The sequence below is a fragment of the Kolteria novifilia genome, assembly GCA_007748055.1.
Classification (GTDB): Bacteria; Planctomycetota; Planctomycetia; order Kolteriales; family Kolteriaceae; genus Kolteria; species Kolteria novifilia.
In genome coordinates this window covers 6,401,539-6,632,224 of the sequence record CP036279.1, presented here as the reverse complement: position 1 = coordinate 6,632,224, position 230,686 = coordinate 6,401,539, and the positions used below count along the sequence as shown (strand labels likewise).

General features: G+C 62.1%; 165 protein-coding genes, 1 tRNA gene and 1 pseudogene (2 of these 167 running past the window's edge). 88 read left to right on the top strand and 79 right to left on the bottom strand.

Going from position 1 to position 230,686, the window contains the following annotated elements:
• Positions 1–570: the 3' portion of an LptF/LptG family permease gene (locus Pan216_RS24390; protein WP_145262268.1), read on the top strand. Its footprint begins 534 nt before the window's first position; 570 of the gene's 1,104 nt are visible here — the last part of the coding sequence; the start codon falls outside the window, past its left edge; the stop codon is at positions 568–570.
• Positions 571–1,025: 455 nt separating this feature from the next.
• Here Pan216_RS24390 and Pan216_RS24385 read toward each other — a convergent pair.
• The 3 genes and pseudogenes from Pan216_RS24385 to Pan216_RS24375 form a co-directional block, all read right to left on the bottom strand.
• Positions 1,026–2,144: pseudogene (locus Pan216_RS24385) on the bottom strand (IS481 family transposase); the annotation flags it as partial.
• A 129-nt stretch (positions 2,145–2,273) separates the two neighbouring features.
• Positions 2,274–4,076, bottom strand: a complete 1,803-nt coding sequence (locus Pan216_RS24380) for an arylsulfatase (RefSeq protein WP_145262266.1) — start codon at positions 4,074–4,076, stop codon at positions 2,274–2,276.
• Positions 4,077–4,242: 166 nt separating this feature from the next.
• The gene (locus Pan216_RS24375) at positions 4,243–4,965 is read right to left on the bottom strand and encodes a hypothetical protein (protein WP_145262264.1); all 723 of its coding nucleotides are present in this window, start codon (positions 4,963–4,965) and stop codon (positions 4,243–4,245) included.
• A gap of 218 nt (positions 4,966–5,183) precedes the next feature.
• On the opposite strand from Pan216_RS24375, the gene Pan216_RS24370 reads away from it, so the two are divergent.
• Positions 5,184–5,600 (top strand): hypothetical protein, encoded by a 417-nt coding sequence (locus Pan216_RS24370; protein WP_145262263.1) that lies wholly within the window; start codon positions 5,184–5,186, stop codon positions 5,598–5,600.
• Between the two features lie 2,236 nt (positions 5,601–7,836).
• Here the strand turns inward: Pan216_RS24370 and Pan216_RS24365 are convergent.
• Positions 7,837–9,525, bottom strand: coding sequence for a flagellar hook-basal body complex protein (locus Pan216_RS24365; protein WP_419192936.1), 1,689 nt, complete (start codon positions 9,523–9,525; stop codon positions 7,837–7,839).
• A 370-nt stretch (positions 9,526–9,895) separates the two neighbouring features.
• Between Pan216_RS24365 and Pan216_RS24360 the strand changes: the two genes are divergently transcribed.
• The 5 genes from Pan216_RS24360 (at position 9,896) to Pan216_RS24340 (ending at position 16,353) form a co-directional block, all read left to right on the top strand.
• A complete protein-coding gene (locus tag Pan216_RS24360; protein WP_419193695.1) occupies positions 9,896–10,216 on the top strand; it encodes a (2Fe-2S) ferredoxin domain-containing protein in 321 nt (106 codons plus the stop codon).
• A gap of 186 nt (positions 10,217–10,402) precedes the next feature.
• Positions 10,403–10,720: an Hpt domain-containing protein gene (locus tag Pan216_RS24355; RefSeq protein WP_145262257.1), complete on the top strand. Its 318-nt coding sequence runs from the start codon at positions 10,403–10,405 to the stop codon at positions 10,718–10,720.
• Between the two features lie 453 nt (positions 10,721–11,173).
• On the top strand, positions 11,174–13,099 hold the full coding sequence (locus Pan216_RS24350) for a DUF1549 domain-containing protein (protein ID WP_419192935.1): 1,926 nt from the start codon (positions 11,174–11,176) through the stop codon (positions 13,097–13,099).
• A gap of 182 nt (positions 13,100–13,281) precedes the next feature.
• Complete coding sequence (locus Pan216_RS24345) at positions 13,282–14,562, top strand: DUF1501 domain-containing protein (RefSeq protein ID WP_145262253.1); 1,281 nt, start codon at positions 13,282–13,284, stop codon at positions 14,560–14,562.
• 327 nt (positions 14,563–14,889) lie between these two features.
• Positions 14,890–16,353 carry an MATE family efflux transporter gene (locus Pan216_RS24340; protein WP_145262251.1) on the top strand — a complete coding sequence of 488 codons (1,464 nt, stop codon included), beginning with the start codon at positions 14,890–14,892 and terminating at the stop codon, positions 16,351–16,353.
• Between the two features lie 18 nt (positions 16,354–16,371).
• Here Pan216_RS24340 and Pan216_RS24335 read toward each other — a convergent pair whose 3' ends face one another.
• Positions 16,372–17,361, bottom strand: coding sequence for an NAD(P)H-dependent glycerol-3-phosphate dehydrogenase (locus Pan216_RS24335; RefSeq protein WP_145262249.1), 990 nt, complete (start codon positions 17,359–17,361; stop codon positions 16,372–16,374).
• A 526-nt stretch (positions 17,362–17,887) separates the two neighbouring features.
• Between Pan216_RS24335 and Pan216_RS24330 the strand changes: the two genes are divergently transcribed.
• Positions 17,888–19,135, top strand: coding sequence for a polysaccharide biosynthesis/export family protein (locus Pan216_RS24330; RefSeq protein WP_145262247.1), 1,248 nt, complete (start codon positions 17,888–17,890; stop codon positions 19,133–19,135).
• Positions 19,136–19,208: 73 nt separating this feature from the next.
• Here the strand turns inward: Pan216_RS24330 and Pan216_RS24325 are convergent, their stop codons facing one another.
• From Pan216_RS24325 to Pan216_RS24295, 7 genes are all read right to left on the bottom strand, one after another.
• Complete coding sequence (locus Pan216_RS24325) at positions 19,209–21,893, bottom strand: DNA topoisomerase 3 (protein WP_419192934.1); 2,685 nt, start codon at positions 21,891–21,893, stop codon at positions 19,209–19,211.
• 229 nt (positions 21,894–22,122) lie between these two features.
• A complete protein-coding gene (locus Pan216_RS24320; RefSeq protein WP_145262243.1) occupies positions 22,123–23,964 on the bottom strand; it encodes a WD40 repeat domain-containing protein in 1,842 nt (613 codons plus the stop codon).
• Between the two features lie 243 nt (positions 23,965–24,207).
• On the bottom strand, positions 24,208–25,266 hold the full coding sequence (locus Pan216_RS24315) for a YheT family hydrolase (protein ID WP_419192933.1): 1,059 nt from the start codon (positions 25,264–25,266) through the stop codon (positions 24,208–24,210).
• Between the two features lie 101 nt (positions 25,267–25,367).
• Positions 25,368–26,801, bottom strand: a complete 1,434-nt coding sequence (locus Pan216_RS24310) for a phytoene desaturase family protein (RefSeq protein WP_145262239.1) — start codon at positions 26,799–26,801, stop codon at positions 25,368–25,370.
• A gap of 66 nt (positions 26,802–26,867) precedes the next feature.
• Positions 26,868–28,253, bottom strand: coding sequence for a phytoene desaturase family protein (locus tag Pan216_RS24305; protein WP_419192932.1), 1,386 nt, complete (start codon positions 28,251–28,253; stop codon positions 26,868–26,870).
• Between the two features lie 110 nt (positions 28,254–28,363).
• Positions 28,364–28,633: an acyl carrier protein gene (locus Pan216_RS24300; RefSeq protein WP_145262237.1), complete on the bottom strand. Its 270-nt coding sequence runs from the start codon at positions 28,631–28,633 to the stop codon at positions 28,364–28,366.
• 47 nt (positions 28,634–28,680) lie between these two features.
• Positions 28,681–29,928, bottom strand: a complete 1,248-nt coding sequence (locus Pan216_RS24295) for a beta-ketoacyl-[acyl-carrier-protein] synthase family protein (RefSeq protein WP_145262235.1) — start codon at positions 29,926–29,928, stop codon at positions 28,681–28,683.
• 408 nt (positions 29,929–30,336) lie between these two features.
• On the opposite strand from Pan216_RS24295, the gene rfbD reads away from it, so the two are divergent.
• Together rfbD and Pan216_RS24285 are read left to right on the top strand one after the other, a co-directional pair.
• Entirely contained in the window at positions 30,337–31,254 is a 918-nt protein-coding gene (rfbD, locus tag Pan216_RS24290; RefSeq protein ID WP_145262233.1) for a dTDP-4-dehydrorhamnose reductase, read from the top strand.
• A 482-nt stretch (positions 31,255–31,736) separates the two neighbouring features.
• Positions 31,737–32,540 (top strand): cytochrome c, encoded by an 804-nt coding sequence (locus Pan216_RS24285; protein ID WP_419192931.1) that lies wholly within the window; start codon positions 31,737–31,739, stop codon positions 32,538–32,540.
• A 99-nt stretch (positions 32,541–32,639) separates the two neighbouring features.
• On the opposite strand, the gene Pan216_RS24280 is transcribed toward Pan216_RS24285, so the two are convergent.
• Both Pan216_RS24280 and Pan216_RS24275 read right to left on the bottom strand, forming a co-directional pair.
• Entirely contained in the window at positions 32,640–34,628 is a 1,989-nt protein-coding gene (locus tag Pan216_RS24280; RefSeq protein ID WP_145262230.1) for an erythromycin esterase family protein, read from the bottom strand.
• Between the two features lie 264 nt (positions 34,629–34,892).
• Entirely contained in the window at positions 34,893–36,062 is a 1,170-nt protein-coding gene (locus Pan216_RS24275; RefSeq protein WP_145262228.1) for a sugar phosphate isomerase/epimerase family protein, read from the bottom strand.
• Positions 36,063–36,468: 406 nt separating this feature from the next.
• On the opposite strand from Pan216_RS24275, the gene Pan216_RS24270 reads away from it, so the two are divergent.
• From Pan216_RS24270 to Pan216_RS24255, 4 genes are all read left to right on the top strand, one after another.
• Positions 36,469–37,011 (top strand): RNA polymerase sigma factor, encoded by a 543-nt coding sequence (locus Pan216_RS24270; protein WP_145262226.1) that lies wholly within the window; start codon positions 36,469–36,471, stop codon positions 37,009–37,011.
• Positions 36,966–37,997 (top strand): hypothetical protein, encoded by a 1,032-nt coding sequence (locus Pan216_RS24265; protein ID WP_145262224.1) that lies wholly within the window; start codon positions 36,966–36,968, stop codon positions 37,995–37,997. The genes Pan216_RS24270 and Pan216_RS24265 overlap by 46 nt, the downstream gene beginning before the upstream one ends.
• Before the next feature lie 54 nt (positions 37,998–38,051).
• Complete coding sequence (gene nirD, locus Pan216_RS24260) at positions 38,052–38,369, top strand: nitrite reductase small subunit NirD (RefSeq protein WP_145262222.1); 318 nt, start codon at positions 38,052–38,054, stop codon at positions 38,367–38,369.
• Between the two features lie 201 nt (positions 38,370–38,570).
• A complete protein-coding gene (locus tag Pan216_RS24255) occupies positions 38,571–41,258 on the top strand; it encodes a M16 family metallopeptidase (protein WP_145262220.1) in 2,688 nt (895 codons plus the stop codon).
• A 13-nt stretch (positions 41,259–41,271) separates the two neighbouring features.
• Here Pan216_RS24255 and Pan216_RS24250 read toward each other — a convergent pair whose 3' ends face one another.
• Together Pan216_RS24250 and Pan216_RS24245 are read right to left on the bottom strand one after the other, a co-directional pair.
• A complete protein-coding gene (locus Pan216_RS24250) occupies positions 41,272–44,238 on the bottom strand; it encodes a carbohydrate binding domain-containing protein (RefSeq protein WP_145262219.1) in 2,967 nt (988 codons plus the stop codon).
• A gap of 488 nt (positions 44,239–44,726) precedes the next feature.
• Positions 44,727–45,248 carry a peroxiredoxin family protein gene (locus Pan216_RS24245; protein WP_145262217.1) on the bottom strand — a complete coding sequence of 174 codons (522 nt, stop codon included), beginning with the start codon at positions 45,246–45,248 and terminating at the stop codon, positions 44,727–44,729.
• A gap of 593 nt (positions 45,249–45,841) precedes the next feature.
• Between Pan216_RS24245 and Pan216_RS24240 the strand changes: the two genes are divergently transcribed.
• Entirely contained in the window at positions 45,842–46,702 is an 861-nt protein-coding gene (locus Pan216_RS24240) for a sugar phosphate isomerase/epimerase family protein (RefSeq protein ID WP_145262215.1), read from the top strand.
• 71 nt (positions 46,703–46,773) lie between these two features.
• Here Pan216_RS24240 and Pan216_RS24235 read toward each other — a convergent pair whose 3' ends face one another.
• On the bottom strand, positions 46,774–48,672 hold the full coding sequence (locus Pan216_RS24235; RefSeq protein ID WP_145262213.1) for a mucoidy inhibitor MuiA family protein: 1,899 nt from the start codon (positions 48,670–48,672) through the stop codon (positions 46,774–46,776).
• Positions 48,673–48,890: 218 nt separating this feature from the next.
• Positions 48,891–49,412: an SRPBCC family protein gene (locus tag Pan216_RS24230; RefSeq protein WP_145262211.1), complete on the bottom strand. Its 522-nt coding sequence runs from the start codon at positions 49,410–49,412 to the stop codon at positions 48,891–48,893.
• 348 nt (positions 49,413–49,760) lie between these two features.
• Between Pan216_RS24230 and Pan216_RS24225 the strand changes: the two genes are divergently transcribed.
• The 4 genes from Pan216_RS24225 to Pan216_RS24210 all read left to right on the top strand — a co-directional run bounded on the left by Pan216_RS24225 (position 49,761) and on the right by Pan216_RS24210 (position 54,197).
• Positions 49,761–50,717: an aspartate carbamoyltransferase catalytic subunit gene (locus Pan216_RS24225; RefSeq protein ID WP_419192930.1), complete on the top strand. Its 957-nt coding sequence runs from the start codon at positions 49,761–49,763 to the stop codon at positions 50,715–50,717.
• Positions 50,717–52,003: a dihydroorotase gene (locus Pan216_RS24220; protein ID WP_145262207.1), complete on the top strand. Its 1,287-nt coding sequence runs from the start codon at positions 50,717–50,719 to the stop codon at positions 52,001–52,003. Before Pan216_RS24225 ends, Pan216_RS24220 begins: the two co-directional genes overlap by 1 nt.
• Positions 52,004–52,303: 300 nt before the next feature.
• Complete coding sequence (locus tag Pan216_RS24215) at positions 52,304–52,777, top strand: hypothetical protein (protein ID WP_145262205.1); 474 nt, start codon at positions 52,304–52,306, stop codon at positions 52,775–52,777.
• A 376-nt stretch (positions 52,778–53,153) separates the two neighbouring features.
• Positions 53,154–54,197 (top strand): hydantoinase/oxoprolinase family protein, encoded by a 1,044-nt coding sequence (locus Pan216_RS24210; RefSeq protein ID WP_145262203.1) that lies wholly within the window; start codon positions 53,154–53,156, stop codon positions 54,195–54,197.
• A 132-nt stretch (positions 54,198–54,329) separates the two neighbouring features.
• On the opposite strand, the gene thiO is transcribed toward Pan216_RS24210, so the two are convergent.
• On the bottom strand, positions 54,330–55,481 hold the full coding sequence (gene thiO / locus Pan216_RS24205) for a glycine oxidase ThiO (protein ID WP_419192929.1): 1,152 nt from the start codon (positions 55,479–55,481) through the stop codon (positions 54,330–54,332).
• 116 nt (positions 55,482–55,597) lie between these two features.
• Here thiO and Pan216_RS24200 point away from each other — a divergent pair, with 116 nt between their 5' ends.
• From Pan216_RS24200 to Pan216_RS24170, 7 genes are all read left to right on the top strand, one after another.
• Positions 55,598–56,308 carry an MBL fold metallo-hydrolase gene (locus Pan216_RS24200; protein ID WP_419192928.1) on the top strand — a complete coding sequence of 237 codons (711 nt, stop codon included), beginning with the start codon at positions 55,598–55,600 and terminating at the stop codon, positions 56,306–56,308.
• A 168-nt stretch (positions 56,309–56,476) separates the two neighbouring features.
• On the top strand, positions 56,477–56,872 hold the full coding sequence (locus tag Pan216_RS24195; protein ID WP_145262197.1) for a TraR/DksA family transcriptional regulator: 396 nt from the start codon (positions 56,477–56,479) through the stop codon (positions 56,870–56,872).
• A 13-nt stretch (positions 56,873–56,885) separates the two neighbouring features.
• Positions 56,886–57,449, top strand: a complete 564-nt coding sequence (gene lspA, locus Pan216_RS24190) for a signal peptidase II (protein WP_145262195.1) — start codon at positions 56,886–56,888, stop codon at positions 57,447–57,449.
• A 245-nt stretch (positions 57,450–57,694) separates the two neighbouring features.
• Complete coding sequence (locus tag Pan216_RS24185; RefSeq protein WP_145262193.1) at positions 57,695–59,122, top strand: tetratricopeptide repeat protein; 1,428 nt, start codon at positions 57,695–57,697, stop codon at positions 59,120–59,122.
• A 151-nt stretch (positions 59,123–59,273) separates the two neighbouring features.
• Positions 59,274–60,782, top strand: coding sequence for a hypothetical protein (locus Pan216_RS24180; RefSeq protein ID WP_419192927.1), 1,509 nt, complete (start codon positions 59,274–59,276; stop codon positions 60,780–60,782).
• 354 nt (positions 60,783–61,136) lie between these two features.
• Positions 61,137–62,144: a hypothetical protein gene (locus Pan216_RS24175; protein WP_145262191.1), complete on the top strand. Its 1,008-nt coding sequence runs from the start codon at positions 61,137–61,139 to the stop codon at positions 62,142–62,144.
• 64 nt (positions 62,145–62,208) lie between these two features.
• The gene (locus Pan216_RS24170; RefSeq protein ID WP_419192926.1) at positions 62,209–64,974 is read left to right on the top strand and encodes a response regulator; all 2,766 of its coding nucleotides are present in this window, start codon (positions 62,209–62,211) and stop codon (positions 64,972–64,974) included.
• A gap of 486 nt (positions 64,975–65,460) precedes the next feature.
• Here Pan216_RS24170 and Pan216_RS24165 read toward each other — a convergent pair whose 3' ends face one another.
• Both Pan216_RS24165 and Pan216_RS24160 read right to left on the bottom strand, forming a co-directional pair.
• Positions 65,461–65,883 carry a hypothetical protein gene (locus Pan216_RS24165; protein ID WP_145262187.1) on the bottom strand — a complete coding sequence of 141 codons (423 nt, stop codon included), beginning with the start codon at positions 65,881–65,883 and terminating at the stop codon, positions 65,461–65,463.
• 197 nt (positions 65,884–66,080) lie between these two features.
• Positions 66,081–67,001, bottom strand: a complete 921-nt coding sequence (locus Pan216_RS24160) for a DUF1559 domain-containing protein (protein WP_419192925.1) — start codon at positions 66,999–67,001, stop codon at positions 66,081–66,083.
• Positions 67,002–67,617: 616 nt separating this feature from the next.
• Between Pan216_RS24160 and Pan216_RS24155 the strand changes: the two genes are divergently transcribed.
• The 3 genes from Pan216_RS24155 (at position 67,618) to Pan216_RS24145 (ending at position 70,685) form a co-directional block, all read left to right on the top strand.
• The gene (locus Pan216_RS24155) at positions 67,618–67,803 is read left to right on the top strand and encodes a hypothetical protein (RefSeq protein ID WP_145262183.1); all 186 of its coding nucleotides are present in this window, start codon (positions 67,618–67,620) and stop codon (positions 67,801–67,803) included.
• Between the two features lie 151 nt (positions 67,804–67,954).
• Positions 67,955–69,379, top strand: coding sequence for an HD-GYP domain-containing protein (locus Pan216_RS24150; RefSeq protein ID WP_145262181.1), 1,425 nt, complete (start codon positions 67,955–67,957; stop codon positions 69,377–69,379).
• 184 nt (positions 69,380–69,563) lie between these two features.
• Positions 69,564–70,685 carry a PDZ domain-containing protein gene (locus tag Pan216_RS24145; protein WP_145262179.1) on the top strand — a complete coding sequence of 374 codons (1,122 nt, stop codon included), beginning with the start codon at positions 69,564–69,566 and terminating at the stop codon, positions 70,683–70,685.
• A gap of 343 nt (positions 70,686–71,028) precedes the next feature.
• On the opposite strand, the gene Pan216_RS24140 is transcribed toward Pan216_RS24145, so the two are convergent.
• From Pan216_RS24140 to Pan216_RS24100, 9 genes are all read right to left on the bottom strand, one after another.
• Positions 71,029–71,739 carry a hypothetical protein gene (locus Pan216_RS24140; RefSeq protein ID WP_145262177.1) on the bottom strand — a complete coding sequence of 237 codons (711 nt, stop codon included), beginning with the start codon at positions 71,737–71,739 and terminating at the stop codon, positions 71,029–71,031.
• Positions 71,740–72,000: 261 nt separating this feature from the next.
• Positions 72,001–72,765, bottom strand: coding sequence for a YHS domain-containing protein (locus Pan216_RS24135; RefSeq protein ID WP_145262175.1), 765 nt, complete (start codon positions 72,763–72,765; stop codon positions 72,001–72,003).
• Positions 72,766–73,143: 378 nt separating this feature from the next.
• A complete protein-coding gene (locus tag Pan216_RS24130; RefSeq protein WP_145262173.1) occupies positions 73,144–74,187 on the bottom strand; it encodes a tetratricopeptide repeat protein in 1,044 nt (347 codons plus the stop codon).
• Positions 74,188–74,414: 227 nt separating this feature from the next.
• Positions 74,415–77,375, bottom strand: coding sequence for a tetratricopeptide repeat protein (locus Pan216_RS24125; RefSeq protein ID WP_145262171.1), 2,961 nt, complete (start codon positions 77,373–77,375; stop codon positions 74,415–74,417).
• 380 nt (positions 77,376–77,755) lie between these two features.
• Positions 77,756–78,913, bottom strand: a complete 1,158-nt coding sequence (locus Pan216_RS24120) for a LysM peptidoglycan-binding domain-containing protein (RefSeq protein ID WP_145262170.1) — start codon at positions 78,911–78,913, stop codon at positions 77,756–77,758.
• 384 nt (positions 78,914–79,297) lie between these two features.
• Positions 79,298–82,228 (bottom strand): protein translocase subunit SecD, encoded by a 2,931-nt coding sequence (gene secD / locus Pan216_RS24115; protein ID WP_145262168.1) that lies wholly within the window; start codon positions 82,226–82,228, stop codon positions 79,298–79,300.
• A 67-nt stretch (positions 82,229–82,295) separates the two neighbouring features.
• Complete coding sequence (gene yajC / locus Pan216_RS24110) at positions 82,296–82,706, bottom strand: preprotein translocase subunit YajC (protein ID WP_145262166.1); 411 nt, start codon at positions 82,704–82,706, stop codon at positions 82,296–82,298.
• A gap of 378 nt (positions 82,707–83,084) precedes the next feature.
• Positions 83,085–84,200: a tRNA guanosine(34) transglycosylase Tgt gene (gene tgt / locus Pan216_RS24105; protein WP_145262164.1), complete on the bottom strand. Its 1,116-nt coding sequence runs from the start codon at positions 84,198–84,200 to the stop codon at positions 83,085–83,087.
• A 194-nt stretch (positions 84,201–84,394) separates the two neighbouring features.
• A complete protein-coding gene (locus Pan216_RS24100) occupies positions 84,395–85,309 on the bottom strand; it encodes a TIM barrel protein (RefSeq protein WP_145262162.1) in 915 nt (304 codons plus the stop codon).
• A gap of 1,251 nt (positions 85,310–86,560) precedes the next feature.
• Here Pan216_RS24100 and Pan216_RS24095 point away from each other — a divergent pair.
• The 7 genes from Pan216_RS24095 to Pan216_RS24065 all read left to right on the top strand — a co-directional run bounded on the left by Pan216_RS24095 (position 86,561) and on the right by Pan216_RS24065 (position 97,837).
• A complete protein-coding gene (locus tag Pan216_RS24095; protein ID WP_145262161.1) occupies positions 86,561–87,667 on the top strand; it encodes a sialidase family protein in 1,107 nt (368 codons plus the stop codon).
• Between the two features lie 515 nt (positions 87,668–88,182).
• On the top strand, positions 88,183–89,106 hold the full coding sequence (locus Pan216_RS24090; protein WP_145262159.1) for an ABC transporter ATP-binding protein: 924 nt from the start codon (positions 88,183–88,185) through the stop codon (positions 89,104–89,106).
• A 51-nt stretch (positions 89,107–89,157) separates the two neighbouring features.
• On the top strand, positions 89,158–90,786 hold the full coding sequence (locus Pan216_RS24085) for an ABC transporter permease (RefSeq protein WP_145262157.1): 1,629 nt from the start codon (positions 89,158–89,160) through the stop codon (positions 90,784–90,786).
• Entirely contained in the window at positions 90,783–92,105 is a 1,323-nt protein-coding gene (locus tag Pan216_RS24080; protein ID WP_145262155.1) for a hypothetical protein, read from the top strand. Before Pan216_RS24085 ends, Pan216_RS24080 begins: the two co-directional genes overlap by 4 nt.
• A gap of 745 nt (positions 92,106–92,850) precedes the next feature.
• Positions 92,851–95,340 carry a sodium-translocating pyrophosphatase gene (locus Pan216_RS24075; RefSeq protein ID WP_145262153.1) on the top strand — a complete coding sequence of 830 codons (2,490 nt, stop codon included), beginning with the start codon at positions 92,851–92,853 and terminating at the stop codon, positions 95,338–95,340.
• 5 nt (positions 95,341–95,345) lie between these two features.
• Positions 95,346–96,197 (top strand): fumarylacetoacetate hydrolase family protein, encoded by an 852-nt coding sequence (locus tag Pan216_RS24070; RefSeq protein ID WP_145262151.1) that lies wholly within the window; start codon positions 95,346–95,348, stop codon positions 96,195–96,197.
• A 389-nt stretch (positions 96,198–96,586) separates the two neighbouring features.
• Positions 96,587–97,837: a hypothetical protein gene (locus Pan216_RS24065; RefSeq protein ID WP_145262149.1), complete on the top strand. Its 1,251-nt coding sequence runs from the start codon at positions 96,587–96,589 to the stop codon at positions 97,835–97,837.
• 90 nt (positions 97,838–97,927) lie between these two features.
• On the opposite strand, the gene Pan216_RS24060 is transcribed toward Pan216_RS24065, so the two are convergent.
• Complete coding sequence (locus Pan216_RS24060; protein WP_145262147.1) at positions 97,928–98,311, bottom strand: hypothetical protein; 384 nt, start codon at positions 98,309–98,311, stop codon at positions 97,928–97,930.
• 27 nt (positions 98,312–98,338) lie between these two features.
• On the bottom strand, positions 98,339–99,286 hold the full coding sequence (locus tag Pan216_RS24055; RefSeq protein WP_419192924.1) for a DUF1559 domain-containing protein: 948 nt from the start codon (positions 99,284–99,286) through the stop codon (positions 98,339–98,341).
• A gap of 401 nt (positions 99,287–99,687) precedes the next feature.
• Between Pan216_RS24055 and Pan216_RS24050 the strand changes: the two genes are divergently transcribed.
• A complete protein-coding gene (locus Pan216_RS24050; protein ID WP_145262143.1) occupies positions 99,688–100,920 on the top strand; it encodes a glycosyltransferase family 4 protein in 1,233 nt (410 codons plus the stop codon).
• A 428-nt stretch (positions 100,921–101,348) separates the two neighbouring features.
• Here the strand turns inward: Pan216_RS24050 and Pan216_RS24045 are convergent, their stop codons facing one another.
• The 3 genes from Pan216_RS24045 to Pan216_RS24035 all read right to left on the bottom strand — a co-directional run bounded on the left by Pan216_RS24045 (position 101,349) and on the right by Pan216_RS24035 (position 104,982).
• A complete protein-coding gene (locus tag Pan216_RS24045) occupies positions 101,349–102,497 on the bottom strand; it encodes a DUF1570 domain-containing protein (RefSeq protein ID WP_145262141.1) in 1,149 nt (382 codons plus the stop codon).
• A gap of 83 nt (positions 102,498–102,580) precedes the next feature.
• Entirely contained in the window at positions 102,581–103,807 is a 1,227-nt protein-coding gene (locus Pan216_RS24040; RefSeq protein ID WP_145262139.1) for a DUF1570 domain-containing protein, read from the bottom strand.
• A gap of 17 nt (positions 103,808–103,824) precedes the next feature.
• Positions 103,825–104,982, bottom strand: a complete 1,158-nt coding sequence (locus Pan216_RS24035; RefSeq protein ID WP_145262138.1) for a DUF1570 domain-containing protein — start codon at positions 104,980–104,982, stop codon at positions 103,825–103,827.
• 586 nt (positions 104,983–105,568) lie between these two features.
• Here Pan216_RS24035 and Pan216_RS24030 point away from each other — a divergent pair.
• The 5 genes from Pan216_RS24030 to Pan216_RS24010 all read left to right on the top strand — a co-directional run bounded on the left by Pan216_RS24030 (position 105,569) and on the right by Pan216_RS24010 (position 115,509).
• Positions 105,569–106,909 carry a DUF1501 domain-containing protein gene (locus Pan216_RS24030; protein WP_419192923.1) on the top strand — a complete coding sequence of 447 codons (1,341 nt, stop codon included), beginning with the start codon at positions 105,569–105,571 and terminating at the stop codon, positions 106,907–106,909.
• A 14-nt stretch (positions 106,910–106,923) separates the two neighbouring features.
• The gene (locus Pan216_RS24025; protein ID WP_145262136.1) at positions 106,924–109,386 is read left to right on the top strand and encodes a PPC domain-containing protein; all 2,463 of its coding nucleotides are present in this window, start codon (positions 106,924–106,926) and stop codon (positions 109,384–109,386) included.
• A 31-nt stretch (positions 109,387–109,417) separates the two neighbouring features.
• The gene (locus Pan216_RS24020; protein WP_419192922.1) at positions 109,418–111,847 is read left to right on the top strand and encodes a DUF1549 and DUF1553 domain-containing protein; all 2,430 of its coding nucleotides are present in this window, start codon (positions 109,418–109,420) and stop codon (positions 111,845–111,847) included.
• 55 nt (positions 111,848–111,902) lie between these two features.
• Positions 111,903–114,212 carry a WD40 domain-containing protein gene (locus tag Pan216_RS24015; protein ID WP_145262132.1) on the top strand — a complete coding sequence of 770 codons (2,310 nt, stop codon included), beginning with the start codon at positions 111,903–111,905 and terminating at the stop codon, positions 114,210–114,212.
• A gap of 361 nt (positions 114,213–114,573) precedes the next feature.
• Complete coding sequence (locus Pan216_RS24010; protein WP_145262130.1) at positions 114,574–115,509, top strand: SDR family oxidoreductase; 936 nt, start codon at positions 114,574–114,576, stop codon at positions 115,507–115,509.
• Between the two features lie 156 nt (positions 115,510–115,665).
• Here the strand turns inward: Pan216_RS24010 and Pan216_RS24005 are convergent, their stop codons facing one another.
• On the bottom strand, positions 115,666–117,480 hold the full coding sequence (locus tag Pan216_RS24005) for a GntT/GntP/DsdX family permease (RefSeq protein WP_145262128.1): 1,815 nt from the start codon (positions 117,478–117,480) through the stop codon (positions 115,666–115,668).
• A 94-nt stretch (positions 117,481–117,574) separates the two neighbouring features.
• A complete protein-coding gene (locus Pan216_RS24000) occupies positions 117,575–118,906 on the bottom strand; it encodes an outer membrane protein assembly factor BamB family protein (RefSeq protein ID WP_145262126.1) in 1,332 nt (443 codons plus the stop codon).
• A 1,062-nt stretch (positions 118,907–119,968) separates the two neighbouring features.
• Between Pan216_RS24000 and Pan216_RS23995 the strand changes: the two genes are divergently transcribed.
• The 4 genes from Pan216_RS23995 (at position 119,969) to Pan216_RS23980 (ending at position 123,047) form a co-directional block, all read left to right on the top strand.
• A complete protein-coding gene (locus Pan216_RS23995; protein WP_145262124.1) occupies positions 119,969–120,919 on the top strand; it encodes a 5'-nucleotidase in 951 nt (316 codons plus the stop codon).
• 94 nt (positions 120,920–121,013) lie between these two features.
• Positions 121,014–121,247, top strand: a complete 234-nt coding sequence (locus tag Pan216_RS23990; protein ID WP_145262122.1) for a hypothetical protein — start codon at positions 121,014–121,016, stop codon at positions 121,245–121,247.
• A gap of 14 nt (positions 121,248–121,261) precedes the next feature.
• Positions 121,262–121,516, top strand: a complete 255-nt coding sequence (locus tag Pan216_RS23985; RefSeq protein ID WP_145262120.1) for a hypothetical protein — start codon at positions 121,262–121,264, stop codon at positions 121,514–121,516.
• 22 nt (positions 121,517–121,538) lie between these two features.
• Entirely contained in the window at positions 121,539–123,047 is a 1,509-nt protein-coding gene (locus Pan216_RS23980) for a hypothetical protein (protein ID WP_145262118.1), read from the top strand.
• A 169-nt stretch (positions 123,048–123,216) separates the two neighbouring features.
• Here the strand turns inward: Pan216_RS23980 and asnS are convergent, their stop codons facing one another.
• From asnS to Pan216_RS23960, 4 genes are all read right to left on the bottom strand, one after another.
• A complete protein-coding gene (gene asnS / locus Pan216_RS23975; RefSeq protein WP_145262116.1) occupies positions 123,217–124,599 on the bottom strand; it encodes an asparagine--tRNA ligase in 1,383 nt (460 codons plus the stop codon).
• Between the two features lie 23 nt (positions 124,600–124,622).
• The gene (locus Pan216_RS23970; protein WP_145262114.1) at positions 124,623–125,174 is read right to left on the bottom strand and encodes a Uma2 family endonuclease; all 552 of its coding nucleotides are present in this window, start codon (positions 125,172–125,174) and stop codon (positions 124,623–124,625) included.
• Between the two features lie 107 nt (positions 125,175–125,281).
• Positions 125,282–126,454, bottom strand: a complete 1,173-nt coding sequence (gene metK / locus Pan216_RS23965; protein WP_145262112.1) for a methionine adenosyltransferase — start codon at positions 126,452–126,454, stop codon at positions 125,282–125,284.
• 358 nt (positions 126,455–126,812) lie between these two features.
• Positions 126,813–127,694 carry an SDR family oxidoreductase gene (locus tag Pan216_RS23960; RefSeq protein ID WP_145262110.1) on the bottom strand — a complete coding sequence of 294 codons (882 nt, stop codon included), beginning with the start codon at positions 127,692–127,694 and terminating at the stop codon, positions 126,813–126,815.
• A gap of 272 nt (positions 127,695–127,966) precedes the next feature.
• On the opposite strand from Pan216_RS23960, the gene Pan216_RS23955 reads away from it, so the two are divergent.
• The 7 genes from Pan216_RS23955 (at position 127,967) to Pan216_RS23925 (ending at position 136,560) form a co-directional block, all read left to right on the top strand.
• Positions 127,967–128,773 carry an MBL fold metallo-hydrolase gene (locus Pan216_RS23955; protein ID WP_145262108.1) on the top strand — a complete coding sequence of 269 codons (807 nt, stop codon included), beginning with the start codon at positions 127,967–127,969 and terminating at the stop codon, positions 128,771–128,773.
• Between the two features lie 13 nt (positions 128,774–128,786).
• The gene (locus Pan216_RS23950; protein WP_145262106.1) at positions 128,787–130,238 is read left to right on the top strand and encodes a UTP--glucose-1-phosphate uridylyltransferase; all 1,452 of its coding nucleotides are present in this window, start codon (positions 128,787–128,789) and stop codon (positions 130,236–130,238) included.
• Between the two features lie 473 nt (positions 130,239–130,711).
• Complete coding sequence (gene ruvX, locus Pan216_RS23945) at positions 130,712–131,182, top strand: Holliday junction resolvase RuvX (protein WP_145262105.1); 471 nt, start codon at positions 130,712–130,714, stop codon at positions 131,180–131,182.
• Entirely contained in the window at positions 131,179–132,111 is a 933-nt protein-coding gene (locus tag Pan216_RS23940) for a hypothetical protein (RefSeq protein ID WP_145262103.1), read from the top strand. Before ruvX ends, Pan216_RS23940 begins: the two co-directional genes overlap by 4 nt.
• 236 nt (positions 132,112–132,347) lie before the next feature.
• Entirely contained in the window at positions 132,348–134,729 is a 2,382-nt protein-coding gene (locus tag Pan216_RS23935; protein ID WP_145262101.1) for a tetratricopeptide repeat protein, read from the top strand.
• Positions 134,730–135,050: 321 nt separating this feature from the next.
• Entirely contained in the window at positions 135,051–136,082 is a 1,032-nt protein-coding gene (locus tag Pan216_RS23930) for a DUF1559 family PulG-like putative transporter (RefSeq protein WP_145262100.1), read from the top strand.
• Positions 136,083–136,284: 202 nt separating this feature from the next.
• Complete coding sequence (locus Pan216_RS23925; protein WP_145262098.1) at positions 136,285–136,560, top strand: hypothetical protein; 276 nt, start codon at positions 136,285–136,287, stop codon at positions 136,558–136,560.
• Between the two features lie 13 nt (positions 136,561–136,573).
• On the opposite strand, the gene Pan216_RS23920 is transcribed toward Pan216_RS23925, so the two are convergent.
• The 4 genes from Pan216_RS23920 to bioD all read right to left on the bottom strand — a co-directional run bounded on the left by Pan216_RS23920 (position 136,574) and on the right by bioD (position 141,089).
• Positions 136,574–137,647, bottom strand: a complete 1,074-nt coding sequence (locus Pan216_RS23920) for an alpha/beta hydrolase (RefSeq protein WP_419192921.1) — start codon at positions 137,645–137,647, stop codon at positions 136,574–136,576.
• 546 nt (positions 137,648–138,193) lie between these two features.
• Entirely contained in the window at positions 138,194–138,772 is a 579-nt protein-coding gene (locus Pan216_RS23915; RefSeq protein WP_145262095.1) for a hypothetical protein, read from the bottom strand.
• A 249-nt stretch (positions 138,773–139,021) separates the two neighbouring features.
• Positions 139,022–140,332, bottom strand: a complete 1,311-nt coding sequence (locus tag Pan216_RS23910; protein WP_145262093.1) for a hypothetical protein — start codon at positions 140,330–140,332, stop codon at positions 139,022–139,024.
• A complete protein-coding gene (gene bioD / locus Pan216_RS23905) occupies positions 140,325–141,089 on the bottom strand; it encodes a dethiobiotin synthase (protein ID WP_145262091.1) in 765 nt (254 codons plus the stop codon). The genes Pan216_RS23910 and bioD overlap by 8 nt, the downstream gene beginning before the upstream one ends.
• Positions 141,090–141,460: 371 nt before the next feature.
• Between bioD and rpsU the strand changes: the two genes are divergently transcribed.
• The 6 genes from rpsU to Pan216_RS23875 all read left to right on the top strand — a co-directional run bounded on the left by rpsU (position 141,461) and on the right by Pan216_RS23875 (position 148,938).
• On the top strand, positions 141,461–141,646 hold the full coding sequence (rpsU, locus tag Pan216_RS23900) for a 30S ribosomal protein S21 (protein ID WP_145262089.1): 186 nt from the start codon (positions 141,461–141,463) through the stop codon (positions 141,644–141,646).
• Between the two features lie 531 nt (positions 141,647–142,177).
• Positions 142,178–143,977, top strand: coding sequence for a gluzincin family metallopeptidase (locus tag Pan216_RS23895; RefSeq protein ID WP_145262087.1), 1,800 nt, complete (start codon positions 142,178–142,180; stop codon positions 143,975–143,977).
• An 893-nt stretch (positions 143,978–144,870) separates the two neighbouring features.
• Entirely contained in the window at positions 144,871–145,809 is a 939-nt protein-coding gene (locus tag Pan216_RS23890) for a DUF1559 family PulG-like putative transporter (protein WP_145262085.1), read from the top strand.
• Positions 145,810–145,847: 38 nt separating this feature from the next.
• Positions 145,848–146,933, top strand: coding sequence for a hypothetical protein (locus Pan216_RS23885; protein WP_145262083.1), 1,086 nt, complete (start codon positions 145,848–145,850; stop codon positions 146,931–146,933).
• Positions 146,934–147,487: 554 nt separating this feature from the next.
• On the top strand, positions 147,488–148,102 hold the full coding sequence (locus Pan216_RS23880; RefSeq protein ID WP_145262082.1) for a cysteine peptidase family C39 domain-containing protein: 615 nt from the start codon (positions 147,488–147,490) through the stop codon (positions 148,100–148,102).
• 56 nt (positions 148,103–148,158) lie between these two features.
• Entirely contained in the window at positions 148,159–148,938 is a 780-nt protein-coding gene (locus Pan216_RS23875; RefSeq protein WP_145262080.1) for a DUF1573 domain-containing protein, read from the top strand.
• A 180-nt stretch (positions 148,939–149,118) separates the two neighbouring features.
• Here Pan216_RS23875 and Pan216_RS23870 read toward each other — a convergent pair whose 3' ends face one another.
• Both Pan216_RS23870 and Pan216_RS23865 read right to left on the bottom strand, forming a co-directional pair.
• Positions 149,119–149,982, bottom strand: coding sequence for a calcium-binding protein (locus Pan216_RS23870; protein ID WP_145262078.1), 864 nt, complete (start codon positions 149,980–149,982; stop codon positions 149,119–149,121).
• A gap of 268 nt (positions 149,983–150,250) precedes the next feature.
• Positions 150,251–152,314 (bottom strand): M3 family metallopeptidase, encoded by a 2,064-nt coding sequence (locus tag Pan216_RS23865; RefSeq protein WP_145262076.1) that lies wholly within the window; start codon positions 152,312–152,314, stop codon positions 150,251–150,253.
• A gap of 218 nt (positions 152,315–152,532) precedes the next feature.
• Between Pan216_RS23865 and Pan216_RS23860 the strand changes: the two genes are divergently transcribed.
• The 4 genes from Pan216_RS23860 (at position 152,533) to Pan216_RS23845 (ending at position 161,184) form a co-directional block, all read left to right on the top strand.
• Positions 152,533–154,779, top strand: coding sequence for a CehA/McbA family metallohydrolase (locus Pan216_RS23860; protein ID WP_419192920.1), 2,247 nt, complete (start codon positions 152,533–152,535; stop codon positions 154,777–154,779).
• Between the two features lie 251 nt (positions 154,780–155,030).
• On the top strand, positions 155,031–155,417 hold the full coding sequence (locus Pan216_RS23855; protein ID WP_145262074.1) for a hypothetical protein: 387 nt from the start codon (positions 155,031–155,033) through the stop codon (positions 155,415–155,417).
• Between the two features lie 170 nt (positions 155,418–155,587).
• Positions 155,588–158,377 (top strand): polysaccharide deacetylase family protein, encoded by a 2,790-nt coding sequence (locus tag Pan216_RS23850; protein ID WP_145262072.1) that lies wholly within the window; start codon positions 155,588–155,590, stop codon positions 158,375–158,377.
• A 77-nt stretch (positions 158,378–158,454) separates the two neighbouring features.
• Complete coding sequence (locus tag Pan216_RS23845) at positions 158,455–161,184, top strand: type I 3-dehydroquinate dehydratase (RefSeq protein ID WP_145262070.1); 2,730 nt, start codon at positions 158,455–158,457, stop codon at positions 161,182–161,184.
• Between the two features lie 331 nt (positions 161,185–161,515).
• Here the strand turns inward: Pan216_RS23845 and Pan216_RS23840 are convergent, their stop codons facing one another.
• On the bottom strand, positions 161,516–161,824 hold the full coding sequence (locus tag Pan216_RS23840) for a hypothetical protein (RefSeq protein ID WP_145262068.1): 309 nt from the start codon (positions 161,822–161,824) through the stop codon (positions 161,516–161,518).
• 320 nt (positions 161,825–162,144) lie between these two features.
• On the opposite strand from Pan216_RS23840, the gene Pan216_RS23835 reads away from it, so the two are divergent.
• The 3 genes from Pan216_RS23835 to Pan216_RS23825 all read left to right on the top strand — a co-directional run bounded on the left by Pan216_RS23835 (position 162,145) and on the right by Pan216_RS23825 (position 165,344).
• On the top strand, positions 162,145–162,912 hold the full coding sequence (locus Pan216_RS23835) for a hypothetical protein (protein WP_145262066.1): 768 nt from the start codon (positions 162,145–162,147) through the stop codon (positions 162,910–162,912).
• The gene (locus tag Pan216_RS23830; protein WP_145262064.1) at positions 162,912–164,438 is read left to right on the top strand and encodes a hypothetical protein; all 1,527 of its coding nucleotides are present in this window, start codon (positions 162,912–162,914) and stop codon (positions 164,436–164,438) included. Before Pan216_RS23835 ends, Pan216_RS23830 begins: the two co-directional genes overlap by 1 nt.
• A gap of 447 nt (positions 164,439–164,885) precedes the next feature.
• Positions 164,886–165,344 carry a TraR/DksA family transcriptional regulator gene (locus tag Pan216_RS23825; RefSeq protein ID WP_145262062.1) on the top strand — a complete coding sequence of 153 codons (459 nt, stop codon included), beginning with the start codon at positions 164,886–164,888 and terminating at the stop codon, positions 165,342–165,344.
• A 460-nt stretch (positions 165,345–165,804) separates the two neighbouring features.
• Here Pan216_RS23825 and moaA read toward each other — a convergent pair whose 3' ends face one another.
• From moaA to Pan216_RS23795, 4 genes are all read right to left on the bottom strand, one after another.
• Complete coding sequence (moaA, locus tag Pan216_RS23820; RefSeq protein WP_145262060.1) at positions 165,805–166,809, bottom strand: GTP 3',8-cyclase MoaA; 1,005 nt, start codon at positions 166,807–166,809, stop codon at positions 165,805–165,807.
• Entirely contained in the window at positions 166,806–167,246 is a 441-nt protein-coding gene (locus Pan216_RS23815) for a molybdenum cofactor biosynthesis protein MoaE (protein WP_145262058.1), read from the bottom strand. Before Pan216_RS23815 ends, moaA begins: the two co-directional genes overlap by 4 nt.
• A 300-nt stretch (positions 167,247–167,546) precedes the next feature.
• Positions 167,547–173,060: a Calx-beta domain-containing protein gene (locus Pan216_RS23810; RefSeq protein ID WP_419192919.1), complete on the bottom strand. Its 5,514-nt coding sequence runs from the start codon at positions 173,058–173,060 to the stop codon at positions 167,547–167,549.
• A gap of 569 nt (positions 173,061–173,629) precedes the next feature.
• Positions 173,630–174,505, bottom strand: coding sequence for a helix-turn-helix domain-containing protein (locus Pan216_RS23795; protein WP_145262049.1), 876 nt, complete (start codon positions 174,503–174,505; stop codon positions 173,630–173,632).
• Positions 174,506–174,678: 173 nt separating this feature from the next.
• Between Pan216_RS23795 and Pan216_RS23790 the strand changes: the two genes are divergently transcribed.
• Positions 174,679–176,124: a hypothetical protein gene (locus tag Pan216_RS23790; protein WP_145262047.1), complete on the top strand. Its 1,446-nt coding sequence runs from the start codon at positions 174,679–174,681 to the stop codon at positions 176,122–176,124.
• 27 nt (positions 176,125–176,151) lie between these two features.
• Here the strand turns inward: Pan216_RS23790 and Pan216_RS23785 are convergent, their stop codons facing one another.
• From Pan216_RS23785 to moaC, 3 genes are all read right to left on the bottom strand, one after another.
• A complete protein-coding gene (locus Pan216_RS23785; RefSeq protein ID WP_419192918.1) occupies positions 176,152–176,934 on the bottom strand; it encodes a sugar phosphate isomerase/epimerase family protein in 783 nt (260 codons plus the stop codon).
• Between the two features lie 140 nt (positions 176,935–177,074).
• On the bottom strand, positions 177,075–178,076 hold the full coding sequence (locus Pan216_RS23780) for a polyprenyl synthetase family protein (protein WP_419192917.1): 1,002 nt from the start codon (positions 178,074–178,076) through the stop codon (positions 177,075–177,077).
• A 76-nt stretch (positions 178,077–178,152) separates the two neighbouring features.
• The gene (gene moaC, locus Pan216_RS23775; protein ID WP_419192916.1) at positions 178,153–178,629 is read right to left on the bottom strand and encodes a cyclic pyranopterin monophosphate synthase MoaC; all 477 of its coding nucleotides are present in this window, start codon (positions 178,627–178,629) and stop codon (positions 178,153–178,155) included.
• An 87-nt stretch (positions 178,630–178,716) separates the two neighbouring features.
• On the opposite strand from moaC, the gene Pan216_RS23770 reads away from it, so the two are divergent.
• From Pan216_RS23770 to Pan216_RS23750, 5 genes are all read left to right on the top strand, one after another.
• Positions 178,717–179,301, top strand: a complete 585-nt coding sequence (locus Pan216_RS23770) for a hypothetical protein (RefSeq protein WP_145262041.1) — start codon at positions 178,717–178,719, stop codon at positions 179,299–179,301.
• 37 nt (positions 179,302–179,338) lie between these two features.
• Positions 179,339–180,103 carry an ABC transporter ATP-binding protein gene (locus Pan216_RS23765; RefSeq protein ID WP_145262040.1) on the top strand — a complete coding sequence of 255 codons (765 nt, stop codon included), beginning with the start codon at positions 179,339–179,341 and terminating at the stop codon, positions 180,101–180,103.
• A 92-nt stretch (positions 180,104–180,195) separates the two neighbouring features.
• Positions 180,196–181,626 carry a neutral/alkaline non-lysosomal ceramidase N-terminal domain-containing protein gene (locus Pan216_RS23760; RefSeq protein WP_145262038.1) on the top strand — a complete coding sequence of 477 codons (1,431 nt, stop codon included), beginning with the start codon at positions 180,196–180,198 and terminating at the stop codon, positions 181,624–181,626.
• Between the two features lie 627 nt (positions 181,627–182,253).
• On the top strand, positions 182,254–183,081 hold the full coding sequence (locus Pan216_RS23755) for a 2-phosphosulfolactate phosphatase (protein ID WP_419192915.1): 828 nt from the start codon (positions 182,254–182,256) through the stop codon (positions 183,079–183,081).
• 166 nt (positions 183,082–183,247) lie between these two features.
• Positions 183,248–183,661: a hypothetical protein gene (locus tag Pan216_RS23750; protein ID WP_145262035.1), complete on the top strand. Its 414-nt coding sequence runs from the start codon at positions 183,248–183,250 to the stop codon at positions 183,659–183,661.
• Between the two features lie 348 nt (positions 183,662–184,009).
• Here the strand turns inward: Pan216_RS23750 and Pan216_RS23745 are convergent, their stop codons facing one another.
• The 5 genes from Pan216_RS23745 to Pan216_RS23725 all read right to left on the bottom strand — a co-directional run bounded on the left by Pan216_RS23745 (position 184,010) and on the right by Pan216_RS23725 (position 189,193).
• Complete coding sequence (locus Pan216_RS23745; RefSeq protein ID WP_145262033.1) at positions 184,010–185,263, bottom strand: M16 family metallopeptidase; 1,254 nt, start codon at positions 185,261–185,263, stop codon at positions 184,010–184,012.
• Positions 185,260–186,495 (bottom strand): M16 family metallopeptidase, encoded by a 1,236-nt coding sequence (locus tag Pan216_RS23740; protein WP_419192914.1) that lies wholly within the window; start codon positions 186,493–186,495, stop codon positions 185,260–185,262. The genes Pan216_RS23745 and Pan216_RS23740 overlap by 4 nt, the downstream gene beginning before the upstream one ends.
• A gap of 141 nt (positions 186,496–186,636) precedes the next feature.
• Positions 186,637–187,209, bottom strand: coding sequence for a hypothetical protein (locus tag Pan216_RS23735; protein ID WP_145262029.1), 573 nt, complete (start codon positions 187,207–187,209; stop codon positions 186,637–186,639).
• Positions 187,210–187,547: 338 nt separating this feature from the next.
• Positions 187,548–188,060: a hypothetical protein gene (locus tag Pan216_RS23730; RefSeq protein ID WP_145262027.1), complete on the bottom strand. Its 513-nt coding sequence runs from the start codon at positions 188,058–188,060 to the stop codon at positions 187,548–187,550.
• Between the two features lie 236 nt (positions 188,061–188,296).
• A complete protein-coding gene (locus Pan216_RS23725; protein WP_419192913.1) occupies positions 188,297–189,193 on the bottom strand; it encodes a glycosyltransferase family 2 protein in 897 nt (298 codons plus the stop codon).
• A gap of 190 nt (positions 189,194–189,383) precedes the next feature.
• Between Pan216_RS23725 and Pan216_RS23720 the strand changes: the two genes are divergently transcribed.
• Both Pan216_RS23720 and Pan216_RS23715 read left to right on the top strand, forming a co-directional pair.
• Positions 189,384–189,815 carry a sirohydrochlorin chelatase gene (locus tag Pan216_RS23720; RefSeq protein ID WP_145262023.1) on the top strand — a complete coding sequence of 144 codons (432 nt, stop codon included), beginning with the start codon at positions 189,384–189,386 and terminating at the stop codon, positions 189,813–189,815.
• A 161-nt stretch (positions 189,816–189,976) separates the two neighbouring features.
• Positions 189,977–190,048 (top strand) — tRNA-Cys (locus Pan216_RS23715).
• Positions 190,049–190,126: 78 nt separating this feature from the next.
• On the opposite strand, the gene guaD is transcribed toward Pan216_RS23715, so the two are convergent.
• From guaD to Pan216_RS23685, 6 genes are all read right to left on the bottom strand, one after another.
• Positions 190,127–191,545: a guanine deaminase gene (gene guaD / locus Pan216_RS23710; protein WP_145262021.1), complete on the bottom strand. Its 1,419-nt coding sequence runs from the start codon at positions 191,543–191,545 to the stop codon at positions 190,127–190,129.
• 35 nt (positions 191,546–191,580) lie between these two features.
• Positions 191,581–192,273, bottom strand: a complete 693-nt coding sequence (locus Pan216_RS23705) for an antibiotic biosynthesis monooxygenase (protein WP_145262019.1) — start codon at positions 192,271–192,273, stop codon at positions 191,581–191,583.
• Between the two features lie 210 nt (positions 192,274–192,483).
• Positions 192,484–193,575, bottom strand: coding sequence for a DUF1559 domain-containing protein (locus Pan216_RS23700; RefSeq protein WP_419192912.1), 1,092 nt, complete (start codon positions 193,573–193,575; stop codon positions 192,484–192,486).
• A gap of 491 nt (positions 193,576–194,066) precedes the next feature.
• On the bottom strand, positions 194,067–195,191 hold the full coding sequence (locus tag Pan216_RS23695) for a DUF1559 domain-containing protein (RefSeq protein WP_145264328.1): 1,125 nt from the start codon (positions 195,189–195,191) through the stop codon (positions 194,067–194,069).
• An 81-nt stretch (positions 195,192–195,272) separates the two neighbouring features.
• Positions 195,273–196,373: a DUF1559 domain-containing protein gene (locus Pan216_RS23690; protein WP_419192911.1), complete on the bottom strand. Its 1,101-nt coding sequence runs from the start codon at positions 196,371–196,373 to the stop codon at positions 195,273–195,275.
• A 299-nt stretch (positions 196,374–196,672) separates the two neighbouring features.
• On the bottom strand, positions 196,673–197,494 hold the full coding sequence (locus Pan216_RS23685) for a class I SAM-dependent methyltransferase (RefSeq protein ID WP_145262015.1): 822 nt from the start codon (positions 197,492–197,494) through the stop codon (positions 196,673–196,675).
• 307 nt (positions 197,495–197,801) lie between these two features.
• Between Pan216_RS23685 and Pan216_RS23680 the strand changes: the two genes are divergently transcribed.
• Positions 197,802–198,326 (top strand): ATP-dependent Clp protease proteolytic subunit, encoded by a 525-nt coding sequence (locus tag Pan216_RS23680; protein ID WP_145262013.1) that lies wholly within the window; start codon positions 197,802–197,804, stop codon positions 198,324–198,326.
• A gap of 59 nt (positions 198,327–198,385) precedes the next feature.
• Positions 198,386–199,810, top strand: coding sequence for an adenylosuccinate lyase (gene purB, locus Pan216_RS23675; RefSeq protein ID WP_145262011.1), 1,425 nt, complete (start codon positions 198,386–198,388; stop codon positions 199,808–199,810).
• Positions 199,811–200,214: 404 nt separating this feature from the next.
• Here the strand turns inward: purB and Pan216_RS23670 are convergent, their stop codons facing one another.
• Both Pan216_RS23670 and Pan216_RS23665 read right to left on the bottom strand, forming a co-directional pair.
• Positions 200,215–201,597 (bottom strand): DUF2252 family protein, encoded by a 1,383-nt coding sequence (locus Pan216_RS23670; protein WP_145262010.1) that lies wholly within the window; start codon positions 201,595–201,597, stop codon positions 200,215–200,217.
• Between the two features lie 200 nt (positions 201,598–201,797).
• Positions 201,798–202,463, bottom strand: a complete 666-nt coding sequence (locus Pan216_RS23665) for an HAD family hydrolase (protein ID WP_145262008.1) — start codon at positions 202,461–202,463, stop codon at positions 201,798–201,800.
• Positions 202,464–202,648: 185 nt separating this feature from the next.
• Between Pan216_RS23665 and Pan216_RS23660 the strand changes: the two genes are divergently transcribed.
• Both Pan216_RS23660 and Pan216_RS23655 read left to right on the top strand, forming a co-directional pair.
• Positions 202,649–205,246, top strand: coding sequence for a COG1470 family protein (locus Pan216_RS23660; protein ID WP_145262006.1), 2,598 nt, complete (start codon positions 202,649–202,651; stop codon positions 205,244–205,246).
• A gap of 114 nt (positions 205,247–205,360) precedes the next feature.
• Positions 205,361–206,041 carry a response regulator gene (locus tag Pan216_RS23655; protein WP_145262004.1) on the top strand — a complete coding sequence of 227 codons (681 nt, stop codon included), beginning with the start codon at positions 205,361–205,363 and terminating at the stop codon, positions 206,039–206,041.
• Positions 206,042–206,157: 116 nt separating this feature from the next.
• Here the strand turns inward: Pan216_RS23655 and Pan216_RS23650 are convergent, their stop codons facing one another.
• From Pan216_RS23650 to Pan216_RS23640, 3 genes are all read right to left on the bottom strand, one after another.
• Entirely contained in the window at positions 206,158–206,889 is a 732-nt protein-coding gene (locus Pan216_RS23650; protein WP_145262002.1) for a DUF2076 domain-containing protein, read from the bottom strand.
• A gap of 187 nt (positions 206,890–207,076) precedes the next feature.
• Positions 207,077–210,544 carry an efflux RND transporter permease subunit gene (locus tag Pan216_RS23645; protein ID WP_145262000.1) on the bottom strand — a complete coding sequence of 1,156 codons (3,468 nt, stop codon included), beginning with the start codon at positions 210,542–210,544 and terminating at the stop codon, positions 207,077–207,079.
• Positions 210,545–210,548: 4 nt separating this feature from the next.
• The gene (locus Pan216_RS23640; RefSeq protein WP_145261998.1) at positions 210,549–212,612 is read right to left on the bottom strand and encodes a heavy metal-binding domain-containing protein; all 2,064 of its coding nucleotides are present in this window, start codon (positions 212,610–212,612) and stop codon (positions 210,549–210,551) included.
• A gap of 866 nt (positions 212,613–213,478) precedes the next feature.
• Here Pan216_RS23640 and Pan216_RS23635 point away from each other — a divergent pair.
• From Pan216_RS23635 to Pan216_RS23615, 5 genes are all read left to right on the top strand, one after another.
• Positions 213,479–214,063 (top strand): TetR/AcrR family transcriptional regulator, encoded by a 585-nt coding sequence (locus Pan216_RS23635; RefSeq protein ID WP_145261996.1) that lies wholly within the window; start codon positions 213,479–213,481, stop codon positions 214,061–214,063.
• Positions 214,064–214,191: 128 nt separating this feature from the next.
• Entirely contained in the window at positions 214,192–214,626 is a 435-nt protein-coding gene (gene rplM, locus Pan216_RS23630) for a 50S ribosomal protein L13 (protein ID WP_145264324.1), read from the top strand.
• Positions 214,627–214,633: 7 nt separating this feature from the next.
• Positions 214,634–215,035, top strand: coding sequence for a 30S ribosomal protein S9 (rpsI, locus tag Pan216_RS23625; RefSeq protein WP_145261995.1), 402 nt, complete (start codon positions 214,634–214,636; stop codon positions 215,033–215,035).
• A 384-nt stretch (positions 215,036–215,419) separates the two neighbouring features.
• Positions 215,420–216,016 carry a GNAT family N-acetyltransferase gene (locus Pan216_RS23620; RefSeq protein ID WP_145261993.1) on the top strand — a complete coding sequence of 199 codons (597 nt, stop codon included), beginning with the start codon at positions 215,420–215,422 and terminating at the stop codon, positions 216,014–216,016.
• Positions 216,017–216,248: 232 nt separating this feature from the next.
• Positions 216,249–216,845 carry a hypothetical protein gene (locus Pan216_RS23615; RefSeq protein WP_145261991.1) on the top strand — a complete coding sequence of 199 codons (597 nt, stop codon included), beginning with the start codon at positions 216,249–216,251 and terminating at the stop codon, positions 216,843–216,845.
• A gap of 464 nt (positions 216,846–217,309) precedes the next feature.
• Here Pan216_RS23615 and Pan216_RS23610 read toward each other — a convergent pair whose 3' ends face one another.
• The 3 genes from Pan216_RS23610 to Pan216_RS23600 form a co-directional block, all read right to left on the bottom strand.
• Positions 217,310–218,884, bottom strand: a complete 1,575-nt coding sequence (locus tag Pan216_RS23610) for an ArnT family glycosyltransferase (RefSeq protein WP_145261989.1) — start codon at positions 218,882–218,884, stop codon at positions 217,310–217,312.
• 3 nt (positions 218,885–218,887) lie between these two features.
• Positions 218,888–219,961, bottom strand: a complete 1,074-nt coding sequence (locus Pan216_RS23605; protein WP_419192910.1) for a fused DSP-PTPase phosphatase/NAD kinase-like protein — start codon at positions 219,959–219,961, stop codon at positions 218,888–218,890.
• A gap of 173 nt (positions 219,962–220,134) precedes the next feature.
• A complete protein-coding gene (locus Pan216_RS23600; RefSeq protein ID WP_145261985.1) occupies positions 220,135–220,479 on the bottom strand; it encodes a hypothetical protein in 345 nt (114 codons plus the stop codon).
• Between the two features lie 267 nt (positions 220,480–220,746).
• Here Pan216_RS23600 and Pan216_RS23595 point away from each other — a divergent pair, with 267 nt between their 5' ends.
• Positions 220,747–221,754, top strand: coding sequence for a sigma-54 interaction domain-containing protein (locus Pan216_RS23595; RefSeq protein WP_145264321.1), 1,008 nt, complete (start codon positions 220,747–220,749; stop codon positions 221,752–221,754).
• Positions 221,755–221,796: 42 nt separating this feature from the next.
• Complete coding sequence (gene tilS / locus Pan216_RS23590; protein ID WP_419192909.1) at positions 221,797–222,828, top strand: tRNA lysidine(34) synthetase TilS; 1,032 nt, start codon at positions 221,797–221,799, stop codon at positions 222,826–222,828.
• A gap of 146 nt (positions 222,829–222,974) precedes the next feature.
• Here the strand turns inward: tilS and smpB are convergent, their stop codons facing one another.
• The 4 genes from smpB to Pan216_RS23570 all read right to left on the bottom strand — a co-directional run bounded on the left by smpB (position 222,975) and on the right by Pan216_RS23570 (position 226,413).
• A complete protein-coding gene (gene smpB, locus Pan216_RS23585; RefSeq protein ID WP_145261981.1) occupies positions 222,975–223,472 on the bottom strand; it encodes an SsrA-binding protein SmpB in 498 nt (165 codons plus the stop codon).
• A 426-nt stretch (positions 223,473–223,898) separates the two neighbouring features.
• Positions 223,899–224,597: an IS630 family transposase gene (locus tag Pan216_RS23580; RefSeq protein WP_145254028.1), complete on the bottom strand. Its 699-nt coding sequence runs from the start codon at positions 224,595–224,597 to the stop codon at positions 223,899–223,901.
• Positions 224,594–225,037 carry a helix-turn-helix domain-containing protein gene (locus Pan216_RS23575; protein ID WP_145254025.1) on the bottom strand — a complete coding sequence of 148 codons (444 nt, stop codon included), beginning with the start codon at positions 225,035–225,037 and terminating at the stop codon, positions 224,594–224,596. Before Pan216_RS23575 ends, Pan216_RS23580 begins: the two co-directional genes overlap by 4 nt.
• Before the next feature lie 257 nt (positions 225,038–225,294).
• Complete coding sequence (locus Pan216_RS23570) at positions 225,295–226,413, bottom strand: hypothetical protein (protein WP_145261979.1); 1,119 nt, start codon at positions 226,411–226,413, stop codon at positions 225,295–225,297.
• Positions 226,414–226,840: 427 nt separating this feature from the next.
• On the opposite strand from Pan216_RS23570, the gene argB reads away from it, so the two are divergent.
• The gene (gene argB / locus Pan216_RS23565) at positions 226,841–227,716 is read left to right on the top strand and encodes an acetylglutamate kinase (RefSeq protein ID WP_419193694.1); all 876 of its coding nucleotides are present in this window, start codon (positions 226,841–226,843) and stop codon (positions 227,714–227,716) included.
• A 184-nt stretch (positions 227,717–227,900) separates the two neighbouring features.
• On the opposite strand, the gene Pan216_RS28600 is transcribed toward argB, so the two are convergent.
• Positions 227,901–228,029: a hypothetical protein gene (locus Pan216_RS28600; protein WP_419192908.1), complete on the bottom strand. Its 129-nt coding sequence runs from the start codon at positions 228,027–228,029 to the stop codon at positions 227,901–227,903.
• Positions 228,030–229,260: 1,231 nt separating this feature from the next.
• Between Pan216_RS28600 and Pan216_RS23560 the strand changes: the two genes are divergently transcribed.
• Positions 229,261–230,460 carry an aspartate aminotransferase family protein gene (locus tag Pan216_RS23560; protein ID WP_145261975.1) on the top strand — a complete coding sequence of 400 codons (1,200 nt, stop codon included), beginning with the start codon at positions 229,261–229,263 and terminating at the stop codon, positions 230,458–230,460.
• A gap of 108 nt (positions 230,461–230,568) precedes the next feature.
• On the top strand, positions 230,569–230,686 hold the beginning of the coding sequence (gene argF, locus Pan216_RS23555) for an ornithine carbamoyltransferase (protein ID WP_145261973.1). The gene runs 803 nt beyond the window's last position; only the first 118 of its 921 coding nucleotides appear in the window; it begins with the start codon at positions 230,569–230,571; its stop codon lies off the right edge, out of view.

Sequence of the window (230,686 nt, the reverse complement as noted above, 5' to 3'; positions counted from 1 at the left end):
CCCTTGGAACTCGGGGTGCATCCTCCCGAGCTTCGTTCCTCGGTGGCGTATTGGCGTCAGGATGAGAAGACGGGGCGTTGGGGTTGGCTGCTCATCAAACCCGACCCGTTGCCGACCGTCAAGAAGACCGCCGAGGGGGAGGAGGAGAAGGTCCGCATTCTCCCCGACGGCAACGCGTTTCTCTTCACCGACATCAGCTTCGGCGATATGATCCGGCGGCGCAACTGGATGGGGTTCGCGGGAACGTGGGAACTCTTGGCCGAATTGCAGCGCGGCGAGATCAAGGACCCGCGCAAGGTCCGCATCATCATCCACAACCGCTTGATGCAGCCGATCCTCAACCTGCTGTTGGTGCTGATCGGCATTCCCTTCGTGTTGCAATGGGAGCGTAAGAACATCTACCGAAGCATCTTCGTGTCGATGATCATCAGCGCGCTCTTTTTCGTGATCGACGCCTGCTCGGGCTATTTCGCCTCTCACGGCTACATCGACCCGCTCTCGGCCGCCTGGATCCCGGTCTTTCTCTTCGGTCCCGTCGCCCTCGGTCTCTTCACCCGCATCGGCACGTAGGGTTCTTCGTAGGTCAGTTCTTCGTAGGTCAGGCCATTGCCTGACTCTCCCCCTTTGTCCAAGGGGAGCCCATCTGACGCTCCCCCTTATCCAAGGGGAGCCCATCTGACGCTCCCCCTTATCCAAGGGGGAGTTGGAGGGGGGCTTCCTTGTCCTACGTTTAGGGCGCCCTCGTCCTTCTCTGGAAGAACGGTGGTCGAACCCGAATGCCTCGTCAGGCGATGGCCTGGCTTACAGGTGGAGGGAAGAAGAGCCCCCCTTATTCCCCCCTGTACGGGCCGGAGTCAAGGGTAACAGGTGTCCGGGGACATGGGTAACACGTCCTCTTCTTCGGTTTCGGGGGTGGAACGGACGGAGGGATCGCAGCGACCGCAGTCCGTGCCACCCCCGGATCCCTCGTTCAATCCCCTCGGGCGCCGACGGACCACCCGTCGGCGTTCACCACTGATCGACTGGTCCAGCTCACCGAGCCAAACTCGTCCAAACCACACTTCCCACACGCCATCGACGAGCGTCGGACGGAGTCCCACGTGCTCGCCAGAGAACGCCTGGCTCACGTACCACTGCTGACCCTGAAAATGGAACTCGCCCCGACGCTGAACCTTGCGAATCTCGTCGATCGGACTGAACTCCAACGGAGGCACCTCCTCCGGATAACGACGAGCACTCGCCTCGTAACGCTCCCCCGGTGGACGCATCCCCAACGACTCGTGTGGACGCTCGAAGTTGTACACCGACCGCCAGCGATCAAAACGCTCTTGCGATTGCTGAAGGTCCCGTAGCGGCCCTCCTTGCAGCACTTCCGCCTTCAAACTCTGGTGAAAACGCTCCAGCTTCCCCTGCGTCTGAGGATGACTCGGGCGGCCATGAAGCACCTGCACTCCCAACCGCAATAGCCACACCGTCAGCGGCGTCCAAGGACTCTCGCGGTCGTTGCCCCACGGAGCACCATTGTCCATCAGCATCGCCTCGGGAAGGCCATAGACGCGAAACGCGGCCGTCAACGCACCACGAACCGTCTCGCCACGCTCGTTGCCGAAGGCTTCGATCACCAGCGAGAAGCGGGAATGGTCATCCAGCATCGTCAGAGGATGACAACGCGTCCCGTCAGCAAGTCCGAAGTGACCCTTGAAATCCATCTGCCATAGCTCGTTGGGCCTCTCCCGCTCGAACCGCTGATAGGGGCCCAACGTCGATTCCTCACGAGGCGACAACTCCCCGTGACGCCTCAGAATCTCCGTGATCGTACTCGCCGCGGGTACCCCCGAGACTCCCCGGTCAAGCAAGAGCTGACGCAGCTTGCGACCACCCCATGACCTATTCATCTCTCGGTGAGCCGCCAGCACCACCGATTCCATCTCCTCGCTGGTCCGCCCTGGAGAAGAAACCGGACGACGCGAACGGTCCTCCAGCCCCGATCCGCCCGAAGCTTCGTACCTCGCCAGCCACTTGTAGCCAGTCTTGCGCGAGATGCCGAAGCGACGGCAAAGCTCCGACCTGTTCGCCCCCTCCTTCGACGCCAACTCCACAAACTCCCGACGAATCGTTTCCACACTCGCCACCTTCCAAGGCATCGCTCGACTCCTTCTGAAGAAGTCGCTTACGATACCCAAAAGGTGTTACCCATCTCTCCGAACAAGCGCCACCTATGTCCACAGTCCGTACACCCCCTAGGGCGAGGGGGGGACTGAAAATCTCTGGCGTCACTTCACCTTGCGGATCTCGACGCGCTTGACGCTGAAGTCGTCGGTGGCGGGCTTGGCCACGGAGAGAACGACCTTCGTCTCGCCCCGCGGGAGCGTGACGCTTCCCATCGGCAGGGCGGCCCACTTCTTCTCGCCGACCTCCTTGCGGCCCACGCGATTGGGGCCATGGACCTCCTCGGGGTCGAAGGCCCGGGTGATTGGCTTCTCGAGATTCGCGTCACCCACGCGAGCTTCGACCACTTTGCCGACGTCCTTCGCGGGACACGTGTAGTAGATCGTCACGTCATACGTTCCCGGATGGGCCACCTCGAGCGGCCACGTCGCGGTCGCCTCGGGGCTGGTGAACCCCTGGAGCCAGTCGTTGGCCCAGCCCGTTTTGCCATGAAAGTGCAAGCCGCTCATCTGGGCCTCGGGAGCGAGCAGGCTCACCGCTGGCGACTGCGAATGACCGACCTCGATCGGCCGCTGCCCAAAGCCCCCCTTGGTCACGTCCTTCTCCCACGCGGCGTACGCCTTGCCGAGACGGTCGACGATCGCGGGATTCTCCTTGGCGATGTTCTCCTTCTGGCCAGGATCGGTGTGCATGTCGTAGAGACGCCACGGCTGCTTCTTCGACTTGCGCGACATCCGGTGCCGCGACGTCCGCACCGCCATCGATGCGTCGTCCTTCCCCCGTCGGGCGTAGCGATGAAAGAGCGTTCGCTCGGGCCAGCCCTCGGTCTTCCCCTCGAGCAACGGCACCAGGCTCACGCCGTCGAGCTTCAGCGACGAGGGAACCGCGACGTGGCAGAGTTGCATGATCGTCGGCAACAGGTCGATGTGCGCCGCCAGCGGTTCGACCCGACGCGGCTTCAAGTGCCCAGGCCACGAGATGATGCACGGCACCCGCACCCCCCCTTCGTCGGTCGAGCCCTTGCGACCGAGCATGCCGCCGTTGTAACGCTTCGTGTTGGGACCGTTGTCGGTCAGGAAGATGACGATCGTCTTCTCCCGCAGGCCGAGGTCGTCCAGCGTCGAAAGCATCCGGCCGATGTTGTGGTCGAGGTTCTCCACCATCCCGTAGACGGTCGCGAGCTCGGGATCGAGCCCCTTGAGCCGGTACTTGTCGTAAGGCGTGTCGGGAACCTGGAAAGGCGAATGGGGCGCGTTGTACGGCACGTAGCAGAGAAACGGCTTCTCGCGGTTGGCCTCCATGAAGCCGATCGCGCGGTCGGTCAGGACGTCGCTGATGTAGCCCCGGCTCTTAAATTCGTTGCCGTTGTGCTCGAGCTGGGTGTCGAAGTAGAGCGTCCAGTGGCCCGCGCAGAAGCCGACGAACTCCTCGAAGCCCTGGCCGTTGGGGTGAAAGGGATAGTGCGAGCCGTTGTGCCACTTGCCAAAGCAGCCGGTGGCGTAACCCGCCTTGCCGAGCAACTCGGCGATCGTCACCTCCTCGGCGTTCATCACCTCGAGCCCGTGCGTCACCCCGCTGACACCGGTGCGCGCGTGGTAGCGGCCGGTCAGGACGCTCGCGCGGGTCGGGGCGCAGACGGGCGAGACGTAGAAGCGATCGAAGGTCACCCCTTCGGCGGCGAGCTTGTCGAGCACCGGCGTCTCGAGCACCTCGTTGCCGTGCGAGCCGAGATCTCCCCAACCCTGGTCGTCGGTCAGAATGAGCAAGACGTTCGGGTGTTCGACCTCCTCGGCGCCCAGAGCGTCGTGGGCACCAAGGGCGAGAAATGCCACCGCGATCAAGCCGACCCATGTTGGGGTTTGGTGGGGGAATCGGTGTTGGGGGAAACGAGTGACGGGGGCGCGCATCGGTTCGTGGTTCCTCGTTCGGGCAGGGTGGATGGTTCGCGCGTCGAGCGTGGCTCTCTCGTGAACCGGCGGTTCGGCGTGCCATTGTGACCTGGTCCGCGTGGAAGGTCAAACGATCCCCGTATTCTCCCGGCGGCGAATAGATCAACGGGCCGTTGGCGAGGTGCTACCCATCTCCCCGAACAACATTGTTCGGTGGGACGCTCGTCGCGGCGGGAGAGTCGACGTCGACAAGAGCATCGAAGTAGGCAAGCAAGCAGTCGCGACATAGACCGTGACTCGTCTTGGAAGGACTCGTGGCCACCCACTCGGGGACCCAGTGCCACGAAGGCTCCCCGTCGGCTTTCCGGACCCGTCGGCAGTAGGAGCACTGGATGATGAAGCCGTCTCGATCACGAAAGGTTTGCTCCTCGGGATGATGGAGGACGCGCCGCTCTTCGTGGGGACGACGCTCGGTGAGAAAGTGCAGGATCAAGAGGCCCGCTTGCCGGGGCAGGGGCAGGACGTTCATTTGGTACTCGCGGAACTCGTTGGGCGAGGAGCATTCGTAGCGATGATGCCAGGGGACCGACTTCTCCAAGCAGTGTCGGAGGTTCGTCTCGAAGAAGGACTTTAGCGGACCGTGGATGCCATCGAGTATGTTCCTTCCCAGCCCCCAGCGGTCGGACTCTTCCGGCCGAGGATGGTGTTGTTTCAGAGCGAGGAACCACCCCTTATTGAGGAACGCGAGTCGCAGATCGGGCCAGGTGCCGCAGACGACCGTCTCGTCGTCGACCTCGAGCTGATGGAGAAAGGGATCGAGGAGGGACGCGAACTCCGGATCGAGACGAGCTCGCGCGGAACTGATCGTTGCGTCCGCGTCGGCCGTCGGGCGAATCCCAAGCGTCATCAAGTAGGCCTCCAGCGATGGAGAGGGCGCAGGGGTAGACGTTTGTTCCCACAGGCTACCACTCCACTCTAGCGCTCCGGCCCGATTCGCAAGCCGATTCGTCGACTTTTGGCGCCGGATTATCGCTGGAGAGCTCAACGTATCCCCGTTGGCACGCAGGGGTGGTGCGATCGTTGTAGGCGGGACGGTCGAGATGCGCCAAGAGGTAACGTTGTTCCATGATGACCGAAACCGAAGCAAGATCGCGAGGGGAAGGGGGCAAACGTCCCTCCCGCTGGCGCCGGCGACTAGTCATCGTCGGGAGTCTCCTCCTTTTGCCCGTTCTCGCGTGGTCGGTGTGGTACTACCTCGCTTGGCGGGAGCGTCAAGCCGAGATCGCCAAGATCCGCGCGGAGGGTGAGCTGGTTTGGTTCTCGGAGATCAAGCCGGAGGCCGAGGAGATCGGTGGCGAAACCGCGACCCCCTTGGTGATCGAGACGATGCGGATTAAGGAGCGTCACCGCATTCAGTGGGTGATCAACAAGGGGCCAAAGCAGTGGATGGCGGTGCGGGATGGTTTCTGGAAAGCCCTCGAACCGCCGCTGCACTTCCCCTACGACTACGGCACCCGCGATCCGTGCGGCTTCGAAACGTGATCATCTCGGATCGGGCCGCAATGCTGTCCTGCATGGAGTTCGCCACGCCGGAAAGCCTGGAGGGATTCCCGAAGCTCAAAGCCGTTCGGCTTTCGAAGATAGTGCCGCCTTGGGCGACCGAGCGGCTCCCAATCGACCCGACAAATTCGAAGGCGAGGTGGCTCTGGTCGACGCCCAACCGACCATGGATGCTCCGTCATCAAACTCACGTTCTGTGTTCGACAAGCGAACTGGCCGAGATCATCGGCACCCCCGGTCCCGAGGGGGAAGCCCGCTCCTCTACGAGAACGATGCAACGGGGTTCGTCATCCGCAACCTGGGGATGGACGGCATCGATGACCATGATGATCCCGGTAAAGACTGGCCCGAAGCGATGTTCAGGGTGGCGCGAGAGAAGGAACTCGGGGAAGAGTCAGGCAAATAGCCTGACCTACAAGTCTCTTGACGAGGTAACGGTCGACCAACCCGATCGAGGTCCTCCCGATTCGAGGAGAGGGCCTGGCCCTATGCCGAAGGCATTGACTAGCGAAGCCCAGGGTCGCGTTTCGCGCACCCTGGGTTGGGATCACGCCGCGTGCCGGAAACCCTGGAAGGGTTTTCTAAAGGAGGTGAGAGGGGGCCGCTCCGTGGCGCGGAGGGTTAAAAAACACCTTCGGCGTTTGGAGGATGTCTGGTCGGTCCCCAGGGTGCGCAAAGCGCGACCCTGGGCTTCATTAGACAACGGCGTTGCCGTTAAAGAAAGAGGAACGGTCGTCGGAATCGGTGACGTCGACGGGTAAACGTCAATCGTCAACGGCATTGCGGTTGAAGAAAGAGGCACGGTCGTCGGAATCGGTGACGTCGATGGGTGAACGTCAATTGTCAACGGCATTGCGGTTGACGAGGGTTGAATGATGCCGTCGAGATCTCATGTTCCTCAGATCGCCGGTTCTTGATGGGTACTCGATGCAACAGGGGGGCTGCGTTGAGGGCCTGGCCCTATGCCGAAGGCATTGACTAACGAAGCCCAGGGTCGCGTTTCGCGCACCCTGGGTTGGGATCACGCCGCGTGCCGGAAACCCTGGAAGGGTTTTCTAACGGGGGCGGGAGGGGGCCGCTCCGTGGCGCGGAGGGTTAGAAAACACCTTCGGCGTTTGGAGGATGTCTGGTCGGTCCCCAGGGTGCGCGAAGCGCGACCCTGGGCTTCATTAGACAACGGCGTTGCCGTTGAAGAAAGAGGCACGGTCGTCGGAATCGGTGACGTCGACGGGTAGACGTTGATCGTCAACGGCGTTGCGGTTGACGAGGAGGGGCGGTCGTCGGAATCGGTGACGGTCGATGGGTGAACGTTGATCGTCAACGGCGTTGCGGTTGACGAGGAGGAACGGTCGTCGGAATCGGTGACGTCGACGGGTAAACGTTGATCGTCAACGGCGTTGCGGTTGACGAGGAGGGGCGGTCGTCGGAATTGGTGACGTCGATGGGTGAACGTTGATCGTCAACGGCGTTGCGGTTGACGAAAGAGGCACGGTCGTCGGAATCGGTGACGTTGATGGGTGAACGTCAATCGTCAATGGCGTTGCGGTTGAAGACGTTGGTGGCGATCAGAGCTTGTCTCGGCAAGGGGGGAGAGAAGAAGACCCTCTATCTCCCCCTTGGGCAAGGGGGAGCAATAAGAAGTCGCTTGGACAAGAGGGAGCGATGTCGAGGTAGGTGTTGAATCGTCGAACGGGTTTGTTCCAATGGGGACTGCCACCTCTCGGGGCGATGAAAGCAAGTCGCCTATCTTCACGTGTTGAGGACGAATGGGTCACCAACAGACCTCGAACTCTTCCCGTTTGCTCCCATTCTCATCAAAAAAGGACCGATTTTGAACCGATTTGGCCCCGTTTTGCGCACGTTTTGGGGGGCTGCTTTCAGCCGTGTTGGAATACGGCGGGTCGAAATGAGCCACGGCGGCCAAGGGCGTTCGAAAATAATCGAGAGTAGCTGTTCGTTCTTGAGGCGGCGCGGGCTAAGATCGAGACGCCGACACTTCTATTGTCATGTCTAAGAATGACGTCTAAAAATCGTGCGTTTTTGTCGTTGGTTGAGCGACGTGGAAAACGGATCGTTTCAGCCTGCCTGACAATGGAGCGTCGAAGCCCAAATCTGGCGGGCCACAGGCCTGTCCTACGAGCTCGCCTCCTCGCCGCTAGCCCTTCTCCCAGTGGGAGAGGGGGAACTGCCGATGATGACACTTACTTTCGGCCCCTCGTTAGCGCGGCAACGCGATGAGGGCGTCGAAGATATCCTGACTGGTGGCGACGGTGCGGGTGTTGGCGACGAAGGCGGTCGAGGCGACGATCAGGTCGACTAAGCTCATCGTGACGTCGACGTTCGAGCCCTCAAGGGCCCCGGCCAGCAGGCCGCCGGTGACGTCGTTGGGGGCGCCGATCGCGACGACGTTGCTGTTGGGCCCGAGCGAGTAGAGACTGTCGGGTTCGACGAGTAGGCCGCTGGGGTTGTCGATCTGGGCGAGGACGATTTGTCCGAGAGGGCGGACTTGCCCGTTGGAGAAGAGGCCGGAGAGGACGCCGTCCTCCTCGATGGCGAAGTCCTCGAGCGTGCCGGGGGGGAAGCCGTCTTGGTTGGCCAGGACAATCTGACTCGTCGCGACCGCCAGGGCCTGGATGCCGTCGACATCGATGGTGATCGTTTGGGGCACTCCTCCTCGGGTGATGGTGATCTCGTTGCCGACGACGTCGGTCAAGTTGCCGTTGGTGTCGAAGGCGAGGGTTGCCATCCCGACGGTGCGGTCGATGCCGTCGGCGACTTCATTGGCGGAGCTGGAGAAGATCATCTGGAAGACCGAGCCGGTGTTGTTGACCTCGTCGAGATAGATCGAGGCGGTGACCGGCAAGGCGTCGCCGACGTTGTCGAAGACCTCGAACTGGAGGCCCGCGGACTCGCCGTTGGCGGTCTGTGCTCGGTCCTCGAAAGGGAGGTTGTAGCTCCCGAGCGTGCCGTCCGCGACGGTTTCGACCACGAAATCGCTGGTCGAGACCGAGAAGTCGTTGATCGTTCCCAGGTTACCGGTGAGCCGGACTTGCCCGGTGTCGAGGATCGTCGCGCCCGGTTCGTTGCCGGCCGGCTGTTCGAGGTCGGTGTCGATCTGGAGCGTGCCGACGATGAAGTTGGTGAGGGTCGAGAGCGGGTCGGTCGGGTTCAGGATGATCGAGGCCGGGGCGGGCGTCAAGTCGGAGCCCGAGGGGGTGTAAGTGATCGTGACCGCTTCGGTGAAGGCGCCGCTGCCGTCATCGATGATCGGCTGGCCATCGACGGTGACGTCGGCCAAGGGCGTGTTGAGATCGGTGGTGTTGGTCGCGAGCGAGTCGAGGATGGTGGCGTCGGTGGCGATCTCGCCGGTCGGGTCGACGGCTCCCTCGAGGCTGGCGGTGGTCGTTTCGCCGGCGATCGTCAGGGTGCCGATCGGGATGTTGAGGTTGCCGATCTCATCGGTGATGTTGAAGTCGGCGTCGACTTGGAATCCCTGGACGGTGAGTCCCTCGGCGGTGGAGAGATCACCATTGGCGTCGAGTTGCAGGGCGCCGTTGCGGGTAAAGAACTGTTGGCCGAAGGCGTCCTCGACGACGAGGAAGCCGGCGCCATCGATGAAAACGTCGGTGGAGATGCCGGTGGTGATCAGGGGGCCGATGCTAAAGTCGGTCGTGACCGCTCCGATCTCGACGCCGAGGCCGAACTGGATCGGGTTGGAGCCGGCGGTGTCGGCGGTCACGGGGGTGCCCGGGTTTTCGAGCAGGACCAGCGAGTTGACGATCTCGGCGCGGAACTCCTTGTAGGCCGTTGAGTTCACGTTGGCGATGTTGTTGCCGATGATCTCGATGTCGGTCGAGTAGGTGTTCAGGCCGGTGATCGCGATGTCGAGTGATCGGGCGATGCCCACGCGTATGCTCCCTGGTGTCGGTCGTCGTCGGTCGTTTGCTGGCAAGGGGTATCAGGAGGATCGTCATCTCGCCGGTGAATCATGAAGGCGTGGCGGCAGTTCTCCGCAGGGAGGAGGGTCGTCGGCGCGGGCCGGCGGGGTTGCAGCGGTTGTGCGCCGGGGAGACCACGACACGCCCGCCCATATGATGATCGGAGTCGGCGGCGCTGGCCCGTTGAGGGGTGACTTCGCTGGCCCGTAGAGGGCGAAGGTCGGCGAGCGGGGGGCACGGCGGTGGAGGGGCGAGACTTCGATGAGTAGCGACGAGGCCCGCGAGCATCAGCGGGCGAAGGCCGAGAAGCTTGGCATCCCGGTGATCAAGCGTCACATCATGCTCTGTTGCGATCAGAAGGTGCCGGAGTGCTGCGACCGGGAGCGGTCGTTGGTGGCGTGGGAGTACCTAAAGGGTCGACTCAAGGAGCTGAAGCTGAGCGAGCAGGGGGGGATCTTCCGGACGAAGGCGAACTGTTTAAGGATTTGTGAAGGGGGGCCGATCGCGGTGGTCTACCCGGAAGGGACTTGGTATGCCGACTGTGATCCGCCGGTGCTTGAACGGATCATCCAGGAGCACCTCGTCGGCGGGTTGCCGGTGCGGGAGTACGAGATCATGTCGCGGCCCCTTGATTGCCCGAGCGATCAAGCGGACGGCTAGGGGCCAGGAGGCGTGATCGGGAGAAGAGACGAACTCGCTTGCGATCCAGGTTTGATGAACTAGAGTTTCTGCGGTTGGCGTGCCCGTTGCGACAATCTTGATGATTGTGATTTGACAAACGCTTGTCAGGCATAAGTTGGTTTGCGAGGATGACCCGCCGTGAGCTCGCCGAAGGACTGCGCCCTTATGGAACCTCTCCGTTCTGATTTCGCCGACGATGCCGAGATGAGGGAACTCCTCGTCGAGTTCGCGGAAGGTCTCAAGGAGACGATCGCTGTCCTCATGAAGAGCGTGGAGGAGAAAGATGCTCCAGCCCTTCGCCGCGTGGGCCATCAACTCAAGGGGGCCGGGGGCGGTTACGGCTACGGCTCGATCACCGAAGCCGGGGCCCGGCTCGAGGAGTCGGTCGATGCCGCCGACGGCGTGGACGAAAGCGTGCAGAAACGAACCGGCGAACTAATTTTGCTCTGCCAGCGGGCACGACTGGGCGTCCAGGATTTCTGAGTCAGTGTAAGCTTCTTTCTCGAAACGGTTTGCGGTTTGCCTCTTGGTCGGGTTCTTTCCGGTATCTTCAAGCCTCATTTCCCTCGCTTCCCCCTTCAATTCATCGTTCTCCTGGGTTATCATTAACAATGGAAAAGAACGTCCGTTTCCCGTTCGTGGGCGCGGAGAGGTTCCACTTTGTTCGTCGAGATTCGACGAATGGGGACGTTTCCTCGTACGAATCGGGGGAGGTGTGGCGTTTTCTTCACGGATGCCCGCAATTTTTCGGTCCCAAAACCGGGAACTCGGGAACTCTTCCCCGGCAAGGGCATCTAACGATAGTGTTGTGGCGGCATCCCAAGCACGCTTGCCATAACTTGTGACCTGGACCGGACTTTCCTTGAGTTTTCACGCTTGAACCTTGGTTTCGCTCAAGGCCCGGTTGGGGTGTTGTTGCCCATGGGAGATGTGAAGATGACGATTGGCTCTCGAGAGCGCCTCCTGAGCGGCTATCGACTCGCGATCGCGGTCGGCCTCTGCGTGCCCGCCTTAATGCTCGTGTTCGCGGCTGGCCCGACGGCGCACGGACAGTCGATGAAGAAACCCAACAAGGGCGCGATGGCGGGCAAGAAGGGGGCAACGGGATCGGGCTCGATGTCCGCGCTCGACCGGCTTCGTCAGCTCCGAAAGGAACGCGAACGGACGGAGCGCCGTTCGGGGACTCCCAAGAAGACCGGTGACGGCCAGTACTCCTGGGCGACACCCGACGACGTCACCTACATCGACGAAGCCCTCGGCGAGGAGTGGAGCTACCTCGGCTTCCCCGTCTCTCAGCAATGTACCGATGGCGAGTTCCTGCGGCGCGCGTCGCTCGACATCATCGGTCGCATCCCGACGCTCGAAGAGTCGGAGACCTTCTTCCGCGACAAGTCCGCCAAGCGTCGCGAGAACCTGGTCAACCGCTTGCTCGCGTCGGAGGACTTCGGCAAGAACATGGCGAATATCTGGACCAAGCTGCTTATTCCCAGCGGTCCCGATTTCGACGACGAAGAGACCAACCGTGAAGCGTTCCACGCCTGGCTCGAGCGCGAGTTCAACCGCAACACGCCGTGGGACAAAGTCGCTTACGAGATGATCTCGGCGCGCGGCGAGTGGCAGGAGAACCCGGCCGTCAACTTCATCCTCGCCCACAAGCAGGGAGATCGGACGGCGGACGTCACCTCCTACTTCACCCGCAACATTCTTTCGGTGCAGACCCAGTGTACCGAGTGTCACGCTCATCCCTGGAACGAGTGGAAGCAGCACCACTTCCACGGGCTCAACGCGTTCTTCATCGGGACCAAGGAGTTCGAGAAGGAAGAACTCGACGAGCGCGGCGACACCTACACCGCGTCGATCACGCTCGAGGAGATTCCCTACCAGGAACTCGCCGACGGTGGGACCTACTTCATGCTGCGAAACGGCATGCAGGTCTACACGCCGCCGCGCTATCTCGACGGCCGTTCGATCAACGACTTGATGCTCGGTGAGAAGGCTCGTGAGCCGGGCTCGCGGGAAGATGCCGGTTTGACCTTCAGCGCCGAACTCGATCTCTTGCTCAATCCCGACATGTCGGTTCCCGACACCGGCGATCCGATCTACCTTCGGGAAGTGCTCGCGAAGACGGTCACGTCCGACGACGATCCCTACTTCGCGCAGTCGATGATCAATCGCCTCTGGTACCAGTTCTTCGGCCACAGCTTCATCAAGAACGTCGACGACTTCGACAACGGCCAGGACGAGCCGACGATGCCCGATCTGCTCGATCGGCTCGCGGAGGACTTCAAGAAGAACGACTACGACGTCAAGCGGGCCATTCGCTGGATCTGTAGCTCCGACGCCTACGGCCTCAGCACCAAGCAGCGCGGTCGCGACGCGGAGGCGGCGATCGGCTTCTTCACCTTCCAACTCGTCAAGCCGATGTCGCCGGAGCAGCTCTACGACTCACTGATGGCGTTGACGCGTTACGATCGTGCCAGCCGCTCGATGGACCCGGCTCGCGAACGAGCAATGTTCATCAACGCGATCATGCGGACCTTCACGTCGGATCAGTTGGCGACGACGACGCCGGCGTTCGAGGGATCGATCAGCCAGGCGCTGATGATGATGAACAGTCGCCTGATTCATCAAGCGACGCGGGCGACGCCCGGAACGTTTCTGCACGAGCTCGTGGGCAATACCGAGAAGAAGACCGATGACAAGGTGGAGGACCTCTTCATGGTGGCCCTTTGCCGTCGGCCGATGGGCCAGGAGCGTAAGGCGCTTAGCGTGCTGCAACGCAACTCGCGCAGCGAAGAGGAATTTCTGCAGGATGTGATGTGGGCCTTGGTGAACTCCAACGAGTTCCTTCTGAATCACTAAGGCGACCGGAGATGTTGAGGGGAGGGCACCGGCCACGCCCGAGGCTGGTGACGAGATCGACGACGATCGCTCGCTCCCGATGATTTGCTGGATGACCCCGAACAGGGAGGGAGCGGCGCGGTTTGTCGCTCTGCCCCAGAATCCCCTGACCCAGGATAACGGACGACGAAAGGAACAGACGAATGGCGATCACGCGTCGACACTTTGTCAAGCACATGACCGCGGCCGGGAGCATGGCGCTGCCCATGTCCCAGTGGATTCAGTCTGCTCACGCCGCCCGCGAGAGTGGCAAGGCGCCCAAGACGCGCAGCATGATCCTGCTTTGGATGAGCGGCGGGCCGGCCACGATCGACATCTGGGACCTCAAGCCGGGCAGTAAGAACGGCGGTGAGTTCAAGCCGATCCAAACGACCGGTTCGGGCCAGATCTGCGAGCACCTGCCGCAACTCGCCAAGCAGATGAAGCACCTGAACATCATCCGCTCCTATTCGAGCCGCGAGGCCGACCACGCTCGGGGCACGTACCTGAATCACACGGGGTTCCCCCCGCTGCCGACGGTCGTGCACCCCGCGATCGGCGCTTGTGTCGCAAAGTTCAACTCCCCCGAGAGTCTTGAGATCCCTGGCAATGTCAGCCTGGGCGCGGGTGGTCAGGGCGTGAGCCCGGGCTTCCTCGGGATGACGTACGCTCCCTTCCGCGTCAACGCGGGTCGGCCGGTGCCGAACACGATCACGCCGGTCAGCGACGTTCGCCACGCGAGCCGCGCCGAACTCTGGAACGCGATCGAGACCGGCTTTGTCAAGCAGCGTCGCGGTGGTCTTCCCGAAGATCACTCGGCGATCTACGGCAAAGCCCACAAGCTCATGGGCTCGACCTTGCTCGATGCCTTTGACATTTCCAAAGAGCCGGAGAACATGCAGGCTCGCTACGGCGATCACCAGTTCGGCAAGAGCTGCCTGCTCGCCCGTCGTCTCGTCGAGAACGGCGTCCCGTTCATCGAGGTCGGCCTCGGTGGTTGGGATATGCATAACGGGATTTTCGAAGCTCTCGCCGGGGCGCCCATGAACGGCGGACCGTCACGGCTCAAGCAAGTCGACGATGGCTTCTCCGCGTTGGTCGAGGACCTGGTGCAACGCGGTCTGTGGGAGACGACCACGATCGTTTGGATGGGCGACTTTGGTCGGACGCCGAAGATCAACATCGACGGTGGTCGCGATCACTGGCCCCGTTGTTGGTCGGTGGTCTTGGGCGGTGGCGGCATGAAGGGCGGCGAAGTCGTTGGAGCCACCGATAAGGATGGCGTCGCGATCGTCGACGAGCCGGTCGAGGTCTCGAACCTCTTCGCGTCGCTCTACAAGTCGGTCGGGATCGAACCGACGACGGAACTGCGTTCGCCCAACGGACGTCCGCTCCGTTTGAGCGGACTCTTCGGTGACGGCCAGTACATCAAGCAACTCTTCTAGGCGAGGAGCCCCCCCTCTTTCCCCCCTTGGACAAGGGGGGACGTAAGAGGCTCCCCCTTCGACAAGGGGGGAGCGTTGGCGTTGGCCAAGTTCGTGCATGGCTACCCGCCGGTCTCGCTTACGCAATCAACCCCTCTACAATCAATCGGGAGTCGGTCCTCGTGATCGGCTCCCGATTGTTCGTTCTTGGGGAACCGATCGGCTTCGGTTGATCTCTCATCGGCAAGAGGGCATTCCGAACGCTTCCCCTTGGACAAGGGGCGACGTAAGAGGCTCTCCCCTTGTCGAGACGGACACGATAGCGACGAGTGCCCAAGGAAGGCGTGCATGGCGACGAAGAGCCCTCCGGACGGATTGGATGACCGACGCGTCCGCCGTCGTCTGGAGTCGGTCTCCGGCTCGCGGGGCAGCAATGTTGCGGTCATGCTGTCGGCGCTGCACAAGGACCCCAAGGCGTCGTCACGCCTGATCTGGGCCCTGTCAATTCCCGTCCTCGCTCAAAACCTGCTCGGGATGTTCGTCGGCTGGTCGGACACGATCCTGACCGGACGGCTCCTGGGTGAAGTCCATCTCTTGGCGGCTGTGACCGTCAGCGGCTATCTCCTCTGGCTCATCGAGACCTCGGGGACCTTCGTCTCCAAGGGGACCGAAGCGATCGTCGCCCGGCTGGTCGGGGCCGAGGAGTTCGACGACGCGGCGGCGATGACACTGCAATCGCTGCTTCTCGGCTTCCTGGTCGGCCTAGGCGTGATGCTCGTGGTCTGGGGCTCCGCGGAGACGGTGATCGGCTGGATTCTTCCCGACGAGCTCGCGCGGGGACCGGCGGTCGAGTACCTCGTCATCGCGGGGAGCAGTTGCCCGATGATGCTCCTCTTGCGCGTCGGCGTCGGGGCGCTTCGGGCCGCGGGCTACACCATCGCGGGGATGTGGATCATCACGATTGTCAACGTGGTCAACATCGCCGCCTCGTGGATCTTGGCGACCGGGTTGGGACCGATTCCGGCGTTCGGATGGGCCGGCGTGGCGGCGGGGACGGCGACGGCCTACGTCGTCGGTGGGCTGGTGACGCTCGCTTGGCTCGTGCGGGGGGAGGGTCGACTGCGGGTGCCGCTTCGTATCCCCAAGCCCGATCTCGCGGTTTTTCGGCGAATCCTCAACATCGGCGTTCCGGGCGGTGTCAACGGGATGTCGGTCGTCGTTTGCCAGCTCTGGTATCTCTCGATCATCAGCGGGCTCGGCAACGCGGCGATCGCGGCCCACGGGGTCGCCATCCGGGGCGAATCGGTCAGTTGGCTGATGGCCGACGCGATGTCGGTGGCCGCGGCGACCCTCGTCGGGCAGTCGCTGGGAGCCCGCCGGCCCGATCTGGCTCGGCAGTATGGATGGGCGGTCTTCGGCTACGGGGCGGTTCTCTTGTCGCTCTTCGGGGTTGGCTTCGTGCTCGGGGCGCCGTTGATCTTCGCGCTCTTCACGCCCCCGGAGATGACTGACAGCGTTCGGGCGCTCGGCGTTCCGGTGCTTCAACTGATCGCGCTGGGAATGCCGGCGCTGGCGGCGACGATCATCCTGACCCGGGCGCTGCAAGGGGCGGGGGACACGCGCTGGCCGTTGCTCTACGACGCGGCGGGGTTTCTATTGGTTCGGATCCCGCTGGCGTATCTGTTCACCAGCGCCGCGGTCGGTCTCGGCCTTCTCGGGGCGTGGCTGGCGATGCTGATCGACCTCTACTTCCGCGGGACCTGCGCGACGCTTCGATATCACTTTGGCGATTGGGCAAAGACGAGAGTGTAGCGTATTCACCCGCTTCGACTAGCGCTCTTGCTTGAGCGGGCGATTCATGAGGGCTTCGACGGCTTCGAGGGGTCTCTTGCCAGCGAAGAGGATCTTGTAGATCTCTTCGGTCAGGGGCATGTCGATCCCCTTCTTGCGGGCCAGGTCGTGGACGCTGCGGCAGGTCTCGACCCCCTCGGCGACTTGCTCGGTCTCCGCGAGGATCTCCTCGAGCGTCATCCCCTCGCCGAGCTTCTGGCCCACCCGCCGGTTGCGTCCGTGCGGACTGACGCAGGTCGTGAAGAGGTCGCCGAGCCCCGCGAGGCCGTAGTAGGTTTCTTCTTCCGCCCCGAGAGCGATGCCGAAGCGGGTCATCTCCACGAGGCCTCGGGTCATGAGGGCCGACTTGGCGTTATCGCCGAACTTGAGCCCGTCGCAGATGCCCGCCGCGATCGCGATGACGTTCTTGAGGGCCGCGGAGAGTTCCGTCCCGCGCAAATCGAGCGAAGTGTAGACCCGGAAGCGATCGGTGGTGAACCACTGTTGGACGCATTCGGCCAGTCGCAGATCGCCGGAGGCCGCGACGACACTGGCGGGCATGCCGCGAGCGATTTCCTCCGCATGGCTCGGGCCGCTGAGGACCGCGATGGGCGGGTCGCCGAGGCATTGGGAGATGATCTGGCTCGGCGAGCGGAAGGTCTCGCGCTCCATCCCTTTGACGACGCTGATGAAGGGTTTGTCGCTGGGCAACTGGTCGGCGATGCGGCCGAGAGTATCCGCCAAGTAGACGGTCGGAATGGCGACAACAAACGCATCGGCGTTGTTGGCGGTCGCGATGTCACTAGTCAATGACACCTTGTCGGGGATCGGGACGCCGGGGAGAAACTTTTTGTTTTCGCGATCTTTTTCCAAAAGTTGGCAGTGGCCGTCGAAGTTGGACCAGATCGTCGCTTCTTGGGAAGGTTGCTCGGCGAGCAGCAATGCACAAGCCGTCCCCATCGCTCCATCGCCAAGAATGGTAAATCGCATCGTGCCAGGCTCCCCAGACTCACCCCGAACGTCGGCCCTATCACTTGGCTTCGTCTCAAAAGTCGGCTCTGGCTTCGGCTGGCTGCGTCGGCGCGGAACTTTGTTGGGCCGCATCGACGAATCCAGCGGATTCGCCTGCATCACCCTTCTCGTCCCGCACCAACTCGCGGAGCCCCGGGCCAACGAACTACTCTTGAGGCGAAGGCTAGTACGCTGTTGTATGGCCGTCGCGCTGAAGGGGAATCCCATGTCGGGTCGTAACGGTTACGTGGTCTCTAGCGACTGAACCGATCGCGGGGCGAGTTCTCCGGGATGGTCGGGGTCGTTTGGCTGGGACTGTCCTGGCGCATGTGACGACAATTCCGATGAGAAGAGCAAGTGTTCATTCCCGGGGCGCGGAGGCGCTGCGGGGAGACGACCCTCTCCTTGATCCGCACCACGCGTTCGTCTTCCCTCTCTAGCCGCGACAGGGGTGGTCAGCCCTTGATGCCGCCGTCGCCGTGTCGATGGAAGGATCGGAGATCCGATGAAGACGAACGCCCGAGCCTATCGAAGCCTTCTGGTCGCGCCCTTGTTGTCGCTGGCCCTTGCCGGGTGCGGCACGCTCGGTGGCGGAGGCGCGCCGAAGGCGCCTGGAGGGACTCCTCGGTTCATCACGCCGAGCCTCCCGATGCTCAACACCAATCCACCGATCAACGGTGAGGTGAGCGAGAACGAGCGGCGCGACGACGAACTCCAACTGGTCGGTTTCGAGTCTCTCGAAGGCGTCCCCGCGGAGGCCTCCGACGTCGAGGAGGAGAAGATGATCCTCCTACCGACGCCCACCAGTCGGCGTCCGTCGTCGGGCGCTCGGGCGGCAGTGCCGTCGAGAGGGAACGGAACCCGCTTTGTCGATGACGCCATCGGAGCCCCGAGCGGCTCGGTTCTTGCCGCTGGTCCCGAGGAGATCGGCCAGACCCCCATGCTCAGCGTCGGGGACTCCTGGTACGAGGAGCCGGTCTACGTCGACGCGGAGGAGGCGTCCGTCGAATCCGCCGAGGAGTCGTCGTCGACGGTCTGCCGCGTCAACTGCCGCAAGCACGGTGCCCACCGTTGCCGCCATGCGAAGCATCATCACAAGGTCAAGAAGGCCGAACGTCAGCTCATGAAGGAGTTGGGAGTCATCAAGAAGGGGCCGGGCAAACGCTGGCGGGATCTCGGCTTTGACGATCCCTGTTTCCCGCGCGAGCTACGGATGACGAGCTTGCCGCTCTACATGATCGCACCGCCGGACGTCCTCGTGATCCAATCGTCGGGGCTCTTGAAGGGGCGTCCGCTGTGTGGGGAGCGGCTGGTGCGTCAAGACGGCACCATCGGGCTGGGCTACTACGGCCAGGTCCATGTCGCGGGTCTGACGATGATGGAGGCGGAACAGAAGATTCGCGAGCGTCTCTCGGAGTACGTGCAAAATCCGATGGTCTACCTCGACCTCGAGGCGTCGAAGAGCAAGGCGTTCTACGTCGTTGGGCAAGTGCGGGAGGAGGGACGCTACCCGGTCACGGGAAGCGACACGGTGCTCGACGCGATCATGCTCGCGGGCGGACTGAAGCACGACGCGTGCGTCCACCGCATTCACGTTGCTCGTCCGAATCCGGGAGGTGGGGCGGATCAGATCCTGAAGGTCGATTGGAAAGCAATCTCGTCGTGTGGCGACACGCGGACGAACTATCAGTTGATGCCGGGCGACCGGATCGTGGTGCCCGAGAAGGTCCTGGGGATCTTCTGGGCCCTGTAGCCACTGGCAAACCAGCAGCCACTGGCACCCGTTGGTCCTTGGCGCCGGGTGGGTCTTGGCCGACCACGTTCGATCAAGCGACGGGCGGTTCGGTCGACTTGTTGACGGACGCGGCCTTCTTCTTGGCGGCCTTCGGCTTGGCTTTGGCGGCTTTCTTCTTCGCGGCGGCCTTCTTCTTGGTGCTCGCCTTGCCCTTGGCGGCCTTTTTCTTGGACTTCTTTTTCCCGCCACCCTCGCGGGGGGGGAACTCGAAGCGGTGTTTGCCCGTCTCGCGCGTGTGCAGCGTCGCTTTGAACTTGCGTCCGAAACGCGAGATGAAGTCCTCGATCAGGGGCGTCTCGCCCTTCTGGAAGTAGGCGATCGCTTCCTCACGCTTCATGACGCGTTTGCAGACGATTCGAGGTAGGACGGGGCCGGTCGGTTTCGGTTGGCCGGCCTCGAACGCTTTCTTGCGATGTTCGCAGATGAAGTCGCTCTCGGTCTCGACGATGTTGCAGGGTTCGTCCGACTCCGCGGCGGGGCAGCCGTTGTTTTTCGGGCAGGGGCAGAGTGGTTCCTTGCGGACGTCGATCTTGGGCAGGTTCTCGTCCGCTTCGCCTTCCTCGGAACCGACGATCGGCTTGAGGGCGAGGTTGCCCCCCTCAAGCGAGAGGATGCCCTTGTAGGTCCGCCCTTGCAGGTTGCGGAAGCCGTCGAGTTCGCCGGTCGTTCCCTTCTCGAGGAGGGTCTTGGCGGTCGTTCGGTCGATGTAGCGTCCCGACTTGTCCTTCCAAATCCGAAAGGGGCAGTCGTCGTCCCCCTCGGCTTCGGGGTCTTCCTCGCAGCGGTAGAACCACGAGCGTTCGTAGACCGACCGCTTGCAAAGGGGGCAGTTCCCGAGGGCCTCGTCGTTGGGGTAGATCTTGTCGTAGTCGAAGTTGCGCGCGGCTTCGACGATGTCCTGGGTGTACTCGCCGACCTCCTTCATGAAGGTGCTGGAATCGCGCTGGCCGTGCTCGACCTCGCTCAGATGCAGTTCCAGTTCGCCGGTCAATTCCGCCGAGGTCAAGCGATCGGCGTGGATGCGCTGCAGCAAGTCGATGAACCGCATCCCCTTGACGGTGGGGCGCAGGCTCTTGTCGACGTATTGCTTGTTCTTGAGGTTCTCGATGATCTCGGCTCGGGTCGCCGGCGTCCCGAGACCCTTCTCGTCGAGCGCCGCGGCGAGGTCCTCGTCCTCGATCTGACGGCCGGCGTTCTCCATCAGCGAGAGAAGTCGAGCTTCCGTGATCCGTGGGGGCGGCTTGGTCTTGTCGTCCTTCAACTCTGTTTCGGCGACGTTGACGGCGACCCCTTCGGACTTCTCCTGGCCGGGGACGAGGGCGGGCAGGACGTTCGGATCGTCCGCCTTGGCCTCTTGGCCGAAGACACTGCGCCAACCCGGATCGCGTAGCGAGCGGGCCTTGGTCTGAAAGTGGTGCTCGCCGACGACGGTCCGGCGGTCGACTTGTTCCCAGATCGCCGGGGGAAAGAAGGTGGCGAGGAAACGCCGACTGACCAGATCGAAGAGCTTCTGGTCGTCGCCCGAGAGTCGACTTGAGAGCTGTCCGGTCGGGATGATGGCAAAGTGGTCGGAGACCCCCTTGTCGTTAAAGACGCGGCTATCGTTCTGGCGGCCATTCTGCTTCAGGTAGGCGGCGCTCTTCGCGAAGGGAGATCCCTGGGAGAACTTGTCGATCACCTGCTCGACGTGCTTGACGTAGTCACTGGGAAGACAGCGCGAATCGGTACGCGGGTAGGTGAGGACTTTGTGGGTTTCGTAGCAGCCCTGGGCGGCCCGCAACGTTCGAGCGGCCGACCAACCAAAGCGGCGGTTCGCCTCCCGCTGCAAGCTGGTCAAGTCGAACAGGGGCGGCGCCGCATCCCGAGAGGGCTTGCGTTTCTCCGACGCGACACCCGGTTTTCCGGTGACGGCGGCGACGATCGCTTCGGCCCGGGCCTTGTCGAAGACCCGATCGGCTTTGGCGTGCGGTTGGGTCTCGTCCTCTTTGAAGCCGGGGTTGTACCACGTTCCCCGGTAGGTCTGCTGGTCGTGGGCGAAGTCGCACTCGATCCGCCAGAAGTCGATGGGGATGTGCTTGAGGATCTCGTGTTCGCGTTCGACGAGCAGGGCGAGGGTCGGGGTCTGAACGCGTCCGGCCGACCAGGCGCTTTTCTGAGACCGGCTCCGCAAGCGAACGGTCAGGGCGCGACTGGCGTTGATACCGATGAGCCAGTCGGCCAAGGAGCGGCATTCGGCCGCTGCGCCGAGTCCGTCGAACTTTTCTCCCGGCTCCAGGGAGGCGAAACCATGGCGAATCGCTTCTGGCGTCATCGACTGCAGCCATAGTCGGCGGGTCGGCTTGTCGACGTCGAGGTACTTCACGACCTCGCGGAAGATCAGTTCCCCCTCGCGGCCGGCGTCACACGCGTTGATGAGATCGGAGACATCGGGACGATTGACCAACTTCTTGATGAGGCGGACGCGGTTGGTCTGTTTTTCCTTGGGTTTGAGTTTGAACTCATCGGGGATGATCGGAAGGTGTTCGAGCGTCCAGCGCTTGTAGACCTTGTCGATTTCCTCGGGACTGATCAGTTCGAGAATATGACCGACCGCGAAGGTGCAGATGAACTGATCGCTTTCCCAGTATTCTTTCTCGTGGTTGATGAACCCACCGAGCGCCTCGGTGATGTCGTGAGCGACACTCGGCTTTTCCGTAATGATCAGTGACTTGGGCATCGATGGCTCCATCCGATGTCGTTGATGTCGCTCCCAGAGGCAATGGTGCCGAGATGCTCGGTCCGGCGATCACGCGGCCGGAAGGTCGAATCATTGGCTCGGTGCCCGTCCAATTCGTGTCGTGCACGAGGGCTGCTCACATGAATCGTAGCCACGTTTGGGCCTTGGCCATAAGGCCGATGGCGCAGTCGGCTAGGTCTTCTTGCCAAGGCGCAGAGTTTATGAAGGATCAAGGTGCGGACAAGTTACCGATTTCGACAAGATAGGCGGTCGAGTTGCCATTGCCTGTCAGAATATGTTGACCGTCCGGCGTGAAGGCAAGGTCTTTGAGGGAGGTTTCGAGGTCGAAGGTCGCGATGACATTCCAGTTGCTTGTTTCGCAAATTCGTAGTCCTCCATCGTCCCCGCCGAAGGCCAAGTGCTGCCCCGAGGGATCGAACGCGATGGAATGGACCGCGAGTTCCAGTCCCGCGATTTCGGTGATCAGTTCCCCGTCGTCGGTCTTCCAAATCATGATCGAATCGAACGTGGTCACCGCCGCGACCAAGCTTCCGTCGGCGCTGATGGCGACTCGCGAGGCGCCCGCGTCGAAGGTGCGAATCAACTGCTGACGTTCGACATCCCACACCGCGACGACGCCCTCGGAGTGTTCGCGGCCGAGCCAATCGATGCCCGAGGCCGCCAACCACGGGCGATCGGGGAAAAAGGCGAGCGTTTCGATCGTGCAATCGCGCGTCGCCGAGGGAATCACTCCGAGCGAGGCGCCCGTGTCGGGATTCCAGAGTTTGACCATCCCGTCATTGCCGGCCGAGGAGGCCAGACAGTTGCCGACGTGATCGAACGCGAGGACGCTCGCGGCCGTTTCGTGGGCGATCCATTGGCAGCGTGGGGTGGCATCGAGCGAATCCCAAATCCGGATCGTGCCGTCGAGCTCGCCGGTCGCCCACTGTCCCTTGGGACTGGCCGCGACGGCGACGTACGCGGTCGCGGAGGGGAGGACGTTCTGCTGGTGCCCATTTTCAAAGTCCCAGCAGCCGAGGCATCCCTCCAGGTGCACGGTGGTCACGCGTCCCTTGGGGGAGAGGACCATCGACCTGACTTCGCTTTGTGGAGCGGCGTCGCCAACGACCGACCGCTGCCGGTTCAGGTCCCACCAGTGGATGGCTCGGTCGGAGCCGCCCGTGGCGATCTGGCGGCCGTCGGGCCGGAGGGCGAGATGACGCACCGCCCCCTTGTGGCCGCGGAACTCGGCGGCGACGGCGAGCTTGGAGTACTCCCAGAGCCTGACCACGCAGTCGGAATCGCCGGAGACCATCTGATGAGGTTCGGGGCCGAAGCGGACCGCGTGGACGCACTCTCCCTGGCCGTTGAGCAGCGCCGTGAGTTGACCGCTCTCGGGACTCCAAAGTCGAACGGAGGTGTCCCAACCCGCCGAGGCGATCGTCTTGCCGTCGGGGGACCAGGCGATCGCATCGATCCGGTCGGTGTGGCCCTCGAGGGTGCGCACCGACGTGCTGACGTCGAGATCCCAGAGGATGACGGTGCGGTCTTCGCTGGCGCTGGCGAGCTGCTGTGACTGAGGGCCGAAGGCGAGGGCACAGACTTCGGCGGAGTGTTCTCGGAAGGTTCGGATGGTCTTGCCACTGGCGACATCCCAGACGCGGACGCTGCCGTCGTCGTGTCCGGTGGCGATCATGGAGCCATCGCCGTTAAAGAGGAGGCATCCGATCCAGGGCAGATCGCCCAGACGTCCGATGAGCGTTCCGGTGACGCTCTCCCAAAGACTGAGGGTGCTGCTGCCGGAGGCAAGGAGTCGGCCGTCGGGGTCGAAGGCCCAACACGACTCCATCTCGCCGAGATCGGTCGCTTCGAGTTGGCGTCCTTGTTCGGAGTCCCAACAGCGCAGAATTCCCCCGTCCTCGACGGAAACGAGCGTTCCATCGTCGCGATAGCACAGGGCGAGCACGTCCCCGTCGGTCCGCCCGCGCAAATCGCCAAAGACGCGAACGACACCAGCGGGGAGTTCTCGGCCACCCATTTCCTCACGCGCGGCGAGAACCGATTCGGTCATCGAACTCCTCTCTCCGGAGGGAGGGGCGGACCTTGTCGCCACCCCATCCGAAACATGTTAACCGCTTCGTCCAAGGAACTCTAACCCGCTTTTGGGGTCCGTGCGCGGAGCTTTGGACAATGATTTCAGGCTCGCTGGATAGCAATTCTGCTCGTCGGGGGCGAGGTTTTCATGAGAAATGCGTGAAGAAAATAGTCCAAAATGGGGAGAGACCCCCGAAAGTCGCGAGAAATTGCCAACTCGCTACGCCAGGCTCGTGCTGGTCAAGATCTCCACCGGCCGCGTTTCAGGGAATCGGCGCGGAAGTTGCGATACCCACTCGACGACCCGCCAGTCGAGCCACCAGCGGTCGGGGTCGACGCCCCGCTTGCCGATGAATCCGAGATGCCCGCCCCGCTCGGTCACATGCAGCCCGATCGACGGCGACAGTTCCGCGCGCTCGAACATGTCGAACGGCACGAGCGGATCGTCACGCGACGTCACGATTTGCGTCGGGACCTCGATGCGGTGCAGATGTTGGATGGCGCTGGTCGCTTGGTAGAAGTCTTCCGCCGACTCGTAGCCCCATTTACGCGCCGTGTAGAGCTCGTCAAAGTCCCAGACCCGCCGGGGGGACTGACGGATCACCCGCTTGGCGAGCTGGCAGAAGGGCCGATGCTGCTTGGCGAAATCGAGGAGCATCTTCGTGAAATAGCGATCGTAGAAGTAGTTGGGGTGTTCGCGGATCGAGAGACCGCAGCGAACGATGTCGATCGGCGGGGAGATCGAAAAGGCGCTGTCGACCTCGGCCGCCAAGTCGTCGCGGTCCTCACCGAGCAGCTTGAGGATCGTCATGCCGCCCATCGAAAAGCCGATGAGACTGATTGGGGAGTTCAGGCAGCAGTGGTGAATCTTCCGGATCGCGGCGGCGACATCGTCGCTCAGGCCGCAATGAAAGGGCTTGGCCGCCAGGCCGACCGCGGCGCCGCAGCCGCGAAAATCCATGCGAAAGGTGCGGTAGCCGTGCTGATGGAGCTTGGCGGCGATCCGGATCAAGTACGCGCTGCGATGACTTCCCCCGAGGCCGTGGATCAGCAAGACGACGCGATCGCCTGGATTCCAGTCGTCGGGCTGATCGTCGTGGATCACGACCATGTCGCCATCGGGGAGGGGGACGCCGCGCCGCTTGGGACGTAGCGGATAGCGGGAGGTGTCCTGCAGGAAGCAACCGGCGACCGTCTGGGCGTGCGGGTTGCGCAGAAACGGCGGCGGTTCAAAGGGAGGCGGGTCGAAGGACGGTGGAGCGTGCGCGGAGTCAATCACACGAATTCCTCCCGGGAAAAGCGTGGTTGGGGGCTGAGCAACCATCTCCTCCCGCATCCGTGCGAAGCTGGCATCAGTCGTCCTGGAGCTTTCAACTTATATCAGCCCGATTGCCCGGCCAATGCCGAGGCGAGGAGTTTGTCGACATTGTTGGCGACGATGACTCCGTAATTCAGAGCACCCAACCAACCCGACATGATGATCCCGACCGAGCCGGCATGGAAGAGCCCGTCAACCTGCTCGGCGATCCCTTGGCTGATCTTGAGGCCCTCGAACTTCGTCCCGAATGACGCCCCTTGGGCGTGCCAGGTGTAGTGCTTGAACGTCCGCGGCGTCGCTACTTCCAGGTGGCTGATCTTTCCCCGGATGTCGGGGATGTACTTCTCCAGCACGTCGACGGTGGTGTCGCAGAGCCACTTTTTCTGGTTCTGGTACTCTTCCTCGCTAAAGGCCATCCAGTCGCCGTAGCGGGCGTTGGTGGAGCAGACGACCATGTAGCGGTTCCAACCGGGGCGGGTGTCGGGGTAGTAGAAGGAAAAGGTCCGGCTCGTGGAATCGAGATCGAGCAGCCGTTGCGAATCGAAGGTCGGGCAGACCGACGTGAAAAAGAGATCACCGATCCGCTCGAATGACTCGCCCTCCTTGATGCCGATGTAGACCTGGCAACTGCTGTTGTTGAGCCGGACGCTCTCGCATTCCTGGAAAAAATCCTTGTCGACGTGCTCGGCGCCGAGGAGCTTCTCGATCGTCAGCTTGACGTTGGCGTTGGAGACGACCGCGCGGGCTTTGATGTCCCGGCCGAGGACCCGGACCCCCTCGATCCGGCGTTTGGAATCGACCAGGATCTTCTCGACGGGGCAGCGGATGCGGCAGTCGACGCCGTTGCGCTCGAGTTCGGCTTGCATCTTCGTGACGAGCAGGTCGGTCCCGCCCTGGAAGGTGAAGACTCCCTTGTGCATGAAGTTCGAGAAGACGATGCCGTAGGTGATCGCCGGATCGTCCAAGGTCGAGCCGTTGGCGTAGGCGATCGGCTCCATCAGCAGTCGGACGACCTTCGAGTTGCCCGGGAAGAAGCGTTCGAAGAGCTCCCGCGTTGTCATCGACTGGTCGTCGTAGTAGTTCATCGAGCGAACCGTCTTGAAGAAGTCATCGACGGTTTCGCGGGCGACGCCGAGTTCGTCGGTCATGATCCGCGTGAAATCGGCGGTGTCGAAGGTGGTGGTGAGGGAAAACTGTGGGTTGTCGAAACGAATCTGCTCGAGCTGGACGATGGAGTCGTGGATCTCCTTGTTCCAGTACTTGCGGCAGCTCTTTTTCATCCCGACGGGAAAACCGTGCAGGGAAATGTCGAAGATATGGCCCTTAGGCCGTTTGAACCAGGTGGCGAGTCCGCCGAGCTTGTAGTGCTGCTCGAGCACGAGGACGCGGTGACCGCATTTGGCCAGGACGTTCGCGGAGGTCAGTCCCCCCAGACCGCTACCGATGACGATCACGTCATATTCGTCTTGAACACCTTCGAGAAAATCTTTCGGCATGAGGCTCGGCCCGCGCAGATCAAGAAAACGACATCCGTGGCGCCGACGAAAGCGCCTCCTGTCACTTTACGACTTTAGCAAGTGAAGATTCGCCATGGAAATCCCGCTCAGGACCGCGCCGACGATCCCGAGGAAGCCCTGGTCGGTGCCGCAGAGGAAAAGATTCTCCAAGTGCGTGCGTCCATCCAGGCGTTTGTGGGGGGCTCCGTAGACCGCTCCGTTGTCGTGACCGGTGAACTTTTTGATCGTTCTCGGCGTGAAAATGTCGACATCGACGACGTTTGGGCGAAAATCGGGCACGAATTTGACCACTTCGTCCAACGACGCTTCGTAACACGCGTGCTTCGCGGCGACGTAGCCGGGCTCCTCCATCGCGTCCCAGCGATCGAAACGAGCCTGGGTGGTGACCCGCATGATGCCCTCGTCGAGGGGCTCGTCGTACGCGTAGTTGTTGGGGCTACAGATCACGCCGCTGGTCGGGTCGCTCAGTCCCTCGGGGACGCGGTAGTTGAAGCGGTCGCTCGAGCAGAAGAAGGTAATGGTCTCGTCGTGGCCCAGGTCGCTGGGAAGCCGGTCGAGGACGGAGATTGACTCCATGAAGCTGATTTGGCCCGGTTGCTCGTCGTCCCCCGTCGGTTCCTTGCCGCAAAGCCGCAAGGTTTCCGCCAGTCCCGCCGAGGAGAGGATGCGTTCCGCGTTGACGACATCGCCGTTGTCGAGGGTGACCGAGGCGACGCGTCCGTCCTTGACGTCGAGGCGTTCGACGCCGCACTTGGTGCGCAGGATGCCGCCGTTCTTTTTGAATCGTTGGGAGAGGAGCTTAATGATGTGGCGCACGCCGCGTCGCGGTCGAGCGAATCCCTCGAAGAAGATGCTCTTGAACATGATCACGAACTGGTTCCAGTCCATGTCGTGCTCGAGGGCGCTGCCGTAGTAGCAGAGCGGGCAAAAGAGCATGTCGATGAGAGTCGGATCGCTCAGGACGTCGCCGATGACCGCGCGGGCCGAGGTGGCCTTTTGCGAGAGATCGAGTTCGTCGTGGTCGCGAATCAGGGTGACCAGCTTGGCGAAGTCGTCGGCTTGGTGCGGGAACTCGCGAGCGACTTCCTCATGGAAGAGGGAGAAATCGTTCGAGAACCGCAGTCGTCGGCCTGGAAAGGCGACCGAGGAGACGAGCTGGGGGCAGAGATCGAGTTCGTCCCAAGAGATGCGGAGCTGCCGCAGGAGCTTGGTGAGCGGTTTGCCCTTGGTTCCCTTGGGGACGTAGTTGGTGACGGCGTGGAGGCCGACGTCGTGATCGCGTCCGCGCAAGCGGTAAAAGGAGTTGAGGCCACCGATGATGGAGTGGCGTTCAACCAGGAGGACGCGTTGGCCGAAGTAGGCGAGCCGAATTCCGGCCGCCAATCCCGACATTCCCGCGCCGATGATCAGCGTGTCGAAGTCTTCGTTCACCTGGGACGCCTTCGTCGCACGAGGAGAGACGAGGCAGGCACGTTGGACGGAACACCATCCCAAGCGAGCGATCGACTTGGCGACAACTCACTTGTGAGGAGGAAGAATCGTCAGACCTTGGCCGCCAATTCTTTGTCTTGCATGCGCGGGGACAGATAAGCGACGGAGCGCTCGAGCGTCGAGAGCTCGACGTAGTCCTCTTCGGGGACTTCCACGCCGTAGATCTTGCGCAGCTCCATGACGATGTCGAGGAAATCCATCGAATCGAGGTCGACCTGCTCGCGGATCGGCTCGGCATCGTTGATGTCGCCAAGTTCCTCATCGGGGGCGATTCGCTCGATAATGTCGAGCACGGCTTGCCGTACTTCCGGTTCCGTCATTCTCGCTTCCTCAACCAAACGCTACAGTTTCTTCCCCATGCCGCTGCTCAACCATCGTAGCGGCGTACCAGCAATGCTGAGTTTATGCCTAGCATTCCGAAGGAATTATTAAGAATGTATGTGACCTCATCGACCAAGCAAGGTTCTCCCACCACCAGCCCCGGCATTTCGCACTCGGCGTCGAGGTGATCCAGGTTGATCGTCGGGTGGACCTTCTTATCCGTGAACGAGGGGAGATTCCCGAAGAGTTCGATCACTCCCGCCGCTCCCATCGCATGGCCTAGAAAACTCTTCGTATTGTTCACGTGAAGCCGTGGACAGTTCGCGAAGACATCTCGAACCGCGTGGGCCTCGTGCTGATCGCCCAATTTCGTCGACGTCGCGTGCGTGCTGAGGATATCGACCTCCGACGCCGAGATGCCCGCTCGCTTGAGCGTCAGCCGCATGCATTCGGCTTGTCGCGTCGGGTTGGGCAAGACGAAGTCGACCGCGTCGGAGTTCATCCCGTGGCCGACAATCTCTGCGTAAATCGTCGCGCCCCGCTTCTTCGCGTCGGAGAGACGTTCGAGTGTGACGATACCTCCGCCCTCGGCGACGACGATGCCGTTGCGATCGGTGTCGAAGGGACGCGACGCTTTCGCGGGATCGTCGTGGCACGCAAGGGCGCCCTGGCTCTTGAAGCCGGCGAAGATCCCGAAGGTGTGGATGCTCTCGGAAACCCCTCCCGCCAAGGCTAGATCGCATTCGTCCAGCCAGAGCATCTGCATTCCCTGGATCAAGCCGGCGTTCCCCGCCGCGCAGGCCGCGCCAATCGTGTAGTGCGGGCCAGTCAGCTTGAGGTTGAGCGTCACTTCGCCCGCGGGGTTGTTGGCGACGGTCCGCGGGTTGTGGTGATGGGTCCAGTACTTGACATCGTAGTCGTACTGCTTGATCTCGTTGATTTCGTTTTCGGTCTCGACGTTGCCGTGCTCGGTCGTGCCGATGTAGACGCCGACGCGTTGCGGCTCGACGTCGCTGAGTTCAATGTGCGCGTCGGCGAGGGCTTCGCGGGCGCAGTAGATCGCGATCGAGCCGGCTCGGGTGCCGCGACGGACCTCTTTGCGCTTCTGGTACTTGAGATCGTCGAAGTCGCAGATGCCAGCGAGCGTTTTGCCGACGTAGCGCGTCTCGAACTCCTGGACGCCCGACTTGCCGGCGAGGAGGTTGGCACGCAGTTCCGGTAGTGTGTTTCCGAGAGGACTCGTCACGCCGATGCCGGTGATGACGATTCGCCTGTCGTCCGAACGCTGGATCATTCTTCCTCGAGTCGCGTACCTGCCCACTTGATTGTTTGCCGGCTACCGTTCGCGAGCGTAGCGGGGTGTAGGCCGTTTCGCAAGCGGAGGTAAGTTGGGGAACACAAGGAACCGGGATGTGTCGCCCCTCTAACCGGCCCCTGGCACCCCGTGCAACGACGAACGCCGGTCGCGAACGGTCCGCTTGACCAGTCGCGACATCGTAGGAACTCGACGAGCCAGCGGACGCGTAAGCGTGTCGGTTCGTCGATCGTGTCCGAAACCGGTCCCTCTCGCCAGCCCCACTTCTCGCCGATTGCCGGTCGTTTTTGCTTCGCGTGGCCATTGTAGGCCGACCGGTCCTTCCTGGCTGGCGGAGAGCCCCTTTTTCGCTGGAAACGTTCCCTCCCTGGATCTACCCTGACTCGCATGAAACCTCGCGACCCGCACCAACAACCGGCGACGAAACGAGTCCTTCTGCTGGGAGCCAACGGGCAACTCGCGGCCGACCTGCGTCGGACACTTGGCCACTACGAACTGGTGACCATGGCCCGCGAGGACCTCGACCTGACCGATCTCGCCGCGATCGGGCCGGCGATCGAACGCCAATCCCCCGATGTCGTCGTCAACACCGCCGCCTACAACCTCGTCGACAAGGCGGAAGAGGATCCGCTCGCCGCATTCGCGGTCAACACCCACGCGGCGGGGGCGATCGCTCGCGCATCAACCGCCGCTGGGGCGCTTCTGGTTCATTTTAGCACCGACTATGTTTTTGACGGTCAGGGCGCGGCCGTCGACGCCGCTTTCTCGGAAGAGGATCTGCCGTCACCCCAGAGTCAGTACGGCATTTCCAAACTCGCCGGTGAATACCAGGTACGGGCCTACGCGGCGGAGTGTTTGGTCATTCGCACCTGCGGCCTCTATGGGGTCAAGGGCTCGCGGGGCAAGGGGGGGAACTTCGTCGAGACGATGCTTCGGCTCGCGGCGAAGGGGGGGCCAGTTCGCGTTGTCGCCGATCAACGCTGCACGCCCACCTTCACCGCCGATCTGGCCGAGGCGACGGCACGGCTTCTCGCGACACGACCCGATGTTCATTGGAAGGACATCCTGCACGTGACCAACGCGGGCCGGACGACTTGGCACGACTTCGCGAAAGAGATTTTCGAAGCTTCCGGGCTCGAGGTTCCCCTCGAACCGATCTCGACCGAGGAGTTCGGCGCCCCGGCACGGCGTCCCGTTCACAGCGTGCTCTCCAACGAGAAGCTTGCCCGACTCGCGGGGATCGCCCCGCCACGCGACTGGCGCGACGCCCTTCGGGACTACCTCTCGCAACGACCAAACCGCTGATTCCCTCCTCCCCGCGTTCCCGATGCCTCTTGGGTGCCATGCTCCACGCTTGCGTAGGCATGCGGAGAGATCTGTCCCTTCCGGCACGCGATCACGTTCGAGGCGTTTGCGTTCCACGATTTGCTCCGCCGATTCGAAGTCGCTCCGTTCTCCGCGTCCACTAATCGTCACCATCGCTACAACTCGACCGGCACCAAGACGATTCGCGCATCGACTGGTCCTTGACCGGGGCGGCGGCGGGGCGCTATACTCGCGACGGGTTTACGGGATTGTGCCCGCCCGCCTCGAACGGTGTCTGTCGAATGTTCCCCGTCGGATGAGTGCTTGGGGATGCGTCGACACGGCTTTCCACGATTGGTCGTCGGTTCCCGCTGATTGCACTGAGCGCGATGAAGCAATATCATCGCCCCCAACGGACAGTTCACGCGGTAGCGCCGCCATCGTTCTCGAGATGAATCAACTTGACGCGCAAGAGGATGCCAATGTCCCTCCATCCAGTTCGGATCAAGCTCTACACCATGACCACCGCGACCCTGATGGTCGCGGGCCTGGTCGCCACGACCGTCATTCCTGGTACGCGGGGCGCGATCGCCGCCGAGGCGAAACTAGCGACCGAGGTTTCGACGTGGGAGGGGCTGCTTCCTCCCGCCGATCTCGAGCGGATCGTTCAGATCTACGTCGAGGACATGAAGCGGGGCATGCGGTCGCCGGGTCTCTTCGCCCGCGGTCGCAAGAAGGTCGCGTGGCAGGCCCGCGTGATCGCCGTCTTGGGCAACATCGGCGTGATGACGATGAAGGGGGAGAACGCTCAGAAGGCGGCCGCCCTTCGCGCCGCGGGGATCGAACTCTCCGAAGCGGCCGAGGATCGTAACTTCAAGGCCGCCAAGAAGGCCTACGACGCGATCGGCGACTACCCCGCGAAGATCAAGCCCGTCGACTCGACCGAGGTGATGGACTGGAACGACGTCATCGATTCGGAGACGCTGATGAAGAGCGTCTCCTCGATCGACAGCAACGCCGGCAAAGCCAACAAGATGTCCGACCGCGACTTCAAGAAGGAGTCGATGCAGTTCGCGTCGCTTTCGCAGCTCATGGCTTGCTTGGCCGTGATTTCTCGCGAGCACGAAGAGGGCGAGGACTGGAAGAAGTGGTGCGACGAGATGCGTGAGGGTTCCATCGTGATGGCCAAGGCCTACGCCAAGGGCGATCTGGAAGCCGCCAAGGAAGCCCACAACACCCTTCAGAAGTCCTGCAACGACTGCCACCAGGTCTACCGCTCGGAGTAATACGAGCGGCGGGGGTTCGCCCGTCGCGGTTTCCCTCGCGAAGCCGCCCCATCATGACATCACGCGGAGCACGTCGCCCTAGAGGTTGACGTGCTCCGTTCATTTGAGCTGATCGAAGGCTTGCTCGAATTCCTGGGCCTCCACGGTGGCGTCGGGAAATGACTTGGCACGGATCTCGTAGGCCTTCCTGAGACGTTCGATCAGCTTCGAAGTCCACTGGGCACTCTTCTCCTCGTTGCCGATCCGTTTGCTCCACGGACGAAGGTAGAAGTGCTGGAATCGTTCGTCGCGTTCCAGATAGTCGGCGGCGAGTTGGATGGCCGCGTCCGGGCCCTCGTGATCCCACTCCAACATGCAGCGAGCGTTGACTAGGTGTTGAAAGCTACTCTGGGACGATGGAGTGCGGTAACTCGTCTTGGGGTAGCTGGCGATGGCCTGATCCAAGTGCCCGGCTGCCTCCTGTGGTGCGTTCCGGGCCAGCGCCATGACCGAACGCAGCCGGTGCGCCCTCCAATCGAAACCGGGTTCTCCCTCGTGTTGTTCCAGCCAGTCTAGGACCTTCTCTTCCATCGCCTTCAGTTCCGCCGGGTTTGGCGACTCACCTTGCTTCCACCGCTCGAAGTGAAGGTCGAAGCTCTTCTTGTCGGCCCAAGACTGCTGACGGGCGACGAGCTCTTGAATCGACTGCCGACGCGTCTCGAGCTCTTTCAGGAGATCGGCGGGAGGTTGTCGCTTGCGAGGCTTTGGAAGCGTCTTTGGGGCGTCGACGACCGGCGTGCTAGGCGTCATCCGCTTCGTGAAGAACATCGCGTCGAGGACGCGAGGCCAACGCGCCGTCGCGGAGGCGTAGCCGAGCGGTCGGCTGACGAACTCGGAGTCGAGCCACTTGCCGTCGTCGGGAAGCTTTCGGAAGCTGATGATCGTGTTCTCGAGCCCCGTGGCGGCGAGCATCGCATCGAGGCTTCCGGCGGGCGCCTGGCCGATGTCGAATCCTTGCGTCCAGGGGTAGCCTTTCTTCCCCTCGTAGGCGGTGAATCCCAGCGAAAAGACATCGTCGCCGAGTTCTTTCGAGGCCACATCGCCCATGGTGACGATGTCCGCGTAGAAGTCGGGCTTTCCGTCGAGTTCGACCTCCGAGGGATGGCGCATGATGTGGAACGTCGCCGCCCAGACAATGATCTTGCGATCTTTGAAATGTTCGTTGGCGAGCCAAATCAAGTTCTGGCCCATTTGACTGTCGCGATCGTTGCTCGGCGTGGGAGTCGTAGAGAGTTGGCGGCGCCAGCGACTGGTGATCTCCGCTTGGCTGCTCTTGATGAACTGTTTCCAGAAGGCGAGTTGGCGAGGATCGTTCCTTCGGTTGCCGTCGAGGCTCTCCAAAACGTTGAGCAACTCGTCGAGTCCCTTGATCGCTCGATCTTTCTCGTTCTCCGCGAAGGTTTCCCTTCGATCGAGGAGTTTGCGGTAGGTCCGTTCAATGGTTCTCCATCGCTCCTCCTCGACGATCGGTTCGTCACCCCGCAGGAAGCCACGAAGATCGACCAAGAGCTGTTCACGCGAGCTGCTGGCCGTTAGTTGGCAGTCGACTCCGCAGAGTTCCAGCGGGCGATCCTTGTTGGCGTTTGAGGCGAGGTAGTCGAAAAGGGGCTGGAGTTGTTGGCTCCGCGTCCAGATACCGAAGATGCCTCTCTGGGCGGCCGCGAGAGCATCCTGTCCGTCGCGAAACGCTTCCCATGCCTTGTGGCAGTCGTAGAGACCACTCTCGAACGCGAGGACGTCGAAGTCCATCTCCTGATGGAGAAACTTGATCAGTCGCGTCTTGGCGAGAAAGGTGGCCCCGTCACCGTGAGACTGCTCGCCGAGCATCACGACGCGGGCATCGCCGATCATCTCCTTGAGGGGTTGGAGGTCGGAAAAGTCCTCGTTCGCGGGATCGATCGAATCGATGCGAACGGCGTTCTCTTGAAGCCATTCAACACGATCGCCAGTGGCGTTGTTGTTCGGTTCCGCGCCGAGAACCGAACAGAGAAGGGCCGCTTGTAGTGTCACGATGAAGGCGACGAGAGCCGAATTTGAGCGCAGCACCATGGATTCGCTCCCTTTGACCTGGCGAGGCGACGAGTCTTCTACCGGTTCGAGGATGGGATGATGGTCTTGATTATCTTATACCAAGGATGGTGCTAGGAGTTGTGAGAAGTGATGCCCCACTGGGGCTCGCGAGGAATAGCTATCCCCCCGAACGTGACCCCTTGGCATGCCCACGGCGAGCGTGATTTTTCTCCTTGCATGCTCACCGCGAGCGTGGGCATGGCACCCAAGTCATAAGTCCTCAATTCGTGAGTGTCGGTTCGCTCACGCCTTCAGCGTGTCATCGTGGCGTCCAGTCGAGGGGGGGAGATCGGACCGATGCACGTTCGCCAACGCGGCGCGTCCGCCGTCGAGCTTGTAGGCGTCGTTGTCTTCCCACTCGATGCTGACCGCGCCGCTGAACCCGGCCCGATTGAGTTCGACGAGGCACTCCTCGATGTTGATGCTATCGCGTCCCGAGCCGGGGGTGACGAAGTTCCAGCCGTTGAGCCGGTGGCCCATCGGGCGATGACCGCCAAGTAGCCCGGCACGGACCGGATCCTTGACGACTTGCACGCCCTTGATGTGGGCGCAGTGGATGACGTCGCCGTACTCGCGGATGAACTCGATCGGCGAGACGTTCTGCCAGAGCATGTGGCTCGGGTCGAAGTTGAAGCCGACCACGCCCGCGAATCCCGCTTTCTCCATCGCCCTTAGGTAGTCGCCGGCGGACTCGATGTCGCCCATGGCGCGTTCGCTCGGGTGACATTCGAGATCGTACGTGACGCCGTATTTCTTGCAGGCATCGAAGACCGGGCCGAAACGTTCCGCGAGCAACTCCAGGCTAACGTCGAGCACTTCGGCAATCGCGTGACCGGCGATCGAACTGGGGCGGGGCGGGAACTCGAAGAAGTGGCTCCAGCAGTTCGCCGGGGAACCGACGAACCCCGGGACGGGAACCTTGCGATCTTGGAGCTTGCCGACGTAGTGGGCCAGCCGCACGGCCGCGATCAGATCGGCTTGGGCCTGGCTGTGGATCAGCTTGCCGACTTCCTCGGGAACGAAGTAGGGATCGGTCCGAGGCGGTTCGCTGCCGGCCGCTCGCCAGCTCGCGTAGGCTTCAATCGCTTCGCCGCCACAGAACTGGAGCGTCTTGGCGGAGGGTTCGTCACCGAGGGCCTGGCCCTGCAGGTGCGTCGCGAGGGTGAAGATCTCCAGCCCGCGGCTCTTCGCTTTCTCGACACGCTCCTTGGCGTAGGCTTCGGCGCCGGCATCGTCGCGGCACTTGGAGAGATCGAGTTCCCACGTCGCTTCCTCCCAGCCGTCGAATCCGGTCTCGGCCAGGTAGTCGAGCCATTGGTCTTCGGGAATGTCCCCGAATTGGCCCCGTACCAGCCCGATCTGGTGGTACGAACTCTTTCCTGGGCGATGTTGCGACGTCTGCTGGTATCCCATCGGCACTCTCCAATTGCGATTTTCGACAATGGTTCTCGGTTGTGTCAGTTGACCGGGCGACGGTCACGTCGACCTCGTTGGTGCGGGTGGACCCGTCGTGGCCCCAAGGAAGGAAGATGCACGTTGGCATGCGATCCGCGAACGCTCGCTCGGTTCCGCGCGAGGGACGGTTCGCCGAATTCGGATCTGCCCCCAACAGTCGGCCCAGTCAGTGACCTTTCTAAACCTCGCGAGACCCGTCAGGCAAATTCTTTTTGCGCGATCGGATCGAATCGCCCCGCCGGCGGCTCTCACGAGCCGGTTTCTCGGCGAACGACTTCCCCCAAGTCTTCTCGCCGATCACTTGTCCCCTTTTCGCGGGCACCTGGGAATGGTTAACTGGAGGATCAAGACGATTGGGGACACCATGGATTTCAAAGATCTCTTCGAAGTTCTCGTCCGCGAGCACTCGGACATGTTGCTGGTTTACCTGCGGGCGTCGCTGCGCGATCGAGCCGCGGTCGACGACATCTTCCAGGAGACCTGGTTGGTTGCCTGGAGGCGGATCCATCAGTTCGACCCCTTTCGCCCTTTCGGACCGTGGCTTCGAGGCATCGCCTCGAACTTGCTCAAGCGCCACTTTCGCAAGATGTCCGGCAATCGCCGCGAGGTGATCCAGCAAGAGCAGGTCCTCGAGTTTCTTGAGGCCCGCTGCGAATCGCTGCACCGCCAGACCGGGGACACGCTCGACGAGAAGCTCGAGTCACTGCGCGACTGCTTGAAGGATCTCCCCGAGCCCTACCGATCGACGATCGAGCTGCGCTATCGGGAAGGGATGAAGGGCCGGGAACTCGCCGAACGTCTCTCGGTCTCGATCGAGAACGTCAAAAAGAGGCTCCAACGCGGTCGCGAGAAGCTCTTGGGATGCTTGCACGGAAAACTTCGCTGGGCCGAGGCAACAGCAACATGAACAGCGCCAACAATCGAGAAGACCGCTACGAGGAGGGCGAACCGCTCGCCTCTCCTTCCGAGAACGCGACCTCGGACGAGCTCCGGCGGCACGCCGATCACCTCTTCGTCGACGCGCTCTTGGAGCGGGTTCATGGCACCGAAACGCCCGAGGATCGAACCCAGCGGGTGATGGAACTTCTTGAGCGGACGACGCGTCGGCGTTGGACGTTGCCGAGGCCGCCGTGGTTGGGATCGGGGATCGGCATCGCCGCGACGCTGATGATCGCGGGAGCGTTCTGGTTGTTCACCGGCGGGCTCGCACGCGACGCTCATGCCGCGCTTGAGTTCATCATGGAGAAGAACGCTCAGGAGGTCGATCGGCAGTACGCGGTGATGGCGGAAGGGGGCACCCTGTTTCCCGGCACGGTGGAGAGCGTCGTCTACGTCCGCGGCGGCGATCATTTCGTCATTCGCCGCCCGACGCCTCTTGGGGATGTCTACGTGGGAACCGATGGCGACCTGGCTTGGTGGATTCCGCCCGTGGGGCCGATTTTCGCCTCGCGCGATGCCGATCGTTTTCGTCATTTCATCAGCAAAAAGGGTGAGGACGTTCCGTTCTTGAGTTTGCAAGCGGTGCTTCGGCGTTTCGGGGAGGACTACGATCTCACCCTGACCAGCGATGCCCCCGAGGGGGCCGAGGGAGACTGGATTCACTTGCGCGGTCGCCGGCTCAACAGCGAGCGGGTCGGTCCGGAGACCATTGATCTCTATGCCGATCCCAAAACGGGGGTGATCGAGCGACTCGATATCGAGGGGGGAATCCCGCTGGTCGGTTGGCGGCGGGTTCGGCTCTCCTTCGCGGGCTCGCCCAAGCTTCCCGACAATTGGTACGAGCACTCGGCTCACCACGAGAGCGACCGTAAGGTCTTCCATCTGGAGGACGTCTCCCTCCCAAAGCCGGCCGGGGCGACCGAGTCGTCCGCGGGGACTTCCACCCCCGAATGACTAGACTGATCCAGGGTGAGCATGCCGCCCCATCGAATCCCTGGAGATCCCTTCATGAGCCGCTGGTTGGAAGTCGCAAAGGTTGACGACATCGACGAAAACGCCGGTCAAGCGGTCGTCGTCGAGGGCCGACTGATCGCCCTCTTTCGGATCGAGGGCAAGATTCACGCGATCGACGATTGCTGTCCGCACGCCGGCGCCCCGCTCAGTGAAGGGCACGTCGCCGACGGTATCGTCACCTGCCCGTGGCACGCGTGGCGCTTTCGCATCGACGATGGCATTTGGGCCGATGCTCCCCAGGCCGGGACACGCGTCAACACCTACCCCATCAAGATCGAGGGCGACAAGGTTCTTCTCGAAGCCGATTGGTAGCGAAGGACCATCCTCTCCCTGGAGCGACCACCGCACCCCCCGCCCCACTCCCTCTTGTCGACGCTGTTGAAAACAGACGCTTCTCGCCCGGACGCGACCTCGGGGAAGACAACCTCGGTTCCTCTTTGACCTCGGTGCGTGTAGAATTCGGGATTTGGCACGCAGTGAGCAATCCTGAGTTCAGAAGCATAGAAGAGGCCTGTGAGCAACATTCTCGAGTTCGCCCTGGACCGCTACCGCCTTGGCAACGGCCTGGAAGTCGTGCTGCATCAGGACCGAGCGATTCCCATCGTCGCGGTGAACCTGTGGTATCACGTCGGTTCCAAGAACGAATCGCCGACGCTGACGGGACTCGCCCACCTCTTCGAGCACCTCATGTTCGAGGGTTCGGCGGGCTACGATGATGAGTACTTCAAGCCTCTTCAGGAGGCGGGGGGCTCGATCAACGGCTCCACGAGCAACGATCGCACGAACTACTACGAGGTGGTTCCCAGCAACTTCCTCGAACGGGCCCTCTGGATGGAGGCCGATCGCATGGGGCGGCTCTTGCCGGTGCTCAGCGAGGCCAAACTCGAAAACCAGCGTTCGGTCGTCCAAAATGAACGGCGCCAGCGAATCGACAACCAGCCCTACGGCCGGGCCAGCGAAGTGATGGCCAAGCAGCTCTACCCGGACGATCATCCCTATTCCTGGCCGGTGATCGGCTGGATGGAGCACATCGAGGCCGCGACGCTCCAAGACGCCAAGGACTTCTTCGAGACCTACTACCGTCCTTCCAACGCGTCGCTGGTCGTGGCGGGCGACTTCGAAGCTCCAACGACGAAGGACTGGATCGAACGGTACTTCGGGGGGATTCCCGACGGCAGCAAACCGCCGATTCAAGAGGTGATTGAATCGCCGCTAGATGGCTCGCGGAGCACCGAGCTCGAGGACCGTGTGGCGCTGCCGCGACTCGATTTGGCGTGGCCGGGTATTACCCGCTTTCATGCCGACGAGCCGGCCCTCGACTTCGCCGCCCAAGTCCTCGCGGGGCGGAGCAAGGATAGTCGGCTCAAACGCATTCTCGATCGCGAGCGCCGCCTGATCAGCACCATCGGCGCCTACAACGCGACGCTCAAGTTGACCGGGCAGTTCGGTATTCGGGCCTACGCGTTGCCAGGCAAGTCGCTCGACGAGATCGAGGTGGTCATTCGCGAGCAGATCGCCGAGTTGGCGAGCACGCCTCCGACCGAGGACGAGATGACGCGGATTCGCAACTTTTACGCGAATCAGGCCTACGCCCGCATCGAAACTCTGCTCGGTCGCGCCGACGCGTTCAATCACTACCTTTTCTACGCCGGGGATCTCCACGCCCGTTCGTTCATCGTCGAACTCGATGCCTATCAGACCGTCACCGCGGAGGATGTCCAGCGCGTCACCGCGAGTTATCTCAACGGTCCCTACGCCTCGGTGCGCGTTCTGCCTCAAGGTGGCCAAGCAAAGGCGGCACGCGAGGTGACGGAAGATCGTTCCGGAACGCACGTTCCGAAGAAGAAGGGGCACCACGATCACCTACCGGACGCCGGCCCCGATCCCGATTTTCGCGCTCCGGCGATCGAGCGGGCCACCGCGTCATGCGGACTCGACCTCCTCTTCGTCCGTTGGCCCCGGCTGCCGCGCATCGACTATCTGCTGCTGATGCGCGCCGGGTCCAGTCACGACGTCGCCGACAAGTCGGGACTCGCGCGGCTTACTTCGGAACTGCTTGACGAGGGAACCGTCCGCCATCAAGGACTCGGGCTCGTCCGTAAGCTCGATCATCTCGGCGCGACATTGCAGTCGAGCATGGGGGTCGAGAGTGGTAGTCTCTCGCTTCGCTGCCTGCGGGAGATGCGTCACGAGTCCTTCGCCCTCTTGGCCGAAGTCTTGCGACAACCGATGCTGGCCGAGGACGACTTCGAACGGGAGCGTGGCCGTCTTCTCGCGGAGATCGCGTATCGCGAGGAACAACCCGCCTACCTCGCCGACGAGGCCATCGACGAAGCGATCTTCGGCTCCGATCACCCCTATGGTCGTTGTTGCGATGGACGCGAAGAGGACCTGCGACGGATCGGTCGTGCCGACGTCGTCGACTTCTTCGAACGCCGCTATCGCCCCGATGGCGCGACCCTTCTCGTCGTTGGCGACACGACGCTCGCGGAAGTGATGGAGATGGTCGAGCACCACTTCGCCGACTGGAAGCAGCGAGGTTCGACCGACATGCCGACACCATTCGAACGTCCCGACGTCAATGGGCAGCATGTGGTGACGGTCGATCGGCCCGGCTCGGCCCAGTCGGTGATTCGGGTTGGACGAGCATCGATCGCCCGCTCCTCGCCCGACTACCTGCCGCTACTTGTGGCCAACACGGTCCTGGGAGGGCAGTTCGCCAGTCGGCTCAACCTTAGCCTTCGAGAAGAAAAGGGGCTGACGTATGGTGCTCGCAGCAGCCTGACGCTCCGGCGCGCCGGTGGCGCCTTCACCGCGGGCGCCGCGGTCCAGTCGAGCGGCACGCGTGAGGCGGTGGAGGAGTTTCTCACCCAGATCGCCTCACTCTCCGACGGCAAGCCGATCACCCAAGAGGAGCTCGATTACGCCAAGGCGTATCTCATCCGCCGTTTTCCGGCCCGGTTCGAGACCAGCGGCGGCATCTTGTCACACTTGGCCCAGCTCGCGCTCTATGACTTGCCCGACGACTACTACAGCCACTACGTCACCGGGATTCGCGAATTGACCCTCGCGACGGTCGACGAAGTGATTCGTCGCCATCTTCGGCTCGAGGGAACGCGCGTCGTCGTCGTCGGCGATCCCGAGCAGACCGGAGACCTCGCCGACGCAGTCGGCGCGATCATGAACGGCGCGACCTCCTGAGGTTACCCGACGGTCACGACAAGGCTTCGTCGATGGCCGAGTCCGCGTCGGGATACTCGTTCGGCGTGGCATACCAACCGTTGGGCCAGGTCTCGGCTTCCCACGCGTCGCCTGCTTCGTTGAAGGGCGTGATGCGAATCCAGTCGACTTCGAGGACCGTCGTGTCGAAGTTTGGGTCGCCGGCCCAGCCGACGGTGTCGCGATACTCGCCGTCGACGAGTTCCTTGTATCCTGCCGCGGGGAACCAGATGCCGACCCAGAATCGGGCGGCGCGATAGGGGATGTGGTCCTGGCCGAACGCGGCCCCCTCGACGCGATAGATCTCGATCCCATCGATTCGCCAGATCACCCGGGGAGTCTCGTCGTCCTCGCCGGTGTGCCATTCGATCGCGTAGTTGTGGAACTCCCCATCGAGGGCCCATGCCGGGATCTCGACCCGTCCGGGATGGTGGGCGCCTTCGCCCCCTTGCTGGCCGCCCCAACTGTTGGCTCGGGCGTTCGAAAACGCGATCGGATCGTTGGTCTCCCCCGATTGGAGGGCGGTCGGGAACTCCCAATCGATCTCGGTATTGCGAATCTTGCTCGGTTCCTGCCAGTACTCTTCCTGGCCGGGGAAGTACTCGATGTAGTGGAAGGTCCAGAAGGCGGTGGCCGCCCCGAGCTCGGTCGGGATCCGGGCGTTGACCTCGTAGAGGCCCGAGGCGTAGTAGTCGCGCGTCGCGATCCCGGCGCCGACACGGTTGGTCTGACCGCCATGGCCGACGACATCACCGTCGTAGAGGTCGCCGTGAGCTTCGAGCTTGAGGATGCCATCCTCGATCGAGACGTTCTCGGGAACGAGCCCGCCGTTGTCGCCTCCCCAAGCCCGATCGACGATCAGCCAATTGTCGGAGGAGAGGCCACCGCTGAAGTCGTCGTAGAGGACCTCGGTCGTCATCGCCGGGGTGGGAGAGGGCGTGTCGAGCCACTCGCCGCCGACCGCGTTGAGCACGACGTCGTCGACGAGGAACGAGCCGGGGTTACCCTTCCAGCTCTCAAGGAGGACCTTGCCGTAGGTGTAGTCCTCTCCCGTGTCGAAGGTAAGTGAAATGGTCGACCACTCGTCGCTCGTGACAATCGCCGACGCGGTCGATCCGTCGCGCATCACGAAGGCGATGGTTCCCGAACCACCTTGGTCGCTTACCTTGGCCTTGGCAGTCAGCGTATAGGTCGTCCTCGGAACCAGTGCGACCTGAATGTCCTGCACGGCTCGAGCGGTCTCGTCCATCTGGGGCGTCAGCGTCAGGTGCGCGCCGTCGGCGGTCTCGGTGAACGCGCCATGGTCCATGATCCAGAAGTAGTCGGCGTCGTAGTCGTCATCCTCCGACTCGAAGGAGGAGGCCTGCACCACGTTCGCTCCCGGCGCCGGCAGCGTGGGGAGCCACGGGGGCAGGGCGTGGACGGTGCCCGGCGGGAGTTCTTCCGGCATCGCCATCCGCCCTTCGGTGACGCGGATGTCGTCGAACTCGACGTAGCCGTCGACCTCGGTTAGGTAGGCCTGGAGACGAACGCGGACGCTCGTCTCGTTCACGTCGGTGTAGAAGATGAAACGTTTCTCCTGCCACTCGGTGCCGGTGGCGGAGTTCGACTTGTCGATCTGGGTACCTTGGTCGACGCTGAATGACCCCCACAGCTCTTCGGAGCTGGTGCGGACTTTCACGGCGATGGTGTAGAGCGTTTCCGGTTTGAGGTCGCTCATGATCCGGGTGACGCGAGCGGTTTGGTTGGCGCCAGGCGTCAACCGTAGGATCTGGGAACCATCGGTGGCGTCGCCGGACACGATCGCGGCCGAGCCGTCGATCACGAAACTCGAAAGGTCGCCGCTTTCGAAGCTTCCGCCCACAAAGAGATTGCCGCTAGGTTCTGGCGGTGGCTCGGGGTCGGGCGTGGGGTTCGGATCCGGATCGGGATCGGGCTGCTCCGCGCCGACGGGGACGAGCACCAGATCGTCGAACGAGACGCTCCCCGCCTGCCCCTTCCAAGCCTGGACGTAGAGGGTGACTTGGCTGACATCCGCGGCGGTGGTGAAGGTGAGTTCGTGACGCTGGGGCGTGGCGTCGTTGCCTCCCTGTTCGGCGACCGACCAACGGCCGTCGAAGCCCTGAACGCCGAGATAGCCGTAGGCCCCGTCCGAGACGATCATCCCCGAAAGGACGTACTCGGTGTCAGGCTCGACGGCAATCGACTGCTCGAGGCGGGCCGTCCCCGCTTCGGACGGAGTGAGCGTGAGACCGAAGTCGCCACCGCCATCAGGGGTGACCGTCGCTTCGGCGCCGAGCAGGCTCGCGTCCGACCAGCCCGACGTTGATTCCGTGGCGAAGTCGCCGTTGACGACGAGATTATCGGTTGGGTTGGGTGCTGGATCGGGTCCGGGAGAGGGGTCGGGATTCGGGGTCGGCTGAGGATCACCGAGACCGGGGCCGGCGAGCGAGATCGAGTCGAAATAGACCGCGCCCGATTGCTGCTTCCAAGCCTGGAGGAAGATGACCGCTTCGGTGGCCTCGTCGCCGGTGGTGAACTGTAGTTCGTGGGTTTCGAAGCCAGCGGCGTTTCCTCCCGTTTCCTCGATTGACCAGCGGCCGTCGAAGCCGGTCACGCCGAGGTATCCGTAAGCGCCCTTGGGCGAGGCAATGGCGCCTCGAAGAGTGTAGGTACTGTTGGCCTCGAGCGAGACGGTCTGCTCGAGTCGAGCGGTTCCCGTGTCCGTGGGCCGGAGCACTACCGCCGCGTCGCCTTCGTGAACGACCTCTTGCGTCGTGTCGACCTCCGCCGATCCGACGGCGGCGTCCGTCCAGCCCGTAAGCGTCCCATCGTCGAACCCACCGTTGAGAATCCCGGTGGCGGGAACACAGCGTGACTCAAGTGACTCAATGGCCAAGATCGGGCTGGAGGTTGTGGAGGTGCGAGGTCGTTTCGATCCTCTCGGCGAGGTCCTGCCCATGAGATCTTCTCCGAAGTGTCGTTGGTGATGTGCGATCGGTTCCGCAGATCGTTGATCTATTCGCTGCCGGCTACGAACGGCCGTCGTAGATCCGCGGGCTGCTACGGGAACGAAGTGGGCCGCAGGGACAGGTCTTGTGTCGAGATGTGAGATTGGTCTGCCGACCGGTCCCTTCGGCACCGAGAGATAGTCTCTCCCACTCAGCGAGGATGCGAGACGACCGCAAGTTCCCTTAGCCCTTCACTACGGCCGCTGGGGCTAAAAAGATGGGTGAACGGCGGGCGAAGGGGAGAATATTCCGCTGGGGAAGAAGCGAGCGGAGAAGTGGTTCAACCAGAGCGCATGAGTTGGCGTCGGTGGTCTTGCTCAGTCCGTGCGTGGGATCGCTTCTCCCTGGTCACGGTGAGCGTGTTCGACGTTGCCTGCCCACGTAAGCGTGGGCAGGACACCCAAGAGTTTTCTAGTCAGCAAACGAACCGATCAGGTTGCTAGCTGCCGAGGCCGAGTTCTTTGACCTTCTGGGCGATGTCGGCGCCGTGGCTCTTCGTCTTCACCTTGGTGTCGATCTCGCGGATGATCCCGTTCTTGTCGATGTAGAAGGTCCAGCGACGCGGGTTGAGCCGTTCGGAGTCGACCACGCCATAGGCGCGGGCGGTGGTCCGCATCGGGTCGCTCAAGATCGGGTAGTCCAGACCGAGCGACTCGGCGAACTTCGCGTTGCGCTCGGGCGTGTCGCAACTGGCAGTGAAGTAGGCAGCGCCGGTCTTGCGAAGGGCGTCTCCGTTGGCACGCATCGACTTGCACTCGGCGGTGCATCCGCCCGTGAAGGCCTTGGGGAACCACGCGATGACGACCGGTTGCTTGCCCTTGAAGTCGGCGAGCGAATAGGTCTCGCCATCGCTTCCCTTGAGGGTGAAGTCGGGGGCCGGCTTGCCGACCTCGGCCTTCGGCTCGGCGTGGGCGATCGAAACGATTCCCAGAATCAACGTGCTGACCAACAGACTGCGCATGGTTCACTCCTCGAATGGATGAGTTCTCTTCGAACGCGGCTTCACCTGGTCCCGGTGCCACGACGGGACCGGGAAGGCGAGACGCGTGGTTTCTTCCCGTCGGCTTTCATGGTGTCAACAACGTCACGATCCCTTGATCGCGATGGCGAGACCTCCGGCAACCGATTCGCCGGTAGGCAGTGTCATTCGTGCGTCAATATCCCAACAATCTTGGTCGCATCACATGCGTGGTGGGACAGACGACCTTCGCGAATCCACGAACGCCGACTGTGTCGTTGGCTAGTCCATCTCGGGCGGTGGCCATCCCAGTTGGTGGCGGCCGGTCGGATTGGGGGCCGAATCACTCCAGTCCCTTACCGCTACCTGACTTACCCCTTCCCCAAATCGATTTCATGCTAATCGATGGAGAACCCGCGGTGGAACGACTTTCTGAGTTTTCCGAAGAGATTCTCGGCACGCCCGGCGACGAGCGCCGCCCATGGAGTCCGAGCCGCAAGCTTTTCGTTGCGTTGGGCCGGTGGTCCCCCTAAAAGAAACACAACAACCAAACCACCACTACGGGCACGCGTCGACGGCGCCCCTTGGAGGAACCGATGAAGTTTGGAATGAACCTGCTGCTCTACACCACGAATCCCGACGATTCGATCTTTCCCATCTGCGAGAAGCTTCAGGCGATGGGCTACGACGGGTTGGAGTGGCCGATCCTCGGCATCAGCAAGGAGATGGCGACCAAGGTCGGCGAGTTCAATCGCAAGATTGGACTTGGCGCGACCGCCGTCTCCGTCCTCAGCGAGGACGAGAACCCGCTCAGCGACGATCCCGCGGTCCGCGAAAAGGGACTCGCCGGTATTCGCGAGCGGCTCGAATTGGCCAAGCTCATGAACGTCGAGTATATCTGCGGACCGCTGATGCAGCCGCTCGGCTGGTTCACCGGGCAGCCGGTGACGAAGGCTCAGTGGGCGAACATGGTGAGCTTCCTCAAGGAGGCCGGCGAGATCGCCGCGGGCGTCGGCGTGGGGCTGGTCCTCGAACCGATCAACCGCTTCGAGATCTTCTCGGTCAACACCTCGGCCGATTGCGCCCGGCTCTGTGCCGACGTCGATCACCCCTCGGTCAAGATGATGCTCGACTCGTTCCACATGAACATCGAGGAGAAGGACGTTCGCCAAGCCTTCCGGACCGCGAAGCCTCACCTGGCGCACGTCCACGTCTCGGAGAACGATCGCGGCGTGCCGGGATCGAGTCGGTCGATTCGCTGGGATGACTTCTTCGGTGGGGCGAAGGAGGTCGGCTACGACGGCTGGATGACGATCGAGGCCTTCTCGTCGGCGATGCCCGACTTGGCGGCGGCCGCTCGAATTTGGCGTCCCCTCTTCGACGACGCCGACAAGCTTTGCTCCGACGGGCTCCTCTTCATGAAGAAGCTCGCCGCCGATCCGGCCAGTGCCACGTAGGGGGCGGATCGTCGTTGACCCAAGGCTCCTCTCCCAATCGAACGAGACTGGGAGAGGAGGACCCGGAGAGCTCAGCGGCGATCGTTCAAGCCACCGGCGATGGTCATCTGCCGGTCGTACTCGATCTTGAACTCGTAGGTCACGTCGAAGGCCTTGGGGCCGATAGCCTGGGCGGGCACTTCGATGTCCCACCGCAGAAGCCCCTTCTTCTCGCGGTCGACCTGGTAGGCCTGATCCTCGCTCAGCTCGTGGCTGGTCTTGATGAGCGTCACCTCGGCTTCCTTGCCCTTGGTCGTCGGCAAGCGATCAAGAAGTCGCACGTTCACCGGCTTGCCGTTGAAGTTCTCGACCGCGAGTCGGTACTTGAGGGTGACGACCCGGTTGCCGCCCTGAACGATCTCTTCCTTGTCGAGCAATTCGCGACTGGTCCGCAGCGACGAATCGACGCCGAAGCCGACGGTGAACTCTTCGCCGACCGCGACGGTGGGGATGCTTCCGCGACCGACGAACTGGCCGGCGACATACGCGGTGGTCGGGCCATCGAGGAGGACGAGTTTGCTGTCGTTGGTAACGACCGCTTCTTCATAGACGAAGCTGGTCAGGACCGGAATCGCCAGTCGGTAGACGTCGGCCTTCATGTCGACCGAGGCGATCTGGATGAGTTGGTAGTCGGTCCGGCTGGGAAGCGTCGTCCGGGCGGCGATGTCGTAGCTGACGCTGATCCCTTCCTCGGACTTTGTCAAGTTGCTCGCCGCGCCGGATTTGTCCAAGGCGAGCAAGTCGACGACTTGGGCTTCCTGGGCGACGCGGTTGAGTTCGCGATCGAGCTGCTTGAGCGCTTCCTCCTGGCGGGAGTTGGCACTGAGGCTCAGTCCTTGCTTGCCGGCGGGGGTCGATGCGGCATTCTGCTGGATGCCTCCGCCTCCGAGGCCTTTGCCGGCTCCGTAACCGAGGGAGTCGGAGAACGTGTTGTTCCTCGTCGATTCGATCTGCCGACGGCGTTGGGCGAGGTCCTGCTTCTTGCGGAAGAGGTACTCGCGATCGGCCGACGCCTTGGCCTCGTCCGCCGCGGATCGCTGCAGCGTGATCGCCAAGGGGAGTAGGGTTGGCGCCGACGCCACTAGAGCGGGCGTCGCGGTGGAGAGGGACATTTTCACGTTGGTCCACTCCTCGCCGCTGAGTTGTTGGACCTGGGCGTTCACCTCGACGGTGACCGCTTTGCGTTCGGCGTCGGAGCGGACGTTGTAGGACCGCGACCAGGTCGCCTCGTTGACGAGGTAGCGAAGTCGCAATTGGCCGCCGTCGCCGGCGACGTTGCAAAAGATCACCGCTTCGCGCGCCGCCCGCGTCGATCCGCGGGTCAATTCGCTCAACTCGCGTTGCCGCGTCCGGAGTTCTTCCTCGAGTTCGCGCCGTTCCTTGCTGTAAGTCAACTCTCGCTCGGTCATGAGGGAGCGTTTCTCGAAGATGAAGTCGGTGAGCGCCTTGAGCGTCTCGGCGTTGAGCACGCCCTTGGTCAATTCCGTGTTGGCGGTGACCGCGGTGAAGGTTTCGAGCCGGCTCAGGTAGTTCTTGAAGTTTTCGAGTTGTTGGGCGAGCCGATTGTTCCGCTCCAACTCGTCCTGGATTTCACGGATCTTCTCCTCGAGTTCGCGGACCTCCTCGCGGTCGTGCTTGGTGACGTGACGGAGTCGGTAGAGGACCGAACGGACCTCAATGCCCTCGGCCGACTCGGCGTAGAGACTTCCGGGGACGACTTGCTCGGGCAGATCGGTCACCGCGATCTCCTTGAGCCCCGCCGGGCCGGGGATGGCGACGAGTCTGGTGACGAGGGCTTGGCCTTGATAGACGGTGACCGCGTCGATCTTGCCTTTGATTTCCACCCGGTCCTCGGCGGCGCTGGCCGGTGCTCCGTGGAGTAGGGCCACGGCGCACGCCGTGACCAACGCCCAGCTTCCATTTCCGCGCATGTGCTTCTCCTTCGACCTCGCCGGCGCGAACGTCCGGCGACGAGATGATTGCTCTCCGCTCCATCAACGAACGTGCGGGGGAGTCCTTAGCGATCGAGTCGAGAAAGTGGCTCGCGAGCGATGGTTGCTCACCGGCTGGCGCGCCGGATCGGTTGCCGAGTTCTCGCGCGCGCCGCGTCATGACTCGTCAGGATCACTTCGATGGCCCCGCCTCATTGTCAGGCGTGAGCTCGCGAACGTCTAGGCGAGGTGACGAAGGTGGAGTTCGACTTCTGCCCGGATCCGTCGAAGCGCTCCTGGAGCACCCGGTGGCGGTAGTCGAAGATATCTCGGAGTTTTCCGCGGACGCTCCATTCGTGGGCAAGTCGTCCGAGCGGTCCGTAGGGAAGCAGGTAGTCGACGACGTCACGGACTTCGGTTCCGATGCCGACCGGCCGAAAATAGTGCTTGTGATGCCAGAAATGGTAGGGGCCGAAACGCTGTTCGTCGACGAAGAACGTTCCCTCGTCGACGTGCGTGATCTCCGTGACCCACGTCACGCGGCGACCGAACATTGGGTGCACGTGGTAGCGAAGGATCATGCCGGGGTGAATTGCGGTCGGTTCCGAATCGAGCACCTCGAACCCGAGCCAGGGTGGCGTAATGACCGGGAGGTTCTGGGGGTTGGAGAAGAACTTCCAGCACTCGTCCAAGGGAATGGGAAGTCGTTGGGTGCGTTCGAGTCGATAAGGCTTCGGCATCTTGCACGAACCTCCTGTGGCGTACCGACATTCATGGGCGCATTCATTCTAGGCGCGATGGGTTTCCGGAACAGGACCAGAAATGGAGTAACTCGTCCGATTCCGGTCTAGGGAGAAGCGCTATGTAGGGCGCCCAAAGGGTTGACGGTGACTCTCGTCGAGGCGAATCGACACCCGAAGCTCCGGTTCGTGGACGACCGCCGACCGGGAACGTAAGATGGCCGGTCGAGTTCCCAACCCCGCGCGAGGGGACGGCCGACGAGGTGAGGTGGGGAGGAGTTTTCTTCCGCCGCTCGATTCGCTTGGCCGGTAGTCGTCACGCTTTTCCCACGGAGCCAGAACGCTTTGTTGTCGCAACTGCGTGAAGCCGCGCGCGGATGGTCCGGTCGCCACCTCCTCGGTCTCGAGGAACTCCCGGCCGAGGCGCTTGAGGCGTTGCTTCAGACTGCGGAGTTCTTTCGCCAATCGAACGACGAGCAGCGCCAATGGGACTTCCTCAAGGGCAAGGTCGTCATCAATCTCTTCTTCGAAGACTCAACCCGAACCCGGACCAGCTTCGCGCTGGCCGCCCGCAAGCTCTCGGCGAACGTCGTCGAGTTCTCCTCGAAGTCCTCAAGCCTCTCGAAGGGAGAGTCGTTCACCGACACCGCCCGCAACTTGGAGGCCCTCGGCGCCGATATCGTCGTCGTTCGTCACAAGACGCCCGGCACGCCGCACCTACTGGGGAAATACCTCAACACGTGCGTCCTCAACGCGGGGGACGGGGCTCACGAGCACCCGACCCAGGGATTGCTCGATCTGCTGACCGTTCGCCAGGTGAAGGGATCGTGCAAGGGGCTCAACGTCGTGCTGGTCGGGGACATCGCCCACAGCCGTGTCGCCCGGAGTAACATCTGGGGACTTCAGAAACTCGGGGCCCATGTCATCGTCTGCGGCCCGAAGACGCTCGTTCCTCGCCACATCGAACGTTTGGGCGTCGAGGTGAGCCACGACCTCGATGAAGTCATCCCTCGCTGCGACGTCGTCAATATTCTGCGGATCCAGTTCGAACGTCAGCGCACCGGCCTCTTCCCGTCAATTCGAGAGTATGCCCATCTCTTCGGGGTCGACGATCGGCGGCTTTCGCTGGCCAAGCCCGACGTGCTGATCCTCGCGCCGGGGCCGATCAACCGGGGCGTCGAGATCAGTTCGGGCGTCGCCGACGGGCCCAATAGCAGGATCTTGCAGCAAGTCTCCAATGGTCTCGCGGTCCGCATGGCGGCGATGTACTTGGTCGCGGGGCAGGGGATGGAGGAGTCGGCCTGATGAAACGCCTACGTCTTCGCGGTGGCCGAGTCGTCGATCCCAGTCAGGATCTCGATGCGTCCGTCGACGTCTGGATTGAGGAGGGCAAGATCGCGTCAATTGACGCCGATCCCGATTGGGTTCCCGACGAAACGGTCGACGCGAGTGGTCTGCTGATCGTTCCGGGTTTGATTGACATGCACGTTCACCTCCGCGAGCCCGGCTACGAGGCGGACGAAACGATCGCTTCCGGGACCCGGGCCGCCGTCGAGAGTGGCTTCACGAGCCTCGCGTGCATGCCCGACGGCGATCCGGCGGTGGACAACCAAGCCTCGGCGGAGTTTGTCACCCTTCAGGCTCATCGGGCGGGCTTCTGCCACGTCTGGCCGGTCGGGGCGGTGACCAAGGGACGGTCGGGCCAGGAACTCTCCGAGATGGGCGGGCTTGTCGATGGCGGAGCCGTCGCCCTCAGCGATAGCGATCGCCCCGTCGCCAACGCGGAGATCATGCGACGTGCCCTCCAATACGCCCAAATGTTCGACACCGCCATCTTGAGTCACGCGGAGGTCTCGGAACTGACCCGTGCCGGCGTGATGAACGAAGGTTTCATCAGCATGAAGCTCGGCATGGTCGGGATGCCCGCCGCCGCCGAGGAGATCCATGTCGACCGCGACATTCATCTTGCTCAGTTGACCGGCGGCCGCGTCCACTTTCAGAGCCTCTCGTGCGCGGGGAGCGTCGCGTCGCTGCGGCGCGCGAAGGAGGCAGGGCTCCGTGTGACAGGGGAGGTCAATCCCCATCACCTCGCGTTGACCGAAGAGGCGCTCACCTCGTTCGACAGTGTCTACAAGGTCAATCCACCCTTGAGAACCGGCGAGGATGTTGCCGCGCTGATTGAGGGGCTTCGGGACGGAACGATCGACGTCCTGGCCTCGGGGCATTCGCCTCGGGCCACCGAGCAGAAGATGCGCGAACTCGACCTCGCCCCGTTCGGGGTGATCGGGATCGAGTCGCTATTGCCGGTTGCGGTCAAGACGCTCATCGAGCCGGGACATCTCGACTGGTCCGCACTGGTTCAATGCCTCAGCGTCAATCCGGCCCGCATCCTCGGCATCGATCGGGGAACGCTTCGACCGGGGAGCGTCGCCGACGTGACCCTGCTCGACCCGGAGGAACGCTGGGTGCTCGACCCGTCGAAGTTCCATTCGCTGAGTCGGAACTGTCCATTCGCCGGCTGGGCGGTGCGTGGCCGTGCTCGCTACGTGGTGGTTCAGGGCGGCCTCTTTCGCTGCTCTCCGCGGGATTGAGGGCTCCGCGAGCCGCTTGCGGTGAGATCGCCGAGGAGTTCGCGACGAATTCAACTGGTGCTGGTTCGACGCCACGGAATAGAATAAAGCTCGCGGAAAGATCGGTCTGGGACTAGGCTCGGTCTCAAGAGTCGGCTCTGGCTTCGGCCGGCTACGTTGGCGCGGAACTTTGACGGTCTGCATCGACGAATCCAGAGGATTCGCCTGCTTCGACCTCCTCGTCCCCCCACCGGCTCGCTGAGCCTTGGGGCCGACGATCAACTTTTGAGACGAAGCCAAGAGGTGAGAGGCTGATCAGGGATGTCGATCGTCGTTTGGACCTCCGCCGCCCTCATCGTACTTGGGGTGAGTGGCGCGCTTGCCTATCGCCCGCTTCGCAGGATGCTGCGTGAGATCGAGGTCGAAAGGGCTCGCGAACTCTTCCGGCTCCAGCGGGAGCGACTGGAGGCCAAGTTCATCGAACTGGCGAGCTCAACCGGCAAGCCCAAGGGCCTGCGCTGGGAGCACTGCGAGTTTCACTCCCCCGTCAGCTTCGTTCGCGACCGCTCGTCGCGCCAACTGAGCGCCTTTATTGAAGTGACCATCCGGTTCTCGGCGATCGAAGGGGAAGGTATGGAAGAGGTTGCGGCCGTCAACGATCTTCGCAACGCGACCGCCGTCTTCCACTACCACCACGGCCACTGGGGAACGGGGGGCCGGGTTCTCTTCAACATGAACCCCGAGGAAGCGATTCACCGCTACCAGGAACAGTTCGAGCCCATTCCGATCGCCTAGCAGTCCTGATGATTGATGCGGATTCGCGTCCTGACTGACTCGGCTCCGTCAAGACCTGATGTTCGCGTGCCACAGGCTGCTTGTCAGCCAATGGCACCCTGAGACTTACACGTAGGCTCGCTTGACTCGTCTAGCCTTTATTCCCAGAATAGTCGATTCGAGACGGTCGATGCAGCGGCGAGCCTGTCGTGGTTCGTGGCGGACATCCCCAATCATCCGAAGACCTCAGACAGGAAAATCCCATGCCTGTGAAAGTTCGAGGCGGCAAGCTCCGCTGGAAGGGCAAGCGAGCCAACCATGGCCGCAAGCCCGCGATCAGCCTGCCTCACAAGGGCATCCGCAAGAGCAATAAGTAAGCCCTCTCGCTGGCCCTCCCTTGACTGACCAAACGACCGACCAGGCTTCTTCCTCAGCAGTCTGGGGGCTCGACGTCGGTGGTGCGCACCTGAAAGCCGCCTCCTCACGAGGCGATGCGCGCACCTTTTCTTTTCCTCTTTGGAAGCAACCCTCTCAACTTTCCGAACGGCTCGGCGCCCTGCTTGAGGATGCTCGCGTCGATCGGCTCGTCGTCACGATGACGGCGGAGTTGTGCGATTGCTTCAAAGACAAGGAGGAAGGGGTCGCGACCGTTCTTGACGGGATTGCCAAGGCCTTTCCGAAGGTGCCGATCAAGATCTGGCACACGGGCGGGCGTTTCGTCAGTGACGCCGAAGCCAGGGCCAATCCTTGGGGCGTCGCCGCCTCCAACTGGCTCGCGCTGGCGACATGGGTGGGCAAGAAATTCCCATGCGACGCGGCGCTGCTCGTCGACATCGGCTCGACCACCACCGATCTGATTCCGCTCCGCGACGGAACTCCCGTCCCTACTGGACGATGCGACCCCGATCGGCTTGCCAGCGGGGAACTCGTCTACACCGGAGTCTCTCGCACGCCGTTGTGCGCTCTCCTGTCGCGCGTTGAACTCGGAGGAGTTTCCTACCGAACGATGGCGGAGCATTTTGCCACCACGCTCGACGCGTACGTCTGGCTCGGCGATCTACCCGAGGCCCCCGAGCTAACCGAGACCGCTGACGGTACCGGGGCGACACGTTCGTTCGCCCAGCGACGTCTGGCGCGGATGATCGGCAGTGACCCGACGCGTTTCGGCGAGGACGATACGACCACCCTCGCGAAAGCGGCCCGGCAAGCGCAGTTGACCCTTCTCGAGTCCGCCGTCCGCCAGGTTGCGGAAGCCTCGCTGCCTGACGCGGTCGATCGGGTGATCGTCAGTGGGCAAGGGGAGTTCCTCGCCCGCCGGCTCCGCGACCGCTGTCCCCGTCTGGGTCGTTCCGAAACGATCTCGCTCGCCTCACGGCTTGGGGAGAACGTTTCCCAAGCGGCCTGTGCGTACGCGTTGGCTCAGCTAGCTCTGATCTGTTGAGATGAGTGCTGCCGGTGTCGTGGTGGACGGTCAAAATATGCACGACTGCACTGGTCCGCCTGAGTTCTCGAGTGCCACTGGCTGTTTGTCAGCCAGAGCCAAGGGGCCAAGCCGCCACCAACGCAACTCGCGCTAGGAGCGAAAGCCGGTCTCTTCTTGGACGCGGTCGGCGGAGGGATCAAAGCTGCCGAGCGGGACGAAGGACTCCTCTCCCCGCATCCAGTCCGCCAGCAGCAACCCGGTCGCGGGCGCGAGCTGAATTCCCTTGCGAAAGTGACCCGTCGCGAGCCAGACATTCTCCCAATGGGCGTCGCGCGAAATGATCGGGGATCCGAGATCGCTGCCGGGGCGCAGGCCCGCCCAGGAGGCGACGACCTCTCCCTTCGCGAGACGCGGATAGAGACTGACGCCGAAGTTGAGGAGGCCGTCGGCCGCCGCGCTGGAGGGTTGAACGTCGAAGCCGACATCGGCTTCCGTCGAGCCGATCAGGACGAGACCATCGCGTCGCGGAACGAGATAGCGTTTGCCCAGCGAGGTGATGGCGGGGACGACGGTCCCGTCGGTTTGCACCGCGACGATTTGGCCTTGAACGGGGCGGATACCGACTTCGCTGCCGATTGATCGGGCCAACCCTTCGGTCCAAGCCCCGGCGGTGAGAACGGCCTGGCCACATGTGAAGGTCTCGCCATGAGTGGTTCGCACGCCGCTGATGCGTTCGCCCTGGCGAATGAAGTCGACGACGGCACTCCCCTCGAGGAGCGTCACGCCTCGTCTCTCGCAAGCATGGATCAGGGCTCGTAGAAATCGAGGGTTTCGAACCTGCGAGACCTCGGGGACCCAGAAGGCGTCGGAGAGATCCGGTGCCAACGCCGGGGCATGGGATTCGATCTCCTCGCGGGTCCAAGCCTCGTGGTCGATGCCCTGGTCGATCCAGGCAAGACGGTCTTGGTCGAGTTCGGCCTTCTCCTGTGGCGTCCGACCGACGAAGATGCCCCCTGTCTGGTGAAAACCGGTGTCGATGCCGGTCTCTTCCGCCAGTTCGCGGGCGAGGCTTGGAAACCGGTCGTAGCTGACCGCGCGAAGCAGGGCGAAGGGGCTGGTGGCGCGGTCGCGCCGCGCGGGGGAGATGATTCCCGCGCCGGCCCACGAGGCTTCCGTGCCGATGCGTCCCTTGTCCAGGACGGCGACCGAGAGCGATTGGCGCGAGAGCTCGTAGGCGGTGATCAGGCCGATCACGCCTCCGCCGACACAGACAACATCGTAATTGCGGGTATTCGTGGGCATGGCGTCGGGGACTGGTGGGAGCGGCTTGTTGGTCCGCTCGCCGAAGTTGTTGGACGAAAACGACGTTGCGCCAATTCTAGGAAATGGGAACCAACAGGCCGAATAAAGAGCCCTCCATGTATGTACCCCTCCGTTCCGACTTGATCGGCGTCTGGCACTACCCGGTCTGGCACTACCTGTTGCTCGACGGCGACGACGTGATCGCTCTCGACACCGGCATGGACATCTGTGCATGGCGGCTCCGGCGCTGGTTTCACAAGACCGGTCGCCGGCCCAACCAGCTTCGCGCGATTCTGTTGACCCACGGCCATCTCGATCATGCGGGATGTGCCGGTTCGCTTCAGCGCTGGAGTGATGCCGATGTCTACATGCATCCGGCCGACGAGCCGATCCTACGCGGAGCGTTTCCCTATCGCGGCTGGTCTCGGGTCGCGGGGATCCTCGAGGCCCTGGGTCGTCCGGTGATGGGGTATCGGGTGCCGCGCATCGATCACGAATTGGCCGATGGGGACGAGTTGCCGTTCTGGGGCGGATTGCGGGTCATCCATCTTCCGGGCCATACGCCGGGGCATGTCGCGTTCTACAGCGAAAGCAAGCGAATCCTCTTCCTCGGGGACGCGGCCCTGGTCGCATTCGGGCGCGCTTCGTTCCCGCTTCCCATCTTCAACGTCGATGGCGCGCAACTTCGCGAGACGATCTGTCGAGTTGTTGACCTAAAGGTCAATTGGGTCTACCCCTCGCATCATAACTTCATGCGCCACAACGTGATGGAAGATATTCGCCGCTATTCCGCCGCCAAAGCTGCTGCTGTCGATCACGAAGGGTGATCTCGGAGATTTTGGAGGTAACCTTTTTAATGGTAACGTGTTATGTTCCGATTGTGCGGGGGCGGATGTCGTGAGAGGCACGTGTCCCTTGGGGCGCATCATTGACGATGACCAGCGGTCGCGCTACATTTATCCGTCAGCATTTACGATCCGACTTGGGAATCCTCGATGAGTTCTGATCCCTCCGCACCGCGCCGTACGAACCTTCGCAAGGCTGATCTGGACAGTTATCTGACCAAGCTCCTGAAGGTCCGATCACGTATCACTGGGGAAGTGCTCAACCTTCGCGACGAAGGGCACGACACGGGGGCGATGCCCGATCCCTCCGACCTGAGCGCGGATGTTTCGGCGCAAGACCTGACGTTTCAAATGGTTGAGACCGAAGAGAACGTGATCCAGGAGATTGACGCCGCGATCGAACGGATTCGGGTAGGCTCCTACGGCATCTGCGAAATGTCGGGAAAGCCGATTCCCAAAGCTCGTCTTAACGTGATTCCGTGGACGCGTTATCGCGTGGAATGCGCCGAAATGGTTGAAAAGAACGGCGGGCGACGCGAAACCTAGAACGGATGACACGATGCAACGACGACACTGCGCGATCACGCTCTTCCTCGCGACAGCGGTCGTCTGCTTCTCGCTCGACCTGATCTCCAAGTACGTCGTGGCCGACTGGGTCGCCGGGAGCGGTGGTGAGGTGGTCATCATTCCGGGCTGGCTCTCGTTCATCACACGCTTGAATCCGGGCGGTATGTGGAGTTTTCTTCACCAACTCGGAGCGACGGCGAACACCCTTTTAGCCATTTTCAGTTGCATTGCCGCTCTCGCGATCCTGCTTTGGGCCCTCTTGGGGCTTCGGGCGGGGGATCGACTCTTCGCCCTGATTCTCGGCATGGTCTTCGGCGGCGCGCTCGGCAACCTCTACGACCGTCTCGTCTTTCACGGGGTGCGCGACTTCATCGACGCCCACTACGAGGAGGTCTATCACTTCCCGACCTTCAATTTGGCCGACAGCTTCCTGGTAGTGGGAGCGTCGTGCCTCGTCCTTGGATCGATGTTCCATCGCACGCCCGCGGAGCAGGCGTCCTCTTCAATCGATGAGGAAGGGGCGCCGACCGAGGACAACGCGACCTCGTCCGCCTGAAGGAATCGCGGCGCGGGAGGCACGCGGATCGCTTGACCGGGGTGGGGCCGCCGCGGCGAGCGTGGTTTCGTTCGACTCGTTCCCGGGAAAATGTTCCGGGCCGGGTTGCAACCCAACATGTCGACTCTGATACTGTTGATTGATTTTTCGAGGTGCGTCGGGACGGCGAGACTCTCTCTCGCGCGAGAGACAACGTCTCCACGGTCCGAGAGACGCACGACGTCTGGGAAGGGCAAGGAGTGGTCATGGCGGCCATGGACAAGATCACCGGCCAACTGTTCAACGCGGGCAGTGGGGCGCTGCAAAAGAAGAACTACGACTTCGCGGTCGATTGCTTCTTCAAGTGCGCTAAGCGCTGTCCCGACAACGTCATGTTCCGCCAGGCTCTTCGTGGCGCCGAATACAAGAAGTACAACAACAACGGCAAGGGCGCGATGATGGCCGGGCTGAAGATGAAGCCCGCTCAGATGAAGCTCAAGGCCGCGAAGACCCGCAAAAGGTGGGCCGAGGCCGCCGAAGCCGCCGAGGAAGCGCTCAAGATCAACCCTTGGGACACCGGGGTGCTCAGCGAGTTGGCCACCTGTCTCCAGGAGATGGAGCACTACCCCGCCGCGGTTTGGGTCATGCAGTCGGCCACCTCCGCCGATCCGAAGAACGCCGACCTCTTCAAACTGCTTGCCGACATGTACGAGGCCAACAACCAGTTCGACGAGGCGATCAACGCCCTCGAGATGGTCCGTCGGCTCAATCCGGAGAACCGCGAAGCCGGCGGCCGGATGCGTCAGCTCGCCGCTCGCGCGACACTCACCAAGCAGGGCGTCGACGAGAGCCAGGAGTCCGACGAGGAAGGCGACGGCGAAGCGGGCGAGGGGGAGGCGGCCAAACCGCAGCCAAAAGCGGCGACTCGACTCTCTCCCGAGGAGATCGCCGAACGCGAACTTCGCGAGCTCGAAGCGAAGGTGAAGGAGAATCCCGACGACGCGTCGACTCTCGGCGATCTCGCCCGTCGCTACCGCCAGCAGTGCAAGTACGAACAAGCCGCCAAGGCGTTCGGCCGTCTCTACGATCTCTCCGACCAGACCGAAACCGACATGAAGGCGCAGCAGCTCGAGTGCACGATCGAGCCGCTGAAGATCGCGCAAGGCAAGATCAAGGAGGCGTTCTCGAAGCTGATTCGCAACGCTCCCGACTACATGGAGCGGGCCCAGAAGCTCAAGGAAAAGCAACGCGCCATCCAGGTCGAGCAGACCAAGAAGGAACTCGAGCTCTTTCGCTTCCAGACCGAGATCAACGCGGAGAACTACGCCGCCCATTTCGAGCTCGGCTTCCGTCTGTTGCAGACGCGGCAGTACGACGAGGCGATCCGAGCGCTGCAAGAGGGTTGCAAGGACGCGAAGAAGAAGCCGGAAGCCTTGATGTGGACCGGAGTCGGGTTCTGGAAGAAGAAAAACTACCCGCTCGCCGACCGCAAGCTCAAGGAGGCGCTCGAGAGTCTCTCGCCGGGCGACGATGAGAGTCGCAAGCAGATCTACTACTACCGCGGCTGCGTGGCGCAGGAGAAAAAGGACGTCGATGCGGCGATGGAGTATTTCAACGAGATCGCCGCGATGGACTACGGCTACAAGGATGTCGCCAAGCGTTTGGAAGAACTCGCGGCGCAGCAGGAAGCGTAGACGACGCGTTTCCCGACTTGTCCCGGTGCTCCTGATTGCTTCATCCGTCAGCACGCCCACCTTGTGGTGACGGTGATTACACGTGACATCTTCGGGTCTTGGGTGTTAGGATGACGTCGAATCCGTCATCCCGACACCGAGGTTCCGCATCATGACTCGACGCGTCGCACTCTCCTGCCTGTTTCTCCTCTCCTTGGTCATGCTCCCACCCCGACGTGCCTTCGCCGAGGTCCGCGCGGGCGCCGCGAAAGTCGACATCACCGACTACGCCCACGGCCCGGTCAATGGACCGATGTTCGCCAAGGCCCTGGTGGTCACCGACGGCGCCGAGACGATCGTGCTGATCACCGTCGATGCGGTGGCGATCGGCGAGATCGGAAGGATCGACAACACTTTCCTCGGCGATGTCCGCGCCGCCCTTCACGAGCAACTCGGCGTCGATCCGAAGAGCGTTCTTATCAACGCGAGTCACTGTCATGGCGTGATCCGAGCCGACACCCGCAAGCTCGCGGTCGACGCGGTCAAGGAGGCGTGGACGCGCCTCGAACCGGTCGACGTCGGTGTCGCGACCGCGCGCGAGGATCGGATCAGCGAGAATCGCCGGCTCAGGATGAAGGATGGCAGCGAGGTCGACATGCGACGGGCCTACTCGCTTCCTCCGGACGAGGAGGTCGCCGGCGTCGGTCCCATCGACCCCGAAGTCGGGGTGCTCCGAATCGATCGCAAGGACGGGACGCCGTTGGCGGTCCTCTACAACTTCGCGTGTCATCCGATCATGGGCGTGCCGGGCAACGAGAACACCGCCGACTTTCCCGCCTTCGCCTCGGCCATGCTCGAGGAAGCGCTCGGGCATGACGCGGTCGCTCTGTTCGTTCAAGGCTGCGCGGGGGACATCAACCCCGTGCGCTACAAGGTGGTCAACACGCCCCAGGACGCCGAACCTTTGGGGAATCTGCTCGGCTTGAGCGTGCTTCGAGCCTTCAACACCATGGAGACGAAGGCGCCACCCGCCATCAACATCAGCAACGAGGTGATCTCTCTTCCCAGGGGAGCGGACCTCCAGGAGCGCATCGCGACCCTGCTCCAGCAGCGCGAGAAACTCACCGCGTCGTTGAGGCCTACTGACATCAACTTCAAGTCATTCTTGCCGCTCTATATTCAGCACAAGACCTTTCCCAAGGCTCCCTCATACCACGCCCAGGGGTATCTTCACGATCGAGAACGGGGACGAGACTCGCTGGGCAAGCAAGATGCCGAGAACCAGCGTAACCTCGACGCCTACTTGCGAAACATCCATACCATGGAGAAGCTGACCCGTCTGAACACCAACCTCAAGTTGCTTCAGAAGCATCTTGCGACCAATCGTTCCGCGGAGAAGCCGACGATCGACGTCGAGATCGGTGGCATTCGGATCGGCGACTTCCGCATGGTGACCTTTCCGGGCGAACTGACGGTCGAGGTTGGGCTGCGGATCAAAGAGGCGTCCATGCCTTCGTCCAGCTTCGTTGCGGGCTACACCAACGGTTACATCTACTACTTGCCAACGGCCACGCAGCGTCTCAACAGCGGGTACGCCCAGGAGGATTGCGACTGCCTCGTGGCTCCTCGCTGGCAAGAGATTTTCGAAACCAAAGCGGCCGATGTCCTCAAGAGCCTTTAATCGGCGGGTTCGGTTTCTACGATGCAAGCCGGCGCCGGCTACTCGACGCGGCGTTCCTTGTTTCAGTCATGGTGTAATGTTGGCGGTGTGGCCGATTGTCGTTGCGAGCGGGCGCACGCTGCCTTGCTACCCGTTTGAGCGGAGCTGGTAGTCCTCCACGTCGGTGAACCATTCGTGAAGTTCGCCGAAGGCTGGTTTATCGATTCACACCGACTGCATTATTTGACCCCTCCATTTCTTGACTGGATGGCTTCTTTCTCGCCGATGCCGACAAGAGTCCGCTATAATTTCATGTGCACTGTTTCCAAATGGTTGGCTGCCTCAATGAAGGTTTCCCTGTAGCGAGAGGCCAAAATGCCCACGAGCCATGTCCACGGGGTATGCGCCACGCTGTTGCTGCTGGTCGCTCCCATCGTGAGTCTCGCGAACGAGGCGGACACCGGAGACCAGGGCGGTCCGGCCAAGGAGATCTTGCCGGCGGATGTCCTCGTCGAGGTCGACTTGGTTCGGCAGCGTCTTCAGCAGTTGCGCTCGGTGATGGGACGTCCCGAGAACCGCAATCCCGATCTCTTCATCGAAGGGGCCGCTCCCCGAGAAGTCTACTTTCAGGCGCTGACGCTCTTCCGCAAAGCCGATCGTCTGTGCGCCGAGCACACCGCGGAGCGTTTCGAGGCCCCCGAGCCTCCCGTCCGCAACATTCGATCGGCCGACGTCTTCCAGGTCGTCAGTCAGGCGGGGGACCGGATCGATCGTGTACGCCAAAGCGCCGGCATCGACGAGGACGTCAGCCCGGCGGAGCGGGATCCCACCACGACTCCCGACGACGTCTTTCGTTCGATCGTTCAGGCCAATCGTCAACTGAACTTGCTGCTCGATCGGCAGGTGTCGCCAAGCGATGTTTTCGAGGAAGTGACGTTTGGGATTGGGTATGCCGCGAGCATTCTCGCGACGTTCCCCGGTTCCGACCGAATTCCCGAGGCCCCCGCGTTCGAAGGATCGAAACGCCCGGCCAATGTCTACCAGCGGCTCGTGGATTGCTTCGCGCGGATTCGGAAGATCGCGCAGTTGTCCGGACTCGACGTGCTCGAATTGCGCATGGACGAGGAGGTCGACCAGGAGGCGTCGCCGAGTGATGTTTTCGACATCGCGTCGCTTCTCGTTTCCGAGCTCGCGTTTATCCATTCCCAACTTCCCGATGCGAAGCCCCCGCGTCGAACAGTTTACCCGGGACGAAAGTTTCCTTCGCACGTGTATCAACGTGTCGGCATTCTCGAGCGACAGTTGATCGAATTGGAGAAGTGGGTAGGTGATGATCCCAACTGGCTCAAACGAGCCGGGGCAACTCGCGCAACGACTCGATGAACTCCGAACGTCTCCACGATCCGGCGCGGGGAGTTCGCGATCCTTCTCGTCGATTCACTGCAAGTTGCTTCGGTCTCATCTGATTGTCGCCGCGATCGGCATCGGCATTCTCGCCGTCTTGTTGCCGGCCACCTTCTGGCTGCGTTCGAACGCTCTGATGGTCGCGCGTCAACGGGCCCCCACCGCGGAACTATCGACGGGAGTCTTGGCCGGGGTGCAGCGATCCTTGGCGGCGATGCGCGCCTGGGCCGTGGTCGGCGACGAGAGGTTTCTGAGCGATCGTCAAGCGGCGTGGACGCAGCGTATCGAACCCTCGGTGGAGAAGCTCTGGAAGCTGAGCGCTCAGTGGACCAACCCCGACAACAAGGTCCGACTCGCCGAAGCGACCAAGGTATTGAGCGATCTCAAAGAGGTCCAATGGTGGATCGCGGACATCGCTCAGTCGCCGGGCAACGAACCCGCGCTGGTGGTGCTCGACCAGGAGGCGTTGCCGCGTGCCAACGCGATCGAGGCCGGGATCGAGTCGTTGATTGATCTTGAGACCGACGAGCCGGCTAGCGACGTTCGCCGGCAGGTGTTGTTGTCGCTCGCCGCGTTGCAGTCGGCCCTTGCCGACTCGGCCGAGGAACTCGAGAAGTTCGCTCGCAACGGCGAGCAGACCGACTTGCGGAGCTTCCAACGCTCGCTGCAACGGACCGAGCGCCAGATCGAGGAGATTGGCAAGTCCCCGGACCTCTTGACCGCGACGCAGCGCGAGATTTTCGCCTCAATGGAGACCGAACTGCTCAAGTTCGCCAGCGACGCCGAGACCGTCATCGACTTGAGGTCCTCGCCGAACGCCAACGTCGCGCAAGCCTTGATGAGGTCCGAGGCGATTCCCCTCTCCGAGCGCGCGACCGAACTGTTGACCAACATGTCGGCGAATCAGAACGAATTGATGCAGGCGGATGCCTCCAAAGTCGTCGACATCAGCAACCTGGTGATCGTCCTCTCGGTGGCGTTCCTAGTGGGCATGGCGATTGTCGCGTGGTTTGTGTCGAGCTGGCAAGCCGAACGACTCGCCAAACCGCTGGCGGTCCTTTCCGAGGGGACCAAGCGGTTGGCGGCTGGCGACCTCGATCAAGATCTTCCCGTCGCCAGCGGCGATGAGATCGGTGCCTTGACGAGGGCGTTCAATGAAATGCGCCACAAACTACACGACGCACGGCAATCGCTTGAAGCCGCCAAGGTGAACGCCGAGACAGCCAACCGCGCCAAAAGCGAATTTCTCGCCAACATGAGTCATGAGATTCGCACGCCGATGAACGGGATCATTGGCATGACTCACCTCGTGATGAAGAGCGAGCTGACCGAGACGCAGCGTGGACATCTCGCGGTCGTGAAGTCCTCCGCCGACGCCCTGTTGACGATCATCAACGACTTGCTCGATCTCTCGAAGATGGAAGCGGGCCGCCTGCGCATCGTCGCCAATCCGTTCGACTTGCGGGTCATGATCGAAAGCGTCGTCGGCGCCTTTTCGGTGAGAGCCGAGGACAAGACGCTCGAGTTGGTCCTGCGCTACGCGCCCAAGACCCCTCGCTACGTTCATTCCGACGAGGTGCGTCTTCGCCAGGTCTTGGTCAACCTCATCGGCAACGCGATCAAGTTCACCAAATCCGGTTACGTCTTTGTCGATGTCGAAGCCATCGATCGCCGCGGCGAGCATGCCGACTTGCGGTTCTCCGTCGAGGACACGGGGATCGGGATCGACGAAGCTCACATGAAACGGCTCTTCCATCGGTTCGAGCAGGCCGACTCCTCGACGACCCGGAAGTATGGCGGTACCGGGCTCGGGTTGTCGATCAGCAAACGCCTGGTCGAGTTGATGGGGGGCTCGATCAACGTCTCGAGCGTTCCCAACGAGGGCTCGCGATTCTGGTTCGACCTATCGCTCGACGTCGTCGAGTGGAATCACGAGCCGGTCGCTCCCACGCAGATCAAGGGGCTACGCGTCCTGTTGGTCGACGACCACAAAGTGAACATCAGCGTCCTCAGCGAGCAACTCGTCAGTTGGGGCTGCGTGGTGGAGTCGGCGTCCTCGGCGTCCGAGGCGCTGGCGGTGATCGAGACGCGGTTCACCGAGGGAGAATCGTACGACCTGGCGATCCTCGATCATCAGATGCCCGATACCGACGGGGTCATGCTCGCCCGCGAGATACGCTCCGATGGGCGGTTCGAGGAACTCGTCCTGATCATGTTGACATCGATCGGGGACGAGTCCGTGGTCGACGATGAGACGGTGGCGCTCTTCTCCTCCTGGATGGTCAAACCGGCGACGGCCTCGCGTCTGCTCGAAGCGATGATGAAGGCGTGGTCCCAGAGAATGAAGGAGCCGATTCCCGCGCGGGCGAAGGAAGTTTCGGAACCGGAGGAGGTTGCCGCGAACGTCAGCAATCGTGGCGCCACGATCCACGTGCTGGTGGTGGACGATCACCCCGCGAATCAGCGGCTCGCGAAGTTCACGCTCGAGCGATTGGGATGCGAGGTCGAGATCGCCGCCGACGGGGCCGAAGCGATCGCGAAACTTAGCTCAACTCCCTTCGAGATCGTCTTCATGGATTGCCAAATGCCGGTGCTGGATGGGTACTCGACGACGCGCGAGATCCGGCGTCTCTTCCCGGAGAGTCAAGTCCCGATCATCGCCATGACGGCTCGCGCGATGCCGGAAGATCGACAACTCTGTCTCGACGCCGGCATGGACGACTACATCTCCAAGCCCGTCGATCTCGACGAACTCAGTCGCCTACTCGACCTCTGGCGTTCGCGCCTCACGCCTTGCCCACAGCCGTAACGGTGTTGTTTGGTCGACTCGTGTTCCGGCGTTTCTCGGGGCTCCGTCGAACTGGCTTTCGAAGGCTACTTGTTGCCTACTCGCTGCCAAGACGCCTCCGGCCCGAGACGCCTGGAGTCCTGCTTGGCTAATTCTTTGACCAAATGACCCTCGGGTGCCTTGCCTACGCTCGCCGTGGGCACGCGGAAAACGTCTGTGATTGGGCAATCCTCCGCACGATGGCAGGGCCGAGATTTCAAGAACGAACGTGCCAATCAGGACACTAGCAGTGCGTTGATTTAAGCGGGCCAAGGCGAGAACGAGCCATGTTGGCCAAGATCAACGAGAAGAGACGGAGGCGAATCTTTCGATTCGTCGAGCTTCTTGGACGCCGAGAATGGTCAAGAGGGCCGTCCGTAGCCGGCAGCGAATAGATCAACTGGCTGCTAGCCCTTTGGCACTGGCTGAAGAGGAGCCAGTGGCACCGAAAAGTTGGATGGACGAGTGCTACGGAACCTTGAGGTCGAAGGTGAACTCGTTGGGGGGTTCGGACTGAACATCCGCCCGCAGCGTACTCTCCCGGTTGTATTCCTTGGGGATGAACTGTTCGGTCGCTTGGACCTTTTCGCCGGGGTTGGGTTCGACGAACTTGCCGGGGATCGCACGGGTCGCGACGATCTCGACAAGCTTCTCCCCCGAGGTCGCGTCGAAGGCGAAGACGCCGTCGACCACCTCGCCGCCGGTGCTCGCGGTGTTTGAGGGATCGCCCCGGAACTTGATCGTTCCTTTCTCGAGGGGCGTTCCATTGACGGTGACGGTCCCCTTCACGGGGAAGGTCTCCGGCCGATCGCTTCGGCCGCCGCAACCGATCGTGGCACCGATGAGGATCAATCCCAGCACGAACTGGAATCGTTGAATGGACGCGTTCATGAGTCTCCTAGATTCCTGATTGGCAAGTTCGTTCATGAAATCTCGGCCCTGTGATCTTGCGGGAGATTGCCCGATCACAGGCGTTTCCCGCATGCCCACGGCGAGCGTGGACATGGCACCCAAGAGTCATTTAGACAATGAATCAACCAATCAGGACACTAGGATGTTGCTCGACCCGTGGCTTCGGTCGACGATTGCTAGGGCCTGTCGGTCTCTCCGCCAGCGATGGTCCCCATGGCTTGGAAGATCACGCGGTCGGTCGAGTTCCCGATGAACTGGACCGATCCATCGGCGAGCACCGCGTTGGCGCCGCCGGGATGGTAGCTGCGGGCATACAGCTCCGTGGGGCCGCCGGTTGGCGAAGCACCTCCTACGGTATTCTCACACGGGGCGTTGGGCCAGGAATTACTCTTGCACATGGGAAGAGCGTCGGAGACCGAGGTGTTGGGCGACTCCTTGGCGCTGAACCCATAGGCGCCGCCTCCCGCGGCACCTCCCCAGTAACTGCCCCCCGCACCCCAGGCACCTTCGACCACGTCCGAACCGCGAGCGATGACCTCGCTCATCAGGAGCGTGTGGGCGGCGCCGTCGCGAATATCCGTGAGGGACGTGGAGGAGTCGAGGTAGAAGATACCACTGGACTGGTGGCCGAGGAAGTCGTTGCCGTGCAGTCCGACATAGCTACCCTGGAAAGCCTCCGTGGTGTCCGCGCCCCCTTGTGCGGGCTGGGCCGGGTCGGCGGCGCACATGAAGAGCGGGAGCGGTTTCTGGCGAACCTCGGCCGGCGCTTTCCAGACGTAGTCGGGATTGGCCGCCTCGTACTTCTCGTAGAGCTGTTCCTCGCCGACATACGGGAGAAGTCGCTGAAACCAGCAGTCGCGGTCCTGCGTCGTCCCGAAGCGAAAGCCGTACGGGAAGGCGTCGTGGGCATCGTGGTAGTTGTGCAGCGCGGTGGCGATCTGCTTGAGGTTGTTGGCGCACTGCAGGCGCCGGTCCGTTTCACGAGCCTGATGCACGGCTGGCAGCAGGAGCGATCCCATGATGCCGACCGTGGCGGTGACGACCAGCAACTCGACCAATGTGAATCCGAAGGATGGGGCTCGGTAGTGGTGCGTCATTGCTTCTTTCCTCGCGGTCCTTGGGGGAACTCGGGATGAGACGGCTCGTTGTCCGAATCGTCGTCTCGGGCAGGGGTTAGCGTTTCCTTGCGAAAGCGCGGCGTGTGTTGACGGGGTCACGCCAACGCAATCGTCGTGCCGCATGGGTCGCGAATTGAGCGAGTATCGTTGCAACTGCCTGTCGATTAACGGGATGGGAAAAGCATCGACTGAGCCGACGGCGCGAATGTCGATAGGGGTACGGGCAGTTGGTGCCTGCTGGATAGGCTCTTGCTCGTGATTCGGTCCGGTTGCCGCTGGGCCAAGTGGTCAGTCTGTTCGGCAATAGGGGAACTCTTGGCAATATGCCAAAAGGACAGGCCCTCGTTGCATCCGATTGGACTCGCCTGGAGAGCGCGACGCTCCCGCGAACGCTCATCCATGGACCATCGCGACTAGTGCACTGGTCCATCTAGCTTTTCGGGTGCCACTGGCTGCTTGTCAGCCAGTGCCAATGGGTTAGGGCTGCACCAACACTAACTTCAAGTTGGAACAGAGCACTAGTATGGTGGCAATCGTTCAAGCGATTCATTAGGCTCAAGACTCGACGCCCAGCCGTGCGATGGGGAATCCCTCGATGTACGAGAACGGTCTCTTCACCCCCGATCCAAACCCTCATCGCAAGGGGCCCCCGAGCCTCTGGACCTACGCCGGGGTTCTCGTGGCGATCGTCGCCATCGTCGTCGGCGGGTATATCGTCGTGAAGCGTGTTCGTGCGATCCAGCAGATGCAGTTGCCCGGTCAGGTCTGGATTCGCCGGTAGATCGCCGCCGGACCAATGAATCGAACGTCCAGCCGGTATCAATTCGAGGAGACGCTCGCCCCACTCCGCAAACTTTCCCTCAAGCCCGTGACCGTCATCATCCGAAGAACCGGTATGGGTAGGTCCATCGGGGCGATGGGAGGAACGGCCTGTGGCTAGTTCGGGGGAATTGCAGGCTCGGATCGATCAGCTTCGCCATCGTCTGCGCTCGTGGGAAGAGAGGCAGCAGAACGAGTCGGCGGGGGAATCGATCGAGGACCGATTGCTGGAGATTCGGCGACGAATCGAGGAGAGGCAATCCGAATCGTCCGCCGCGCGCCGGCAACGCGATGCCCGCATCGACGACGCGGAGCGGGTCCTCGAGGATTCGGGCGCGGCGTCTCCCTGGCCGAGCGAAGTCCTTGGACGTCGGCGCCGTCGCGTTCTCGAGGGACTCAACGACCGCCTTTGCCTCCTCTCCCGGATCGCGGAGCGCCAGAAGGAGTTCGGCCCGGCGCCTCCCGAACAGGACCGGATTCATCGTCATGCCTTGCGGCTCGCCGAGATGGCCGGCCGCGCCCTTCGCGGTGCTGAGCCGGAGACTCTCGAAACCGTTCTTCATGACGCCGAGGCGATCGACCAGCAGTTGCGCCAAACGTGTAGCGAGCTTCTCGAGTGGAGCGAAACTGAGCTCGCTCGCCAGCGACAGGTCGAGCAGATCGAAGCGTTCCACTCCGCGGTCGTCGCCGGCGAGAACCCCTCCGTCGAGCCCTTGCGCAACTTGGTGACGAGCATCATCAACGATGTCGAGGAGTGTCAAACCGCCATGCCGCGGTTCGTCCCTTCCAAGAGTACCGACCGGATGGTCGCGGAGCACTCGGTCAACGTCGCCCGTGTGGTCGCTTTCCTCGCCTGGAACGACTCGCTCTGGCAGCCCCACCGCGAGTCGATCGTGATGGCGGCGCTATTGCAGGATGTCGGCATGCGGCGCGTGCCGACGGAATGGCTCCTTCAGGAAGGGACGCTCAGCTCGCCCCAGCGGGTGGAGATCGACCGTCATCCGTTGGTCGCGGCCGCGTTCCTGGCCAAGTTGGAAGGCATTGACGAGGAGGTCGTCCGCGCGGTGCTGGGCCATCACGAACGCTGCGACGGTACGGGATACCCGCATGGCAAGCGTGCCGCGGAACTGACCCAGCCGGCGCTGCTGTTGGCGGTCGCCGATGACTTCGTCGGTCGGTGTGCCCTCCGGCCCTATCGCCCGCGGCGGACGGTGCGCCAAGCGATCGCCGAGGTCCTCGCGGAAGCCGAAGCGGGTCGGCTCGATGTCGCGTGGACCCGCAAGCTGCTGAACCTCTCTCTCTATCCGGTGGGGACGCTGGTCGAGCTCTCCAATGGCGCGATCGCCGAGGTGGTCGCGACCCAGGAAGCAAGCGAGGATCCCGCGTTGGCGGTCAAGCCGGTCGTTCGGTTGCGTATTGATCGCTCGGGCAAGCCGGTCCATCTGCCCCGCTATTGGAACCTCGCGGTTCGGGGCGAGTGTCGGATTGTCCGCGAACTGACACCGCTCGAGGCCTCCGAGGTGCTCGCCGCCGCGTGATCGAGTCCCGAATAGGCAGGCATTTCTCGCATCGGTTTGCCGCGATCGCCCAACTTGCCTCCATGCCCCGAATCGCTGTTGAGCCGTTTTTCCGAGCGGCCTAGGATGCGGCGATCACGTCGGGAGCCGGTGCTTGGCGCTCCCGATGTCCAACCAGTTGACATGCTGATGAGGATGGAACCCCATGCGTTTGCTGACGTCGCTTGTCGTCTTGGCGGTGATGGCCGGAGCTGCCGGTGCCGCCACACCTCGGCCGAAGATCGCTCGCGCGATCGCGCCGGTCCTCCGGGATCCCAAGGCCGACGGATTGCTCATCTACGACATCGAGCCGGAGTCCCAGGCCGACAAAGCGGGACTGCGGATCGGCGACATCCTCAAGATCTTCGATGGCCAACCGGTCACCACCAAGGGCGAGTTGGTTCGCCTTGGGCAGGCGGCGGCGCGCGAACGGCGTTCGGGCATTCTCGCGGTTGTGCAACGCGGCGACGAGTCGGTCGAAGCGATGTTTGATCCCGCGCCCCTCGGCGTTCATCTGGTCGAAGTCAGGGCAGGGGTCTCGCGCCCTCTCTGGTCGCGGCCGACTCGATTTGAACCCGATTTCTCCGGGGTTCAGCAGCGGATGAGCCAGTCCGATCACTGGGACCTGCTCATGCACGGCGACGTCGTCGTCGGATGGCGCCATGTCTTCTTCGCCCGCCAAGGCGACCTCCTCTTCATGCGCGCCCAGACCCGCATTGTCAGCGAGACACAGGATCGCAAGCTCGACGTTACCCTGAGCTACACCGCCGATAAGACCTTCACGCCGAAGTCGATCCGGCTTGTCAGCGCCGATCGCTTGGTGCTCGAACTGGCCGCCGCCGACGGGAAGTTCCAGGGGCACCGCGTCGGCATTCCGGTCGAGGCCGACTTGCCCGACGATGCGCTCTCGGTGCATCTGGCCGCGGAGGTCGCCACGACGTTGCCGCAAAAGGAGGGAGCGAGCCTTCGCTGTTCATACCTCGACACCGCGTCGATGGTCGCGGCGCCGTTCTCGGATCTGACGTGCATGGGCAAGGAGCAGATCGCGTATCAGGCTCGGCCGGTCGATACCTACCGCTACCGCCAGTCGGTCTTTGGGAGCCCGGTCGCGGACTTCTGGATCGACGAGCAACGCAACGTGATCAAGTGCCGCTATCGGGATGGGATCGAGGCGGTGGCCGCCAGTCGGACGCGGGTCTTGGAGCAATTCCCGCATGCCGAGCAGGAGTTTCCCGAGATCCACCTACTGACCAAGCCGAAGCAGCCCGAAACCCCTCGAGCGAATTAGGCCCCTCCGTCAAAGCCTGAACACGGGTGCCACTGGCTGCTTGTCAGCCAGTGAAAATGAGTCGAGCGGCCATCACCCCGCGCTTGGACCTTTGACGGTCCACGAATGCTCCGTTTCAACGTGAAGGTCGTGTTCGTGTCGCCCTACATCCCTTGGCACTGGCTGACAAGCAGCCGGTGGCACCAAAAACGTAGATGGCCCTGCACACGCTTGCGTGGGCAGGCCGAAAGACTCCACGCTTGCGTGGGCAGGCCGAAAGACTCCACGCTTGCGTGGGCAGGCCGAAAGACTCCACGCTTGCGTGGGCAGGCCGAAAGTGCCTGACACTCAGCAGAGCCTAAAGCTACTTGCCGACGAGGAAGTGATTGGGGTGGGCGAGGAAGACCTTCTTGGTCGGCTCGTCGACGACGAGGTAGTTCTTCCCGCCGTGGCTAACGGCGATCAGTCCCGGACCCTCGGTCACCACGCATCGCGTCCCCGCGAGCAGTTCCGTCATCGGGGGCCCCTCGCGAAAGAGCTCGATCTGAGCGTACTGCTCATAAAGGGTTCGGCCCTTGCGGCGTCCAAAGGTCAACAGCACTTTGTCGCCGAGACGCACGCTTTTCAGTTCCAGCCGATCGAGCTTGTCGGCCGCTCCGCGTTCGCCGATGTCGTCGCCGACGCGATCGAGGGTGAGCGATTCGCTGCCCGACTTCGTCCCCTCGAAGTGAATGACCTTGTCCTTGGTCGTCTTGCCAATGAAGCGGTAGAGTTTCTTCTCCGCGTCGTAGGTGAGCAGCGCGACCTTGAGGATCGCCCCCCCTTCGACGTGAAAATTGATCGACACTCGCCCGTCGCTTTCGCGGTAGCCCCAGACGCACTGGACCTTCTCTTGCCACGCGGAGATGTCGACGCCCGCGCCCTCACCCTTCCAGACGCCCGTGAAGGATCCGAATGGCTTGAGCGCCGCGAGCTGCGACTTGTTTGGCTCCACCGCTTGGGCACTGCCGACGATGGTCAGCAGCATGGTCAGGGAGAGGACGAGCAAGGAGGAGAAACGGGCTTTCTGCCGCATCTGTTGATCCAAGGGAGAAACTCTCTTGCTCCCCCTTGTCGAACCAGGGGCGCCAAGCAACCCTCGCGGGCTTGCCTTGGGAGCTAGTGGGGGTCTTCTTCTCTCTCTCATCACGGACGGTACCGCGGCGGGGAGAAGGAACCCGACTCCCCTCTTTCCCCCCTTGGACAGGGGGGGATGTTGGAGAGCTCCCTCGGCCACGGGGGAGGGAGGCGTGTCGAAACGCGGGGTCGAGAGCAAGCGCGATCGCATGGTCAGTCGTTACTCGCTGGTGATCTTCTTGGTCTTGTTGACGTAACGCTCGGGGTCTTCGTTGAACATCGCTTGGCAGCCGGTGCAGCAGACGTAGTACGTCTTGCCTTTGTAGGAAACCGCGATGGTTCCCTTGCCGCCACTGACGATGCATTCGGGGCCCTTGGCCGCTCCGCCGACGAGCGAAGTTCCTTCCCGATCGAGCCCGACGGTGGCGTAGGGGGCGAACGAACGGCGGCCGCGACGCATGTAGAAGGTATAGACGAGGCGATCGCCTTGATTGAGTAGCTTGATCTGTAGCTTGTCGAGGTCGTCCTTCGCGCTCCCCTTGTCGACGCGTTCGAACTCGATGGTCGACTCCGACTTGGGTGTCCCCTCGAAGACGACCATCGCCGGATCGTCGCCGGCGGTGAAGGCTTGGAAGACGTAGACCTGCTTTTCCGGGTCGAAGGTCATCAGCGCTTCGGCGAGCACCATCTTCGACTTGGAGGTTTGTTTCTTGGTCGTGTTCTCGAAGCGGAAGTGGAACGCGACGCGTCCCTTCTTGCTGTTGAACTTCCAGATGACGGCGATCTTCTCGTCCCAGTTGCGTTTGGGCCGGCTCTCGGTTTGGCCGGAACCTTCCCATTCGCCGATGATCGGCTGCCAGCGCTGGAGGGCGGCCATCACCTCTTCGGGGATTTCCGCCGCGGAGGTCGATCCCGCACCGAGGCCGGCGACGACCAGTGCGAGCAGGAGGGGGCGTGTCGAGTGGGCCACGGTCGATTTGATCACAGTCGTTTCCTCTTGCGAACGGGACCTTTGGGTTCTGTGGGACGAACGTCTAGTTGCTCCCCCTTGGACAAGGGCAAGCCAAATTGCTCCCCCTTGGACAAGGGCAAGCCAAATTGCTCCCCCTTGGACAAGGGCAAGCCAAATTGCTCCCCCTTGGACAAGGGGGAGTTAGAGGGAGTCTTCTTCTTCTCTTCCCTCATCGCGGATGGTGCCGCGCGGGAGAAACCCGACCCCCCCTCTTTCCCCCCTTGGACAAGGGGGGACGTAAGAGACTGCTCCCTTGGATAAGGGGGGACGTAAGAGACTGCTCTCCCTTGTCCGAGGGCAAGCCAAACTGCACCCCCTTGGACAAACAAGGACGTTGAAGCCCAGCGGATGCTACGACCCGGAGGTGAGCTTCTTCGTCCAGGAGGAATTGGGGTAGGTCCCTTGAAGCTCCGCTTGCATCATCTTGCCGCGATCCTCGTAGCCGAGACCGGGCATGATCTGAGTCAGGTTGTAAAGAGCCTTGGCGACTTCTTCGGGCGTGCGGTTGTAGACGACGACCACCCACATGTAGCCCTCGAGCATCGCTTCCTTAGGCATCTGCTTCTTCACCAGGATATCGCCCAGGGCGTTGCGGCCGACCGCTTTGATTTCGTAGCTGTCGGCGGGGATCTTCTTGAGCGCCGCGCGAATCAGCTTCTCGGACTCGTCGACTTGGCCGGAGTTGAAGAGCGCGACTCCCTTGTAGATCTCCGCGGCGCCACGTAGCGGCTCGATCGAGGGATCGGTGCCGGGCGACTTGATGACGCGATCGAGATCGCTGATCGCGGCGGTGTTGTTGCCTTGCTTGACCTGGGCAATGCCCTGGTAGAGCGTCGCCTTTTCCTGGTAGCCGGGCCAGTCGACGTCCTTGAGGGTACCAAAGGCTTTCGCCGCCTCCTGGTACTTCCCATTGGCCAGGTGAACGCGGCCAATGAGTTCCTGAGCGGGGTAGTAGTGGCGGCTCTCCGGGTAGGCGTCATTCAGACGACCGAACCACTTGATCGCTTCCTCGTAGTTGCCGGTCGGCTCGGCGATCGCCTTCTCCGCCATCGACTCAAAGACGCTGTTGAGCAGGCGCGCCTGGAGCTTGGGATTGTCGCCCGACGCCTTGCCGATCTCCTTGTAGGACTCGATCGCGTCGTCGTAGCGGCCCTGCTTGAATAGGCTATCGGCGGTGACGATCTGGGGCGACTGCTGGTCGTACTTGACCGATTCGATCAGGTAGATCGGAATCTTCTCGTTCTTGATCGTGACGTCCTTGGACGTTTCGGCCGTGATATCCCCACGAGCAACCTTGTACTTGCCGTCGGGAGTTCGGTACTCGACTTCGTCGGCGGCCTGAATGCTGCCGGCGAGGACGAGGAGACCCAAGGTCAACATCGCACCACGCTTCATCTTCGTTCCTTTCCTACCCCTGAGATCGCCAAACCCCTTGAGGGGTTTGAGGACATTGGTCCCCCGGTTTCCAGGGTGCGCTGCACGACCCTGGGTGTTGTCATCTCATCGCTTCGGCACGGCTTGGCAAGAGCATGTCTGGGAGCTACCAAGCGTTTCATTCCCTCTTCGTCTTGGGTGCCACTGGCCTCTTGTCAGCCAGCGTCGACGCCGCCGTGTCGGCACGTTTACTTGGTCGCGCTCGCTTGGAGGTCGATGCCGAGACTCTCGGCGATGTTCTTGCGGTGCTTCTCGAAGCGGGAGCGCCAGTTGGCCGGCAAATCCTGATCGAGCTCCAAGAGGAAGCTGACGTACTTGTACCCTTCCTTGAGCCGACGATCCTTGTCCGCTGGCGGGACCATGTTCAGGTAGATGTCGAGCAACCGATCCATTGCGTGGTAGTACGCATCCGGCTTGGGACGCTGCGACTTCATCCGCTTGATGAGCCACTTCCAGTGAGCGATCGCCCGGCTGTGATCGCCGGCCGACTCGAGGATCTCTCCGCGGAGGTTGACGATCTCGAGCGTGTTCATGTTCTCTTTCATCAATTCGTTGATCAGCTCGATCGCCTGGGTGTAGTTGCCCTGTTCCTTCTCGGAGCGAGCCAGCAGCATACGGGCGCGGGTGACGAAGCCGGGAGCTTCAGGGTCGTTCGGATCGGCCTTCTCGATCGCCTTTTGCAGCAGCGCGGCGGCCTTCTGGTAGGAGCCGAGTTCGACGTAGCTGTTGCCGATGTAGACCAGGCTCTGCAAGTCGTGGTCGGGCCGGCCGGCGATCTTGTCGAGGAACTTCTCGAAGGAGGCGACCGTCTTGTCGAGTTCCGCCTGTTCGCCGTTGGCGCGAAGCCGGTCGATCTGCTCCTTGAGCTTGCTGGCCAGGCGAACGAAGACGAGGGTGACGTTGCCGCCGCCATCGCCTTGCTTCTTTTCCTGGTTGCTGATCAGCTCGACGAGTTCGTCGGTCTTGTCGATCTTGTTCTGGCGGATGTAGGACTGCAGGGCGGTGATCATGACGCCGGTGCGCAGTTGGTGCTCGATGTCGGCGGGGAGTTGATCCTTCTTAATCAACGCGATCAGCGGCATGACCGCCTGGAGCGCTCCCTCGTCGTCGCCCGCCTCGAAGTTGACTTCGCCGAGCATCGCGTCGTTGATGTAGGTCTGCCGGTCGAGTTGGTTGCCCCGAAGTTCCCGGAGCGGAGCCGACGCGGCGGCGAGTCGCTCTCTTGCCTTGTCGCGCAGCTCCTTCTTCTTGTCCTTGTCGGCGCTTTCGCCTTCGAGGGTCAACGTCTTGTACCAGTCCCAGTAGACGCTACCGGCCATCGCGAGGGCCTCGCCATGATTGACCGCGTCGGGGGAGACCTTGTCGAAGGCTTCCGCGGCTTGGTCGTACTCTTGGCGAGCGTAGCGAAGGCGGCCGAGGGTCATCATCGCGTCGGCCGCTTCCTTCCGGTTGGGCCAGCGGAGCAGGATCTGGTTGGCGACCTTCTGGACCAGGTCGGCGTCGACCTCGGGCCGGGAGCTGAAGCCGGCGATCCGCTTTTTGTCGGCATCCTCGTAGCCCCACGCGAAGCCGGTGAGGGCCAGCGACGCGGCTTGCGGCGCCCCGCGCCAAGTCGGGTAGTTCTCCGCGAGCGCCTGGGCGAGAATGGCGCCCTCGTAGACCTCCTCATCGCGGAGATGGGCGTACGCCAACGTCAAGCGACAGTCGTTGATCAGCTCGATCGGGGTTCGCTCGTTCGAGGCGGCCAGCGCCCGATTCAGGAGCGTCTTGACTTCACTCAGGATCGCTTTGCGCTGCTCGGGAGAGGCTTCGTCCTTAACTTGGTCGAGCTTCGTGTTGGCCTGCGCGAAGAGGGCGTCGAAGTCGTTCTCGTTACCGCCGGTCTTGCCGGTGAGCGACTGAAGTCGGAGCTTGGCGCGGCTCGCCAAACCCTGATACTGGTTGGGCATGCGGACGAGCCGATCGAGGAGCTTGTCGGCTTCGAGGTAGTACTTGTTCTTGTCGCGAGTCTCTTTCGCGGTTTGCCCCAACTCCACGTAGGCCTTGGCGAGCTCGAACTGAGTGCCGACGTAGGAGGCTTCGCGGCCGTAGCGGACGTTGGTCCGAAGCCACTCGGTCGCTTGATTGACGATCTGGTGCCAATCCTTCTGGCCGGCGAACGCGAGCATGTAGAAGTAGAAGACCTGACGTTGGAACGCGGCAAGCGACTGGTTCTCGTGATCGCGAAGCTGCTCGTAGATGCCCATCGCGCGACGGTACTCGCCACGGTCAGCCATGCAGCGGGCGATCCAAAGGTGGGCGTAGAGGCCGACCACCTCTTGGCGGTGAGCGGCGAAGATCTCCTGGAATCCCTTCTCCGCCTCGGCGTTGAGCTTCTTGTACTCCGCGGCCCACTTGGCGACTTCCTTCTTGTGGGCCTCGAGGACCTTCTTGTCCTTCGAGTCGGGGGCGGGCATTTCGACCGAGGCGTAGGTGTCGGCCAAGTAGAAGCGGGCCAGGGCGGCTTGGAAGCGGGCCTCGATGTACTTTTCAAAGAGGCGGGTCTTGGTTTGCCGCTTCATGCGATCGCTGTGCGTTTCCCGGCCGATGTAGACCGGCATCTTGTCGTACTCGCCCTTGAAGAGTTTCTCGGCCGACTCGTAGTCCTTGGCCGACTTCGACAAGTAGTCGCGGGCGGTGCCGGCGAGCTTGACGGCTCGCTTCTCGTTGGACGGCATCTGGGCCCGGATGATGGCCAGGCGCCCCTGCTGCAGGTCGATCGTGGCGACTTCGACCAGGGCGTTGCCCTTGTACTCGGGCGGGGCCGAGGGATACTTCTTGGTGAACTTCTCGAATTCGGTCCGCGCTTCCTCGAGCATCCCTTCCCGCTTGGAAAGGTCGGTTAACTCGTCACTGGCGGCGATCATCGACGAGGCGATCTCGAAGTCGAGCTCCATCTCCTCGTCCTTGCTCAAGCCCGGACGAGACTTCTCGAGTTGGAGGTACTCGATCGCCAAATCGGCGAACCCGTTTCCTTTGAGAGCTTCGATGTAGGACTCGGTGGGGATCTCCGCTCGAGCCGTCAACGCGAGACCAAGCAGGCAGCAGGTGGTCAGGGCTCCGACAGGGATCGTGAACTTCGGCATGTTGGGCATGTCCTTGATCGTCATGTCCTTGAATGTCTTTTTCGCGCCAGGGCGTCAGCCGAATGGCGAGATTCGTCTCGGCAGCTTCCAGGAGGATGGCGTGGGGACGGGGACCGCGTCGCGCAGTGGCACCTCTCCAAACACAGTGATCGCGTGCGTTCGCGGGAACCGGACTCGGAACGACCACGGGAATCGGCTCCACCCGTTGGTGTCGTCCACCACGTCCGATTCGTCACCGCCAACCGCACTCGTGCGACCCCTGTATCGTAAGCCTGTCGCGGCGGGCCCTCAATCGAAAAAGAGCCCGCCATACGTTGGACGCGGGTCGACGCGGAGAAGTTCCCCGGATGGTCGGGGCCGTCCAGGTTCGTGTGACGCTCAAATCGGTTCGAATGGTGGACTCGCTACGGAAGGCGAATCGTCATCCCGGGTTGGAGCGAGCCCTGGTTGCCGATCAGGTCTCGATTGACTTCCAGGATCTTCTGGGCGTACTGCTTCTGGCCGTAGAGCCGCTCGGCAATGTTTCCCAAGTTATCCCCCGGACGGACGTAGTACTCCCCCCGGTCGAGGAACCGTTGGAAGTAGGGGTGGACCGGCTTCGGTTCCGGCGTCGCCGCGGGGACCATGTACGAACGGACCTGGATGTCGGACCCGGACGAGCTCCGCGCGGCCAGTTGCGTCTCCTCCGGCGCTCGGCGAGCGGGACGAGGCGTCTCCTTCGGCGGCTTGGGGGAAGATTCCGCCACGGGTAGCGCGAAAGGGGAAGGATCGGCCTCTTCGGACGACGTCTCGCTCGGCTCGTTAACCGCGACCGCCTTCTCCTGCTTGAGCAAGTCCTCCGCGGTCGGCTCCGGAGCGACGACCGGCTCGGGTTCCTCGAAGGCGAAGTCCATCGGCATGGGGTCGGCCTGCTCGTCGTCGGTTTCCTCGGTTTCGGGCATGGGCGGCATGTCGGGGAGAGACTTCTCCTCGAGCGCCATCGGCGAGGCCGCGAGCTCGAATTCCGGCTCCTCCCGCTCGTCGGATTCCTCATCGTCGGCATCATTGGCCGCGACCGCCCCGAGGAGCGCCCCGATTTCCGGAAGAGGGGCCAGCGCCGCGTCGTCGAGACTGTTCGGATCGGTCGCCTCGGGCGAATTGGCCATCGGGGCGGGATCGGACGATGTGAGCAAGTCGCTCGGGGGCTCGATCGGGGCTGTCTTCACGGAATCATAACTGTCGGGAACGACGTCGGTCAGGACGTCCTCGCTTTGCGGCTGCATCTCGGGAAGTGGGTCGATTGGGAGCTCGTCGAACGGCTGCTCGACCGCCTGCTGAGGGGCCACTTCGAGCGGTTTCGGCGCGATTTCGGTCGGAAAAGGCTCCATTTCGGGCGATTTTTCAACCGATTCGGACGCGATCTCGTCCGTTTTGGGCTCAATTTGCGCCGTTTCCGGCGCCGTCGTGACGGCTTCCTTCACGGAGTCTGGAAGAGCGCGCATCAGGCTCGGGAAGAATCTCACGCCCGCCGCGGCGGTCATGACTCCCGCGAGAACCAGCCCGTACTTTAGATCGCCCTTCATGACGCCTCCCCGTCCCCGCTCATTCGACTGGGGACGGACTTGAAGAAATCCGCATCGTCAGGGAAGTATTGCCGCCAGGATCGCGTCGGGTAGGGGAAGACTTGCGTCGGACTACGGAAAACTTACCGGTGCGGTTCGGGTTAGACGCGTGGGTGAAACTAGGGCAAGAGCCCTCAGGCGGAGGCTTCCGGTCGATGGGATCGTAGCGGGTGCTTCCGAGAGATTCAACGAGTACTCGGCGATTTGTTTGGAGTGGAGGCAGGCCGCTTGAGGGGGAAGGGGATTGCTCGATCGGGAGACGTTCGACCCCCCTCTTTCCCCCCTTGGACAAGGGGGGGACGGAAGAGATTTCCCGTTGAGCAAAGGGGGGACGAAAGAGGTTGCCTACAGAGCGGCCGCGGAGGCGGAGGTCTTGCCGGACTGGCTGCCGCCCTTGCTGTTCTCCTTCCAGTTCACCAAGGCCAGAAGAACCGGGCTGGCGACGAAGATCGAGCTGTACGTTCCGACGACCACGCCGACCATCAGGACGAACGCGAAACCTTGGAGCCCCACGCCGCCGACGAAGTAGAGCACGCTCACCGTCAAGAAGGTCGTGACCGCGGTGATCACCGTTCGGCTCAAGGTGTTGTTGAGCGAGCGGTTGACGATCTCCTTGGTCAGGTGCGGCGACTTGCCCCGAACCTCGCGGATGCGGTCGAAGATGACGATCGTGTCGTTGATCGAGTAGCCGATGAGCGTCAGCAACGCGGCGATCGTCACCAGGTTGATTTTGATGTTGTGGATCGGCAGGAACTGGAGGAACGGAATGTCCGCGAAGGCCGAGGCGACCGCGATCAGGCCGACCGCGATCAAGACGTCATGCACGATCGCCACGACGCCGGCCAGACCGTACGACCACGACCCGAAGCGGAACCAGACGTATGCGATCAACGCCGCCCAACTTAGGGCGATCGCCCAGATGGCTCGCGTCTGGGTCTCACCGGAGACCTGCGAGTCGAACTGGCTAAAGGGGTCGAACTGGGCCGTTTGGCCAACCGTGTTTGAGGTGGCGGTGAGCGCCTGCTCAAGACCCGACTTCATCGCGACCTTGTACTCCTTGTACGCGAGCACTTGGGTCGAACCGTCCGGCGTATCGGCGGGGTCACCGACGGGGGCCAGGGCGTAGAGATCCTCCGGATTGGAGACCGACGCGTCGGCTTTGCGAAGCTCGGTGTTGAGAAAGTTCCGCAGGAAGTCGGGGGCACGCGGCTCGTCGAAGGAGACCGTCGTGTACTGACCGCCGGGGAAAGTCTTGAAGAGCTGATCGTCGCCGTTCTTGGTTTCCTCGACAACCTCGGGGATCGCATCGATCTTGCCGATGGTCATCTTCGGCAGCTTGATCTGATCCTTGAAGGCTTCGGCGATTGTCGCTTCGACCGACTTGCCCTCTTCGTTCTGATCCCGCTCGGTCGTACGGATGATGTAGCGGGTGTCGGGTTCCTCGCCGGCGGCTTGGATGTTTTCAACCGAGACATCGCTAAGGACCGCCGAAGCGGTGTCGTAGACGTCGCCGGAACTCGAAGCCTTGGTCAGCTTGATGCCGGCCATCGTGCCGCCGGTGAAGTCGATGTCGAAGTTCGAACTTCCCCGGGCGATCAGGAAGGCCAACCCGACCATGATGACGATCGCCGATCCGAGGTAGCAGGCGCGACGCATGCCGAGGAAATCGTACTCGGGCTTCGAGAGCCACTTCATCATGTTGAGGCTGCGCGGACGCTTCGTGATGTAGTACCAGTCGATGATCGTTCGCGTCACGTACAGGGCACAGAACATACTCGTGACGATACCGAGGATGAGGGTGACGGCGAAGCCTTTGACTTGGTCGGTACCGATCGCGAAGAGGATGATCGCGGTCAAAATCGTCGTCGTGTTACTGTCAAAGATGGTGCTAAAGGCTTTGTCGTAGCCGTTACGTATCGCCATGCCGAGGGAGGCTCGGTTCTCGAGTTCCTCGCGGATACGCTCGTAGATGAGGACGTTCGCGTCGACCGACATACCGACGGTGAGCACGAGACCCGCCAGGCCAGGCAGTGTCCACGTCGCCTTGAACATGACCATCAGCGCGACGGTGAAGAGAATGTTGAGCGCCAAGCCGATGATCGCGACGATGCCGACGAGGCGGTAGTAGACCAGGATGAAGACGACCACCACGGCGAGTGACATCAGCAGTGCGATCTGGCCGTAGAAGCGAGTCTCCTCGCCGAGGGTCGGGCCGATCGTGTAGGTACTGGCCGGATCCTTCTGGAGGGCGAACGGCAATTCGCCGGCCTCGAGGATGCGGACGAGTTCGTCGATCTCGTTTTGGGTGAAGTCGCCGCTGATGATGCCGCTGCCGCCACCGATGCGTTCGTTGAGCTGCGGGGCCGAGCGAAGGCGATTGTCGAGAATGACGCCGAGTTGGCTCTTGTAGCCGTCTTCGTCGGGCTCGAAGTCGCGGGTCAGATTGTAGAACTTCGTTTCGCCGATGGCGTCGAACTGGAAGCCGACGGCGAGTTGGGCGTCACGGTCCGACGTCGGGTAGACGCGGGTGAGGTACTCGCCGGTAACGTCGTACTGATCGTTGAACATCAGGACGTACTTGTCGCCCTTGTCGTCCTCGCGAACGAGATTCTGCTGCGGATCGATGCCGACGCGGCCGGCGTCCCAACGGGTCAGCACCCACTCGGTGCCATCGTCGGCGGTCTTGACGAGATTGGTGACGGGATCGATCTCGAGGTTCGCCAAGCTGTTGGCGGGCAAGAACTTCAGTTCATTGTCGACCTGCTTTTCGGGCCAGGCCTTCTCGGCGGCGGCGACATCCTCGGCGGTCGTGGTCTTGCCGACTTCCACCGGGAGCCAGAGGCCGTAGGGGACAAAGACACCCTCGACGCCGACAAGCTTGTTCGGCCAGGAGAGTTCGGCCCGGTCGATCAAATCGGCGTGTTGCCGGCGATTGGCGACGATCTTGAACTGGAGTTGCCCGACGGTGCTGATGAGTCGTTTGACGCGATCGACGTCGTCGATCTCCGCCTGGGGCATGATGATTTCGATGCGGTCGGAGCCGAGCGGCCGGATGACGTAGTTGAACAGGCCGGCCGGATCGAGACGCTCCTTGAGAGCTCCCGCCAAGTCGGTCATGTCGAGACTACGTTTCTCGTCGTCGACGTTGGCCTCATAGATGAGGATCGTACCGCCGGCGAGGTCGACACCGAGGTTGTAGGTGCCCGCGCTGACCGCCCAAATGGCGATCAAGGTAAGAAACGCGACGATAAACCAGCGAGATTTCTGATTCTTCATGGTGTTGAGCTATGCTGTGGTGAAGTGTCGACGCCTCAACCGGTCCTTCGAAGGGGTCCGGGAGACTTCACGCTGTCTTGTCGGCGTCCTTGGTTTCGTCCTTGCCCGTGATGACCCGAGCGATGCTCGTCTTGGTCACCCGCATCTTGACATCCTTGTCCTCGTCGATCTTGATGAGGACGTCCTCGCCATCCTTATTGACGCTGGCGACGACTCCGTAGACGCCACCGATAGTGACGACTTTGTCGTTCTTTTTCAGATTCCCAAGCAGGTCTTCCTTCTCCTGCGCCTTCTTCTTCTCGGGCAGGATGAACAGGAAGTAGAAGATGCCGAACGTCAACGCCAACGGGACGACGTAGATCCAAAACGGAGGTTGCTCGGCGTTGATCGTGGGTTCGGCGCCGGGCTCGACTTTCACCGCTCCTTGTCCAGCATCCCCTTGAGCGAAGAGCGTGAAATCCGGCCAATCCGTACCCATCGAACGTTCTCGTTTCCATCAATCGCCGACCGCCGACACCCCGCGGAGTCTTCATCCTTGCGGTGGCGGCTTGGTTCCCGTGGTTCGCTTGCTTGGGGACAGCGTCGCCGCCCCATCGCCCCTTCCGATCTTAACGATTGTATGGAAAGTAGCGAGCCAGACGCGGCAATGCTAGAGGGAGTCTCCAAATCGAACTCGGGTAGCCCCGAAATGCTGTGCGATCGGGGCGGCGAGGCCGCTGGAAGTCTCGAGCAATGATGATCCTGCCGGGACTCAACCTCCTTCCAATGCCTCTTGCACGCTTCGCGTGCCCAGGTTGAATCAACCTGGGCTAGCCGGGTATCCGATAACGGACGCACCCAGCCAGACGCGGCAATGCTAGAGGGAGTCGCCAAATCGAGCAAGAGCAGATGCCCGGTATTCGTTGAAGCGCCCATCTCGCAGACGTTCGCGAATTTCACGCATCCAGCGGCAATAGAACGCGATGTTGTGCAGCGAGACGATGATCGGCCCCAGCATCTCCCCCGCCATGAAGAGATGGCGGATGTAAGCCCGGCTGAAATGCCCCACATAGGGAGCCGGCCATTCCGGATCGAGCGGCCGCTCGTCCTCCGCGTAGCACGCGTTGCGGAGTTTGAGCCGTCCCTGGGTCGTGAACGCCGTCGCGTTGCGGCCGTTGCGCGTCGGCATCACGCAGTCGAACATGTCGACGCCACCCGCGACCGCTTCGAGCAGTTCGAGCGGTCGTCCCACGCCCATCAGGTATCTGGGCTTGGTTCTTGGCAGGTGACGCGCGGTCTTCGCCGCGACTTCGAGCATCACCTCCGACGGCTCGCCGACGCTGAGGCCCCCGATCGCGTAGCCGGGGAAGTCGAGTTCGACGAGTTGCTCGGCCGACTGCTGGCGAAGCTCCTCGTCGATGCCCCCTTGGACGATCCCGAAGAGCGACTGGTCCTCGCTCGTCAGGGCGTCGCGGCAGCGCCGGGCCCAACGGGTGGTTCGCTCGACCGCCGCGAGGACTTGCTCCTTCGGGGCCTGGGATGGGGGGCATTCATCGAAGCACATGATGATGTCGGCGCCGAGTTTTTCCTGGATCGCGACCGCCGTTTCGGGCGTCAGTTCGAGCCAACGTCCATCGATGTGCGAGCGAAAGCGGACTCCGTCGTCGTCGAGTTGCCGCAGATCTTCCAGGCTGAAGACTTGGTACCCGCCGCTGTCGGTGAGGATGGGGCGTTCCCAGTTCATGAAGCGGTGCAAGCCGCCGAGTTGGGCGACGCGGTCCTCGCCGGGACGCAGGGCCAGATGATAGGTATTTCCCAGGATGATCGAGGCTCCCGCAGCCTCGACCTGCTCGGGCAGCAGGCCCTTGACGCTCGCTTGGGTCCCCACCGGCATGAAGACCGGCGTTTCGACCACCCCGTGCGGCAGCGTCAGTCGGCCGAGCCGAGCTTCGGTTTGGGTGTCTTCGGCAAGGAGTTCGAAGGTAAGCGACACGTAGGGTTCCCTGAGGGGTGACGGGAGGAAGAGGGGGGCTTCTCCAATTCTATTCTCATCCAGATAAATCGCGAAACGCCGAAGTGCGCCCACCTTAATCCCCTCTTTGGACAAAGGAGGGGGGAAGAAGAGGGCTTCGCCCCAGCCTATGGTTAGCACCGCGGGGGCGTTACTCCAGTCGACGTGTTGCCGCCCTACGTCAGCGTCGCGCGGCACTTCTCGAGGAGCTTGCGGGTGGCGATGATGCCTTCGACCTCAGGAAGCTTCTTGCCCTCGTACTCGACGCCGACGTAGCCGTGATAGCCCGCGTCGAGGACAATCTTGAGCATCTTCATGTAGTCGGTGTGGGTCTCGTTGCCGTCTTCGTCGAAGTCGTGCGACTTGGCGCTGACAGCCTTCGCCCAGGGCATCAGCTCTTTGACACCCTTGTAGCGGTCGTACATCTTGCCGTCGCCGATGCGGAAGTTCCCGAAATCGGGCAGCGTGCCGCAGAAGGGGGAGTCGACCTCCTTCATGACGCCCGCGAGCCAGGCGCCATTCGAACTCAGCCCGCCGTGGTTCTCGACCAAGACGTTGATGTTCTGCTTGGAGGAGTACTCGCAGAGTTGGGCCAGCCCGTCGGCGGCGAGCTTCATCTGTTCGTCGTAGGAGCCCTTGCTGCGGGCGTTGACGCGAATCGAGTGCCCGCCGAGTTCCTTCGAGGCATCGACCCACTTCTTGTGGTTGTCGACGACTTGGGCCCGCTTCTTCTTGTCGGGGTCGCCGAGGTTGCCCTCGCGATCGACCATGATGAGCAGTTGCTTGACCCCGTAGTCGTCGGCGACCTTGTTGAGTTGCTTCAGGTAGTCGGACGAGGCGTCCTTGAAGAAGGTGTTGACGTACTCGATCGCGTCGATGCCGCACTGCTCCTTGGCGACGCGGGCGAAGTCGAGGTTGGTGATCTTCTGGTCGGACTTGCCCTGAAGCGCCAAGTGGAGCGACCACTCGGCCAGGGAAATCTCGAAGCCCTTCTTTGTCTCCGCGGCAAGTGCCGACCCAAAGGCGCCGACGGCCAGCGAACCGGTTGCCAGAAGTGAACGCTTCAGGAACTGACGTCTGCTCGTACTCATGTTCGTCCCCCCGCCGGAGAGTTGGTGCGCGATCGCCCCGGCACGGCGCCGAGGTGACGGTTCTCCCGGTGAATCCCTCAAATGACCACGTGCTTTCATACGGGCATCGTGGCGCAACGGCGAGGGAGGGGCCAAGTCTCTCCCTCGTGGCGAATCCAGGTTGGTTCAACCTGGGGCGGGATCGGCGGGGAGATGTTGGAGAAGGGGCATTGTTCGGCGGATGGTGGTCGGTCCGAGACTTCCAGCGCCTTCGGCGCACCGGTAGCGAAGCAACCGGTGCTAGCCGTTGAGTTGGTAGCGAAGCAACCGGTGCTAGCCGTTGAGTTGGTAGCGAAGCAACCGGTGCGAGCCTCTTCTTTGGGTAGCCCAGGTTGGTTCAACCTGGGGCGGGATCGGCGGGGAGATGTTGGGGAAGGGTCATTGTTCGGCGGTTGGTGGTCGGTCCGAGACTTCCAGCGCCTTCGGCGCACCGGTAGCGAAGCAACCGGTGCTAGCCATTGAGTTGGTAGCGAAGCAAGCGGTGCTAGCCGTTGAGTTGGTCGCGTAACAAGCGGTGCGAGCCGTTGAGTTGGTAGCGTAACAAGCGGTGCGAGCCATTGAGTTGGTCGCGAAGCAAGCGGTGCGAGCCTCTTCTTTGGGTAGCCCAGGTTGGTTCAACCTGGGGCGGGATCGGCGGGGAGATGTTGGGGAAGGGGCATTGTTCGGCGGATGGTGGTCGGTCCGAGACTTCCAGCGCCTTCGGCGCACCGGTAGCGAAGCAACCGGTGCTAGCCATTGAGTTGGTAGCGTAACAAGCGGTGCGAGCCATTGAGTTGGTAGCGAAGCAAGCGGTGCGAGCCTCTTCTTTGGGTAGCCCAGGTTGGTTCAACCTGGGGCGGGATCGGCGGGGAGATGTTGGAGGAAGGGTCTTTGTTCGGCGGATGGTGGTCGGTCCGAGACTTCCAGCGCCTTCGGCGCACCGGTAGCGAAGCAACCGGTGCTAGCCATTGAGTTGGTAGCGTAACAAGCGGTGCTAGCCGTTGAGTTGGTAGCGAAGCAACCGGTGCTAGCCGTTGAGTTGGTAGCGAAGCAACCGGTGCTCGCCGCCCGTTGGGCCTGGATTCGATCATTTCTCGCTCCCGAGACGAGAGGCGTGACAGAGGTGGGGGCAGCCGTTACGATGCGGCTCTCCGTCCTACGTCCGTCACCGACTCATTGGAGGCGGTCCCTGCCTTGGACGCGTTGGGCTTCACGACTCTCAAGGGGAACACGATGAACGAGTTCTTGAATAGGGCTGTCTTTTTTGGCGGCGCCCTGTGGCTGACCGGAACGGTGACGGTGGTCGGCGACGAACCGACATTGGTCACCGAGGGCCCGAAAGTGGTCGTGCCGGCGCCCGACGATGACGCGGTTCGGCATCTCTCGTGGCCAAAGATCGTTCGTGCCGACGACGGTACGCTTGTTGTCGCCTACAGTGCCGGAGTCGGTCACAACCGAGGGGCGTCCGGGTTGGCGGTCTCGCGTTCGACGGATCAGGGCCGGACCTTTTCGGCTCCGGAGCTCCTCTGTTACTACCCGGACGACGATGATCGGTATCGCGATCTGGGCAACGTCGCGCTCGGGGTCGGCGAGGATGGGGCGCTGATCCTCCTGGCCATGGCGTACCACGGGGAGAAGGCCAACACGATTCTCGGCTGGCGCTCGCTCGACAACGGACGGACGTGGCAGCGAGTGGACACCTCCGCCCTCGCCGAGAACAAGACCGGTTCCGTCTTCGGGCATGTCTTCCCGATTCCCGGCAAGGGGATGGCGGTGTGCGGTCACTATCGCCAACCGAAAGGCGATGGGCTGTGGATCGCCACCTCGAGCGACAACGGGAAGACCTGGGGGCCGCCGGAGACGATCACCGACGCGAAGTACTTCGAGCCCGTTTTCATCGAGTCAGGTGGCAAGCTCCTGGGCCTCGCGCGGGAGAACAAAGCCCACGCCTATCACCAGTTCGTCAGTTCCGACCACGGGAGGAGTTGGGCCTTCACCGAACGGGCGCTTCGAGGGGACGCTCGGGCGGTACATCCGAGTCCATTCGTGGTCGCCGACCCAGTCAACCCGCGAAGGCTGTTGGCTCTCGTGTCCGAGCGGGCGCCGGTGCAGAGGGTTTCTCTTTGGGAAGCCGACCGCGACGAACTGCGTTGGCGACGCGTCGGCCTGATCGTCGAGGAGGAGGGGGAGTGGGATTGGGCCTATCCCTGGATGACGCACCTGGGCGGCAATGAGTGGTTTCTCGTCTACTACAAGGGCAGCAAGCAGGCCGCGTCGATTCACGGAGCGAGGATCGCCGTCCCCGACCAGGTGTCACGGTCGGAGGGAGGTGGCAAGTAGCCTCCGCGACCGCTCGCAGCCCGATGGATCTATTCGCAGCCGGTATCGAACGGCCCTTTTGGCCAATCTCGGCACTTGATCAACTCGACGAATCCACCGATTCGCCTGCGTTTATTCTCCTTGATCTTGGCCGAGATTGTTCGTGCTCGCGTTGGCCCGCTTCAATCAACGAACTGCTAGGACACGAACAATCGGAATGGGGAAGCGGGCAAGTTGAGAAACAACGGTGAGGAGTGTTGCTTGATTCCCGGCGTGAGTTGGTTATCCTCAACCTCTTGGATACGTTCACCTTTCGCGGGGCTGGGACGGGCAGTCGCCCAACGTCGATCGAGTGAAACTTTTTTCCCTCGATTGAACGTTCACTTGTTAAAGTGCGTACCAGCAGGGTAGCGAAAGCGTAGCGTTTCGCGAACCATGAGCGATGTGCTGGGGAATTCGATCGCATCCATTCACCATGCCGACGGGTATCGGTGATCCCTCCCCACACGTCAAGCATTCCCATCGAGGATCGAGCATTGACGACTGACGCCGTCATCGAAACACGAAATCTCACCAAGGTTTATCGCGATTTCTGGGGCCGTAAGAAGGTCGACGCTCTCAAGTCCCTGAACTTGACGGTTCAGCGCGGCGAGATCTTCGGCCTCCTCGGGCCCAACGGGTCGGGAAAGACGACCAGCATCAAACTGCTGCTGGGACTCCTCTTTCCCTCCAACGGCGAAGCCTTGGTGCTGGGCAAACCCGCCAGTGATGTCGCGAAGAATGAGCGGATCGGCTACCTGCCGGAAGAGTCCTATCTCTACCGCTTCCTCAACGCCGAGGAGACGCTCGACTTTTACGGCCGGCTCTTTGACATTAGCGGCAAGGAACGACGCAAGCGGATCGACAGCCTGATCCAGCAGGTCGGCCTCAACCGGGCTCGCAAGCGGGTGCTCAAGGAGTACTCCAAGGGCATGACGCGGCGCATCGGCGTCGCCCAGGCCCTGATCAACGACCCCGAGCTGATCCTGCTCGACGAGCCGACCTCCGGGCTCGACCCCCTCGGTACCCGCGAGATGAAGGACCTTATCCGCAGCCTCCGCGACGAGGGCAAGACGGTCGTCTTGTGCAGTCACCTCCTCGCCGACGTCCAGGACGTCTGCGACCGGATCGCGATCCTGCACCAGGGCGAACTGAAGGAACTCGGCCGCGTCAGCGATCTCTTGAGCATTCAGGACATGACCGAGATCAAGGTCGGCGGCCTGAGTGACGAGGCCAAGGAAGAGATCCGTCAGGTGGTCGCCCGTCATAACGGGAACCTGGTCAGCATGGGCCATCCCTCGACCACGCTCGAGGACCTCTTCCTGAAGATCATTCGGGAAAGCGAAGCCCATCCCGGTCGCCGCTACCTGCCCGAACGGGAAGGGGAACAGCCGACCGAGCCACCCGTTTCCAGCAACTAAGACAGCAACCAGAGATTCAAAGCGTCCGACGGGAAAAGGGCCCAACGCTCCATGTTCGCGATGGTGATTGAGACAACCAACCCGAGTCTTCTCTACTCGATGCCCCACTGGAGTCTTCCATTCTGGTGGATCGGCACGGTCTTGATTCTCTCGGTGTTCGGCTTCGCGGGTGCCTTGCTGCTGACGTGGTTGAAGACCCACTCGGCGGCGCGGGCGTTCCAGCTCACGGTCAAGGCCCTCTTTGAGGGACTCATCGAGATCGTGACCCTGCCCGCTGGTTGCAGCCGGATCTTCGCGCTCGCCAAGCTCAGCTTCCGCGAAGCGATCCGCCGCCGAATCCTCTATGTCTTCTTCCTCTTTCTGATCCCGTTCCTCTTCGCGGGATGGTATCTACCCAACAGCCCCGAGGGCCAGCTCCGCTTTCTCGTCGCGTTCGTCAACGGGGCGATCTCGTGGTTGCTCATACCGCTGTCGGTCTTCCTGGTCTCGATGAGCCTGCCGACCGACATCCAGCAGCACACCATCTATACCGTCGTCACCAAGCCGGTCCGCCGATTGGAGATTCTCGTCGGTCGCATCTTGGGCTTCATGGGAATCTTCACGCTCGTGCTCTTGATCATGGGCGGGGTGGGGCTGATCTACCTTCGCGGGCAGTCCGATGCCACCGTCCGGCAGTCGCAGTGGACCGCCCGGGTGCCGATCTACGCCACCGCCCCCGAGGACGTCACGACGGCCAACGAATTGAAGCTGCCGCTGATGTTCTACAAGAAGGGCCAACTGCAAGCCCAGGGCACCAACGTCGGCAAAGAGTGGGCCTACCGCAGTCATATCGAGGGAGCGACCAGCGACTCGGCCCACTGGTTCTTTCAGTTCGATCCGAGCCAGTTCCAGAACCGAGAAGAAGTCCCCGTCGAATTGACCTTCGACATCTTCAAGACCACCAAGGGCGATCCGACCCGTCCGGGAGCGGAGGAGTCCGGCGTTTGGTGTCTGCTGCGGTTCGTCGATCGCAAAACCGGCGAGACCGTCTTCGACCGGACCTTCCGCGTCAACAACAACCGCGGCAACGTCGTCTACGTTCCCGCCAAGGCCTTCGCGAGCGGCAACGTCGAAGTGATCGCCCAATGCCTGACGCGGAACCAGTTCCTCGGGATGGCGCCGGCCGACCTCTACTTGCTGGCCGATGAACGGACCTTCGAGGGGAACTTCCTCAAGGGCTTGGTCACGATCTGGCTGAAGATCCTCTTGCTGACCTGCGTCGCGGTGACCGCGAGCACCTTCCTCAAGGGATTCGTGACCATCCTCTTTACCTTCATGGTCTACATCCTCGGCTTTTTCCACGACTTCATGATCGGCATCGTCACCGGTCAGGTCCGTGGCGGCGGCCCGCTGGAGTCGTCGATCCGACTGTTCACGCAGAACAACCAGGTCACCGACCTCGACCCCAACTTTTTCAACCGGATCGCGCTGGGGGTCGACATGCTTCTGCTCGAGCTTATGAGAGCCCTCGCGTACATCATCCCGAACTTGACGCTGCTCGATACCGCCGAGTTCGTCGCGTCGGGCTTCGACATCCCGTGGGCCCTGCTCCTGCGGAACGCACTCTTCGTCATCGGCTACGTGGTGCCGGTGGTGATCTTTGGCTACTTCGTCTTCAAGAACCGGGAGCTGGCGGCATGAATTCCTCGCGTCAGCGGAAAATCGCATACTTGCTCGCGATCGTCGTTCTCTTCACGGGCATCATCGGCGTCGGCCAGTGGATCCAGTGGTCCGCCGACAAGAATGGGCTTGCTCAGAAGAGCCTCGGCAAGGTCAACCCGATCAGCGGCACCGCCCAACTCGTCTTCATGGGAATGCGTGGCGTCGCGGTCACCTTCCTCTGGCACGAGGCGATCGAACTCAAGAAGCACGAACGCTGGTTCGAGATCCGTCCGGTCCTCGAGTCGATCACGCTGCTCCAGCCGAACTTCGTCAATCCCTGGACCTTCCAGGCATGGAACATGGCGTACAACATCTGCGCCGAGTGGGAGTCGGTCCCCGACAAATACCACTGGATTCGCGAGGGGATCGACTTCATGAAAAATGCGGTCGAGACCAACAAGGACAAGACCGACATGGAGTGGTACGTCGGTTGGCTTTACCACAACCGCTTCGGCATGAGCGACGAGAAGACCTTCCTCCGCGACATGTTCCGCAACGAGACCGACGACAACTTTGCCCTCGCCCAAAGTGGCATCAAGGACAACTTCCAAGTCGCCTACGACTGGTTCGGGCAAGCCAACGACACCATTCGCCGACTCCAGGAACCGCCGAAGTCGAAGGGAATCATGCCCTTCATGACCTACCCGGCGCTGGCGAAGTCCTACTACGCCGACCTGATGCAACAAGAGGGGACCTTCGGCGAGAAGACCAAGAACGCTTGGCGCGCCGGCCACAACGAGTGGCTCGAGTTCGGCCGGGAAGGGGGCCCCGACAAGGACGAGGATCTCAAGCTTCGACTCGAATACTCGCCGGAAGAGTGGAACAAGCTGACCGACACGCAGCGGTATTGGGTCGACCGCTATCGCGGCGTGGTCAACTACAACTCCTGGAAGAAGCGGACCGCGACCGAGTCGACCGACGAGATGCAGGAGGCTCGCGAAGCTTTCTACAACGCCGAGAAGGATCGCAAGGAAGGCAACTACAAGAAGGCGATCGCCGAGTACGAGAAGGCCTTCCCGCTTTGGCGTCAAGTCATGGAGCGTGACGCCAACATGAGGGAAGACTTAACGACGATCGAGGACTCGCAGAAGTACGAGCGAAACTACCTGCGGCTGCTCCGCTTGCTCGACCAGAAGCTTCCCGCCACGCGTCCTTTCGAGGGGCTCTTTAAGCCCGCCGAGGAGACCCCGATCGCGCCGGCGACCGACTTGAAGCGAGACGAGCCCAAGCCGATCGAGCCCAAGCCCGCCGCCGAGCGTGCCGAGGCCAAGTCCAAGGACGCCGCCAAGAAGGAGTAGGTCAGGCCATTGCCTGGCACTTGGAACGTAGGGTTCCCCTCTCCCCGTGGGAGAGCGAGCCTCTTGTTCCCCTCTCCCGTCGGGAGAGCGAGCCTCTTGTTCCCCTCTCCCGTCGGGAGAGCGAGCCTCTTGTTCCCCCTCTCCCGTCGGGAGAGCGAGCCTCTTGTTCCCCCTCCCGTCGGGAGAGCGAGCCTCTTGTTCCCCCTCTCCCGTCGGGAGAGCGAGCCTCTTGTTCCCCCTCTCCCGTCGGGAGAGCGAGCCTCTTGTTCCCCCTCCCGTCGGGAGAGCGAGCCTCTTGTTCCCCCTCTCCCGTCGGGAGAGGGGTTAGGGGTGAGGGGGCTTTCTTCCGACAAACCGCCTCGTTTCTTCAGAACGCTTCGTTCCCTCACCCATCTCGCGTCGCTCATCGACCTCTCGCCGTGGGAGAGGGAAGGAGTGCCTGATATCGAACGACAGTCCAGCCACGACGGTCCTCTCCAAACACCGTGGATTGGCCATCGACGAACGACCGTCGTGAGGCACTGTCACCCTGTTGCCATGGCCGCTGGGTGATCGGGCCGACTCCCTGCGATTCTCTGACCTATTGTGCTGGTTTTTCCGGATGCACTTCGTAGCCATACCGAACAACCGGGCGCCGCGCTCACCGCTTGTCCGACTCTCTCATCACTGATCACATGGCCGGATGAAGCGCGGCCGTAGGGGTTCCGGAGGTTCCTTCGGTCACACCACGGAGGCGTATCACAACATGGATCCAGAGATTCTCGTTACGTTCGCGGCGTCGGGGGAACAGAGCCTGGGCGAGATCGCCACCGGGGCTTGGGGCTTCCTACATATCTTTTGGTGGCTCGTCGCGTTCGCCGCGTCGGTTACCGCTCTCGTCTTTGCCTTTCGCTTCTACAAGGATGTCGTCGCCGCCGATCCGGGTGACGAGGATATGATTCGCATCGCCGGGTACGTCTCCCGAGGGGCGATGGCATACCTCTGGCAGCAATACAAAGTGGTCGGCATCGTCTTCGCGGTAATCTTCGGACTCCTGGCGATCCTGGCCTACGGACTCGACGCGCAGTCCGGTTGGGTCCCGTTCGCCTTCATCACTGGCGGTTTCTTCAGCGGCTTGGCCGGGTTCTTCGGCATGAAGACCGCGACCGCCGCGAGTAGCCGGACGACCGCCGCCGCTCGCAACTCGCTCAATCAAGGCCTTCAAGTCGCGTTTCGCTCGGGCGCTGTCATGGGACTGACCGTCGTCGGCCTCGGGCTTATCGACATCACCGCTTGGTTCTTCGTCCTCTACTTCGTTGTTCCGTGGTTCGTCGAACCGCTCTCGCTCGAGGAAATCACCGTCGCGATGCTTTGCTTCGGGATGGGTGCGAGCACGCAGGCTCTCTTCGCTCGTGTCGGCGGCGGTATCTTTACCAAGGCCGCGGACGTCGGGGCGGACCTCGTTGGTAAGGTCGAAGCGGGCATCCCCGAAGACGATCCTCGCAACCCAGCGACCATCGCCGACAACGTCGGGGACAACGTCGGGGACGTCGCGGGCATGGGGGCCGACCTCTATGAGTCGTTCTGCGGCTCGATCCTCGCCTCGGCGGCACTGGGCGTCGCGGCGATGGCCTCGCAGTCGGTGGAGATGGGCTGGGACGTCAATCGGACGGCCGAGATGCAGCTCTACGCGATCCTGCTTCCGATGGCCCTGGGTGGCATTGGCACGCTGCTCTCGATCGTCGGAATCTTTTGGGTTCGCACCGAGGAGAACGCCGACCAGGCGACCCTTCTCAAAGCGCTCGCCCGCGGTATCGACGGCTCGAGCCTGATGGTGATCGCGGCGGCTTTCCTGCTCGTCTTCATGGTCCTCGGATTCTCCTACTGGGGGATCGCGATGGCGGTCGTTGTCGGCTTGGCGGCCGGCTGGGCGATCGGCAAGTGGACCGAGTATTCGACCAGTGATGTCTACCAACCGACGCGCTCGATCGCCGACCAGGCCCAGTACGGCCCCGCGACCGTGATCATCGCCGGCATCGCCGAAGGCATGCAGAGCACCTGGGTGCCGACCCTTCTGGTCTGTGTCGGAACGGTCTTGTCCTACGGCTTCGCGACCGGATTCGAGTTCGACGATCCAAATTACATTTCCCTCGGCCTCTACGGCATTGGCGTCGCCGCGGTCGGCATGCTCAGCACGCTGGGCATCACGCTGGCGACCGATGCTTACGGGCCGATTGCCGACAACGCCGGCGGTAACGCCGAGATGACCCATCAAGATCCGATCGTTCGCGAGCGGACCGACGCTCTCGACAGCCTCGGCAACACCACCGCCGCGACGGGCAAGGGCTTCGCGATCGGTTCGGCGGCGTTGACGGCTCTGGCGCTCCTTGCCGCGTATGTCGAGGAAGTCCGCTTCGGCTATGTCCGCTGGGCACGCTCGGTGTCGATCGAATCGATCGAGCAGGCGGGCGAGGAGGGCTATCCGCTCGACGGGCGGGTCTTCGTCAAGATGGCCGCGCCGCACTCGCCGATCGAGGCGCTCGAGGACGAAGGGGCTCCCGCGGAGACCGAACCAGCCGGAGAAGCGACCCTCTATCCGACGCCCTTCATGCGGATCACCGACGATCCCAAGGACGATGTTCGCGTCCAGGAAGCGAACATGCGTAACTTCATGGACTTGCTCGATGTCAACGCGATGAACCCGAGGTTCCTTGTCGGGATTCTGCTCGGGTCGATGCTCGTCTTCACCTTCAGCGCGATGACGATGAAGGCGGTGGGACGCGCGGCGGGCCAGATGGTGGCCGAGGTCCGAAGGCAGTTCAAAGAGATTCCCGGCATCATGGACGGCAGCGCCACGCCCGAGTACGCTTCCTGCGTGGAGATCAGCACCCGCTCGGCGCAGATCGAGATGATTCCCCCCTCGATGCTGGCGCTCATCTCGCCGGTCCTGGCCGGGTTGTTGCTCGGTATCGCCGGGGTGATCGGCCTGTTGATCGGGACACTCGCGACCGGGTTCGCGACCGCGGTCATGATGGCCAACGCCGGTGGCGCTTGGGACAATGCCAAGAAGTACATCGAAGCGGGCAACTACGGCGGTAAGGGTTCCGAGGCTCACAAGGCGGGCGTCGTCGGCGATACCGTCGGTGATCCCTTCAAGGACACCAGCGGCCCGTCGATCAACATTCTCATCAAGATGATGAGCATGGTCTCGGTGGTCGTGGCCGGCTTCATCGTCATGTACAACATCGCTGGCTGATCATCATGCAACTTTGTCGATTTCGCGGTCCCAGTAACGCCGCGCGGGTGGGGTTGATCGAGGGGGATCACGTCCAGATGCTTGCCGAGGACGCGGGAACGCTCTCGTCGATCCTCGCCAAGCCCGACCTGACGGCGTTTCTCAAGGAAGCGTCGGTGTCGGCGACAACCGCCAGGCCGCTGGGCGATACCCAACTGCTCGCTCCGATCGACGACCAGGAGGTCTGGGCCGCCGGCGTGACGTACAAGCGAAGCCAAACGGCTCGCATGGAGGAGTCGGAGCAAGCCGCCTCTTTCTACGACAGAGTCTACTCCGCTGAACGTCCGGAGATCTTCTTCAAGGCGACGCCCCATCGCGTCGTCGGGCCCGGCCAAGCGGTGCGTGTTCGCCAAGACACTGCCTGGACCGTTCCCGAGCCGGAACTAGCGCTTGTCCTCTCGCCGAAACTCGAGATCGTCGGCTACACCGTCGGCAACGACATGAGCGCTCGCGACATCGAGGGGGAGAACCCGCTCTACCTGCCGCAAGCGAAGATGTACAGTCAGTGCGCGGCTCTGGGACCGGTCATCACGCTGGTCGATCAGATGCCGAACATCGCGGACACCTCGATTGTCCTCGAGATCAAGCGGGATGGTGCCGAGGCCTTTCGAGGCGAAACCAGCACGTCGCAGATCAATCGTAGCCTCGAGGGGCTCGTCGACTGGCTCGGACGCGACAACTCGTTTCCCAATGGCGCCTTCCTGATGACGGGAACGGGCATCGTTCCGCCCGATGACTTTTCTCTCTGTCCCGGCGACGAGGTTCTCATCACCATCGACGGCATCGGCACCCTGGCCAATCCCGTCGTGCAGGGATAGTTTCCGTCTCTACTGCTCCCCCCTTGTCCAAGGGGGGACATTGGGAGGAACTCCCTGGTCAGGGGAGGACACTGACTACCGGGTGGCTTAACCGAGTCGCGAACCCCGATTGACGAGCTATCTGGGCCATCCATCCGCCCCGCTGGACAGAAAGACTCGATCTTTCTCAAGTCTCCCCACCTTCGCGTTCCGGTCATGCCGACGAGGCAACATGGGGTGAGTTCGCATGCGAACGGAAGACCGCCAAAACGGCCAATGTCGTGAAAAGGGGTTGGATCGCAAAAATTGCTGTAATCGGTCGGCCGGATTATTCGACATAGAGAGTATCAGCGGCACTCGATGCGCAAGCCATCACGGCGATGGTTGCCGCGCGAAGTTGGAGAGGATCCATGCGCGACGATCGGCGACAGCCAAGGTCTCTTAGTTCGGCGGCTCAGGGCGTTGCGGCGAAGGCCCGCTCGAGTCGATATTCCCTGTCGGGCGCGTTGGTCTTGCTCCTGCATTTCGCGCCACTCGTCCACGCCCAGGGCGTCATCGACGTCCTCCCGCGAACCGCGGCGATCAAGCAATCCCATTGGAATGGGGGCGTTCCCGCGACGGACGGGGGGCTTCAGCAAGCCTCGTTTCAGAGCGTCCCCAGCGGTTCCCAGCAAGGAGGGGTGCGACTGGCGGACTATCAGACGTCCGCGACGAATCCCACCAGCTCGGGGATTCAGCAGACCTCGCACCTCTACCACGGGGGGCCGGGGCTCAACGACGGGCTCGATGGGTATGATGCCCTCTACCAGCCGACGCCGGTCGCCAACACGCTCCAGGGCAACCCGAACCTGACGACGTCGACGAACTCGACCAATGGACTGGCGGGACCGCGACTGGATACCACCTACAACTTCCTCCGCGATACCCAGTTCTACGGCTTCATCGAGGAGGAGCAGACGCTGATCATGGCCGGCGGCACGCTGCTGCCGATCCAGACCCCCTGCGTGATCTTCGGTACCCAGGGACTGTTCGGCTATGCCGGCAACGACACCCGCTACAACGACAGCCTAGAATTCTCGATCGACAGCTACCTTGGCTGGCGCTACAAGACGGTCTACATGAAGCTCGACGCGTTCATCGATTGGGAAGAGGAGTACCAGAAGGTCGGTGGTGCGGTCAGCGCGATGGCGAACCTGCCGCTCGTCCGGGTGATGACCCTCGACTTGGCGATCGCCAGCGGGCTTGGCGCCGATAGCTTCGGGCCGCAGCGGGGCGGGATTCGCAATCAACTCAAGCGGGTCCAGACCGCGAGCGTCGACTACCAGATCTACGTCGGTAAGTACTTCTGCCCCTTCTGGCAACTCGGTTGGTCGGGTCGCTACCTGACGTATGACGACACCCTCGACGAGACCTACGGCGGTCTCTTCACCAACCTCTATCTCGGTCGTTTTCGCTTCGGTGGTGAAGTGGTCGGCGGCACGGGAGGGTTGCGGGGATTCGTGACGGCGGCGGTCAACTGGGGCGTTCCCCCGAAACGTCATCCGATGGACCGCCACTACAACGGCGTCGACACCATCGGTTGGGTGACGCAGGCTCCGATCCGCAACCACTCGATCGAGATTCGCGATTCGTTCACCGGCCCGCCGACTCCGCTGCCCTGACGCGGTTGGCGTGGCCGATGACATGAATGATCGCCCGAGCGAGGGTGTCGGCAGCAAGTGTCGGCACCCTCGTCGCGTACCACGGGATTACTACTTCGCGGCGGGGATGTCGAAGCTGACTTCGGTGTCCTTGTCGGGGAAGTCGTGCTTGGTTTCGAATGGCGGAAAGTCGACGTGGTTCATCGAACCCGACTCGACCGGCGGTCCGTAGATGCGAACAATGTAGGGCCCTCCGATCACGCCCATGTTCCGGGAGGTCGTGAACTTGCCGTCGACGATCTCCGCGCTTCCCGAAGGACCGCGATTGCCCGCGCCCGCATCCGGCTCAAACATGACTCGGCCCTTGGGCAGGGGCTTGGTGTCATAGGTCACCGTTCCCGAGACCGTATGCCGACCTGATGAAGTCGGTCCGCACCCTAACGTCAGCAGGCCCAAGACGATCGCCAAGGCGCCCCGTCGCCACGCTACTCTCATCCGTCATCGATCCTTTCGCGCAGTCCCTTAAAAGGGCATCTCCAGCGGGCCGTTGTCGTCGCGGGCACCCAGCGAGCGGTGAATGTTGACGTCCATGTCCTGCGAGAGGAATTGGACGCTGCCATCCGCCATCAGCGCATGACAACCGCCGGGATGCCGACTGCCGAAGGTGCGTCCCACGACCGCTTCGTTGTTCGGTTTGATGGGATCGAGCGGGCCGGTGTAGGGCTGGTTGATCGGTTCAATCGCCGCGAGCAAATTGACGTAGTAGCGCCAATCCCCACGCAAGTAGACGCCCGCCGACCAGAAGCCATGCTTGGTGCTGTTCCCGTCGGGGTGAACCATGTACTTGCTCTCGCCCATCATGTAGGTCTTCGTCGTGCCGTCGCTGATGTCCCGCAGGCCGACGCTCGAATTGACGAAGAAAAGTCCATTGCGGTAGAGGATGAAGTTCGACGTGTTGGTCGCGACGCATCCCGACCCCGTCGGCGTACCGCCCCCGGCGCTGGCGATGTAGTTGGAGTAGTGGCTTCGACCATTGATGTCGGAGGGGCAGTGGAAGAGTGCGTTGGGCTCGAGTTGCTCCGCCTTATTGGGGGAGGAGAACTCATTGTTGATCGAGAAGCCGAGACTCAAATTGAACCTGTCGTAGCGCTGCTGCTGATCGAGAAAGGGAAGGATCAGCACGCTCCAAGGGGCGCGGGCATCGTTGCTCGGCGTCGTTTGCGCCGGGCAGTTCGTGGCGCCGAGGGCGACCAGTCCCGGGGGAAACGCTCCGTGCGACTCGACGTAGTTGTGAAAGGCGGCGCCGAACTGCTTGAGCTTGTTCGAACACTGCATCCGCCGAGCGGCTTCCCGCGCCTGCTGGACCGCTGGCAACAGGAGCCCCACCAACACGCCGATGATGGCGATCACCACCAGCAATTCCACCAGTGTGAACCCCCATCGGAGGTTCCCTCGGTTTGAAAGTCGCATGTCGATTTCCCCCATCCCCCGACGTAGCGGCGACATGGCACATCGGTTGACGATGTGAAACGAGTCGGTTGAGTTTGGTTCGGCCCCAATAGGTTTGGCAATCTCCCACCTTAACGAGCGCGTGGGCCAAATGGAAGGCTCTACCGGTTGGGAAACGGGCACAAACGGGGACTCTGGTCGACGCTGGCGAACCGGGAACCCGTGGAGGCGAGGGAGCCGGAACCGCCACGCTTGTCCATACGTTGCAGCCGCCCAGCGAGGCCATGTCTACTCACCGTCTCCGGGGAATCGACGCGGGGAAACGCTGAATTGGACCGAGTTGCCCTTCATCCGGTCGCCTCCGCGTGGTATGCACACGCCGGTTCCAGGAGCACACTATTTTTTCGAATGGGCCCACGGCGATGACCGAACCGATGACCGTTTTGATCAACGATGCGGTCGCGTGCCGACAGGCTTCGGGGGTCGGCCACTACGCGCTGGAACTTCTCTACCACTTGCCTTTCGTCGATCGCGACATCCGCGCGGTGCGCCTGAGCCAAACCCCGGCCGGATCGTTGCTGCGACGGAAGTCCAAGTCGCGACCGCGCCGCGAGCAGCAGGGGCCCGCCTTGCGCTCGACGACGCCGGGGGCGCTCCACCAAGTCAAACAGCGTCTGCGCTCGAGTCTGCGCTACATCGCGTCGCCGCTGTACGAACGCTATCTCGATTGGGCCGTCGATCGCGAGGCGCGCACGCTCTTTCACGAGCCCGACGCGACGCCGCCGACATGCCAGGCGCCAACGGTGACGACGATCAACGACCTGTCGGTCCTTCTCTTTCCGCAGTGGCACCCGCGTTACCGGGTCGAGCACTACGAGCGCCGGCTTCAAACCGGAATCGAGCGGACCGACTACTACTTGGCGATTTCCTCGGCGACCGCCCGCGACATGACTCGGTTGCTCGGGATCCCCGAGAACCGGATCTCGGTCACGCCGCTGGCGCCGCGCCGTCACTTTCGGGTCTTGCCCGTTGCGAGCGTCGAACGTGCCCGCAAACGACTCGAGTTGCCGCGCCGATTCCTTCTCTTCGTGGGAACCATCGAGCCCCGCAAGAACGTCGAGGGGCTTCTGCGAGCCTATGGACGGCTCGGCAATGCCATCCGGTCGAAGTTTCCGCTCATCCTCGCCGGGGGATGGGGATGGCACAGCGACGCGGTGCGCGAGATGCTGCGTCAATCGCCGTGGCGCGACTCGGTCCGTTGGCTGGGCTATCTCGATGACCAGGATCTCGTGGCTCTCACCAATGCCGCCAGCGCCCTGGTCTACCCGAGTTTCCACGAGGGCTTTGGCCTGCCACCGCTCGAGGCGATGGTGTGCGGCTGTCCCGTCGTGACGTCGAACCGGAGTAGTCTTCCCGAGGTCGTCGGGGACGATGCCCTCATCGTCAATCCCGAGGACGAGGAAGAACTGACGCAGGCGATGCGCGAGATCGTCAGTCATCGGGAGTTGGCCGACGAGTTACGCCGTCGAGGCTATCGACGCGCCGCCCGCTTTTCCTGGGAAGAGACCGCTCGGCTCACCGCTCGCGTCTATCGCCAAGCCGCCGGGTTGGAAGAGATCTACGAGCAGCCCATTCCGTGGCGTCGCAGTGCGTAGTCGCGTCGCCGGTGGGCGCCATCGTCGTGACTCTTCGGCCGCGAAGCGGCGGGCGAGTATAGCCTGGCACGTGAGTGCCAGGTTGGTACGTCGCAAAGCGCGAGCCCCGGCGGGGCGATACCTCTTTAGTCGGCTGCCGCGTTGCGGCTTTAGGCGAGTAGGGATCGCGCTGCAGGTACTCGTTCGCGTCTTCCGAGACTTCTGACGGCTGCGCCGCACCGGTAGCGAAGCAACCGGTGCTAGCCCAAAATTACAGTGTCGGTAGTGAAGCAACCGGTGCTAGCCCAAAATTACAGTGTCGGTAGCGAAGCAGCCGGTGCTAGCCCAAAATTACAGTGTCGGTAGCGAAGCAGCCGGTGCTAGCCCAAAATTACTGTGTCAGTAGTGAAGCAACCGGTGCTAGCCCAAGTTGGCCGTGCCGCGCGGTCTTACTCGACGACGTATTTCTGTAAGTAGCGCCGGAACTCGAGTTCGAGCTCCTGGGGCGATTTCCCGAAGGCTTTCCTGAAATCCGCTCTCCGTTCAGAGGGAGAGTAGGGAGTCATCGGCGGACGATCATTGAGGATCTCGAGATACCTCACGTAGCGGGCCCGATGGGATTTGGCGAGATAGTACGTCAACGCCCAAGCTTGGGCGTACGCGTTGTCGGCCGTCTTCTGATCGAGGAAGATCTTGTCGTCGATGACGAACTTTCCCAGAGGCACAAGCTGGTTTGGGAAGAGTGCTCGCAGCCGGTCGCGCCGCTGCCGATTGATCTTTCCAACCCCCCACCAACCATCGTCGGTTTCCATCTCCAGCGTTTCGAAGTACATCGCGAGGCCCTTGATCACCCAGGCCGGACCGAGGACGTCTCGACGACGCAATCCGGTGTTGTGCGCGACTTGCTGAACCGCTTCGTGCACGATCGTCGCCATGATCTGTTGATGAAGCCGCTCCGCCAGCGCGATGGCCTCGGCGGAGTCCTTCTCCCGGAGCCGTTGGAGATGGGCCCCGGCGTCGCCTCCCAAGGGATCATAGACGACGATCTGATTCGAGCTGGCGACATAGAGGCCGGCCGTGCTCTCCGCGACCGATCCGAGCCTTGCGGACATCGCCTCGAGATAGTCGCCGCGCGATGGGTAGACCACGATGATCAGCGGGTAGCGGGGTTTGGCGATTTTGAACCCAACGTTGCTTCTGAAGAAGTTCGTGAACGCGGCGTAGACCTTCTCGGCGAGGGTCGCGATCTCACGCCCCAATTCTCGGTCGCCTCCATTGGCCACCAGATAGTGCTTCGTGTCGACAAAGCGAAAGCGGGGGCCAAGTTGCTGACCCAGCCGTCGCTTGAGTTCCTCCTTCGTGTAGGGAGTCACTTCCTGGCGGGTGCGAATGCGCTCGAAGACCTTGGTGCCGGGAATGATGTGGTGCCGGCCGTCACGCGTCTCGAAGAGAACGCTTCCCTGTTCGTCGTCGGCGAGCACGAGTCCCTCGACGGTGACGCGCTCGCCGGCCGACTCGTAGGTGATCACGTCGGCGCTCGCCGAGAGAGCGAGACCGGCAAGGAGGGCCAAGAGAGGTGGGATTGGGCGGGCGGACACGTCGCGGTTGGCCTCTGTCTAGCCTTTGCCTACGGGGAATCGGCCAGTGACGTCCGAGCGGGGTTGAGACCGTAGGGCAGGTTTCAACGGCGAACGACACGACTGATGAAGCGTCGGAACTCGAGTTCCAACTTCTCGGGGGGCTTGCCGAATGCCTCGCGGAAGTCGGCGAGCCGTTCTTCCGGAGTGTATGCGACGAAGGGGTCGCGATCATAGAGGATCTTCATGTAGTTCGCGGACGCGCGCGGTTTCGACTTGATCAAGAAGTAGGTGAAGGCCCACGCCTGGGTGTAGGAATCGGAGACCTTGTCGCCCTTGCGAAAACGTTCGTCATCGACGACCAACTCGGCGAGCGGGATCACCCGATCGGGGTACATACGCGAGAACTGCTCGAGCTGGGTCGGATTGATGTCGCTCGTGCCGCGAGTGCCACCCCCGGCCTTGTGGGCGGCGGTTTCGAAATACATCGCCAGGCCTTCGACCAACCAAACGGGGTTGCCGACGACGCTGCGCTTGTGGAGCCCGGTGTTGAAGGCGACCTGGTGGACGGCCTCGTGAATGATCGTTTCGACATCGCGATCGAGCAGGGCCGGCCGCACCTGGTCCGAACGACTCGAATCCTTGCGGACCGAACGAAGCCCCGCGGCGACGTTGCTGCCACGCGAGTCGTACATGTACATTCGGTTTGGGCCCGGGCGATAGACGCCGACCGACGACGAGGGAGGCAATCCCTTGTCCTCGTAGAGCAGCTTGACGTACTCCGAACGCGATCCGCAGACCACCGCGACCAACGGACCGCTGGGACGCGTCAGACGAAACCCGCCATGACGTCGAAAGTGGTTGTGAAAAGCGGCGTAGGCCAGCTCGAAGAGGTTGGCCGCCTCGCGCGCGAACTCGTGGCTGCAACTATGACAGACGAGGTAGTTCTTCGTCTTCAGGAACTTGAAGTTCGGTCCTAGCTGCTTTGCCAGGGCGGCTTGGAGCTGCCGGCTCGTGTAGGGCCGGACCTTCGACCGCGAGCGCTGGTGATCGACGATTTCCTTGCGGTCGAGGAAGTGATATTGGCCGTCGCGCCCCTCGAAGACCAGGTGTCCCCGAGTGTCCTCGAAAAGCACGGTTCCCTCGATCGATTCCTTCTTATTGTCGGCGAGGGTGGTGATGACGTCGGCATGCGCCGCCGGGAGAGCGACCAACGCGAACGCCAGACACAGCCAGAGCCGACTCTTGAGACAGTCTCTAGATCGGCACGGCCCTTGCATCGGCCTCTCACGCTTGGAGACGGGGGACTGATCCTGCGAACGCGATGTCACGAAACCTCCGCGGACGATCACTTCAAGACGACTCGTTTCATGTAGCGTTTGAAATCGACCTCGAGCTTCTCGGGCGACTTGCCGAAGGCGGTCCGAAAGTCGGCGAGTCGCTCCTCGGGCGTGTACTCGACCATCGGTTCGCGCTCGTAGAGAATCTTGAGATATTTGATGTATGACTTGGTTTTCGACTTCGCCAGGAAGTAGCTCAGGGCCCAAGCCTGGGCGTAGGCATCGTTGGCGGTATCGGCTTGGCGAAAGACCGTGTCGTCGATGATCATTTGCTCGAGCGGGATCAGCCCGCTGGGGTACATCTTTGAAAACCGCTCGAGTCGCTCGCGGTTGACCTTCCCGGCTCCGCGCCAACCCCCTCGGGCATCGCGGTCGGGAGCCTCGAAGTACATTGCCATCCCCTCGACCAACCAGAGCGGGTTGAGGACATGCCGCTTGTGGAAGCCGGTGTTGAAGGCGATTTGGTGCACCGCTTCATGAATGACGGTCGAAATGTTCTGTTCTTGAAGCAAAAACGCGAAATTCTGCGCTTGGCGGGCGTTTGTTTGCGCGATTCGCTGCAAATTCTGTCCAGTTTGGCCCCCGGTCGCGTCGTACATGTACATCCGATTGGTCCCAGGCATGTAGACGCCGGCGGTCTGGGCCGCGAGGGGGCCGAGTTCCTTACTGACCAGGTCGATGTACTCCGAGCGCGAGGCGCAGACGATGGCGATGAGCGGGAACTTTGGCTTTTCAAAGCGAAAGCCCCCGCGGCGCCGGAAATAGTTGGTGAATGTCGAATAGGCCCGCTCGAAGAGCGTGGCGGCTTGGCGGGCGTAGGCCTGATCGCCGCTATAGCAGACGAGATAGTTGTTGGTCTTGAGGAACTTGAACTGCGGGCCGAGTTCTTCTTCCAAAGCCCTTTGTAGGTCACGGTTTGAGTACGGCTGGACCTCCTCGGCGGAGCGTTGCCTCTCCAGGACATCTCCCGATTGGAGGATGTGATGCTGGCCATCGCGACCCTCGACCAAGAGTCCCCCTCGGGAATCCTCGGCAAGGACGTTTCCCTCGACGGTTTTTCGTAGTCCATCCTGGGAAAATGTAATGGTATCGGCTTGGGAGAGCGAGAAAATAGTTATCGAATAGAGAGTTGCAAGAATGGCGGCGGAGCGGGACGTAGGAGTCATGGCGTCGATGACCCTCTCGGAGACAGGAGATCAGGGACTGGACGTGGTTCCAGGACTGCCATCGAGTCTACCTCACGCTGTCGCGGGGATGCCAACAGTTTTCCGGTCACTGGATTTCGTCTCGATGGAGGAGAAATGGGAAGGGTGTTTGGAAATCTGAGAAAACAATGTCACATCGGGGGGGCATGCACGTTTGTGGTGTGTTCGCGACAAGCGATGCTTGCTTTTTGAAAGTTCTGGTTCTATGATCGAGACGCTGGGTAAATACAGACTTTTCGTTCTGTAGGGCTTGCAATAGGGCAATGCCACCCCAGTCGTCAGCCGACAAAGGAAGAAAGGGTGACGTCGCGAGCTTCTGGTCGGGTTGACACCCCATTGTCGCCCCGTTGGATGCCAGGTTCCCCCGCGACCCGCCAAAGGCGTCACCTTGGGTTTCTATTCCGTCTGTCGCATTGAGCCGAGTGGGCTCGGCGGCGTCACGGACCAACCAACGTTTGGGCTGCAAGAGTAACCCTGCCGTTTCGAATAGTCACTGAAAGCCAACATGGGGCTCGTTCCCCTTTTCCCCTGCGCTGGAGGATTCGCCATGGAGCGGAAGATTCGTGGGACTTGGATGGATGATCCGGCTCACTTCCGTCGTCGGAGTCGTCGTGATTTCATGTACGTCGGACTCCTCGGCGGTCTCGGGCTGACGCTGCCCGAGTTCCTCCGGATGGAGGCGATGGCCGCCGGAACGGATCTCGCCGCCAAGGGAAGCGCTCCCGCGAAGTCGGTGATCCACATCTACCTTCCCGGTGGAGCCGCCCAGCAGGAAACCTTCGATCCGAAGCCGCATGCTCCCGTCGAATACCGGGGCGACCTGAAGTCGATCGAGACCGCGATCCCAGGTGTCCGCTTCAACCAGTACCTGCCCCATACCGCTAAGATCGCCAACAAGATCACGGTCTGCCGCGGCATGAGCCACAGTGAAGCCGCCCACGAGCGTGGCACCAGCAATATGTTCACCGGCTATCGCCCCAGCCCCGCGCTCGAATACCCGTGCATGGGCAGTGTCGTCTCTCACGAGTTGGGCGCCCAAAAGGGCCTGCCCCCGTACGTGGCGATTCCGAACATGCCGCAGTCGGCTCCGAAGAACGGCTACCTCAGCTCCGCTTACGGCCCGTTCAGCGTCGGTTCCGATCCGGCGTCGAACAGCTTCAAGGTCCGCGACCTGAACCTGCCTGGCGGGATCGATGACAGCCGCTTCACCCGTCGTCGCAACCTGCTCGACGCGGTCGACGCTCACTTCACCGGCTCCAAGCCCGCGGACAACGTCGGCGCGATGAGCTCCTTCTACGAACACGCCTACAACCTCGTCGGCTCCGTTCAGGCCCGCGAGGCGTTCAACATCAATGCCGAGCCCGACGCGGTTCGGGATCGTTACGGCCGCAACCAGGCCGGCCAGCGGATGCTCCTGGCTCGTCGTCTGATCGAGGCCGGCACTCGCTTCGTCTCGCTCACCTACGGCGGTTGGGACATGCACGGGCGCATCCGCGACGGTATCGCCCGTACCGTGCCGCCGCTCGATCAAGCCTTCGCGACGCTCATCCTCGATCTCGAGGAACGCGGACTTCTCGATTCGACGCTGGTCATGATCTCCAGCGAGTTCGGACGGACCCCGAAGATCAACAAGGACGCCGGTCGCGATCACTGGCCCAAGGTCTTCAGCGTGGTGCTCGCCGGTGGTGGAATCCGCAAGGGCTGCATTTTCGGCGAATCGGACGCGATCGCCGCCGAGCCCGATCACGATTCGCTCTCGGTCGAGGATCTCGCGATGACGGTCTACAACCGGATGGGCATCGACGCCAGCAAGGAGCTGATGGCTCCCGGCGATCGCCCGATCGAGATCGTCAAGGATGGTAAGGTCGTCGACGAACTCATCGTTTAAGAGGAACGCTCTCGATGATGTACGCCAGAGATTCTCGAAAGATGGCGAAGGGGACCGGGTTCCTCTTCGGGGTTCTATCGCTCTTCTCGTTGACGCTTGTTGCCGAGGCGGCAGCTCCCGAAGTTTCGCGGGTGACGCCTCCCGGTGGTCAGCGAGGGACCGACGTCGAAGTGAAGGTCTCGGGGCAGCGTCTGGCCGACGCCGAAGCCTTGCTCTTCTCGAGCCCAGGGATCACCGTCAAGAAGATCGAGCCCAATAAGAATGGGCGCGACGCCAAGGTGACGCTTTCCATCGCCAAGGACTGCGAGATCGGGGAGAACCCGTTCCGCGTCCGCACCAAGACGGGAATCTCATCGCTCCAAACCTTCTTCGTTTCCACCTTGCCGGAAGTGATGGAGCAGGAGCCGAACAACAACCTCGAGGAAGCCAAGCCTCTCGCCGTCGACTCGGTCGTTTCGGGGACGCTTGGCAACGAGGATATCGACTACTACGTGATCGAGGCGAAGAAGGGACAGCGGATCAACGTCGAGACCGCCGGGCTTCGAGTTGCTCGCTCCTTCCTCGACCTCCACGTGACGCTCATGGATGAGGGCCGTTTCGAGTTGGCCACCGCCGACGACACCGCCCTCCTGCGTCACGATCCGCATTGCGGCGCCATCATCCCTAAGGATGGCAAGTACTACGTCGCGATTCGCGAGTCCGCCTACGGTGGCGGCGGTCGTCCCTACCGGCTCAGCGTCGGGACTTTTCCGCGTCCCACGGCCGCGTATCCCTCCGGCGGACGTCCGGGTGAGGAGCTCACCGTCAAGATGCTCGGCGATCCCGCCGGCCCCTACGACGCGAAGATCAAGCTTCCCAATGTGGCCGGCCCCGACACCGTCGCGATCGTCCCCGAGAAGGACGGCAAGCCGGCGCAGTCGCCGATCTGGGTCCGCGTCGCCGATCAACAGAGCGTGCTTGAGGCCGAGCCGAACAACGACGCCAAGCAGGCGCAGAAATTCGACATCAGCTCTCCCGCCGCGGTCCACGGCATCATCTCGGAAAAGGGCGACACCGACTGGTTCAAGTTCGATGCGAAGAAGGGGCAAGTCATCGACTTCCGCGTCTTCGGTCGTGGCTTGCGGTCGCCGCTCGATTCGGTCCTCGACATCTACAACGCCAAGGGGCAGCGGGTCGCGGGCAACGACGACTCGGGAGCTCCCGATTCCTATAGCCGCTACCGGATTCCCGCCGACGGCGAGTACATGTTCCGCGTCCGCGATCACTTGATGGCTGGCGGCGCCGACTACGTCTACCGGGTCGAGGCGACGCCGGTCACCCCGACGATGAGCATCGTGGCGATGCCGATTCAGCAGCGGCGTCGTGACGCCGACCGCTTGGCGGTGCCGCGTGGCAATCGTTCGATGGTGCTGCTCCGCGTAGCTCGCAAGGACTTCGGCGGCGAGGTCAAGCTCGACGTCGGGGACCTGCCCAAGGGCGTCACCGCGATCAACACGGTGATCAGTGACAAGACCGATCGGGTTCCGCTCTTGATCGAGGCGAGCGCCGATGCTCCCCTTGAGGCGGCCCGTATCAAGGTCGACGCGAAGAAGACCGATCCGAAGCAGCCGGTCACCGGCCACTTCGACATGCCGATCAACTACGTCCTCTACAACAACAATCAGCCCTATTACCAAGTGCGATCCGAGCGGTTCGATATCGCGGTGGTCGACGAGGTTCCCTACAGCATCGAACTCGAGCAGCCCAAGGCGCCGATCGTTCAAGACGGGGCGACGAACCTGAAGGTCAAGGTTCATCGCAAGGGCGACTTCAAAGGGGACGTTCGCCTCTACCTTCCCTTCCGTCCGCCGGGAGTCTCGGGAAGCGCGAGCATCGTCGTCAAGGGCAACCAGAGCGAGGTCGACTACCCGCTCAACGCCAACAACAAGGCGTCGGTCGGCACCTGGCCGGTGGTGGTGATCGCCGAGTCGAACATCAATGGCACCGTTCAAGTCGCCAGCAAGCCGGTCAACCTGGAAATCGCTCCGCCCTACGTCAACGTCAAACTACAGATGGCGGCGGCCGAGCAAGGTCAACAGACCGATCTCATCGCGAAGATCGAACAGAAGAAACCTTTCGAGGGTAAGGCGAAAATCAAGATCATCGGGCTTCCCCATAAGGTGACCGCTCCCGAGAAGGAGTTCACCAAGGACGCCCCGGAGGATCTCGCCTTCCCGGTGACGATCGATGCCACCAGCCCGGTGGGCAATCACAAGGCCCTCTACTGCGAAGTGACCGTCACCGAGAACGGGGCTCCGGTGATTCACCGCCTCGGCCGTGGTGGCGTGCTTCGTATCGACCCGCCGCCAAAGAAGAAGCCGGTCGCCCAGAAGAAGCCCGAGCCCAAGAAGCAGGCGGCCCCCGTGAAGAAGGAGCGGCAGCTCTCGCGTCTCGAGAAGTTGAGACTCGAAGCCAAGCAAGCCGCTCAAACGAACTGATCCGCGAAGTATCCAAGAGAAGGGGATAGGCGTGGTCCGTACCGCCAAATCGCTGTTCGTCGCGATCGCTCTAGGAAGTCTCTTCGCCGGCACCGCTGTCGCCGAGGAAAAACTCGCGATCTACCCGGCCGACGTCAACCTGACCAGCGCGAATGACTTCCAGTCGTTCGTCCTGCAACGGACGCTGCCCGATGGAGTCACCCTCGACGTGACCTCCAATGCCAAGCTATCGATCGCCGATCCCAAGATCGCGAAGCTCGAGGGCAACATTGTTCGGCCGCTCGCCGACGGGACAACGGAACTCGTCGCCACCGAAGGGGGCGCGACGCTCAAGATTCCCGTCTACGTCAAGGGAGCCCAAGCGGCCCAGCCGATCAGCTTCAAGCTCGACGTCGTCCCCGCCCTGACCAAGGCCGGCTGCAATAGCGGCTCCTGTCATGGCGCCTCCCGAGGCAAGGACGGCTTCCGCCTCTCCCTCTTCGGCTTCGATCCCGATGGCGACTACGATCGGATTACCCGCGAACTCCCCGGACGTCGGCTCAATCTCGCGGTCTGCGAGGATAGCCTCTTGCTGCAAAAGGCGGCCGGTCAGGTCGATCACACCGGTGGCGATCTGATGGATCCCGACGGGAAGCTCTACCAGTCGGTCCTGAAGTGGGTCGAGATGGGGGCCCCGAAGGACTCCGATAAAGTCGCCAAGCCGGTTTCGATCGAGATCATGCCCTCACGTGTCGTGCTCGGCGGGCCGAACGCTACCCAACAACTCGTCGTTCGCGCTCACTACTCCGATGGCACCGACCGCGACATCACCGATCTCGCGATCCTGATGAGCAACAACGACAACTCGGTCTCCGTCGACGAGACGGGCAAAGCGACTTCCAAGCAGCGCGGCGAGGCTTTCGTGCTCGCTCGCTTCGACGCTTTCGCGGTGACCAACCAAGTCCTCGTCGTCCCGACCCAGCCCTTCCAGCCGAAGAAGGAATCGGGGGGCAACTACATCGACGACTTGATCACCACGAAGCTCAACAAACTCCGCATCGAACCCTCGGAGATCTGCACCGACGAGGAGTTCCTGCGTCGCGTCTCGATCGACATCGTCGGCCAGATGCCGACCCCCGAGGAGTACGCGAAGTTCCTCGCGGACAAGCGGCCCGACAAGCGCAAGCACTTCGTCGACGAACTGCTCTCCCGCAAGGAGTTCGCCGAGATCTGGGTGATGAACTTCGCCGAGGTCTTGCAGATTCGCTCCAGCAACCAGGTCAGCCCCAAGGCGACGCTCCTCTTCTTCAACTGGCTCGGCGAACGAATCGCGGCGGGTGACCCGCTCGACGAGACCTTCTACGACCTGCTGACCTCGACCGGGGGAACGTTCCGCTCGCCCGGCGCGAACTTCTACCAGAACGAACGCGACAAGCTGAAGATCGCCGAGAATGTCGCCCAGGTCTTCCTCGGGATGCGAATTCAGTGTGCCCAGTGCCACAACCATCCGTTCGACCGCTGGACGATGGACGACTACTACTCCTTCGCTTCGTTCTTCTCGCAGATCGGCCGCAAGCCGGGCGAGGATCGCCAAGAGAACATCATCTTTAACTCCGGCGGCGGCGAGGTGAAGCACCCCGTCGGTGGTCGAGTGATGAAGCCGAAGTTCCTCGGCGGCGAGACGGCCAACACCGCCGGCCGCGATCGCCGCGAAGTGGTCGCTGAGTGGATCACCTCGAAGGAGAATCCCTACTTCGCCACGAACTTGGCCAACCGGATCTGGGCCCACTATTTCGGGCGTGGCATTGTCGAGCCGGTCGACGATGTCCGGATTAGCAATCCGCCCTCGAACCCGGAACTGCTCGACGCCCTGGCGGGCAAGTTGATCGAGTACGACTACGACCTCAAGAAGTTCGTTCGTGACATTTGCACCTCGAACGCCTACCAGCGTTCGAGTAAGCCGAACGACTCCAATCGGCTCGACGAGAGCAACTTCGCTCGCGGCAACGTCCGTCGCGTCAAGGCGGAGATCCTGCTCGACTGCATCAGCCAGGTGACCGACACCGAGGACGACTTCTCGCGTCTGCCGAAGGGAGCCCGGGCGATCACCATTCCCGATGGTCGCACCAGCACCTACTTCCTGACGACCTTCGGACGGGCGAAGCGGGAAACGGTCTGTGCGTGCGAGTCGCTCACCGACCCGACGCTCTCGCAGGCGCTACATATGCTCAACGGCGACACCACCAACAGCAAGATCCAGCAGGGCAAGTTGGTCGAGAAGATGCTCAAGGAGGGCAAAAAGCCCGAGGAGATCATCGAATCGCTCTACGTTCGTTGCTTGAGCCGCAAGCCGACCGAGGAGGAGCGCAAGCGTCTGGGCACCGCGCTGGCCGAAGCCAAGGACGATGCTCAGAAACGGGTCGTTCTCGAAGACATCTTCTGGGCATTGCTGAACTCGAAGGAATTCGTGTTCAATCACTAAGCCGTTTCCTGAGTCATCCGTTGACACCGAAACGGTCCTCGCAGGGAAATCCCACATGCACACCAGCACGAATCTCGGCCGCCGCCTCGTCCGCGGGGCGGTCGCCTGTTTGGGGCTACTCGCCTTGGTCGAGGGCTCGCAAGCCCGCGCCGCCGACGAGAAGAAGATCACGTTCGAGGATCACATCCTCCCGATCTTTCGCGAACGTTGTCTCTCCTGTCACGACGCCTCGAAGGCTCGGGGCGACTTGACGCTCGCGACCTTCGACGCGGCCCTGGCCGGTGGTGGTTCGGGCGAAGTCCTCATGGCGGGCGATCCCGACGGTAGCCGATTGCTGGCCCTGATCACCGGCACCGAAGAGCCGAAGATGCCGCCCAACGGCAGTGTCCCGGCCAACGAGATCGCCTTGGTGAAGGCCTGGATCGCCGGCGGGCTGCTCAAGGATATCAACAGCAAGCCCCTAAAACCCTCCAAGCCGAAGAACGATCTCTCGCTTGGCGACGCTCCCACTGGCAGGCCCGAGGGTCCGCCGCCGATGCCGGAGAATCTTCCGCTCGAACCGGTGGTGCACACGTCGCGTGCTGGTGCGATCACCGCGATGGCCGCTAGCCCATGGGCGCCGCTGGTCGCGATCGCGGGGCACGAGCAAGTCGTCCTCTACAACCCCGAGACCTTCGAGCTGCTGGGTATTCTTCCCTTTCCCGAGGGAACCGCGCATGAGCTGGCGTTCACCCGCAACGGCAAGTACCTGATGGCTGGCGGCGGTTTCGGGGCCGAACTCGGTCGCGTGGTGCTGTGGGATATCAAGAACGGCAAGCGCGTCATGGAGGTTGGCGAAGAGTACGACGCGGTCCTGACTGCCGATATCCGCGCCGATCAAGCCAACGTCGCGATCGGTGGAACCGACAAGCTCGCGAAGGTTCTCGACACCGGTTCGGGTGAACTGCTGCACACGCTCAAGAAGCATACCGATTGGGTCATGTCGGTCGCGTTCAGTCCCGACGGCGTGCTGCTCGCCACCGGCGACCGCGCGGGCGGTCTGGTGGTCTGGGAAGCCGACACCGGACGCGAGTTCTACGTCCTCAACGGGCACAAAGCCGCGATTCAAGACATGGCGTGGCGGCGTGACTCGAACGTCCTCGCCACCGTCGACGAGGCCGGGCAGGTCCGTCTCTGGGACATGCATCAAGGCAAGCCGATCAAGAACTGGGGAGCCCACGGTGGCGGCACCCTCGCGGTCGACTACGCGCACGACGGCCGCTTGGTCACTTGTGGTCGCGATCGCATGGTCCGCGTCTGGGATGGTAATGGCAAAAAGCTTCGCGATTGCCAAGCCTTCGGCGATATCGCGATGCAGGTCGCGTTTCACCACGATGGCAAGAAGGTGATCGCGGGCGACTGGACCGGCGACATTCGCGTCTACAACGTCGACGATGGAAAGCCCGTCGGGACCCTGACCTCCAACCCGCCCCCGATGAGCCAACAGCTCGCTCTGGTTCAGAAGGCCTTCGCCGACCGGCAAGCGGAGTTCACCAAACTCAGCGACGCCGCGACCAAAGCGAAAGCCAACGCCAACCAGAAGACGGCGGAGCTCGCCGCCGATCGTAAGGCGACCGAGGAGGCCAAGGGCAAGATCAACGCCCACAAGAACGAGATCAAGCAACTCGAGAAGAAGGTCGCCGACGGCAAGAAGGCTCTCGGCGAACAACGCAAACTCGAGGCAGCGAAGAAGAACGAAACCAATCAGAAGAACCGAGCGGTCAGCACCGCGGGCAACGAGTTGAAGAAGGCCCAGCAATCGCGCGAGAAGTTGGGCAAGGAACTCGCAAGCAAGGAAGCCGACGCGAAACGTCTCGCGGATGAAGCGTCCAAACGTGACGCGGAGTCCAAAGCGAAGGCCGACGACGCCAAACTCAAGCAAGTCGCGCTCAAGGCGATCGAGGCCTCCAAGAAGGCGGCCGTGGCGGCGGTGGAAGCCAAGTCGCGCGTTGCTGGGGCCGACAAGCTCGTCAAGGAGCGTCAGGACGCCCTGAACAAGGCGAAAGCCGACGCGGAGAAGACCTCGAAGGAGTTCGCCGCTGCTCAAGCCCAGGTCGCATCGACCAAGAAGATGGTCGACGATGCCATCAAGCGGGTCCAGGCCCTCAAGAAGGAATTGCCCGGCATCGAGAAGTTCGTTCGCGACGCTCCCAAGCGAATCAAGTCGCGTGAGGACTCGCTCAAAGCCGCCAACGAGGCGCTCGCCAAGGCTCAGAGCGCCGCCAACGCCAGCAAGGTCCAGCTCGATATCCTGCAGAAGCGTGTCGAGAAATGGCAGCAGGCCCTCGCCAAGCAGCCCGGCGGCCAGGCGGTCTCGAAACGCTAGCGTCGTGATGGGTGAGTTCGTTCCACGAACGTGCATCTAGATTGTACGGGAGCGTGCCGAATCAAAGGCGGTTCCCCCATGCTCACGTCAAGCGTGGTCATGGCACGCAACTTGGCTGAGTGGCACTGGCTGCTGGTCAGCCGGTGCTGAGCGGCTTCCCCTCGGCCGACCATCGGAACTCATTCGCGATGGCGCGTTGCCCCCTCCTATTGCGACGCGCCGTCGCTCCTTTCTTGGCCTCGGCATTTCCCTCACATCGCGGTCAGATCGTGTCTTCCCGCCGCCATTGAGATGGCTCAAACGGCCACGAACCGCTATGCTCGTCCGCTATCAGGGTCACTTTCAGAGGGCGGGGACGGGCATGCCGCGTTGTTTGATTACCGGAGGAGCGGGATTCATCGGTTCCCACTTGGCGTGTGGACTGGTGGAAGAAGGCTGGGACGTCGTCGTCCTCGATCTGCTGCGCACCGGCCATCGCCGCAATCTTGAGAACGTCGCCGATCGGATCGCCTTTCGCAAGGCCTCCGTCCTTGACCGGACCGCGCTGGCCGAGGCGATGACCGGCGTCGATGTCGTCTTTCATGTCGCCGCGATGGTCTCGGTCCCGGAGAGTATCGCCGACCCCGTTGGGTGTCACGAGATCTGCGCGACGGGAACGCTCAACATCCTCTTGGCGGCGAAGGAGGCGGGCGTTCGCCGGGTCGTCTACTCGGCCAGCAGCAGCGCCTACGGGGATGCCGCCACCTGCCCGATTGCCGAATCGAGTCTTCTGGAACCGAAGTCACCCTACGCCGCCGGCAAACTCGCGGGGGAGATGTACTGTCTCGCGATCGGCGGGACGTCGGAGTTGGAGACGGTGCGGCTGCGGTATTTCAACGTCTTTGGCCCCAGGCAGGATCCCTCGAGCCCCTACTCGGGCGTCATCTCGCTCTTTTGCACCGCGATGCTTCGCGGCGATCGCCCGACCGTTTTCGGCGATGGACTACAGACGCGGGACTTCATCGCGGTTGAGGACGTGGTCCGAGCGAATATTCTCGCCGCCACGACGGAGGGACTCGACGGCGAGGTCTTCAACGTCGGCACCGGCAACCGGATCTCGGTGCTCGACTTGGTCAGCACGCTCAACGAACTGCTCGGGAAGTCGATCGAACCGGTCATGGGCCCGCCGCGCGTCGGCGATGTTCGACACAGCCAAGCCGACATCAGTGCGATGCGCTCGCGGCTCGGCTTCGAACCGACGATCGGTTTCAAGGAAGGGCTCGCCCGAACGCTCGACGACTACCGGACCACGTCATAGTCCTCGAAAATCGCCAACCGCCCGTGTCACCTCTGGGAGCCATTTCAACGCTCGCGCGGGGGGCCTCAAGAGGTGTTGGGTCAATGCCCACGCTGGCGTGAGCATGCGGGTGACGCTTCGATCCGCCGACAACGTTCCCCCTTCGTTCCCCCTTGGCTAACCCGCATTGGTGGGGACGGTGGCGGGAAGGGCGAAGGGATCGGCCCAGTATTGGGCCAGCAGCATCGTGGTTCCGAACCCGGTCACTCCCAGCACCACGAGCAGGACCGTCCAGGACTTGAGGGTCTCGGCTTCGGTCATGCCGCCCATCTTCGCCACGATCCAGAAGCCGCTGTCGTTCATCCACGACCCGACGAGCGAACCGCTGCCGATGGCGGTCGCGAGGTAGACCGGGTGGTAGCCGAGTTCCTGGAGATTCTCGGGGAGCATGCTCGCGACCATGCCGGAGCCAACGAGCATCGCGGCGGTGCTCGATCCTTGGGCGACTTTGAGGATCGCGGCAACGCCGAATCCCAGGACGAGGTACATCATGCCGTCGATGTTGCCGGTCTCGCCGAAGAGGCGCTTGATTTCGTCGCCGATCTGGGCTTCCTTGAGCATTGCTCCGAACGATCCTCCCGCGGCGGTGATCAAGATGATCAGCCCGCCACTGAGCAGCGACGACTCGACCAGCTTGCTCATTGAGGAGAACGAAAGCTTTCGTTGACGTTGCAGAATCCACATCGCCAGCGCCGCGGCGACCAGCAGCGCGAAGTTCGGGTCGCCGATCAACTGCGTGAACTTGGCGAAGTCCTCGAAGCTCGACGCGGGGATGAGAGGCGTCTTCTCGCCGTCGACGACGAGGTCGACCTCGGCTCCTTCCTTTGGTTCGGCTTGAGCTGGTTTTTCGTCGACGCCCTTCGCGTCCTTGGGAGCTTCTTTCGGGTCCGCCGGTTGTTTGGCGTCCGCCGTCTTGGCGGGTTCCTTGGCGTCGGCCTCCTTCGTCGCCGGGGATTCCGGCTTGGGGGTCGGTTGCTTAGGCTCGACTGTTGAGACCGGTTGGGCGTCGGGAGCATCGGCGGGAAGGATTGCGTTCTCGATCGGCTGCTCCCCCTCCGCCACCGCTTGCTCGGTCGCCGCGAGAACCTCCTTCTGGTTCTCGAGCAGGTTGTTGGTCACCGTGTTGGTGCTGATCAAGAGGACCGGCAAGAGGACCGGGAGGATGGCGATCCACAGCGAGGGAAGCTGCGAGTCCTCGAGCGGTTCGGTCTCGGTCACGCCCTCAAGCTGTCGCAAGGGCACGTTCATGAACAGGTTGATCAGCGAGGCGAAGATGATGCCGCCGACGATCGCGGAGGGGATTGCGACGAGCGCCCCGATGAGCATCATCTCGCCGATGTCGACGCCGAGGTTGCTCGCGACCGCCAGGGGACCGGGCGTCGGCGGGACCAGCGTGTGGGTGATCGCTCCGCCTGCGGAGATCGCCATCAGGTATTTCAGGTAGTCCTTGCCGGAACGGCGTCGCAGCGCCCGCGCCAGAGGGACGAGCAGGTAGAAGACGGTGTCGAAGAAGACCGGCACCGAGAGGACGAAACCGCTCCCCATCAGCGCCCAGGAGGCCCGCTTCTGGCCGAGGGCGTTGCAGAACGCTCGGACGATGCGATCGGCCGCGCCACTGTCCATCAAGCAGCGACCGACGACCGACGCCATCGCGATGACGATACCGATCTTCGCGGTGGTCGACCCGAAGGCCTCGGCGACGCGCTCGACCTTGCTCTCGATCGTGCCCGGTGCCATCAGGCTGACAAAGAGGGCCGCGGTGATCAGCGCGATGAAGGCGTTGATCCGCAGGACCATGATCATGCCGATGACGGTGATGATGCCGACCGCGAGGATCGCGAGTGGCGGCATGGCGACGAACGAACCGGCGATTGTCGTCCCGACGACGGTGAGGACGACGAGCAGGCAAAGGAACTTGGCGATCGAGGACAATCGGAACCCCCAGGACTTTGTCTAACGCCTCTCGGGAAAGAGAGGTCGCCGGCGTGGACGACCCTCCTTTCCGAAGGACTGGTAACAGCGTTTCCTATTTCTCGGCCAGGTCGACGCGAAGGATCTTCTCGTCGTTGCGGGAGTAGACGCTCTTGTTGGCGTAGGCCGGATGCGACCAGACCACCTTGCGACGCCGGGCCCGATTGGTCGGCTCGATCAGGAAGGCGCGACTGATCTCCTCGTAGCCCTTGGGCGAGAACTTCGCGATGATCAGATCGCCCTGTTCGTTGGAGAGGAAGTACCGATCTTCGTGCGGGACGATGAAGGCGTTCCACCAGCGCCCCTTGCCGGTCGGCTTGTAGGACTCCCAGATTCGTTTACCGCTCTCGGACTCGAGGCAACGAAGGGCGCCGTAGCTCCCGACCCCGTAGAGGTAGTTGTCCTTGAAGACGGGCGTGCACATCACCGCGTGCAAGCCGTCGGTGTTGATTTCGCTATCGCTTTGACCTTCCCAGAGCATTTGCGCGGTCGGTTTGTTGGCGGCGAGCTTCATCATCAGTGGGCCGTCGTAGAACGCGGAGACGAAGAGAAGGTCTTTCGCGTCGTTCTGGATGGGGGTCGCGATCGACATGCCGTAGCGAAGTGGCTGGTTGTACTTGTGCTCCCAAAAGAGATCACCCGTCTTGGGATCGAGGGCGTAGAGGCCGTAGGGATCCCAGACGATGAGCTGGCGCTTGCCGCCGGCTTCGAAGATCATGGGGGCGGCGTAGCCGGGGTCGACCGCCTCGAGGGCGCCCCAAACCTCCTCGCCGGTCTCCTTGTTGAAGGCCATCACGCCGCGTTTGTCGCTTCCGCCCACCAGAAGAATGACGTTGTCGCCGTCAATCAGGGGCGCGGCGGCGTAGCCCCAGGCGTTGATTTCGGCGCCGAAATCCTCGAGGAGGTCCTTCGACCAGAGGACCTTGCCGCTCTCGGCATCAAGGCAGAAGAAGTTGCCCATCGCACCTAGGGAGTAGACCTTGCCGCCGTCGATGGTCGGCGTCGCCCGCGGGCCCGAGGGATAGCTGATGCGGTAGCGGCAGGGATATTCGTGCTTCCAGAGAAACTCGCCCGTCTTCCCGTCGAGGCAGAGGACGCGTTCGTTGCCTGGCACCGGGGTCTTGTCGAAGGGGTTCTCGGGATTGGCCGCGTCCTTGGCGAGTTGGCGATCGGTGACGTAGACCTTGTCGCCGACAACCGCGGGGCCGGCATAGCCCAAGCCGATCGGGGTCGACCACATGGGTTCGAGTTTCGCCGGGAGCTTCTTGACGATGCCCGTCTCACGCCAGACGCCGTCACGCTCGGGCCCACGCCATTGCGGCCAGTCGTCGGCCGAGGCGGTCAGGGGCAACGCCAACACGAACAGGACGAAGGGAAGTCGTCGCATGAACACTCCTCTCGAAATTCGCGGATAGGACTACCAAAGTGCCACCCTCTATCGCTTATGGAATCTCGGCGAAAGTGCATCGCCACGTCGTCGCCCCCGGGTTGGGGATGGCGTGCGCGAGACCTTGCCGACGAAGTGGCGGGGCGTCGCGTCGTCACGAGTTTGGAGTCCAGACCGACCCGGATTCTAGGCTAGGAGCGGGCGGGACGCAATCGGTGGTCTGCCGAGACGGGGAGCTTCTGATGCTTGGGGCCGTTGGCCGTCTTGCGGACGAGGACGCATTTGGCCGAAATCCCAGCCTGATTGGCTCGGAAGTCCGAAGTAGGTCAGGCCATGTCCTGACCTACGGTAGGACGAACTCCATGCGGCCGCTCTAGCTGACCTCTCCCCGTGGGAGAGGTCGTCGAGCGAAGCGAGACGGGTGAGGGGATGAAATGTGTCGTGTAACGCGGCGTTTGGTTAGAAGAGAACCCCCTCATCCCTAACCCCTCTCCCACGGTGAGAGGGGAACAAGAGGCTCGCTCCCATTGGGAGGTAGGGCACCAAGGGTGCCGGCCGACGTTCGTGTCAGGCAATAGCCTGACCTACGGTTGGACGAACTCCATGCGGCAGCTCTAGCTGACCTCTCCCCGTGGGAGAGGTCGTCGAGCGTAGCGAGACGGGTGAGGGGATGAAATGTGTCGTGTATCGAGGCGTTTCGTTGGAAGAGAACCCCCTCACCCCTAACCCCTCTCTCACGGTGAGAGGGGAACAAGAGGCTCGCTCCCATTGGGAGGTAGGGCACCAAGGGTGCCGGCCGACGTTCGTGTCAGGCAATAGCCTGACCTACGGTTGGACGAACTCCATGCGGCAGCTCTAGCTGACCTCTCCCCGTGGGAGAGGTCGTCGAGCGTAGCGAGACGGGTGAGGGGATGAAAGGCTATCCTAGGGAGGAACATATCCCCCCCAACAAGTCGTCGGAACGTGCCCGCGCAGAACCGTGAACGTGGCACCGAAGAGCGCTCGAGGTTGAGTAGACATGGCGAGGACGCGGCGGGGAAGGGCCGCTAGAATGCCAAGACGATGCCTTACGAACTCGACAATAAATTGGTGGTCGCCATCTCCTCGCGAGCGTTGTTCGACCTGGATCAGTCTCATCAGATCTACGAGCAGGAGGGCTTGGAGGCGTATCGCGCCCACCAGGCCGAGCACGAGGATGAAGCTCTTCTCGCCGGGACCGGCTATCCCCTCGCCAAGGGACTGCTGGCGCTTAACAAGGCGGGCAAGGGGGAAATGGTCGAGGTCGTCCTCATTTCCCGCAACGACGCCGACACCGGCCTGCGGGTGATGAACTCCGTTGAGCATCGGGATCTTCCGATCGAACGGGCGGTTTTCACGGGAGGGCGGGCCCCGTTCGAGTACCTACGTCCCTTCTCTTGCGATCTTTTCCTCTCGGCCAACGAGGACGATGTTCGCCAGGCGCTCAAGTCGGGCTTCGCCGCCGGGTTGGTCTACCAACCGCCGGTGCCGAACGAGAACGACGGCGAGGAGGTGCGGATCGCCTTCGACGGCGACGCGGTCCTCTTCTCACCCGAAGCGGAGCAGATTTACCAACGCGAGGGGCTGACCGCGTTTCATCAACGGGAGAAGGATTCCGCGGAGATCCCGCTCGAGCCGGGGCCGTTCAAGCCCTTCCTCGAGAAGTTGCACGCGATCCAGCGGAATTTCAGCGAGCGGGAATGCCCCATCCGGACGGCGCTGGTGACCGCTCGCAGCGCCCCAGCCCACAAACGCGCGATCAAGACGTTGCGGGCTTGGAACGTTCGGCTCGACGAGTGTTTCTTTCTCGGCGGGGTTCGCAAGAAGGGGATTCTCGAAGTCTTTAAGCCCCATATTTTCTTCGATGACCAGAGTTTGCACTGCGATCCGGTGGCGGTTCGGTTGCCGACGGCCCGCGTGCCCAGCGACGAGCAGGAGCCGAAGAGGAGTCCCGCTCGCAAGCGACGTCCGAAAAGGAGGGCCGCAAAACCGTAATTCCTTAACACTGGGCCAATGAGGGTGTTGAGTTAAACGACGCGGGCGGATAACCTTAAAGACTGGGGCTAGGAACTGATCGAGAGGGGTTGTCATGAGAACGCTCTTCTATGGTGCCGCTGTCGCACTTCTCTTAGCGGCATCGACCTCGATGGCTTGTCCACGTTCGTCGTCGAGTTCCCCGTCTCCATCGGAACCGACGCCGCATTACACGCCGACCGAGCAGCCTGGTAGTGACGATGGCTGGACGTTGGCGAGTGTCGGAGGTGTTGGGATCGGCGGCGCCTTGTTGGCTGGCGGCATCGTCTTGGCCGCGCGCCGCGTCTAAATGAAGGAATAGCCATGAAGAGGTCGATGGTTGTTGCTTTGTTCGCAGTCCTGGTGCCCTGTGGCCTGGCGCTTGCTTGTATTAACGACAGCCAAACCAATCGCGCCGAACAAGAATTCCGTTCCAGCTACGAGAGCCAATCGACGCCGCTGGACTCGTCGAGTCCTACGGAGAGCCCCAAGCCGTCTCCGTTGGCGGACTGGGGCGGCGTGCTGATCGGTGGCGGACTGCTGGCCGGTTCAATTGTCCTCGTGACCAAGAGAGCATGAGGCGTAGCGTAGGCGGATGGGTATGTCGGAGCAGGAGGGTGGTTCGTCCCGGGGATTGGTGCTGATCGCAGCGCTGATTGGCGGGGTGATTGGCTGTATCGTCTCCTTTCAGAGCGCGCCACGCGAGCAACAATACGTGCTCATTCCGGCACCGCATCTCATCGCCAAGACCCCCGAGGCGACCCCACTACACTTCGCGATGGTGCACGACGTCCTGCACCAACGCTATCCCGTCCATGGTTCGTCTTATTATCTCGCCCGCAACCGCGCCCGCCGCGAGGCCTTGCGGTCCGAGGACGCCCGTCGTTCCGCCAACGAACCTCCGTCGTTGGCCTACCTGACCAACATGGATGACTTGGCCGTCGGACACGAGCGTCTCGGGGAATACGACGAGGCGATCGACCTGATGCGCCAAAAACTCAACCTTCTCAAACGCTACTATCCGGCGGCGGAAGCCGAGTCTCGAAGTGACGACTCCGGCGAACTCAGCGAAGAGGCCCTGGCCCTCTACCGAGCCCACGCCAACCTTGGAACCTTCCTCATCCACGCCGGGTTCAAGCCAGCGATCAACGGCGACCCCAAGGGACGAGATCTGCTGCTCGAGGGTATCGGCCAAATCCGTCGTTCGCTCGAGATCAACCCAGGGGCTCACTTCGACCGCGAGGAGTGGCAGATCATCGCGGTCCTCTCGCTCCTCGAAGCGATCAAGGATCATGGGCGGTTGCTGCGCTATGACATCGTCGGTGGCCGGTTGGATGAACCCTTGGACGTTCGCCGCAAGGCCTACGATCGCGAATGGGTCTATATGGCGCGGAGTCTCTTTGGGTCGCTCGAGGGGATTCCCGAGAACGACAAAGTCGACGACATGCACCGGGAAGCCGCTCGCGAATCGATCACGCCAGTCAATCTCGTCGATCCGGCGAGTTCCAACGGGGCAGTTCGCGAGGTCCCTTTCGACGAACCGGTGCTCGGAATCCTCGGGATGTGGACGCTGGGAGGCGGGCCGAACCCCCACTTCGCGTTGGCCTTGGGCGGGCTGATGGAACGCGTCGGGCAACGCTACCTCGCTTGGGATGCGTATCAGCGCGCCGCCGACATGTCCGAACGCTTCTGGCCCGATTCGAACATTCAGCAGTCCTTCATCGACTACTGTTACGAACGCCAGCAAGCGATCGAGCAGGAGATGGTCGACGAGGGCTACGCCAAGGACCGCTACGCGATCCACGCGGAACTCCAGACGCGCCATGAGCAAGAGCTGGCGCGCGGGCAACAGTACCAAGAGGACTATCAGGAGTTCGAGGAGGGCCGCCTTCGCGAAGGCGTTCCGCTCGATCACCCGGACTTTCATCGCCCCTTTCACGAGCAGCGGGGACCGATCGCGTCGCCCATCGGGCAAGCGGACCTGGCGGATGTGCCGGGGAGCAACGACCGCGTGCTTCGCATCGAAAGCATCTTGGGCAACACGATGCTAGGAGCCGGGATCGCGGGATTGTTGGTGGCCCTGCTCGTTCGCTTCTCGGCCCGGAACTAGGCTCCGTCTCAAAGCGCGGCTCTGGCTTCGACTCGCTGCATCGGCACGGGACTTTGCCGGGCTGTACCGATTGGCTGAGTCTCGGGCCGACGACCTACTTTTGAGACGAAGCCTAGCAGGACGCGCGTCCTATCCAACCGTCGATTCTCTCACCTCACGCGGTGGGACCTTAGAACTCGGCGCTGCCTGGCGTGCGGGGGAAGGGTATCACGTCGCGGATGTTCGCCATCCCGGTGCAGAACTGAATCGTGCGCTCGAACCCAAGCCCGAACCCGGCATGCGGGGCGGTGCCGAACTTGCGGGTGTCGAGGTACCACCAGTAGTCCTCCTCGGGGAGCCCCATCTCCTTCATCCGTTCCTGAAGGCGATCGAGGCGCTCCTCCCGCTGGCTGCCGCCGATGATCTCGCCGATCTTTGGAACCAACACGTCCATCGCGGCCACCGTCTTCCCATCGTCATTCTGCCGCATGTAGAAGGCCTTGATGTCCCGCGGGTAGTCAGTGAGCACCAGGGGCCGCTTGACGTGTTCCTCGGTCAAGTAACGTTCGTGCTCGCTCTGCAAGTCGAGCCCCCACTCGATGGGGAACTCAAACGACTTTCCCGACTTCGAGAGGATCTCGATCGCATCGCTGTAGCTCATCCGTTCGAACGGGGATTCGACGATGTGCCGGAGCGTCTCGATGGCGGTCTTGTCGATCCGCTTGTTGAAGAAGTCCATGTCGTCAGGGCATTCGCTCAGCACGGTCGAGAAGATGTGCTTGAGGAAGGCCTCGGCCAAGGCGACATCGTCGTCGAGATCGAAGAAGGCGCACTCGGGCTCGACCATCCAAAACTCGGCCAGGTGCCGGGTCGTGTTCGAGTTCTCGGCCCGAAAGGTCGGCCCGAACGTGTAGACGTCCGAGAGGGCGAGGGCGGCGGTCTCGGCGGAGAGTTGGCCCGAGACCGTCAGGCTCGTCGGCTTGCCGAAGAAGTCCTGCGCGAAGTCGATCTCCCCCTCGGCACGCGGGGGATCGCCGGCGTCGAGGGTCGTCACGCGGAACATCTCGCCCGCTCCTTCACAGTCGCTGGCGGTGATGATCGGCGTGTGCAGGTAGACGAAGCCGCGCGACTGAAAGAAGTCGTGGATCGCCCGCGCCATCACGTTGCGGACTCGCAGGACCGCGCCGAAGGTGTTCGAGCGGGCTCGCAGATGGGCGATGCTCCGCAGGAATTCCATCGTGTGCCCCTTCTTCTGGAGGGGGTAGCCCTCGGCGTTGCCGTAGACGTGAACGTCCTTGGCTTGGATCTCGAAGCGTTGGCCCTTCCCGGGGGAATCGACGAGCCGACCGGTGACGCGGACGCTCGCTCCGGTTTGCAGGGCTTTGACGTCGCGATCGTAGTTCGGGACGTCGGCGTCGACGACACATTGGATGTTGTGGATGATCGAGCCGTCGTTGATCTCGAGGAAGGAGAAGCCCTTGCTATGACGGCAGGTCCTGACCCAGCCGTGGATCGTGACCTCGCCTCCCGCCTCGGGACGCTGGAGAAGCTCGTTGATGCGCACTCGGTTCATGGCAAGTCCGCCGCTTGATGGAGTCAGTCGAAGAGTTGTCGCACCTTGAGGCTAAACCCGTCGAGCAACCCAGGGAATGTCAGTTCTTCGTCTTCCTCGACCATCGTGCCCGGATCGTCGGCGCTGAAGACGCGAAGCGACCGACTTGCTGGATCGACGACGCAGACGACCTCCACACCCGCGCCGAGGTACTCAGCGACTTTTCGCAACAGGCCTGGCCAGCGATCGTGGGGGGAGCGGACTTCAAAGACGAGTTCTGGTGGCGAAGGGTTGGGGTCTTGAGGCGCTGGCCCCTTGGGCATGCGTTGGTAGCTGTAGTAAGCGACGTCGGGGCCACGAAGAGTGTCGGGATGACGTTCGGTGATGACGCCGGAATCGTTGGTGATCACCCGGCCGAGATCGTGGCGTTGAAGGTAGATCCCGAGCTCGATGCAAAGGCGAGCACAGATATCGCCGTGGCGAGGAGAGGGACGATTCAAGGGGACGATCACCCCGCGAACGAGTTCGGTCGGTTCGTCGATGTCCGGACGGTCGAAATAGTCTCGTAGCGTGATCGGCTTTTCCGCGGTCGCCATCGTATGTGCCCACCGATCGTGTGTTAGGCATGCCTCCAAGGCCGTGTCCCGCGAAAGGACACAGCCACCTGAAGTTATCCTACACCCTGGGGGTGCGTCGCTAAAGCCTACGCGGCGCCGATGGCGAGGGCCGATTGAAGCTTCTCGACCGAGTTGACGTTCTCCCAGGGGAACTCGTTGCGGCCGAAGTGACCACCTGCGGCGGTGGCCCGGTAGATCGGACGCTGCAGGTCGAGGTGCTTGATGATGCCACCCGGAGAGAGCGGGAAGACCTCGCGGACGGCGGCGGCGATCTGGTCGTCGGACGCCTTGCCGGTGCCGAAGGTATCGACGTAGACGCTGACCGGCTCGGAGACGCCGATCGCGTACGCGAGCTGAACCTCGCACTGGTCGGCCAAGCCGGCGGCGACGATGTTCTTCGCGACGTGACGCGCCATGTAGCAGGCGCTGCGATCGACCTTTGTCGGATCCTTGCCGCTGAACGCTCCACCGCCGTGACGGCCGCGGCCGCCGTAGGTGTCGACGATGATCTTCCGGCCGGTCAGGCCGCAATCGCCGTGCGGTCCGCCGATCACGAAGCGTCCGGTCGGGTTGATGTGGTAGGTCACGTCACCGGAAAGAAGTTCGGCGGGAATGACCTTCTTAATGACCAGTTCCTGGATCGCTTCTTCAAGTTCCTTGGAACTGACCGCTTCGTCGTGTTGCGAGGAGATGACGATCGTGTTGACCCGCTTGGGCTTGTCGTTCTCGTACTCGATCGTGACCTGGCTCTTTGCGTCGGGCCGCAGGAAGGGGACCTCGCCGGAGAGGCGGATCTCCGCGAGACGGTTGACGAGCCGGTGCGAGTACTGGATCGGCATCGGCATGAGCTCTTCGGTCTCGTTGCATGCGAAGCCGAACATGAGCCCCTGGTCGCCGGCCCCAATCTCCTTGCCCTTGGCGTCATCGGAGTCGACCCCCATCGCGATGTCGGCCGACTGGCGATCGAGCGAGACCATGACCGCACAGGTGTCGGCGTCGATGCCCATGTTGGAATGGGTGTAGCCGACTTCCCGGATGACGTCGCGAACGACGGTGGGGTAATCGATGCGGGCGTTGGTCGTGATCTCGCCGGCGATGATCGCGACACCGGTGGTGACCATCGTTTCGCACGCCACGCGGCTGCTTGAGTCCTGGGTCAACAACGCATCGAGGATACCGTCGGAGATCTGGTCGGCCAGTTTGTCTGGATGACCCATCGCGACCGATTCACTTGTAAACAGATATGACCCAGACGGCATGCTTTGCTCTCCTGAATGTGTGGCTCGTGTTGGCTCGGGACGGATGGAGCACGCGGCAAACCAACCTTGGTGGGCTCCGCGTTGACCTCTCGCGAAACGCGTTTCGCATCCGTCGTTCGATGGCCGAGGGACATGGCGGGCAACCGTGCCGTTCCCAGGCGGAGCGTGATTCGCTCCGGCCGTTGCTTCGTGCCAATCGTGACGATTATAGGAATTGCCCCCTCCGGCACCAGACGGAGGCAGCGGGAATTGCTGCCAGGCGAAGGCAAAGGAAATTGCTACCAGGCTCTTCCCGTAGGTCAGGCTATTGCCTGACTCTTGGCGGCCGACCGGCCCTCGCGGCAGATTATGGCGTGACCTACGATTCAAAAGGATCGCGGAGAGATTGGGGAAGGTCGGTGAGCGAGTCGCGAAACGTGGGATAGGCCAACACGACGCCAAGCTCCTTACGCATCCGCGTGTTGGCGACTCGGCGGTTACCTCGGCCGCGGGCCTTCGTCGCTTCCGGATCGAATCGAGGGGGCGAGTACCCCAAGCGGTCCGCCAGGGCTTCGTACATCTCCCCGCGGGTGACGGGGTGCCCGTCGGAGACGACGTAGAGATCGCTCAACGTGGTCGCTCGCGCCGCGGCGTCGACAGAGCGGGCCGCGTCCTCAACGTGAATCAAGTTCACCAGCCCATCGGGACTGCCCGGAATGACCTCGCCTCGCTCGAGCCAGCGATTGCCGATCATACGCTCCGGTCCATAGATCCCCGCCATCCTCAGCACCACGGCGTCGACACCCTTGCTTGAGCCGTAGTCCCGCACGAGTTCCTCCGCGTCGAAGCAAGCCTGAGCGCTCCGGTCGCTGGGATTGGTCGGCGTCGTTTCGTCGACCCACTCCCCCTGGTTGTCCCCATAGACCCCCGTGCTTGAAACATAGAGGAACCGTTTCGGCTGGGGCAAGCATTTGAGCGTCCGGCGGAGCCCGTCGACGTAGACCTCGTCGATCGTCCGATCTTGGGAGCGATCGAACCCGACACAGAAGACGACGGTCTCGACTTGCGGGAGTCGCTCCTCGATCGGTTGAAGGACATCCCACAGGACCGGTTCGACGCCCAAGGAACGCAGTTCGCCCACGCGTTCTCGCTTGCGGGTCGTGCCGAAGACGCGGTCGCCCGCCTCGATCCAGCGCGCCGCCAGCGGACGTCCGAGGAATCCCATCCCAATGATCAGCCGCGAGTTCGAAGATGAAGACACTGTTTAAAATCCATAAGGGATGGGGGATGGCTCAATCTCACGACCGCGTCACCATAGAATGGTCAAGGATGAGATCTTGAGTGCTCCATCCCGAGAAAATCAAGGATTTTCGACCGTCGTCGTTGGCGGTCTCTCTGTAAGTCGTTTTGCGGGATTGGTTTGCGGCTTCGGTGGTTGCCGCGAGATCGGTCTAGGGGCGATTGGGGTTTTTTGGTAGGGTTCGGCGGCTCCGAGGGATGTCGGACCGTCTTCTTGAGTCGAACGCGTTTCAGATGGCAGCATGGATTGGCGACAACAACTCGGCGGACCGCGAGTTTGTCTTCCTTGGCACGGGCACGTCAGTGGGCGTCCCCGCCATTGGTTGCAAATGTCGTGTGTGTCTGTCGGACGACCCCAAGAACAAGAGAACCCGCAGTGGAGCGGTCATCCATTCCCGCGCGGGAACGGTGCTGATCGACACGCCGCCCGATCTGCGAACGCAGCTCTTACGCGAGCGGATCGATCTTGTCCATGCGGTTTTGTTCACGCACCAGCATGCCGACCACGTGTTCGGACTCGACGACTTACGCATCTTCGGGAAGTACCTCGAGGCGGAGGTTCCGGTTTTCTGCGACCCTCACGTCGAGGAGTTCATCCGGACGACGTTTCGCTATGCCTTCGATCCGATCGTGTTGAAGTACCCCGCCGGGGGGGTGCCACGATTGGCGTTTCATCGGGCACGGCGGCCGTCGTTTCAAGTGTTGGACCACCAGGTCACGCCGATTCCGTTGCGTCATGGCCGCTTCGATGTCCTCGGCTTTCGGATCGACGGCTTGGCGTATTGCACGGACGTCAATCTTATTCCCGAGGAGAGTTGGAAACTGTTGGAGGACTTGGACGTCCTCATCCTCGACGCGCTTCGTTTCGAACCGCATCCAACGCACTTTTGTTTCGACGAAGCCTTGGCCGTGATCGATCGGGTTCGCCCTCGTCGAGCGATCCTGACTCATCTCTCGTGCCGACTCGATCCCGAAGTCGCTCGGACGCGACTTCCCGATCATGTGACGCTCAGTCACGACGGGATGCGCGTACGCTTCTAAGGGAGGTAGTTCGATGAGCGCCGAAGCAGCGATCGATCGCGAGCAGCTTCGACAGGCGGAGCAGGAACACTTGGTGCGGTTCTGGGACGAACTCGATCCCCAGACTCGGCGGGACTTGGCCCAACAGATCAGCCGAATCAACTTTTCCAAGCTCAAGGAACTCTGGGAAGGGTCGCGAACGAAAGCCGAGGAAACCGACCCCGAACGGATCGAGCCGATCGGCGCGGTCAGGCTTCCCACCAGTGACGCCGATCGGCAGCGCGACGAGCAAGCGCGCACCGTTGGGCTCGAGGCGCTTCGCGCCGGCCGGGTCGCCGCGGTCTTGGTCGCGGGCGGGCAGGGGAGTCGGCTCGGCTTCGAGCATCCCAAGGGCATGTACCCGATCGGGCCGGTCGCCGGGACGTCGCTGTTCCAACTCTTCGCCGAGAAGATCCAAGCGTGGCAACGTCATGCGGGCAAGGTCATCCCCTGGTACGTCATGACGAGTCCGACCAACCACGAGGAGACGGTCGCCTACTTTGCCGAGCATCACCACTTTGGGCTCGAGTCGGACCAAGTGACTTTCTTCACGCAAGGGACGATGCCGGCGGTCGATGCCGAAACGGGACGTGTCCTGTTGGCGGAGAAGGGGAGAATCTTCACGAGTCCCAACGGTCATGGGGGTTCGCTGCTGGCGCTCCGCGAGGAGGGCGTGCTTGACGACATGAAGAAACGCGGCATCGATGTCGTCTATTACTTTCAGGTCGACAACCCGATGGCGCAAGTGCTCGATCCCGAGTTTCTCGGGCATCACCTCGCCAGCGAAGCGGACATGTCGGTCAAAGTCTGTCGCAAGCGGCATCCGGGCGAGAAGGTCGGCGTCGTCATCAACTACGATCGCGACACCTCGATCATCGAGTACACGAACCTGCCGAAGGAGATGGCCGAGGAGACCGACGAGGAGGGCCAGCTTCGCTACTGGGCGGGCAATATCGCGATCCACGTGTTCCAGCGACCGTTCCTCGAGCGGATCACGTCGGAGGGGCTTTCGCTTCCGTTTCACTGTGCTCACAAGGCCGTGCCCCACGTCGACGACGAAGGGCGGGAACAGACGCCGTCGGAGCCCAACGCGATCAAGTTCGAAATGTTCGTCTTCGACGCGATGCCGATGGCCGATCGGGTGTGCGTCGTCGAGACGAGTCGCGAGCGGGAGTTCGTGCCGGTCAAGAACGCGACCGGGCCCGATTCACCCGACGAGGCCCGCGCGGCGCTGGTTGCCCAAGCGGCCCGTTGGCTTCGCGTCGCGGAAGTCGGCTATCCCGTCGACGCCGACGGCGAACCGGCGTTCGCCATCGAGATCAGCCCGCTGGCGGGACTCTCCGCGGAGGAGTTCGCCGAGAAGTTGCAAGACAAGCAGCCGGTCAGTCGTCCCACCTGGTTCGGGGCAAGCGGTCGCAAGGAGTACGACACGGTCTCCGTGAGCTGACACGGTACCGTCACTCGAGCCGAGTCAACCCTTGCTCGTGTGGTGTCAGTTCTCCCTGATGCCGAGTCGGCATCGGCAATCGTGTGCCACTGGCTGCTTGTCAGCCAGTGAGGAGAGAAAGAACATCGTGGTCTGACTAACCACAAGTGTTAGGCATGAGAGTTCCCGTCTCCCGGTGGGAGAGGGGCCAGGGGTGAGGGGGCTTTCTTTCGACGAGTCGCCTTTGCTTACCGGGATGGTCATCCCCTCACCCGGCTCGCTTTGCTCGCCGACCTCTCCCCAAGGAGAGGTGAGAAATACCTGACACGATGAGGTGGACCGGCCTGTAGCTTGCCCGAAAGGTTGCGATTGCCGCGGCAATCGGGCGACCCGAGAACAGTGTCTTGTTGGTGGTCGCTCTCGCGCGACGTTCTCGCGTGAGAGCCACTTCCGTTTGTGGTGCGTCTAGTGATAGCTCAGGGAAGGGATTGAACATGGACCGATGGATGGGTGTCGACTTTGGCGACAAACGGATTGGCTTGGCGCTCGCGGACACCGAAACCAAGCTGGCGACGCCTTGGCAGAACTACACGCGCCGGACTCCCGAGGTCGATTCGGATTACTTCCGGGCGATCTGCCGGGCCGAGGGCATCAAGAAGGTGGTGGTCGGCTTGCCGGTCAACGCCGACGGTTCCGAGGGGGAGAAGGCTCGCGCCGCCCGCCGGTTTGGTGGTTGGCTTAAGAGCGTATTGGGCGCCGAGGTCTACTTCTGGGACGAGCGCTATACCAGCGTCGAGGCCGACGCGATGCTCGAGAACACCAAGCTCCCCAAGAAGAAGAAGAAGGCGCGTCGCGACATGATCGCCGCGCAGATCATGCTGCAAGGCTTCATCGACGCGGGTTGCCCGCTGGACGCCGCTCCGGGCCCTTTGGATGACGTCCTCGCCCAAGGGAGCCGTCTGTGATCTCGTACTCCCTGGTTCTTTGCCTGGGAGCCCTGATTTCAGCCGATGGGGATGACGCCCCATCGGTGCGCAATGGACAAGCCGTGCCGGTCCGCCTTCGCTTCGTTCCGGGGCGCCGGCTCGTCTACCGCATTGAGAATCAGCGCTCCTTCGAGCAACAGGGCGAGACCTGGACCTCCGCGACGCGCTCGACGCTCAGCTTCCAGACCCGCAAGGTCGAGGGAGATCGGGCCGACATCGTCTGCCGCTTCGATCGGGTCATCTGGTCGCCGCCCCACAAGGGCGAGGAGTTGCTCGTCTTCGATTCGTCGAAACCGGCCAAGGGGCCCGAACCTCCTCCCTTCGTCGCCCTTCGCAAACTCGTCGGGCAGAGCTTCGCGGTCACGCTCGACACGCGCGGGCAGATCCTCGCGATGCAGGACTTGACACCGGCCGGGCAAGATCCCGCGGCCAACGATCCCAACGTTCAGGGAGTCGTCGGCGAGGGCCAATTGCGCCGGATGCTCAGGACGATGTACGCGTGGGTTCCCGAGCAACCGGTCGGGTTCCACCGGCCCTGGTCACGCTCGGAGGAGCAGGAACTCGGCATCATGACGATGACCCGAACCAACACCCTGCAAATGACGCCCACGCTGCGGGGACGTTGGAAGATCGCCTCGCGCATCGACCTCTCCGCCCAACCGGGCCAAGGGGTCGCCAACGCCAAGCAGAAGGTGGTCGGAGAACTCGTTTCGAGTGATCCCGGCGCGGCGGAGATCGTCTTCAATCCCGATACCGGCCGCGTCGAGTCGCTCCAGGCTCACATCGGCTTTCAGATGAAGGTGGTCACTACCGAAGCCTCCAAACCCGAACCGACGAGCGTCACGCAACGGGTCCGGGCGAGCACGGTGATCGAACTCCTTCCCTCCGAGTCCGCCCGGGCGAACTAGCGCTCGCCCCCTTTCGTTCATCAACCACACTGCCGGCAGCCCAGGCACGTTCTGGGCTGCCCGTCGTTTTTTACTAGGGGGGGCCGACGCCGCGCGTTGTCCCGTAGGTCAGGCCATTGCCTGACGCGAGCAAGAGTTCGCCTCCAAGAGTCAGGCAATGGCCTGACCCACGGGAAGGGCCTCCGCTACAATGACACCACGTTGCATCTTCTCGCGGTTCCGCAGACGAGGCCGGTTTGTCGTCCCAAGCTCTCCAGAAAGCGCTCGCTTTGCATCAGGCCGGCAATCTCGCCGGGGCCGAAAAGGCCTACCGCGAGATCCTGCGGAGGAGCCCCGATCACGGCGAACTCCTCTTCCTCTTGGGGACGCTCCGCTTCCAACGAGAAGCCTTTCCCGACGCGATCTCGCTGCTCAAGCGAGCGGTCGGCAAGCTCCCTCGCCATGCGCGCGCCCAAGCGAATCTCGGGCTCGCGCTGCACGCGTCGGGTTCCCTCGAGGACGCGATCACCGCCTTTCGCGCCTCGCTTCGGCTCGATCCCAAGCAGGCGGAGATCCATTTCAATCTCGGCAACGCCCTCGCTCAACGCGGTCAGGCAGTCGAAGCCATCGACTCCTTTCGCCAGGCGATCCGGCTCGCCCCTCGGATGGCGGCCTTCCACAACAACCTCGGGCTGGCGCTCCGGCAACGCAAGGACATCGAGGGAGCCCGAAAAGCCTTCAAGGACGCGGTCCGGAGTCAGCCCGATTTCGTCGAGGCCCAGAACAACCTCGGGGCGCTCGAACGTGAACTTGGGCATCTACCGCAAGCGGTCGAGTGTTTTCGACAAGTCGCTCGGCTGCGGCCCGACTTCCTGCCTGCCCGCGATAACCTCATCATGTCGCTCGCGCAGTTGGGACGACTCGACGAGGCCCAGCAGGCGTGCCGCGAGCTGATCGATCAGTTCCCCTCCCGTGGGGCGAGTCACCAGCATCTCGCGAAGATCCTCCAGACGCTCGGTTGTTTGCACGAAGCGGAAGCGTCCTACCTTCGGGCCCTTGAGGTCGATCCCAATTTGCACCAGGCCCGCGCCGATCTCGGTCTTCTCCTCACGGCAACCGAGCGGCATCAGGACGCGGTGGCGCACTTGACGCAAGCGGCGGCGAAGTTGCCGAACGACGTGACGGTCCAAGCGAACCTCGGTCGTGTCCTTTCGCGGGTCGACGAGTTCGCCGAAGCCCGGCGCTGCTTTGTCCACATCGCGCGATCGCGGCCGGAAGGGCCTCTTTGGGAACTCGCCGGGGCATGCCTCTGCCCGACGCTCTACGAGAGTTCCGACGAGATCACGGCGTATCGCCAGCAACTGGTCGATGCCTTGACCAAGGCCGAGCAGGCGAATCCGGCGACGGTCAATCTCAAGACGTTTCTCGAGATCAAACCGCACCCCTCGTTCAATCTCCCCTTTCACGGCCGCGACGAGAAGCCGCTGAAGAGTCAGTTCGGCCGAGTCTTCTCGCGGTACGTCGATGCCGAACGCCCCAAGCCCGGAGAGGGCAAACCGCACGTTGGCTTCGTCGTCACCGATCGGCACGAGACGCCTTTTCTCCGCGATTGGAGCGAGCACCTCGCCCAGTTCGATCATCGCTCGTCGCGGACGACGATCATCTGTTCGCCGGCGGGGCGAACGAAGATCGAGCCCGTCCTCGGCCGCGAGGAGATCGGCTATCTGGAGATGCCGGTCTTCCCCGAGGTTCTGTGCGAGGCGATGGGCGCTCTTCGGTGTGATCTGCTCTACTTCCCCGAAGTCGCGACCGACGTTTGGAACTACGTGCTTCCCTATCGCCGGCTTGCTCCGCTCCAAGCGACCGGTTGGGGGATTCAGGTGACCAGCGGGATTCCGGCGATCGATCTCTATCTCTCAAGTCGACTCGTCGAGCCCGACGACGGGGAGTCTCACTACACCGAGCGGCTGGTCACCTTCGAGGGATTGCCCGCGCCACGCAAGCGACTGCGTGTTCCCGAACAACCGTTGCCAAGAGAGGCGTTCGGTCTGTCCTCGACGGATCATGTCTATCTCTGTCCGCAGCAGTTGGGAAAGTTCCATCCCGACATCGACGACTGGATTGGGGAACTGCTACGCCGCGATCCCAAGGGCGTCGTCGTCATCACCGAGGGGACCAACAAGGTTCTCGCTCGCAAACTGATGGACCGCTTCGCGAGGAAGCTTTCCGACGTCGCCCCACGGATTCGCTTCGTGCCGCAGCAACGGGGCGAGGGCTATCCGAGTCTCCTCTTGGCCGCCGACGTGGTGATCGACCCACCTCACTTCAGCGGCATGAACGTCTCCTATGACGCTTTCGGGTTGGGGAAAATCGTCGTCACCCTGCCGACCTGCTACCAACGAGGTCGCTACACCTTGGGCTGCTACCGAGCGATGGAGATCGATGAGCCGATCGCCGACGACGTGGAAGGCTACCTCCAGCGAGCCATGGGCCTCGCTTCGGACCGCGATCGTCGCGAAGAACTCGAACGTCGGATCGCGCGGGCGAGCGTGACGCTTTTCGAAGAACACGCGATGGCGGTTCGTCCCGACGAACTCTTCCTCTCGTGGATTGAAGAGAGTCGATCGCTCGCGCGGTGATGCCGGCCCCTCATTTGTCCGCAATCCTCGTCGGATCCCAACGCTCGCCGACTGCAACCGCGGGAGAAGTCGCGAGAATGTTGGAGTGAGCTCCCGCGGGTCCCGGGCGAGGACGGATTTTTTTCGAAAGGGGGCTTGAATGGCGTACGAGGGAGCCTACATTTCTCTCTACAGGGAGACATTGAGACTCATTCTCAATCTCCTCGCGTGTCCCTGCCAGGAAGTGCCGCTCGGCATACCAAGCTTCTCACCCACGTAGTCCCGCCAGGCAACGCGCTGTCGCGCTCACCTAGCCATCGCCGCTGCCGAAGGAAGCTTCCCATGCGCCCTCCCCGCCGAGGTCTCACCCTCGTGGAACTGCTCGTCGTCATCGCCATTATCGGCGTCCTGGTCGCTCTGCTTCTCCCCGCCGTGCAGTCGGCGCGCGAAGCCGCTCGACGTATGCAGTGCGCCAACAACCTCAAGCAGCTCGCGACCGCGCTGCACAACTACCACGATGCCGAGGGCGTCTTTCCCGCAGCCCAGTACGACAGTGGCTGGGTTGCCAACGTCTACCCGCACTTTGCCGGCTTTCCGGGCCTCTATCCTTTTCTCGACGCCCAGCCGGCGTTCGATGACATCAACTTCGACGCGGGTCTCACGGGCATCGGCGGCTACGGCATGATGATGGATGAGAACAGTACCGCGGCGACGATTCAACTGAGCGTCTTTCTCTGTCCCGCCAATCGGTCGCAAAGCACGCAAGGTCATCGCGGTCTCGCTTACGCTCTGGAGCGTTCCTGCGCGACCGACTACCTCATGAGCGGCGGGGCGATCTTCTACCCCTTCTCGCACCACGCCTCGAGCACCCAGGAGCCGAGTTGGGAGAAGAACCCGCAATCGCGCGGCATCTTCGCGTACGACTCGAGCGTGAAGATCAGTCAAATCACCGACGGGCTCTCCAAGACGTATCTGCTCGGGGAACACGCCGGGGGGGACGCCGCCAACCCCTACCTCGCGACCAATCCGAGCGGCGGCGAACGCGTCTGCGTCCCGCTGGGATCGGCGAGCGTCGCGGTGCACCAGGAGAATCTCATCTTCGCCGGCACCAACGGCTGGACCGGGCCGATGAACATCAACTACGAGAAAGTAGGCCGCGCCTTGATCGGGCTGACGGTTGATCAAGTGGGGGCCTATTACCCGCCGAACGACTGTGCCTACTACGCGACGATCCCGGTGTCGAACTTCCGAAGCGTTCATCCCGGCCTGGTGCAGATGGCGATGGCCGACGGCTCGGTAACGACGGTCTCCGACTCGGTTGCCCCCAACATTCATATGGGCTCCTCGACGATCGAAGGCTCCGACGATCTCTAGCGAGTTCCACCTCGACCACCGCCCGGTGGATGGGAGAGTGCCACTCCCCGCTCGGCCTCTCCCGCCCCATTCCACCCGCCTCGGCTACTTTCCCCAGCCGAGGCGGGTGCCTCTCCTCCTCCCGTTGCTGTCAATGGAATGTCAGTGAATCGCGAGGAATGTCTCTCGGGGAATCTCTCTCTGGAAGCGAAGGAATCGATCGATGTGGAAGCGAACCCCAACGTCTCTGCTGCTCTGCGTGAGTCTCGCGGCGCTCGGCTGTGGCCGAAGCCAGTCCCCGAACATGTCCCGGATCGTCGTCAATGACCCGGAAGTGACGCGGCAGCTACAAGAGGACGAGAACAAACGACTCGAGGAGCTGCAAAAGCAGCACGAAGCGATCCTGCACCGTGGCGGCGTCGACCCGGAACTCAAGCAAGCCCTCCAGCAGCTCGAGAAGTCCGCCAAGGAGCAGGGGCCCCAGGCCGAGTCCCGATGAGGCGGGATTTTCGTCACTTCGTCTTCTGAATCAAGAAATCGATGAGGTCGTCGAACTGGGTCTGCGGATCCTTGGTCGTGTTGAGGACCACCGGGGCGCCGATCTTGTCGGCGGCCTCTTTGAGCTTCTCGCCGAAGACGGGGTGATGGACCATCTCGCCGGGGGTGTGCTGCTTGCCGAGCGGCTTGTACTTCTGCGGATAGTCGAGAAACGCGGGGGGATCGTCCGACGAGAGATGATGAATCGGCGAGGCCTTCGCGGCGACTTCACGCACTTCGGGCGAGTAGAGCTCCTCTTCGCTGCTGACCCCGAGCATGATCGGATGCGCGGGGTGCATGACGGTCTTCATGCCGAACCATTCGTCCATCGTCTTCTTGTCGAGGGTGGTCGGCGCGACGATCGCCCCCGCGGCCTTGAGCCGGGTCGACTGCTTGAGGACCGGATCGCTCGCGTTGGGATCGGCCATGTCGTCGTGAAACGCGAGCCAGAGACTCGTGACCGCCCCGGCCGAGCCCCCGAAGCACGCGACACGCTCGGGGTCGATGTTGAACTCCTTGGCGTGGTGACGCAGGAACTGGACCGCGAGTCCGCCGTCGCGCATCGGCGCGGGGAAGGGCTTCTGGGTCGAGTAGCGGTAGTTGATCGACGCGACCGAGATGCCGGCATCGAGCAGTCGCTCGAGTGCGTCGGGACGAATGTTCGTCTTGTCGCCGCCGACCCAGCCGCCCCCGTGGATGTAGATGACCAGTGGTCGCGGGCCGTTCCCTTCGGCTTGCCAAAAGTCGAGGACATTTCGCTCGTGCGGGCCGTAGGCGACATCGCTCTGGGTGGGCGGGTTCTGTTGCCGCGCTCTCTTGGCGGCCTTGGCTCGCTTCTCGCGAATCTCCTTGAGGCGGGCTTGGAACGCGCGGGCCTCGGGCATCGTCAAGACGCCGTCGCGGTTGATGTCGGCTTGCGGCCGCTTTTCCAGCAGTTGTTTGAGTTTCGGGGTGTTGGCGGAGGTCCGTTCCTCGGCCCCGCGACTGGGGACGCTTCCCGCGATCAGCAAGACCGCGATCAATCCCCCACCGACCATCGTTCCACGCATGATGAGTCTCCGGCGCCAGGTATTCTCCGCCATCATACCCGAATCGGGACAGCGGAATCATCGGCTAGTCCGCAATACCTTGCCGATAGTGCGGAGGGCCGATCGCGCTCGTTGGCGAGGGGATCGTGGAACCCAGAGGGTGGAGGCTCGCGATGTCTTGGACTGATCGATCAACGGACTGCTATACGTTGACGAGCAACCAACCCTTTCAGCATCGCTTCGCGATCGGTTGAGCAAAGGGTGTTCGCAGCCAACGTCCGAAAGGGACGCAGGATGTGGTCACTGTTCGCATCTCCTCGCTGGTTCCCAACGACTGCATCCGATCTCCTGAGCCGCGAGGCGGCGGCGTTGAGTAGCCAGGGGGGGCCAACCCCTGGAGATGATGCCAATCCATTCATGAAGCCCCAGAGGGGCGCAGGTGGTTCGCTTCGGACCTGTTGGCGGATCAGCATCGATCGCCAGGACGATCAGTGGCGATGTTGAAAGGGTTGGTGGACGAGCAACCTGGGCCACCCCAGAGAGCGGAGAGAAGCGCTTGTTGGAGGCTCAGTCTTCCTGCATGTGGGGCGAGGTCGCTTCCCAGCGGCGCAAGCAGTCGTTGGGGAACTCGGGCTTGTCGATACCCTTGGTGCGCATCCGTCGGCGATAGTGCTCGTAGTGGTGGTGCATGCGCTGGGCGTAGAGTTCGATGTTGATCGAGGCGTACGTCAGGAAGACGACCCACTCGGTTCGTGGATCGCCCAGTTGTCCGAAGAGCCACTCGGCTTGCTGGTCCTCGATGCCGTCGGGATCATCGTCGTCGACGAAGGGAACAAAGATCGCGATGACGAGGGCCGCTTGCTGTTCGAGGTTTTCCAGGCGTCGGATGACGTTGTCGACCCATCCGCGCAGGGCCGAACGTTCGAAGGGTTTGGCATCGAGTTCCGCGACGCGGTTGAAGACTTGGCAACCGAAGTCGACATCGGGGCGCGCAAGCAGTCGGTCGAAACAGGCGAAGAGTTGGTCCCGTGCTTGGGCTGTCGCTTGTTCGTTCCTCGCCGACCGGACGGCGTTGACGTGGTCGTAGATCTCGCCATCGGCGTCGTCGTAGATCGGTTGCAGGTAGACGCTCGCGACTCGTTTCATCGTGTCCTCGTTCATCGTGGCTCCGCGACGAGTGATCACCGTGGGCCGATGCGATCGGGGAGTTCCTCCGCAGACACACCGGGCACAAGAACTCCTGTCAAGAAGGAGGGGTTGGAGACAACGAGGTTCGGAAAATCGCGGAGACGGGGGCGCGGAGACGAGGCCATTGAGGTGGTGGAGAGATGGTCGTTGCGGCACTGGTTGGCAAGCAGCCAGTGGCACCCGGAAGGGGGCTCTCGATGGAGCGACTCAGATCTCGTTCTTGGAGAACTCGACGCCGACGACGGTGGCGACGCCCTTGCCGCCTGGGAGGATGCCCTTGCGGAGTTGGACACGCCAGGTGTTGTTGTCTTTCAAGCGATCGAAAGCTCCTTCCTCGGAGGCGAGAAAGAGCGTGATCGACTCGCCCGGATCGAGGGCCTTGAGCTTGTGATTCTCGAGGGTGTAACCCTCTCGCCACGGCAGGTCGTAATGGAAGAGCAGCCGGCGCGACCGCGAACCGGGCTGAATGTAGCTGTAGGAGTAGCCCCGATTCTCGAAGACGTCAAGTCCCTTGATCTGCTGCTCGCGATCGGGATAGAGGAAGGTCGGGTCGGTCGGATGAAAGCGTTGGTCGGAGGAGACGTTCTTGACCCGAAGCTTCAGGACCAACAGCTTGTCGGTGGGGTGGCCGCCAGGGAAGAGCTTGACCGGCCGGTGAACGATCTCCTGCGGAGTGATCTCGAGGTTGCCGATCCGTCTGGTCTCGCCGAGGCGGAGTTTCTGCCGACTCGTAAGGGCTTCGAGCGGTGAGACGATTCCCTTGAAGGAGTAGATCCCTTCATCCTTGAGGTTCTCGAGCGGTCCGGGTGGCTCGGGCCGAGTCATCCAAAGCCAAGCTGCGATGATGGTCGCGAGACTGGCCCAGGTGAAGAGCAGGGTGATGATCATCGCCGTCTTGCCTGCCCCGCCCGACGTGCCGCCGGCGGTCGCGGTACGGGCCCCATAGGGCGTTCCGGACGGCGAATGGCCGGAGATGCCCGAGGTCTCGGTGCTGGCGGCTTCGACGAAGCTCGAGGCTTGTTCGTTGCCGATGCTCGTTTCACTGGTGGACGGCGAGGAGACCATGTCGAAGGGGCTGGCGTCGGGCTCGAACTCGGGCGTTTCGGTCGGTTCCTCCGCCGTGGTCAATTCGTTGGGGTCGCTCGCAGGTTGTTTCTCGTCGGGCTGGAACCACGTTTCGGTGGAGTCGGCCGCGTTGGTGGCGGAGTCCTGAGCGTTGTTCGCGGGCTCGGGTGCGGATGACTCTGGCGGCGGAACCTCCTTGGAGATTTCCTCACCCTGGTCGACCTTGTTGGGAGTGCCCGCGGAGGAATCCTCGACCTCCGTCAGGTCCTCCTCGTCGTCGAGCGGCTCGAAGCCGACGTCTTGCGGGGGATGGCCGACCGCGGAGCCATGACCGTGGATGTCGCTCTGCTCGCCTCCCTTGCTATCGCCGGCGCCGGAGTTGAGCCAGCTTGGCGACGAACTGCCACCCCGATTGGAGCGGAAGGGATCGTTGTGAAAGTTCGAGTCAGGCATCCGGAGCTCCTCGACGTCGTGGCGTCACCTGACCGGGTAGGCACAGGGAGGCCCAATCGACCGTTTGAATCTCGTCTGGCACGGCGTCGTGAAGACTACCGTGAGGAACCGGCCCCCAGAGCGGAACGTCGATACGCGATCGTAGTTCGTGGGGGTTTGTCATGTCGGCATGGGTGCCCGTTGGCGGTTCGGGGCAGTTCATCATGACGCCCACGACGTTCAGTTCGCGTCGCCGGGCGGCTTCGAGGGTCAACAGCGTGTGATTGAGCGTGCCCAGCCCTAGGCGCGCGACCACGAGAAGAGGAAGGCCCATCGCGACCGCAAGATCGGCCACCGTCTCGTGCGCCGTCAATGGACACAGTAGACCGCCTATCCCCTCTACTAATACTAGATCGCAGTTTCCCCTCCATCTGTCAAGGATCTTGACGAAATCGCCAATTTCCGGAAGGGGGGTGTCGCCACGGGTCGGGTCGAGCCGATGGGCGACCGGAGGAGCCAACGGGTACTCATAACGGTAGGGGCAAACGTCCTCTTCGGAGACGTCGTCGCTACAGTGAGCCCGGAGCAGTTCGACGTCCTCCCATTGCTCCTCACCCGTGGCCGAGCGAACCGAACCGGTCGCCGCCGGCTTGGCGAGCCCCACGCGGTGACCCTCCGCATGGAGCTTTCGGGCCAGTTGGCAGGTGACGCGCGTCTTGCCGACGCCGGTATCGGTCCCGACGACGAAGAGGCCTGGAGGAAAGGCGCCTTCGCTCATGCCTCGCCCCCTCGGTCGGCGTTCTTCTGAAGTGACCGACGCACCGCTCGCATCGATTCTCTTGCGAGATGTCTTCCCGCCAGCACGCACCCGTTCCCCATCGTCGGTCGTTGTGGTCGGTCCCCAGAGAGGCTCGCGGGAACGCGTGGGCGCCCCCGTCGACCTTCTTCTCCGTATTGGGACTTAGAAGCGCATCGGACCGAATCGTTCGCGACTTCTTGCACTGCTGGGGAAATTGTAGCGTCGAGACGCCGAAAGTGTTGTCCGGATCGGCTGTTGGCGATATAACAGCGGTTTGGAGCCGGGGCCGTAGTGCGCTCTCGTTCTGGACCAACCGAGGCAGATCCTTTTAGGAGGACCGACTACTGAAGATGCGTCTGCGAACCAATGAGTCGATCGAACAGGCTCTGAAACGGTTCAAGAAGTTGATTGAGCGGAGTGGGATCCGCACGGAAATGAAGCGATCCGCGTACTACGAGAAGCCGAGCGAACGCCGTCGTCGCGCTCAGCGCAAGCGTCTGAAGAAGATCTTGCAGGCCAACGCCAACAGCGCCTAATCCACGTCCAACCGACCGCCGTGCCGACGCTGCCCCCAAGAGTTGGCAGCGCGGCGAATGCGACCGAATCTCCCAAACTTTCCAAGCGGTGTGCCCACGGCTGGCAGTTGTCGCTGCGCGCTGGTGGGTGCCGTTCACTCATCCGTCCCCATCCCGACGAGTCCGCAAAGTTCCTCAACGCGACCTGAGACTCCAAGCGTCGCCAAACCTCCCGCGTCTCCCGCGATGTGATCAAAAACATCTCTGAATCTTGCCCAATCAGGACGTTTTTGCGCCTCTTTCCCGTCTGATCGCGACCAATCCGCGCCGATTCTCGACAACTTTGCTTGCAAAGTCCTCAGATTCGATTAAAGGTTCCGCCCCGATCGACCGACGGCTCGCGTTTGCCCGTCGATCCCGTCTTGGCCTTTCTTTGGGAGCCGCCACGAAGGCATGACTCCCCCTGGGTGAAGACTCGCGTCCAAATTCGCCGCGCCCGCATGATGCCGCGCGCTTCTAGCCACGAACTCTAGCACGACAGGGACGTCGTAGATGCTAGCGCAGCTTTCTGTTTTGCCTTCGCTGGTTTTGGTGGCCTTGGCAGGGGGAGCCCCGCCTGCTCAAATCGTCATCAAAGAAGACCCGACTCCCATCACGCTGTCGCCGGCCGACTTCCAGCCAAAGTCCCAGCCGGCCCAAGCGCAAGTCGCCGCTCATAAGCCCGAAGTGAACGAACACGTCGAGCCGAGCGTTCGCATCGAACACGACGACGTCGTCCGCAACCTGAAGATCCAGTCGGCCCTTCGCAAGGGACGCGGGCTGGTCGGAGAACGCCGCTACGCCGAAGCGATCACCGTCCTCGAGCCGCACCTGACCGAGGCCGCCGGCGCCGACCAGTACCTCGATACGCTCGCCGAGGCGTATCGCGGCCAGATCAACGAACTGCTGCTCAATCGCAAGTCCGACGAAGCCCGTTTACTCGCCCAGCGGCTCCGCATCCTGACGCCGGAGGCGCAGGCTGGCAATGTGGCCGCGCCGACGACTCGTCCCACCGCCGCGCCGCCAACCGTCGAGCGCTCGCGGGGGCGGGCGATTCCGCGGGCTCAAGCGACCTCGAAGCCGAAGTACCAAGCTCGGGCCAAGCTCGACACGACCCCCGCCATCGCCCACGGCCAAACTAGCCTGCTCAAGGACGCCGAGCGTCTCTTCGCCGCGAAACAGTACGCTCAAGCCCTTCCGCTCTACGAAAAGGCCTACGAACAAGACCCGATCGCCGCCCAGCCCGCGCGGGAACGCTGGGGCTACTGCTTGCTCTTTGTCAGCGTCGACAAGTACAACCGCTGGATCGAGGCCCCCGTCGGTACTCATTCGGCCGGCGACTGGGAGCAACTCGAGGCCGATGTTCGCCTCGCCAAGCGGCTCGCCCCCTCGATCGAGTACACCCAAACCGTGCTCAATGCGATCAGCGATCGCAAGCAGGATGTCCAGAAGCCCAACGTCGCCCGCACCGACAATGCGGCGATCCATACCGGCACCAGTCAGTACCCGCTCGTCAACGCTCCCGCTTGTCCGATGCGGCATCTACCCACCGCCCATGGCCAATGGTCGGTCATCGAGACGGCCAACTTCCGCATCCATCACCGCGACCGCGCGTTGGGTGAGGAGGTCGCTCGTCTCGCCGAGGCCGCTCGGAAGATGAGCCACGAGATGTGGTTCGGCAGCCCGCCCCAACGAGACTGGACGCCCCGCTGCGATGTCTTTCTCTACCCGACCGCTCAGGAATACACGCAAGTCACCGGGGTTCCCGCGCAGTCGCCCGGCCACTCGAAGGTGCTCAACGAGAATGGTCGCATTCGCAGCCGTCGGCTCGAACTCCGCTGCGACGATCCGAACATGAAGCTCGCGATCCTGCCGCACGAAATCACGCACGTCGTTCTGGCCGGCAAGTTCGGCGCTCACGACGTCCCCCGTTGGGCCGACGAGGGCATGGCGGTCCTCACCGAACCGCGCGACAAGCAGGACGCCCATCTCGGCAACCTCTATCGTTGCCAGACGACGGGGCGGCGGTTCTCTTGTTCGCAGATGTTCACGATGCGTGAGTATCCGCCCGGGCCGCAGATGCGGGACTTCTACGCCCACAGCGTCGGCATCTGCCGCTACCTCGTTGAGATGGGCGGTGCCGAGAAACTGCCGCTCTTCATCAACACGGCTCTGCAGAACAACAACTACGAACTCGCCCTTCGCCAGGTCTACGGCATCAATGGCGTCACCGACCTCGAGTCAAAGTTCGGCCAATACGTCGCCAGCATCCCCAACGGCGGCAACGTCGGCGTCGCCACCGCCCGCCGGTAAAGATTCTCTCTTCAATTTCTCCTCAGGTGCCACAACGGTCGTGGGTGCCGTGCCCACTCTTCAGGTAGGCATGCGCGGTCCGACGTTCCCCGCTTAGTGTTTGAATGTCCCCCCCCCCATTAGGCTTTTGATGTCTCCCCTTGTCCAAGAGGGGATTCAGGGGGGGCGGTTGTCGTTGTTCCACTTGTGGGAATGTGCTGAGCAAAGGCGGAGGGAAGACCCCCCTCAAACTCCCCCTTGGACAAGGGGGAGCGGTAAGAGTGACCGGGTGGCCCCGATTGCTTGCCAATCGGGGTGGCGCAGCCACAAGAGACCCTGGACACGAGAACGAGCGCTTCCCAGAAGCCTTCCTGAGCCACCAGTGGCCCGCGGACGCGCGGAGAGCGGGTCCATGGGTCCGCTTGTTCGGATCGACGAGCAACCGGAGCCACCCAACTTGTTGGTGGTTGTGGGGTAATCCCATGCCTCAATCGCATCGAACGCGATCTGCAACGACCGATCGGAAGGAAAAGTGGTGGGCCGAGGTCCACTCGACGACTCTAACCAAGCCTCGTTGTGCCGCCATTCAAGCTGACTGCACCGGACCGCTTCGCACGTTCCATGTCAGCGTTGGACGGTCTCCTAATCTCCCACATTCGCTCGCAAGAATGAACAAGTAGTCCTCTGCTGAGGGACCGCGTTTCATCGATGCTGAAGTGGGTCATCTGTCTCTATTTTTTCACTTTACTATCCATCTTCTGGTGCTAGGCTGTTCGTACGCGTGAAGCCATGCCCTCGCGGCAGCCGCAACGTTCGGTTGTGTCCTGATCCGCGATAGCCTCGTCCTTGTGACGAATCCCGCCACACGCTCAATGGAGTGGGAATTTCCTTCTCGTTGACGGAGGCTTGGGCGAGTGGCTGCGCCATCTTCTTTCGCGCGACCTAGGCGGTGCGCGTTCACTCTGATCGAACTGCTCGTCGTTCTGGCGATCATTGGTTTTCTTTTAAGCCTGTTGATGCCCGCCGTGATGGGGGCCCGCGCTTCCGCCCAACGCTTGCAGTGCACCTCGAGGTTGCACTCAATCGGTGTCGCCATCACCGGGTTCACCGATAGTCACGGAGAGTTTCCGAGGACCTTCTGCGGTGCGACAAGGGAGAATGGTCGCAGCCGAGGCTACTGCTTTTCCGGTTTTGTCGAACTCCTTCCTTGGCTTGATCGTCACGACGTCGCCGACAAGGTCAATTGGAAAGACGAGACGACTGATCGCGGCGGGCAGCCGCCCTTGATCGGCGACAACGCCAGCGCGATGTCGGCCCAAATTGCCTCGCTACTGTGTCCCTCGGACACGGCTCCTCGAATGGGGGCGAGCTACCGCTTCTGCCGCGGAGTGCTCCCCAACTGGCCCACCGATCCGGGCGGAGCGTTCTGCATCTATTCAAAAAAGCCGAGAGACATCACCAAAGGGCTGAGCCAGACGGCGTTCGTCTCCGAACGCTCCCGCGCTACCGCGTTGGGATTCACCGACGGCAGCAGCCTGGACTTTGTGACTCCGTGTGTCGCCGCCAATCAGTCGGGCCCCGCCTTCCTCGACGAGGATTGCGGAGCGACCTGGTTTCGCGGAGCCCATCGGCACGTTACCTATGTCCACTACCTGCCGCCGAACGCCGTGATGAAGGATTGCGTCGCGAGCAACCAGGCGTTCATGTCCGCGAGGAGTTGGCACCAGGGAGGGGTCCATGTTCTCTACGGCGATGGGCACGTCGCATTTGTCGACAACGCAATTGATCTCATCCTTTGGCGCCGACTCGCGACCCGTGAGGAAGCGTTTGACCAACTCGGCCATGGGCTCTAGTCCCGTGTCAGTAACCTCGTTTCGGAGAATAGTCGGCCATGACTGTGACGTTGATGTTGATATCGCTTGTGTTGCCGTTGTCGGCGGACGGCTCAGCGCCGACGACCGAGGACTTGATCACCAAGTTGGACGCCTACACAAGTCAGATCCGAACCTTTCAAGTCACCTACGTTGCGAACTCCGATTCAGAAGTGAACAGCGGTAAGAAGGGGACAATGATCCAGCTGCAGCTTCAGCCTCCCAAGTGGCGTATGCTTGTAAGGCGTCTCGATCTATCCGAGGACGATCCGAACTACGAAGGAGAGTACATTCGAGCTAATGGTCGATCGGTGCGCATAAGTCAACGACTGCGGCGTGTGGTCGATGAGCCAATCTCGCTCAGTGACTTTGGAGGAGAACTCTACATTCACGCGATTGGCTTGCGGACCTATTCAACAACCAACTCGACCTTCGCGGATCTATGTAAGACGGAGAAACACGTAAGATACGAAGGACGCGTGACAATAGGTGGTGTCGCGTGCGAAGTGCTGACGGTGGGGCCTCCAATTACAGAAATTCCCGCCAGCGAAGAGTATTCGAACGATGCAAGGGTACGTATCTCGATGGCGCCTGAGTTCGGCTACGCTCCAGTTCGGTGGGAGTACTTGGTTCCATCCAAGAGATATGCGATGCGATTCACCAATGAAGACTTTCGGAGAACTCCAAATGGAGGTTCCGAAGATGACGTCTGGGTTCCTTGGGAAGTGGTCAATGAAATATTCGTGGACGACCAGCTCAAACTGAGACAAACGATGACCCTCAAGGATGTCTCGGTCAACAGGCTGTTGACTGCCAGCACCTTTCACGCCGGGCCGCGACCCGGTTTTGAATACATACGCGATGGTGAACGAATTAGGCAGTCACACGAAGAAATACGGAGAAGAGTGGCTTTGCCGAAACTCACAAAGGAGGAGTTCGCTGCCGCTCACAAAGGAGTATTCGATGACAAGCAAGCTGTTCCAGACGAATATCTTGTGCGACAGTCTCCAGGCAGTTGGTGGTCTTGGCTCTTGGTCTGTATGATCGCTCTATCGTTGGTGTTCGCCATTGGTGGATATCTTCTCTATCGGAGGAAATCGAGATGAAGTACATGATGTCGGTGATTGGAGTATTCGTCATGGCGTCCACGGCGTGGACCTCAGTTGGTATTGAGGCATTTGTCCAGTTGTCGGCGTCTTCGCTGGCCGAGTATGAGGGAGGAGTCGTTGGCTACTGCGAGAACTTCAACACCGTTCCCGTCTGCACTGCGTGTGTTCCCTCCGGGGAGAGTACTTGGAGTAAGTGTTGCTCAGTGATCAGTTGTCCTGAACCTCAAGATGTCTTCGCGTGTGAAATAGATGACGAGGATGAAACGTGCGATCGGTGTATTGACGGAGAGTTCAAGGACTGCGAAGGGACCGAGCGCATATACACTCACTCATCATGTATGGGGCCAGTTACCCCGGGAGATCCGTGTGGTAGGATCTACTCGACTGGGACTATGGAAGACTCGATCTGTGGCATCTGTCCAGGGGACTGTACAGAGATCAACTTTACCGATGGTACGGGTGGATCTAGTGACTGTGCCACCTGTCACTGCCCGTGACTAGGGAGAGTGCGGCTTGCGATGGCACATGTGTGGCAGTAGGAGATATGGTAGATGGTGCGGCCCATGCTCTTCTCCCTGGTAACGATCGTACTGCTGTCCTCGTGGTCACTCGGCGGAAGCGCGGCAAGGGATGACGGACGGTGCGCTGTCGAATCTTTTCGGGACTCACTTGCCCTGCTAGGTGCGTTTCCGAATGATCAGGAAGTCATGAGGTTCTTTCCGGATGGGGGAGAGCCCTTCTCTCTTGCGGACGTCGACTTCGCCGCGACGTCGATGGGATTTCAGACGCTTGCGGTGCGGTGGGATCAAGTCGAGTTGGCGGAGTTCCCCTGCCCAGCCATTCTCCATGTTCGTCGACGTCCGGATTCCGGCAAGTCTGATCACTTCGTCGTTTGTGCAGGAAGGGATGGTGATAATCTGTGCATCATCAACTATCCAGGAACTCCCCAGATTGTGAGTATCGATTCGCTTGGGAGAAGATGGTCCGGTGTTGCGATGTATTTGGATGTCGCCGCGAACGTGCCGATCTCTCATCGGTTGAGTTCGCGAGGCCGGCCATGGTGGAACTACGGAATAATCCTTGTTGGTGTTCTATTGGGGGGGCTGATATGTCAACAAGGAGCTCGATGGCGAGCGAGTCAGTCTCATTCGAAGAACCACGTCTGAGTGGACTGTGGCCATGTGTCACTTGATCGGAGCGTTGTCTTGCTCGAGGGGGAGGTATGTTGGGCAAAGTAATGAGTAGGCTTATCGGCATCTTGGTACTTCTCGGATTGGTGTGTGTCCTCTTCTTGTCGATGAATGCCGAGGAGTTCACGGCCGACGGAGTGGGCCCACGGGTCGCTCTCGTCTGCGCGACGAAGAACATTCATCTTCACGATGCTTCAGAGAAGGCGCGATTCGCCATACGAAATGCGTCTTCTCGGGAGGTGAAGATAGAGGAAGTGGTGAAAAGTTGTGGCTGTGCACGTCTGTCCGGAATTCCTCACGCTCCAGTCCCTCCCTCGGGAGAATTCGAGATCACCGGCGGGTTCGCTCCACCAGTCGTTCCTGGACGGAGTGTAAGTATCCGCATTCGCTGCGAGGGAGACAGAAAACCGTTGATCTTGACGATGTCGTTAGACGCGACGCGTGATCGCCGCTTACCTCGGTTTGCGCGAGTTCCGAGAATCAACCTTGGCTTTCTGGAACTGAAGAATCAGGAAGAAGTGCGTCCGGTAGAGGTGCAAACACTTGAGTATCCCGACGTTGATCCTTGGTTGCCAGTCCTTCACCTCGGAAAAGGCGGGGAGTCGATCGGCGAATTCAAACTCGTCGACTTCGAAGACAAGAGTCTCAAGGGAGATGCCATACGGCGAACTTACGTTTATCAGTTTGTGTGGAAGAAACTTCCCCCAGCCGGGGAGTTTCAGTTTCCAGTCGTCGTTGATGTCGAACACGGCAAACAGGTGAGAGAAACTGTTGGGATGGTCTTCGGACGCTCACTCGCGAAAGGTGGATAAGTGATGGCGATGAATGGAATGTGATCGCAGGTCCGCGAGCGGGCATTCGGATGGTGATGTTGCCCTTTTGTTGACGTCAAAGCCTTCCGAGAATGATTGTTCGACGCCCACCCATTTGTTGCCCATTGGGCTCACGTGTTTGGTGATGGAACGAACGTGGTGTCCCCCCCCCCTGTCGGTTCAAATCGACACCGAAATCTGGCGGCCGATGAGACCCAGGAACGCGGAGCGGTGGTGGAGGATCTCGAGGAAGTCGGCGGCGGCGGGACTGGTCTTGTAGATCCGGAAAGCACGCATGATGCCGAGCGTGGCGGCGCTCTCGAGTGGGCCGATGAACGCGGCGCTGCGGTCGAGAAAGTAGGGCTGGCTCGCCCAGTGTTCCAGCTGGTTCTTGGTCAGGAAGAAACAGCCCGAGTGCGGGTTGCGGGGGCGCTGGAATTTGACCGGTCGTCCGAGCAGCTTGCCATCAAGGGTGGAACGCTCGGAAATGTTCTGAAAGCGTTCGGTCGCGGGAAGGGCGAGGTCGCCGTCGATGTAGGCCTTGCGCACCGCGCCGGTCATGCTCACCTCGAATCGGTTCGGCTGGAGCAAGCATTCCGGGCCAGCGCATTCGTTGAAGAAGGCGAGCTTCAAGAAGAACCACGGGTCGGACAGGATTAGGTCGTCTTCAAGAAAGCAGTAGTAGTCGTAGTCGCCGAGCCGGTCACGTAGGACGGCATGACACTCGTATCCGAGGTACATCGGTTCCGCGTCGGTGGCGTGATGCGTGAAGCATTTGGCGGGAAGAGCGAGGTCCTCGAGTAGATGCTTGCCCCGGGTCGTGCAGACGACGAGGTCGGCCTCGACCGAGCTGGCGGTGTTGATGGGAACGAACTTCCTCTCCGCGATGTCGATCGTGCCTTGGGAGGCGGTGAAGGTTTGCCGCAACGACGACAAGGAGGTTCGGACGGTCTCCGCGCGGCGCGCGCGGTGCTCGTTGGCGGAAGCGTGTCGTCGATTCCCTTCGGGGTCGTAGAAGTGCGGGATCGCGAAGAGTAGTCGCATCGGTTCTCGTTTCTCAATTCATCCGTGAATGGCGTCGCCCGGCGAAGGGGGGAGTCGTTCGACGACAGTCGCGTGAGCGAGGTTCGCATTGCAGGTCGGCAGCCGGTTCACGTTGTCCTCTCCCGGTGGGAGAGGGGCCAGGGGTGAGGGGGCCCTCCCGCCGAGAACGCCCCCCCCGGTTTCGCCGAGCCGTTTCTCCCCTCACCCGGCTCACGGCGTTCGCCGCCCTCTCCCCAAGGAGAGGTTGTTGTGGACCATCACTGGACTGCTAGGCCAGGCCGTAGTGCCGCAAAAGGGCTTCGGTGGAGGGGGCTCGGCCGCGGAAGTCGTGATAGACATCCATCGGGTCTTGGCCGCCGCCCTGGGCGAGGATCGTCTCGCGGTAGCGCTCGCCGAGTCGCTTGATCGCGGCCTCGTCGTCAAGCCCCGCTTCCTCGAACGCCGCGAAGGCGTCGGCGCTGATCACCTCCGACCACTTGTAGCTGTAGTACCCCGCGGCGTAGCCTCCGCCGAAGATGTGGCTGAACGCGCAAAGCTGACGAGCCTCGGGCAATGGAGGAAGGATCGACATCCGCTGGTTGATCCGCATCGAGACGTCGTCGGGAGTCTCCTCGCCGTCGGAATCGTAGCCGTGATGCAGCGCCATGTCGGTCATGCCGTAGGTCATCTGCCGAAGCATTCCCGAGGCGGCTCGGTAGGTGCGGGCCTTGCAGAGCTTGTCGAAGAGGTCGTCGGGAAGGGGCTCGCCGGTCTCGACGTGCTCGGTCATCCCGAGCAGGGTCGGCTTGTGGTAGCACCAGTTCTCCATGAACTGGCTGGCGATCTCGACGGCGTCCCATTCGATCCCATACGTTCCCGCGACATCGAAGTGATCGACGGTCGTGAGCATTCCTTGCAGCCCGTGGCCGAACTCGTGAAAGAGCGTTTCGACTTCGCGGAAGGTCATCAGCGACGGCTTCTCCCCGACGGGAGGGGTTCCATTGCAGCAGAGGTAGACGATCGGAAGTTGGAGTTCGCCCTCTTGACGACACCGGCTGAGGCATTGATCCATCCACGCGCCACCTCGCTTCTCGTGCGGCCGCGAGTAGGGATCGAGATAGAGCGAGGCAATCTGCTCGCTACCGTCGTAGACGTGGAAGAAGCGAACGTCTTTGTGCCAGATCGGGGCCTCGCCGTCGGCCGGCTTGATGGTGACGCCGAAGAGACGCTCGGTGAGCCCGAACATCCCGTCGAGGACTTTGGGCATCGGGAAGAACGGTCGCAGTTGTTCGTCGGTGAAATCGAAGCGCTTTTCCCGCAGCCGTTCGGCCCAGAACGCAACGTCCCAGTGGGCAATCGGTTCGGCCTGTCCCGAGTCGGCGGCAAGTTGTCGCAAGTCCTCGAGGTCCGCCTCGGCCGGCTTGCGGCTGGCCTGTTCGAGTTCGGCCCACATCTCCTCAACGGCGGCGACGCTCGGCGCCATCTTCGAATCGAGACTCAACGCGGCGAAGTCGTCGAATCCCAGTAGCTTGGCCTTCTCGCTGCGAAGACGAAGCATCTTGGGGACGATTTGGCTGTTGTCGAAGGGCCCGCCGGCGGCGCGGGTCACCATCGCTCGGTAGAGCTGCTCGCGCTGGTCGCGGCGGCGTGAGTGCTGCAAGAAGGGCAGGAGGCTCGGAGCATCGAGCGTGATCCGCCATGGACCCGTTTCGGGGGAGGTCGTCACGTCGGGCTTGGCTTGCTGGTGCGACTGAGACGCCCCTTGCTTAAACGTGTCGGGCCACCCTTCGGTGTCGTCGGGATCATCGATGATCAACTCGAAGGCCTTGGTGGCATCCAGCACGTGATGCGAGAACTTGGTCGAGAGTTCCGAGAGTTCGCGTTCGATCTCGTTGAATCGCTCTTTCTGGGCACCATCGAGTCCGACCCCGGCGTTGCGGGCGCCGCGGAGCTTCAGCTCGATGACTCTCCTCTGGGCGGTGTTAAAGGTCTCCCAGGCGTCACTGGCGCGAATCGACTCCAGCGCGTCGAAAATCGGACGGCTCTGGCGCAAACGAAGGTCGAACGCGACGACTTCGGGAAGGACCGTGTCGTGGGCTTCGCGAAGCTCGTCGGAGTTCTGAACTCCCATCAAGTGGCCGACGGGGCCCCAAACACGTTCCATCCGGGCGTCGATTTCCTCAAGCGGTTCGACGAGATCGTCCCAGGTGGTCGGGGCACTCGACTCGATGGCTTCGAGCCGGGCGGTTAGGGTCTCGAGGGCCTTGCGAACACCGGGAACGACATCGCTCGGCTTGATGCGATCCAGCGGCGGAATTCCTGACGTCACCAACAGTGGATTCTCTTCCGGCACGACTCTCCCCCATCCTGAGTGTTGAAGGTGTTTGAACGCATCATCATACGACGGCGCGTTTGGTCAGGCACCTCGGGACGAGACTCCATCCCGAAACCAAGTGTTCGATCGCGGGCCGCGCGAAGTCTCCTTTTCCGATTGGCGGCTTGTTCTTCGCCTTCGATCACTGCTAGCCTGTGGGAGGTCTGGGAGACGCTCTTGCCGCAAGGAATCCCGCCGTGCCTTCTCTCCTGCTCGCCCTGTTGCTTGCCGCCCCCGCGGACGAACCGCTGCCGATCGTATCGGGGGTCGAGGCCCAACCCCTCGCGGCTCAGGTCCGCCGCCTGCTCGATGCGCTCGACTATCTGGGGCAACCCCTCCCGGAAGACGACAGGAGAGCCCTCGAGACCGCGATGAAGGGCGCCGATGGGCCCCAGGCGGTTCGCGCGATTCAGGAGATCTTGGACAAGCACGCCCTCGTCGGCGTGACGATCAATCCGGAGAGCCGGGTCAAGGTCGCTCCCGGCGCGGCTCCCAGGCAGCTCGTCGAGCAGGGCTGGCGCAACTTCCTCGTCAAGGTGATCAACGAAGCGGGCATCACCAGCCGGCTACGCGTCGAGAGTCCCAACGCCGCTCCCATGGTGAAACGCTCTCGGGGGGCGAAGGAGCCGACGCTGGAGATCTCCCCCGACCAAGTCCGCGATCGGTTTCTTGACGCGACAATGTTCGACGATCAGCCGATGACCAAGAGCCTCTCCGGCCTCGGGGTCGAGTATCGCCTCTTGCAGCTCTTCTGCCGCGATGTGGGCAAACGCGAGGCGACATTGGCGTTCGATGTCGGGCAAGGGACGCAGGATCTCGGATTTCGCAGCGAAGTGGCGCTTTTGTTCGACTCGCTACCCGCGTCGCCGGTCACGCTGCGGGTCCTGGATCACGATGGTGAGCCGACGATGGCGTGGTTTCGCATCACCGACAAACTCGGCCGAGTCTATCCATCGCAAACGCGTCGACTCGCCCCTGACTTCTTCTTCCACCCGCAGGTCTACCGCGGCGATGGGGAGACGATCCCCTTGCCGGCGGGAACGTACACCGTCGAGTTTGGACGTGGCCCCGAGTATCACATCGATTCGCGAACGCTCGTGGTCCCCGAGAAGCCCGTCGCGCCGGAGAGCTTTCGACTACGCCGCTGGGTCGAGCCCAAAAGTTTCGGTTGGTGGTCGGGCGATCATCACGTCCACGGCGCCGGCTGTGCCCACTACGAGAACCCGACGCAAGGAGTGAAGCCGGAGGACATGTTCCGCCACGCGTTGGGCGAGGATCTCAACGTCGCGTGCGTTCTCTCTTGGGGGCCGTGCTGGTATTTCCAGAAACAGTACTTTGACGGCAAAGTCCACCAACTCTCGGAGAAGGACTATCTGCTTCGCTACGACGTCGAAGTCTCCGGTTTCCCGTCGTCGCACGCGGGGCATCTCGTCTTGCTGAACTTGGGTGAGGACGACTATCCCGGCACCGAGCGCATCGAGGACTGGCCGAGTTGGGATCTTCCAATCTTGAAGTGGGCTAAGGCGCAGGGCGGTGTCGTCGGGTTCGCCCATTCCGGTTGGGGGCTCGATTTGCCCGACGACACGTTGCCGAGTGACGTCGTTCCTCCCTTTTCGGGGATCGGCGCCAACGAGTACATCGTCGACATCACCCACGATGCGTGCGACTTCATCTCGACCGTCGACACCCCCGCGCCGTGGGAGCTCAACATCTGGTACCACACGCTCAACTGCGGCTATCGCTGCCGCATCAGCGGCGAGACCGACTTCCCGTGTATCTACGGCGAGCGGGTCGGGCTCGGGCGGGTCTACGTCAAGGTCGACGGCGAGCTTAACTATCCCGACTGGGTCCAGGGGCTAAAGGATGGCCGCTCGTATGTCTCGGACGGGCTCAGTCATCTGCTCGATTTCACCGTCGACGACGTCGCGGTCGGGGAGAAGGGGAGCCAACTCGACCTCGAGTCGCCCAAGACCGTCACGATCACCGCGAAGGTGTCGGCCCTTTTGGGCGAGAAGCCGGACGAAGTGATTCGAACTCGGCCGCTGAGCAAGAAGCCGTACTGGCATGTCGAGCGTGCTCGCGTTGGAGCGACCCGTACCGTCCCAGTGGAGGTCGTCATGAATGGGCGTCCGGTCGCGTCCAAGACGATCGTGGCCGATGGATCACTCCAGACGGTGAGCTTTGACGTTCCGGTCGAGAAGTCGAGTTGGGTGGCGTTACGCGTCTATCCCTCATCGCACACGAACCCCGTCTTCATCGAGGTCGACGGCAAGCCGATTCGGGCCTCGCGAAAGTCGGCCGAGTGGTGCCTGAAGGGGGTCGAACGCTGCTGGGAGCAGAAGCGTCCGAAGATCCGGGGGGACGAACTCGAAGCGGCCCGCGACGCGTATGAACACGCCCGGCAAGCCTACCGACGCCGGCTGAACGAGTCGGAAACGGAGTGAATGAGCCGCCGATTGGTGGTTGGTTGGGGCCATGTCGTGGCGTTCGTCAAGAATTTAGAATGAATCGTCCCATCTGCTGAAAGGTTCGCGGTTCTCGTGCCATTTGTCTGGTAGTGGAAACTGAATCTGAGCGAAACGGGGCCGATTCCCGAAGGGACGCGAATCGTACGGTTCGCGTGGCGAATCGGCCGGCCGGTGTTCGTTTCCACTCATGTTGGGGTCACTTCTCGTTCTCTGCAAAGGACAACCCGATGAAGAGCCTGCTGATCGCCGCGCTAGCGACACTGATCGCCACTCCGCTGTTCGCCGCCGAGTCGGCCAAGACGTGGGAAGGAACGTGGAACAATCGCAAGTATGGCACCAGCGGCCCGCTCCGCTGTGTCGCCACGCCGGGCGAGGATGGCGTCTGGACCGCGACATTCACGGGGACCTTTCAGGGAGATCCCTTCAAGTACGATGTCACCTTCGACTCGAAGAAGTCGGGACGCAATCAGGAACTCAAGGGGACCGCGGTGATTCGCGGGCACGACTACGAGTGGATCGGGCAAATGAGGGGGAACAAGCTCCTCGGGAAGTACCGGGCCAGTGTCGGCTACTACGGCGAATTCCAGCTCACCGAGGTCCGCTCCCGGCGCTGAGGCCGCATCACTTGTCCCCGGTGCGGGGGAATTAGGCCGATCTTGCGAAGAATACGAAAGTCGCGTCGCCGATCGGGGGCCACTTCGGGGCATTCTCCTTGGACCTGGGAGGGGCGGCGCCGTAACCTTTTTGATACGGTGCCGACCCACTCCAGAGATGCAGAATAGCCTTGTCCCGAAAGCTTCGCCTCCTCACCCCTGAAGAAACGCTTACCGAGCCGGGCAAGCATCGCCCGTTCGCGTCACTGACGCTGATTGGCTATCAGGCGCTGTGGCACCCGAGTCTGCTCGCGGAGACCGACGAGCTTCCCACTCGGGTGGCACCGGACGAGGTTCGCCTCGACGATGCCGTCCTAGCAATCGTTCCCGAACCGTTGCTCGAGAAGATCCCTCCCGAGATCCGCGAGGCCCTTGGAAGAGAGCCACATAAGCTGCTCGTTGTCACCAGCGAACATGTCGGACTCGATGGCCCCGATCAGTTGCTTGAGCCGTTGGGCCTTCCCACGGGCGATGACGACCAGCTTCGACGGGACTTCTACGCCTTCGCATACGCCTATCTTGGGCTCTATGTCCTTTTCGTCGGGATGGAGCACGACGACCAAGTCGATGGCTGGGCGGTGCTCAACGACATGCAGTCCGCCGCGGAAGCCTACGTGGAGGGGAACGTTGAGCAATCGCGTGGTTCCCTGCAGGCCGCGTTCGACTTCCTGCTCAACGGTCGCCAACTCGTTTACCCGGCGACCATCAACCTTCTCGATCTGGCCCTGTATTCCAAGCAATGGCAAGTCGCGGATCTCGAGAAACGGGTCGACTCGAACGTCCCCTTCAACTTGATCGCGACGGGGGCGGAAATCGAAGCGATTGCCGGTCGCGACGACGGGATGCTCGAGAAGCTCAAGTCGTCGCTCGAGGATGGATCGACGCAGCTTCTCGGGGGGCCCTACGACGAGCGGCCCTGGTCGCTGCTGTCTCATGAGTCGCGGATGTGGCAGCTTGACCGCTCCTCGCGGGCTTATGAGGCGACGCTCGGCCGTGAGGTCGATTGTTTCGGCGCTCGCAAGATGGCGCTCGCACCCGAGTTGCCACAACTGTTGATGAAGTTCCACTACCAGTTCGCGCTGCACGTCGCCTTCGACTCGGGGACGTGGCCGCACTTTCGCGATCCGAAGGTTCATTGGACCGCCCCGGACGGCAGCTCGGTCGACGCCCTCGCGCGAGTCGCGTGCAACGCGGGCGATCCCGATTCGGCGTTCGTGATCTTCGACGACCTGGCCCGTTCGCTGCTCGATGACCGAACCGCGACGTTGCCCTTCGCGCACTGGGTTCATCGACCGGCTTTCTGGTTCGACTTGATTCTGCGGATCGACCACTACGCACCCGTCTTCGGGCGTTTCGACACGTTCACCGATTTCTTCCTGAACTCGATGACCTCGGAGCGGCCGAGCCAGACCCAAGCCGATGAGTATCTCTCCGGGGCGCTGAAAACATCGGCCGCAAAGGGAGATGAGCTCGCCGTCAGTCGCTGGACGAAGCACCATCAACGGCGGGGGGTGCTCGAGACCGCCCGAGCGTTCGAGGCGCTGAGTCTGCTGGCAGGCCGCGACGAAGGATGTCGTTTCGACGACCTCGAGGACCGGATCGAAGAGAGTTGTGGCGAACCCGAGGGCGATCTCGAACAGGCGCTCGGCGAGGCTCGCACCAGCTCGCTCAATCAAGCGGTCGACGCGTTGCTAGACGATGCTCCCGAGGGGCGTGGGATCCTTGTGATCAACCCGACGAGCTATCCGCGACGAACCTGCTTCGAGATCGAGGAGAAGGTCTCCCCATCGTGGGAAGGGCCGGTGCGGGCCTCCCAGCCGACCGAGCGAGGAACCGCGCTCATCGTGGACGTCCCCGGCTGGGGCTACACCTGGGTTCCCGCCGACGATGCGAAGAAGGGCAAGGAGGAGACGGCCAAGCCGATCGCGTCGGGCAGAAAGCTTCGCAACGAGCGCATCGAAGTCGAGATCGACAAGAAGACGGGCACCATTCGCGGCATTTGGCAGCCTCGTTCCGGCTACAATCGCCTCGCCCAGGAACTGGTTCACTCCGCGGGCAGCCGTTCAATCTGTACGAGCTTGACGATCACCGAGAACGGTCCGGCCCTCGGCGAGATCACCTCGAAGGGGGAACTCCTCGCGTCGGATGGCCAAACGCGCTGGGCGACCTTCACGCAGCGCACCCGGCTTTGGGCTCATCGCTCCTTCGTCGAGGTCGCGATCGAACTCGAACCGGTCGGCGAGGTGAAGGGCGACGCGACCAACTACGTCGCTTCGCGCTGGACGTGGGGAGACGAGAAGACACCGATCGCGGTTCCGATCGGCTATTGTCTCGATCCGAGCTACGCGGCGGAGATCGAGTCGCCGCTGCTTCTGCACTTGCCCGAGCGTCATCTCTCGGCGACGATCGCGCCGAAGGGTCTTCCGTTTCATCGCCGGATCAACGCGCAGCAGGCCGACACGCTTCTCTTGGTCGCGGGGGAGCGCGAACGACAGTTCGAGTTCACCCTCGGGATCGATTTGCCCCTACCGTGGACGGCCGCTTACGAGTCGCTTTGGCCGATCGGCATCAAGTCGGTGACGAAGGGCCCGCCCTCGTGTGGGACGACGGCGAGTCTCGCAAAGCTTCATCCTCCAAGCATTGTCGGAACGCGACTGCTTCCTGGGCGAGGCGAGGAGACGGGCATCGAACTGCGTCTGGCGGAGACGCAAGGGGAATCACGCCGCGCGAGCTTGACGCTTGGCGCACCGACCCAGAGTGCTTGCCTGACCAACGGGCGCGGGGAACTGGTCTTCCAGGTCGACGCGTCGTCGGAAGCGCTCTCTCTCGATTTTTCCTCGTTTGAGTACATTCAGTTGGAAGCGCGACTCAAGCGAGAGCACGCAAGTGGCGAGGACGAGTCGACGGCCGAGAGTGGTTGAGTCCCGTCCCCGCCTCCGATCGTCCGAATAATTCCGCGTTCGCCGCACGTGCGTACCCTGGCGAGGAGACTCCACTCATGCTATCCGCGGCCGAGTTCCGCGATCGCGTCGTCGCCTGCGGAATCATTTCGCCGATCCGCCTCGATGAGATCCTCGGGAAGCTCTCTCAGAACGGTCCCCCTCCTAGCGCCGAGCAGTACGCCAATCGACTGATCGACGAGGATGTGCTGACCGCGTGGCAAGCCCGCCAAATCGTCGCCGGTCGCGGCAAGTACATGTTGCTCGAGTCTCGCTACGGCTTGCTCGACAAGCTCGGGCAAGGAGGTATGGCGGCGGTCTTTCGTGCCCGCGACCTCAAGCTCGGTCGCCAAGTCGTCGTCAAGATCCCCAAGCCGAGCGTGCTCGAACGACCGAGCATGTTGGCGCGGTTCCGTAAGGAGGTCCTCGCCAACGGTCGGCTCGAACACCCCAATATCGTCCGCGCCCTCGACGTCGGCAACGACGGCAAGCTCCACTTCATCATCCTGGAACTCGTCGATGGGGAGAACCTTCACCACCTCGTCCGTCGCAAGGGGCCCCTTCCGGTCGAACAGGCTCTCGACTACGTCCGCCAGGTCAGCGAAGCGCTCGAGTACGCCTCCCGTCAGGGCGTCGTTCATCGCGACCTGAAGCCCTCCAACATGTTGGTGACGGCCGACCATCACGTCAAAGTGCTCGACATGGGCCTGGCGCGACTCTTCTCGACCGACGCGATTCCCGGCGGCGACGAAAGCGTCGAGACGGTCTTCACCAAGGCCGGGACCCTTGTCGGCACCGCGAACTACATCGCTCCCGAGCAGGCACAGAACGTTCATCGCGCCGACACGCGCAGCGACATCTACAGCCTCGGGTGCTCGCTCTACGAGTTGCTCGCCGGTCAATCGCCCTTTCGTGGTCGAACCCCGATGGAGACGGTCGTGATGCACATGACCGAAAGTGCTCCACGGGTGAAAGGGGCGGGGCGCGAGGTCCAGCGACTGCTCGATCGCATGATGGCCAAGGAGCCTGACGACCGTCATGCCTCGCCTACGGAGCTACTCAGTGACCTGCGGCGTTGCTTGAGGAAGGTCTCGGGGCGGAAGAAGGCCCGAGTCACGACGCAAGGCATCGCGGCGATGACCGAATCGATTGACGACCAACAGGGCAAGACTGGCGATCCGAGCCTACACTTGCCAGCCGATCTGCCCGACTGGTTGGCACAGGACGATGCGCCACGAACTCGTCGGAGGGTGCCAACCCCGAAAGCGAAAATTCTCCCCGACGAGTTTCAGGGGTCTCCGAACGGGGAGACGAAGGTCTGTATCCCGATCACGCCGCTCAGTCACCGGATGGCGTTCGCCGACCTGATCAACGCTCGGCGGCTCGCCGACCTGATCGAACTCGGACTCGATCGGTTCGTGCGCACCCCCAACATTCCCTCTCTTTTGGAGGTCTGTCAGAAACCCGCGATCGCGTCTTGCCGACGATTGCAGGACGGAGGGCGCTGGAGCGGGACCGAGGTCGAACGCCTGGAGATTCTGCGGCGAGCGATCCGCGATGGAGTTGGCTATGTCGAGTTGGAACTCGATTGTGCCGAACACATCGCCCGCGAAGGCAGCACGCTTCGTGTGATCAGCTACACCAACACCGCGGGGATTCCGCCCAACCTGCGGGAAATCCACGCTCGGGCCAGCCGGTTGGACGCGGATGTCGTCAAACTCGTGTTGCCCATCCGAACCCCCCACGACGCGGCACTGGTGGCGAGCATCGTGCAATCGTCACGAGTTCCGACCACCGTGGTGGGCCTTGGTCCGTCGGGGCCCGCGGCGGTGCTGTTGGGACGGCGCTTTCGCTCGCCGTGGACCTACACCTCCTTGTCCCGGCAGACGGAGGGCTACCCTGGAGCTGGATCGTTCTTCGACTTGGAGGACTTTTACGACGCGCGGCGCGTCACGACGGATACCCCGTTCCTAGTGGTGTCGGGCGAGGGAGAGCGGACGCTCCTGACGGTACGCCTTCTCAATGACGGGTTCCGGCAAGCCGGTAGTCGAGTTCGTTGTCTGCCGTTGCGGATTGATCGCGCTTCTGAACTGGCCCAGGTCGCGTCACCACTCGGTCTGGTCGGCGTGGTGATGGAGGGAGAGACCTCGACGAGTCTCAACTCGCTGCTCGAGCGTCGTTCCCGTTTGGTTCGCGCGGTCGGCTCGGCCGATATGCTCTTTCTCACCGAGCGAGGCTGGATGGGAGAGCACTCCTTCGCCAAGGCCGCGATCGACGTCATCGAGCGGGTGCTTCCCGGAGATCGCTCGAAGTGGGCTGATCGCCATGTCGTTTTCGTGGGTCTGTCGCCGCCGATACGCGCAATGGCGTTCGCGTTGTTGACGGAGAAGGCGCGTGTCACCCTGATCGACCGCGACCGACACCGCGCCCGGCGTGTCGCGACGCAATTGCGGGCCCAGTCGTGCACCATCGGCGAATTGCCCCCAGGTGATTGCGACGTCCTCGTGGTCAACGTGCAGGCGGGTTCGGAGTTGTACGCCGATCTCACTCCCGAGGTGTTGGCGGAGGAAGGGGCCTTGCTCGACCTCGGCAAGTTTCCGCGAACCGGTGACCTGGCCAACCGGGCCCGAGAACAACGCGCTGCCCAGGTCGCCGATCCGATCGACGTGCAGCTCAACCGCGTGCAGCGGATCCTTCGGCGGACCACGAAGTGCGACGTGGGAATCGACGATTTGGGTAAGGCGCTCGAGGGATACGACTTGGAGGCGATGGGATCGCCGCTCGGCTAGCAATTCACCGGGGAGTTCATGCCGGTTACCGACCCAACTTCGTGTTCTATCTAGGTCTAGATGTCAGTCTCTCTTATCCCCCTCTCCCTGTGGGAGAGTGAGTCTCTTGTTCCCCTCTCCCTGTGGGAGAGTGAGCCTCTTGTTCCCCCTCTCCCCGTGGGAGAGGGGTTAGGGGTGAGGGGGTTCGCATCTCGAATTGCCCTCGATTCTCCGAACCGGAAACCCTCTCCCGGCTCACTTTGTTCGCCGACCTCTTCGAGGCCCAGCCCACCAGCGGTCGCTTCAGCTTCCGGCATGGAGAGGTGGAGCGAATGGAGCCGAAGAGGACGCATCAAGTGCTTCGTTTGGTCAGCTTGTCGCATTCGTCCGCCAAGGCTTGGGCGGATTCCCAGTCACCTTCCTTGGCGTAAGCCGCGATCGCCTCGACGACGTCGTACTCGCTCTGGATCATGTTTCCGGCGTCGAGTTGCTTCTTGGAGAGCGCGAGTGTCTTCTCGACGACGGCGAGGTCCTCGTTGTCGACCGCTTTCTTCAGGGCGCCGAGGATTTGTCGAGTCTTGGTCGAGAAGGGTGTTCCGCGCGTTCCACCACATCCCATGGCCAACGCGATCATGGTCACCACGAAGTGACGTCGTTTCATCGAGATCTTCTCCCTGCCTGGAACTCTCGGGACGCTCGACGTCCCGTCACTGTCGCGAGCTTCATCGGCGAGCCGCGAGAAGTCAGGCTACCGCTCGACGACCTCGTGGGCAATCCCCACCCGAGAAGTCCGCGACCAGGTAGCGTCGAAATCGCCGTCTCTTTCCTGTTTCCCCTTGCCTGCTCGGGAAGAACCTTCAGAATTGAGCGAGCGGGGCACGTTGTCGTGGGTCTCTTGATTCATCATCTCGGGCACGTCGTGCCATTCGACTCAAGCGAACGGCTCACTCCACTCGAAGCAACGAAGGAGCGGATCGACCGGTGGATGAACCGCGTGGCGAAGACGACTATTCCTTTGCTTTGGAGACGTCCGAGGCGGCGCGGAAGAAGCGTCATCACTGGATGACGTCGCGCCGCGGATTCGCGCTGGTCGGTCTTTCGGTGCTTCTTCTGCTCGCGATCGTGCAGTGGCGTCACCATCAGTCGGCCAACCGATCCGAGGAATTCCTGCCGACGGCGCTTCGTGGCATGCGCGCCCTGCGTGAGCAACGCTTCGAAGAGGCGCACGAACTCCTGGACGACGCTCTCGGCAAGCTCAATGACGAGCAGCGACAGCGAGACGATGTTGCCGACTTCAGGCAAGCTCACGCGGAGCTTGGCATCCTGGTGGGACTCCTCGATCGTCCCCTCGACGAGGCGCTCTCCTCCCCGGCGGACCGGAGCCTGCTCAAAGGGCAGACCCTGGTGATCGATGCCGAGGTCTCGCCCACGGATGATGGTTGGCGGATCGGGCATGTTGCGTTCATGGGAGAAACGCCGGTCGCGTTCGATCCCGCGGGTCTCCGACTCTTCGATCAACTCGGTATCGATTCTCCAACACGCTTGATCTTCGGGGCAGGGCTCGACGAACCGAGGTTGCTCGAGGAGCGATGGTATCTCCGGCTCGACGTCGACAGCGGCGTCTTGCTGACCGATCCGGGAATCGCCGACGCCCTCGGCTTGTTGGGCGACTCCGGCTCGCGGGAGCGATTGGTCGAACAACATCAGCTTTTCGAATCGGCCCGAACGCCGGCAGGGAGTAACGACTAGTGGTGTGGATGCTGGTCGCGATCGCATGGGTGAGCCAGACGCGGGAGGCCCCGCGTTCGGTAGCGCCGCAAGAGATCAGGCGGTCGCTGGACGGCCAATGGATCGTGGTCGAAGGGACCTACGGCGGGCTTGTTGGAAAGAAGGCCAACAAACAGCTTCGTCTACGCGACTGCGACGCGGCGTTCGTCACCGAGAAGCCGTTGCCTCTCAATGCGGGGGGTAATCTCCGGATCACCGGGTTGGTGGCGGTGCGTGGCCAAACGATCACCGTGGAGGTGACGTCGATCGAACCGCTGCCGACAGATGTGCGGATGTATCGGGATCGGGCGAGCGACATTCCCGTGGATCAGTTCGAGCCCTGGTACGATCTCTCCGAGTGGGCGGCGACGCGCGCGGAGCTGACCAAGTCGGTTGATCTGAAGCGTCTCGCTCGCAAAGCGCGTCTGATGGGCTTCGAGCAGGAGCACCGACTCGCCGCCGAAGACGTGAACCGACTTCGGGCCCTGCGCGAGCGAATCGCCAAGGAAAAGACGGCGACGGGGGTCGATCTTGAAGCACTCGACCACGAGATCCTTCACGCCAGCCTCGCGTCGGCCCCGCCGCGCTCACTCAACGAGTGGATCCGGTTCGCCCTTTCGGTCAACCAGTACTTTCCGAACGTCCACGTTGGGCTGCCCCCTTTGGATTCCGCTCTTCGCGGTCGCTACGAGGCACGACCGGTGGCGGTCTTTCGGGATGCGGATGCGAAGACCAGGCCGCGTCTATTGCGGTACTTTCAAAGCCGGCTGATCAAGCGAGGGCTCGAGTCAGCTGATCGGAAGGGGGCGGCCCCACCCCGCGACCTCGCGGGACAAGCCCGGCGCTATTTGCCCGACTACCCGGAGATCGCGGAGCATTGGTACCAGCAGGCCGTGCTGCGGTCTCGGACCAAGCTTTCGAGCATGACCTCTTCGGAGGTCGCGGTCATGGCGGAGATCCTGCGTGCGGAACTGAACAAGAGCTTCGAGGCGGGTGAGTTGTTGCGGCAATGGGTCCATCGCCGGCGCGAGCAGATGGGGGCGACCGCCTCGACGCGCGAGCTGATTGAATTGGCGGACACTGTCCAAGCGTGGTATGAGCGTCCCGCCTACGAGCAGTGGTCGGAGCGGGAGAAGCCGACGGTCGTCGCCCTGCTGAAGCAGGCCGATCGGATCGATCCGGAGTTTCGGGAAGCGTCCCGTCGTCTGCGGGCACTCGGCTATCGCCGGGAAGGGAACAACTGGGTCGTGGAACTTGCCCCGGCGGCGATGACGACGGGAGTCGGTGGCATCAGTCTCGGCATGAACCATACGGAAGTTCGGGATCGCCTCGGTTCCCCCGACGAAGAGTCGCGCATCGTGACCATTGGTGCCGGCGGCCGCCCCGAACCGGTCGTTCAGTGGCGCTATCGGCGGGTGTCGGGGACGATCCACGTCAATTTCGAGACCTCCTCGGACGGAACTCTCCGCGCTCGCTCGATCCGGACGGCCCAACGATCCGGCTTCTAGAGAGCTTCTTCTGTCACTTTTCCAGAGTGTCCAATCACAGACACCTCCGCCGAAGAACATGGCGCCTCTTCGGTTACAAAGAATCCGGACAATCCGCCCGCGAGCTGGCCAACGTGGCGCTACACTTTAGTGGCAAAATTGGCCGCGTTCATCTGCGGATCGGTTCGGTTTCGAGGGGTCATGTCGATCGGAAACGCGCGACTGGTGAAGTTGCGTGAAAATTCGTCAATCGCCCATCATGACGCTCGAAACCGGCGTATATAGTGGTGCGTGCGATTCTGGGAGCATCGAGTGAGTCGCTTCCAAAGGCCCGCAAGGTTCCCGGGTGGGAAGCGGTTGCGGGAGAAGGAGTCCGGAGGCTCAAGCGACGGGAGAGGATCAAGTCAACCCAACGGTTCACGAGACGTGACTCCGGCATGACTCACGTTGGTGGGAAGGTGGTGTACCATGGCAAGGAAGGATGCATTACTGCGTTTGCACACCCGTCTTCGCGACCGGCGTCGGGAACTGCTCAGTGCGCTGAGCGATGGTTACGACGATCTCGGCACGGAGACCGGTAGTGGCTCGGGTAGGGACGATGTCGATTTCGCGGCCGATACGATCAACACCGAGATCATCTCGCAGTTGGCCGAGATGGAGTATCGCGAAGTCGCCCAGATCGACAAGGCGCTCGCTCGCCTACGTGAAGGGAAGTACGGGTCGTGCGAGATCTGTGCGTCGCGTATTCCCGTTGCCCGTCTCAACGCGCTGCCTTACACCACCCTCTGCATTGAGTGTCAGCGAAAACTCGAAGAGAACCCCGAACTCCGTGAGGAGATCGACGGTGGCTGGCAACGTGTCTACGAACGAGAGACGTCGTCCAGCGAAGCGTCGGTCAATCTCTCGGACTACGAGTACAACTCGTAACGGTCCGGTTTGAGTTCGGACGCGACTTCTGGCATGGAAACAGAGAGAGCTGGGGAGAGATCCCCAGCTTTTTTATTGGAGTGAGGCCATCGGGCTGACGCGGGATCTCCTTCTCGTGTCCTGATTGGTTCGTTCATCGCCCAAAAGACTCTTGGGTGCCATGCCCACGCTGGTCGTGGGCATGCGGGAGACGCTCCACGCTGGTCGTGGGCATGCGGGAGACGCTCCACGCTGGTCGTGGGCATGCGGAGACGCTCCACGCTGGTCGTGGGCATGCGGGGAACGCCTGTAGTGGGGCAGCCTCCCGCACGATCTGAGGGCCGAGATCTCATGGAACGAACTAGCCAATCAGGTCACTAGTGCTGCGTCAAACGCAAGATTTCGGGTTGTGAACCCACAATCACTTCCCCCTGGCTGACCAGCAGCCAGTGGCACCCGAACTCTTGGATCTATCAATGCACTAGCCGCCAATGGTGTGCATCGTGCGTGGCGGGCGAACGTAACCGGCGCTGTTGATCTGATGCCCCTCCCACTTGTCGACAACATTTCCTTCGATCAGGGACGCGATCTCGGCGTCGCTGGCCCCTTGCCGCATCGGGGTCTTGATGTCGACTTCCTCAAGGGCGAAGAGGCAGTTGCGAAGCTTCCCCTCGGCCGTTAGGCGGATCCGGTTGCAGCTTTGGCAGAAGGGTTCGCTCACCGACGCGATGATCCCCAATCGACCCTTCCCGTCGGTGTATTCGAAGTCGGTGGCCGGCGCGGAGGGATCCGATCGCGGGATGGGTTGGGTCGGCATGCCGGCCTCGGCCAGCATGTCGCGAAGCTGCGCCGCCGTCAGCACCTGGCCGCGTTGCCACGTCTCTTCCGCTTCCAACGGCATGTATTCGATGAAACGAAGCTCCAAGCCCCGCTCGCGACAGTACCGAGCCAGGGGAACGACCTGGTCCTCGTTCGATCCTTTCATGGCGACGGCGTTGACCTTGATCGGGCCAAAGCCGACCACTCGCGCCCGTTCAATTCCGTCGAGTACCTTTTCCAGCCCGTCACGGCGGGCGATGCGTCGGAACTGGTCCCGATCGAGCGTGTCCAAGCTTACGTTCAAGCGTCGCAGTCCGGCCTCAACGAGGCTCGAGGCGTGTTCGCCTAGAAGCAAACCATTGGTGGTCAGCCCGACCTCCTTGATGCCCGGGATCGACGTCAGCATCGCGACCAGTTTATGGAGCTCGCGCCGAAGGAGGGGTTCGCCGCCGGTCAGCCGGATCTTGTCGACGCCCCGGCCCGCCGCGATATGGGCGAAGCGGGCGATCTCTTCGAAGCTCATCAAGTGCTGCTGCGGGAGAAAGGTCACGTCTTCGGGCATGCAGTAGGTGCAGCGGAAGTTGCACCGGTCGGTGACGCTGATTCGTAGGTTGTTGTGCCGACGACCGAAGCTGTCGATCAGCGGCAGGGCTCGTCGTTCGCTCATGGATGATCGTGATCGTTGGTCGGTGCGGATTGGGGATGAACCCATCGCGCCGAACCATCGGACCAATTCTCCCGCTTCCAAATGGGGACTCGTTCCTTGATCGTCTCCATGATCCACTGGGCGCCGGCGAACGCCTCCGCTCGATGAGCCGAGGCCGTCACGACCGCCACGGCAATGTCTCCCAGATCGAGATGCCCGTAGCGGTGAATGACCGACACCTCTCCCAGGGGCCAACGCTGCCGGGCCTCGTCAACGACCCCCCGCAACTCCTTCTCCGCCATCGGCGGGTAGGCGTCGTAGTCGAGGGCATCGACGCGTCGGCCTTCACTCATCTCGCGTACCGTTCCCAGAAAGAGAACGACCGCTCCGAAGGCGTTGCCGCGGGCCTCTTCGACAAGCTGATGATAGTCGATCGTGTCTTTCGTCAGTTTGATCATGGTCCTGGGATCATTGTAAGCGGTCCGGGATTGCTCGGTGAGTCCTCTTCGTTTCCAAGTGCGAAATCGGAGTGGTTTCGTCAACCGGTTCGGCGATGCTGGCGGCGAGTCGAGCGCGTCGACGATGAGCAATGCTCGAGGAGACTTCTCCCAGGAGAGTGAAGGGAGTAGGCCAAAAAAAGAATCCCCCGAGCGTGCCATCGTGTGAATGACACGGCCGGGGGATTGATGACGGTGTTTGAGAGTGGAGGTCGATGCTTGGATCGGCCTCCCAACTCGAGGAAACGGTAGTCAGATCCGTCAGATGGTTTCGAAAATCTGGTCGATCACCCTTGAGCTGAGCGTGAAGAACTGGTCTCCACTCAGGCCGAAAGCCCGATCGACAAACCCCGTGCCGTCCTCGGCATTGGCGATCGAGAGGACACCATTGCGTCGCACCACCGCCTCCCGGACCAAACCATCGCTATCTCCGTCGATCATCGAGAACTGATCGAGAGGTCCGTCGCCGTAGGCGAAGACCGAACTCGGGTCGTTGAGGTCGATCTCGGCGGTCGCTCGGTCGTGAAGCCGAACGAAGCCGTCGGCATAGAGAGCCAGGCCGGTCTGGTTGTCGGACACATCCCACGCCGCGAACTGGACGTCGCCGCCGAAGCCCGACACGTCGAGGGAGTAGTCGGCGGGTCGGTCGAGGTCGAACTGGAAGTCACCGTCCCCATCGACCAAGATTCTCCCCGTCGCCGAGTCAAACAGGGCGACCGTCTCGAAACCACGATTGGCCCAGTCCTCAACGCGGAGTTGACCGTTGACGATTCCCGTCTCGTGAATGTCATACTCGTTGACGTTGAAGCCGTTGCCCAACGGAGTGCGCGAGACGATGATCTGACCGGTGCCGGGACGGTAGAGGAGGGCTCGCCCGTCGGGCAGGACATGGCCGACATCGCCGATCGTTCCGAAGACGAACTCGACGTAGAACGCGTTGTCGAAGTTGGCGTCGAGGCCTCCACCGAAGATGAACTTGCCGTCGCGGAAGAGAGCGACCATTTCGGTCGAGACGTCGAATGAGGGGATGGCGTCGGGACGGGACGCGACCACGAGGAAGCTCAAGTCATTGCCGTCGCCGCCCTGGTAGCTGGCTTGGAGCAGGGCCCCATCGACGAGGAATAGCTCTCCCTCGGCGACGTTGTCAAACTCGCCATCGATCAGGTCGTCCCCATCATTGTGGATCGCGACCCAACGGTTGCCGGCGGTCAAACGTTCGGGAGCGATTCGCTCAAGAACCATGTGTGCTCCGGCATCGATCTGGACCGCCCCTTCGATCGCGAGGGCGTCCTGGGCGTCGCGGCCGTACTCATACTCAAATTCCGAACCCGATTCGATCTCGACTCGTTCCGCCTCGAAGGAAAGCGTGCCGGCGATCTCTCCCGGAGTCACTCTTCCTCGGAGTCGGATGCGCTGATCCACGGCTCGAATCGTCCCACTGCCCAAGACGTCGCCTTGGAATTCAACCTCGCCGGCGCCCGACTTGAGATCGAGAAGACCATTGATCTTGGTGACTTCCCCTTCCTCTTGCTCGATGACATCCGGGGACTCGATAACGGTGGTCCCATCTTCGTCGATCGTCTCGGGGATTCTCGTCGAAGTGGGAGGCGCGGGCGTCTGAGTCGGCGTCCGGCGGTCGTTGTCGGTGATGCTGACGACCACGCTGTCGAGAGCCAAGTCTCCATAATTCGAGTCGTCGCTGCTTACCGTAAGGGAGAGCACACCCTGGTGATTGCCCTCGACGCTGGAGTCGTTGAAGACGCTCAAGGGCACCAACTGGGGAGTGTCCCAGTTGTCGGGAGTGAAGAGCACTTCGGTGGCGTTGGTTCGAAGCTGGCTATCAGGGTTGAGCGTAATGACGACATCGGAGGTCGGCTGCGAACCGAGCACGACGGATAATTCCGTCGAGCCCCCTTCGGTCATGTTGATCGCGCCGGGCGTCACGGAGACACCGGCGACATCGTCGTCGAGAATCGTCACCAATGCGGACTCACTGGTGAATTCAACGGCTCGTCCCTGCGGGTCGAGACTGACGAAGTGGACCAGGAAGCTCTTCTCCGGTTCGGCGATCGCGTCGTCGATGATCGGAATGGTGATCATGTAGTCGCCGGGGCCCTCGGTGAAGGGGAGTGAGTTGGTGACGGCTTCAAAGTCGACTCCCGCCTGCGCTGTGTCGTCGCCCGTCGTGTAGAGGAGAAGGGGAAACGCCTCCACCGCTCGATCAAGGGTGGCGATGATGGTCGCGACCCCGTCGGCTTCGTCGACGACGACGCTGCTCCACGCGATCGTCGCGACATCGTCGTTGACGATCATCGCTTGAGCGGGGCTTTGACTCGCGTCGACGATGGCGTTGAGCGGGTTGCTCAGCGAGAGCGAGAACCGCTCGTCGAGTTCCACGAGCTGATCACCGAGGATGGGGACCTCAACGGTCCGTTCGGTTTCACCCGGAGCGAAGGTGAGGGTTCCGGAGACCGCTTCGTAATCGCTCCCCTCGGTGGCGGTGTCCGCGATCGTCTGGTAGTTGACGGTGACCTCTTCATTCCATGGGAGGTTCAGGCTCACCGTGAAGGTCGCGACCGATGATCCCTCGTCCCCTTCGTTGACCTCGATGCCCTCGACGGAAAGAACTCGATCGTCGTCGTCGATGATCATGGCCTCGATCTGCTGGATGCCCGGCAAGCCAATCACGATCGTTTCGTCGTCTTCAAGTTCCGTATCGTCGATGCTGCGTAGGCGAAGCGTGCGCGTGTCGCTTTCGCCGAAGGCGAGCGTGAGACTGCCGTCGTCGAGCAATTCGAGTTCCGCATCATCTTCGCCCACAATGACGTAGTCGGATGTCCAGTCCGCGGACCCACTAAACTCCAGCCGGATCTGCTCGTCGATGGCGACCGGGTTTCCTTCCTCGTCCGTGGGAAGGGTGCGATGGACCGTCAAGATCGCTTCGCCGTCCTCGGCGAACGTCTCGTGGTCGAGCTCGATCGCTAGGGGAAGGGTGCTGATGTCTTCCGTGATCGTGTACCGGAGTTGCCGTCCCCGATCATCGACAGCGTTGTCGACGTTCGCGATGGCGAACTCGATCGTCTCGTTCCCTTCGATCGTCGCATCGGCGAGGGCGGAGATGTCGACGAGCCGCTCGGTCTGGCCAGCGGGAATGGTGAAGGTGATCCCGGAGACGAGAAAGTCGTCGACGAGGGTCGCGGTGCCGCCGAAGGCGAGCTCAACGGTGACAGACTCGACGCTGGCATGACTGAGGGCGATGCTCACCTGCGACCGACCGCCTTGTTCGGCGATTCGGTCGGTGTTCCCCGTCGGGACCCGGAGGAGGACCGACGGCGTGGACTCATTGTCCTGGAGCGACAGCGTGAACGGGTTCTCGTCGGCCAGGAAGGCACCCGTCGCCGTAGTACTGGGGGTGATGATGATGGACTCATTCGCATCCCCCTCAAAGAGGTCATCGGGGATGCCCGTGAGGTCAATCGTGGCTGCGGTGGAGCCGGCGGCAATCGTGACCTCCAAGGGGGCATTGAAGTCCGCGCCACGAACCGCCGATCCGCTGTAGGCGAGCTGGACCACGATTTCCTCCTCGATCGCCGCGGGGATCGAGGCGGTGATCGACAGTGGATTGCCCACTTCGTCAAGGACGGCGGAAGAGGGAGCGAAGGAGACCGGAGCGGGGTCGTCGTCCAGGATAGTCAACTGGACGGAGGAGGCCGACTCGTCGACGAGGAAGCCATCCCCCTCGGAGAGGGCGACGGAGAAGGTCTCGTCTCCTTCGAAGAGGGTGTCCCCGTTGATCGTCGCGTTGATCGTTTGGTCTAGTTGGTTACCGGCGTTGAAGGAGAGGGCGAAGTCTAAGCCGTCGAAATCGACGTCGGATACCGCCAGGCCGTTGATCGTCGCGACGGGGACAAAGATCTCCTCGTCGACGGGATGCGAGAGGGTCACCGTGAGCTCGACCGTGAACGGGCCCGAGTCTCCTTCCTGTATCGTCGTGGAGGCCGCGGCGATGGAGACCACGGGCAAAACGTCGATCGAGATCTCGTCGCTCTCGGCGCTGAACGCGGTTTCGCCACCAAGGACTTCCGGGGCGCTGAGGTCGACGCGGTCGAAGGCGGCTCCGGTGCTCTGGTCCCACGCGCGAAAGGAGAGGCTCGGCGTTCCGACAAATTCCGCGTTGGGAACGAAGCGAAGTTGATCGTCCGGACCGAGTAGGAGGGAGTCACTTGTTAGATCGACGATTTGGCCACTGGTGTCGGAGATGTCGGTCCACTCGGTGCCCGCCCAGTGCTGCCATGTTCCGTTGGTGTTGTCGACTCCGGTGATCGCGATCGCCTCGACCAGGCCATCGGAATCGGTGATCGAGTTGTCGACGAGGATGTCGGCGACGCTGTCGCCTTGGATGTCGGCCGAAGGGAAGTTGACGCGAATGGCACTCAGCCGGTGGTCGGCGTCGGTCAGGACCGGAGCGGTATTCACTACCGTGATTTCGAACTGCGCGCTGCCGCCGCCTTCTGAGGCTACCAAGGTATCGTTGTCGTCGACCAACAAGTTGGCTTGGGAAACAGTCGCGGATACCGTCGCGATCGCGGAGGCGGTGTCGACATCCTCATGGTTGGGTCCAAGCTGCGAGCCGGTCTGGGCCCGGTTGTAGATCGTCGAACCACCGTTGGCCATCGGGAATCCAGAAGCGGTCAGTGCCTGATTCCCGGTGAACGCGGTGTCGGCGAGGGTGATTTCCCCATTGAGGTTGAAGATCCCTCCGCCGAGGCCTTGGCCATTCGCACCGCTGCCCGATCCCCCCTGGGCGAGGTTGTTTTCCACGCGAGTCTGGTCAATGTCCACGGTGCCGGAATGGTTGAAGATCGCTCCCCCCATTCCCGCGCCACCGCCGCCATGATCTGAGTTGCCACTGCTGCCGCCGAAGCCCCCGATTCCCGGTTGTGTGGGGCTGCCAAGAAAACTAGATCCACCTCCGCCACCTCCACCGAAACCGCCGTTTCCTCCGTTCGAAGTGGGGGCTCCTCCACCGCCGCCACCACCAAACCCGCCCGAGGTGCCGCTGGCGCCTCCACTGCCGAAGCCGCTCTCGGATTGAGGCGGGCCACCTTGCATCCCGGAAGAGCTACCCGCGATGCCTCCGCCACCACCGTACGATCCACTGCCGCCCGATCCGCCTCGGGCCTCGTTGCCGGTGAGCAAGCTCTCTTGAAGGGTCAGCGTTCCCTGGTTGAAGATCGCTCCCCCCATCCCGGCCGCTCCGCCGCCTCCATTGTCGCCGTCGCCACCCTTGGCAACGCCACCAGCAAGCGTCACGCCGTTGAGGGTCAGGTTGCCGGTGGGTGTGATCGCGAAGAGGCGGAAGTTGGCCGTGGTGGCAGGATCGCGTTGGATCGTCACGTCGGGCGCGCCATCGGAGTCGCTATCGCCCCCTTGGATCGTGATCTCGGTCGTGATGACGAACGCCGAGGGACCAAGATTGACGTTCGTGTCGGCTTGGCCGAGCATCACCGTCTCGACGTCTTGGGCGAACGTGATCGTGTCGGATTCGGGCGTCTCTTCGGCTGCCTCGATCGCTTCGCGAAGACTGAGATCGCTGTCATTGGGATTGGAGATGTCGTCGCCTGCCGTGACGACGAGGCTCGCCGGGACCGATCGGTCTTCGAGCGTCTCCAGAAGGTGCTTGCGGCCGGTCGATCGCCGTGGCGTGGTCTCGCCGAGGAAGCGGCGAAGACGCGACAACGGACGACGAAACATGAGCGAGGTGAGGGGCAACATTGGGGCAGTCCTTTCGTGGTTTAACCATGGCGGAACCAGATCGATCAAGAGGCTCGTCGGCACTTCGCGAAACGGACGCGCGCAACGGTAGCGGGGCGGCAGGACCGGCGGTCATGTCGCTGGCTGGGGACCGAGGGTCCCTGGCGCGTCTAGATGATGGGCGAGCCTAGTGGATCGTCTCTGGCTGGAGTCTCGGTTCCTTCTCGCTCACCGAGGAACATTTCGTTTCCTCGGTGGTTCCAAGAGCGTATGACATTTCGTTGGCAGTCGGTCAGAGGTCCCTCGCGATGGAACCGACCGGACGTTGTTCTCGATCCGGTTGAAACGGGCTCTTCCTGGGGAAGTTCTCCCAATGACCCGTTGATGCGATGCATCGTGTATCGAGGAAAAGTAGTAGATCTGATCCGTCAATGGAAATGGATTTCGTCCCCGTCGCGTCGCTCTCATGAGAACTTCACGGTGGGAGGAAACTGTTCGAAGGTATGTATGGAAACGAAGAGCGAATCTTCACGAAAGGGGTCGCAAAGGAGGTGCCCGCGGAGGGAGGCAAACGCTTCCTGGGAGGCTCGCTACACCACCCCGCTCGGGCCGCGCTGATGCTCCTTGCGGAACTCGCGCGGGCTCTTGCCGACGCGTTCCTGGAAGCGGCGATGAAAGTTCGCCATGTTCGCGAAGCCGGCGGCGAAAGCGACCCGGGTGATCGCGTTGTCCGATTCGACCAATTCGCGACAAGCCCAACCGACGCGCAAGTCGTTGACGTAACCCACGAAGGTCTTGCCGGTGGCCCGTTTGAAGAAGCGGCTGAATCCCGCCGGACTGAGATGGCACCGCCGAGCCGCTTCCGTCTGGGTCAGCGGTTCGCGGAAGCGGTCGTTGATCCAGCGACAGACCGCGTCGATGCGTCGCTGGGAGCGTTGATCGAGTCGCGGCTGGAATCCGGGACTCGAGAGTTCGCGAATCCGACAGACGTGCGCGAGTTCGTCGAGAATCTCCAAGAGCGCCGTGATCCGTGGAAGGGGGCCGAGCTTCTCCATCGCCGCCAGTCTCTTGCCGATGCGCTGCCGAAGTGGGCCTTGGAAGCATAAGCCGCGTGCCGATCGTTCCAGGAGACGTCGGCAAGCCGCCAGTTCGGGACGCTCGAAGAAGTCTTCCCCCAGGAACGCGCGGTCAAACTGCACGAAACGCGCAACGTGCTCGGCGGTCTGTCCGCGCGAACCATCGGAGCACCATGCGTGGGGCAGGTTCGGACCCAACAAGACGAGGTCGGCGTCGGCATAGTCCTCGATCGAATCCCCGACGAAACGACGTCCTCGGCTTCGGTCGATGTAGGTCAGTTCGAACTCGGGGTGAAAGTGCCAGTAGAAAGCGAAGGCCGACTCTCGTCGTTCCCGCAGTCGAAACGACGAACTCTCCGGGGGTTCCACCTTTTCGATCGTCGCACGCATGAGGTCTCGCTCGGGCAGAAGTTGACGTCAATTCACTACTATTTGGCCACGATCATGCGTGAAAGTCAAAATAGTATCTCTTTTTGCAATAGAGGCGTCGCTCGAGCCGCCGGAGCGCTCCTATCATCGAGACACACTGGAGCAAAGAGTCGACCAATCCGGGAGATCTGAGGATGGCCGAACACGAGAGCGAACATGCCCCCTATGAAACCTACCGAGGTCTGCCCCCCTTGGGCGGGGTCTGTGCCATGGAGGAGGCGACTGCGCCGGGGCTCTCTGTCGACGAGTCGGTCGGTCGCTTGAAGCGGTTTCACTACGCGCTGAAACGACTGCACCGCATCTTCGTGTCGCGTCTGACGGCCGAGCCGATCTACGAACTCAAGCTCAGCTACAGCCATCACGGCCATCTTTGCGCCGAGCACGTCTCGTCGTTGCGTCGGCGGGTCGGCGAGATGCGCGAGCCTCCGCTCGGTCTCGAGGATGTTCCCGATGGGAACCTGGAACTCTACTTCGACGAGATCCAGTCGGCTCCCAACACGGAGGAACTCGTGATGGGGCTTTACGGCCAGGCGATCCCGGCTCTGGCCGAGGCGCTGCGCCGCTATCGTCGCGAAACCCATCCGGTGGCCGATGCTCCCTCGGTGCGGCTTTGCCGCTTCGCGCTCCTTGAACTCGAGGACATGGTCGCCTTTGGGGAGCGGGCACTCGCGTCGCTAGTTGACGATGAGGCTCGTTTGGCAATGGCCCCATGGCTGGCGACATTGAAGGAGATGCTCTCGGCCGCGGGGGGACTCGATGGGACCGAACCGGTCGCGGAGTCCTTGGTCGAGCGTTGGCATTCGAAGACTCCCTATGTTTTCGATCCGATTCCGCAACGGGATGAGCGGTTTGTCGATCCTTACAATGCGGGCGTCAATCCCGAGGCCTTCCTCTACGACGAGGCGTATCCCGCTCGCGTAAGGACGCTGATGATGTACTACAAGCGGATTCGTGAGCTCGACGTCCCGGAGATGATGGCAAGCGTTATTGAACAGACGCCGGACAAACCGTGGGACTACTACGCCGAGATGACGCGGCAGCTTTGGGACGAGGCCCGGCACTCGATGATGGGCGAGATCGGTTTCGCGTCGTTGGGCATCGACTGGCGAAAGATCCCGATCAACTTCACGTGGTCGCTTAACATCAACACGCAACTCAAGCCGATCGAGCGACATGCGGTCCTTTTCTTTATTGAGCAAGGGCTGATGCCAAAGACGGGCAAGCGGTTCGAATGGGAGGTCGCGTTCGCATCGGGCGATCCCCTCTCGGCGACGTTTCAGGACTTCGATTGGGCGGACGAGGTCTTGCATTCGCAGATCGGTCGGCGCTGGTACGTGACGCAGATGGGAACGCTCAACGACGCGATCGACTATGGCGATCGCTGTTGGACGCAGGTGGTGAGTGATTGGAAGGGGTACGTCGAACGGGGCTTGACCGAACATCGCAACTGGTGGCCCGAGCTCTACCGCGAGGCTTGCGAACGCTGGGGAACTTCACCCGATCCCGAGATCATGAACTACGCCACGACCTATGAGTCACAGCGGGCCGACCTGAAGGAGATCCCACAGGCCTCCGGCTAGGAACGATTCGACATCACGCGGACGAGATCAGATCAGCCGTTGTACGAACGCGGCACTGGCGGCGACGGCGTCGGGGCCGCCTCCCTGTTGGTCGGGGGCGAGCGTCAACGATCCTTGGTAGTTAACTTCCTCGAGCGCTCCCAGGAACGATTCCCAGTCAACCTCTCCCTCACCGAGAGGAACCTCCCGGTAGCCCGAGACCGCGATGCCCGAACGGACGGCGTCCTTGAGTCGGATCGAGGCGAGATGATCGTGGAGCGTCCGCACGCCGCCGTAGGCGTCTTCACCTCGGACGAGAAGCAGGGCGGGATCGTACGCGACCGCGAGCCCGAATCCGCCCGTTTTGGCGAAGAGGTCGGCGAGTTCACTCGGTTGGTTCGGGCCGATCGAAGCCGCGTAGCGCGTGCCGAGTCGTTCGGCCTCCCGGGCCAACCGCGTGACGGCATCGTGAAACGCGAGCGCCGCGGGGGAGTCATCGTCGGTCGGGATCGTGCCCAACTGGCCAACGACGACGGGAGCGCCGAGTTCGGCGGCCAGCGCGAGCACCTTCACGGCTTGGGAGACCCGTCGTTCGAGCCGGTCGATCTCCTCGAACCCATGTCGGGAGAGGAAGCCGATACCCGTGAAGTTCAGCTCTTGCGAGCGGATCGCATGGCGCAAGTGACGGCGGCCGGTCTGCGAGAGTTCCTCGGGCGAGAGTTCTCCCGCCGCGTCGAACTCGACCCCACCCAGTCCGAGTGACCCCGCTTTCGAGAGTGCCTTGGTCAACGGGAGTTGAAAGGCTTCCAGGCGAACACTCAGTCGCTTCAATAACAACGTTCGATCTCCACATGTCGGTGACACGGCTCATGCCACGCGCGGCTCTCGTTTCCTAGGGCATCCAATTTGGGAAAGGACGATGACATCAACGAGAGTCGTCGGCGGAGATGTTGTAGGTCGATCGACCGGCACTAGGCAACGCGATCGGCGACGAATCGCGTCAGGCTCTCCAGGACATCGCGGGCGGAAGAGCGGGGCAGGGCATCGAGCCGTCGGGCGGCACGCGCGGCGAATTCCGCGGCCTTGCCGTGAGCATAGGAGAGAGCATCGCTCTGGTTGAGGTCTCGGGCGATCTGCGTTCGGTCAGCCGATTCGGGATGCTCGAAGAGATTGCGGAACCGTTCGAGCACGTCCGGCTCGGCGGTCTGGCGGAAGCGAATCAGCGGGAGCGTCGTCTTCTGCTTGAGGAGATCACTTCCCAGCGATTTGCCGGCGGTCGCTTCGCTGCTGGTCAAATCGATGACGTCGTCGGCGATCTGGAACGCGATGCCGATTTCGCGACCGAACTCGGTCATCGAATCGGTTACTTCGTCGCTGGCGCCGGCGAAGTGGGCACCGAGTCGGCAACAGCAGGAGATGAGCTCGGCGGTCTTGCCCGCGATGATGTCGATGTATTCGGATTCGGAAAGTTCGAAACATCCCCGACGGGCGATCTGGTGCAGTTCGCCCTCGCAGACGCGATTGGTGGCTTGGCCGATGAGTCGGCACGCGAGCGTCGACTCGAGCGAGGCGGCAAGATGGAACGAGTGGGTAAAGAGGAAGTCCCCGAGAAGGACGCTCGCCTCGTTGCCCCATTCCGCATTCACGGTGGTGACGTGTCGGCGGAGAGCGGCGTCATCGAGGACATCGTCGTGCACCAGGGTCGCGATGTGGATCATCTCGACGACGGCGGCGAGCACGTGGTGATCGCGGTTGACGTTGCCGACGGCCTTGCCGGTGAGGAGCAAGAGAGCGGGGCGAAGGCGTTTGCCCTGGTAGCGTCGCACGCGCGAGGTGAGTTCCTCGACGAAGGCGACGTCGGAGCCGATCTCTTGGTTGAAGACCTCTTCGGCTTGGAGGAGGTCGTTCGCGACGGGCTCGTAGATCGCGGCGAGCTTGGAGTCGAGAGCTTGGCGTTCGTCCGTTTTGGTCACGGTGTCCTGGTCACGTCGACGTGTTGTTTCGGATGTTTCAGAAAGCATTGAAATCTCAAGAGCAAAAAAATCGAACCTAACGTTCGAAGGTGCCGCTCTTGCCTCCCGACTTCCGGTCCAGTTGAATCGTACTGATTCGCATCCCCCGGTCCACCGACTTGCACATGTCGTAGACCGTCAGGCACGCGACGCTCACCGCCGTGAGCGCTTCCATTTCGACGCCCGTCTTCGCTCCGATGCGGCAGGTCGCTCGAACCGTCAGCGACCGATCGTCTTCCGGAGCGATGTCGATCTTGACGCTGTCGAGGGCGATCGGATGGCACAGCGGAATCAGGTCGGGGGTCTTCTTGGCCCCCATGATCCCCGCGAGCCGCGCGATCTCGAGGACATCCCCTTTGGACATCTCGCGATCGAGGATGAGCCGCAGCGTCTCCGGTCGCATCTCGACGCGGCCACTGGCGACCGCTTCCCGCTCGGTGACATCCTTGGACGAAACATCGACCATCCGGCTCGCGCCGGCATCGTCAAAGTGGGTCAATTTCTCACGCGTCAAAGGTGTCGGCCTCGCAGTCTTCGGTTGCCCTTCCTGTGATAGTATAGGCGGTTGGCCGTCCCGGACCCGCAACGAGAGGAGAGATTCATGGAGTGGCTCAAGTTCGTCGGCTTGGGCATCCTGCTCGCCGTGATCTATGGGCTGATCCACGACCAGATCACGGTCCGGTTGTCGCTTGAGTATTTCACGGTCGCGCACACCCTGCCTCCGTTCATCCCCGCCAATTCCCCGACGTTGATCGGTCTGTTCTTTGGCGTCGCGGCGACATGGTGGGCGGGGGCGATTCTGGGAGGTTTTCTGGGGCTCTGTGCGCGACGCGGCCCGGAACCACGCTTGGTCGCGAGGCAATTCGTGAGTCCACTTCTGGTGGTCTTCGGAATAACGGCGCTCGCCGCGTTCGGTCTGGGGCTGGCCGCCTACTGGTACACGAGTCCCCTCTCGGCGGAGGGAACTCCACTCATTTACAACAATGAGTACTTCGAGAAGAACATTCCCGTCGCGCGACAGGCGGGGTTCTTCACGGCGGCGGTCGCCCACGCCGCGTCCTACGCAGTTTCGACGCTCGGGGTGATTATTCTTTGCATCCACACCGTTTGGAAGCGGCGTTTGCTCGAGCGGGCGGCGAGCTTAAACGTCACGACGCCGGCGGACGGATCGCAATCGGTTCCGTAGCGTATCGTTGAGATGATTGGTACCAGCGAGGTCGCCCGTGATTGTTGTTAGCCAACTCCGCAAGACGTTCGAGGACCTTCGTCGGGGCGAGGTGGTCGCGCTCGACTCCGCGACCTTCTCTTGCCGACCGGGCGAGATCTTCGGACTTCTCGGGCCCAACGGCGCCGGCAAGACGACGACGATGCGAATCCTCAGCACGGTGTTGCGTCCCTCGTCTGGAACCGCCACCGTCGCGGGATACGACGTGGTGACCCAGGCGTCGCTCGTTCGGGCGAGTATCGGGTTCCTCTCCGGTAGCACCGCTCTCTACGACCGGATGAGCGCTTGGGAGCATGTCGAGTACTTCGGCAAGCTCTACGGCCTCAGTGACGAGGTGCTCTACGAACGCATGGAGCGGCTCTTCGACGTGCTTCAGATGAACGACTATCGAGACATGCTCGCGTCGAAGATGTCGACGGGGATGAAGCAGAAGGTCTCTATCGCACGGACCATCGTCCACGATCCGCCGGTGTTGATTTTCGACGAGCCGACGTCGGGTCTCGACGTGCTGGTCGCGCGTACGGTGCTCGAGAATATCGAGCGACTCAAGGATGAGGGCAAGTGCATCATCTACTCGACCCACATCATGAGCGAAGTCGAGAAACTCTGTGAGCGAGTCGCGATCATCCACCATGGGCGGCTCCTCGATCAGGGACCGCTCGGAGAACTCCGCGAACGGTTCGAATCCGCGAACGTGGAGGAGATCTTCTTTCGACTCATCGAGAAGGCCGATCAGGAAGCGCTGGTGTCGGCCGGTTCCTGATTCAGGGTTGCCGAACTCCCGCCAAGCTCGCATTGCCCTGAAACTGCTCCTCTTGCTATGCTCTCGACTCTCAACGCAAGGAAGGGCCAAGGATGGCACGCTCCGCACACGCATGGCATCAACGCTGGCCGTACCTCCTGGGGATCGGGTGTCTCTGGATACTCATCGTTGTTGGTCCCTGGCGGCGCGGCTGGATTGACGGATCGCTCGGCTCCCATCCCCGTCATGCTACGGTGCGCCGGTTGCACGAGCATGCCAACATCGATCTCTCCGAGGGCCCCCTTCGCGTCGGGATTGGGGAAGCGACGTTCACCGATCTGGCGATTGGACGCCCTCTCGCGGGCTACGGCAAGCGGTGCTTCACCCCTTGCAGTGAGGTGAATGACCCGGTCGGCTGCCAAGTGCTAGTTCTCGACAACTCCCGCGCGCGGGTCGCGCTGATCACGTTCGATTTACTCCTGGCGAACCGGGTTCTGGTCGCGGCGGTCGAAGATGCGTTGCGGCGGCGGGGAGCCTACTGGGATCGCGAGGAGCTCTTCTTCACCGCGTCGCACACGCACTCGGGGCCCGCGGGATTCGCTGGCCGGGCGCTCGAGATGCTGGGTCTCGGGATGATGGATCCCAAGCTGACCGAGCAGCTTGCCGGTCGGATCGCTCAAGCCATCATCGATGCCGAGGGCCGCGCGCAACCAAGCGAGCTGGCGCACGTGTCGGTCGACGTTCCCGACACCCTCGTCCGCAACCGAACCGTAGCCGATGATCCGGCCAATCGCACCCTCGACCTATTCTCGTTTCAAACCGTGAGCGATCACGAGCCCTTGGCGACTCTCGCCTTGTTCAGCGCTCACGCCACGGCGCATCACTCGAGCGATCGGCGAATCTCGTCGGACTATCCGGGTGTCTTGCGTCGCGAGCTTCGAAAGCGAGTGGGAGGGCCGGTGCTCTTCGCGTCGGCCGCGGTGGGAAGCATGGCGCCCGGGGAGTCGGTCAGTCGCGACAAGCTCGCCGAGCACATGGGCAAGACGCTCGCCGAAGCGGCCGCCGATGCATTGAAGAAGTCAACGGTCAGCTATCGTCATGACGTTTCGCTCGCGACGGTCGGTTTCGAGGCAAAGCTGCCGGCGCCGACACTCAAGGTGGGGGCGTCGTGGCGGCTCTCGCCCCTGACGGGAGGGATGCTGGTTCCCTCGGATGCTTGGGTCCACTGTTTGCGTCTTGGCGACAGCATCCTCGCGGGGACGCCCGCCGACTACAGTGGCGTTCTCGCCCAAGAGCTACGTCATCAAGCCAAGGATCTCGAGGTGGTGGTGACGAGCTTCAATGGCGATTACGTCGGCTATGTCCTTCCCGACAGTTATGACGATGTTCCGAAGTACGAGGCAAAGAGTGTTTCGGTGTTGGGGCCGACGGCCGGGAGCTTCTTCCAGGAAGTGGTTGCGCGGAGTGTGACACGGCTGAGGGAGGCCAAGATGGGCACAAACACGGCAAAAGTTGCAGGTAAGGCTTCCATTCACCACGATTGAATTTTATACTAATGGATGGGTTTCATTCGGCACACCAGGGGGCACACCTTTATGCGTCATACCGACGAACTGATGGACCTTCGCGCGGAACGGATCGAACTTCTTCAACTCTTGAACAGCTCAAGCAACACAAAGCGGCAAGTGATCAACAAACGACTCATGTCCGTGACGAAGAAGATCCAGCATCTTGCAGGCACTGACGGCGTTGCGGCGAAGGATTAGCAGCTAATCGGTCGCAAGGAGAGTCACTCCGAACGCCAAGGGGCGAGCCAAGAAAGGCTCGCCCCTTGGCGTTTTTATCCTTGGTTTCTTCTCGCTTGGCGAGCCGGACCCACGCGGTCGTGTCGCGGAGCTGTTCCCTCGCCGGACCCTGTGTGGAAAACCCACGTGTCCCATTTGGAGCGAGGGTCTGTTATCCACCAATTGTCGGCACGCCTGACGATGGCCGGAATCCGTCACGTCCGACTACCAGGTCCTGAGTGATCGCTTGGGAAGCAGGTGGAACGCGCGGCGGCAACTCGCGACTCGACGGGGCTGGGTCTTGATTGGTTGAGATGGGAATGAATGCTACCGGGATTCGCTCCCCATGGCGGAGCCGGCACACCGCCTCGGTTCGAGGACATGCTCTTGGCACATGATACACCGGATCCGCAACGTGGTCGCGTTTCCGATCATCCCCCTCGATCGCTCCACGTTCATCCCTTGCCCTCGCTCGTTCGTCCAGAGGATCTCGAGGGTGGCGTGGTGGTGGCGATCGATGTCCTGCGCGCGACGACGACGATCGTGGCGGCACTGGCCGCGGGGTGTCGCGGGGTGATCCCCGTGCTCACGGTCGATGATGCCCGCGACCGCGCGAAGGACTTTTCCCGAGGAGAGTATCTGCTCATCGGCGAACGTCAGGGCGAGCCGATTCCGGGGTTCGACCTAGGGAATTCTCCTGGCGATTTCGTGGCGGACGCTTGTTGGGATCGAACGGCGATTTGCACGACCACCAATGGGACGCGCGCGATCTTGCACGCGGCGCGTGCGTCATCGGTGCTGATCGGTTCGTTCGTCAACTTCAGCGCGATTTGCGAGGAGTTGCGCTCGGGTGACGCGCCGATCCACTTGCTCTGCGCGGGGACCAACGGTCAAGTCTCGTTGGAAGACATGCTCTTTGCGGGGGCGGTGGTCGAGTTCTTCGCCACCGGCTACGACGTCGGTCTCAACGATTCGGCCCGCATCGCATGGGACACGCACGAGCATCATGGTCACGTTTTGGTGGCGGCGCTGGAACTCGGTGCGGGGGGCAAGCGATTGCTCGAATTGGGTCTCGACGTCGATCTGAAAATGGCGGCGGATGTCGATCGTTTCTGCCTGGTGCCGCAGTTCGATCCGACCACGGGAATGATCACTGCGCGGACTGCCCATTTCGACAGTCGTTTCTTCCTGGGCGACAGTGGGTTGTATGGCTAACGCGTCGATTCGGGAAAGTTCAATGAATCTTGAAGCGTACCCCGTAGAGGGTATACTCAGGAGGGGCCGCCGTGGAGACGGTCGGTGCCGAATCGGCTCGGTGCCCCATTCGCAAGATCGTGTCCGAGAACCGAGACGGACAGCCAGAGTGAGGTAACAACCTTTCGTGGCAATCACTGCGGAGGTGTGCAGCGTCTACGTCGACGGTAAAGAAGAGGCGCTCAGGCACAAGTGGATTGAGAGCGAGAGGGCTCAGCGCGACCTTGGCGACACGGCGATTCGCCAGTGGATTCGCGACCATTGGAACAACTACCTGCGCGCGCGCTGGGTGGAGCACATCCAGGGTGTACGCTTTTGGAAGGAACTCGATCGCGGAGACTTCGGGCTCCTGCAACGCGAGTTTCACGACGATCAAGTTCTCCTCGATCGGATTCTCGATCGACTGAAGATGGGTCGGGAGAACCTCGATATCATCAACTGGGCGATCAGTTGGAAGCTGCCGATGGATCGGGTGATCAGCGTGCTGGAGGCGCTCGACATCAACAGCCGTCGGCTCGTGGCTCGCTTCGAGCACCAATAATGTAGCCGGTGGCTCCGCGAGCCTCACCTGTTGCTTGCGCGGTGCAATCCGCGTGACGAATCTTTTTTACCCACTTGTCCGCTCCCCACGACGTTTTCCCATCCCTTGGCAGACCGATCCGTGGTTGCCACCGCCAAGCGGGATCGTGGGGACCGACGTCGACGTGCGTTCGTCTCTCTGCTCCCGCCACGCCGAAATCCCACCATGGCAGACTTGCCAAATCCCATTCCACCATCAAACCCAATCATGGCAACCCACGATCGGCCTATGCGCACGCGGTCACGCCGCGATGCCACCAGTTGACTTGGTACCGCGGCGACCCTAACGACAATCATCCATGATGCGATCTCAGGAGAGCGAGGGTGCCGACGCGGTGGCGTCGCCCTTGAGCGGGCCGAGCCAGACCGCCAAGTGATTCGAGAGCGAGTAGCGATCCAGGAGCTCTTTCGTTTGCTCGATCGTCACCGCCTCGAGGAGGGCCAGATCCTCTTCGACCGACGCGTACCGCTGGCGGTAGGTCCAGTGGTCCGCCAACGATTGCAAGCGGTTCTGTGGACGCTCGGCGGCCAAGACGATCCGGGCACCGAGTCGATGCTTGGCTTGATCGATCTCTTCCGGTTCGACCCCTCTCTCGGCGACCTCTCGAAAGATTGCCTTGATGATGTCGAGGTTCTCCTCGGCCAGGTCCGGTTGGCATCCGATGCTCGTCAGGAACGCCCCCACGTCCTCGTAGGCGTAGTAAGCGAACTCGACGCTGTCGACACGACCTGGTTCCTCAAGGGCCCAGTGGAACCGCGATCCCGAGTCATCGCCGATGATGCTCGCGAGGAGTTCCGACGCCATCCGTAGCGGAGCATCGGCGGCGGGAGCGTCGCTTACCAGCACGATCGACTCCTGGACGTACGCGTCGGTGCAGATGATCTCGTCACTGTCGCGTCGGTGCGTTCGGTCGCAACCGCGTTCGGACGCCCCGGCCGACCAGTCGGCGCAGTGTTCCTCGATCAGATCGACGAGTTGATGCCAATCGATCTTTCCCGTCGCGGCCACGAAGATGTTGTTCGCGCCGTAGCGGTCGGTGTGATACGCCCGCATCGCGTCGGCGGTGAGGGCTCCCACCGAGTCGACGGTTCCGAGGACGCTGTTTCCAATCCCGTGATCGGCGAACTGACGCCGCATCGCGCATTCATAGGCGGTCCAACTCGGGAGATCGGCGTACATCGCGATCTCCTCGAGAATGACTTGTTTTTCGACATCGAAGTCGTCGACGCGAAGCGTGGGACGAATCAGTCCCGCGAGCAGATCCATCGCCCGAGGAAGATACTCCGGCAGCACCGCCGCGTGATAGACCGTCTGGTCGACCGCGGTGTAGGCGTTGTACTTGGCGCCGATCTCGTCGAACTCTCGGTTGACATCTTCGGCGGTCCGCTTGTCGGTCCCCTTGAACGCCATGTGCTCGAGAAAGTGGCTGACGCCGGAGATCTCGGGCGTCTCGTCGCGCGCACCGGCGCGGACGAAGAATCCAAGCGCCGCGCTGAGGGCGTCGGGGTTGCATTCCGCGACGATCTGCAGACCGTTGGATAGCGTCTGATGATGAAACTTCACGCGCTGGCCTCCAGCGGAGTTGGTCCAAGCGTAAGGATGTTGAAATTGCCAGGGGGATGCCGCTCGAGGTAGCCGAGAATCGACTCGGGGGTCATCGCCTCGATTTCGCGGGCGATCTCGTCGAAGGGCCGAACCCGGCCGAGGTGGTACCAGCTACGAGCCAGGACACTGGCGCGAGCGGAGGTTGACTCTTCCTGCATGATCAGGGACGACTTCAAGCCCGCTTGGAGTCGGTGAACCTCGTCGTCGGAGATCCCAAGGAGGAGGCGCTCCAGTTCCGCGAAGATGACTTCGAGCGTTTCGTTGGCCCGATCACTCGAGGAGCTGGCGTAGACGAGGATGATGCCGCGGTCCTTGAGGGGATGATAGGACGCGCCGACCGAATAGCAGAGGCCCCGCTTCTCGCGCACCTCGGTCCAGAGCCGCGAGCTCATGCCGCCGCTTAGGACGCCGACGGCGCCGTGAGCGTTGTAAAAGTCCGCGTCGCTGTAGGAGACCGAATCGAACGCGAGCCCGATATGGGTTTGCAGTTTCTCGGCGGGGACGTGTTGCCGCGAACCGTGACGCTGAGCGACGCTAAAGGGAGGCTCGTCGATGGGCTTCCAATCGTCGAAGAGTTCACCAATGATGTCGCGAATGCGTTCGAAGTCGACGTTACCGGCGACGCCGAGAATGGCGCCGTTGGGGCGAAAGCAACGGCGATGAAAGTCGACGATCATTTCGGGCGTCATCCGCTGAACCCCCTCCGCCGATCCGAGAATTGGACGGCCCAGGGGCTCGGGCAACGAGTGCCGTTTGAGTTCGATGAAGATCTTTTGGCCCGGATCGTCCTCGATCGCCATCAACTCCTGAAGCGTTGAGGCTTTGCAAAGTTCGAGCTGATCGGCGTGTAGGTGAGGGGACCGCATGATGTCCCGCGTGATCGTCAGGCACGGTTCGAGGTTGTCGGCGAGCGTCGCCGCGGTGAACGACGTGTGAATCGTTTCGGTAGCCTCGTGCCGCTGGATGCCGAGATTGTCGAGATCGTTGGAGAGTTGTCGACTGTCCCGGGAGCCGGCCCCTCGCGTCAGGAGGCTCGCCACCAAATTGGCGCACCCCGGCGCCGTCGCGGGCTCTCGCGAGACCCCCGCCGGAACCAAAAACGTGAAGGCCGCGCTCCGGCACCAAGACATCGGCTCCACCAAGAGCTGAAGTCCGTTGGCGTAACGATGCTCATGATAGACGTTCGACAAACAAGCTCCTCCGCTCTGACGCAATCCGACGACGCATCGCCGCTCCGGGGCGATAGTGGCAGAGCCCCCGCGAGTCATCAAGGTCAAATGGGCTCGGTTCCTTCTCCGTGGCACGAAGTGCCAACCAGACCTGGACTTGGGTCACATCGCCTCGGCGAGCACGGCGTGACGCAGCAAAAGATAGTTCGTCTTTCGATACTCCGTGATCAATCCCCTGACCTTCCATCGCAGTTCCGCGTGGCGTTTGGACTCCCGCGCTTGGACATATTCCACGCGCTCGAGCAGCTCGTTTTCCAGGAGAATGAGCGCCCCGGAGCCATCGTCGGGAACGAACTCGGTCCGGCCGCCGCGTGCCTGGATCTGGCCAATGGTGGGTGGCAACTCGGTGCCACCTCGTCGACGGATCGGCGTCGGGGCTGTGGGCTCCTTGGCGACATCCTGCGCGAATCGTAGCGAAAGCGGTTCCGGCCGACCCCGGTTGATTTCCTGCTTCGTCGGAGGGGTCGGGACGCTTGACGAGCGGATCGTCTGAGGGCCGCCAAATCCCTCCTCGGTGGTCGGAAGGTTCGCGCTTGGGGCGAACTTTTCTCTTGGATTGGCTTCTTCGGTGACGTTCGCCGTTTCCTTGGAGGCGGAACGCTGAAGCACCATCACGGCCGTGCTGATGACGCCGATGACCAGGGCCGCACCCGCGGCGAGGATCCACTTGTTCAACGTGCGTTCCTTGACGGTTCCCTATCCCACGGAAATGGGGCCGATGGTGATCGACGACACGGATACCCGAAGTGTGTTCCGGCTTCGAACCCCGCTCCCACCGACGTGCGCGGTTGCCCCTCGTTCCTTCGCGCATGGTAACACATGGAGACTGTCGTCCCAATGGCGTGGGTGAGGCACTTTGACGAGTGGCGAAAGTCGCGGGAGCGACAGGCGCTTCGATAGGGGCAGATCGCGGGGAGAGAAAAAGAAAAACCCCGATGAGCGGAACTCACCGGGGAGGAGGTTAGTCGTGGGTGCTCGCGAACGCGATGCCGCGAGCGAAAAGGAACTCGGCCTTATTTGGCCTTCTTTCCTTCGGCTTCGAGCTTGAGCGAGTTGCCGGGCTCGGCAGCCTTCTTCGCACCACCGGAGATCTTCTCGGGAGCCGGGGCGGGAACTTCCTCAGCCACGGGAGCCGGAGCGGCGGCGGGCTTCGGAGCGGGCTTCTTGGCCGGCTTCGGGGTGGTCTTCTTGGCTTCCGGCTTCGGAGCAGGCTTCTTGGCCGGCTTGGGGGCGTCCTTCTTCGGAGCCTCCATCTCCTTCTTCGGCGGCTTGGGCGCCTTCTTCAGATCGGGCTTGGCGGCTTCTTTCGTCTCGGCCGGAGCACTCTCGACGACCTCGCCGCAGGAATCACAAGAGCTGCAGCTATCACAAGAACCGCAGCTCTCGCAGGAGTCACAACTGCTGCAAGGAGTCGCTTCGCACTCGCAGCAAGTCGTCACCGGAGGCGGACAGCAGTCCTTGTGCTTCTTACCACCAAAGAATCCCAGGACTCCGGTCATCCCCAGAGCCACCACAAAACAAGACATTCGCATTCCTCCCACACGCGGAAAGGGGGTTTCTCGACCTGTCCGGGCACTCCGGGACAGCACATTTAGCGGCTATGGTAAGATGGGGAAATAGCGCATTCAAGAGAAAGCAAGCCCTTGCTCGCGATGCGTTCGGTCAACCGCCCGCAAAATCGGAACCACTGTCGCTTCCAGTAGTTAATGTTCCCCGATGACGTCGCCGCTCAAAAAGAAACTTCAAGCGTCGACGACCAGGATCACGCACTCGGGGGTGCGAGCATGCGTAGTTGTTGGACCTTTTGACGGCGTCGCACAATGGTCGGGAGATCGCGCATCGCTTCGCATTTCCCCGCCAGCCATGGACCCAGTTCGCCACGGACCGACTTGTACGCGAGTTGAATCACGAGAAAAGCAAGATGGGGAGCGCAGCGGGCCAAAAGTTCCTTCCGAGGGAGATTGGTCCAGAAGACGTGTTCGCTGTTTCGCGAGGTTTGGCGCAAGACCCGACGACGATTGCGCCCATAACTGAGGCTCACCCAGTGGTAGACGTGACTCTCCGGCTCGAACAGGCACCGATAGCCGGCCAGACGCAACCGATGACCCACGTCGATGTCGTCGAGGTAGGCGCCGAAGTGAGAGGGGAAGCCGCCGATCCGGCGGAGCACGTCGCGACGATAGAACGCCGCGCAGCCGCTGGCGCTAAAGACTTCCTCTCGCCGTTGATACAACTCGTTCGCATCGCCCTCCCCACGCTTTTTGGCGACGCCGAAACCCCAGAAGAGATCTCCCGCGCTGTCGATGCGACCTCGAAGCGGCAAGCGACTCACCCGGGGAGCCACCGCCCCGACGCTTGGATCCGCGAAATTGGCCAGCGCCTCTTCGGTCCATTGGGCGGAAACCAGCGTGTCACTGTTGAGCAATTCGACGAACTCTCCGCTCGCCGACTCGATACCACGATTGACCGCTCCACAGAAACCGACGTTCTGCTCCAGTCGTAGGACCCGAACTCTTGGAAATCGGCGTCGTACGAGACGCTCGATCGGCTCGGTGGATGCATCGTCGACGACGATGACTTCGCTATCGGCGGGGCGATGGCGTTCCACGCTCTCGAGGCAAGGCTCGAGCCAACGCCAGCCGTCGTGCACGGGGATCACGATGGAGAGTTGGATGGAAGTGCCTCCTTGCGCGATGTTGCCGAAGTCCTATCCGGCAAGCGGGATCGAGGGGGATCGTGCCGCCTCGAGGTCGATACCGCTGGGGACGAAACGCCTCGGGGGAGGATCGATAGCCCGGCGACGCTATGATCATAACGGGGAAGCTTGATCGAGTCGAAGGTCAGATCGTATGCAATGGCTCCATGACGACACCGGTACCGATAGCCTGGGAATCGTTTTGATCGCCCATGGGAGCAGACGCCAGAGCGCCAACGAGGAGCTCGAACGGGTCGCCGAGGGGCTTCGATCGCGGGGATTTGGCTGCGTGGTGCCCAGCTACCTCGAATTGGCGCATCCCCTCATCGTCGAAGGAGGCGACATTTGCGTTACCCGGGGAGCGAAAACGATCCTGTTGCTTCCTTATTTTCTTTCTTCCGGAAGACACGTGGCCGAGGACTTGGAGCGTGCTCGGAAAGAACTGCAAGAACGCTATGCGGATAAGGTTTTCTTGCTCGCCGGACCGCTGGGGCCTCATTCACTCCTGGTCGATATCCTGCAGCAACGGGTCGCCGAAGCCCTCGTGGAACGGGATCACATTTCGACATCCGCTCAAGTCGATTGACCGTTCTTGCCGATCCCAATAGCATATCGGGTACGCTGACTCTGACGGTTATGCCGGTTGTGCGGGCATGCCATCATCCAGCGACGGAGAGGTGACACCCTCGCTCGATGATTGATCGGGACGAAGGCGAACCTGGATCCCGCTCAGGTCTCTTCATTCAAGGTGCCGTAGCCAAGTGGTAAGGCAGCGGATTGCAAATCCGCTATTCGCCGGTTCGAATCCGGCCGGCACCTCTTCCTCTCCAACGATTTACATTCAATCGAGTGTCGCTGGCGCCGACGGTGCTTCGCGGCGCTTGGTCCATTTCTTGCCTAGCCAGCTTCCACCGTGTCGCCCGTCTTATAAAGCCGCTTGCCGGCGATCCAGGTCTCGTCGACGCTTCGATCGTCCCCCACAACCATGACACCGAAGAGCAATTGAGCGGCTTGCTCGATCGACGTAGGGCCCTCGGTCGTGATGAGCGATTGGTGCCAACTCGTGCCGGGTTGGCCGGCGGTCCAGTCCAGGGCGATGAAGTCGGCTTCCTTTCCCACCCAAAAGTTTCCCAGCACATCGTCGAGGTAGAGCGACTTCGCGCCGCCCAGGGTTGCGAGATAGAAGGCGCGATAGGGGGAGAGCTTGTTTCGCTCCGCCTCGGCCGTGTCCTGCTCACGGGGATTGACCGATCCGTCGAGCAACGTGTTGTTGCACATGCCGACTTTGTAGGCTTCGTCGAGCACGCGTATGAGCGAGAAGGCGTTCCCTCCTCCCATGTCGGTTCCGAGAGAGAGGCGAACACGAAACTCCGGGTCGAGGGCTCGTCCCAAACGAAAGAGACCACTTCCTAGGTAGAGGTTGGACATCGGGCAGAAGGAAATTGCCGCTCCGGAGGAAGAGAACCGACGCAACTCGTCGTCGGAGAGCCAGACGCCGTGTCCCGCGGTGAACTTCGGTCCGAGCAGGCCATGAACTTCGTGCACCTCGGTATAGTCGCGGCAATCAGGGTAGAAGTCGCGCACGCTTTTAACCTCGGTGGGGTTCTCCGAAATGTGGGTGTTGACCCAGCAGTCGGGATGTTCTTCTTTGAGTTGGCGCGACCGATCCATCATCGCGGTGGTGCAGCCGACGGCGAATCGCGGCGTGATCGCGTAGAGGCCACGGCCCTTTCGGTGAAAGCGTTCGATGAGCGATTTCGTCTGATGGTAGAAGTCATCGGGGGTGATGAGATAGTCGTCGGGGGCGAAACGATCGATCCCGGTCAAGCCGGCGATGACGCGCATGTTGCGTTCGGCCGCCGCCTCAAAGAAGACTTCGCTGGAGACGGGACTACTGGTGGTGAAGGCCTGGCACGTCGTCGTCCCCGCCGCGAGAAGGTTGTGGAAGAAGTGCTTCGAAGCGTTCGTCGCGTAGTCGCGATCCTTGTACTTGATCTCCTCGGGGAAGATCCAGTTCTGGAGCCAATCGAGCAATTGGTTTCCGTAGGCTCCGAGCACTCGCACTTGCGGGAAGTGAATGTGGCCGTCGATCAACCCCGGAAGGATGAGGCGGTTCTCGAGATGGGTGATCTCAAGCCCCTGATGCCGGACGATGACGTCCTCAAATGGTCCGAAGTCGGCGATGAGCCCACTCTTGACGACGAGGAGTCCATCCGCGAGGAATCGCGCCGCCTCGTGCTCCCGGCCTAGGTAATCCCAAGGGTTATCGAGGAGGTCGAAGAAACTTCCGCGAACCGCGCAATCGGCACCTGTCATCTAGTGAAATCCCCTCAACGAACTCGAGGCAAGATCTATTGGCCAATCATCACAAAGAATGCGGCGATCATGGTGATCAGCAGCACGATACCGACCGTACCGGCGATCGTTATCAGGAGTCCCGATGACTCCAGTGGCCGGAGCCAACGACTGAGCAAACGTGTCGTGATCGGCATCAGTGCCCATTGCAACATGTTGACGCTGATAATGTTCCCGATCAGGATCACGATGGGCAGGGGAAGTGGGCTCAAGTGGGGGCTGAGCAGGGTGGTGATCGTCATCACCGTTGGGTAGAGCACGAGGATGACGGTCAGGACGATGCGCCATCCGGGAATCGCGTCGGCTTCGTCGAGGTTGCCGAACCAAGCTTCGAGCCCACCTCGCTTGGTCACGGAATAGTTGCTGAACTCGCGGTGACAGCGGTCGGTCCAGTAGGCCCGAGCCGGCGATTGGAGCCAGTTCTCCAGTGACTGATTGTCCTTGAAGTGAACGAGCACCACCCAATCGACCCCGCGCTCGTCGATCGGCTCGAAGATCTCGGTTCGAACGTAGCCGGGCAGTTGGGCGGCGGCTGTCGTGATCTCTCGCTGCCACTCGATGAAGGCCGCTTCCTTGTGCTTCTCGACCCGCTGAGTGACGACCACGGTGTAACGTGATTTGGCCGGAATGAATTCCAAGTGAATTCGATCGTCACTGAATGCATGTTGGATGTTCGTATGATCGTTCATCCCGTATCTCGCCCTCGATCGAATGGGAACGGTGGAGGCTCTGAATCCAGCGTATCGGGATCGCACCTGGCGGCGAGTTGAATCGAGGGAGACAACCAGCGAGGTCGATCGGGAACCACCCGCGCATGCAAAAGCCCGGGTCCATGACCCGGGCTTCGCGGTTCCTGCGTACAGGCATGGCGATCGTCGTAAAGACGAGATGCCTTTGGTTTACTGCTCGACGACTTCCTTGCCCGCGACGGTGCTCAGACCGGCCAAGACCACCGCGTCGATGTTGTCGGAGATCGACTTGATCGAGCCGTCGGCGTAGAGGAAGTGGCAAACGCCCGAGTGCGGCGAACGGAAGTTGCCGATAGCCGCGCTTCCGATCGCCCCGGCGACCGGTGACCCGGTCGTATCGGCGGAGCTGATCGACTGAATGGCGTAGCGCTGCTTGCCCAAGTTCGGCGCCAACGGGGTCCAAGTCGACGCTCCCGGTTGTTCCAGATCCTGGTTCGCGTCGTAGGAAGCGTCGAGACCCGTAGCCCCGAAGACACTACCCCAAGGTCCGGTCGCGGCGTCGGGCAGGAAGCCTTGCGCCCACGCTTGGTCCACAATGCTATCCGCGACGACGGTGAAGGTCGGGATGGTCGAGGAGGCCTGGAGATCGGGACTTCCGTTGCCTTCGCCCATCAGAAAGGTGTTGGAGGTACCGTCTCGCATCCGCGCGATCGGCGTCTTGCTGTTGATGCTGAACGCACCTTGGGCGAGACGCTGGCTCGAGCTGAAGATCGACCCACGGTAGGGGCTGGCGGTCGACAGGTTGGCCGAGGCCCCGTGACTGAGAACGTAGTCGGTCGGACCGACGGCTTCCGGGAATCCGGTGATGTCGATCCGGTCAGCGCCCCGAAGGTTGCTCGGGCAGACCAGGCCGGTGATGACCGTTTGAACCGCCGTGGTGTTGGCGGGACTGGTGCAAGCCAGGTCCATGTTGTAGGCCGACCACACCGCCTTCTCTTCAAGGAAGGGCAGGATCAGCGTGATTCCCGAAACGCTCGAGGCCGTCGCGGTCGGCGTACCGGTGAACGTCGTGGTCGTGCCGACGGTGTTGGCGACGATGCCCGGAGGGAAGACCTTGTGGGCGTCGTGATAGTTGAGCATCGCGAGCCCGAGTTGTTTCATGTTGTTCTTGCACTGCGAGCGCCGCGCGGCCTCGCGTGCTTGTTGAATGGCGGGCAACAACAGTGCCACCAACACGCCGATGATGGCGATGACCACCAGCAGCTCAATAAGTGTGAAACCCCGCAGCTTCTGCGTTCGCATACCCGACAACCTCCTCGTCATTGACGTCCTGATCCGCGTGGGACCCTTTGTTGACCACTGGCAGGAACCGTGACTCTTGACACGTTGGGATGAACCTATCCCAAAAAATTCTTCCACCAATCGTAAAGTAACCCGCCACTGGGTCAGGTCAAGCGAAAGATTTCATCCTGGAGCGAAATTTTAGTAATGGCCAATATGTTGGCCCATGATATACATCTTTAGAACTACGAGAGTGGTCTCGCCACTTGGCGAAACGAGTTACATCGCGGTCTGGGCAGTGATCGAGAGGCTGGAAGCCAGCCAGTGAGTGGGGGGGGAGAGGAGAGCGTTGCCGGGATGGGCCCCGACGAAGGCTTCATTGGTGTGCCACGGAAGTCGATCGGCGGGCCGATCAGGTAGTGAAGGTTCGGAGAACAGCAAGCGAGCCCAGGTCGCCATTCGACCCAGGCTGGAGATTGGTGGGTATCGGAAAGTTCGGTTTGTGGTTGCGGTTAGGGCTCTACCACTTCTTTTCCGTTCGCCGAACTCAGGCCGACGTAGACGACGGCGTCGACGTTGTCGGAGATCGACTTGACCGACCCGTCAGCGAAAAGGAAGTGGCAGACGCCCGAGTGGGGCGAACGGAAGTTGGAGACGACTTCGGCGGCGATCGCTCCCGTTGGTGGCTGTCCCTGATTGGAGGTCGCGGTACGGGTTGGGACCGCGAACCGCTGCTTGCCCATGTTTGGCGGAAGCGGATCCCAAGTCGATCCCGAGGTGGTCGGAGCGAGCAAGTCGCCGTTTGTCTGGTAGACCACATTGACGGCGGTCGCTCCGAAGACGCTACCGAAAGGTTCGTCGCCGGAAGCGACCCCTTCGCCGATGAAGCACTGGCACCAGGCCTGGTCGACTCCCGTTCCGGAGACCATGCCGGTGGTTTCGCCATCCGTCGAAACTTGCAGGTCGGGGCTTCCATTGCCTTCACCCATGAGAAAGGTGTTCGAGGTCCCGTCTCGCATCCGCGCGATCGACATTTTGGAATTGATGCCGAAGGCGCCAAAGCCGCTACGCTGACTCGCCGTGAAGATGCTTCCCCGCCAAGGGCTGGCAGTCGTCAGGGCCATGCTACCTCCGTGGGAGAGGACGTAGTCGGTCGGTCCAAAGTCGTGCGTGGTGACGTCAGGAAGGGCGATGCGCTCGGCCCCACGCAAATTGCTCGGGCAAACCAGACCAGTGATCACCGTTTGCACGGCGGCCGAGTTTGCCGCGACGGTACAGGGAAGGTCGAAGTTGTAGGCACTCCAGACGGCTTTCTCTTCCAAGAAGGGAAGAATCAACGCGATACCGGACGCGGCCGCGGCGGTGGCGGTGCTGGGAGCGCCGAGAAAGTCGGGCACTGGAGGATCGGCGAAGCTCTGGTTGGCGATGATCCCCGGAGGAAAGACCTTGTGGGCGTCGTGATAGTTGAGCATCGCGAGCCCGAGTTGCTTCATGTTGTTCTTGCACTGCGAACGGCGGGCCGCTTCCCGGGCTTGCTGGATCGCCGGCAAGAGCAGGGCCACCAAGACCCCGATGATCGCGATCACCACGAGCAGTTCGATCAGGGTGAACGCTCGCATCTTTCTCGTTAAGAACATGTCGACTCCTCACTCCAAACGTTGATTGACCAGGGGCGAACCGAGGCAGCTTGGCCTCGGGAAGCCTTGGCCCCGCGAAGCCTAGGGCTCTACGACTTCCTTGCCGGCGACGGTGCTCAACCCCGCATATGTTTGGGCGTCAATGTTGTCGGAGAGCGACTTCACCGAACCATCGGCGAAGAGGAAGTGGCAAACGCCCGAATGGGGCGAACGGAAGTTCGAGACGACCGAACTCGCCAGGGCGGGCGTCGTCGGTGCGCCGGTGTTGTCCGCGCCCACGGTGGGAAAGGCGAACCGTTGCTTGCCCAGATTCGGCGGCAACGAGGTCCACGCCGAGGCGGCATCAAGCTCCAAAGTGGTGTCGTCGTAGGTCGCGTTCAGGGCCGTCGCGCCCAAGATGCTGCCGGTAATGGCGCTCGACGTCCCGATGAAGCCCTGGGACCAACCCTGGTCGACCGTTTCGCCGCCAGAGGTGAGCGTCGCGCCGTCGACGGTCGTGGTCGCTCGCAGATCGGGGGAGCCGTTTCCTTCACCCATCAGGATGGTGTTGGAGGTTCCGTCTCGCATGCGAGCGATCGGCGTCTTGCTGTTCATGCTGAACGCACCCTGACGGAGACGTTCGTCCTTATCGAAGATGCTCCCGCGATAGGGACTGGCGGTCGTGATGTTCGCGCCCGCACCGTGGCAGAGGACATAGTCTGTGGGTCCGACGTCGTTGTCGTAGCCAGTCACCGTGATCCGTTCGGCCCCACGCAAGTTGCTCGGGCAGACGAGGCCGGTGATCACGGTTTGGGTCGCGGTGACGTTCGCGTCGTGATTACACGCGAGGTCGAAGTTGTAGGCGCTCCAGACCGCCTTTTCTTCCAGGAAGGGGAGAATCATCGTGATGCCCGAGTGCCTTCCGAAGGCCGCGTCACTGTTAACGGCACTGCTGTCCGTCGGGGCCGCGGCGAAGCTTCCGGCCGTGTTGGTGATGATCCCCGGAGGAAAGACCTTGTGGGCGTCGTGATAGTTGAGCATCGCGAGCCCGAGTTGCTTCATGTTGTTCTTGCACTGCGAACGGCGGGCCGCTTCCCGGGCTTGCTGGATCGCCGGCAAGAGCAGGGCCACCAAGACCCCGATGATCGCGATCACCACCAGAAGTTCGATGAGCGTAAATCCTCGTTGCTTCCTGAAGTGCACGTGTCCCCTCCTTTTGTGGTGTTTCGTATGATTGATGACGAGGGTTATTGAGCGTATCAGTAGGTCGCAATCAATCATCAATTGGTCAATACATTCGTTTAGTGGTTTTTAATGATTAGCGACTACATGTTTTCTTTTACCCAATGATTGTGTCAGGTCAACAAAGAGTTTTGTTCTTCTGGTGAAATTTTGGTGAGAGAGAAATTCTGCGGGGCGAATTGACGCGGCGCATGGCGTTGAGTGGTTGCCATAGCTCATGAAGTCACGTGGAGGATCGCAAAAAGGGGCGGCACCACAGGTTAGCGACTCGAACGACGGGTCATCACCAACCAGCCATTGGCCCGTAGGTCGCGTAGGAGGGTGCCGGCGGGGAAACTCTCCCGGCGCGAGGAGGTGAGCGGGACCCAGTCGACGATGTCGAAGCCGGCCCGGCCCAGCTCGGCACGAAGTTCCGTGGCCGTGAACAAATGAAGCGTCAGCCCGGGGATGCCCCGATAGTTCTTCATCACCTTGTCCCCGGTGTCATGTCGGCGCAGGACTCTCTTTACGAGATCCCGAGCGAACCAGCCCCGTCCCTGCCGATCGGAAAGGTTGTACCAGCGGTTGTGGACGTGGAGCCCGAAGAGACCCGAAGGCTTGAGTACGCGTCGCACCTCGGCGAGAAACCGACGACGTTGCTCACGGCCGATGATCATCCCCATCGTGCTGAACATGCAGCAGGCGTAGGCGAACGACCCGTCGCGCAGGACCTCCAAATCACAAAGATTGGCTTTGAGCAAGCCGATAGGGGCCCCGAGTTCCTCGCGCTTCTCCCGGCAAACGGCGAGCATTTCCTCGGAGAGATCGACACCCAAGGTCTCCAGGCCCCGTTGGGAGAAATGCGTCAGTAGACGGCCGGTGCCACAACCGAGGTCGACGAGCCGGCCCGGCGCTCGGAAGTGCCGCGTGAGGAAGTCTCGGTCGAGCTTGATCAAGTTCGTCTCGGCGAAGGTGGCGTCGTAGTCGCGGGCGATGTGGGCTTCGGACATGTAGTCCCACAGCGGACGGTTGACGCCTGGGGGCAGTTCCCAGTCGGCGACGCGGCGCCGCTTGGCTCGGGGCTGGGACTCGTTCGAAGGCAAGACAGTCCCTCCACGGACCACCGACACGTCGAGAGAACTGTCGCGACTCCCGCGCGCGGTCCTCTCGGCTCGGAAGAGTGACGTTATACGATCGGCGCGACTTGGCGAGGTCGAGCGAGTCACCACCTGGGGCGGGTCTCCCGAGAGTGGGCGGCTTTGCGGTCCGTAGAGAGAATCCTATCCATACTCCTTTCACGCTTGTCGCTTGATGCCTTCCCTCGAAGGAAACTGCCGCCGTGGCCGTTTCCTCGGTGGTGGCGCTGGCGTCTGAACTCCTCGAACCGCTGGAAAGGCGCTCTGCGCGACGATGGCCAAACGAAAGACTTCCAAGCCGGCTTCTCCCCCACCAGAAATCGCGATCATCGGTGACCTCTCCGAGGATGGAGAGAAGGAGATCGTCGACGCGATCTTGGACATCGAGCCGGGCAGCGAGGCGACGATGTACATCGATTCGGGAGGGGGAAGCGTCTACTCGGCGCTGGCGATCGTCACGCTGATGCGGATTCGCAAGCTCAAGGCGACCGCGATCGTCATCGGCGAATGCTCCTCCTCGACGCTCTTGGTCTTCGCGGCGTGCCAGCGCCGGCTCGTGACCGAACGGAGTGTCTTTTTGTTTCACCGCGTGAAGTGGCGCAGCGACAAGGACTACGGCAGCGCCGAGGCGGTCAATTGGGCCAGTCACTTTCAGTGGCTCGAGTCGGAAGCCGATCGCTACCAAGCCGAGTTGTTCGGAGCCGAGGAAGAGCCTTTCTCCTCCTGGGTCAACGAGGGCCGCTTCGTGCTCGGCCCCGAGTTGGCCGAGATGGGGCTCGCCGAGCTGATCGACGCTTAGCGTCCCTTTCCCGCGCAACAAGAGAAACGCAGATCGCACGAGAAGAGGAATCCCCGCTCATGTCGGATGAAACCCGTTACGTCAACCCACTGATCTCCCGCTACGCCAGCCGGTCGATGGCGGAGCTATGGGGCAATCAACGCCGGTTCTCGACATGGCGCCAGTTGTGGATTGTCTTGGCGCAGGCCGAGCGCGATCTCGGCTTGGACATCACCGAGCAGCAGATCGCCCAGATGCAGGCGACTCGGGAGTCGATCGACTTCGACGCCGCCAAGGACTACGAGCGGCGTTTTCGCCACGACGTGATGGCTCATGTCCACGCGTTCGGCGACGTCGCCCCCTCGGCGCGAGGGATCATTCATCTGGGCGCGACGAGTTGCTTCGTCACCGACAACGCGGAGCTGCTGCTCATTCGCGACGGCCTCGGGTTGATCGAACAACATCTTCGCGGCGTGATGGGGAACCTCGCCCGCTTCGCTCGGGAGCAGCGCGATCAAGTCACTCTCGGCTTCACGCACTTGCAGCCGGCGCAACCAACGACTGTCGGTAAGCGGGCCTGTCTCTGGCTTCACGACTTCCTGCTCGACTTCGAGGAGCTGCGCCACCGGCTCGCCACGCTTCGCCTTCGCGGTGTCAAAGGAACCACCGGCACCCAGGCGAGCTTTCTCGCGCTCTTCGACGGCGACCACGAGAAGGTTCGGCAGCTCGATCGCATGGTCGCCCAGCGGCTCGGCTTCGACGAAGTCTATCCCGTGACCGGCCAGACGTACTCGCGGAAGATCGACAGCCACGTGCTCGACTTGCTCTCGGGCATCGCGCAGTCGGCTCACAAGTGTGCGACCGATCTTCGCATCCTCGCCCATCGCAAGGAGATCGAGGAGCCGTTCGAGAAGGAGCAGATCGGGTCGTCCGCGATGGCGTACAAACGCAACCCGATGCGGTCGGAGCGGATCTGTGGGTTGGCCCGATTCGTGATGAGTCTCACCTCCAATGCCGCGCAGACGCACGCCACTCAGTGGCTCGAGCGGACGTTGGACGACAGTGCCAACCGCCGGCTCACCATCCCGCAGGCCTTCCTCGGCGTCGACGCGCTGCTGCGGCTCATGATCAACGTGAGCAACGGACTGGTGGTCTATCCGAAGGTGATTGGGCGGTCGCTCTCCGAGGAGCTTCCCTTCATGGCGACCGAGGCGATCTTGATGGCGGCGGTGCGCGAGGGAGGAGATCGGCAGGAACTACACGAACGGATCCGGCTCCACAGTCAGGCGGCCGCCTCGCGCGTCAAGACGCAGGGAGAGCCCAACGACCTCTTGGATCGCCTGCGCGGCGACGAGGCCTTCGGGAATGTCGATTGGAAGCAGGTGCTCGATCCCAAGCTCTTCGTGGGGCGAGCTCCCGAGCAAGTCGACGAGTTCCTCGACGAAGTCGTCATGCCGATGCTCGGCGACAGCGAGGCTCCGAGCGATGCCGAAATCGACGTCTGACGCGGCGTCGACTTCGTAGGGCAATGGGGGCGATCGGCGCGGCCCGCGTTCGTAGGGGGCTTGGCCCGCCAGTCAGGCCGATGGCCGATGGCCTCACGTGTTGGCGGGGGAGCGTCCAGAGGGACTCGCACGAGAGCGTGGGCCTCTCGAGGCTCTATGGAGATCGTCGGAGGAGATCTCGTTCGCCCCGCTTGCGGAAGTTTGCCCGGATGAGAGGCGGTTCCCGCATGCCCATGGCGAGCGTCTCGTGCTGCGTCAATCGCTAGATTTCGGGTTGCGAACCCACGATCACTTCTCACTGGCTGACCAGCAGCCAGTGCCACCCGAACTTTTGGATCTGACCAATTGCTCGCTTCTCCGGCATACCCACGACAGGCGTGGGCGTGTCAGCCATCCAGGGCGGGCTATTCGGGCTTGGCTTTCTCGTCGTTCTTCCATTTGAAGATGCCATCGTCGTAGTCGGCGCGGAAGTGATCGGCATCGCGGACAACGCGATCGGCGGCCGCCTCGGCGAAGCGGACGAGGTCGCCGCTGAATGTATCCCAATCGACACAGGTGAGGATCTGTCGCTCGGTCGTTCGCGTTGAGACATCGCCTTCGACGTCCGAACGGGCGTGGACCTGGGCGAGGCAGTCGCCGCAGATCTGAGCGTATTCCCGGGCGCTACGACGATCGAGTTTCGCGAGGTCGATTCGGCCTCGATAGGGGCTCTTCTCGCGGACGAGGAAGTCGTGCTCCTTGATGGAGGCGTAGCCGTGGAAGGGCGCGCCGCCGAGTTGGTGAATCTGGGCCGCGTTGACGACGCGTTCGAGCTCGTCACCGGCGAATTGTTGGTCGCGCGGGATGAGTCCCCGCAGCACCGAATCGCGCCGTAGCTTCATCTCGAGCACCACGTCATCCTTCGACTCCTCCGAGATTCCCTCGAGGAGGACGTAGAACCGCTCTTGTCCTTGCGTCGTGACGCCGCTTCGCTTCTTGATCGCGACGTCGCGGACGCGGAAGTCCCGGACCCGGCCGCTGGCGTCGATGTGGCAGTTCTTTCGATAGCCGTCGATCGCCGCTTGGAAGACGTCGACTTGGTCGCTGATCGGCGCGATCTCGTCGCTGGGACGAAACGCCCGTTTTTCCAGATCGATCAGCTCCATCAGGAAGACTTTGTGGTCGAGGGCGCAGGCTTCGAGTTTGTGGTCGATCATCGCGGGGCTGTTGCCGACGACGAAACGTTGTGCCTTATCGCGCTCTTGGCGATCGAACGACTTGAGCGCCTTGCGGTATCCCTCGAGAAACGAGGCGACGAGCCGGGCACGGCGTTTCTTGCTGTCGCCGTTTTCGCGAGCAGCCAGGTTGAAGCCGACCGCCCCGCGGCGCAGGTCCCAGGAGAAGGGGGCCACGTAGGCTTCGTCGAAGTCGATGATGCCAAAGGATGGCTGTCCCTCTTCGTTGGGGAGGACTCCGAAGCTCTCGGGGTGAACATCGCCGACGGTAATGATCTTCGGAAGACTGGCGTCGGTGCCGGCCAGGTCGCGGAAGCAGAGCAACGCCGTTCCACGGAAGAACTGATAGGGAGACTGCGCGAGGAGTTTGAACTTCGGCGCGCTCTCTTCCGGTCGGTACGCGATGCGGACGTCGTGGTCGTCAATGATTGTCTGGCGCACGTGAAGACGACGTTCCTCCGGACCCAACGCGGTCGGTGGAAGGAGAATCTGCCCTTCGGCCCGTGCCCGTGCGAAGTTGCGAAACGCGTCGAATCGGCCGTCACTAGAACCGGCCACCCTGTGTTGAAGCATCGGCTCAACCTCTTTCCGTCGAAACCCAAGACTCCACGATCCTCATTCGGGACGGAGTCTCCCCATGAGTTTCTCACTTAGAGGAAGAATGCCGTTTGACCTAAATCCTTGCAACCGCAAACTGTAGCCGACTTGGGGGAGGTTCCGAACTTGTCGACTCACCAAGATTGGGGAGTTTGGATGGAAAGGGGAGTCGCCGACTAGTCGATCGAACGGGTAAGGACCGGAGCCAAACCGTGCATGTCTTGGATCAAGGACTCGTTTCCATCCAGATAGGGAGTCAGGTGCGGGCCATCGATCCCGACGAAGCGGACATCGAGTCCCCGGGCAGCGTCACGGTCGGTCGTCGCGTCGCCGACGAACCAGACCTTCGAACGCTGGTAGCCATGTTCGGCGAGAAGAGCTTCTCCGATTTGGATCTTGTTTCGTGGGGAGCCGTGGATGCCTGCAAAGTACTTTCCCATCCCCCGCCCACGGAGAATGGCGTTGAGTTCCGGGTCGGGTGTTCCGGAGATCACGTGGCAGGGCCAACGTTGATGGTAAGCCTCGAGAAACTCCTCGGCACCGCCGACGTAGGGGCACTTGAGCATCCGTTGGTAGATCCCATCGGCGAACTCGCAACCCAACTCGTCGAGCGCGGCGGCGTCCAAGGGCTCTCCGACGAGGTTGTCCCAGATCCACTCGAACTTCTTGATCCGGGAGGTTCCTCCGTTCGCGAGGAAGTACTCCATGCTCTTTTCCACATGTTGGGGAATTCGCTCGACGATGATCGCCCGAAAGGCGTCTTCCTTCAACTTGACGCTGTCGAGAATGACCCCGTCGCAATCGAGAAAGAGGGCATCGACGTTTCCAAACTCCTCGTTCATTCTTCCTACCTCCGAGCCATCTCGATTCCGGTCGGGGGAGCCGAAGGGACCGCGCTCCCGGACGACGGCTGTTCTAGTGGGGCCGGACGGCTGAACAACATCGACAAGCCGCCCCTGTCCCTTTCCCGCTCGTCTGGTACCCTGGATCGGGGTGGTTCACTTCTTCGGGAGCGGGACAGACAACGATGACTTGGCTGGTTTGTCTCTACGCGCTCCTTTGTCCCGTCGCGGCCAAGGTGCCCGACTATCCGGGGGCCGTCCAGGCTGCCTACTTTGACTTTCGCGTCCGTCCTGACGGGGACTTTCTCACTCCCGATGATTGGAGCCGGGTTCAGGGCACCGTCAACGGGGCGAACTATCCTCTCTACGTCGAGGCGCGGCTCTCGAGCGACGCGGCCGCCGTCGAGACACGCTCGCTCGAGTTCAAACTCAACGGCGGCAGTTGCGGCTACTTCTCTCCCGAGGTCCCCGCTCGCAGCGACTTCAACTACGTGCTCCAAGCCCAGATCAAAACCAATGGGCTCAAACGCGATGTCGCATTCGTGCTGCTCGAATTTCTCGACGAGTCGGGGAAGAAGGTGGGGCAGGCCTTTCACCGCTCCCGCTACGTCGGAGAAACAAGCGATTGGCAGCGCGTCGTCATCGGACCCGTGGCGCCGCCCAGCGACCAGGTTCGCTCGCTGCGAATTGGCTGCTTCACGCAACATCCCGCCGGCCAAGGGGACATCGACGGGAGCGTCTTCTTCGACGATCTCTGGGTCGGGCGGCTTCCCAAGTTCGAGGTCGTGCCGGCGCAGCCTTGGTTTCTCTTTCGCGAGGATGGATCTAAGGAAGTCCGCATCCGGGTCACGGGAATCGAGGACCAGGTCCTGACGGCCGTCTTGAGGCTTCGCGACGCCCTCGGCAATCCGATCGCCAGCGACGATCTTCCCGTCGTCCGATCGGAAGAGGGAACCTGGGAGTCGCGTTGGCCGCTACGCGTGGAGGATGTCGGCTTCTACGAGCTTTCTGTCGTCGTTGTCAGCGATCAACGGACGACGCTTCAGGGAGACTATCCGGTCACGATCATGCGGCCGCCACCGACATCGAGCCGATCGGAACTTGGCGACGCGTTCGGACTAAGTCTGCCGACTCCGAGCCATGGTTTGGCGCAATACGAGCGGCTGCTGGAGTTCTCCCGCTGCCGGTCGCTGAGGTTGCCGGTCTGGAGGGATGTTCAAGAGGTCGCCGAGTTGCGGGGCCTGACTCGGGGGTTCGTCGACTTCGCCGATCGTTTACGTTCTCGCGACCATCTGCTCGTGGCGCAGCTCGCCCACGCGCCTCCGGAGGTGGCCGACAAGGTGCCCGTTCCGATTCGCGGGCTCGCCGATGTTCTCTCGCTTCCGAGGCAGGACTGGGGCGCCTCGCTGCGTACCGAGGCGGCGGTCTATGGGGCCAACATGCGCGACTGGCTTCTCGGGGGCGATCACGACTTCAGCTTCGTCGAGAGTCCCCGCGTCGAGCAGATCGTCGCGGATGTCAAGCAGGAGATGAACGAGGTGTTTCCCGCGATGCGTGTCGGCGTGGTGTGGGATTGGTTCACCCCCTTGCCGACGGCGAAGGCGCTCGATTTCGTCGCGCTGACCGATGACTTGCGGATGGGGACGCCGCTGTCCGCCGAGGACCTGGAGATCTACGTCCGCTCCGCGAAGGAGACGGCGCCAGACCCGGAACTGTGGGTGCAACTGGCGCCCCTCTCCGTGAGAGATTTCCCACGCGCGGCGCGGGCGATCGACTTGGCGCGTCGAGCCGTCGCGGCCAAGGTGGGTGGGGCCGACCGGATCTTCGTCGTGGACGCCACCTCGCCCGAGCGCGGGGTGATCACATCGGAGGGCTACCCGGATGACCTCTTCACCGTGTGGGCGACGATGGCGGAGGAACTCGGAACCGCCGAGTACCTCGGTCGCTTGACGCTACCCGGAGATCTCCCCAACCGGGTCTTTCGCAAGGGCGATGCGGCGATGCTCGTGCTGTGGTCGGGGGGAGCCGAGGTGCATGATCTGCTAGTGGGGACGGATGCGGTTCGGACCGATATCTGGGGACGGCGCGAGCCGCTTGCGAGCAAGGGTCTTCTCGGACGGGTCGCGGTCGGACCGGCGCCGACGATGATTGACGGGCTGCCGTTGGCGATCGTTCGGCTGCAACTCGACACCAAGTGGGTCCGCGGTCGCGTCCCGGGGAGCCTGGGAAGGCACGCCGACGGCTTGGTGATCAGCAATCCCTTCGAGGAGCCGCTCGCCGCCGACGTGCGGATCGACTTCCCGCGGGAGTGGAACGCCAGTTCCAACAGCTTCTCGGTTCGACTCGGGGCGGGAGAATCGATGACCAGCGAGTTCACCCTCGAGATACCATCCGGAACTGCCCAAGGCCGCTACGTGGTGCCGGTCAGCTTCCAATTGCGAGGCGGCCAGACGCGGCATTTCACGATGCCGCTGCCGTTTCACATCGGCGGCGAGGAAATCGAGATTGATCCCGCCACTCGGCTCCTGGCCAATGGTAGTCTGGAAGTGGAAGTGGCGGTCACCAACCTGATGCCGACTCCGGTGCGTCTGGCGTCCGTGCTCCGTGCGTTTCGCCATCCACGATTGATGGGGCCCGTGATCGACCTGGAACCGCAATCGACCAGGATCGTGCGGTTCTTCGTTCCCGAAGGCGAAAAACTGCTCGGCGATCGCATGCTCCTGCAGTTCCTCGAGCAACAAGGAGCACGACAGTTCAACTTTCACGTCTTCGCGCGGGAGTAGAGTGGAGGGGGGCGAAGAATCTTGGTGAGGGGCACTATCCGCGACCGACGTGGGGAATACGACTACACTGGATAGAACCATCGTCGCATCCGACGGACGCAGCAGGAACCGAAGGTGAAGATCCTCATTGCGGAAGACGACTGGGCATCACGAAATCTCGTGCAGCATGCGCTGCGTAAGGAGAATCATGAGCTGGTCGTGACACACGACGGGCGGGAAGCGTGGGAGGCGGTCCAGGCCGACGACGCGCCGCGGTTGCTCATCCTCGATTGGATGATGCCGGAGATGGATGGGCTCGATCTGTGCCGTCAGATCAGGGAGAATCCCGAACTCGGCCACCGCTACATCATCTTTCTGACCTCGAAGAGCGATGTTGACGAGATGATCAAGGCGTTCGACTGCGGCGCCGACGACTTCTTGGCCAAACCCTTCGATCAACAAGAACTCCTCGCCCGCGTTCGCGTGGGGGAACGCATCCTGAACCTGCAGCGATCGCTCGCCCAACGCGTCGACGAACTCGAGGGTGCCCTGTCGCAAGTCAAGCGACTCCAGGGACTCATCCCGATCTGTTCCTACTGTCACAAGGTGCGCAACGACGAGGACTATTGGCAGCGGGTCGAGGGCTATATCACCGAACGCTCCGAGGCGACCTTTTCTCACGCCATCTGCCCGGAGTGTCAGGAGAAGATCGTCAAACCTCAGATCGAGGAACTGCGCCGCGAACAGCTTGAGAGGAACGCGATGAAGGACTCCCAGTCGCCGCGCGGCAAGCGGCAGGACGTTCCCGGGAAGTAAACGCCGACAGCATTAGCTCCCCGTTCGTGATGCCTCGGACGCGAGACATCACTTGCGTTGTCCAGCAATGCCTTCGGTCGCATCAACCGGCACTCGCGGGGCGCGGACAACCAGGCTCAGAAGAATCCGCCGCCGTCGTCGAAACCACCTCCATCGAAGCCGCCGTCAAACCCGCCGCCGTCGTCGTAGCCCCCATCCATCCCGTAGTCGCCCTGGTTGTAGTCGTCCATGTTGGGGTCTTGCTGGAACTCGTTCGGATCGCCTCCGTAGCCCTGGTCGTCGGGGAGCTGCTCGTAGACGTTCTGGTTGATGTCGGTCACGTTCTCATCGATGACGCGCTCGCCGCCCATCATCCCGCCACCGCCGAATATGTCGCGGATGCCGCTGTAGAGCAGCGAGCCCGCGGCGACACCGACGGCCATCTGAGCGGCTCCCTTCATGAACGAGCCGACTCCCGACCCTTGGTGGTTTGGTGCCCCGGCATAGCCACCGCTCGCTTGGGACGGAGGAGCGTAGCGCGACGGTTGGGCGTATTGTGGGGGAGGCGCCGCGGGACGAGATGGCGCCGGGGAACCACCTCCGAAGAGGCCACCCAGGAAGCTGCCCCCCTGATGCGACTGGGTCGCGGCGTTCTGCTGGGCTTGCTGGAGAGCTTGAATGTGTTGTTCGGCTTGCTTGATCGCGTGCTCTTGAACGATGACCGATTGAGTCAGCTTGTAGAGAGCGTTCGGTTGCGAAGCGATTTGCTGCTGGATGAACGAATCGGCCTCTTGGTCGAACTCGCCCGTTTGGGCGCTGCGAAGTCGGTCGGCCACCGACTGGATCATGTCGCGTTCCAGGGGTTCCATGGGATCCTTTCCTTGGCATCATCACTGTGCGGGATCGGCGTTCCCGGATCGACGCGAACGCCCTCGCGCGCACGTGGTCAAGTGCTCGGTGAAGGGACGAAGATCACCGACACTGCAATGTACTACGCCGCGGCAGGCTTTGGCGACAGTTTTGAGGCATTTTCACCCATCACCATGAAGCTACCCGTTAACGAAGATCGGTCGTTCCAGGCTCGCTGTCGGTGGTGGAGTCGAGGCGGGCTTCCATGTAGCCGCAAAGGAGGACGGGGACGACAAAGAGCGTGACGAGCTCGACCGCCATCCCGCCGAAGACGGGGAGGGCCATCGCGCGGGCCACGTCGGCGCCGCGTCCGGTCGAGACGAGCACGGGAACGAGCGCGGCCATCGTCGTCACCGTCGTCATCAAGCAGGGACGAATCCGGCGCAGCCCCGCGTCGACGGTTGCGTTCCGCACCCGGGCGATGGTGTCGAGCGGCCGGCTTCGGAAGACCTGCGACAAATAGGTGGCGATGACCACGCCGTCATCGACCGCGATGCCGAAGAGGGCGATGAAGCCGACCCAGACCGCCGTGTTCATCTTCACGTCGAGGAAGCCGAGCAGAATCATCCCGCCGCCGAAGGCGACGGGGATGCCGGCGAAGACCGCCAGCGTCGTCGGCAGGTGCCGGAATTGGAAGTAGATGATCAGCACGTTGATCAGCACGACGAGCGGGACCAGCCAGAGGAGCCTGCGATTGGCTTCGATCTGGTTCTGGAAGGAACCCACCGCCTCAAGCTCGTAGCCCGCCGGCAACGCGAGCGTGCCCGAGGCTTGAGCCTCCCGCAGCAGGCTGGTTGCCATTTCGACCGTCTCGAGGTCGCCGACGGCGCCCGAGGGGGCGAACGAGACATGGGCCACGAGTCGGGCGTCCTCGCTGCTGATGCTTCCCGGTCCCCAGGTGGTGGACATGGTGGCGAGTTCCTCGAGCGGGACGACTTCGCCAGAGTGAGTGACGATCGGTAGTCGCTCGAGCTCGTCGAGCCGCTCGCGCCAATCGCGCTGATAGCGAACGCGGATTGGGTAGCGTTCGCGGCCCTCGACGGTGTTGCCGATCGTCAGGCCTCCGAGGGCCGCCTCGATGATCTGGTTGACCATCTCGACCGACATGCCGAACCGGGCCGTCGATTGCCGATCGACGTCGAACTCGACGTACGGTTTTCCCAGGACGATGTCGGGGTTGACCGTCTTGGGATCGATTTGAGGGACTTGGTCGCGAAGGAACTGCGCGACGCGTTGGGCCGCTTTGGCGAGTCCGTCGAGATCGTCGCCGTAGATCCGGATCGCCATCGGCGCCTTGATCCCGCTTTGCAACATCACAATGCGTCCCTCGATCGGCTGTAGCGGCGACGCAGGAGTGACACCGGGAAGCGTCGCGACGCGGTTGATCTCCTCCCAGATCGACTTCTCGTCGACGCCGTCGCGCCATTGGGCTTTCGGCTTGAGCGTGACGTAGGTCTCGACCATCGCGATCGGTGCCGGGTCGAGCGCCGACTCGACGCGACCGATCTTACCGAGGACATTGTCGACTTCGGGGATCCGCTTGATGAGCGTGTCCTGCGTCTGGATGACTTGCATCGCCTGGGAGAGGCTCGCCCCCGGATAGAGGGTCGGCATGTAGAACCAGCTCCCCTCGTCGAGCGCGATCCACGCGTTGCTCTGTAGTCCCGTGAACGAGTGTTTCAGCTCGACGTATCCTGGGACTTCATTGAGTTCGGTCCCGACGAGACGCGCGAGGCGTTCGAGGGGACGCAGAACCGTTGGCAGGCCGAGCCAAGCTCCCAGGCCGAGAAAGACGATCAACGCGGGAACGATCAGAAAGGCGGCTTTGAACCGCAGGAAAAGTCGCAGCACCGGTTCGTAGATCGCGTTGATCAACCGGGAGACGGGGTTCTGGTCGATCGGCCGGACTTGTTCCCTGAAGAGGGCGTAGCCGATGAGAAAGCCCGCCAGGGAGCTGGCCGCCGTCAGGAGCGAGCGATCGAGCCCCAACGAACGCCCGAGACGTTCGCCCCAAACTTGGGAGCAGGTGATTGCGAGGAGCAATCCCAGGCCGACGCCGCTGGCGACACTCATCCAACGCGGCTTCGTGACCGAGCGGAGGAAGAGACGACATAGGAGCGGGACGAGCAGGATCGCCACCAGGAGACTCGCGACAAGCGAGAACGTCTTCGTCCACGCGAGCGGAGCGAAGAGTTTGTAGTCGCGGCCGGTCAGGAAGAAGACCGGCAGGAAGCTGATCACGGTGGTGCTGACGGCGGTGATGACCGCGGGGGCGACTTCGTATGCCGCCTCCAGAATCACGGCCCGACGTTGGTCGCTTTCCTTGGCGTCGCCGTTCGCCTCCCAGTCGGCGACGTGCTGATAGATGTTCTCCGAGACGACGATCCCCATATCGACCATCGTCCCGATCGCGATGGCGATGCCGGCGAGTGACATGATATTGGCGTCGACGCCGAAGCGGTCCATCGCGACGAAGGCGAGCAGGACCGCGATCGGCAGCGTGACCGCCACCACCAGGCTCGAGCGAAAGTGAAGCAGGAAGAGGAGGATCACCGCGACGGTGATGGCGATCTCTTGGAGGAGGGCTTCGCGGAGAGTCGCGATCGTCTCGTCGATCAAGGTGGTGCGATCGTAGATCAGGTCGATGGAGATGCCCTCCAGCGAGGGTTCGAGCTTGGCGATCTTCTCCTTCACCCGTTCGATGACCTTGCGCGGGTTCTCTCCGTAGCGCATGACGACGACGCCTCCGACCGCTTCGCGACCGTTGAGGTCGAGCGCCCCACGCCGAAAGTCCGGACCGATCTGGACGAAGCCGATGTCCTTGACGCGGACGGGGACCCCGTCGCGGTCGACGACGATTGTCTCCTCGATGTCACTGACGGCGTCGAGCGGATCGCCGGTCCCGCCGATGAAGCCCTTGCCGCGGATGATGAACTCCATCCCCGACTGCTCGATCGTCTTGGCGCCAACGTCGATGTTGGCTTGGCGAAGGGCCTTGATGACTTGGTCGAGGGGAATGTCGTGAAACCGCAGCTTGTCGGGATCGACTTCGACTTGATACTGCCGGACATAGCCCCCGATCGAGGCGACCTCGCTGACCCCCTCGACCGCTTGGAGGGCGTACTTGACGATGAAATCCTGCGCCGAACGCAGCTCCCCGAGGTTCATCCCCGGAGGTGGTTCGAGGACATAGTAGAGGACTTGGCCGAGTCCGGTGGCGTCGGGGCCGAGCGTCGGCGTCACTCCTTCGGGAAGATCCTTCGACGCGGTCGCCAGTTGTTCGGAGACGCGCGAACGGGCCCAATAGAAGTCGATGTTGTCGGCGAAGGTAACCTGGACGAAGCTGAAGCCGAACATACTTTTGCCGCGAACGTTCTCCGCGCCCGGCACCGCGAGCAGGGAGACCGAGAGCGGATAGGTCACTTGGTCCTCCATGTCCTTGGGCGAGCGACCCGGCCAGGAGGCGAAGACGATGACTTGGTTCTCGCCGACATCGGGGATGGCGTCGATGGGAACGCGATCGACGCTCACCAATCCGTAGGCCACGATCACGGCGGTCGCCAAGAGGACGAAGAACCGCTCTTTCAAACAGAAGTCGATGGTCGAGCGAAGCATGGACTCACTCCCCCTTCGCCGACTTCGTGGCCGCGGACTTCCCTTCGGCGGTGGACGACTTGGCGTCGGCGGGTTCGCGATGCTGACTCGCATGGTCGGGAGCGCTTGCTCCGGCGAGCGGGAAGGTACGAATCGTGTCGCCGCAGTGGAGCATCTGGGAGCCCCAGTAGGGGTTGAGAAGGTGGTCGCTGAACTGAAGCCAGTCGCCTTGCCCCCCTTCCACCATCGAGCAGTGGTACTGGATGAGCGGCCTCTTCGCCTCGCTCCCGCGTGCCACGGCGGCTAAATGAAGCGCGGCGTGGCTGATCGTCTTGAAGATCGCTCGGTCTTGCTCGAGATTTCCTTTGGCGAGCGTCGCGGCCTCCTGGGCGATCAGTGCCGCCTGACGCGTGACCTCTTCGGGAAGGTCCTTCTCGCTCGACAAAAGCGTCGCCGCCTGGGAGAGGTTTGTCGCCTGCTCCTTGCTGACCGCGGTGTCCTTGGCGAGCGACTTCTGGATGGAGACGTAGACCGTGTAGAGTTGCTCGATCGCCTTGCCGGCGCTCCCTGATAGTGGCTTGACGTCCACGTGATCGTGCGTGTGGTCATCGGGCTGGGAGACGATCGCTCGGCTCGGATCGACGAGCGAGGGTTTGCCGCTGAGCTGCATCTGCGAGTCGATGAGGAAGTTGCCCGCGGTGGCGACCTTCTCCCCCGGCTCGAGGCGACTGAGGATGACGGCGTCCTTGGCGGTGAAGAGTCCGAGGGTGACCGGGCGCAGCTCGAACTTGCCCGCTTCGGTTTCGACATAGACGGCGGCGTGATCGCCGACCATCAAGACCGCCTGCCGGGGGACGACCAAGGATTCGGGATGGGGCAGTGGCTCTCGGGAGAAGCCGAAGTCGCTGGTGGGAACCAATTGCATTCCGCAGATCGGGCATGTTCCCGGCTGGTCGCGAACGATCTGGGGATGCATCGGACTGATCCACTTTCCCGCGAGTTTCGCATCGTAAATCTCGCCGGCGGGCCCGACGGGGACGGTGATGGTCGCGGTCGCGTAGTCGCCAGGTCGCAGCTTGCCCTTGGGATTGGGGATCTCGACGCGGACATCGACGGTTCTGGTTCGCGGGTCGACCACGGGGTTAATGAAGGCGACGCGTCCGTCGAAGGTCTCCCTGGGGAGCGACTGGACCTTCGCCTTTACCTGCTGTCCGAATCGAATGCTGGTGGCGTCTTCGGGAAAGAGTTTGAGGACGAGCCAGACCATCGAGAGATCGACGATGCGGTAGATCGGCTGGCCTGTCTCGACGTACTGCCCCTCCACCGCGAGCTTCTCGGTGACGGTACCGCCGATCGGTGAGTAGATCGTCAGGCGGCTTTCGGGCTTGTCGGAGGCCCGCAGTTCGTCGACCTGTTTCGCGGTCATGCCAAGTTCCAGCAGTTTCTGCCGGGCGTGATCGGCCAGACGCTCCTGCGTCTCGGCGAGGCCGGAGTTGCCGCGATTGCTGACTTCGCGGAGTCGGCGTTGGCTGGCGAGGAACTCGAACTGTGCCGAGTAGAGTTCGGGGCTGTAGAGGACGACCAGGTGATCGCCCTTGACGACTGGGACGCCGGTGTAGTCGGCGAACATCCGTTCGATGCGGCCATCGACATAGGCGGCGATCGTCGCGACGCGGCTCTCGTCGAAGGTGATCGAACCGACCGCTCGGATGGTGCGATCGAGAGGGACGAGCTTCGCCTCGGCGGTCTGGATGTTCGCCAAGCGTCGCGCGGCGGGCGCGATCGTGACCGAGTGATCGTCGGCTTGACCGCCGGGAGCCGCGACGACGAGTTCCATGCCGCAGATCGGGCAGCGGCCCGGGTTGGGTTGACGGATCTGGGGGTGCATCGGGCAGGTGTAGACGACGTCACCTTGGGTCGCCGCGGTTGAGATTCCGGTGGAGTCGCTCAGCCAGCCGACGCGTTGGGCGACCCCCAAGAGCGCGATCAGACCGATGCCGACGGCGGCGAAGCCGAGAGTCTGGACGAGGGTACGGAACCACCATCGATGAGCTCGCCCCGGATGGCGATGGGTTGGCTCGTTGGACATGATTGCCCCTTGTTGTCAACGAAGTCTGCTCTTCACGATTCAGCGGCCGGCGGTGTCGACGGGATCACCGGGCCTGTTGGCGAAGGTGCGGCGGTCCAACGAGCGTGCTTCGCGACGGCGGCGAGCCTGCATCCAAAAGGGAGCCGATCTACACCGGAAAACGAAGAATTTGCTCAAATTTGTGTTTGGTTTGGACAAATACCGACCAATTTTTGCACAAAATGAATGGATTGCGCTAGGTGGTGCGCATGAGAGCCCCGTCGATCTGATTCATGTGAGCCATGAACAGTAGAGGGTGTGGAGTGGGGAGTGCCCGGCGAGCGGTGTGGAACCCCCGTCGCGGATGAAGAGGTGGCGAAAGCTCACCGCCGACACGAGGATTCTCGCTGGTGGCTGCGTACTAGAACTAGCGGCGGTAGGGTCAACTGGAGCTGTCGGGATTTGCCCGAGCGGTTCCGAATCGGGAAAGCATTGGCACGTCGGAAGAATCGACTGGGACGGTTCCCCGACAGTAGGAATGGTCGCTCGCGTCAGGACGTTCGTCGAGGCGCAACAGCCGCAACACGAGCAGCTCGCTTCCTCTCGGTCGCTGCTGATCGAGCTCATTTGGCAAGGGCAGGTATCCGTAACCCCTGTGCACGCACAGGGATGGGGGATGTCGCCCACCACGAGCGTGGCGATCACCGTCAGAGCGAGAAGAGGTCGACAACGCGTCGAGAGCATGGCCACTCCACATGAGACTCCCTCATTATGACCTATCGGGGGAGCATTTGGTCAAGTGCTGTCGTCCAAGGTGTTAGGAATCATTCATTCTTCGGCTTTCCGGTGGTCGTAAGGAATGGGCAGCGCGAAGTTGAGGATCTTTCATGGCCCGGCCCCGCGGATTTGACATCGATGAGGCTCTTGAGGCGGCGATGACCGCCTTTTGGGAGCACGGATACGAAGCTACCTCCCTGGCCGACCTGATGGACGCGATGGAGATCCAGAAGGGGAGCATTTACAAGGCGTTCGGCGACAAGCACTCGCTCTTCATGCGGGCTCTCGAACGCTATAGTTCCAGCGTCCTCAAGCAGATCGGCGGCATCCTCGGGAGCGATCTCTCCGCGAGAGAGCAGTTCGAGCATCTTCTCGAGGGGCTGGTCGAGGTGTGCGACCAACCGTCGGCCCGGCGGGGCTGCATGGCGATCAACTCGATCGTCGAACTCGCGCCGCACGACGAGGAGGTCTGCCAGATGGTGCACAACCACTACCAGGAAGTCGAGCGCCTCTACGCCAACGCGATTCGTCGTGGGCAGTCACTCAACGAATTTCGGGACGATCTTTCCGCGGAGGAACTGGCCGAGTTCTTCTCGATTTACGTCTCGGGCGTGCTGGCGCGTTCCCGGGCCGCGTGCCCGCGCGAAAAGACGCAATTCCGCGCCGATCTGGCGCTGAAACTGTTGCTTCGCTGATGAAAACGGTGGGTTTCCGGCAATTTCTCGTCGTTGTCCGCGTTTCGAGCCCACGCCGGTTGAATGTGCGTCGATGGGTTCTATATTGACTGGCTCAGACCCAACGCTCCTTGATTGCATGAATGATTATGAAAACGACCATGCTCAAGCCGGCGGAGGTGCAAAGTAAGTGGTGGATCATCGATGGCGAGGATCTCGTCGTCGGTCGGCTGGCCGCGAAGCTGGCTCCGATCCTCATGGGAAAGCACCGCCCCGACTACACGCCCCACGTCCTCTGCGGTGATTTCGTGATTGTCACGAACGCGGAGAAGGTGAAGTTCACCGGGATGAAGTGGGAAGACAAAACCTACGACCGCTACACCGGCTATCCGGGTGGGCGCCGCGTCGTCACTGCATCGACGCTGCGCGACAAAGCCCCGGAGAAGATCCTGGAGTTGGCGGTGCGTCGGATGCTTCCGAAGAACAAGCTGGCTAGCCGAATGCTCAAGCGGCTGAAGGTTTACGCCGGGACGGACCATCCGCATCAGGCTCAGCAACCCGAGCCGCTCAAGATCGATCTGTGAGGGAAACGTGGCGAAAGAAGCACCTAACTACATCTGGGGCGTTGGCCGTCGCAAGACCTCGGTGGCGCGGGTTCGCGTAATCGAGGGTAGCGGCAAGATCGAAGTCAACGGCCGCAAGGTCGATGACTACTTCTCGGAAGAGAAGCATCGCGCCGACGTCGTCAAGCCGCTCGAAGTGACCTCGACCGGGGGTAACCTCGACGTCTTCATCCGGGTCACCGGCGGCGGATTCGCCGGCCAGTCGGGGGCTTGCGTCCTCGGCATCGCCCGCGCCTTGGCAAAGCACGACGCCAACCACTATCAAGTCTTGCGAGAGCACCACTTGCTCACTCGCGATGGCCGTATGAAAGAACGGAAGAAATACGGTCAGAAGGGTGCTCGCAAGAAGTTCCAATTCTCGAAACGCTAACCAGCGATTCGACGACGCAAGTTCACCAACACCCGGGACGAACCTAGGCTCGCTCCGGGTGTTGTGCGTTTCTTGGTCGTTCATTTCGCCAGTTCAGTGCCAACTGCTTCCCGCCGTTGGCACTCGCCAACTCGCCCAGCCGAGCATTGAAGTGCTCACCATTGCCCCGGGACAAACCGACCGCTCCCCCTTGTCCAAGGGGGAGATAGAGGGGGTCTGTGGCGAGTCTTCTCAGCACTTCCGCCCGGCAGGTTCCTTTCGGTTTGGCGAATCCACGCCAGCACTTATTCCTCACTTCGGCACCGAACCTTCGCCTGGCCGCGAGTCTCCTCTCCGTCGTTGATCCGGCCCGATCCCGATTCGTGCCGGTCGAGGAGGGTCATCATGTTTCCCCTGTCACTCGATGCCGAGACCGAACTGCGTCCCGTCGCTCTCGGGGACGCCGAGGAACTCTTCGCGCTCGTCGATCGTCATCGCGGGTCGCTGCGCCAATGGCTGCCGTGGCTCGACGACTGCACCCGTCTCAACCAAACGCGTGAGAACCTCGAGCGAGCCCTCGAACAAATGGAGGAAGACCAAGGTCCCCATCTAACGATTCGCGTTCGCGGGGTGATCGTGGGTCGTATCGGCTTCCACAGCATCGACTGGACCAATCGCCGGACGAGTCTCGGCTATTGGCTGGCGCCCGAGGCCCGCGGGCGGGGAATCATGACTCGCTCCTGTCGAGCCTTGATCGACTATGCGCTGGTCGAGCGAAGGCTCAATCGGGTGGAGATCCGCTGCGCCGAGGGAAACCGGGCGAGCCGAGCGATTCCCGAGCGGCTCGGCTTTCCTTGTGAAGGAAAGCTTGCTCAAGCTCAGTGGCTGTACGATCATTACGTCGACTTGGTTGTCTATCGGATGCTCGCCGACGAGTGGAGAGCGATGAGTCCGCCGAGTCAGGCCGGTGTCGGCGAACGCCCGGCCGCAACAGTCCGTTGATTTAAGCGGGCCAAGGCGAGAACGAGCCATGTCGGCCAAGATCGAGGAGAAGAAACGCAGACGAATCCGTCGATTCGTCGCGTTTCTTTGACGCGGAGATTGGTCAAAAGGGCCGTTCGCAGCAGGCAGCGAATAAATCAACGGGCTGGTAACGTGAAGCGACGTCGCCGGAGCGTCACCTGTTGGGTGGGGCGTCCCGGCGCGGTGAAACGATCGACAGAAAGGGTGGGGCATGCTCCGTGTCATTCTCGCGGCGGTTATCGGGGGACTGATCGTCTTCGTTTGGAACTTTGTCTCCTGGATGGTCCTTCCTTTTCACGGGCAGACGCTCGACCGGATCCCCGGGGAGCCCGCCCAGGTCGAAGAGTTCCTCGGCACCTTTCCCGAGTCGGGGGTCTATCACTATCCAGGCATGCCCCCGTCGTCGAACCCCAGCGAACAGGAGATGGCCGACTGGACCGAGGCTTACAAAAGCGGCCCGCGCGTCAAGATGATGATCGTCGAGCACGGTGACGCGGACGCCGCGATGGGCAAGGAGACGCTGACGGCTCTCCTGCTCGACATCGGCGGAGCCTTCATGGTGGCGCAACTCCTCGCGCTGGTCGGGCCCGCGGTCGTCTTCTACTGGCAGCGTGTCGGTTTCGTCGTGATGCTCGTCTGTTTCGCGCTGGTAGTCGGCTACTTGCCCGACTGGATTTGGTGGGGGCATCCGGTCGACTTCGCCCTCTTGAAGGTTGCCGACATTCTCCTGGCCTGGTTCCTCGCCGGCCTGGTCATTGCCGCCATCGTCGACCCCGGCCGTCCGCAAGAGGTCGCGTCGGGGAATTAGGGGGTGGAGACTGAGGAGCGAACGCCGAGGCGACCGTAGGTCAGGCTATTGTCTGACGGGATGTTTGGCCGCATGGAGAAATCGAGAGATGGAAATTCGGCCGAACTAGATTTGTTGCGGTATCTTTCTCTGACTCGCGTCAGGCAATAGCCTGACCTACGGTTGACTGAGGTACCAGGCTACGCGTTGCCGCTTCGCGGCTGGGAGATGGCCGTTGATTCGTCCAAGGATGGGTAGGTCGGCGGCTCGGTATGCCGGCTATCCGATCGCTGGATGACGAATCACGGGGCCTAGGAGACCCCCTCTAACTCCCCCTTGGACAAGGGGGAGCCATATGGGATCCCTTGGACAAGGGGGAGCCATATGGGATCCCTTGGACAAGGGGGAGCAACAAGCCTCCCATGGCGGGCCACAGGCCCACCCTACGGGACTTCGTGGTGGGTCAAGACCCACCCTGCCACGTCTCACCGGTACGGGTTCGGGTAGGCCTGCTTGAGGCTGACGCAGCGGTAGAGATAGAGAGTCTCCTCGGCGTGCTTGCCGCGGTAGACGGGAACTTCCTCGAGCGGTTCGATGCGCTGGAAGTAGTCACGATACCAGTCGTTGGGATCGTCGAGGAACTTCTTGGTGCTGACGAGAATGCCGTCGTTGCCGACCCATTGCTCGGGGTTCTCGAAGAAGGCGAACGATCGCGGATCGCCCGAGAAGCAGGCGACCGGCAACTTGCCCTTGAGGGCGTAGTCGACCTTCCCGCTTTGGAACCAGCGATTGGTGAAGACGAAGATGTCGTCGCGATCGAGTAGCCCCTTGTCGGCCAAGACGCGTTCGAGTGGCTTATAGTCGAGGCACTCGAGCGTCGGATCGTCCGGCTCGCCGAACTTTTCCGAGAGCCACGTCGGTCCCAAGTCACGCCACCAACCGGTGGCCGCGTGCGAGGTCAGGAAGATCAGCGCGACCGACGTCGTCAGGACCGTTCCCCCCATCCAGTAGCGCGTCAACTTGTTCTGCTCGCGCAGACGTCGATCGATCGCTTCCCCCAACGGCAGGAAGAGGAGCAAGTAGCCCGGTGCCTGCCAATGAAAATGGAAGCCGATCGGAGCGTAGACGGAGATGACGGTGAAGAGGACGATCGGGATCGTCGCGAGCGAGGCGATGAACCAGCGAATCCGGTCCTTCGGCCCACGCCACCAACACTGCATTAGGACATAGACCAGCGGCAGCCAGATCCACGGCAAGAGCCAGAGGGCTTGCCCGCCGATGTTTCGTGCCAGCCAATCCCAACGAAGACCCTTGTAGTCGAGCCCGCGATTGCCTTGCCAGAGAAACGAGATCCATTCGTTCTGCTGGTTCCAAAGAAGGACGGGCGTGAAGAGGGCCGCGGCGATGATGAGGGCGATGTAGGGGCCGGGGTGCCAGAGCCAATGGAGTTGTTCGCGACGAGTCACCACGTAGATGACCGTTCCCATGACGAGAAAGACGGCGTGGTACTTGCTGAGCATCGCGAGTCCGAGCATCAGTCCGACCATCGCCCACCAGGCCGTCGGTCGGCGAACGTCATCGAAGAAGACCTTTACCAGGGCCGCGATCGCCGCGACCCAGAAGAACATCAACGGGCCGTCCGGTTGCAGGAAGGTCCCGACGCTGAGCGTGAAGACGGCGGAGAAGTTCAGAAGGAGCACCGCATAGAACGCGGACCAAGAGCCAAAGAGCCGGCGGCCGATCGCGTACATCAGCCAGGTCGTGCCCGCGAACATGATGATGAACGGAGCGCGGACCGCGAGCGGTCCAACGGTGCCGGCAACCTTCAGGCCGAGCCAGCCGAGCCAAAGCGACATCGGCGGATGGTCAAAGTAGCCGAGACTCGGGCGGATCGCACACGCGAAGTGGTAGGACTCGCCGTAGCCAAGGCCGACAAAGGATCCAGTAAGGATCCGAAAGGCGGCGGTCGCCGCGATCAGGACTAAGACGGCACGGGTCGCGCTCGCGGCTTCGCCGGGGGCTTCCGTGGGTCGTTCGAGAGGCATGGAGGCTTGAGGCACCTGCTATCTCCTTCGCTGCGTTTTGTCGTTGGTGGCTTGGCGGTCCCGCGAGCCTGTCGGGGGAGCGGAGCCGATCATGGTTTTGATTGGTTTTGCGTAGGCGTTGAAGGCAAAGTTGCCGCCGCTGGGGCCCATTTCGCGGAACTTGAAGCCGCGACTATCGACGAGGTCGACGGAGACGCCGTAGTGGCCCGGACGGTCGACGGCGGGCAGGGTGAGGCGAAGCGAGATCGACTCGCCGGGATCGAGCGTGCCATGGTCGAGATGGGTGACTCGTTTCCAGCCGCGCTCGCCGTTCTCGCTACCGATCCGGAGTTCGACATGGACCGATCGCTCGGCGTGTCGGCTGAAGGACCAGGGACGGTCGCTCGTGTTGGTGATGTCGACGACAATCTCGTCGGGTTGATGGACGGTACGGGAAATCGGCGGCTCCTGGACGACGATCTTGGCCGCGAAATGGGCGTGAGAGGGTGTTTCGAGAAGCCAGTCGCGAAGTCGCTCGGGCGTGTGGGGAAGGTTTTCTTCCTCTAGCCAAGCGGTGTAGAGATCAAAAAGGTGTGGCAATCGGCAGCCTCGGTCCCATCCCGTATGCCCGTAGCGGAGTTGGTAGCACGACATCGCTTCGTCGAGCGAGGCGCCGGTGTAGAGCACGCGGTAGAGGGCCGACGCCAGGGCGGTCCGGTCGGAGCCTCGGCGGCAATGGATCAAGATTGGCCGCGGAAGGTTGTCGAATGCGTCGATCAGTTTGCGTAACTCTTTGGGTGGGGCGATGTTGGAAGTCTTGAGGACAATGTCGACGTGATCGAGTCCGAGTTCGTCAGCTTTGGCGGTTTCGGCCTTGTACCACTCCTCGCGGTTCCAGGGACCACGCAAGTTGATCACCGAACGGACGCCGTAGTGGTCGACGAGAAATTGAAGTTGCTCGGCGCTGGGCTGGGCGCTGCGAATGACCTGGCCCTCGACGACCACGCCATCGTTGAGTCGCGGCCAGAGGAGGGCCGTCGGGATGGCGATGCTGGCGACGACAGCGAGCGCGAGAGCGGCGAGCGTCGACGGTTTGGTTAGCCAATGCGGCAAGATTCACGTCCCCACCAGAGTCGGGCCGGTCTCTCGATGCCGGCCGGTCGGTGGCGAGGGATAGTGGGAAATCGCGATCGGGTCCAGCCCAGGTCGAGGGGGAATCGTTTTGGCGCCCAAATTGCTCAGAGTGAAGCTTGGGGAACGGTTGGCGCGTTGAGAAAGGCGTCGTTTTAGGTCAGTTTGGAGTCCATGCTCGAGGTCGCGAAGAGCTTGTCTTGGAGTTTTTCGAGTTCCGTGGTGCTGCGTCCGGGGTGGTCGTCGCGCCAGGATTGGATCGCTTCGGCATAGAGATCCGGGCGGACGAAGAGGCTGTCGGCGTAACGAACGCTGGTTCGCTGAGCCAGATCGAGGATGGAGGTCCGCTCTGTGGGGGAAAGCTTGTGGGCCTCGACAAGCTCGGCAAGCAATTTGCTGTGGCTGTAGAGTCTTTTCTTTTGGGCCTGACGCTGTCGCTGAATCCAATAGCTGAGCACGACTGCTACAATAATAAGCACGAACGGGAAGAGTAGCGTCATGGTGACTTGGTCGCGTGTGGAGAAAGTCTGACGCCAAGTATCCCAATCAATTTGGCCTGAAGTGAGCGCCCACATCATTAGCGTTGTTTGCCTTGTTAGGGGTCTCGAAATGGACGTTGCCGCGAAGGCCACGCACACCTACCGATCATACAGTCGTAGAATACGCCATGAACATCGAGACGAAAGTGGAATCATGCTAACGACTTTTGACGAAATGGGGGTCCAGTGACCGAGCCTCTAGCGGGAGTGATCGGGACGAGCGTCGCGATGCAGGAAGTCTACCGGGTCACGCGCCAGGTAGCTCCGACTCGCGCCAGCGTCCTTCTCATCGGCGAGACCGGCACTGGCAAGGAACTCATTGCGCGGTCGGTCCACAATCTCAGTCCGCGATCCGATGGCCCCTACGTGCGCGTCAACTGTGGGGCCCTCAGCGAGAGTCTGCTCGAAAGCGAGCTTTTCGGGCACGTCAAGGGGGCCTTCACCGGGGCGATTGACAACAAGACGGGACGATTCGAGGCCGCCCACACTGGCACCATCTTTCTCGATGAGATCTCCTCGATGAGTCACAAGTTGCAGGTCAAGCTGCTGCGCGTGCTTCAAGAGCGAGAGTTCGAACGCGTCGGCGAGAATCGCACCATCCGCGTCGACACCCGCGTCGTTGCCGCCACCAACCAGCACCTCGAAGACGAGATCGACGCCGGCCGCTTTCGGGAGGACTTGTATTACCGGCTAAATGTCGTTCCGGTCTACTTGCCTCCGCTGCGCGATCGCCTTGAGGATCTGCCGCTGCTTTCCGCCCACTTTCTCGCGAAGTACGCCAAGGAGAACCGGCGCGACGTCGACAGCTTCGAGCCAGGCTTCGTCGATCACCTCTCCAGCTATCATTGGCCGGGCAACGTTCGCGAGTTGGAGAACTACGTCGAACGAGCGGTCGTGCTCTGCGAATCGCCCCAGGTGCCTTCGGTCCTCTTGCCTCCCCAGCTTCGAGGCGAAGCACCGCTGCGAATCATCCGCTCGCGTTCGGTCGACCTTGAGTCCGCGATCGATGAGCTGACACGGCTGGCGCTGCGTTCCGCCTCCGCCGACGAGACGAACCTTTACGACAAGGTCGTCGGCGCCGTCGAGCGCGAACTGATCCAGCAGGTCCTCGCCGCGACCGACAACGTTCAGATCAAAGCGGCCGCTCGCCTCGGGATCAATCGCAACACGTTGCATAAGAAGCTCAAGGAGTACAAGATCTCCGAGGATGGCGAGGAGAGTCTCGAGGCATCGTAGCGCCTGGAGTCTCTCGCTCTTTGAGGGCAACACGTGGCTCCGGTGGGCGAAGTGACGACGTTTGAATCACGAGTCGCTTCGGCGCTCGGGAGACTCGCGCAGACTTGCGAGACCTATCTCGTCGCGGTCTCGGGCGGCCCCGATAGCGTCTCGCTGTTGCTGGCGATGGTCCGGCTGGGATTCGCGAAGGGGGATCGGCTGCGGGTCGCCCACTTCGATCACCAACTTCGGCCGGAGTCGGGGGACGATGCCGAGTTCGTCGCCAAGCTCGCCGAACGCTACTCGGTACCCTTCCATCTCGGGCGGCCGGACCCGGCAAGCGACCTTCGGGAAGGGCCCTCGCTCGAACGCGCGGCTCGGGACGCCCGTTACCGTTTTCTGTGTCAGATCGCCGAACAAGTCGGGGCCGCTGTGGTGCTCACCGCCCATACAGCCGACGACCAGGTCGAGACCGTTCTGCATCGGCTGGTCCGCGGGACGGGACTTGGTGGACTCGCCGGAATCCCCGAGGCGAGGTCGTTGACCCCGGCACTTCGGGTGCTTCGCCCCATGCTCTCGCTGCGACGTGCGGAGGTCGAATCCTATCTCGAGGCTCTGGGCGAGCGGGGCGTCACCGACGCGTCGAACCGCGATCCCATCTTCACCCGCAACCGCATTCGTCACGACCTGTTGCCCTTGCTCCGGACTACCTTCAATCCGCGCGTTGACGAGTCGTTACTTCGCCTCGCCAGTCTGGCGGAGGAGACCGATGCCCTCTTCGGGCGGCTCGCTCGAGTCCTGCTTCGGGAGGCCTGGTTGGTTCGGACGTCCGAAGAGGTCTCGCTTCGGATCGGTCCGCTCGCGGGTGCCGAAGCGATTCTGGTGCGTGAGGTGATTCGCCGCGTGCTCGATGAGCAATCGTGGCCGCGTGGGGAGATCGGTCATGAGGAACTGGTGAGCGTCGCCGAACTCGTGCATCGGGATCCGCCAGCGGCGATTGACTTGCCCAAGGGATTGCGAGCCGAGCGCCGCAACCGCCCCGAGCCACTGCTTCGGCTACGGAGACGAAGCACTAGGCTTCGTCTCAAAAGTTGATCGTTGGTCCGAGGCTCAGCGAGTTGGTGCGGGACGAGGAGGGCGAAGCAGGCGAATCCACTGGATTCGTCGATGCAGCCCGACAAAGTCCCGCGCCGACGCAGCCAGCCGAAGCCAGAGCCGACTTTTGAGACGGAGCCTAGTTCCTAGCCGCGGCTGCGGCGGGCTCGTTCCATCTCGCGTTTGTGGGTCTTTTCCTTGAGGGATTCGCGTTTGTCGTATTGACGCTTGCCGCGACCGAGTCCGAGTTGGACCTTGGCTCGGCCACGCTTGAAGTAGAGTTGCAGGGGAATGAGGGTGAAGCCTTGCTCCATTCCCTTCTTGGCGAACTTGGCGATCTCACGCCGATGCAGCAAAAGCTTTCGCTTGCGCTTCGGTTCGTGGTTCATGATGTTGGCCATCGCGTATTCGGGGATATCGGCCCGGATCAGCCAGACCTCATCCCTTTCGACCCGCGCGTAGCTCTCTTCGAGGGAGGCTTTACCAGCCCGCAGACTCTTCGCCTCGGTTCCGGTCAAAACGATCCCGGCTTCGATCGTGTCGGTGATTTCGTAGTCGTGGCGCGCACGGCGGTTTCGGCAGACGATCTTCTCGCCGCTCGACGTGGTCTTGTCCGATTTGCCGCTCTTCTTGCTCTTTGACATCGTCGTTCACCCACATCCACGACACGCCCTGGGCCAGAAACGTTCATTGCGGGCGCGACGAACGATGCTCCAGCGAAAGTCCGAATCGCTCATTGTGCGGTGGATGGGCGTGGCGGACAAGCCAACGGTTTTCGCAAAGTCCTCGGGAGGGAAACGGAAAGCGGGACGCTTGATCCGACGCGAGCCGCTCTGGAGTGGAGGCAGCGTCACCGGCGAGGGGTCTCGGGCCGGGGGGCCGACCATCCGTGTTCCCGCGGAAGGGAGGTTGACGATCGGTTGCTCTCAAGTGCTCTGTTCCAACTTGAAGTTGGTGTTGGCGCAACCCTAACAGTCCGTTGATTTAAGCGGGCCGCGAATAGATCAACGGGCTGCTAACCCTTTGGCACTGACTGACCAGCAGCCAGTGGCTCTCCAAAACCTAGTGCATCATCCATTCTTAATTTTTGGGTAGAGTCGGGCCAGTTTGGTGCGTGCTTCGTCGATTTGTAGTTGCCAGTCGACGCCGCGCTGCTTCTGGTTGGTCTGATCGGACCAAGCCCCGATTTCGTCTCGTAATTCGTCGAGTTCGCCGACGCGTCGACCGGTCAGACACTGTCGTGTCATCGCGCTCAGTTCGCATTCGGCGACGTTTAGCCAGCTCCCATGCTTCGGAGTGTAGACGAACGTGATTCGCTTGACATAGGCACGTGCCACGGCAGGCTCAAACAACTCGTAGAACGCTCCCTTGGTGTGGGTGTTTAGGTTGTCGAGAACCAGCGTCACTTGCTGGCAATCGGCGTAGCGAGTGTCGAGCAGTTGCGCGACCTCTTGCGCCCAATCAACCTTGGTGCGTTGCGACCTGGCCGTCGCTTGGCGAAAACCTGAAAGCGGCTCGCTGAACATGAAGATGCTCGCCGTTCCGTTTCGTTCATACTCGTAGTCGACTCGCTTGGGATGGTCCTTGGCAGCTTCAATCGGCTGCCTTGTTTCTTTGATCAGCTGGACCGGTTGCTCGTCCATGCAAATGACCGGATGGTCTGCATCGTAGGGTCTTTCATAGGTTTCGAGGACTTCCTCCATGCAAGCGACGAACTCAGCGTCGTTCTCGGGGGGGATCACCCAATAGTCGATCATACGCTTGGTCATGCGATTTTTTTTAGCGTCTTGCGAACGGTCTCGGGACAAATGGATTCCACTACCTCTAGTTTAACCAATTGATCGGCAAGCAGTTGCAGCGTCCACTTGCCGTATCCCTTGGGCGGCTCTCCCAGACGCATGGCGATTAGTCTTGCTTCGGCCTGCCCGTCGAGCTTCGGCGGAGTCGGTGGCTTCTCGCGTCTCATTCCATCCAATGCCAACGCAAAACTCTCGGTGACTAGGCGTTTGCGTAGATTCTCAACGGTCTGGACACGACAACCAAAAGCCTCGGCAATTCTCTCATCCGTCCACGCCGGACCGTTGGCGTCTGTCTTCAAGAGCATTTGTGCCCGTCGAACCTTCTGGGAGGAGCCTTTGAGCTTCTTGATGACCGCGTGACAAGTTGCGCGTTCCTCTTCCGTGAGGCGAACGATGTACTTCTTGTTCATTGGGAAACCTCCGTGCTTTCCAGGAAGCAGCAAGTTTCCTCGAACAGAAGCAATCAACCAACCCGAAATCCTAGGATAGATGAACCACTAGATGGACCGGAGCACTTGTGTCCTGATTGGTTAGATCATCGCTCCAAAGAGCCTTGGGCGCCAAAAGACCCACGCTCGCCGTCGGGATGCGGGAAACGCGTCTGATTCGGCACGTTCCCGCGCGAGTGGGGAACGTGCTTTCATGAAACGAACTTGCCGATCCGGTTCTAGCGAGAGATGGCGTCGGGATTGGGGTTGGAACCGAAGCGAAGCGTCGGAGACGACTCCAAGCGATTGGTCATGTCCTCGACCGGGGGCAGGGACGTTTCGGCCGACACGACCGGCGGCGTCGTCAACGCCTCATCGACCGGAGCCGCGGTCGCTTGGTTCGACGACAGCGTCGGGATGATGTGCTTTTGCACGTCGAGCACGAGTACCGGGACGACCGCCAAGCCGAACGCGAAGGAGAGGCCCGCGAAGACATTGACCCACGTGCCACCCTTGGAGAGCTTGGCGGGCTCGGGCCGCGGGGCCGGTTCGTCGGGGATCACCGCTTCGGCCGGCGTCGTGGGGAACGGGAATGCGTGGTGGTACGCGACCGCGCCAGTCGTGTATTCCGACATCGAGGCGGTCGAGACACTCGAGCTGGCGGTGAGCGTGTTGATTTCGTGCGTCGTCCACGTCGTGGCGGTCTCTTGCTGGGGTGGTGTCGTCGCCGTGGTGGCGCTGCTTTCGGCGAGATTCTCCATGACACTGGTCTCCTCGAGTGTCGTCGGGGTGAAGGGGGCGCCGACCGGTTCGGGCGCGTCGTTCACCTTCAAGAGCTGGTCGTATTCCTGCCAGATCTGCTGGAACATCATGTCGTCGGGTTCGGAAGCCGGCTCCGGGGCGGCGGGCATGCCGCCGGCGGCTGGCGTTGGTTCGATCCCCGTCACCGGTGTCGCGGCTGCGAGTTGTTCGGACGTCGACGTCTCCTGAACCGAGGCGGTCGCGGCCATCAAGGCTGCGGGGGCCGGCTCGGGGAGAGCCGTCGTTTCCGGGGTGGTCGTGAGAGGCTGCTGCTTCAGTTTCGCGAGCAGTCCTTCCGCCTTCTGCGGCGGAATGCGGAGTAGGAGCTGCGCGTTGAGCAGCGGCGCGGACTCTTCCCGCACGAGGACGTGGTCGGGGTTCAACTGCGCCACCTGAATGCGGCAGTAGGCCACCAAGTCGGGCCGGCGCGTCCGGTGGGCGAAGTAGAGGGCCAACGCGTAGGAGTCGGCGGCCTCGCTGGTTTGCCCCTGCGCCGCCTGGTGTTCTCCCAACTGCTTGTACAACTCATGGAGCCGCTGATCGTCACGAACCACCATGAATTCAGTCCCTTCTCAATGTGTTTGTGGGTGCAGCCTCGTGTTTCGTCAAAGCCCGAGGTTCGGGTGCCACTGGCTGCTTGTCAGTCAGTGAGAACGAGTTGCGTAACCATCAACCCGAATTTGGACCTTGGACAACGTGGCTAGCAGCCCGCATCGCTTGATTGACGGTCTGCGACGCCCATCGGGCGTTGACGCCGCGTAGAAGTGCCTCCGCGGAGTTCGAGCCGATAGCAGAGTGTCCAATGTGGCTCAACCCGAGAAAAGGGAGCGCCGCCGGAGGGGAATGCCGGTGTCCGGGACGTCGTTCGGAGCGAACCTGGTTGACCACCCGTGCCCGTTTTCCCAGCTTAGCAGTCTATTCGATGGAAACTGGCTGCCGGTCAACACGGGGGCGACCGACGACGAGATGGAATGCATGACCATGGTGGATGAAGCAATTCGCAAAGCGGATGTCTTGATCGAGGCGCTCGACTACATCCGCGAATTCCGAACTCGGATGGTCGTCATCAAGCTCGGCGGCAGTGTCATGGAGCACGTCGACGCGCTGCAAGCCTTCCTTGAGGACGTCGTCTTCATGGAGACCGTCGGCGTCCGGCCCATCCTCGTTCACGGGGGGGGCAAGGCGATCTCCGAGGCGATGCGGCGGGCCGGGATCGAACCGCATTTCGTTCAGGGACGACGCTACACCGACCCGAAGACGCTCGAGATCGTGGTCGATGTCCTCACACGGGAGATCAATCGCGACATCGTCGACAAGATCGAATCGCTCGGTGGGTGGGCGATGGGGCTGCACGCCCGGACGACCAATTGCCTCTTCGGCGACCGTATCCGCGTCGACGAGAAGGGGGAGCCGATCGACATTGGTCGAGTCGGACGGGTGAAACGCCTCGACGAGAACCGGCTGCGAAAGCTTTGCCACGCCGGCATCGTTCCCGTCATCCCCAGTATCTGTGCCGATGAGGACGGCGGGCTGCTCAACGTGAACGCCGACACCGTCGCCGCGGCGGTCGCGCGGTTGTTGCGGGCGGAGAAGCTCGTTTTCGTCAGCGACACCCCCGGCCTCTTGCGAGACGCCAGCGACGAGGATTCGCTCCTGAGCAGTGTCTCGGCGGATGAGTGTCATCGCATGATCGACGATGGGTCGATCAGCGCCGGCATGATCCCGAAGATCGAGGCTTGCCTGGAGTCGCTCAACGCGGGTGTCGGCAAGATCCACTTGGTCGATGGTCGCGTGCGGCATTCCCTCCTCTTGGAAATCTACACCGAGAGCGGCGTCGGTACCGAAATCCATCCCGACTAGTCGCCGTCGAAATTGACGACGGCATCCACGAACGGCTACCCCCGGTTGATTCAACCGGGGCCGACGGAGTCGGTTGGAAGTCTCAGGGGAGAGGCCCATCCGGCAGGGACGATCCATTCTTGGGATGCGACCTTCGCCCGCGACTTCTTGCGGCTGCGCCGCCCAGGTAGCGGAGCAACCTGGGCTAGCCAAATGCGCGGAGCAACCTGGTGTAGCCGAGAGCGCGGAGCAGCCTGGTGTAGCCGAGAGCGCGGAGCAGCCTGGTGTAGCCGAGAGCGCGGAGCAGCCTGGTGTAGCCGAGAGCGCGGAGCAAGCATCCACGAACGGCTACCCCCGGTTGATTCAACCGGGGCCGACGGAGTCGGTTGGAAGTCTCAGGGGAGAGGCCCATCCGGCGGGGACGATCCATTCTTGGGATGCGACCTTCTCCCGCGACTTCTTGCGGCTGCGCCGCCCAGGTAGCGGAGCAACCTGGGCTAGCCAAGAGCGCGGAGAGAGCTGGTGTAGCCGAGAGCGCGGAGCAAGCTGGGCTAGCCGAGAGCGCGGAGCATGCATCCACGAACGGCTACCCCCGGTTGATTCAACCGGGGCCGACGGAGTCGGTTGGAAGTCTCAGGGGAGAGGCCCATCCGGCAGGGACGATCCATTCTTGGGATGCGACCTTCGCCCGCGACTTCTTGCGGCTGCGCCGCCCAGGTAGCGGAGCAACCTGGGCTAGCCAAATGCGCGGAGAGAGCTGGTGTAGCCGAGAGCGCGGAGCAACCTGGTGTAGCCAAGAGCGCGGAGCATGCATCCACGAACGGCTACCCCCGGTTGATTCAACCGGGGCCGACGGAGTCGGTTGGAAGTCTCAGGGGAGAGGCCCATCCGGCGGGGACGATCCATTCTTGGGATGCGACCTTCTCACGCGACTTCTTGCGGCTGCGCCGCCCAGGTAGCGGAGCAACCTGGGCTAGCCAAGAGCGCGGAGAGAGCTGGTGTAGCCGAGAGCGCGGAGCAAGCTGGGCTAGCCGAGAGCGCGGAGCATGCATCCACGAACGGCTACCCCCGGTTGATTCAACCGGGGCCGACGGAGTCGGTTGGAAGCCTCAGGGGAGAGGCCCATCCGGCAGGGACGATCCATTCTTGGGATGCGACCTTCTCCCGCGACTTCTTGCGGCTGCGCCGCCCAGGTAGCGGAGCAACCTGGGCTAGCCAAATGCGCGGAGCAACCTGGGCTAGCCGAGAGCGCGGAGCATGCTGGTGTAGCCGAGAGCGCGGAGGCTGTCGAAGTGGCCGAAAGCATCCCTCAAGCCAGGAAAGCGGGGAAGCCTGGGTTGGCCGGGCGATGTATCGTTGGTGCGGCAAATTAAGGTGTTGCCCCAGCCTGGAGTGACTTGCCTCGGTGACCGTGCTCCTTTCTCTCACACGTGAACCTCCGTAACCGTTGGCGCCTCTTACCTTTCCTCAAGTTGGACGTGATCGCGGCCGGGCCGTTTTTTCCCTTCGCTTTGGCCGGCTGGATCGTAGAAAATCCCTTTCCCCGGTGGTTAAAAGGAGTCGAGATGACAGCCGCCATGGAGTTGAGTTCGCCCGAGGTGATGGACGTCTTCGCACGCTACGTCGTGCCCAACTACACGCGCTACCCGGTCTGCCTCGTGCGCGGCCAGGGGTCGGAAGTTTGGGATGCCGAAGGCCGCCGCTACCTCGACTTCTTCCCGGGCTGGGGCTGCAATCTCCTCGGCCACTGTCCGCCGCGAGTTGTCCAGGCGGTTCAGGAGCAAGTCGCCCAACTCATTCACGTGCCGAATTCCTGGTACATCGAGTCGCAGGGAGCGTTCGCCCAGGCCCTGGTCGAGCGAAGCTTCTCCAGCCAGGCCTTCTTCTGCAATAGCGGGGCCGAGGCGAACGAGGCCGCCATCAAGCTCGCCCGGGCGCATCAGGCTCCTCGCTACAAGATCATCGCGACGCAGCAGAGTTTTCACGGCCGTACCTTCGCCGCCATCAGCGCCACCGGTCAGCCCAAGTATCAGCAGGGTTTCGGGCCGCTCTTGCCGGGATTCAAGCACGTACCCTTCGGCGATCTCGAGGCGATGGAGCATCAGATCGACGACGAGACCGCGGCGATCATGGTCGAGCCCATTCAAGGGGAGGGCGGGGTCAATCTCGCTCCCGAGGGCTATCTCGAAGGACTTCGCAAGCTCGCCGACGACCGCGGGCTGCTCTTGATCCTCGACGAGGTTCAAAGCGGCATGGGTCGCACCGGCCGCTGGTTCGCGTATCAGCACACCGACATCACGCCCGACATCATGACGCTGGCCAAGTCGCTGGCGGGTGGGGTGACCGGCGGCGCGATGCTGGCTCGGCCGGAAGTCGCCGCGTCGCTCAAACCGGGCATGCACGCGGCGACCTTTGGCGGCAACCCGCTGACGTGTCGGGCCGGGCTCGCGACCATCGAAACGATCGACGAGGGCAACCTGCTCGAACGGGGCACCGCGATCGGTGAGCGGTTTCGCAAGTTCTTCCTGGAACTGAGCGGGACGACCAGCGTGATCCGCGAAGTGCGTGGCAAAGGGGTCATGATCGGGGTCGATCTCGCGATGCCCGGGGCGGAGATCGTTCAGCAGCTTCTCGAGCGAGGGCTGCTGGCCAACTGCACGCACGACACCGTCTTGCGTTTGTTGCCGGCCCTGACGATTCAAGATGAGCAAATCGACGAAGGATGTTCCATCATTGCCGACGTATTGCGTTCGGCCGAGGGGTGAGAGGAGCTGGTAAGCGACCTCTCGAGGACAAGCGGCGGCGAGCATCTTTGCTCGCCGTTCGCATTCTCGCGATTCCCCTTGAGATGATAGACCTGGAAGAGAAGTGTCATGCGTCACCTACTCAGTCTCCTCGACTTGTCTCGAGACGAAGTCCATCATCTGCTCGAGCTGGCTCTTCAACTGAAGCAGCAACAAAAGAAGGGGATTCCTCACGTCCGCCTCGGTG

Coding starts and splice junctions, on each gene's coding strand:
- Pan216_RS24380 (WP_145262266.1), bottom strand. CDS start 4,076: ATGCGCGCCCCCGTCACTCGTTTCCCCCAACACCGATTCCCCCACCAA.
- Pan216_RS24375 (WP_145262264.1), bottom strand. CDS start 4,965: ATGACGCTTGGGATTCGCCCGACGGCCGACGCGGACGCAACGATCAGT.
- Pan216_RS24370 (WP_145262263.1), top strand. CDS start 5,184: ATGATGACCGAAACCGAAGCAAGATCGCGAGGGGAAGGGGGCAAACGT.
- Pan216_RS24360 (WP_419193695.1), top strand. CDS start 9,896: ATGCTCTGTTGCGATCAGAAGGTGCCGGAGTGCTGCGACCGGGAGCGG.
- Pan216_RS24355 (WP_145262257.1), top strand. CDS start 10,403: ATGGAACCTCTCCGTTCTGATTTCGCCGACGATGCCGAGATGAGGGAA.
- Pan216_RS24350 (WP_419192935.1), top strand. CDS start 11,174: ATGACGATTGGCTCTCGAGAGCGCCTCCTGAGCGGCTATCGACTCGCG.
- Pan216_RS24345 (WP_145262253.1), top strand. CDS start 13,282: ATGGCGATCACGCGTCGACACTTTGTCAAGCACATGACCGCGGCCGGG.
- Pan216_RS24340 (WP_145262251.1), top strand. CDS start 14,890: ATGGCGACGAAGAGCCCTCCGGACGGATTGGATGACCGACGCGTCCGC.
- Pan216_RS24335 (WP_145262249.1), bottom strand. CDS start 17,361: ATGCGATTTACCATTCTTGGCGATGGAGCGATGGGGACGGCTTGTGCA.
- Pan216_RS24330 (WP_145262247.1), top strand. CDS start 17,888: ATGAAGACGAACGCCCGAGCCTATCGAAGCCTTCTGGTCGCGCCCTTG.
- Pan216_RS24325 (WP_419192934.1), bottom strand. CDS start 21,893: ATGCCCAAGTCACTGATCATTACGGAAAAGCCGAGTGTCGCTCACGAC.
- Pan216_RS24320 (WP_145262243.1), bottom strand. CDS start 23,964: ATGACCGAATCGGTTCTCGCCGCGCGTGAGGAAATGGGTGGCCGAGAA.
- Pan216_RS24310 (WP_145262239.1), bottom strand. CDS start 26,801: ATGCCGAAAGATTTTCTCGAAGGTGTTCAAGACGAATATGACGTGATC.
- Pan216_RS24300 (WP_145262237.1), bottom strand. CDS start 28,633: ATGACGGAACCGGAAGTACGGCAAGCCGTGCTCGACATTATCGAGCGA.
- Pan216_RS24295 (WP_145262235.1), bottom strand. CDS start 29,928: ATGATCCAGCGTTCGGACGACAGGCGAATCGTCATCACCGGCATCGGC.
- rfbD (WP_145262233.1), top strand. CDS start 30,337: ATGAAACCTCGCGACCCGCACCAACAACCGGCGACGAAACGAGTCCTT.
- Pan216_RS24285 (WP_419192931.1), top strand. CDS start 31,737: ATGTCCCTCCATCCAGTTCGGATCAAGCTCTACACCATGACCACCGCG.
- Pan216_RS24280 (WP_145262230.1), bottom strand. CDS start 34,628: ATGGTGCTGCGCTCAAATTCGGCTCTCGTCGCCTTCATCGTGACACTA.
- Pan216_RS24275 (WP_145262228.1), bottom strand. CDS start 36,062: ATGGGATACCAGCAGACGTCGCAACATCGCCCAGGAAAGAGTTCGTAC.
- Pan216_RS24270 (WP_145262226.1), top strand. CDS start 36,469: ATGGATTTCAAAGATCTCTTCGAAGTTCTCGTCCGCGAGCACTCGGAC.
- Pan216_RS24265 (WP_145262224.1), top strand. CDS start 36,966: ATGCTTGCACGGAAAACTTCGCTGGGCCGAGGCAACAGCAACATGAAC.
- nirD (WP_145262222.1), top strand. CDS start 38,052: ATGAGCCGCTGGTTGGAAGTCGCAAAGGTTGACGACATCGACGAAAAC.
- Pan216_RS24250 (WP_145262219.1), bottom strand. CDS start 44,238: ATGGGCAGGACCTCGCCGAGAGGATCGAAACGACCTCGCACCTCCACA.
- Pan216_RS24245 (WP_145262217.1), bottom strand. CDS start 45,248: ATGCGCAGTCTGTTGGTCAGCACGTTGATTCTGGGAATCGTTTCGATC.
- Pan216_RS24240 (WP_145262215.1), top strand. CDS start 45,842: ATGAAGTTTGGAATGAACCTGCTGCTCTACACCACGAATCCCGACGAT.
- Pan216_RS24235 (WP_145262213.1), bottom strand. CDS start 48,672: ATGCGCGGAAATGGAAGCTGGGCGTTGGTCACGGCGTGCGCCGTGGCC.
- Pan216_RS24230 (WP_145262211.1), bottom strand. CDS start 49,412: ATGCCGAAGCCTTATCGACTCGAACGCACCCAACGACTTCCCATTCCC.
- Pan216_RS24220 (WP_145262207.1), top strand. CDS start 50,717: ATGAAACGCCTACGTCTTCGCGGTGGCCGAGTCGTCGATCCCAGTCAG.
- Pan216_RS24215 (WP_145262205.1), top strand. CDS start 52,304: ATGTCGATCGTCGTTTGGACCTCCGCCGCCCTCATCGTACTTGGGGTG.
- thiO (WP_419192929.1), bottom strand. CDS start 55,481: ATGCCCACGAATACCCGCAATTACGATGTTGTCTGTGTCGGCGGAGGC.
- Pan216_RS24200 (WP_419192928.1), top strand. CDS start 55,598: ATGTATGTACCCCTCCGTTCCGACTTGATCGGCGTCTGGCACTACCCG.
- Pan216_RS24195 (WP_145262197.1), top strand. CDS start 56,477: ATGAGTTCTGATCCCTCCGCACCGCGCCGTACGAACCTTCGCAAGGCT.
- lspA (WP_145262195.1), top strand. CDS start 56,886: ATGCAACGACGACACTGCGCGATCACGCTCTTCCTCGCGACAGCGGTC.
- Pan216_RS24185 (WP_145262193.1), top strand. CDS start 57,695: ATGGCGGCCATGGACAAGATCACCGGCCAACTGTTCAACGCGGGCAGT.
- Pan216_RS24180 (WP_419192927.1), top strand. CDS start 59,274: ATGACTCGACGCGTCGCACTCTCCTGCCTGTTTCTCCTCTCCTTGGTC.
- Pan216_RS24175 (WP_145262191.1), top strand. CDS start 61,137: ATGCCCACGAGCCATGTCCACGGGGTATGCGCCACGCTGTTGCTGCTG.
- Pan216_RS24165 (WP_145262187.1), bottom strand. CDS start 65,883: ATGAACGCGTCCATTCAACGATTCCAGTTCGTGCTGGGATTGATCCTC.
- Pan216_RS24160 (WP_419192925.1), bottom strand. CDS start 67,001: ATGACGCACCACTACCGAGCCCCATCCTTCGGATTCACATTGGTCGAG.
- Pan216_RS24155 (WP_145262183.1), top strand. CDS start 67,618: ATGTACGAGAACGGTCTCTTCACCCCCGATCCAAACCCTCATCGCAAG.
- Pan216_RS24145 (WP_145262179.1), top strand. CDS start 69,564: ATGCGTTTGCTGACGTCGCTTGTCGTCTTGGCGGTGATGGCCGGAGCT.
- Pan216_RS24140 (WP_145262177.1), bottom strand. CDS start 71,739: ATGCGGCAGAAAGCCCGTTTCTCCTCCTTGCTCGTCCTCTCCCTGACC.
- Pan216_RS24130 (WP_145262173.1), bottom strand. CDS start 74,187: ATGAAGCGTGGTGCGATGTTGACCTTGGGTCTCCTCGTCCTCGCCGGC.
- Pan216_RS24125 (WP_145262171.1), bottom strand. CDS start 77,375: ATGACGATCAAGGACATGCCCAACATGCCGAAGTTCACGATCCCTGTC.
- Pan216_RS24120 (WP_145262170.1), bottom strand. CDS start 78,913: ATGAAGGGCGATCTAAAGTACGGGCTGGTTCTCGCGGGAGTCATGACC.
- secD (WP_145262168.1), bottom strand. CDS start 82,228: ATGAAGAATCAGAAATCTCGCTGGTTTATCGTCGCGTTTCTTACCTTG.
- yajC (WP_145262166.1), bottom strand. CDS start 82,706: ATGGGTACGGATTGGCCGGATTTCACGCTCTTCGCTCAAGGGGATGCT.
- Pan216_RS24100 (WP_145262162.1), bottom strand. CDS start 85,309: ATGAGTACGAGCAGACGTCAGTTCCTGAAGCGTTCACTTCTGGCAACC.
- Pan216_RS24095 (WP_145262161.1), top strand. CDS start 86,561: ATGAACGAGTTCTTGAATAGGGCTGTCTTTTTTGGCGGCGCCCTGTGG.
- Pan216_RS24085 (WP_145262157.1), top strand. CDS start 89,158: ATGTTCGCGATGGTGATTGAGACAACCAACCCGAGTCTTCTCTACTCG.
- Pan216_RS24080 (WP_145262155.1), top strand. CDS start 90,783: ATGAATTCCTCGCGTCAGCGGAAAATCGCATACTTGCTCGCGATCGTC.
- Pan216_RS24075 (WP_145262153.1), top strand. CDS start 92,851: ATGGATCCAGAGATTCTCGTTACGTTCGCGGCGTCGGGGGAACAGAGC.
- Pan216_RS24070 (WP_145262151.1), top strand. CDS start 95,346: ATGCAACTTTGTCGATTTCGCGGTCCCAGTAACGCCGCGCGGGTGGGG.
- Pan216_RS24065 (WP_145262149.1), top strand. CDS start 96,587: ATGCGCGACGATCGGCGACAGCCAAGGTCTCTTAGTTCGGCGGCTCAG.
- Pan216_RS24060 (WP_145262147.1), bottom strand. CDS start 98,311: ATGAGAGTAGCGTGGCGACGGGGCGCCTTGGCGATCGTCTTGGGCCTG.
- Pan216_RS24055 (WP_419192924.1), bottom strand. CDS start 99,286: ATGCGACTTTCAAACCGAGGGAACCTCCGATGGGGGTTCACACTGGTG.
- Pan216_RS24050 (WP_145262143.1), top strand. CDS start 99,688: ATGACCGAACCGATGACCGTTTTGATCAACGATGCGGTCGCGTGCCGA.
- Pan216_RS24035 (WP_145262138.1), bottom strand. CDS start 104,982: ATGACTCCTACGTCCCGCTCCGCCGCCATTCTTGCAACTCTCTATTCG.
- Pan216_RS24030 (WP_419192923.1), top strand. CDS start 105,569: ATGGAGCGGAAGATTCGTGGGACTTGGATGGATGATCCGGCTCACTTC.
- Pan216_RS24025 (WP_145262136.1), top strand. CDS start 106,924: ATGATGTACGCCAGAGATTCTCGAAAGATGGCGAAGGGGACCGGGTTC.
- Pan216_RS24015 (WP_145262132.1), top strand. CDS start 111,903: ATGCACACCAGCACGAATCTCGGCCGCCGCCTCGTCCGCGGGGCGGTC.
- Pan216_RS24010 (WP_145262130.1), top strand. CDS start 114,574: ATGCCGCGTTGTTTGATTACCGGAGGAGCGGGATTCATCGGTTCCCAC.
- Pan216_RS24000 (WP_145262126.1), bottom strand. CDS start 118,906: ATGCGACGACTTCCCTTCGTCCTGTTCGTGTTGGCGTTGCCCCTGACC.
- Pan216_RS23995 (WP_145262124.1), top strand. CDS start 119,969: ATGCCTTACGAACTCGACAATAAATTGGTGGTCGCCATCTCCTCGCGA.
- Pan216_RS23990 (WP_145262122.1), top strand. CDS start 121,014: ATGAGAACGCTCTTCTATGGTGCCGCTGTCGCACTTCTCTTAGCGGCA.
- Pan216_RS23985 (WP_145262120.1), top strand. CDS start 121,262: ATGAAGAGGTCGATGGTTGTTGCTTTGTTCGCAGTCCTGGTGCCCTGT.
- Pan216_RS23980 (WP_145262118.1), top strand. CDS start 121,539: ATGTCGGAGCAGGAGGGTGGTTCGTCCCGGGGATTGGTGCTGATCGCA.
- asnS (WP_145262116.1), bottom strand. CDS start 124,599: ATGAACCGAGTGCGCATCAACGAGCTTCTCCAGCGTCCCGAGGCGGGA.
- Pan216_RS23970 (WP_145262114.1), bottom strand. CDS start 125,174: ATGGCGACCGCGGAAAAGCCGATCACGCTACGAGACTATTTCGACCGT.
- metK (WP_145262112.1), bottom strand. CDS start 126,454: ATGCCGTCTGGGTCATATCTGTTTACAAGTGAATCGGTCGCGATGGGT.
- Pan216_RS23955 (WP_145262108.1), top strand. CDS start 127,967: ATGGCAGCATGGATTGGCGACAACAACTCGGCGGACCGCGAGTTTGTC.
- Pan216_RS23950 (WP_145262106.1), top strand. CDS start 128,787: ATGAGCGCCGAAGCAGCGATCGATCGCGAGCAGCTTCGACAGGCGGAG.
- ruvX (WP_145262105.1), top strand. CDS start 130,712: ATGGACCGATGGATGGGTGTCGACTTTGGCGACAAACGGATTGGCTTG.
- Pan216_RS23930 (WP_145262100.1), top strand. CDS start 135,051: ATGCGCCCTCCCCGCCGAGGTCTCACCCTCGTGGAACTGCTCGTCGTC.
- Pan216_RS23925 (WP_145262098.1), top strand. CDS start 136,285: ATGTGGAAGCGAACCCCAACGTCTCTGCTGCTCTGCGTGAGTCTCGCG.
- Pan216_RS23920 (WP_419192921.1), bottom strand. CDS start 137,647: ATGCGTGGAACGATGGTCGGTGGGGGATTGATCGCGGTCTTGCTGATC.
- Pan216_RS23915 (WP_145262095.1), bottom strand. CDS start 138,772: ATGAAACGAGTCGCGAGCGTCTACCTGCAACCGATCTACGACGACGCC.
- Pan216_RS23910 (WP_145262093.1), bottom strand. CDS start 140,332: ATGCCTGACTCGAACTTTCACAACGATCCCTTCCGCTCCAATCGGGGT.
- bioD (WP_145262091.1), bottom strand. CDS start 141,089: ATGAGCGAAGGCGCCTTTCCTCCAGGCCTCTTCGTCGTCGGGACCGAT.
- rpsU (WP_145262089.1), top strand. CDS start 141,461: ATGCGTCTGCGAACCAATGAGTCGATCGAACAGGCTCTGAAACGGTTC.
- Pan216_RS23895 (WP_145262087.1), top strand. CDS start 142,178: ATGCTAGCGCAGCTTTCTGTTTTGCCTTCGCTGGTTTTGGTGGCCTTG.
- Pan216_RS23885 (WP_145262083.1), top strand. CDS start 145,848: ATGACTGTGACGTTGATGTTGATATCGCTTGTGTTGCCGTTGTCGGCG.
- Pan216_RS23880 (WP_145262082.1), top strand. CDS start 147,488: ATGGTGCGGCCCATGCTCTTCTCCCTGGTAACGATCGTACTGCTGTCC.
- Pan216_RS23875 (WP_145262080.1), top strand. CDS start 148,159: ATGTTGGGCAAAGTAATGAGTAGGCTTATCGGCATCTTGGTACTTCTC.
- Pan216_RS23870 (WP_145262078.1), bottom strand. CDS start 149,982: ATGCGACTACTCTTCGCGATCCCGCACTTCTACGACCCCGAAGGGAAT.
- Pan216_RS23855 (WP_145262074.1), top strand. CDS start 155,031: ATGAAGAGCCTGCTGATCGCCGCGCTAGCGACACTGATCGCCACTCCG.
- Pan216_RS23845 (WP_145262070.1), top strand. CDS start 158,455: ATGCTATCCGCGGCCGAGTTCCGCGATCGCGTCGTCGCCTGCGGAATC.
- Pan216_RS23840 (WP_145262068.1), bottom strand. CDS start 161,824: ATGAAACGACGTCACTTCGTGGTGACCATGATCGCGTTGGCCATGGGA.
- Pan216_RS23825 (WP_145262062.1), top strand. CDS start 164,886: ATGGCAAGGAAGGATGCATTACTGCGTTTGCACACCCGTCTTCGCGAC.
- moaA (WP_145262060.1), bottom strand. CDS start 166,809: ATGAGCGAACGACGAGCCCTGCCGCTGATCGACAGCTTCGGTCGTCGG.
- Pan216_RS23815 (WP_145262058.1), bottom strand. CDS start 167,246: ATGATCAAACTGACGAAAGACACGATCGACTATCATCAGCTTGTCGAA.
- Pan216_RS23810 (WP_419192919.1), bottom strand. CDS start 173,060: ATGTTGCCCCTCACCTCGCTCATGTTTCGTCGTCCGTTGTCGCGTCTT.
- Pan216_RS23795 (WP_145262049.1), bottom strand. CDS start 174,505: ATGCGTGCGACGATCGAAAAGGTGGAACCCCCGGAGAGTTCGTCGTTT.
- Pan216_RS23790 (WP_145262047.1), top strand. CDS start 174,679: ATGGCCGAACACGAGAGCGAACATGCCCCCTATGAAACCTACCGAGGT.
- Pan216_RS23770 (WP_145262041.1), top strand. CDS start 178,717: ATGGAGTGGCTCAAGTTCGTCGGCTTGGGCATCCTGCTCGCCGTGATC.
- Pan216_RS23760 (WP_145262038.1), top strand. CDS start 180,196: ATGGCACGCTCCGCACACGCATGGCATCAACGCTGGCCGTACCTCCTG.
- Pan216_RS23730 (WP_145262027.1), bottom strand. CDS start 188,060: ATGTCTTGTTTTGTGGTGGCTCTGGGGATGACCGGAGTCCTGGGATTC.
- Pan216_RS23720 (WP_145262023.1), top strand. CDS start 189,384: ATGCAATGGCTCCATGACGACACCGGTACCGATAGCCTGGGAATCGTT.
- guaD (WP_145262021.1), bottom strand. CDS start 191,545: ATGACAGGTGCCGATTGCGCGGTTCGCGGAAGTTTCTTCGACCTCCTC.
- Pan216_RS23705 (WP_145262019.1), bottom strand. CDS start 192,273: ATGAACGATCATACGAACATCCAACATGCATTCAGTGACGATCGAATT.
- Pan216_RS23700 (WP_419192912.1), bottom strand. CDS start 193,575: ATGCGAACGCAGAAGCTGCGGGGTTTCACACTTATTGAGCTGCTGGTG.
- Pan216_RS23695 (WP_145264328.1), bottom strand. CDS start 195,191: ATGTTCTTAACGAGAAAGATGCGAGCGTTCACCCTGATCGAACTGCTC.
- Pan216_RS23680 (WP_145262013.1), top strand. CDS start 197,802: ATGGCCAAACGAAAGACTTCCAAGCCGGCTTCTCCCCCACCAGAAATC.
- purB (WP_145262011.1), top strand. CDS start 198,386: ATGTCGGATGAAACCCGTTACGTCAACCCACTGATCTCCCGCTACGCC.
- Pan216_RS23670 (WP_145262010.1), bottom strand. CDS start 201,597: ATGCTTCAACACAGGGTGGCCGGTTCTAGTGACGGCCGATTCGACGCG.
- Pan216_RS23665 (WP_145262008.1), bottom strand. CDS start 202,463: ATGAACGAGGAGTTTGGAAACGTCGATGCCCTCTTTCTCGATTGCGAC.
- Pan216_RS23660 (WP_145262006.1), top strand. CDS start 202,649: ATGACTTGGCTGGTTTGTCTCTACGCGCTCCTTTGTCCCGTCGCGGCC.
- Pan216_RS23650 (WP_145262002.1), bottom strand. CDS start 206,889: ATGGAACCCCTGGAACGCGACATGATCCAGTCGGTGGCCGACCGACTT.
- Pan216_RS23645 (WP_145262000.1), bottom strand. CDS start 210,544: ATGCTTCGCTCGACCATCGACTTCTGTTTGAAAGAGCGGTTCTTCGTC.
- Pan216_RS23640 (WP_145261998.1), bottom strand. CDS start 212,612: ATGTCCAACGAGCCAACCCATCGCCATCCGGGGCGAGCTCATCGATGG.
- Pan216_RS23635 (WP_145261996.1), top strand. CDS start 213,479: ATGGCCCGGCCCCGCGGATTTGACATCGATGAGGCTCTTGAGGCGGCG.
- rplM (WP_145264324.1), top strand. CDS start 214,192: ATGAAAACGACCATGCTCAAGCCGGCGGAGGTGCAAAGTAAGTGGTGG.
- Pan216_RS23620 (WP_145261993.1), top strand. CDS start 215,420: ATGTTTCCCCTGTCACTCGATGCCGAGACCGAACTGCGTCCCGTCGCT.
- Pan216_RS23615 (WP_145261991.1), top strand. CDS start 216,249: ATGCTCCGTGTCATTCTCGCGGCGGTTATCGGGGGACTGATCGTCTTC.
- Pan216_RS23600 (WP_145261985.1), bottom strand. CDS start 220,479: ATGACGCTACTCTTCCCGTTCGTGCTTATTATTGTAGCAGTCGTGCTC.
- Pan216_RS23595 (WP_145264321.1), top strand. CDS start 220,747: ATGCAGGAAGTCTACCGGGTCACGCGCCAGGTAGCTCCGACTCGCGCC.
- smpB (WP_145261981.1), bottom strand. CDS start 223,472: ATGTCAAAGAGCAAGAAGAGCGGCAAATCGGACAAGACCACGTCGAGC.
- Pan216_RS23580 (WP_145254028.1), bottom strand. CDS start 224,597: ATGACCAAGCGTATGATCGACTATTGGGTGATCCCCCCCGAGAACGAC.
- Pan216_RS23575 (WP_145254025.1), bottom strand. CDS start 225,037: ATGAACAAGAAGTACATCGTTCGCCTCACGGAAGAGGAACGCGCAACT.
- Pan216_RS23570 (WP_145261979.1), bottom strand. CDS start 226,413: ATGGTGGTTCGTGACGATCAGCGGCTCCATGAGTTGTACAAGCAGTTG.
- Pan216_RS23560 (WP_145261975.1), top strand. CDS start 229,261: ATGACAGCCGCCATGGAGTTGAGTTCGCCCGAGGTGATGGACGTCTTC.